Source organism: Brevibacillus gelatini (assembly GCF_050920745.1).
GTDB lineage: Bacteria > Bacillota > Bacilli > Brevibacillales > Brevibacillaceae > Brevibacillus > Brevibacillus gelatini.
Genome location: NZ_CP154342.1, coordinates 1233529 through 1464214, shown reverse-complemented (window position 1 = coordinate 1464214; position 230686 = coordinate 1233529). Strand labels below are relative to the sequence as shown.

The window sequence follows — 230686 nt, the reverse complement described above, 5'->3', positions numbered from 1 at the left end:
ATCGCGCATGGCGTACAGCGTCTGAATCGCTCCAATCGGGCTGGTAGCCAGGCCGATTTCCTTGGCAGCCTGTACTTCTGCTGGCATCGACGCTACATGCTGCGGGGCGAACAGTTTGGGGACGAGCGCCTTGATAAACGGCTCCATGCCGTTTTCGCGAATGCTGTCGGCTCCTTTGTTGCGGTTGGCCTTGGCCGCCTCGTCATCGGGATATGGCGTGGAATGGACCAATCCGAAGCCGAGCAGCTTGTCCGGGTAGTTTTCGGCAAAAGCGAGCGTAATGTAGCCGCCGAGCGAGTGCCCGAACAGGTGGAACTTGTCCAGGCCGACTGCCGCCGCAAAAAGCGCAATGTCTTCGGCGAACCGCTCCATCGAATACGCTTCATCCGGCGCAGAGCTGTGTCCGTGGCCACGCAAATCGACGGCGATCACGCGGTGCGAGCGCTTCAACAACGGCACGAGCTTGTCCCAGTAGTTCAGGCTGCCGCAAAAGCCGTGCAGCAAGACGATCGGCTCGCCTGTTCCTTCCTCCACATACGCCAGTTTGACGCCGTTTGTCAGTTGTGCTTTTTTTCTCATCTGCATCTGCTCCTTTCTGCTATCTGCGCGTAAACCGCTTCATTCCTTTGGAGATGAACTGCTCTTTCTTGTCGCTTGCATCCAGGAAAAACTTGCAGGCCCTTTTGGCAGGAAAACTTTTTCCTGGCCCGCCGGAGCTTTCCATTTAGTAGGATTACCAAACGCGAAAATCCCATGATCGATTCCGTACCACTTGTACATCTCGTCCCTGTTTTTTACAAGATACTTAGACCCGTTGCTTAACGGAGTGGGATGACTTTTTCGTACGCGTTCTCTGCTCTCTGCCGCATGATCCCTCTTTGCTCCCCTCCTATTCTCAGACAGGATGGCAAATTCCTGCTGTGCATCATGTTTCTTAACAGAAAAAACACCTCCCGCAAATCAGTCAGGAGGTGCTTGCTTATGTTTTGGGCGCCCGCTTTAGGCTTTCAGCGTTTTTTGCATCGCGCGGTAGCTTGCTTCAATCGTGTGCTCAATATCTTCCTCGGTATGCGCCAGCGAGACGAACATCCCTTCGAACTGGGACGGCGGAAGCATGACGCCTTCGTCCAGCATGTTGCTGAAGTAAGCGGAAAAACGTTCCAGATCAGCCGTTTTCGCTGTTTCGTAGTTGATGACAGGCGTATCGGTAAAGAACAGGCAAACCATGGAGCCGATCCGGTTCATCGTGTGCGGAATCCCCAGCTTGCGGGCGTTTTCCGCAAGACCTTCCCCGAGACGTGCCGACATTTTTTCCAGATATTCATATACCCCCGGCTTGCTCAGCTCTTGCAGCGTGGTCAGGCCTGCCGCCATCGCCAGCGGGTTGCCGGAGAGCGTTCCCGCCTGGTAGATCGGCCCTGCCGGAGCAATCTGCTGCATGATCTCCCGTTTGCCGCCGTAGGCTCCTACCGGAAGACCGCCGCCGATGACTTTGCCCATCGTGGTCAGGTCTGGCGTGATGCCGTACAGCTGTTGGGCACCGCCAAGCGCTACGCGGAAGCCCGTCATGACTTCATCGAAAATGAGCAGCGTGCCGTATTTCGCCGTAATCTCGCGCAACCCTTCCAAAAAGCCGGGCAGTGGCGGTACGACACCCATATTGCCGCCAATCGGCTCCACGATGACAGCCGCCAGGTCGTCGCCGAACGTTTCGAAGGCGAGCTTCACACTGTCCAAATCGTTGTAAGGAACCGTGATCGTATTCAAAGCTGTCCCTTCCGGCACGCCAGGGCTATCCGGCAGACCGAGCGTGGCGACACCGGAGCCTGCCTTAATCAGCAAGCTGTCCGCATGGCCGTGGTAGCAGCCTTCGAACTTCATGATTTTGTTGCGCTTCGTATAGCCGCGTGCGAGGCGCAGGGCGCTCATTGTCGCCTCTGTCCCGGAGTTGACCATGCGCACGACTTCTACGGACGGCACCAGCTCGCATACGAGCTTGGCCATTTCGGTTTCGCGCTCTGTCGGCGCACCGAAGCTCGTGCCCAGCGCCGCCACTTCCGTAATCGCGGCCAGTACGCGCGGATGCGCATGTCCGAGAATGAGCGGTCCCCAGGAGCCGATGTAGTCAATGTAGCTGTTGCCGTCCACATCAAAAATCCGGGAGCCTTCCCCTTTGGCAATGTAGACCGGATTGCCGCCCACGCTCTTGAACGCCCGCACCGGGCTGTTCACTCCGCCTGGTATGTATTTCTGTGCTTCTGCAAACAACTGCGTCGATTTTTCTCTTGTCATCGCTTCCTCACCTCGCCAGCCATTTTGCAACATCTTTGGCATGGTACGTAATAATCAGGTCCGCACCAGCCCGTTTGAAGCCAACCAACGTTTCCATCACGATCCGTTCTTCGTCGATCCAGCCGTTTTGCGCAGCGGCTTTGACCATGGAATACTCGGCGCTCACATTGTAGGCGACGATCGGCAGGTTGAAGTTTTCACGCAGACGCAGCACCATGTCCATGAAGGCCAGTCCTGGCTTCACGATCAAGAAGTCTGCCCCTTCCTTCACATCGGAAGCCGCTTCGCGCAAGCCTTCGCGTGCGTTTGCCGGGTCCATCTGATAGCTCTTGCGGTCGCCAAACTGCGGTGTCGATCCAGCCGCATCGCGGAATGGTCCGTAGAAGGAGGATGCGTATTTCACTGCGTAGGACATGATCGGAATGTGCTGGAAGCCCGCTTCGTCCAACGCTTCGCGGATGGCGATCACGAAGCCGTCCATCATGTTGGAAGGCGCAATGATGTCCGCCCCGGCTTTTGCCTGGGACACAGCAGTCTTGCCCAACAGCTCGAGCGTCTCGTCATTGACGACTTCGCCCTCGTGAATGACGCCGCAATGTCCGTGATCGGTGTATTCACACAGGCACGTATCGGCAATCACAATCATTTCCGGATGGTCTTTTTTGATCTGCCGAATGGCTTGCTGTGTAATCGCCTCGTCATTGTAGGCTTCTGTTCCGCAAGCGTCCTTGTGCGATGGCACGCCAAACATCAGTACCGACTGAATGCCCAGCTCCGCGATTTCCTTCATTTCTTCCGCCAACATATCCAGGGAGAGCTGATACACGCCTGGCATGGAAGCAATCTCGTTTTTAATCCCGGTCCCTTCCACCACAAACAGAGGATAAATCAGATCCTCCACGCGAACGTGATTTTCCCGTACCAGATTGCGCATTGCCGCGCTTTTGCGCAGGCGGCGATGACGATCAAATGTAAGTGCCATGTCAATTCCCTCCCAGATTCTCTCGTAAAGCTTCCAGCAGTCCATCCACGGTGTACTCGCTTGCGACCACATCGACGGCTAGTCCGTTTTTTCTGGCTGTCTCGGCCGTGATCGGACCGATGCAGGCAATCCGCACCTGATCCAACCAGCCTGGCGAGGCAAACGGCGCCAGCGCCTGGATGAAATGAGTCACGGTAGATGAACTGGTAAACAAAATGACATCAATCCGGCCTTCTTGCAGCTGTTGCGCCGCTTCCGGCGCCAATGTCCCGTCGATCACCGTGTGATAGACGTCTACCTCTGTCACGACAAGCCCCAGCTCCTTCAGCTCTGCCGGCAAAGCCTTGCGCGCAATATCGGCTCGCGGCAGCAGTACACGCTGCCCTGGTTGCAGCTGGTCATGCAAGCTGGCAAGCAACCCTTCCGCGACATAATCGGAGGGAATGACTGCAACCGCAAGCCCGTGCTTTGTCAGAGCCTGTGCGGTTTTTGGCCCGACTGCGGCGAGCTTCCCGGAAAACGACGCGAAGCTGGCTCCCACCTGCTCCATTCGCTCCAGAAAAAACCGCACGCCATTGACACTGGTAAACATCACCCAGTCGTAGCTCGCAAGCTCCCGGATGGCTTCGTCGAGCTTGGTCTTGTCTGCGGGCGGAATCATTTTCAAGAGCGGAAAGGCATACGCCTCTCCGCCCAGCCGCTCGATTTTATCCACCAGCTCCTGCACCTGGCTTTTCGCCCGCGTCACCATGATGCGCTTGCCCGCAAGCGGCCCGCGCGATCCATCGGTTGTCATTGCTCGTTCTCCCGCAGCAACTGTGCGAGCACCTCGCCAGCTCCTTGCGCCAGAAGCGCTTCCGCTACCTGCACGCCGAGCGCCAGTGGATCGCGGCCAGTCGCCGTGTTTTTGAACATTTGTTTTCCGTCTGGCGAGCCGACCATTCCGGTCAAGGTGATCTGCTTGTCTTCGCCAACCGTTGCGTATGCCCCGATTGGAACCTGGCAGCCGCCTTGCAGCTTGTGCAGGAAGCTGCGCTCGGCTGTCACCGCCAGTCGCGTCGGTTCGTCGTCGAGCTGCTTCAACAAGGCCAGCGTCTCTTCGTCGTCAGCGCGGCATTCGATGGCGAGCGCTCCCTGACCTACTGCGGGCAGGCTGATTTCCACAGGCAAATACTGCGAGATGTTTCCTTCGTAGTTGACGCGCTCAAGACCCGCTGCCGCCAGGATGATCGCATCAAAGTTGCCTTCTTCCAGCTTGCGGATGCGCGTATCAATGTTGCCGCGCAGCGATTCGATCTGAATATCCGGGCGATAGGCGAGAAGTTGTGCGCTGCGGCGCAGGCTGCTCGTGCCAACCAAAGCTCCCTCTTTCAGTTCATCCAACGTCTTGCCATCCAGGGACAAGAGAACGTCTCGTGGGTCAACCCGCTTCGGAATCGCACCGATCACAAGGCCCTCCGGCAATTCAGCCGGCATGTCCTTCAAGCTGTGCACCGCAAAATCCGTTTCCTTATCGTACAGGGACTGTTCGATTTCTTTGACAAAAAGCCCTTTTCCGCCAACCTTGGACAGCGTCACATCGAGAATGCGGTCGCCCTTCGTCACGATTTCGTGCAGCTCAAATTCAGCTTGCGGCGCGATCTCCTTCAGTTTTTGCACAACCCAATTCGTCTGGGTGAGCGCCAGCTTGCTGCGACGCGTCCCTACTTTCCATTTTCCCATGACAGCCTCCTTGATGAACAGCCACTACCACCAGCTGTGAAATGTAGAAGTCGTAATGCCTAAAAAGTTGATGAGCAAAAGCAAAAACGCGAGGACGTTCCACTGGGCCAGTCTGCGCATTTGCAGCGTATCCCGATAGCGTTTGTACAGCCAGAACGAATAGCTGGCCAAAACAAGCATGGAAGTAACCACCTTGGAGTCCAGCCAAAACTTTTCCGGCAGTACCATTTTTCCCCAAATAATCCCCAGTACAATCGAAAGAAGCAGCATCGGCACGCCGAGCATATTCATCCGATAGGCGTAGCCCTCCAACTGGTCGAGGCTGGGCAGCCTGCGCAGAAGCGGATTCCAGCGACGCCCCTTGAGCATCTTATGCTGCAACAGGTACATGGCGGAAAAGATCATCGACAGCGAAAATGCACCGTAGCTGAACATCGCCAGCGTCACGTGCGTCAAGAGCAGCTCCGAGGTCAAGACGTCAGATACGGCGACGATGGGCGTCTCTGGCAAGAACATCGACATGACCAGGACGACAAACCCGATGATATTTGTAAAAAAAACCAGTAAATCGATGCGAAAAAAATAGTGTAAGACAAGTGACAAACTTACCAGCACCCACGAGTAAAAAAAGAGCGTCTCGAACAGCGTAATGACAGGAAAGTAAGCTTTCATCACGGTCTGCGACACAAAAAAAGCTGTTTGCAAGGCCCAAACGACAATAAGCAACCCGAAAGCCAGACGATTGACTTTCCGGTTGCTTTGCAAGAAGTCGTTAAAATAGAAGAGAACACTTGCAGCGTAGAGAAAGATCGTCAGGTCGTAGATCCATCTCACCTCGGCCATGCACTCTCTCCCCTCTTTCCCCTATCGGTTTCTATCGATGGCAATCTATCTTTCTTTTCAAAGAAGAGAAGCTCTTATTTCGGCACGCGGGAAGCCAGAACCTGCTCGCGAGCTGCCGGCTGCTTGCTTTTGTCGTCTGCCCAGAGCGCTTCTTGCTCTTTGCGCTCCAAAATTTCTTCCAGGGCAAACATCTTGGTGAAAATATCCAGCACTTCCTCGCCGGATTTGGTTGCTGCCATTTCCTTCAGGCGCACGACCGGATCATGCATGAGCTGGTTGACGATGCCTTTCGTCGTCTTGCGGATGATGTGCATTTCCCGCTCGGTCAAATTCGGCAGCTTGTTTTCAATCTTGCGCATCGCTTCGCCATGAATACTGAGCGTCTTTTCACGCAGCGCGGCAATCAGGGGCGCTACACCCAGCGTCTGATACCAGGTCGTAAAGGCCACAATCTCTTCTTCAATCATCGCATCGAGCCGTTCTGCTTCCCGCGAACGTTCTGCGATATTGCTTGCGACAATTCCTTCCAGATCATCGATGTCGTACAAAAAGACGTTATCCAGCTCGTGCAGGTCAGGATTCAGGTCACGGGGAACCGCAATGTCCACCATGAACAGCGGACGGTGTTTTCTTTGCTTCATGATCGGTGCCAGATCCTTTTTGCCCAGGATGTATCCGGTCGCTCCCGTAGAGCTGATGACGATGTCGGCAGTGAGCAGCGCCTCCGGCAACTGCTCCATCGTACAGGAATCTCCCTTGAATTTTTCCGCCAAAAGCTGTGCCCGCTCCAATGTGCGGTTTGCCACCATGACGCGCTCGGAACCATTGGCGTGCAAATGTTTGGCCGTCAGCTCGCTCATCTTGCCCGCTCCGACAATCAGGACAGACTTCCCGGCAAAAGAGCCGAAAATCTTTTTCCCCAGTTCGACGGCAGCATAGCTGACCGATACGGCATTTTGTCCGATTGCGGTCTCCGTATGCGCGCGCTTGGCAAATGTAATCGCTTGCTTGAACAGCGTGTTGAACACCGTCCCCGTCGTTTTCAGCTCCTGTGCCATCAGGAACGCATCGCGGACTTGTCCGAGAATTTGCGTCTCGCCCATCACCATGGAATCGAGACCGGCAGACACTCTGAACAAATGTTCAATTGCCTGTTCATTTTCTTTTATATAAAGGTGAGCTTTGAATTTCTCTTTTTCGACACCGAACCATTCTGCCAAAAAGCGAAGGGTATAGTCACGGCCGATATTGGCCTGATCGCAGACGACATACAGTTCGGTACGGTTACATGTCCCGAGGATGACACATTCTGCAATACTCTTCGTCTGGGAGAGAAGATGAAGAGCGCGTGCAGTCCCATCATCGCTGAATGTAAACTTTTCGCGAACTTCGACAGGCGCTGTTTTGTAGTTTAAGCCCAGCAAAAGAATATCCATAGTGTCCTCCCAGAATGACAATCGTGCATACGCCATGTGTAAAATGCACTATTATTATATCATTATGTCCCGAGTCAGCCACGAGTAATTGTGAAAAGTTTTTTAACTGAACGCACTTTTGGGCGCTTCCCTTGTCGAAAAAACAGCTTTCAACCGGCTGCAAAAAGCGACAAAATCGCGAATGAATCGGCTTGAAATCCGGCTTTGAATCACGTATGATGCTGGCTATACGTCTCAAATATGAAATTTTATAAACAGTCCGACGGAGAGGAGAGAAAACAGACATTGAGAAAACCATGGATGGCGGATATAACGCTGCTTTTCATCGCTTTTATCTGGGGCACGACGTTTTTGGTTGTGCAGCAGGCAATCGCCTCCCTGCCTCCCAATACGTTCAACGCGGTGCGCTTCACGGTGGCCGCCCTGTTTTTGCTCGTCATCTTGCTGATACGCTCGCGCCACCAGCTTGCAACCTTTCGCGGCCCGCTCATTCGCTCCGGCATCATTCTCGGCTTTTGGCTCTGTCTCGGCTACGCGCTGCAAACGGTCGGCCTCTTGTACACGACGCCATCCAAAGCCGGATTCATTACGGGCCTGTCTGTCGTACTTGTTCCGCTGTTCTCCTTTTTGCTATTGCGAGACAAGATCAAGCCTGTGGCGGTGATCGGCGTCATCCTCGCAGCAGCAGGCTTGTATCTGCTGACACAGAACCATAGCTTCTCCTTCAACTTGGGGGATGTTCTCGTTTTCGGCTGCGCGATTTGCTTCGCCTTGCAGATCGTTTTTACCGGAAAATACGCGCCGCACTTTGCGGCATTGCCGCTGGCAATCGTTCAGCTCGGGACTGTTGCCGTCATGAGCTGGGTCTACGCCTTTTTCTTCGAGGACTGGGGCCGTGCGTTTGATCCGGCGATCCTGCTCGCCCCGGAAGTGGCCATGGGGCTGATCGTTACTTCGATTTTTGCAACCGCCCTCGCCTTTTTGGCCCAGACGGCTTTGCAAAAGCAAACGAGTTCAACGCGGGTGGCGCTCATTTTCGCCCTTGAACCTGTGTTCGCTGCACTGACTTCGTACGTCTTTATCCACGAGGTATTAAGCGGCAGACAGTTGACCGGCTGTCTGATGATTTTTACCGGCATGATTTTGGCAGAGCTACCGATTGGACAATGGCTCGCACAGTCACGCGCGCGCAAAGGCAAGGCAAAAGAAGGCCGAGAGTCTGCCTGAAATGACAAAGAAGGTTCCTTCTCCCTAACCGGAAAGGAACCTTTTTTGTGCAAGCGAAAAAAGCCCTGATCCAGCAGTCAGTCACTGGTCAGTTGCTTTTTCGTAGTTCCTGCAAAATCGCGTCAACAAACAGTTGCATGACCTGGCCGCATACTTTTTGCGGCAAGCGCTCCGTGCGCCTGATCCACTGTTTGAGCCGCAGCAGGTGATAGGCGGCTTGCGGGATTTTGCCGCTAGTACCGTGGTCGATCAGGGCGACGGCGGCCTGGCCGACTTTTGCCCAGTGGCGGTATTTTTCGATCCAGGGCCGCGCTTCCTGCGCGAGCTTGCGGTTGCGCATCCCGCCGAGCAGTTGCTGGGCGGTTTGCTCCATTTCACGGAACAGCAAAGTCAGCTCGGACACCGCCTTGTTCCGATCTCCCTGCAAAAACTGGAAGCGAAAGGAAAGGAACGCTTCGAGCAGGCGCGGCGACTCGACTTCGCACAAAAACGAGCCTTGCACATTATCTGCAAACGCAAAAAAGGCTGCGGCATCGTCCTTGCCTGCCACCTCCTCCACCGCCTGCTTCCAGGCCACGGTCGGATCATAGCCTTGCGGATCGCGCAAATAGGCCGCCGTTGTCGCCAACGGAATTTTCGAGCATTCCGCAAGCGACATCGCATTGGCCACGTAGCCTGCGGCGTGCTGCCACAAGTCCGGATCGCGATGGCGCAAGGGACCGATGTGCAGCTCATTTGCCATCGCGAGGTCGTTGACCGGGTAGTTATCCCAGTAAAACGGCTTGTGCCCCGTGTACTCCGCGAAGCGAACGGCATCCCCGTCCGTGAGATACGGCGAGCAGACAAACCGCCCCGTCCAGAACACGTCAATCGCTTCGGGCAAATGCTGGCCAAGGTACCGGATGTACGGCTCTTTGCCAATGCCGTTGTACTGCGTCGGGCAGACGACCAGCTTGACGGGTTCTCCCCACTCCTGCATCAGCTCATACACGCGCCGGGCTGTCTGCACGTGAGCATCTGCGAGATGGGCAAACTGCGCGACATCCCGTTCATGCAGCAGCTGCATCGGGATGTCGTCGAACAACAAGGAAAAATACCGGACGCCTTTGTCGTACATCGTCCGATATTTTTTGACAAGCAACTCTGTGTGAGCCGGATTTGCATATTCCATGCTGAGGCCAGGACTTACACCATACACAAACTGCATACCCCGCCCCGCCGTGCTGGCAATCAATTCGTCCAGTTGGCGCATCGCCGCTTCCGGATGCGGCTCCATCCATCGCTCCCGCAGAAACACATCGTCCTTGGGCGCGTAGAAATACGCATTGTAGTCGTGGCGATGCAAAAAGTCAATCATGTCCAGCCGCTCTGCATGCGTCCAGGGCGTTCCGTAGAAGCCTTCGATCACACCGCGTACGGCAAAGCAAGCCAGTTTGCTCACAAAGCTGCCTCCCCTTCCCACTTGCGGATTGGGTCTTTGACTGTATCTGTTTTACTGTTCCGTCTCGCTTGCCGCAGCAGGAACAGAAGCGTCCGCCGCCTCTCTTCCTTCCTCTGCCGCAGGCTGGTCTTTTTCGCGCAGACGGCGAAGGATTTCTCCCCACAGCTCATCCTTGCCTTGTCCTGTTTCCGAAGAAAACACGATGAGCGTATCGTCGCCGCGCATGTTCAAGGTCTGGCGGATGATCTTGGTGTGCTGCAGCCAGCGGCCGCGCGCAATTTTGTCGCCCTTGGTCGCAACCACTACGGTCGGGATGCCGATTTGCTTGCACCAATCGTACATCGCCACGTCGTCCTTGGATGGAGCATGACGGATGTCGACCAGTTGGATGACGAACCGCAACTGTTCCCGGTTTTTCAAATAGCCCTCGATCATCTTTCCCCACTGTTCCTTGATCGTCTTCGCGACCTTGGCGTATCCGTAGCCGGGAAAGTCGACGAAATAGAGCATCTGGTTGACGCGGAAGTAGTTCAGCGTCTGGGTCTTCCCTGGCCGCGAGCTGGTGCGCGCGAGCCCTTTGCGGTTCATCATTTTGTTGAGCAGGGAAGATTTGCCCACATTGGAGCGGCCGACGAGAGCGATCTCGTGCAGGCCGTCCTGCGGGTATTGCTTAGGTCCGACAGCGCTGATAACGAACTCCGCAGAAGTTATTTTCATGCTTTTTCACCTGCTGTCGGCTGTCTGGTCAGGGCGTGGCGCAACACTTCATCCAGGTGCTCGACCGGATAGAAGGTCAGTTCATTACGCACGCTCTCCGGAATATCTTCGATGTCTTTCTCGTTGTCTTTTGGCAAAATAATCGTCGTCAAGCCAGCACGATGGGCGGACATGCACTTTTCCTTCAGGCCGCCAATCGGCAAAACTCTTCCGCGCAGTGTGATTTCGCCCGTCATCCCCACTTCTTTTTTCACAGGGATATGGGTGAGCGCCGATACAAGCGCGGTAGCCATCGTAATCCCCGCAGACGGACCGTCTTTTGGTATCGCGCCCTCCGGAACGTGGATGTGGATGTCGTTTTTCTCGTGGAAAGCCGGGTCAATTCCCCACTGGTCGGCACGGGAGCGAATGTAGCTGAAGGCCGCCTGCGCAGATTCCTTCATGACGTCGCCCAGCTTTCCAGTCAAGGTGAGCTTGCCTTTTCCCGGCAGGATGCTGACCTCTACGTTCAGCGTATCGCCGCCTGCCTGTGTCCAGGCAAGACCCGTCACGGAGCCGATCTGGTCTTTTTTCTCTGCCAGGCCATAGCGGTAGCGCGGTTTGCCAAGCAGCCCCTCCAGTGTCTTCGCGGTGACGACGACGCGCTTTTTCTCCCCGCTGACAATCAGCTTGGCGGCTTTGCGGCAAATGTTGGCCGCTTCCCGGTTCAGGTTGCGCACCCCGGCTTCGCGCGTGTACAGACGGATGAGCTTCAGCATGGCGTCTTCGTGCACTTGCAGCTTATCCTTGCCGAGTCCGTGCTCTTCCATCTGCTTCGGCAGCAAGTATCCGCGCATGATGTTGAGCTTCTCCAGCTCGGTGTAGCCCGAGATCGAAATGACCTCCATCCGGTCGAGCAGCGGACGTGGAATCGTGTCGAGGCTGTTCGCTGTAGTGATGAACATGACATTGGTCAAGTCGTACGTCTCTTCGATATAGTGGTCGCTGAACTTGTCGTTTTGATTCGGGTCCAGCACTTCCAGGAGCGCCGATGCAGGATCGCCCCGGAAATCGGATGCCAGCTTGTCGATCTCATCCAGCAAAAAGACCGGATTGATCGTGCCCGCCTGCTTCATCCCCTGGATGATACGGCCCGGCAGAGCACCCACATAAGTGCGGCGATGTCCGCGAATCTCTGCTTCGTCACGCACACCCCCGAGCGAAATGCGCACGAACTTGCGCTCCAGCGCGCGTGCGATCGAGCGGGCGAGCGAGGTTTTCCCGACGCCGGGAGGTCCAACCAGACAAAGAATCGGCCCGCGCATGGAGTTAACGAGCTTTTGCACCGCCAAATATTCCAGGACGCGTTCTTTCGGCTTTTCCAGTCCGTAGTGATCCTCGTCGAGCACTTCTTGCGCGTGGTGAATGTCCAGATTGTCCTCTGTCTTCTTCGTCCACGGCAGGGCGAGCAGCGTGTCGATATACGTGCGGATGACAGACCCTTCCGCAGAAGTGGTCGGCATCTTCTCCAGACGATCCAGCTCTTTTTCGATCTTGGTCTTGATTCTTTCCGGAGCGTCCGATTTTTCCAGCTGAGCGCGCAGTTCATCCACTTCGCCCTGACGGCCGTCCTTGTCGCCGAGCTCTTTTTGAATGGCCTTCATCTGCTCGCGCAGGTAGTATTCTTTTTGCGTGCGCTCCATCTGCTTTTTCACGCGATTGCTGATCTTGCGCTCCAGCTCCAGCACCTCGCGCTCGTTGTTCAGGATTTCCAACAGAATTTCGAGCCGCTCCTTGATGTTGACCGTCTCCAAAATCTCCTGTTTGTCCTTCATTTTCAGCGGCAGGTGGGAGGCAATCACGTCAGCCAGTCGCCCTGGCTCTTCGATGTCTGTCACGGATGTAAGCGTCTCGGGGGAAACCTTTTTCGACAGCTTGATGTATTGCTCGAAATGGCTCAGCAGCGAGCGCATCAGCGCTTCTACTTCGTTTTCCTCCGCTTTTTCCTCTTCCAAGTATGTAATGGACACGACGAAATAATCTTCCTGTTGAAGATATTCCTCAATTTTTGCGCGTTGCAGTCCCTCCACCAGCACACGGATTGTGCCGTTTGGCAGCTTCAACATTTGTTTCACACGCGCAACGGTACCGATGCTGTAGATTTGCTCTGCATCTGGCTCCTCTATGTGTACCTCTTCCTGTGTCGCAAGCAAAATCTTGTTGTCGTCCACCATGGCTTGCTCCAGTGCGCGGATGGACTTTTCCCGTCCAACGTCCAGGTGGAGTACCATAGTCGGATACACAAGCAATCCTCGCAACGGGAGAAGCGGTAATTCTCGTTTACCGGAACGTTCGCCCAAGCGGATGCACCTCTCCTTGTTGATCTATCCCTTCTTAACAAAGAGCCTGATAACAGACAAAAACGGCTCCCAAAGCCGTTTTTTGCCCACCCGGCATATCCGAATCACCCCAAACGACACACAGAAAAGACAGTCGTTCTGACGGTCCATCCCCTCATTTGGGGAGCCCGTTACAGGCCGGGTAGGGCCCCGGGCTCTTTGCAAGCAGAAGCTTTTTACCATTGTAGCGCAAACACAATCCGATGTCTAATCCACGGGCGCTTGCGACTGTCAGAGTGTCATCGGCGAGGATGCCAGATCCTTTGCCGGAATTTGCAGGGTAAATCCGGACGCCTCCTCATCCTGCACAGCGACCTTCGGCATGGCCAGTTCCATGACCTGCGAGACGGTTGAAACCGGAATGACCTCGATGCCCTTCATGTCGGCGAAAATGCTCTGCCAGTTTTCCTGCGGAATCAGCACGCGCGTCGCTCCCGCCTGACGGGCCGCCTCGACCTTGGCTACCACGCCGCCTACCGGCTTCACTTTTCCGTGAATGCTTACTTCGCCTGTCATGGCAATCAGGTTGTCGACTGGCACTTCCATGATCGCCGAGTAGATGGCGGTCGCAATGGCAATGCCCGCCGAAGGGCCATCGACCGGGACCCCGCCGGGAAAATTGATATGAAGATCGTAATCGTACGGACGAACGCCCATTCTGTGCAACACCGTCAAGACGTTTTCAATCGATCCTTTGGCCATGGACTTGCGACGAATCGTCCGGCTGCGGCTTCCCATTTCCTCTTCCTCCGCCATGCCTGTCATCGTCAATCTGCCCTGACCAGGCACTGCGGCAGGCGTTGCCGTCACTTCCAGTTCCATGACACTGCCCATGTTCGGTCCGTAAACGGCAAGTCCGTTTACCAGCCCTACCTGCGGCGTATCGTGCACCTGCTTTTCGGGACGAGGCGACTTCTGGCTGCTGTGTACGACCCACTCCACGTCCTTGGCCATGATCGTTTTGCGTTCCTCGGTAAGTGCGATTCCCGCGGCGATTTGCAGCGTGTTGATCGCTTCCCGGCCATTGGTGGCGTAGCGTTCGATAACTGCTACCGCATCGTCCTCCATGCTCATCTGCATCTTGGCAACGGCAGTGCGCACAATGCTGCCAATTTCCGGCCCCTTCAACGGACGGAAGAAAATTTCCAGACAACGGGAGCGCAAGGCAGCGGGAAGCTCTTCGGGAAGCCGCGTCGTCGCACCGACAAGTCGAAAGTCGGCTGGCAGCCCGTATTTGAACACATCGTGAATGTGCGACGGAATCTGGCTGTTTTCCTCGCTGTAGTAGGCGCTCTCCAGCATGACTTTGCGGTCTTCGAGAACTTTTAGCAGCTTGTTCATTTGGACAGGGTGAAGCTCTCCGATTTCATCGAGGAAAAGGACCCCTCCGTGCGCTTTTGTCACAGCACCCGGCTTCGGCTGGGGAATGCCCGCCTGACCGAGCGAGCCCGCCCCTTGGTAAATCGGATCGTGAACAGAACCGATCAGCGGGTCGGCAATCCCCCGCTCGTCAAACCGGGCAATCGTCGCGTCAATCTCAATAAATTTGGCGTCCGCATTAAAAGGGGACAGCTGGTTTTTCTTCGCTTCTTCCAGCACGACACGGGCAGCAGCCGTCTTGCCTACGCCCGGCGGTCCGTAGATGATGACGTGCTGCGGATTCGGTCCGCACAGCGCAGCCCGCAGTGCCCGCAGCCCGTCTTCTTGCCCGACGATTTCTTCCAGGGTAGCTGGCCGTGTTTTTTCCGACAAAGGCTCGGTCAGAGCAATCATTCTCATTTTGCGAATCGTGTCCAGGTCTTTTCGCGATTCTTTTTCCGTGGAAGTCTTTGAGTTTCTCTGCGCTCGCAGCAAATTCCAGAAGTAGGTGCCAATGACAATGCCGACAACCACTTCAATGACAGCAATGACCAACGTCGTATAGTCCATATGCAGTCCCTCCCATGCGTCCTTGCAGCTTTTGTACACATATGTAAAAGTGTCTCTTCAGCGATTATCAAGTAGTATTGCCTCGCATCCTTATGCGTAAACCATAAACCCGCAAAGCAATCTGGATGATTTTAGAAAATAGGCCCCCTTTTTTCGACAAAACAAAAACCACCCCGCAAAAACGGGATGGTTAGCGTAACACAAGCTTATGCAGTTTCACCGTGCACTTCGACGCCTTCTTTGGTCATGAGGCGCGGCTTCACCTTGTCGCGCACGGTCTCTTCCGTAATGACGCATTTGGTCACGTCGTCGCGGGAAGGCAGCTCATACATCATGTCGAGCATGATTTGCTCGATGATCGCACGCAGTCCGCGTGCACCGGTATTGCGCTTGATCGCTTCCTTGGCAATTTGCAGGAGGGCGCCAGCGTCAAACTCCAGCTCAACACCGTCCAGGCTAAGCAGCTTTTGATACTGCTTCACCAAAGAGTTTTTTGGTTCGGTCAGGATGCGCACGAGCGTCTCCTCGTCCAACGGCTCCAATGTAGCCAGAACAGGCAAACGACCGACGAACTCCGGAATCAAACCGAATTTCAGCAGGTCTTCCGGCAGGACGTACTTGAGGTATTCGCCCGCTTTCAGATCGCCTTTGACCCCATCAGAAAAATCAGCACCGAAGCCGATTACTTTTTTACCCAGACGACGCTTGATGATTTGTTCGATCCCGTCGAATGCACCGCCGCAAATGAACAAAATGTTCGAGGTGTCGATCTGGATGAACTCCTGATGAGGATGCTTGCGCCCGCCTTGTGGCGGAACGCTGGCAACCGTTCCCTCCAAAATTTTCAGGAGAGCCTGCTGCACGCCTTCCCCGGAAACATCGCGTGTAATCGAAGGATTTTCCGACTTGCGCGCGACTTTATCAATTTCATCAATGTAGATGATGCCTTTTTCGGCTTTTTCTACATCGTAGTCAGCAGCCTGGATCAGCTTGAGCAAAATGTTTTCCACGTCTTCGCCCACGTAGCCTGCCTCTGTCAAGGAGGTGGCGTCCGCAATCGCAAACGGCACGTTCAGGATGCGCGCCAGCGTTTGCGCGAGCAGCGTCTTCCCGCTACCTGTCGGCCCGATCAGCAGGATATTGGATTTTTGCAGCTCCACATCCTCGATCTTCGCCCCGGAGTTGATCCGTTTGTAGTGGTTGTACACCGCTACAGACAGCGATTTTTTCGCCAGATCCTGACCGATGACATAGTCGTCCAGGATTTTGCGGATCTCCACAGGCTTCGGAATTTCCTTCATGTCGATTTCTTCTTCCGTCCCCAGCTCTTCCTGTACAATCTCGTTGCACAGTTCGATACACTCGTCACAAATGTAAACGCCAGGACCGGCTACCAGCTTGCGCACCTGTTCCTGGGACTTGCCGCAGAAGGAGCACTTCAGTTGGCCCTTGTCGTCGTTAAACTTAAACATGCGCTTCACCTCACAACGGGTCAGTTTTTGCGTTCAATAATCGAGTCAATCAATCCATAGGCCTTGGCTTCTTCTGCACTCATGAAGTTGTCGCGATCTGTATCCAGTTCGACCTTTTCATATGGTTGACCTGTACGCTCGGACAAAATCTGGTTCAGTTGGCGCTTCGTTTTCAGAATCCAATCCGCATGAATCCGGATGTCTTCCGCCTGCCCACGTACGCCTCCGAGTGGCTGGTGAATCATCACTTCGCTGTTTGGCAAGGCAAAGCGCTTGCCTTTGGCACCAGCAGCGAGGAGGAATGCCCCCATGCTGGCAGCCATGCCCACGCAAATGGTGGACACGTCCGGCTTGATGTACTGCATCGTGTCATAGATAGCCATCCCTGCTGTTACAGAACCGCCTGGAGAGTTTATGTATAGCGAAATGTCTTTGTCCGGGTCTTCTGCCTGCAAAAAGAGCAGCTGGGCCACTACCAGATTGGCTACCTGATCGTCAATCTCGGTGCCGAGCAGAATGATCCGGTCTTTCAGGAGACGCGAGTAAATATCGTAGGAGCGCTCGCCTCTGCTGGTTTGCTCGATGACCATAGGGATCAGCATTATGTATCTTTCCTCCTTTAAGGTAAAAGGTGTCACCCTTTAGTTGGGAAGGATTTTACCAAAAAGTCGATGGTGGAAAAACAAGGCACGAGTGCATCGTGCCTTGTAGTTGGTACAGCCAGCGGTCCAGAATGCCTGACCACCGGCCAATCATCATGCGTTCTTCCTAAGCTTATGCGCTTGCTTTGCTTTGTGCAACCAGGAAATCAACCGTTTTGCGAATTTGCACATCACGGTAAAGTGCCATCATGTTGTCTTGTGCAGTGAAGATTTTGCGCAGCTCGTCAGCAGGACGGCCGTAAACGCCAGCCAGCTTGTTCAGCTCTTCGGTTACATCTTCCTCTGTCGCTTCAATTTTTTCCGCTTTGCTGATTGCTTCCAATGTCAAGGAAGTGCGCACGCGGGAGGTCGCATCTGCACGCAGTTGGTCACGCAGCTGGCTTTCATCCATGCCGGAGAACTGGTAGTACAGATCCAGTGTCATGCCTTGGAACTGGAGGCGTTGGCCAAACTCGTTCACCATTTGGTCCAGCTCGTGCTCAACCATAACGGCTGGCAGATCGATTTCCGCGTTTTCTGCTGCTTTCAGAACCAGTTGTTCACGAACATACTGTTCTTTTTCTTGCGCAGCTTTTTCTTCGAGTTTTTTCTTGGTGTCAGCTTTCAGCTCTTCCAGCGTATCGAACTCGCTCACATCTTTTGCGAACTCGTCGTCCAATGCTGGCAGGTTTTTGCGCTTCAGGCTGTTCAGTTTCACTTTGAATACGGCTTCCTTGCCAGCGAGGTTAGGAGAATGGTACTCTTCCGGGAAGGTAACATTGATTTCTTTCTCTTCGCCGATGGCAAGACCTACGAGTTGCTCTTCGAAGCCGGCGATGAAAGTGCCGGAACCGAGTTCCAGAGAGTAGTCTTCTGCTTTTCCGCCTTCGAATGCAACGCCATCCTGGAAGCCTTCGAAATCGATGACAACGATGTCGCCATTTTGCGCAGTACCTTCTTCTACTGTTACCAGTTCAGCGTGACGCTCTTGCATGCGCTTCAGTTCAGCATCCACGCTCTCGTCAGTCACGGTGAAGTCTTTTTCTTCGACTTCCAGACCTTTGTACTCGCCGAGCTTCACTTCAGGCTTCACCGTTACAGTAGCTTTGAAGATCAGGTTTTTCCCTTTTTCCATTTGCTCTACGTCCACCTCTGGACGATCTACCGGCTCGATGCCAGTTTCACGAACAGCTTGTCCGTAAGCAGTTGGCAGCAGAATATCGAGCGCGTCTTGGTACAGAGACTCTACACCAAAACGGGATTCGAACATTTTGCGAGGTACTTTTCCTTTGCGGAATCCTGGAACTTGCACCTTTTTCACAACTTTTTTAAACGCTTGATCCAATGCTTCGTCTACTTGCGCAGCATCTACTTCAACCGTCAGGACTCCCTGGTTATTCTCTACCTTTTCCCATTTTGCTGTCACGTAAACTTCCCCTCCTAAATCGAATAACAGAACATCGCCAGCCGCGCCGTGGTATCTTCGCAGGCTCGGACGATAATATTCTAGCCATTATAACCATTCTAGTATAGCACAAATCTTTTATTTGACAAGAAGCTACCCGATTCAGCGTCGAATCGAATAGCTTCCGCCCAACTCCCGCACCAGGTTGCCTTGGTAGTCGTAAAAGGTGACGGCCACCTGGACCGTTTTTGGCTTGACGCCCGCCTCCTCGATCATCGCGTAAGTCGGCACGTCAAAGCCTCTCGGCAGTTGCAGGCTCCCCGGGTTCACAAACAGGATATCCCGCTCGACGCCACAGGCGGGGACGTGCGAATGGCCGAAGACGACTACGTTCGCTCCGACCTCCTCCGCCCGGTAATGCAGGCGAAGCAGCGAGCTTTTGACCCCGAACAGATGCCCGTGCGTTTGCAGGATGTGAAGGTCCCGCCATTTTGTCTGCTGCTCGGTCGGAACCTCAGAAGGGACATCGCAGTTTCCTCTCACCAGCGTCATCCGGGAAAACGGATCGCGCTTGTGATCGACGCAAAAATCGCCACAATGCAAAATTTTGTCAACGGAATGTCTGTTTGCCACCTGAGTTACTTCCCGAACCAGACCATGGCTGTCACTCATGACGAGAATTGCCATCGAGCCTCACTCTCCCGTGTTCTCTTCAGTCAGGCTATTTGCCCGTTATTTCAGCATTTCCAAGAGCTTCTGCATCGCTTTGGCGCGATGGCTGATCCGGTTCTTTTCCTCCGGCAAAAGCTCCGCCATCCTTTTTCCCAGCTCGGGAATGTAGAAGACGGGATCGTAGCCGAAGCCGTTGGTCCCTTTTGGCTCCCGGGCGATCAGCCCTTCACAGGCGCCGTTTGCGATAATCGGTTCCTCGCCTGGAATGACCAGCGCCAACGTGCAGCGGAAGCGCGCGGTACGCTGCTCCATCGGCACGGCTTCCAGCTCTTGCAGCAGCTTGCGCCAGTTTTGTTCGTCTGTCGCTTCCTCTCCGGCGTATCTGGCGGAGTAGACGCCCGGGCGTCCGTCCAGTGCGTCTACCTCCAGTCCGGAATCGTCGCCAAGAGCCGGCAGTTGCAAGTATGTAGAAATTTCGATTGCTTTTTTCAGCGCATTGGCTTCAAACGTGTCACCGTCCTCCACCACTTCCGGCACGCCCTCGAACTGCGCAAGGCTGATGCCTTCCCAGCCGTAATCGGCAAACAGTCGGTTGAACTCTTTCACTTTTCCCTGGTTGCGTGTCGCCAGAACGACTTTTTTTCGATCAGACATGACTTTCCTCCACTACGTTTTCAGCAAACGTCAGGGGAACATCAGAGAGCGCCTGCTTCTGACTCTGAATCAGATTGCCGATCCCGATTTTCGCAAGGGCGATCATTTCCTGCAGCTGTTCCGGGGAAAACGGAGCGTCTTCGCCGGTGCCCTGCAGCTCGACGAACTTGCCTTTGCCCGTCATGACGACATTCATGTCCACCGTCGCTGTCGAATCTTCCTTGTAGTTTAAGTCCAGCACGGTCTCATCGCCAATCACGCCTACGGATGTCGCCGCCAGAAAATCGTTCAGCGGCAGTTGCTTCCATACGCCGCTCTCCACCAGCTTTTGCATCGCGTCGACCATCGCCACGTACGCTCCTGTAATGGAAGCTGTGCGCGTACCGCCATCCGCCTGGATCACGTCGCAATCCAGCCAGATCGTGCGCTCTCCCATCGCCTCCAGATTCACCACCGAACGCAGCGCGCGTCCGATCAATCGCTGGATTTCCATCGTCCGTCCTCCGACCTTGCCTTTGGAAGACTCACGCGCGTTGCGGGTCGCAGTCGCGCGGGGAAGCATGGAGTACTCGGCTGTGATCCAGCCCTTCCCGCCGCCACGCATGAAAGGCGGTACCCGATCCTCCAGAGTTGCCGTACAAATTACCTTGGTATCTCCAACTTCGATCAGGCACGATCCTTCCGCGTGTTTAATGTAATTGCGCGTAATGGTTACTGGGCGCAACTGGTCATGGGCACGGCCATCCACTCTCATTCCAAGTTCCTCCTAAATTGCTTTGATACACTCCGCTCATTATACCAGAGGCAGGAAACGCTCTGCCACTGCCCAAACCGCTCTCCCTTATTTACACCAATTGCAAATTTTCGTATGACTTTGCTTCTTTTTGCAAAGAAAAAGCCACGCTCGCAGCATTCGGGCGTGGGTGGGCAGGCTTTCGGTTGATTAGAACGCGATCGGGTTGAGCTGCAGCGGACGGCTCACAGGCTTTGTGAATGCGCCGTTGGCAAGCGGCTTGCCTTCAACGAGAAGCTGCACCTGTTTGGCTCCCGTCGATTCGGTCAAGGAGAGCACGAGGGATTGCAAAGCTTCCGGGCTTGCCTCCTTGCCTTCGTCGTACTTGAGAATGTCGCTGCTCAGATCGACCGTAATCAGGTCTTTCTCCTGTTTTACGTCCAGCACGCGGGTCGTCCGCAATAGGGAGCTGAACAGCTGCGAACCTTGCTTCGGCCCTTTGATAAGCTCCTCCACGGTCGCCTTGGCGATGTCAGCCGTTTCCGGGACGAGACGGGTAACTGGAACGTAGTACGTGCGCTGGTCATCCAGTTGCCCCTGGAAATATACCGTCACCGCTGACGTTTTTCCCGGCATGGCCCCTTCCGCCAGCTCCAGATTGACCCCGTGGTTGCGGTCCAACTGCGTAATCGGCGTGCTGGCAACCGGCATTTCGGTTAGCGGAGTTCCGTTCACCCAGATTTGCACGGTCTTGACGTTGGAAAACTCGGTCAGCGCCCTGGTCACGGCGTCGAGAATTTTCTTCTCGTCTTTTTCCTCATACGTTTTGAATTCTTTGGAAAAATCAACCGTGGCCACACCGTCTTTGATAACCAGTCCTTTCACTTCCGTCCCTTGCGGCAGCACGGCTGAAAAACCGCCCCGCAGCATGCTTTCTACCGGCCCGCCCTTGACCATGTAGCTCAAAACTTGCTTGGCAGGGCCTTCTGTTTTCGGAAGCGTCAGCGACACCGGTACGACGTAGCCGTTTGCGTCGAGCAAATAGACGGTTCTTTCGCTTGTCTGTTGAACCGCTTGCTCGCTGCCCTGGACGGCGACATCCGGTGACACTGCTCCGTTCGGCTGATCGACCGACACCTGTGGCGGTGCGTCAATGCTGCTCGTTTCCGTTTCCGGGCCATAGAGACCGCAGCCCGACAAAAGCACGGCGCTTACCCCCAAAACGGCCGTCATTTTGCCTATGTGTCCCATCTTCATTTCCCCAGCCTCCTCCAGACACTTTGTACTACCATGTATACGAGCAGGGCTTGGGTTTATGCGTTGAAAGTTGTCTGGCAAAAAGGACAGCCAGCCGCGCTTTTACGGCTGCACAGATTTTTCCAGAGAATGATGCAGGACGTTCACCTTGTCCGCAAGCCACTCTTCGGCAATCGTCCGGAAGCGCTCCGCGTCTCCGCTCGTGACAAACAGATGCTGCGGCGGTTCCTCTTGTCTGCGTGCCGCCAAGGGCGCAATCTGTACGGCCAGCTCGCGCGCAGTTTCCTCGGCGGAGCTGATTAATCTGACCCCCTCCCCCATGACCTCCTGAATAACCGGGGCCAAGAGCGGATAGTGGGTACAGCCGAGAATCAAGGTGTCCAGGTCTTTCGCACGCAAAGGCGCCAATGCTTCTTCGACGACCATTCGCGCCTGGTCCGAGTTTGCCAGATGATTCTCCACAAGCGGCACGAACGCCGGACAAGCTTTTCCCACCACATATAAATTCGGCTCGGCACGCAGCAGGGCACGCTCGTACGCTTTCGTGCGGATTGTCATCTCTGTCCCGATCACCCCGACGCGTCCATTTTTCGTCACTGAAACGGCCGCACGCGCTCCCGGCTCAATCACCCCGATCACCGGTAGCGGCAAATGAGCCATCGCTTCCTCCAGAACAACTGCTGTTGCCGTATTGCAGGCAATCACCAGCGCCTTGAGCGGCGTATTCATGACGTAATCAATCATTTGAAAACTGTATGTCCGAATCTCTTCCGGGGACTTGGAGCCGTACGGGCACCGCGCGTTGTCTCCTACGTAGATGATTTTTTCTTCGGGTAGCTGACGCATGACTTCTTTTGCTACGGTCAATCCTCCCACTCCTGAATCAATGACGGCAATCGCTTCATCTCTACTCATGCAATGTGTCTCCCCTGTTGTAATGAATATAGTACAGCATACCACTCAAACATTTGTGCTACTACCATATGCGGCATTTAATTTTCTTGTACTCCGCGAATGTCGCACCTTCTCTGGGCTGCGTTCATAATCTGAGGGTGAGATGCGCCCAAGTGAGGAGGAATTTTTTTGGAAGAGAAAACCAGAAAATTGCTGGATTGGAGTCAGTGGGGCCGCCAATGGATCGACCATTTGCGGCGAAAAAAAACACTGAACCGGGAGTTGGAGCGGCATCTGCACAAATTTGAAGAATCTTTTATCAAAATAGGAAGACAGGCTACGCAGATACACAAGCAAGAAGCAGCAGAGGCACTCCCGATACTCATCGCACGGGCTGAGGAGGTTCAGAAGCAATTCCACCATTTTTTGCGGCTGACCCAACTGGCGGAGGATGAGCGGTTTGTGGAGCAGACAGTGGCTAAGGATGAGTCGCACGAGGAGCTTTTGGAAGCAGAAGCGGTGCAGGGAGCGACAGAAGCCTGCGAAGCAACACCTGCCCAGATGATGGAGATGGCCATTTCCGCTCCGTACCAGGCTGTACGTGAAACCGCACGCGAGCCCATACGCGTCGCGCGCCCCGTCGCCCCTGGCCGTCATACCCTCCCGCCGTTGCCGTATGCGTACAACGCGCTTGAACCGTATATCGACGAGCAGACGATGCGCATTCATCACGAGAAGCTGCATCAAAAATATGTAGACGACTTGAATACAGCAGAGCGAAAGCTGGTCGAAGCCCGTCAAAGCGGCAACTACGACCTGATTCGCCACTGGGAGCGCGAGCTGGCTTTTCACGGGGCTGGCCATTATTTGCATTCCATTTTCTGGCCGTCCATGAGCCCGCACGGAGGTGGCACGCCAACAGGCGAGCTGGCGGAGGCGATCCAGCGGTACTTCGGGTCTTTTGACGCATTCCGTCAGCAGTTTTCCCAGGCAGCCGGAAAAGTGGAGGGCCCCGGCTGGGCGATCCTCGTCTGGTCGCCGCGCGCCCAGCACCTGGAAATCCTGACGGCGGAAAAGCATCAAAACCTGGCGCAATGGGATGCGGTCCCGCTCCTCGTGCTGGACGTCTGGGAGCACGCTTATTTTCTCCAGTATCAAAACCAGCGGGACAAATACGTGGAAAACTGGTGGAATATCGTGAATTGGCCCTATGTGCAGGAGCGTTTCCAGCAAGCGCGGAAGCTGCGCTGGGAGCCGTTTTGAGAGTTTTTTTCGTGAAAAGCCCCCTGTTCTCCCGGAGGTATTTTGGGGTGAAAAGGGGGTAAATGGTTTCTGTTTTTTGTTTCTGTTTTCTGGTTGGTTACGGGGTGGAGATGGTGGAATGGAGATTCTGTATTTTTTGCCGGAATGGGTAGTGGCCACCTTTTGGCGTTTTATCTGTTTTTTTTGCAGGGCAATTTTTCGACTGTGGATTGTCAACAGTAAATCAGACAACTTTTTTAAGGGCTGTATGGCGATACTGAACAGGCGTCATATAGCCTAATGTTCCATGAATGCGATGCTTGTTAAACCAGTTGACGTGATTGTATAATTCCAATTCCAGATGACGAAGATTCTGAAATTTCACCCGGTTCACGAACTCTGTTTTCATGATTTTCTAGGTGGCTTCGGCCACAGCGTTGTCGTAAGGACAGCCTTTCATACTCAGAGATCGGCCGATCTCAAATGTCTCCAAAAGCTCGTCCATCTTTTGATTTTTAAATTCGCTGCCACGGTCAGTATGAAACCACTGAATTTGGCGTAAGTCGCCCTGTACCGTCGCAAAAGCACGGGAAATTAGAGCAGCGTCCTTATTTGGACCTGCACTATGACCGATAATCTCTCGATTGAACAAATCGACCAGCACACAAATGTAATGCCAACGATTTTGAACCTTTACATACGTCAGATCGCTGACAACGAAGCGTTTGGCTTCCGCCTGCTCAAACTCTCGATTCAGGACATTCGCCGTAGCTGCTTCATTACAAGTGGCTTTATGAGGCTTATATTGTGCTACGGTGTACGTGGATACGAGCCCCTGCTCCTTCATGATTCGACCGATTCGGCGCCTGAAGACAACCATTCCGCGTTCCTGAAGCTTGACTTTGATTTTTCGAGTGCCATAGGCTTTTCGATTCTTGTGGAAGATGTCCACAATCGCTTCGGTAATGTCATCTTCTTTGGCTGGTTCATTCGCTTCGTAATAAAACGTACTTCTTGCGATTTGCAGGACGTCGCACATGGCTGATACCGAGTATTTATCACGATTGTTCTTTATGATAGCTACTTTCGTCCCATGATCAGCGCGGCTTGCTTTAAAATATCGACCTCCATTTTCAGACGCTGGTTCTCTTTTCGTAAAGCAATTAGTTCATTTTCTTCTGATGAGCGATTGTCCTTCTCCTTAAAGGAGCCCGTCGTCTGAGCCTGCTTGATCCAGCGGTCTAAAGCGGAAGCTGTGAGGTCATATTCCTCGACAATCGCTGCTCTGGATTTACCGTTTTCATAGAGTTCCACCATTTGTTTTTTGAATTCTAAGGGAAAGGTACGTCGTTGCTGTTTTGGCATTGTAGAGATCCGCTCCTTAACATAATGGGTTTATTCTACAAGCCCTTATTTTTTCTGTCCAACTTAGTGTAACCGATCCAAAGAAAGACCTTGGAGGGACTTATCCCCAAGGTCTTATCAAGAAAATATTTTGTCTATTCGACTTCGATCATAATCTAATATCCAGTTATTATATTTCTCATAAACTGCTCTTAACGTCTTTATATCATCTGCTACAACATCCATACCTCTGTCATCGTAGACATAAAATATGGATTTTTTCGTTTCATTGACCAAAAAGATATCTCCAACAATGCGCGTCTCAAATCCCATTTCTCGGCTTGCAATTGCACCCAGTAATTCTTCCACCTTCAAATCTTTCACTTTAACCTTTGTGCAATATCGCAACGTAATAGTATCGTCGTCGCCATTTTCATCCGGGTCTTTATAGCGAAACTCTTGCTCTAGCTTGTCAATATCTTCATTTCTGACTCCAGACGAATACGAGAGAAATAGTTCATAAACATCATTCTCAAAAGAAGCGACCGGATTTTCATCCCAACTATCAACAAAAACTGTTAGATATACGTCATCAGTTGGCTGATTAAATTCATTAAATATTGACAATGCCCTGTGAACTACTCTTTCGACCCTACTTCGCTCATTAAGATTGCCCCCTAGTTCAAATCTAATTGCAATTTCAGAACTGTAAAAAAGGGGGCTTTTTAATTGAAGTCCTGGAAATGTACTGGATAAAAACTCATCTAACTGTTTATTATAGCCCATTTATACACCGCCCATGATATGTGTATGACAGAGGGGGGGGACATTCCCCTCCCTCCACCAAATACTCCCTCCACCAAATACATTAATTCAGTTTAATTACAGTACCAGTCTGACTCTTGTGCTTATCTGTAATCCTGTTTCCGTACTCATCTGCGTCCGCCACCCAATGGAGTTCTTTACCTTTCTTTTCAAATACTTTGTAAGCTGAGCCGCCATGACCAGTAGTGTCTTTCGCCCACCAGTAGCCATTACTGTCTTGATAGGCTTTTACTTTTTGCCCATGGAAATTGTAGGTTAGTTCTGCTTTCGCATTTGATTTTATATCCCATTTCGTAGTTGTATTAGGTGTACTGCAAGCATTATGCGTCCAAATACCAAGATTAGTGTGAATGCTAATCAAAAAGTTGACCATTTTTGGAGCAAACGATCATCTTCGAGTTGACCACCTGCGATGCTTTTTTTCACACAAAGCAGCATTTTATTTCCTGCACCAAGGATCGTCAAGGATAAAGGGTAAACCCCTTGCTACGCAAGCCCTTGACGATCCTTGGCTCAGAAAAACATTTGCAATTAGGTGTGAAAATGATGACGTGTGCTCAAACTGTCAGGTGGGTAACTTTATGATAGTGGTCAACATTTTGGTGAGCGTTCACACATCTGCTAGACCTTAAAAAAATTGTCCAATTCAGTGTAGCCGATCCATTTTGATTTGTCTCATCTTATGGGGTCAGTCCCCCAAAAGGATTCTCTTTTTCCCCTCCAATGCGTCAAGAGTTCGTTTCGCCTTGTGCCCTTGACTAGATTGGATTAGAAAAAGACGTCTCAATTAGGGGATGAAACCTTTTCATGTGTTGGTTGATTGAGTTTACACAAAAACCTTGACTGGCCCTTAAATCCCTTTCTCAGTACCGTAATTATAATGAGAATGGTTTAGGCTTTAACTCTGGATCATCTTTTCTTGCCCACCAACGTGAATTAGAGCCGAAGTATATTTCGTACCCCCAAAATTCTGGTAATTCATGATAAACCATGCAATATTCACCCACTATTTCTGTATTACTCCAATGCTCATTAATTCTGCCAACAGCTTCTTCTTTTGTAATTTGAAAGTTGTCTACCATCACATTTACAATATCATTACAAAACCCCCTGCCTTTTTCATCAATTTTAAACTTAAAGTTATACACTTAATTACTCTCCTTTTTATTTATTATTTTTCACTTCAAATGTACCCGTGAAACCACTCCACAGCCGGTTTAACCCCTTAAATTTAGAGTCTTTCTCCCTTATTCTCGCAATTTCATAGGATTTTCTTCTTTTTCAACCACCTGGGAGTGTAGGAAGGAAAAAATCTAGCGTCAAGGGGGACGCTTGACCCCAGATTTTTTCCTTCCTGCTTGGCCGTTAGGTTGAAGAAAGACGAGTTGTGCGACCGATTGCCTCGCTATACTTTTACGACAAATGGCTTTACACGCTGCAGGGCAAGCGACTTGCCAAATTCTTCAGGTGATAAGTCGTACAAACTACCATGAATCCGGCGTTGGTTGTAAAACAGGAGGTAGTTTGTCACCGTTTCATAGGCTTCTTGGTAGTTCTGAAATTCATTTCGTTGCAAACATTCTTTCTCCAAAACACTGTGAAAGGTTTCAATGTGAGCGTTTTTATTGGGTGTCTTTGGAGGAATTCGCTCATGCACCGTTTGGAAATGCTGACAGGCTTCTTCAAAGGCATGGCTCATAAACTGTGGACCGTTATCCGTACGGATAACAGGGCGATCATCACGATGGAATTGCTGCCGTTTCCACAAAGCACGTTGGAGAATCTGAGCCGCATGTTTTCCTTCGCAGGTCAGTCCGAAATGGTAGTCCACGATCGCTCGATCATAGACGTCAATGAGACTCATCAGGAAAAAGAAACGCTGTTCTCCTTCGATAAATCCGTATTTTACGTCCATCTCCCACAATTGATTCGGAGCGGTAATCTCTCGGTTGTTTGCCAACTTTCGAGGATGGTTCCTTTTCTTTTGGCGTTGGGGTTGCAGGAGTTCTTCTTCTTTCAGCAAGCGGTAAACCTTTTTCTTGTTGATGACCAGTTGGTGGTCTCGCCGTAGGCAGACGGTAAGCTTTCGATAGCCATAAGCAGATTCTTCATCGGCAATCAGCTCGGATAGCCATTCTTTGATTTGTTCGTCACTGACAGGTTGTCCGTCCTTTGCCAACGAATAACCGGGTATAGGTCTTCCTCCGTGATAAACGCGAGGTTTTTGGGAGGCTTTGTTTTTTCGGTAATAGTAGGTTGCTTCCAGGATGCCGACAATACGTAGCACCAGTTTGGCTGTGTACCCCAGCTGTATCCACTTGTCGGCTATTTCCATTTTGTCCGATAAGCTGGGTTCACCTTTTTTACAAGATCACGAAGGATCGCGATTTCCAAGTCCTTTTCTCCCAGTAGTTTCTTTAGTTTATCGTTCTCCGTTTCCAGTTCCCGAAACTCTCCTGGACTTGGTGTATAGCTTGTTACGGCTTTTGCTTCGGAAGACGTATTCTGCCAATCTGCGTGTTTGGAGTCACGTATCCATCGATACAGCATTTTAGGGTCGATCCCATGCCGTCTGGCTACTTGGCTAGCGTTTCCTACATCGCGGGCTTCCTGGATCAGTTGTTGTTTGAACTCGATGGAATAGCGTCTCCGTTGCATAAAAAAATCCCCCTCTGTTCTTCTGATATCAGCTTAACAAGATAAGGGGGGATGACTCAAATCCAATTTTGGGGCTTAAAAGGGACAGTTGCGATTCAATTTTGAAAAAACCGTGAGAAAGTGAAGATAACAAAACACAGGTCAATCATGGTGGTATCTGACCATAATCGACCTGTCCAACGTAACGGAACACTGTTATTTAGGGTATAAATTCAAGCATTGCATGTACGTACAGGCATATTAGAGGATTATTATACGGGGGTGATGAGGGTTAAGTTCTTTTTAACATAGCCGCCCGATTCATTCGGCACTGGGTGGGGGTAAAAAGATGACCTTGAGGATTGCCGCCCCCAAGGTCTTAATACTGACAACGCTTATTCAGTACCAAATATCTCTTCCTTAGATTTTCTGATGTCTTGTATCATTTCTTCCATTTGCTTTTCGTCGAATACGCCTGTACTTTCACCTGCAAGGAAGTATAGTTTCAGCCAATAAGCATTGTCTTGAATATAAGTTTGAAGTGCCTTCTCCACTATTTCCTTTTCCAAACTTCTTACAATAATATCAGGTGGTGAAGCCGGAATAAAATCAAGACCTTCCTTGTCCATATACCAATAATAATTACTAGGAGTAGTAACGACCATGGTATATGTCATTCCATCATCAAGTTTAACGAAAACATCCATATTCCCATTCTCTTTATCTAAGCTGTCGTAATACGAAGGATACTCAATACTTATAATTTTCATAGCAGACCTCCAATCATATTAGTTACCATATAAATCACGCAATACTCGTATCACTTCATCCTGATTCGCTTTTGACGACTTAGCAACAATCTCTACACCATCACTGGTATTTCTAAAGTATATTCGTGCTCCGTTATCACCTCGAAGTTCATGTATACCGCCGAAGCCTAATGAATTATTCCCTTTACCAGGATTGGTGTTTCCTTGTTGCAATCGTGCAACCAAATCATCTGCTTCTTTTTGAACCCTCTGAGTCGATGGTAGCTTTCGATCATATTCGTTGTATAGATGAGCTTGCGCAACTCAGGGGAGTACTTGAAAAAGGTCGCCAGTTCATCCCAGTTACTCCGCCACGACCGGACAATCAGGGGGTAGTTCTGAAATTCATTTCGTTGCAAACATTCTTTCTCCAAAACACTGTGAAAGGATTCAATGTGAGCGTTTTTATTGGGTGTCTTTGGAGGAATTGGCTCATGCACCGTTTGGAAATGCTGACAGGCTTCTTCAAAGGCATGGCTCATAAACTGTGGACCATTATCCGTACGGATAACAGGGCGACCATCATGATGGAATTGCTGCCGTTTCCACAAAGCACGTTGGAGAATCTGAGCCGCATGTTTTCCTTCGCAGGTCAGTCCGAAATGGTAGTCCACGATCGCTCGATCATAGACATCAATGAGACTCATCAGGAAAAAGAAACGCTGTTCTCCTACGATCAATCCTTATTTTACGTCCATTTCCCACAATTGATTCGGAGCGGTAATCTCTTGGTTGTTTGCCAACTTTCGAGGATGGTTCCTTTTCTTTTGGCGTTGGGGTTGCAGGAGTTCTTCTTCTTTCAGCAAGCGGTAAACCTTTTTCTTGTTGATGACCAGTTGGTGGTCTCGCCGTAGGCAGACGGTAAGCTTTCGATAGCCATAAGCAGATTCTTCATCGGCAATCAGCTCGGATAGCCATTCTTTGATTTGTTCGTCACTGACAGGTTGTCCGTCCTTTGCCAACGAATAACCGGGTATAGGTCTTCCTCCGTGATAAACGCGAGGTTTTTGGGAGGCTTTGTTTTTTCGGTAATAGTAGGTTGCTTCCAGGATGCCGACAATACGTAGCACCAGTTTGGCTGTGTACCCCAGCTGTATCCACTTGTCGGCTATTTCCATTTTGTCCGATAAGCTGGGTTCACCTTTTTTACAAGATCACGAAGGATCGCGATTTCCAAGTCCTTTTCTCCCAGTAGTTTCTTTAGTTTATCGTTCTCCGTTTCCAGTTCCCGAAACTCTCCTGGACTTGGTGTATAGCTTGTTACGGCTTTTGCTTCGGAAGATGTATGCTGCCAATCGGCGTGTTTGGAGTCACGTATCCATCGATACAGCATCTTCGGGTCGATCCCATGCCGTCTGGCTACTTGGCTAGCGTTTCCTACTTCGTGGGCTTCCTGGATCAGTTGTTGTTTGAACTCGATGGAATAGCGTCTCCGTTGCATAAAAATATCCCCCTCTGTTCTTCTGATATCAGCTTAACAAGATAAGGGGGGATGACTCAAATCCAATTTTGGGGCTTAAAAGCAAGGGCTGAAAAGCTTAGTACAACGATATTCTGTCATTCGTCAAGCTTAATGAACCGCCGTATACCGGACGGTACGTACGGTGGTGTGAGAGGACGGGAGTTAGCCGCCCCCTCCTATTCGATCTTTTTTAGTTATCGGGCAGAAATACCACTTTTCGGACGGCCCCACTACATTAGGATCTAACTATTCTTACTTGTTTTTCTGTAAAGATCTGATTTATTTGTGTTAGAAAAACGCTATTTGTTTCAAAATAATCACTATCATTTTGCAAAGTAAGGGTAAATGGGGGGGCTACACCATATCCACCACAAAGACAATCCTCAAGACTTAATAAATCAAAACCAAAATATCCACCTGGACCATTAATTGCCTCTCCTAAAGCACAAAAGAAAGAAGTTGAATCCTTTACGTAAGTTGCATCCAAAACATATACTCCATGTCTTTCATCTTGTTGATTTGGACTTCTCTTAAAATATAAACGTGCAACTTCTAACCATCCTACTCTTTGTTGCTCTGTGAGACTAGACCATAAGTTAGTGGATGTAGGAGGAGAATGTCTCCATTTTTCCCAAATCGCTAAAGCTTCTTTTGAGGTCTTTGTTAATAGTGTTCCAATTAGTTCAAGATATCTTTGTTTAATTTCAGGCACATTTTTATGAAAGTATAATGGAACTTTTAGCGAGAAATAAAACGAACCAATGGTATTCCCATTTACATCTAGGATACTTAGATGAATATTTGAAACACTGGCTTTTGTTTCCGTGCAGTATCCCATAAATTCTCTGGTTATTGTAAAGTCTTCTAGGATGATCTTTTGGAAAGATTCGTTTTCAACGATTGTAGTGCATTCTCCTGAAAGTCCCAAAATGTCTTTGCAAGTTCCTACAATTAATTGGCTGTCATCATCAAATATTTTATACTTAACCATTGTACCTCCAAGTCTATTTTCCACCTTCAGGATACCATGGTCCCGGAAATAATCTAGGTTGTGAATAGTCATGATTTAGTACATACCCAAGTTTTCCGTCTGGTCTTTTTAATATTCTATGGTTAGTTCCAGGAACGTCATATTCTAACGACCCGGCCCATACATTTGCTCCACCACCTGATTTATTCTTCAACTCGTTCGCATTAAATACCTTTTGTTGACCTGTGGCCGGGTTAATCCTTGGCGTTCCCCTGCCTAAAATAATTTCTTCGTATTGTTCCCGAATTTTTTTGGGCAGAGGATTAGAACTAGAAAGTTTTTTAATGCTGCTAGTGCATTTTGTATTATGCACCCAGATTCCCAAATCTGTTACATAATACGTGTGATAGTCCTCAACCGTAAAGTTGTAAACCGTAACTGGCTTATCCAGTTTAACGAACTCTACCTTGTCAATCGTTAAGTTACTTCCATTAGCCTTTAGAAGTTTATCTCCCACCTGAAGTTCATTGGCGAAGACCCAACCTTTGCCTTCAGCCCAGAACGGATGGTTGTCTGTCGTCTCAATGATTTGCTCCCCAACATACAATTTAATAATATCATCACGTTGGTTACGATATAAAGCGGTGACTTCCTTGTAGCCTAGTTCTCCATCTGGGTTAAACTCATCCTTAGCGAGAACCATGTCTCCGACTTGAATATCCTCAATATTCTTCTCCCCTTCATCTGTCAGCACTTTAGTACCCGCTGTAAAACAATTGCAACCAGCTGCCTTTATTGTGTTTGCCTTAGCAACAAGCTTAACAGATTTAACAGGTTGAACGGTCCTTGCAGAACTAAAATTGGGAACATCTCCATGATTCATGCCAACCGTAGTATTGAATGTGACAATAGCGGTTGAAAGAACTTCCTTTTGTAGCGGCGTTGGTACATACTTGCTTACTGCATCTTCGGGTTCTATCCCCTCTTGGTATGCCTTCTGTGCTGCGACCTTGGCCCAATGTATATACTCTGCTTCCGGCGAGGAATAGCCACCTACTCCTGCCGTCATCTCCTGTAAGTGTCCACTCGGATCCACAAACTTTAACGGATTATTACTCACATACACATACCGATTCAAGCTAAGCGGATTATCCACCTGCCCCTTATACGTATCCTCCGACACAAACCGCCCCATCTTCGGATCATAATACCGGGCACGCAGGTAGTAAAAACCGCTCTCCTTGTCGTACATCTCCCCCGCATACGCAAACGGGTTCGGCATCGTTTCCTTGACTTTATCGGCAAGCAAGTTGCCCCAGATGTCGTACTCATACGTGTTCAACACATTGCCGTTCGGAGCTTTAATCTTCACGACATCCCCGTGGGTGTTGTAGTAATACGTGCCTTCCTGGTTCGTCGTGTAGTCCTTGCGCCAGATCAGCTGGTTGCCAAAGACGTTGCGGGCTTTGACCCTACCGTCCTGGGTCAGTTCCTCGATCACTTGCCCGTTGAGGTACACATAATGAGTCGTGTCCGTGACGCTTCCCGTTTGCTGTTTCGTCGCGCGCAGGCCGCCTGGGTAGTAGGTGTACTTTGTTGTGCCTTTGGCGTCTTTGTATTCGATCAGGCGATTCAGCAAGTCGTGCTTCAACTCGTAGCTGCGCGTCGAATCAGTCGGTGCGTTGGCATAGATTTGTCGGTTGCCGCGAAGGTCGTAGGCGTATTGGCGGGTGTTGCCCTGGATGGTTTCTGCTTTGATCCGGGACAGTTTGTCGTAGGCAAACGTTCCATAAGTCGTTCCCCCGCGTTTTTGGCTTATGATGTTGCCGAACAGATCGTAGCTGTTGGTCTCGTTCCAGCCATCCGCATGGTTGATCCCCGTGATCTCGGAAAAGGAACTGAACGTTTTTTGCATCGCCGACGACTGGCCGGGGTAGGAGACGGTGTTGGTCTCGCCGTTGTTGTTTATCGTATAGCTGTAGCTCGTCGTTCCTACGCCGGGGATCGTCACGGTGCTGAGGCGGTCGGCATTGTCGTAGGTATAATCAACGCGCATAGAAGGGGCCGAACCGGAAACAGCGTTGCGGGATGGGTAGATGAGGGCGTCGACGCTCTCATCGTAGTCGGAGTAGACGAGTTGGTAGTCTTTTCCCATCATCGTTTGCCGGTTCAGGCGGCGGTATTCGTCGTAGCCATAGCGGACAGTTTGGCCGTAGTTGTTTGTTTCCATCAAAAGCAAGCCGGAAAGTGGATCGTAGCTGCGTTCTTCATAGAAGCTGCTGCCCGCAGACAGTTTCGTCATTTCGTTGAACGGCGAATACTGGTAGCTGAACAGGACGCCGTTTTTGTCTTTGAAAGTTTTGACGGCGCCGTTTTTCTCGTACGTGTACTGCTCGGCCTTGGTTTCCGGGTTCTTTTCGGACAACTTCCAGGACAGCGCGTTATACGTGTACACGGCAGTAGGGGTGCCGTTTTCGATCACGGTGGTCAGGTTGCCGAGTCCGTCGTAGCTGTATTCGTTCACATTGTTTTCCGGGTCGCGCAAATAGACCAACTGGTCGTTATGATCGTAGCGCATCGTCCAGCGTTGGGTGATGTTGCCGTCCGCGACTTCCTTGTCTGTAACTTTTCCGAAGCGGTCTGTCTGGTAGTTGGTCACGCGGTGGTGGCTGCCTCGTTGGGTCGTTTCTTCCACGCTCTCTACCCGGCCGTACAGGTCGCGGTAGGTGGTGACGATGTAGCCGTTTGGTGACAATGTTTGTTCGGTCAGGCGCGGCAAATAGCTGGTGCCGTCTGAATACGCATTAGCCCGATGGGAGCGGGTCGTACCCAAGGCGTTCGTAGTCTGGTAGACGAAGCCGTCCCAGTCGTAGGTGTATGTCGTACTCTTCGCCTGGTTGCCGTATGGGATGGTGCGGCTGATTTGCATGCCGTCGGCGGTAAACTCGTTTTCTACCAGCGGGCGTTTGCCTCCGCTCGTCCCGCGCTGCTCCTGGTAGGCGATGTCCCCGTATGGCGTGTAGTAGGTGATGATCCGGGATGCATCAGGCAAGACTCTCTCGACGATTCCCGGCCCCTCTGCGCCTGTGCCGGATGCTTCGCCGTCCCGATATACATACGCATAGATACGGCTCGCGCCCTGGTGGCGGTAGGTTTCCGTGAGAACTCTTCCCAACGTGTCATATTCGTAGGTGACTTTGCTGCCGTCTGGGTATGTCTGGCTTTTTAGCTGGCTTTGGTTGTCGAACTCCAGTGCGAAGTGGAGGACGTCTGTTTTGCCGCTTTCCAGTTCAATACCTGCCAACGAGATTTGCGTCGGCTGCACGCCGTATGCATCATAGGCGGTAAACGTCTGCGTTCTTGTCTTGCCGCCAAAGTTTTCCGTGACCGAATAAAGCTGCGCATTCGTGTATTCATAGGTTCGCTCCGTAGTCTGGCTTTTGTAGCCGGACATGTTCACCGGGAACGAATGAATTTCCGTTTCTTTTCGCAGCAAATACTGGTCGTTGTACTCGTAGGAAATGTTCGAATAGTACGGCTCGCCGGACGCGGAAGTCGCTTGCGTGCGCACAGTTTTCAACTGGGAATACGCACGGAAGCCTTTTTTGCTCTCCAGATCGTACGTCCAGGTCGTCAAGATGCCGTCTGGCGTCAATTGCTTGACGAGGTGGCCGTAGTCGTCGTATTCGAAGTACGTTTCTTGCGCGTAGTTGTTGATTTTCGCGGCATACGTGGCGCGTCTGGACAAGACTGGCTCTTTCAAGTATTGGTTAAAAATATCCTTGTCTGTCACGCCAGAAGATGGCTCCAGAAACACGTACTTGTAAGTCGGTTTGGTATGGTTGCCCGAATAGGCGTACGTCGTGTACGTCGTCGGGTTATACGATACCTGATACTTGGCTCCGGAAACCGAGGTTCCGCCTTTGCTGATTCCCGTTGTTTTCTCGCTTCTCAAGAGCATGTTTCCTTCTGCGTTGCTGCGGAACAGGAGCGTACGGGTGTAGCGGGAAGGCACCGTTTCGGTGACCTGAATCGTATCGCCGTGTCTGTCCGCCATGTTTTTCAACCGAGTCAACCGATCCTTGGGCACTTTCCATATCTCGTAAAACTGGTCGTTGTCTGCATAGCTTTTTTCCAGCTTGTACGTATTCGTGCCTTTCGGTGTTTTCAAGCTGTAGCTGTACGTCACTTTGTTGACAGGATGGTAGGCAATGTAGCTCAGCGCGTATTTGTCCTGGAACATTCGCACCAGCCCGTCCTTGAAAGACGTTTGCTCCAGTTGATACGGGCGATACTCGTACTGGATGGACAGCCCTTGCAACGGATAGGTAGCTTCTTGCATGAGCAGGTAGTCCATTTGCTTCCGATTCTTTTTGTCCGATTCCCAGAAAGCAGGAGACTCCTGGAGCGTCTGGTCAGTTACCAGCTTATCCAGTGTGTATTTTTTGTTCAGATTGAAGTACGCGATTCCTTTGGTTTTCGGATTATGATACGTATACCGTGCAACCGTGTATGCTTGTGTTCCGCTTCCCGGTACCGGGAGCACTTCTACACGGTTCAACTGCGTGTAAACACTCAGAGCTGATTTATGTTCGAGATGGTAGCGGATATGCTTGAGCACGGTCGTCTGGGACTTATCCTTGTAGACGTACAGGTCTTGTGTCAGAGCATTGCGATCTCTGTCTTTAAGGACGATGTAGCGCCCGACGCTGTCCTCAATGCTTATCAGCTCGCCGTCACTGCTCAGTTGGTATTTGATTGTATCGCCGTAAATATTGGATTTTACAACAGTTCCACGGGTAATATCGAATTCGTATTTCACGTCGCGATAGTACAAGGTGTAATTGTGGCCCACGTATTCAATGGACAGCTTGACATCGTTGTAAGGATAATTGACGACATTCGTGTGCTGAAATTCAAAAGAAGTCCCGTCTTCCAGCGTAATATAATACAAATAGCTTGCCGGGTACTTCTCAATGTGGGGCGAATAGGTTTCTTGTCCTGGATTGCGATTAGCGTCGCTGACGGATACCCTGTGCCCCCTGGTGACGATCTCCATCCGCGGCACATTGAAATCCCATCCGATCGCGAACTTCTCGTCAGACGTATATGGCTCGTTTTTCGACTCTGCTTCGTTCCAGGTAGGCACGCTGATTTTGCTGCTTAAGGAGTGGTACCTGCGCTGCAGCACGACGTCAAGGCCGTGCTTGCCTTCCAGGTAAACATCCTGCTCGACGATGTTGGCTGCCCGGTACATTTCGTCTACAGAACTTTCTGTTTTGGAACGGGCGAAGCGAAACTCCTGTTCTTTTTCAGTAAATTGCACCTCTGGGAGTGTCGGAGTCGACTGGGCTTCCATTCTTTCTTCCAGTTGATTAAGCTCCTGCATTTTCGCCTGGACGAGTGGAGTCAGTCTGGTTAAAAGCTGCAACTCATCCGGTCCGAAAGCACGGAAACGGGCAAAAAGCTCGTCTTCGGAGAGTGCTTTTACTTCCTCTTGTTCTTGCAGAGAAAGGAGTTGCAGAAGATCGGAGTAGAAGTAGGCTGCGAATTTCAGTAGTTCTCTGTCATAAGTCCGATGAATTTCAATTGCCGTCTGGACGTCGAGCTGTGTCCAGGTGAGCGCGGCGATATCCGCTTCGGTAAACTTGGTTGGATCGCTTGTTGCGGCTTGTTCCTCTAGCGGGGCTAGCTGCTGGTCTTCGATGGACTGCTTGAGTTCCTCTGCGGCTGCTTCCGGAGTCGAGGTGGCAACAGGTGTGTCCTGCTGCTGCGGCAACTCGAAAGGTTCGTTTGCCAGCACAGCTCCTGGGGGCAGGAGTGTGACGCATAAGGAAAGGCATAGCAGGTAGATGAGTGATTTTATGGAAAGGTGTTTCATAATGCCTCCATAATGGTTAGTTGTCCCCCCTTGGTGAGAAGGGGGGATTTTGGGTGGTTAGGGAAACAAGATCATTTTTACTGGCTTGTTGCCAGACGTGGTCGTCCCGTTGCCTAGTTGTCCGTTCTCGTTGGCTCCCCAACCGTAGAGCGTTCCGTCTTTTGCCTGAGCAAAAATGTGTGACGCAAAAGGGCCCGCGTAGATGTGCTCGATATTGGTTAACTCCGGGATCAGAGTAGGGGTATTTCGCTCCAAAGTAGTGCCATCTCCCAATTCACCGTTCAAATTATCTCCCCATGCGTAAACTTGTCCATCCATAGTAAGCGCAAAGCTCCTGCTAGCACCCGCTTCAATGGAGCGTATATTGGTGAGCGACTCTACTTTTTTTGGAGCAGCACTCGGATTCAGATGGTTCAAACCAAGCTGTCCAAAATAATTGCTTCCCCACGTATAAACCGTACCGTCTTGTTTAAGCGCCATGCTATGTGCCGCACCAGCCTTGATACTTTTGATTTCGGATAATCCTTCTACCTTGACTGGTTTCCTGCTTACCGAGAAAGCGGCATGATTGATTCCCCAAGCCATGACCGTGCCATCTCGCGACAATACCAGCGCGTGCCCATCTCCGGCAGCAATCTCCACAATGTCCGCAAGACCTGCTATTTGAACGGGCACGGTTTTATCTTTTCGGGTATCGTCGCCCGCTTCGCCGTTCCGATTGAATCCCCACCCCCAAACAGTTCCATCTGCTTTCAAGGCCAAGCTAAAACTTTTTCCGGCGGCAATGCTTATAATTTCTGTGAGCCCTTTTACCTGAACAGGCGTGTTTTTGGAACTGGTTGTCCCGTCGCCCAATTGTCCATTACTGTTCTCACCCCAAGCCCAGACGGTTCCATCCTCTTTTAAGATGAGACTGTGAGTCTGTCCTGCAGCGCTCATGAGGACTTTACTTTCTGCATAAGCAATCTCTTGCAGCAGGAAAAAGAATGTGACTACCATGATGAAAGAACCCATTAATCTTTTGACGTATGACCGACGTCCTGTCATTTTGCTGCCCTCCCCTGTTCCTGTACAATTGGCTGCACCGGAATGGCACCCTTTATTTGCACCGGAACTGTCAGTTGCTGATCGTAATACCGGATCGTGATCGTAACGGTCCCTTCTTCTGCTCCTGCAGTGATTTCCCCTGTCACGAACATATGGACTAGCTCCGGCTGACTGATCTCATAGCTGACTTGCTTGGTTACATCTTGCGTGCTGCCGTTTGCATATGTTGCCATCACCTGTAACGTCTTGGTTTGCAGAGGGGCTATTTCCACAGCATTCGGGATGGCTTCCAGTTGCTTGATGGCAACATCCAGCATGCTTTTCACCAGAGATGTCCGGTTTTGCGTAGTTCCGTCCCCAAGTTGTCCGCTCTCGTTTCTCCCCGTCGCCCACACGCTTCCTCCATCCTCTGTCACTAGAAGCGTGTAGCCCATGCCCGCTGCAATTTGCCCGGCTCTTTTGCCAGCTCCTCTGATGTATACCGGAACTGTCAGTTGCTGATCGTAATACCGGATTGTGATAATGACAGTCCCTTCTTTTGCTCCTGCAGTAATTTCCCCTGGCACGAACATATGGACTAGCTCCGGCTGACTGATCTCATAGCTGACTTGCTTGGTTACATCTTGCGTGCTGCCATTTGCATATGTTGCGATCACCTGTAACGTCTTCGTTTGCATAGGCCGGAGATCTACATCGTTCGGGATGGCTTCCAGTTGCTTGACAGTCATATCCAACATGCTCGGAACCGGGGTCGCCCGATTCTGTGTGGTTCCATCCCCGAGTTGTCCGCTTTCGTTTCGCCCGGTCGCCCAGACGCTTCCATCCTCTTTTATCACCAGTGTGTAGCCCATGCCCGCCGACAGTGAACGCACTCGGCTGCCTGGCTCTACTTTCTTCGTCACGTTCACCACCACACTACGCTGCTTCCCTGAATACTCCACCACAAGCGTAGCGCTACCCGCTTTGCCTGCCGTGAGCTGTCCGCTCGCGCTAACAGTGGCAACCGCTGTGTCGTCTACCGTATATTGCGCTTTGTCGGTGATGTCCGTCTCGGTTCCATCTGCATACACTGCCTTGACGACGAGCTGTTTTGTCTCTTTTTCCAGCAGCGCAATGTCTTCTGGTGCGAGCTTGATGTCCACAAGCGCGTTTTCGACTGTGACAGCTACCGGAACGCTGGTGCTCACTCCTCCAAACGAAATCTGGATGCTTGTGCTGCCTGCCTTGATGGCTGTGACGAGCCCGTCTGCCTGAACAGTTGCGACGGTCGGATCTTGCGCTACATAGACCGCTTGTTTGGTCACATCGGCGATCTTTCCGTTTTGGTAGGTGGCTGTCACTTGCAAACCCTCTGTTTTTCCTGCCAAAAGATTCAGGCTGGCAGGAGTTGCGGTCAGGCTCTGCACCGGCTCCTGGGCCTCGGTGATTTGCACTGGCACCGCGACTGTCTTGCCTTCAAATGTGATCGTGACCGTCGTTGACCCGACTGCGACGCCCGTAATAACCCCGTTGGCCGCAACTGTCGCAATCGCAGGATGTGCGCTTTGATACACCGCTTTGTTGGTAACATTGGTCACGCTGTTGTCGCTGTAGGTCGCTTTTACCTCCAACTGCTGGGTGGCCCCTTTTTTGATGCTGACCGCTTCCGGCTGGACTCCCACAGACACGAGGGTGACCAAGCTGCCCGAGACCGTGACCGAAACCGTAGTGCTCTTTCCGCCATACCTGATCGTTACTTGCGTCGTACCTGCTGCTCGCGCTGTAACGATTCCGCCGCTCTCGACAGAGGCAACCGCAGGGTTATTACTTGTGTACTCTGCTTGCTGCGTCACATTTTCCTCGACACCATTGGAATAAGTGGCGACGATGTTGAGTTGCCCCTTGTTTCCTGCCGTAAGCGACAGTTGCGCGGGAGTTGCTCTCAACGCCTGAAGGTACGCGCCTTGTACAATGACTTGAGCCGTGGCGCTTTTTCCGTTGTAGGAAGCGGTTATGGTCGCTGTGCCGGGTGCGATTCCAGTGATGACACCCTGACTGCTCACTTGTGCGACAGACGGATTCGAGGTCTGGAAGCTGGCAACGCTGTTCACGTCTTTGCTGCTTCCGTCCGTGTAATAAGCTGTCGCGTAAACGCGCTGGATTTGCCCTGCCGTCAATGTCGTTTGCTTGGGGCTCAGGCTGATGGACGACAACTGGACAACAGGCGCTTGCACAGTGACCGTCATTGTTTTCGTTTGGCCGCCGTAGTACAACTGTACCTTTGTCGTACCGCCATTGACTGCGTAAACAAGGCCATTGCTGACGTACGCCACAGAAGGATTCTCCACGACGTAAACGGCTTGGGCTGTTACATCCACCTGGCTGCCGTTTGCCAATGTTGCCATCACCTTGATCGACTTGGAACCGCCGGATGGCAAATCCACTTTGTCAAAATCAATCTTCAAGGCAGTCGCCGCCGGTGGCGGAGAAACGGTTTGTTTTACACTTTTTAAAAGGTTTCCATTCTCGTCGTGCGTAAAGCTTACACTGATCGCGCCATTTTCCTTGATCGCGGTAATGCGGTTGTTTTGATCGTAGACGTATTCGTACAACGTCCCTCCAGCGAGCGGAGCATAGACGGTAAATACGATGCTTGCGGGAGTATTTTCTGTGTTGGTGAGTCTGATCGTATACGTGCCCGTCGCCAGTTCGTACACCACTTCTGCTGCGTTTGGCTTTTCCTTGGGAGTCACGATGGTTCCGTTGGCGAGCAAGGTAACTGTCGGGTACTTGCCATTCGAATTTTTCAATTGAGTCACCATGCGATATTTGCCGGGAACGACCGCATTCATGGAAAACTCGACAGATTGACCCGCCGGAATCGTGATCTCCTTGGCCTGGTTCAACGTGATGGTTTCCGCATTTGCCTTGGCCAGAAGCGTGGCATACAGGGAGGTTCTGGAAACCACTTGCAGATAATACGTTTTCCCCGCGACAAAAGCCGCACTGACAATTCCGTTCTCTCCCGCAGCAATTTGGTCCGAGGCCAGCAAGGCCGCGCTTCGGTAAATGGAAATTTTGGCATTGGCCGGGGCACCGGAGTCGTTATTGAGCGTAAATTGGTAAGTCCCGCTCGTCTTCGCCACGATCTTGAAGTACTTCGCCTGATTGGCAGGGAAGTACATGCGAATCGGGCTGTTCTCCTGCACCAGCACGAAATTGCCTTCCGCAGGCTTCGTCTCCACAGTGATCGAGCTTTTGTAGCTGCTGATACCGGACTGGCTAATCGCCCAAAGCGTAATGGTGTAAACTCTGCCTGGTTGAAGACCGGAGAACGTGTAGCTGGTTCCACTCACCATCCTGCTCGCATTGTTATCCAGTCTGATCTCATAGTTTGTCGCCCCTGCGACCGGGTTCCAATACACTTTAATGGAAGTTGCGTCTGCTTCCACGTTCACGATAGTTGGAGCACCCGGCTTCTTTTCCACTGTGAGGACGCCGTTATATAACGCGACACTTCCGCCGCTGCTTCTCACTTCAATCGCTTTATACGTGTCTTCCCCCAGTTCGGCTCCTGTCCAGCTGAACAGCCAATGTCCGGCTGTGCTCGTTGCCGTCATTTTTTTGGCTCCTTGGATCCAATTGACTTTACCAGAGATAATCTCTCCCGGGTTCAGCCGCGCATAGGTCCCTTCCAGCGTAAATGTCTCGCTCACGTCGATTGTTTTCTTGACGGCAGGCGTAAAAATGGCCAGCTTGGGGAGCACATCTACCATGCGGGCAGATTTGACCTCCGGCTCCGTCCACGCCCCGCGGTTATCCTGAGCCTGCGCTGTCCAATAAATCGTCTTGAACAACATGTCTTGCGTGATCGGAAAACGATAACGCTCTACGATGCGACGTTGCTGGTCCTTCTCCGGAATGACTTCCATTTTTTCGCCCAGCTCATTTCCGCCCGGTGTAAATCCGACGCGTATTTTTTTCGCGACAATCAAGTCGGTCGCATCGTTTTCCTTGATGCTGTATTTGACGATTCCAGTCAGCCCACCATCGATCGTAACGAGCTCCGTCTCCTCCAACATCGGCGGCTGATTCGTGGCCAATACAGTGAAATTCACTTTGGACGTGGAGCCTGCCACGAACGACGGCACATCACCCAAGATCGTCCGAAGCCGCGCTTCCACCTTGGCATTTTTCACGAGCGAAGAAGTGTCAAATTCATACGACCGAGCTTGCGCGGACAATTTTTTCTTGATCGAAGGAGTAACCATGCCACTCTGCGTGATGTAAATCGTCAGTTCCTGTCCGGTAATCTTTTCGTAGTATTGGCTATAGCGGGGCACACTTGGATACTCCCAGGTGAGCATCACTTTTTGTCCCTTGCTAAATTCCTCGTTAGCTCGGGGAGTCTTCCAGGTGGCATCTATAAAAATCGGGTCTTTTTCCTTCGCTTGCGCCCGCATATCCAGACGGAAGTCGAGCTTCTCTACCTGCGATTTTTGTGCTTTCTGGTCGACGGCCCAAACTTTTAAGGAGTACAAATCGTCCGGGTTCAAATTTTGCACGGGCACATGATACAAGAAGGAGTGCGCCTGCTCGGAAGCCGTGAACAGCGCAATCTGGCGAGCTTCCTGGTCGTCAATTTGATACCAGACGCTGACCTGATCCCTTATGTTCGGGTCCAGCACCTGCCCGGACAAAATAATGACATCCTCCCCGTTTACCTCACTGATGACTTTTCCGGCTACCGGGGTGGTCAAATACACTTGGGGAGCAGCGTTATCCTGAATCTCGGTGGACAAGTAGCGAATTTCCGGCGTCCACTTGAGCAGGTCGCCCGTGTCGGTTTCCTTGGCGTTCACTTGAAACGAAAGCTTGTCTCCTGCCTCAACCTGCAACTCCTCCGAGAACTCCACGCCGACCTCATCGTCGTGCTCGATGGACTGCCAACCAGACGCAGGCCAGATTTGCTCGTCGTTTTTCAGAATGCGAACGTTGACGCCATCTCCTTCGGTCAGGTCAACCATCGAAACCCAGCCGCTGACGTGAATTTTCCCGGAGCGCGGCGCCTCCCAGCGAATGATCGGCTCCGAACCGCCTATTTTCAGCCATGTATTTCCGATTGCCGTATCCCCTTGCTCGCTTTTCCATTCCTCCGCCTGGGCATCCCAGACAAGCTCGGTGTAGCTCTCTCCGTTTGCTTCCAGATAAGACCAGTTGTTTTTCCCCTGCTGATTGGAAAATTGCAACCAATACGTGTACACCTCGGGAATGGACTCGACAATGGTGATCGCCTTCTCCATACTCGTTTGCTTCCCGTCTTTTTCCGTGACTTGCACGGTCAGCTTGTGCTCGCCTGTTGGCTGCTGGTCCGCTTGCAGCAAATAGGCAAAGCCTGGCTTTTGCACCTTGCTCTCCGGATGCGTGCGCAGCACGTCAGGTCTGTCCAGCCCGTAGGTGGCTTCGCCAAGGAGCTGCCCATCCAGCAGCACTTCCACTTTTTCCATTTCGCCCGCCGGCACGAACCAGCCGGTGACGTTATACTGTCCGCTCACCACTTCTTGGTCCGCCGGGGTGTCGATGGCTCCGCCCGTGCTTGCGCCCTCGCCCTGCACCTGGACGGGGATGGTCAGTACGATACCCGCATAAGTAACCGTCATCGTCGTATGGCCCGAAGCAAGGGCAGTCACAACGCCTGACGCATCGACTTTGGCAACCAGCGCATCCTGGATGACGTACGCCGCTTCCGCAGTTACGTCCTTCGTGCTACCGTCGCGGTGCGTTGCCGTTAGTTGCAAGGCGACTGACTTGTCCTTTTCCAGTTCGATCCCGGTCAGGTTGGCTGTCAGCGTGGCAACGGGACCAATCGTCACTTCCCTTCCCAGAACAACGCTCTCGATGCCCTCTTTGTTGGTCGCTCGCACGGTAATTTTGTGCGCCCCTTCGGAAAATTTCAGCGTGTCCAACGGATAGCGAAATCCTGCGTTAGCCTGACGGTAGTGCGGATATAGCGCGTTAATGTCAGGACGCGGCTCTCCGTATTCGGCCGTGCCCTGGAGTTGTCCATCTACAAAAACTTCCACTTTGTCGATTCCCGCCTGGTCCAGGATCCAGCCTTGCAGCGTGGTCGTGCCGCCAATGACAGCGTGCTCGAACGGATGCTCCAACTGGCCTTTTGCCTGCTGAGACTCGACTTCTGTCTCGGTTACCACGACAGGAATCGTTACCGTTTGCCCACCGTAGCTGGCAACGACGTTGGCCATGCCGACTTTCAGTCCTGTCACGACTCCCAATGGACTGACGTGAATGACGTCAGCATGCTCATGCGCATACTTCGCTTCACCTGTGACGTCCCTTGCGCTTTGATCCTCCAGGATGGCCGTGATCGTCAAGCTCTTGCTCGAAGCCTTCGGCAAGACGACAGGCTGATCCCCGTACTGCAAGCGCTGTACTGCTGGTGTCTGCCCGATCACGAAGCGTTTTTCCGGCAAAGGATGCTGCACACCTTCCTGATCGATGGCGATTACGGCAACCGTATGCTCGCCCGTTGGCAACCCGGACAGGTCAAGCGCATAGCTGAACCCGGCATGGCTGTTTTTATAATCGGGATGCAGCAATGCGATGTCTGGCCGAGAGATCCCTTGGGTTGCTGTTCCGATGACGGCTCCATCGAGCAAAACGTCCAAGCGGGAGATGGAAGCAGATGATAAAAACCAGCCGGCTACCGTCGTGGAGCCTTGCACAGTCGCACCGTTAACGGGCGTCTCGATTTCTCCTGTCGCTTGCAACGGCTCTGATTCCGTGACCGTAACAGGAATCTGGACGCTCAGCTCTCCGTATCGGATCGTTACGCTTGTCGTTCCCTGGGCGACTGCCGTTACCAGACCCTCTGGACTGACCTTCGCCACTGCTGCGTTGTCCACTGTGTACAAAGCCAGCTTCGTGACATCGTGCTTGCTCTGATCTTCAAGGACTGCCATGACCGCAAGCTGATGTTTTTTTCCCTGCGGAAGCCGCAACTCCGTATTGTTCACACTGAGCGCTGTCGCAGGCAGCAACTGGACGACTTGAACACTTCTCGTGCCAATGATCGTCTGCTTGCCGTCCTTGCCTGTTCCTCTGACCGCAAGCGTATGTGTTCCTTCCAGCAATCGCCCGGTATCAAGGCTGTAATGGAAGCCGATGTCTCTTGCCGACGTGGAGACATCCGTAATCTCGACTTCTGGACGAGCAATGCCGTACGTGGCTTCTCCTGCCACTGCTCCATCCACCAGCACCTCAACACTCGCCACTCCGCCAGAGGCAAAAAACCAGCCAGTCACCGGGTAAACGCCGCTGATCGTGGCGTTGTCTTGCGGGCTGTCGATCCCGCCATGCGCCAACTCTGCTGCAGCTTTCACCTGGACGGGGATCGCCAGTGTATGTGTTTGATAATGAACAGTAATCGTTGTTTGCCCTGGTTCCAGCCCCGTTACAAGTCCGGCAGGCGATACGCTCGCCAAGGCTGGATTTTCTACGTTATAGCTAGCTTCTTTCGTGATGTCCTTTACTCGCTGGTCTGGAAGCAGCGCGGAAATGCCCAACTGCTGCGTCTTTCCCTGGATGACCTCGATTTTGCTCATGCTCGACACAATGCCTGTCGCCGCTTCTTCCCGTTCGACCAGCACCGTTCGCTCAGCCAGCACGCGCTCCGTGCCGTCGTTGCTGACCGCCGCTACTTTCAGCACATGTGCCCCTTCCAGGAGTGTTGTCGTATCCAAAGCATATCGAAACCCAGCATACAGATCTCTATACTCGGGATGTGCAGCTACGACGTCAGGTCGAGCCAGTCCGGTTTGGGCCTCTCCCCATCGCTCGCCGTCCAGATCAATCGCGATTCTCGCCACCCCCGTCGGATCGAGATACCAGCCCTCGATAAAAGCCATGCCTCGTACTGTCGCCTGATCTGCTGGTTTTTCCACTTCCCAGCGCGGTGTGAGTGTAGCTTCCGTTACTACGTGGACGGGGATGGACAGCGTTTTGTCCTCGTAGGAGACTGTTACAGTCGCCGTTCCCTCCCCGATGGCTTGCACCAGGCCGGTATCGCTGACCGTAGCAACCCCTTCATCCGACGAAACATAAGTCGAAAGTTCCGTCACGTCTGTTACCGTATCATCAGGCAAAATGTTGGAAATCAGCAGCTGATGCGTTTTTCGGGGAGCAAGCTCCAACCGCTTGACATCTGCCTGCAAGCCCTCCGCCATGGGGCTGTCGCCAATGTAAAACGTCGTCCCTTCGATAAGCGTTTGCTCTCCCCGCGTATTTTCGATGGCGACTGCAAGCGTATGCGCTCCAGGTGTCATGTCACGAGTATCCAGTGAAAAATGAAAGCCAGCATGCGCATTGCGGTAGGCCGGATATTTTGCCTCCAGGTCTGGCCGCGGGTCGCCGTACTGCGCTTCACCGACCGGGACTCCATCCACCAAGATGCGGATTTGCGCTACGCCGGAAGGGTCAAGATACCAGCCTTTTCCCTCGTACAGTCCGCTGACCAGTTCGCCGTTTTCCGGTCGATCCAGCCCGCCAATCGGCGTTAAGGGAGCAGCCTCACGCACCTTGACAGCAATCTCGATTGCCTTGCCTGCAAACTGTGCGATCACTTTTGTTTCGCCGATTCCGATACCGCTGACCAGACCAGAGCGATTGACCTTGGCGATTTGTTCATTCTCGCTCGTATAGCTGGCTTGCCCGGTCACGTCCTGAACCGTGCCGTCTGTTCGCTCCGCTGTCACTTTCAACTGGCGGTTTTCCCCTTGTTCCAACTGAAGCTCGCTGACAGAAGAGTGCAACGATTCGATCTCAGTATTCCCCTCTTCCTCTTCTCCCAAAGCCGCTTCCAGGTTGAGCAGCCCTTTTCCGTAAAAACGGGACTCTCCGAGCGGGGTAGCGCTCTCAGTCAATAGTTTGCGCACTTCATGATTCGTCGTCTTTTCCTTCTCAGACCAGATCACTGCCGCCGCCCCGGCTACGTGCGGTGCAGCCAAAGATGTGCCCGAGCTCGTCTGATAGCCCCCGGCAAGCCCCGTGCTCATGATGTCCACGCCAGGTGCCATCAGGTCGAGTCCTTTTCCGACGCTGGAAAAATCGGCGCGCTGGTTTTCCTGGTCGATTGCGCCAACCGACAACACCTCTGCATATTGGGCAGGGAACAGCTCCGTTTCTTCGCCAATTCCCCGGTTCCCGGCCGCAGCAATGACCAAAAGCCCGTGGTCATTGGCCCTTTTGATCTGGTCGTGCAACGCCCGACTGTCGATAGAGCCGCCTGCGCTGATCGAGATAATGTTCATCTTGTTTTGAATCGCCCATTCAATCCCTTGAATCATGCTGGAGTAGGTGCCATGTCCTTTTTGGTCCAACACCTTGATCGCATAAATTTCCGCCTCTGGCGCGACCCCGACAATGCCGAAATCGTTGTCCTTGGCAGCGATCACGCCAGCTACTGCCGTTCCGTGTCCATGGTTATCGCTGTACCCAGGCTCTTCCTCGATATAGGAAACGCCGCCTTTGACTTCCAGGTCAGGATGGCTGGAAATTCCGGTATCCAAAATCCCGATCCTGATGTTTTCCCCCATGTACTGCTTGTTGCGAGCTGCATTCGCACCGATATGCGCGATGCCCCACGGTACTTGCTGGTGTTGTGACAGGTCTGTTGCCGCAAGCTCAGTGGCGCTGTCCTCCTCGATGTAGACGACGTTGCGGTCTTGCTCCATCGCCTGCTTCTCGCCTTCCGTCAGTTTGGCTACCATCACCTTTGGACTGAGCTGTTGCACGGACGAGCGCTGGATCGCCCTCACCGTAGCCTTCTCGCTGTTTTTAAAGCCAATCAAGTACGTCTTGCTGTTTGCGCTCGCCCCTGCATGCTCGGGAACCAGTTGCAGAAGCAAGAGCGAAACGAACAAGAATGCTTGCCAAACACTGACAAGACGGATGAATTTCTGGTTCATTCCGGTAACTCCTCATCTTTCCTAGTTTTCATTTGCCTGCTTGTATGCCCGCTATTCAGCCAGCTTGTCTCGTTCAAAAGACCCCCTTTCTTTCTGGCATAACTTCAACAACAGAACAAAAATAGTAAAATATTCCTAAAAACGCACAGATTGAATTATAATGAATTACTAAAATTGGTTCAACAACATTTTATTTGTCATTTTCCCTTTTTTTAAAATCCGCTCAGCTGCAACAAAAAAAACGCCCCTGTCTCCAGGAACGTCTTTCTCTACTCTCTTTTACCACACCTTGATAACGCCAGTTTGAAACGGAAGTGTTGCTTGCGATCATGAACACGGGCAACACCAACCGCTCCGTTTTTGCACAAAAAAACAACCATGCAGGTGATAGCGACCGTCCCTCTCCCCTCCGGCTCCTCTACCCCTTCGCCACTCGCCGCAAATCAGCCTCGACCATCATGTGAATCAACTCAACCAGATTTGTCTTTGGCGCCCAGCCCAGCTCCCGCTTTGCTTTTTCCGGGTTGCCCAAAAGGACATCGACTTCTGCCGGGCGGTACAGGTCCGGGTCGATCACCAAATAATCCTTGTAGTTCAGCCCGACGTAATCAAAGGCGATTTTGCACATGTCCTCGACCGTTGATGTTTTTCCGGTGGCAATGACATAGTCGTCCGGCTTCTCCTGTTGCAGCATGAGCCACATTGCCTCTACAAAATCGCCCGCAAAGCCCCAGTCGCGCTTCGCGTGGATATTGCCCAGCCGCAGCTCGTTTTGCTTTTTGGCGACGATGCGGGCGACGGCGTGTGTCACTTTTCGGGTCACAAATTCGAGCCCGCGCAAAGGGGATTCATGATTGAACAAAATGCCGTTGCAGCAGTACATTTGGAAGCTCTCGCGATAGTTTTTCGTCATCCAGTACCCGAACAGCTTGGATACAGCGTACGGACTGCGCGGGTAAAAAGGCGTTTTCTCGGATTGCTGCGGCTCCTGGATGAGCCCGTACAGTTCGCTGGAGGAAGCTTGATACATCTTGATAGCCGGATTCGTCTCGCGGATCGCTTCCAGTACGTGCAAGACCCCCATCCCGGTAGACTGTGCGGTCAAAATCGGCTGCTCCCACGAGGAGCCGACAAAGCTTTGCGCCGCCAAATGATACACTTCATCCGGCTGCGTTGCCTTCAGCGCCCTCATCAGGGACGCCAGGTCCAAAATGTCTCCGTCCCTGTACTCCACCTCATCGGCGATGCCCAAATACTCCAGCCGCCAGCGGTCCACGGTGCTGCGACGCGGCACCAGTCCTACCACACGATAGCCCTTTTCCAGCAAAAATTTTGCCAAATACGCGCCGTCCTGTCCGGTGATTCCTGTAAGGAAAGCTGTTTTCATCGGCCACCTCTCCCCCTCGTTGCCATTGCAGCAAGCCAACTGCCCTCCGCCATCCAAAATGTGTGCGGCTTGCCTTGCTGGCTCCTGCACACTGTCCGGCACGGCTCATTTCGCACTGTTTTATTTATATGCAAGCCGACTGGCAAATGTTTTGCGTACCTTCCTGCTGCCCGGTTCGAATCCGCCCCGGTGGACGGCCACAGCCGGCAGCAATTTTGCCCGGAGCCTTCACTCCCCTCCGCGCCCGGTAATATCCTAAAGCAACGATCTGCATTTATCGGTGGGAGTGAAGACAACCATGACAACAGATTGGCAGGTACATTATACACGCTGGAAGGAATACCCGGACTTGGAACCGGAGCTTCGCCGCCAGCTCGAACAGTTGGAAGGCGACGAAAAAAAACGGGAGGACTGCTTTTACAAGCCGATTGCCTTCGGGACGGGAGGAATGCGCGGGGTGATGGGGCCGGGAATCAACCGGATCAACCTGTACACGATCCGCAAAGCCACGGCTGGCCTGGCCCTGCACTTGCTTGAACAGGAGACGGACCTGGCCGCGCTGAAGGTGGCGATCGCCTACGACTCGCGCGCCCATTCGCACACGTTCGCGCTGGAAACGGCCAAAGTGCTTGGCCACTACGGCATCACAGCCTGTCTGTTCGAGCAGCTCTGCCCGACGCCGCTGCTCTCTTTTGCCGTCCGCCATTTGGGTGCGAGTGCAGGAGTTGTCATCACGGCGAGCCACAATCCGCCCGAATACAACGGCTACAAAATTTACGGCGCAGACGGAGGACAAATTCCGCCGGAAGCAGCCGCGCGAATTTTTGCCAAAATCGAGCAGGCAGGCGATGAACTGCGAATCGGCACGAGCGAAGTGACTGAGCTAATGGACCGCGGACTATTACACATGATCGGCGACGAAGTGTTTGCCGCCTACATGACCTGTCAAAAACAACTGCGCCTTCCCGCCGCCGAGCTCGCCCTTTGCACGCATCAGCCGCGAATCATTTTCTCCCCCTTGCACGGTACGACCCTTGCACCGATCACGCAAGGGCTGCAAGCGCTTGGCTTTACACAGGTACATGTCGTCTCCCGGCAGGCTGAACCTGATCCGCTGTTTCCAACAGTCGCGACACCCAATCCGGAGGAGCCGGAAAGCTTCCGGATGGCGCTGAAGCAGGCGCGTAAAAAAGGCGCAGACCTCATTATCTGCACCGATCCGGACGGAGACAGGCTCGGAGTGGCCGTCCGGACAGGGCCGAACCAGCACGTCATCCTGAACGGAAATCAGACAGGCGTCTTGCTGCTCGACTATATTTTGACACAGGAAAAAAAGGCGGGGACACTTCCAGCCCGGGCAGCCGTCGTGAAAACCGTCGTCACCTCGGAAATGGTGCGGGCAATCGCCTCCGACTACGGCGTTGCCACAATTGATACGTTGACCGGCTTCAAATACATCGGGGAAAAAATTCACGAGTTCGCGCAAAGCGGCACGCATGCGTTTTTGTTTGGTCTGGAGGAAAGCTGCGGCTATTTGCGCGGCGATTTTGTCCGGGACAAAGACGCGGTGCAGGCGGCCTTTCTGCTTGCTGACGCCTGTGCCTGCCTGCTCGCGAAAGGATCCAGCCTGTACCAACGCTTGCAGGAGCTGTACGAAAAGTACGGGCACTACCGGGAGGATCTCGTCTCCATCACGTATCCGGGCAAAGACGGAATGGAAACCATGACCGCCATCCTCGCCGCTTTGCGCAGCAAGCCGTTGGCATCTGTCGCAGGCCGCCATGTGACCTCGATTGACGACTACTTGCACGGCAAGCGCTGGCATAAAGAAACGAACGGGACGGAGCCTTTATCGCTGCCTGCAAGCGACGGCTTGAAGTACACGCTGGGCGAGCAGGGCTGGTTTTGCATCCGCCCATCCGGCACGGAACCGAAAATGAAGCTGTATTTTGGCGTCAAGAACACCTCAGAGGCGGCTGCCCTGCAAGCACTCTCGGACATAAAAAAAGCCGTACTTGCCTATTTGCAGCAACTGCTGCCCGTCTAGTCTTCTCTTCATCGTATTTGCGATGCAGCCAAAAGACTTGGTCACTTGCTCCCCTTGTTCCATAAAAAGGCGAAAAAGGCGGACAGCAACTGCCCGTTCTACTTGCATGCGCCCTGCAAACGGTCGTGTGCGCAAAAGACATTCGCCGTGCCAGTCTGTGCATGTTTTTACTATATATAAAGCATCTGCTTTCTCGCTTTTCAGGCGGTTCGCCTGCTTTCGCCAAACCATCACGAACAAGGGGGGACGCCTCTTGAAAGCTTTGATTACCGGCATTACCGGTTTTGCCGGCAGCCATTTGGCAGAGTACCTGCTCGCGCGCGGCGACGTCGAAATCTACGGAACCTACCGGGCACGCAGCCGGATGGACCATATCGCACATATTGCAGACCGCATCCGGCTTGTAGAATGCGAACTGCAGGACCGCGAAGCTGTCGAGAAGATGATTGCCCAGATCAAGCCGGAACACATTTACCACCTCGCTGCCCAAAGCTTCGTCCCCGCCTCCTGGAGTTTTCCCGCCGAAACATTGATGAACAATATCGTCAGCCAGCTGCATATTTTTGAAGCCGTCCGAATGGCAGGTATTCCGTGCAAAATCCAGGTGGCTTGCTCCAGTGAGGAATACGGCCTTGTTTATCCGGATGAATTGCCTGTGCAAGAAACGAACCCGCTGCGTCCGCAAAGTCCATACGCCGTCAGCAAGATCGCGCAGGACTTTCTCGGCTACCAATATTATCAAAGCTACGGATTGTCGATTGTCCGCACCCGCACCTTCAACCATACGGGGCCGCGGCGGGGCGAGCGGTTTGTCACCTCGAACTTCGCCAAGCAAATTGCCCAGATCGAGCTTGGCTTGCAGCCCCCGCATGTGTACGTCGGAAACTTGCAAGCAAGGCGCGACTTTACCGATGTGCGCGATGTCGTCAAAGCGTACTGGCTCGCACTGGAACGGGGCGTGCCCGGGAGTGTCTACAACATTTCTTCGGGAAGCACGCGCACCATCCAGGAAGTGTTGGATACGCTGCTTTCTTTTACCTCTGCACCCGTCCAGATTTTGGTCGATCCAAAACGACTGCGCCCTTCTGACGTAGAGGTTTTGCTCGGCGACGCCACCGCTTTTTGCGAGCAAACGGGCTGGAAGCCGGAAATTCCCTTCCACCAGACCATGCGCGACCTGCTGCAATACTGGCGGGACACGTTGCAAGCCCAAGCGCGAACAAAGGGGGGAGGCTAATGGGACATCATGACTTGCCGCTGGTCAGTATCATCACGCCTTCGTTCAATCAGTCCGCTTATATCCGCCAAACAATCGAGAGTGTTTTGAGCCAGGACTATCCGAACATCGAGCACATCGTCGTCGACGGCGGCTCTACCGATGGTACGGTGGATATTTTGCGGGAGTACACGCATCTGGGGGACCGTTTCCGCTATATTTCCGAGCCGGATCGCGGCCAGTCGCATGCGATCAACAAAGGCCTGGCGTTTGTGAACGGACAAATCATCGGCTGGTTGAACTCCGACGACAAATACATGCCTGGAGCCGTCACAAAAGCAGTGAACGCCCTGACAGCCAATCCGCACTGGGCCATGGTGTACGGCAACGCCCTGCACATCAACGCCGAGGACAAGATCACCAGTGTCTACCCGACGAAGCCGTTTTCCCGCCAGGCGCTGTTTCTGTTTTGCATTATCTGCCAGCCGGCTGCCTTTATCCGCAAAGAGGTGTTCCAGGCGGTCGGAGGCGTCGATGAAAACTTGCACTATTGCATGGACTACGATTTATGGATGCGCATCTCCAAATCGTATGCAGTCGGTCACATCCAAGACTTTCTCGCCGCCTCCCGCCTGCATCCTGCCTGTAAATCCATTGCGCTGGAGGTCGATCTCGGTCTGCCTGAGATTTTGCTGGCCAGCGTCCGCCACTTTGGCACTGTTGCCAATCATTGGCTGTACCATTTTTTGACGCACTACCCAGGCAAAGGGGTGTTCTGGTACCTCGACCTGTTCAAAAGCTACCGGGTTTTTGGCAACACGCCGATTCTCGTGGACAGCAACCGCTACCCGTCTTCCTGGGTTCCGCCGCGCTACCGGCTGCACCTGCATGTCGATCCGGCCCAGCCGCTGCACGCCCTGCTCATCAAAGGCGTGAATCCGCTGTTCGATCAGCCCGTTCACGTGCATGTCATGGTCAACCATGCTCCTGTTGCCCATCATGTCATTCCGGCCGGGCCGTTTGAAACGAGCATTCCGGTTCCTGTCAGTGAAGCCAACTCGTTTGTCGAGCTTGTTTGCAGCCGCCAGCAAGCACTCCCGGACAGCGAAGCGGCAGAAAACAACGGCACTGTCAGCTTTCAGGTTCAGAACGTGTTTCCACTCTCCGCGCAAGAGTACCAGTTTTATGTGCACTACAAAACAAATCCCCAAAAGGTAGCTGACTGGCTGTTGAAAAACAGGAATCCAGTCCCTTCGCTGTGACCACATCCGCGAAAGGAAGGTGTTGCTTTCATGAATCTGTCGGACCAACGAATCGTCGTAACCGGCGGAGCAGGCTTTCTCGGAAAGCATGTGCTAAAAAAGCTTGAAGCCCTGCACTGCAAGCACCTGTTCGTGCCGCGAAGCCGCGACTTTGATTTGCGCAAAGAAGCCGACATCGTCCACATGCTGCAGACGTTTGCCCCGGACATCATCATCCATCTCGCTGCTGTCGTAGGAGGGATCGGCGCCAATCAAAAAAACCCCGGCAAATTTTTTTACGACAACCTGATGATGGGCACACAGCTCATGGAGCAGGCGAGATTGTTTGGCGTGGAAAAGTTTGTTGCCATCGGGACGATTTGCTCCTATCCGAAGTTTGCCCCTGTTCCTTTTCAGGAGGAAGACCTGTGGAACGGCTATCCGGAGGAGACAAATGCCCCGTACGGCCTGGCGAAAAAAATGATGCTGGTGCAATCCCAGGCGTATCGCGAGCAGTACGGCTTCAACTCCATTTTCTTGCTGCCCGTGAATTTGTACGGTCCCCACGACAATTTTGATCTGGAGACATCCCACGTCATTCCCGCCATCATCCGCAAATGTCTGGAAGCCAAGGAACAGCACAAGGACGAGATCGTTCTCTGGGGCACAGGCAACGTCACCCGCGAGTTCATCTACGTAGAGGATGCTGCGCGTGCGATCGTGCTTGCCACCCAGCACTACAACTCCTCTGATCCGGTCAACATCGGCTCTGGCGAGGAAATGACGATTCGCGAGCTGGCTGAGACGATTCAAAAGCTGTGCGGGTACGAGGGGCGGATCGTCTGGGATGCCAGCAAGCCCGACGGACAGCCGCGGCGAAAGCTCGCAACAGATAAGGCCAGAGCCGCGTTCGGTTTTACCGCTACGACACCGCTGATCGCGGGCCTGCAGCAAACAATCGACTGGTACCGCCAGCACAGGCGCGATGAAGGGGTGAAAACACCGTGAAAATCGGAGTGAACCTGCTTGCCTGCATTCCCGGAAAAATCGGCGGGATGGAGCAGTACGTGCGCAATCTGCTGGCGTACTCCATACAAAGCGGCGATCAAAACCAATGGTTCCTGTTTTTGAGCAAAACCAACTACCACACCTTTCCCAATCACCCGAAAATAATGAAGGTGATGATGCACGACCACATCGATGCGCACAAGCAGTTCCACAGCTGGATTCGCAGCCTCCGCCTCGATCTGTGGTTTTGCCCGCTTTTGGTGCTGAACCCGTACGATGTCACCATACCGAGCGTCATCAACATTCCCGATATCCAGCACGAATTTTACCCGCAGTTTTTCGACGAGAAGTCCTTGCAGTGGCGCAAGGCGACCTACCAGTCCTCCGCACTCAAGGCCAATGCCGTCCTGACCTTGTCGGAATACTCGCGGGAGAGCATGATCGCCAAGTTCGGGGTGCCGCCGCATCGCATACACGCCATCCATCTCGACTCAGCGCATGAGTTCACCTTGCCGTTTGACGAGACGCAAAATCAGCTTGTCCGGCAAAAATACAACCTGCCTGCGCATTACGGCTTTTATCCGGCCAACACGTGGTGGCACAAAAACCACGTCTCGCTGTTGCAGGCACTCGCCTATTTGCGCGACGAGCACAAGCTGAAAATTCACATGGTGTTCACCGGAGCGCCGCAGGAAGCGCACAGGCAGGTCATGGCGACGATCAAACAGCACCAGTTGTCCGACCAGATTACGTGGCTGAATTACATTCCGCAGGAGGAAATGCCGTATTTGTTCCGCAACGCGAACTTCCTCTGCTTCCCCTCCCTGTTTGAAGGCTTCGGAATCCCGCTGGTTGAGGCGATGCGAAGCGAGCTGCCGATCATCTGCTCCAGCAGCGGCAGCATTCCCGAAATCGTCGGAGACGCAGCCTTGACATTCGACCCGAATTCTCCTGAAGACATCGCGCAAAAAATGGTCGAAGTGCAAAACGAGCATGTACGCGCTGCGCTCATCGCCAAAGGCTTGCAGCAGGCGAGCAAGTTTTCCTGGTCCAAATGCGCGCAGCAAACCCTCGCTATCTTGCACCAGATCGCAGGAAAATAACGGATTCACGAAAGGAGCATGCTCATGTCACGTATGGAAGAAATCCGCCGGGTGTGGCAACAGGAGTTGCGCATCCCTTTTCCCCTCACCGCTCAGGAGACGTGGGATTTCTGGCTGCTGGAATGCCCGCCGTACGAGGTCAAAACCGCAGCCGTCACCGAGTATGGAAAACGCCATCAGATTCGCACCTTCATTGAGACAGGCACGTATCGCGGTTACATGGTGGCCGCGCAAAAGGACGTGTTCTCGCGCATTTATTCCATTGAACTGGACCCTGACCTGTACCTCGCCGCCAGAACCCATTTTGCCGCCGACCAGCACATCTCCATCCTGCACGGAGACAGCGCCAAGGTGCTCCCCGAGTTGCTCGCTTCCATTACGGAGCCTTGCCTGTTCTGGCTGGACGGACATTACATCCCGCTGTCGACCGATTCCGCCAAAGGCGATCTGGATACACCGATTTTGGAAGAACTGGCGGCCATCCTGTCCCATCCTGTGCGCAATCACGTCATTCTGATCGACGACGCGCGCTGCTTCATCGGCTCAAACCCACTGCTAAACGACTATCCGACCATCGCCGAGTTGAAGCAGTACGTTTTGGACCTGCGCCCCGATCTGCACTTCGAGGTCAAGGACGACATTATCCGCATCTACGCGCCCATCCCGCAAGATGCGCAAAAAACCGTCACCTTCCGCCTGCCTTTTGACGAAAAATCGTTTCTCGTGCATGGCAGCTCGTCCGACCAGAGCGTCTTGCATTACATCGAAATAGCGGACGGTCTCTACGAAGATTACGTTCTCAACGTCCTGAAGCGCGTCGTCCAGCCGGATTACACGTGCCTGGACATCGGGGCCAATCTCGGCACGATCTCGCTTGCGCTCAGCTATCTGGCGCCGCGCGGCAAGGTGTACGCGTTCGAGCCTTCTGCCGTCAACCTCGCCTTTTTGAAGCAAACGCTCAACGACAATGGCGCAAGCAACGTAGAGCCTGTTCCGCTCGGCGTATTTGACCGGAACGGCATCATCGAGTTTTGCGAGGTGGATCGCGGGGGAGGCTGGTCGTTTATCGCCAGCGAAGCGACCTCTGCTGCCACCAACACGATCACTTGCACGCGCCTGGATGACTGGGTTTCTGACCGCGGCCTGTCGCGCATTGATCTGATTAAGCTCGATGTGGAAGGCGCCGAAATTCAGGTATTGCAGGGGGGAATAGAGACTTTCCAAAAGTTTGACCCCGATCTGGTCATCGAGTTCAATCCTGACAATTTGCGCGGGTATTTCGGCAAGGACCCGAACGAGCTGTTCCTCCGCTTGTTTGCTCTCTACTCGCATCTGTACCTGATAAAGCGGGACGGCGAACTGATGAATATCACCTCGTACCCCCAACTGATCGATGCCATCAAGCCGCTTCATGGCGACCTGTTTTGCACAAACAAAACGTTCCTGCTTTGATGATTTTGGGACAAAAAATACCCGGCTGCGTACCCACGACGTGGGGGCAACCGGGTTATTTTCCATTTTTCGCTGTCTCTTTTTGCAGAAGCATCGTCAGTCCTTGCTCCAGTGATACCCGTTCCTTCCAGCCAAGCTCACGGAGCTTGCGCGTGTCGGCCTGTGAGCACATAAGCTCCCCCGGCCGCTGCGGCAGCGCTCCGAATTGCAACTGTGCCGTCGAGCAGGTCAGCGAATGGATTTTTTCCACCAGCTCGCGGACAGCAGTCGCTCTGCCCGTTCCCACCTGATATTCCAGATACGCTCCTTTGGGGAGCGAGTCTTTTTGCCGCAGCAGAAGCAAATACGCCTCCACCACGTCCGTCACATACACAAAATCGCGCTTCTGCTCGCCGGAAGTAAGGGCAAGTCTGGCTCCGTCCTGCAAGCATTGGCGGATGACGTACGGGATGAATTTGTCAGGCTGGTCGTCCGGCCCGTACACGTGCTCCAGGCGCATATTGGCAAACGTCAGCCCGTACTGGACGGCTGCATGCGCTCCCCATTCCGCAAACTGCTTTTTCGTCAGATGATAGCCCGCCAGATGCGTCGCGCCAAAGGCCAGGGATGCACGGGAAAACGTATCCGTGTTCACAAACAGCCCGGTTCCATACTCGCAGCAAGCACGAAGCAGGCGCAGCGGAAACAGCACATTGGCTTCCACCAGCGCCGCTTCCGACTCGCCCCTGCGTCCGTAAGCGGTTGCAGCATGCATGACGGCGTCAAAAGGACCGTGCCGGGAAAAAGCCGAAAGCAGGTCCGCCGCGTCCACATCGCAAGCGGCAAGCTCACTAGCAATATCTGCCAACCTGGAGCAATCCGAGGTGCTCCGCTTCAAGATCGTCACCTGATGCCCTTCCGCAAGCAGCGCGCGCGCCAGATGGCTGCCCAAAAAGCCTGTCGCTCCGGTGAGCAATACTTTCATGCTCGGCCCCCTTTGCTTTGTCCTCGTCTGCTACTTCCACTCCGCTTTTCCACTTCTCCATAGAGACTCCAGGTAATTTTTGTCGCGCATCGTGTCCATCGGATGCCAAAAGCCCGTATGCCGATACGCGGCCAGATTTCCTTCCTGCGCCAACTGCTCCAGCGGTCCCTGCTCAAATACCGTCGTGTCGTCAGCAAGATAGTCAAAAACCTCTGGCTGCAAAACGAAAAATCCGGCATTGATCCAGCCTCCGTCGCCATTCGGCTTTTCCCGGAAACCATTGACCTGTCCGTCGGCAGAAAGATCGAGCGCCCCAAATCTTCCAGGAGGTTGCACAGCGGTAATCGTCGCCAGCTTGCCATGGGACTGATGAAAGGCAACGAGTGCGGAGATGTCAATGTTGCCTACTCCATCGCCGTACGTGAGCATAAACGGCTCGTCGCCAATGAACGGCTGAATGCGCTTGATCCGGCCACCCGTCATCGTATCCTTGCCTGTATCGATCAAAGTCACCCGCCACGGGTCGCGACAGCGATTGTGCAAGATGACTTCATTTCCCTGGCGAAAATCAAACGTCACATCCGACTGGTGCAAAAAATAATGGGCGAAATACTCTTTCATCATATAGCCTTTGTAGCCAAGGCAAATCACGAAGTCGTTGTACCCGTACCTGGAGTAGATGGACATGATATGGCAAATGATCGGCTTTTCCCCGATTTCAATCAGGGGTTTCGGCCGAAGCTGTGATTCTTCGCCGATTCGCGTGCCATACCCGCCGGCCAGTATGACGACCTTCACGGCCCCCCCTCCTTCCTGTATTGCTCAATGTGCGCCAGGCACACTTGCCGCGTGTCTTCGTTTCGCTGGTAGGCTCTTGTCCATTCCACGATGCGATCCAGCGCCTGCTCGACCGTCCAGTGCGGCCGCCAGCGCAGCAGCTCTCTCGCCTTGGTGCTGTCCAGCTTCAGGAATGTCGCCTCATGGTAGGCGACGCGCTCTGCGATGTGATAGGTTGCCTGTGCTCCCCATTTTGCACACAGCCGCGCAGCCAGCCATTCGACGGTTTTGGCATCGTCTGCATTCGGCCCGAAATTCCAGCTCGACGAGTAGCGCGGGGCATCTTCGTACAGCTTTTGTGCGAGCAGCAAATAGCCGTGCAGCGATTCCAGTACATGCTGCCAGGGTCGGATCGCCTGTGGCTGACGAAGCTGGATCGGCTTGCCGCCTAGCAGACTGTCCAGCAAATCGGGAACCAGTCGGCCAGGCGTAAAGTCGCCACCGCCGATGACATTTCCTGCCCGTGCCGTTGCAATCCCGATGGGCGGCACCTTTTCCTGCGCTTCTCCCCCCTGAAAAAAGGAAGCCCGGTAGCAGGCGGTCACCAGTTCCGCGCACGCCTTGCTGTTCGAGTACGGATCGTGCCCGCCCAGCGTGTCCACCTCCCGATACCCCCACGTCCACTCCTTGTTTTCGTAGCATTTGTCGGTAGTGACGTTGACGAGCGCCCTGATCGGAATACCTGTCTCTCGCGCAGCACGAACCGCTTCCAGCAAATAGACCGTGCCCATCACATTCGTCTCGTATGTGGCGACAGGCTCGACGTACGACACCCCGACCAGCGGCTGGGCAGCCATGTGGATGACGATGTCGGGACGGGCTGACAGCAGCGTATCCGTCAGCTTTTTGCGTTCGCGGATGTCGCCTGTCACGGAATGAATCAACGAGTCGATGCGGCATAGCTCATATAAACTGGGCTTTGTCGGCGCCGGCAGCGCGTATCCAGTCACCTGTGCGCCGAGCGTATGCAGCAAAAGGCACATCCACGCGCCTTTGAAGCCGGTATGCCCTGTCAGAAACACTTTTTTTCCTTGCCAAAAGGTCGCGTCTGGCCGCATCATGCTTCACTGACCATTTCCATAATGTCGTGCCAGCTCATGCCCAGCCGCACAATGTCGTCCTCGACCAGCTTGCTGCCCATTTGCACCTCGATAATATCCAGGTCGCTGACCGCCTTGATCGCATGCTTGGCACCTACCGGGATTTCGACCACATCGCCCGGCTTGACGCGACGCAGACGGTCATTCAGGACAAAATCGCCCTCGCCCTCCACGATCATCCAGACTTCGCTGCGAAAGTGATGGTATTGGTAGCTCAAATTTTTTCCCGCGTGCAGGTGAAGCTGCTTGGTCAACACCTCGACCTTGTCGTTCATTTTCTGAAACTGCAAGACGTGGTACCAGCCCCATCTGCGCTCTTCGAACATCGGCCGCCGCGACCAGTCGTTGGCGATGTCTTTGACGACATGGCTTTTGTCTTTTGCCGCGACCAGAATCCCGTCCGGGCTGGCAGCTACCACGACATCAGAGACGCCAATCGTGACAATCGGCAAGTCCAACTCATTGATGACGTGCGTGTTGGTACTCTCTACCAGGTGCACTTGCCCAACCGAGCTGTCGCTCATCTCTTCTGTCAATGTGTTCCACGTCCCAAGGTCCTTCCAGTGGCCTTCGTATGGCACGACCACGACATGCCTGGCTTTCTCGACAATCTCGTAATCAAAGCTGATTTTCGGCAGTTCCAGATAGCGCGCAGCCAGCTCGTCGTAGTCGACGGGCAGCTTTCTCTTCTGCAATTCGCCCAGCAAATAGCCCAGGCGAAACGCAAAGACGCCGCAATTCCACAGCGCGCCCTGCGCAAGCAGCCTGTTTGCCGCCTCCACAGAAGGCTTCTCGGTAAAACGCTCGACCTGCAGAGAGCTTTGCGGGCCGCTTTTTTTCTGGACCGGAACGATATAGCCGTACTTGGTGGAAGGATACGTCGGCGCGACTCCCATCAACGCAAGCTCTGCTTTCGATTCCATGATGACGCGCTCCAGACTTTTGAGCTTTTGAAAAAAATGCTCCTCCACAAACGAATCGACGGGCATGACGGTGACAACCTCGTCTGGCCCCAGGTGCTCGACACTGTGCAAATAGCTTGCAATCAAGGCAATCGCGGGAAACGTATCCCTTTTTTGTGGCTCCAAAATCAAGGGCACATTCGGCCCCAGCTGGTTGTAGATGAGATCCACCTGCGATTGACTCGTCGAAATATAGGCCATATCCATGCATTGATTGGCAGCAAGCTGCCTCCACACCCGCTGAACCATGGACTCCGGCTCGCTTTCCCCATTGCGAATCAGCTTCAAAAACTGCTTGGAACGAACATCGTTGGAGAGCGGCCACAGTCTTTTGCCCGAACCGCCCGACAGCAACACCAGTTTCATCCAGGCCACCTCTGTCCGTTATACTTCATGCATGCATCATCATATGAAACGATGATAGAGGATGACCGTTTTGCGAGTGAAAATGGTCTGTTCTCCCGCTTTTTCACGCAAACCGCGCCTGCAAGACAAACGCCCCGACGCGATCGGTCGGGGCATGGCCTCTAGCGGATGGCAACGCCTCACGTCTGCTCGGTCCACCTGCGTGCGGCGTAGTCGTAAAAGTAGATTCCCGGCTCATGCGGAATGTGCGGGAACCAGAAGTCTTTCATGTAGCTTTTGGCCGTCAGCCCTTGAAAATGCAGCGAATACAGCCGCTTGAATGCACCGCTGGCCAAATCCTTGCAGAAAAGCTTCCCGTCGATCGCATACACTTTTTTCTTGCCTGCCAGACTCTCGGCCCAGAGCGGGCGATTCACATTTTCGTCAAAAAAGGCATCGCCAAACGACCCGTGCGTATGCTGCCTGCCGGAGTAAGAGCGGAAGTAAAGCAGGAAAAGCACCATATCCGACACAAGCGGCACCCCTTCGATCACCTGGTCGAATTCGAGCGTCTTTTGCACGAGCACCGGAAACATTTGCGGGTTCACAAAATATTGCATCGTCATGTTGCAGAAGCGATCCAGCGTATTCAAGTCTATGAAACTTGTCCACGCGAACTCCATGGAAAACGATTGAAACTCAGGCTGATTGACGTTGGCGTAGAGCATCACGTCCGAGTCGAGGTAAAAACAGCTTTGCAGCCCGTTTTTGCGCATGAAGTCGCGGAGAATAAACCAGCGCTGAAAACAGAACAGATTATATCCGTAGCTCATGACATGCATGTGTCGATACACCTTCGCAAACATTTGCGCCGCCTGCATGTACGAATCCAGCGGAACATGGATGATGCCTGGAGCAGCGTGTTTGCGGTTCGCCTCTTTGCCGAGCAGGTAGACGGGAGATTGGGGGTTGCTGAGCTTTGCTTGCCGCAAGCTGTAAGCTAAATAGTCGTCATCGCCCCTGTGCATGAAAATGATAGGCAAGGACATCGGTGCACCCCTCCTGTTCAGTCATTTTCCTTCACTTTATGCGCCTTCTGCTGCGGCGGAAACGGCCACTGCTTGTGCCTGCTGCCTAAATCCCCCTTCCTGTACGAGAGATTGGGGGATTACACCTGTTTCCCGCTATCTGCCGCGTTCATATCGTAATGTAGCATGATCGCATTTTTGCATGGACTGCCGATTTTCTCGAAGGAGGGACATGAGTGGGAGGAAGATGGACAGACGATGAGATTTTGGCCGAGATCAGCAAGCGCACATGATATCACAAGATTCAACTGCGACCCGGCATCGCCACTCCCGGCCTGAAAATTTTGGAGCCGCTCTGGGAGAGCACGCGCAAGTCCAGGGCGCATATCAACTACGCCGGTAAACGCGTGCTGGACATTGCCAGCTTTGACGGGATGTGGGCCTTCGAGGCGGAGCAGCTCGGCGCGTCGCTTGTCGTCGCTACTGATTGCATGCAGCCCTTGTACTCCAACTTTGAGTTGTGCAAAGACATTCTCGGCAGCAAGGTCATTCCGATGTACAACGTTTCGCCGTACAACCTGTGGGATGGCCTGAAAGTGCTGCTCATGGACGATTTCACCGTTCCGCTGCCGTTCCCGCAGCAAATCCGCCACAACCTGTTCGATATTGTCCAGCATACGGGTCTTCTCTATCATGTGCGCGATCCGCTGTGGACACTGTCGCAAGCGCGCAGCGTCATCAAGACAGGCGGACATCTGCTTTTGGAGACCGCCTGCATCCTGGACGACAACGAATCAAAAATGATCTACAACGGCCCTCCCGGCAACATGACCCGAATCTACCACGACATCACCACCTACTGGGTGCCTTCCATCCGCTGCTTGCGGGAAATGCTCGCCAGCACGCTTTTTGAAGTCTTGCCGCAAAGCATTTCGACGATCAGCTCCGGAATCAAAAACAACTATCCGATCGGCCGCGTCAGCATGGTCGCAAGAGCGATCAGCGGGCGAGAAACCGCCGCCGATTCGTACGCGGAGCTTTTGCGCATTTACCGCAATCCGGGCCTGGTGCCTGACTACCTGTAATGGCTGCATTGTTGTTGGACAGACAACCGGGTGTGCGCTCCCACTTCCTCGCAGGGGGCGGCACACCTTGTTGCTTTTTGCTGCCCCCCAAAAATTAAGAAATGTATCCCGACGCAAAAGACGATTCTTGTACATATTCTATTGCAGGCGTGCTGTTTTTTGCTGCGCTGACTTCTTGGAAAGGAGTGACAGAAGTGTCTAGTGGGCAGTTGCCTCTCGTCAGTATCGTAACCCCTTCCTTCAACCAGGCAAAATTTATTCGCGAAACAATCAACAGCGTGCTTCTCCAAGACTACCCGAATCTGGAGATGATCGTAATCGACGGCGGGTCGACAGACGGTACACTCGCCATCCTGCAGGAATACGCCAGTGCGGACAGCCGCTTCCGATATATTTCCGAGCCGGACAACGGGCAATCTCATGCGCTCAACAAAGGCTTTACCATGTCACAAGGAACGATCATCGGCTGGCTCAACTCGGACGACACCTATCTTCCCGGAGCGATTCGCAAGGCTGTCACCGCCCTTTTGCAGCACCCGGCTTGGGGAATGGTTCATGGGAAATGCCGGGTCATCAACGAACAAGGCCAGGCCGTCCATACATTTCCGTCCTCGCACGCCGATGCCAAGCAACTGTACTACTCCTGCTGCATCTGCCAGCCTGCTGCTTTTATCCGCCGCAATGTCATCGCGCAGATGGGGGGCGTGGACGAAAAGCTGCATTTTTGCATGGACTACGAACTGTGGATGCGGATCGCCAAGTTTCATCAGATCGGCTTCGTTCCGGAGTTTTTTGCCAACGCACGTATCCACTCCACTTGCAAGTCGACGACCCAATGGCACTCGGTCGGAATTCCGGAAGTGTTCAAGTCGCTTGCCAAGCATTATTCGAGCATTCCCAGCGGTTGGGTGTCACACGTCTCGCAATATCGCGGGATGGGCGTCATTGACCTGTTGAAAATATACAAGTCGTTCCCTTCCAACTCGGCACATGTCACAAGCATCAACCGTTTTCCCGGCTCATGGGCTCCCCCTGTCCTGCGCATTATCGTCCAGTCGGATCGTGCCAATCCCGCTCACATCCTGCTCATCAAAGGCAAGGTTCCCACAGCCCGTACCAAGCTGGAAAAACCTTTTCACCTGACTGCGCTCGTCAACGGGGCACGCGCCAAGACGTTTACCGTGGAAAAATCGCAGTTCGCCCTGGAAATTCCGCTTGATCCACGCACGAACGTTCATAGCGTAGACATCGCTTCTTCGCTCATCACGCCGGCATCTGTCCCGTCCTTGCAAAACAAGCTGGTCGGCGGCTATCTGGCCGAAGAAGTGATTCCGCTCACCCACGATGAATTCATCGTGTACCATACGTTTTCCAGAGCGTGACAGACTTCACATGTACAGTCTCGTTTCAATCACGGCCGCCGCTCCTGCAATTGCCAGCAGGAGCAGAATGGGATAGGCGGCTGGTACATACGCGTACACCGCAACGGTCAAGACTGCCGTCCAGATTCCTACGCACCAGTGGCAACTGAGCAGCTCGCCAATCCAGCGGCGCACTTTTCCCCCTTTGAACCGATACTGGCGGTTCATTTGCCCGGTGTCGTCGGTTTCATACACGATGGTGAAAAATGGCTTGCGCAAAAAAGAAGTGATTTCGTCATACACGATCAAATGGGTGAGACGAAAGCTGGCCAGCACGAGAATGACCAGGTCAATCCACGAGATGCCAAACATCGACTTTTCCCTCTTTCCAATATTTTGTGGTTTTCTTCGCCGTTGAATCTCGAGTACCATGAGAAGGCGACAACCCAGAGAAAGGCGTGATGACATGAATCGCAACATTTCGAAGATTGCAGCTATCCTTTCCCTGTCCGTCACCTTCACCATGATCGGACAACCCGCTTTTGCAAAAACGACTTTTACCCCTCTGAAAAAAGGGATGAATAATGCGCGGGTGCTCGAAGTGGAAAAAATGCTCGATGCCCTGAACTTCGACCGCAAGCTGAAAGTAGACAAGCTTTATACCGCTGATACCGTGTACAACGTCAAGCAATTTCAAAAGAAATACAAGCTCAAGCAAACAGGAATCGTCAACAAGGCGACCTACGACAAGCTGAAAAAGACGTACAATGCCCTCAAGAAAAAGCCGGCACCAAAGCCGCAAGCACCTGCCAAGCCTGCCCAACCAGCCGATCAGGCGGTGACGCTCAAGCTTGGTTCCACTGGCGAACGGGTCAAGGATTTGCAAAAGATGCTCGCTGATCTGGGCTACAAGGTAACTGCGACAGGCAAATACGACGAATCGACCCGTTTTGCCGTCATGTTGTTCCAGTCCCGCAACAAGCAAACCCTGACGGGTGAAGCCGATGCGAAGACGTACAAAGCAATCGAAACTCAGCACAAGAACAACAAGAACCAACCGAAGCCAACTCCAGAACCAACACCAGCACCAACGCCGAAGCCGCCAGTCACTCCGGCTCCGACCCCAAGCCAGCCGGAAACACCGCAAAAGCCGGACACAGGCACACAAGTACCGTTGCCTGCCGAGCTTACGGCAGATGAGAAACAAATGGTGCAGTTGGTGAACCAGGAACGTACAAGCCGTGGACTCGCTCCGTATCAGGTAGACATGCAGCTGGTCAAGGTAGCGCGCGTCAAGGCGCAGGAAATGGTAGCCAAGGGCTACTTCAGCCACACCTCTCCGACGTACGGCTCGCCTTTCCAGATGATGGACACCTTTGGTATTCATTATATTGCCGCCGCTGAAAACATTGCCCAAAATCCGTCTGTCAGCGGTGCCCATCAAATGTTCATGAACTCTTCGGGTCACAAGGCGAACATCGTCAGCCCTACCTACGACTACGTCGGGATTGCTGTCGTGGACGGCGGTCCGCACGGAAAAACGTTTGTGCAAATGTTTTTGAAAAAGTAATGCTCATCGAATGCAAAAGCCATCATTTCGCTTGCGAAATGGTGGCTTTTTTTGCTCAGAACGACACAGCGATCCGGTTGTTGGCGGAAAAATGCACCGATTGATCGTTGCAGAGGACGATTCCTTCTACAACGATTGCTTTTCCTGACTCCTGCTTCAGGAAGGAAACCTGAAAGTTTTGAAACGCTTCTGCCGACTGCGGCGGGATTACCACCGGCTGAATCGGCGCAATCCAGTATTCGCCCCGCTCCATCGCCTGCGTGAACCAGTCGTCGTCAAGGTATCTCCAGCCCTTCAAGCCGTTGCTTCCTTGCACCGCCAACGTCTCCACGAGTTTTGGCGGCAAAATCTGTCCGCCCATCTTGATCGAATCGGCAGGAGTCACCCGCAGGCACACAATCGGATTGTACAGCACCTCTGTCCCTGTGTTTTTGACCTGCAGCGTGCCGATGAGCAGGTACGGCTTCTCGGCTGAGTCCGAATGGATCAGCGTGTAGTCGAAAAATACTTCAGCCGCGATCCGTCCCTGTGTCTGGACAGTCGGCTTTGCTACGATTGGAACGGGGGCATTTGCTTGCGCTGTTGCGTTTGGTGGCTCCACGGCTTCTGCTTGCATCACTGCCTCCACCTGCTCCACTGCTCCCGTTTGCATCGCCGCTTCTGCCTGCTCCACTGCTCCTGCTTGCACCGCTGGCTCTGCCTGCTCCACAGTTTCCTCTTGCAAAGCTGCCTTTGCCTGCTCCACAGTTCCCTCTTGCAAAGCTGCCTTTGCCTGCTCCACAGTTCCCTCTTGCAAAGCTGCCTTTGCCTGCTCTACAGTTCCCTCTTGCAAAGTTGCCTCTGCCTGTTCCACTGCTTCCGCTTGCGCCGCCGCCTCTGCCGACTCCACTACGTCCGCCTGCCCTGCGCTTTCTTCTTTTGCCCCACGCTCATCGGCATGCACTGCTCCCCGATCAAGCAGCATCTCCACTTCATGGAGCAGTTCCACTTTGTCATCTGTGCCCGGCCATGCCTCAACACGGCTTGGTTGGGATGGCCATACACTGGAATAAAACAGCTTCAAAATGTTCGGCGGCAGATAGGCCAGCGGCTGAATGCGCAAGCCGCTTTGCATATACTCCAAAATGCCCGAGGCGAGGTAAAACGCAATCTTTTCGCTATACGCCCTGCGACGGAATACTTCGGTATGCAGCGGAATTTGCAACTGAACATGCACGATTCCGCTATTTTGCTTCGCGCCTTTGCTCACCTTTTGCTGGCAAGGGATTCCCGTCTGCTTCAACTCTGCCTGCAGGCATCTGATGAGCTCTCTTTGCCGCTCGCTTTCAGGCGGGTACAGAACCAGCCGCGTTTTTTCCAGCTGCCGCAGTTCCTTCATGCTGAATCGGATCGCGATGTCGGTATTTTTGGCGAGGGCGAGGTTGTTTTTGGCCAGCACGACCTCCATGCCATAATCGGAAACAAACCGCTGTACCTTGCCCAGCACCTCCCATTCATAAGCTGTTTCTGTGGCAGAGCTTCCCGTGAAGAGAGCGCAAACCTTGCCCTTCAATCCCGAGTCCAGATCGATGCGCTTCTGCTTCGGATCCCACTTCAATTGAAATCCGTTTTGCTTGCAAAATAATCGAAAAGCAGGCAGTGCCGCATACGGCATAGTCCCGCCACGCTGCCCGCTGTAATATACCTCGACGTCCATTTCCGTTCACTCCCTTACGACACTTCCTAAACTCGCTCCGCCATATTGTATGAACGCCCAGTGCCAAAAGTGAGCAATTTTGGCACTGGGCGTTCCTTCTCGGGCTGTACGGCATACCATGGCAACTAGAAAGGAGTGGTCATATGTCCGTCGAGCACCCGCCGCTGATCTCTATTATCATCCCTGTCAAAAATGAAGGAGACAATGTGCGCTCCACGATTACTTCCCTCGTCAATACAAGAACGAATATGAGCTATGAAGTCATCGTGGTCGATGATGCTTCTACAGATAACGGCTGTCATTTTTTACGCCAACAGGAAAACCCGAACATCAAGCTGATTACGACAGAAGGCATCGGGGCCGCAGCCGCGAGAAATCTGGGCGTGGAGCAGTCACGTGGAAAATATTTGATCTTTTGCGATGCTCACCTCACTTTTGAAAACTTTTGGATCGACCGCCTGCTGGAGCTGGTCCTCACGAAAAAGGCGGACGGTGTCGCCCCCGCCATCGCCTCCATGACAGAGCCGCACAAAATCGGCTACGGGCAAAAGCTCGATCAGAAGCTCGGCGTCGTCTGGAATCCGAATCCGCATCGCCCTTCTCCGGTCGCAATCCTGCCAGGGGGCTGCTTCCTCGTCACACGGGAAGCTTTTTTGAAGGTGGGCGGCTTTGATCGCGGCTTTCGCGTCTGGGGCTTTGAAGACATCGAGTTTTCCATCAAAATGTGGCTGTTCGGGTTCACCTGCCTGGTACATCCTTCCGTGAAAATTCTTCATTTGTTCCGGCAAACCCATCCGTACACGGTGGCTCATGAGCACATCTACTACAATATGCTGCGGATGGCGTACAGTCATTTTAACGAACAGCGGATCGAGGCGACGAAAAAGCTCATTGTGTACGCAGATGCAAACGAGATCGAAGACGATGTCCTGACCAGTGGCGCGGCAGCCCAGCGCATCCGTTACCTCGCCCAGAGAAAACGGGATGACAACTGGTTTTTCCAACAGTTCCAGATCCCGTTCTAACCTGTCCTTTCACCTAAAAAATAGGCATTCGTTGACAAGCAAATTTCCCCTTGCCCACATAGTATGTAACTGCAAAGCAAATCCCTCAGGAAAGGAAGGATTCATACGGTGAAACATCCTGTGAAGCCCATTATGGGTCGCCAGCTCCCTACACCGACGCCGACCGCCACTCCTCCTACTCCGAACAACCTTCAGGAAGAGTGCATTCGCGTCCAAAAGGTGTATGACTGGGTCGTTCTTGCTAACAGCTACCGAAACAAGATTGCCCTTCCCGACGATTGTCGAGCTCTTGTGGACGCAGCTATTCGTGCAGGGCAAGATATTACCATTTCGTGCGTGGAGCCTGTATCTCCCGGACCTACCTGCAATGTCGTCAGCATTCGCCGTGAAAACATCACCGTCAACGGAACCACCGTTCGCGTAGGTGTCGTCCGATTCGTGTTCAGTGCGACTGTTATCGTACGTGTTTTCGCAGACGGAACGCCACTCTGCGAATTTACGACAACCGTCCAGTTCGATCAGGAAGTCGTGCTCTGCCTGCCTGAACCGCTTAACGAGGACAACATCGTTTGCCGCATCAGCGCCCTGGAGTGCAGCCCAACCGGAAACGTTCTCCTTGGCGGCATGGTTCAACTCGATGTCATTGTCTGCGTGGAAATCCAGGTCGAAGCGGAAGTCAAACTGGAAGTGCTGGCCAAATTCTGCTCGCCACGTCCTAACAACATTCCTGTACCATCGCCAACACCTTCCTTCCGTTGCCCGCCGATCTCGTTCCCGCCGCAATGCCCGCCAATCTTCCCAGTTCGCAACTGCGATTGCCAGGCATCCGTGAACGCACTGATTCCGAACATTTCGATCAGTATCGGTATCCCGCTCGAAGTCGCCGTCGGTACAATTCAACTGATCGCCGACATCTGCCCAAGCTGCGATCCATCCAGCAGCTCGTTCACCTTTAACTTCTTTGACACTGTCATTACTGAACTGTTGGGCGACCAAAGCTTCAGCTTCTCGCCAACTTCGATCAGTTCGCCGACATGCATTACCGTCCTGCCAGGCATCGAGCTGTTGAGTGGTCTCGTCGTAACTGGTACCGGGGTAAGAACATTTACCGCAACCGGCGTCCAGGAGGTCATGACCTACTCGCTGACTCTCGCCGAAACCGGCCTCGGCCTGCCAGACGTCATCATCTTTACACTGACCGATTCCAACGGTGTCCTGGTCTTCACTGCCAACATCACTGTCGTTCCAGACGAGCAACTGCTGGTACGCGACTGCATCACCTTCCAGGATATCGTTATCACCTCACCATAAAGACGCTTCGCTCAAAAACTGTGTTTTACCGGGAGAAGACCATGGCTTCTCCCTTTTTTGCGTTTTTGCCTGCTCTACCAGGATACATGCACCATTTGGCATGCCTTACATATGTCTATAGAGGATCATCTTACGCAAAAAAGGAGGACAACACGGTGCTTAAAAAGAGAACCTCCAGCACAAAAAAGCCAAAAGCCGGAAACGAGAAGCTCCTTTTGCTGAAAAAACAGGCCTACTACTACGAAGACAAAGCAATCCAGCTAGGCCAGCGCGTCGCGGAGCTTGAAGAACAGATAGAAGCGCTCAGCCAGGAAAACCAGGAATACCGAATCCAACTGGAGGAATTGCAGCAGACACTTTCCACGCTGGACGAGAAAGCGATGGAATGGCAACAGTACACCGAACAGTCGCAAAAGCTGCTCACCGAGTTGGAGACGAAGCTCGACCATTACCAGAACCTGCTGCAGCAACGCGAAAAGGCCATTGCTGTCTATAAAGACCGGGAAGGCAAACTGAAACAAACGATCGAAGAGTTGCAACAAGAAATACACAACCTGGAACAGTCCCCGAGTCTGGCAGAGGCGCTCGCCAAGCATGAGGCCCAGGAAGCCCACTTGCGGGAGCATATCGAACTGCTGCAGCGCAAGGTCGAGAGCTTCGAGAAAAAAGAAGCGCAATGGGAGCAGCGGCTGTCTGAGTTGAAAGCAATCGAGTCTGCGAACGAGCAGGCGCTAAAGCAACTGGAAAGCGCACGGCAAAAAGAAGCAGAACTGATGCAACAGATCGCCTCCCAGGAGCAAATCCATGCAAAACTGCAAGAAGAGCAGCAACAGCAGCGCATGAATATGGAAGAACTACTTGCGGAACGCCAGCAATTGCTTGCGACGATTACCCGGCTGGAGCAGCAGGAACAATCCTGGAAAAAAGCGTTTGACCACATGCACACCGAATACGAGAGCGCGCAGCAAATCGAGCAGGAGCACCTTAGCCAACTGGAGTACTTGCAAGAGCAACTGCAACAAAAGGATGCCGAGTTGCAAGCCACTCGCCAAAGCTTTCAGGAACTGAGCGACCAGCACGACCAGACGCTCCAGCAACTGAACACTGCTTCGCAGCAGCTCGATGAAATGAGCAAACAACTGGAAGACGTAACCACGCAATGGCAAAACACCTCTTCCCATCTCGATGCTACAAACCACCAACTGGAGGCAGTAACCGGGCAGCTTGAAGATACTTCCCAACAGCTCGAAGCCACTTCCCGACAACTCACAGATACTTCTCAACAACTCGAAGCCACTTCCCAACAACTCGCAGATACTTCTCACCAACTCGAAGCGGCCCGCGACCACGAAGCACAGCTTTTGGCGCAGCAGCAACAGCTCGAAGCGAGCATCTCCCACTGGGAACAGCAGGAGCATTCATGGAAACATACCCTTGCGCAAAAAGACGCCGAGTTGCAAGCCACTCACCAGGCCTATCTGGAACTGAGCGACAAGCACGACCAGACACTTCAACAACTGAACACCGCTTCGCAGCAACTCGATGAAATGAGCAAACAACTGGAAGAAGTAACTACTCAATGGCAAAACACCTCTTCCCAGCTCGATGCTACGACCCGCCAACTGGAGGCAGTAACCGGGCAATTGGAAGATACCTCCCAACAACTCCAAGCGGCACGCGATCACGAGGCACAGCTTTTGGCGCAGCAGCAACAACTCCAAGCGAGTATCGCGCACTGGGAACAACAGGCGCACTCTTGGAATCTGACCCTGGAACAAAAAGACGCCGAGCTGCAAACTGCTCAACAGGCTTATCAAGAACTGAGCGACCAGCACGACCAGACGTTGCAGCAATTGAACACCGCTTCCCAGCAACTCGATGAAATGGGCAAACAACTGGAAGACGCCACCTTGCAATGGCAAAGCACCTCTTCCCAGCTCGATGCTACAACCCGCCAACTGGAGGCAGTAACCGAGCAACTCGAAGCTGTTTCCCAACAACTTGAAGCCGCCCGCGACCACGAAGCACAGCTTTTGGCACAGCAGCAACAACTCCAAGCGAATATCGCGCACTGGGAACAACAGGCGCACTCTTGGAATCTGACCCTGGAACAAAAAGACGCCGAGCTGCAAACTGCTCAACAGGCTTATCAAGAACTGAGCGACCAGCACGACCAGACGTTGCAGCAATTGAACACCGCTTCCCAGCAACTCGATGAAATGGGCAAACAACTGGAAGACGCCACCTTGCAATGGCAAAGCACCTCTTCCCAGCTCGATGCTACAACCCGCCAACTGGAGGCAGTAACCGAGCAACTCGAAGCTGTTTCCCAACAACTTGAAGCCGCCCGCGACCACGAAGCACAGCTTTTGGCACAGCAGCAACAACTCCAAGCGAATATCGCGCACTGGGAACAACAGGCGCACTCTTGGAATCTGACCCTGGAACAAAAAAACGCCGAGCTGCAAACTGCTCAACAGGCTTATCAAGAACTGAGCGACCAGCACGACCAGACGTTGCAGCAATTGAACACCGCTTCGCAGCAACTCGATGAAATGGGCAAACAACTGGAAGACGCCTCCTTGCAATGGCAAAGCACCTCTTCCCAGCTCGATGCTACAACCCGCCAACTGGAGGCAACAACCGAGCAACTCAAAGCCACTTCCCAACAACTGGAAGCCGCACGCGAACACGAAGCACAGCTTTTGACACAGCAGCAACAGCTCGAAGCAAGTATCGCGCACTGGGAACAACAGGAGCAAGACTGGAAATTGACCCTGGAACAAAAAGACACCGAGCTGCAAACTGCTCAACAAGCCTATCTGGAACTGCGCGACCAGCACGACCAGACGCTGCAGCAACTGAACACAGCTTCGCAGCAACTCGATGAATTGAGCAAACAACTGGAAGAAGCCCACGAACACGAAGCACAGCTTTTGGCACAGCAACAACAACTCGAAGCGAGTATCGCGCACTGGGAACAGCAAGAGCAAACTTGGAAAATGATCTTGGAACAAAAAGACGCCGAACTCCAAACTGCTCAGCAGGCCTATCAGGAACTGAACGACAAGCACGACCAAACACTGCAACAGTTGAACACCGCTTCGCAGCAGCTCGACGAAATGAGCAAAAAATTGGAAGAAACAACCACACAATGGCAAAGCACCTCTTCGCAACTCGATGCTACGACCCGCCAACTGGAGACGACAACAAAGCAGCTCGAAGATACTTTCCAGCAACTCGAAAACACTACCCAACAACTCGAAGCCACTTCAACCCAACTCGAATCCACTACCCAACAACTCGAAGCCGCCCGCAACCACGAAGCACAGCTTTTGGCACAGCAGCAACAATTCAAGGCTAGCCTCTCCCACTGGGAACAGCAGGAGCATTCATGGAAACAGACCCTTGCGCAAAAAGACGCCGAACTGCAAGCCACTCACCAGACCTATCAGGAACTGCGCGACAAGCATGACCAGACGCTGCAGCAGTTGCGCGACGCCGAAAGAAAGCTGGCCCAGCAGCAGACGGATGAGAGCAGTTGGAACAAACGCCTCGAAGACACCATCCAGTCGTTTAAACAACAACTGCTGGAAAAAGAAAAGCAGCTTGAGCAAATCACCACCCAGGAGCTTGTCTTGAAAAAGACAGTCGCCGGACTGAAACAGCTTGTCAAGGAATATCAAGAAAAAGAGGAGAAATACAGACAAGCCATAAAAGACTTCAGCCAAAAGGAAGCGCGGGCGAACAAGGCGTTGAGCCAGTTGCCAAGCAGCAGTCAATCGACGGGGATCGTCTCTTCATCCACCCCCATGCCGTTCCAGATGCCGCCGTACACCCAGCAGGGGAACACATTCAACCCGTTCAAGTGACCTGCTCCAATGTGCGATAGCCGTTACCACTCGCAGCCTTGCTGAATAAAACATAGTACAGTACAGAAAGGGAGGGATATCCATGACACCAGATCAACTCCGCGCACTTTACAATCAACGCCAGCAACGCCCTGTTCGCCAAGGCATGCGGCCGTTGGGAATGCCGCCATCGCCACTGCCAAAATCCGGGCCTGTGCACAACGTCAAACCCCATGTCCAAACCAAAACAACCGGGGGATGCTGCGGCAGGCGTTGGCGGGGCTAATGCAATAAAAGTCCCCTTTTCCATGACCCGTTCTGTGTGGGATGAAATGATCCGGCATTGCCAGGAAGAAAAACCGTATGAGGCATGCGGCCTGCTTTCGGGAAGGAACGGCAGCGCGCAAACGATCTGGCGGATGGAAAACATTTTGAAGCGCCCCGACGCTTTTGCCATGAACACGCGGCAAATCCAGAAGGTGCTGCAAAAAATCGCTTTCCGGGGGGAAAAGCTGGTCGGAATTTACCATTCCCATCCAACTGCACCGCCTGTTCCATCCATCGAAGACATCGCCTACGCCAACTATCCCGAAGCCGCCTATCTCATCGTCTCCCTTGCTTCGCCAAAACCTGCACTCGGATGTTACCGCATTTGGGGGGCAACCGCCTTTTCGTGCCCTCTCCAGCTTGAATAGAGTCCATCTATCCGATTCAGTCAAAAAAAAAACAGACAGAACGGCGGGTCATCGCTCCCGCTGTTCTGTCTGTTCCATTTTGGTGACGATCAGCCATTCACGCTGTTCCCAACTGACGAAATCATCCTCCCACAGCACCTGACACCGTTCCTCGTCGATGCTGATGACGACACCTCTGGCACCATCCTTCGCGAATACGACCAAATCCCCTACTTGTATCACCCGTATCGCCGCCCATTATCCCAGTCTGAAAATGATCCCGTGGCCGCCCTTCGGGTATTCCCACTTGATGTTCTCGTGTGGACAGCCGATACGGCAGCTTCCGCATTCGTGACAGCCTTCGTACCCTACGTGCATGCGCACTTCTTCCCACTTGTACACCTCAGCGGGACAAAAGATCGTACAGAGCTTATCCGGGCACTGCGTCGCGCACACATCCGCGTTCAACACGTGCAGATGCGACTGCGTGTCTGCCTTGAAGCGAACCAGGTACTGCTTTTCCTCGATCGATTGCCCTTTGGGTATTTGCGTCATCACTTCATCACCCTCCATGCATTCATCAGATCGCGCGCCATTTTCCACTTGTCCCTGGCGCTGCCCAGGTCGCTCCATATTTTTTTCTGCTTGCTCCACTTCGAGCTTCCATCCACCGTGAACATTTGACTGGCCACCCGATTCATCATCGGGATGTACTGCTCGAAGTAGTGCGGCGACTTTTCAAAATGATGCGTGGCGTCCTTGTACTTTTTCAAATCCTGGCCGACGAAGCTGTTCAACAGATTGGTGCGGTACGATTCCAGCATTTTTTCCGAGTAATCCCCCGCTTTTCTGGCGGCCAAAATCGCTTCGGCCGCCATGACCCCCGAAGCCATCGCCATGTTCGAGCCTTCGCGATGAATGGCATTGACGAGCTGCGCAGCGTCGCCAACGACGAGCACACCGTTGCCGACGATTTTGGGCATGGAGCGGTAGCCGCCTTCCGGGATGAGGTGAGCCAGGTACTCCTGCTGCTCGCAGCCTTGCAGGTACGGGCGAATCATCGGGTGGTTCTTGACGTAATCCAATAGCTCATACGGCTTGATCTTGTGCTTAATCAGTCCGGACAGCATCGTGCCCACGCCGATGTTCAAACTGTCCTTGTTCGTGTACAGCCAGGCTGTGCCGAGAATCCCTTTGGTCGAGTCGCCGAAAATCTCGATTGTGCAGCCGTTGTCACCTTCCAGATTGAAGCGCTCCTCGATGATTTTGCGGTCCAGCTTGAGCACTTCCATGACGGCCAGCGCGACTTCGTCCGGGCGAAACTCCTTGTGAAAGCCAAGTGATTTGGCCAAAAGCGAATTGACCCCGTCTGCGAGGACGACCACATCGGCGTAGACGTCTCCATCCGGGCGGTCTGTCTTGATCCCGACCACTTTGCCATCCTCGACGATACAAGACAACGCGACCGTCTCGTTAAGCAAAAGCGCCCCTTGCTGCACCGCTTTTTCCGCAAACCACTGGTCGAATTTGGCCCGCAGCACCGTAAAGTTGTTGTAAGGCTCCTGTGCCCACTCCAGACCTTTGTAGCTGAAGCTTACGGCGGATTCCTTATCCAGCATCATGAAGCGCTGCTCGACGATGGGACGCTCAACCGGCGCCTCCTTGTAAAATCCGGGGATGATGTCTTCCATTGTCTTGCAGTAGAGCACTCCCCCCATCACGTTTTTCGACCCTGGGTATTCGCCGCGCTCCAGCAAAAGCACATTGACACCCGCCTTCGCCAATGTGTAGGCGCATGCAGTTCCGGCCGGACCTGCACCAACGACAATCACATCAAACTTCTCAGCCATACGTAACCTCCCTGTCCGGCTCCTTCTGGAACGCCTCCATTAGTAACGGCACAATCTCAAAGGCATCTCCCACAATCCCGTAGTGGCACGCCTGAAAAATCGGCGCGTTCGGGTCTTTGTTGATCGCAACAATCAGTCCGGCGTTGCGCATGCCGACCAGATGCTGGATTGCGCCGGATATTCCGATGGCAAAATAAATTTTCGGCGTCACCGTCACACCTGTCTGCCCGACCTGATGGGCATGATCGATCCATCCCGCCTCGACGGCATCCCTGCTCGCTCCAACTGTCGCTCCGATGGCTTCCGCGAAACGGTGGATGAGCGCAAAGCCTTCCTTGCTCCCCAGCCCTTTTCCTCCCGCCACGATGACGTCCGCTTCGTCCAGCCTGACCTTTTCCCTCGTTTCCCGCACGACTTTCAATACTTTTGTGCGAATGTCCTCTTCTGCAAGCTGGATGCTCTCGCGGATCACCTCGCCCGTGCGCGTGAAGTCAGGCTCCATCGCCTTCATGACCTTCGGGCGGACCGTCGCCATTTGCGGACGATGCTTCTTGCACAAAATCGTCGCCATAATGTTTCCGCCAAACGCCGGACGGCTGGCTTCGAGCAGCCCTGTCTCCGCATTGACGTCAAGCATCGTCGTATCGGCCGTCAGCCCTGTCTCCAGGTCGGTCGCAACAGCACTCGCCAAGTCCTTGCCTGTGGAGGTCGCTCCGTACAACAAAATTTCCGGTTTGTGCTTCTGTACACACTCGATCACGGCGCGCATGTACGACTCCGTGCGGTAATCGGCAAAAATACGGTCGTCGTAGACGTACACCTGGTCCGCCCCGTACGGAAACACGGTTTGTGCCAGCTCCGTCACGCCATCTCCGATCAAAAGACCTGCGAGCGGCACGCCGCGTTTGTCGGCCATTTGCCGGCCAGCCCCAAGCAATTCGAGCGACACGGGTGCAATACGTCCTTCCCGTACCTCCAGATAGACCCAGATGCCCCGATAATCGTCCAGATTCATGCTTGCCCCTCCTTCACGCGAAACAACGCCTGTTTTTCTTTCAGGATTTCCATCAAGCGCTCGACCTGCTCCTTGGGGGTGCCCTCCAGCATTTCCCCTCCCTTTGGCTTTTCCGGCGGCCATACCTTCGCCACAATCGTCGGCGAACCTTTCAGACCGAGCAGATTCCGGTCGATGTCTCCAAGGTCGTTTACCGACCAGACAACCGGATTGTACCGGGCCGCGCGCAGCATGTTCGGCAACGGCGAGTACGGCACCTCATTGATCTCCTTTTCGACAGAAAAAAGGCAGGGCAAGGTAGACTGGACGACCTCATAGCCGTCTTCCAGCTTGCGGTGCACGATGGCATAGCCTTTCTCCTTGTTTACCTCTACCACTTTTTTGACGTTGGTGAGCGGAGGTATATCAAGTCTTCTCGCCACTCCCGGACCGACCTGGCCCGTATCGCCGTCAATCGTCATCTTCCCGCAGATAACCAGATCAACAGGCTGTGTTTCGGCGATTTTCTCGATTGCCTTGGTAATGGCATAGCTCGTCGCCAGCGTATCCGCCCCGGCAAACGCGCGATCCGTCACCAGATAGCCTGCGTCTGCGCCGATCTCCACACATTTGCGAATCGCTTTTACGGCTGGCGGCGGCCCCATCGTCACCACGGAAACTACGCCTCCATAACGCTTTTTCAACCGGACTGCTTCCTCTACCGCGTGTGCGTCATACGGGTTGAGAATCGCGGGTGCGCTGGCACGATCCATCGTGTTTGTTTTCGGATTCATCTTGATGACCTTCGTGTCCGGCACCTGCTTGATGCAAGCTACGATGTGCAGCATGAACAATCCCCCCTTGCTGCCGGGCGCGCGGGTTCGCTTTTTCCAGCTCAAAGGTTGTCTTTCTTTCGCGCAAATCATTTCGGGCAGCTTGTCGTTCGTTGTTACTAACCTATTGCAAGGAGGGCGGGCTTAGACCTGAAACGAACGGACTGTCAGGGAACATTTGCAGGCCATTTCCTTTTTTCACAAAAAAAGACGCCTGGCATCGGCCAAGCGCTGACAGGCGTCTTTCGTTTTGCTTATTTTTTCAAGGACAGCTCAACCGACGCGTCGGTGAACTTCTTCGTTACTCGCTTCAACTTGATTTGCAGCCCGATTTGCGGAAGGATTTTTCCGACCTCCGGCACTTCCGGCATCGAGTAGTCGTTGCTGTCGTCAAAGGTGGTCACTCCCTTGAGCGACGGGTATTTCATGGTGCCGAAAATATAATTGAGATTCATACCAGACGTTTTGTTCGGGCTAAACGCCGCGTCGTTCACCTGGTAGCGGGAATCGGCAATCGCGTCTTTGTTTCCTTCGTCGTTGTTCCAGTAGCGCACTTCCTGATGCGCATCGACTACGCCGAGCATGCCGTAGCCTGGATGCTGGCTTGTGTTGTTGTCTTCTGTTTTGCCGTAGCGGCCGTCATAGTACCAGATCACCATGCCTGGGTCGTAAGAGAAGAACGAGTCGCCGCGGCGGAAGTATTTCAGACCTTCGTCCACGCCTTCATGAGAGCGCAGCTCGATCAGGTAGTACGCGTCGTACAATTTTCCTTTGCCATCGAAGTGAACGAAGCCATCCAGTTCGAACTTCAGGTCGCCCTCAGCGTCGTCGGCAAAAATGACTTCGCCGTCCGCTTCCACTTCAAAGTTGTCGAGGTAGAAGCCAGGCAGTGCCAAGCCGCCATCTGTCACGTAGTTGAACTCCACGCGAATTTTCTTGCCAGTAAAATCATTCAGGCTGATTGTTTCCTTTTCCCAGCCTTTGGTGACATCGTCGTATTGCTCTACCGTTTTGCTTTCGCCTGTATCCTCATCAATCACGTTGACATACAGGTAGTCGTAGTCGGTTTCAATCGCTCTCCACGAGTCGAAGCTCATGGACGCCGTGCTTGCCCCGGTCAGATCGATTACGTCCGAAATCATTTTCGTATTCAGGTTGTCGCCTTCATCGGAGAAGTAGGCGTAATCCCCGTCTTTCGGCTGAGTCGGCGGTTCTTTTTCGACCTGCGGCATGTTGAGCTTGATAACTTTTCCACCCATTTCGGTGCTGGAAGCGTCAATCAGGCCAAACGTCTTCTTTTTCTTTTCCAGATCCTTATAATCGAGGACGCGCGGAGCAATCCATTTGCCGCCGTACATTTCCTGCAGCATCATCTTGGACCACGGATCCAGTCCGGTTGGTTGTGTTTGGAAAATTTTACCTGTATGGCTACCAGAAGACATCAGGGACCATGCCCCTACTGGCGAATCGTGTCCTTGTCTCGTCGTATCATACAAATCCGGCAGTCCAAGGTTGTGTCCGTATTCGTGGGCGAAAACGCCAGGTGCGCCGTCTTCCGGCTGAATCATATAGTCGAAAGCTTTCAGGCTTGTGCCTGGGATTTCTACCGGCTTTTTCAGTGTCCAACGGTGCGACCAGATTGCATCTGCATCCTTTCCTGTCTCTTCACCGATACCCGCATGTACGAGCATCAGGTTGTCCAGCATGCCGTCCGGCTCCATCAGATCGCCGTCGCCATCCAGGTCGTACGGGTCGCGCTGGTCGAATTCTTCCTCCCTGCCTGCAATTGCCTTGCCTACAGCTTCCAGCGTTTCTTCGACCAGATCGCGCGGTGCTGCGTCGTTGCCGCTCGAATTGTTTCCGCCGTAATACTTGTAGCTCTTTTCAGCCATCTGCCAGGGAGTGACTACTCCATCTACCGTCCAGCTTCTGCCGGACTGTAAATAGTAGTACTCTGCCATTGTCGTCATGCTGGTGCCTTCTGGCGTCGTATAGCCCTTTTGGTTGAAAAGCATTTCGCGGTAGTGCTTTTCATTGAAGTCCTTCGTCCAGAGCGTGTCGTTTGCTTTCGGCAACTGGTTGTGCTCCCGATCCGGGAATTCAATGAGCGCAACCACAATGTTATCGGTATGTACTCGTTTGGAGGCGCGCAGTTCGCTTTCATCCTGGTCCTCGACCTCTGCCACCCGCTTTGCTGCCTCCGACAAGGCTGCCATTTGGGACTTCTCCGCTTTTTTCCCGAAGGAGGTGGAGTTGTCGATACCATGCGGCACTTTTTTGTCCTTGAGATATTCGAGCAAAGCTTCATTGATTTCTTCCTGATCGGCGTCCTCATCAATAACGCCTTGCTCCATCAACCCTTTTACCAGTCGGTCGATATTGACTGTGGACAAGTCCACCTCCAGGGTATGCTTGTCCTCCTTCGACTTGGCCAATCCCGCTGCAGGTGCAGCCGCAAATGCACTCAGCACGAGTGATGACGAAAATAAAATAGATAAGAACTTCTTGCCTTTCTTCACTGCCGTTCACCCTCTCTTTCTGTCTGTTTGGTTTGGCCGGACTATCATTTCGCCCCCTGTAGTTCCGACTATTCACAATTATTACATACATCTTGATAACAGCCTAAAAATTTCTTTCGACAGAAAATTATCCCTTCGCAAAACGATTTTTCTCTTGAGACATCTGACCTAAAAGGACAAACTGTTTGATTTTCCATTTTTTGTGCTATTTTTCTCAGATTGCAGGAGAAGAAAGACTTCGCTAAGCCTGCCAAAAGTCCTATCGATCCATTGTAGAAATTTGTCGATCAAACACGAAAAATACTTTTTCATCAAACGGTTCGATCCGGTTCTTTTCCATTTTCATTTGCGCATCATAAAAAAGCCGTCGTGCAAGGCCGATCCGCACGACGACAAACTGTCCACCGCCCCCGTCACGCCGGGCATACTTCGGTTCAGCATAGATTGCAGAATATTTCGCAATATTTTTATAATGAGGTTGCTACGCATTATCAATCTCTTTCCACAGGAAAAAGGAGTGGGTCCAATGCAAGACAAAATGTTTGCCCGTTTACAGGAAATTTACCCTGAACTTGTTTCATTCCGGCGTGATCTGCATATGTACCCAGAGCTTTCCTTCAAAGAGGAGAATACAGCCAAAAAGGTAGCGGACAGGCTCGCTTCCTTTGGCATGGAAGTCAAAACAGGGGTCGGCGGCATGGGCGTCGTCGGCTATCTCAAGGGCGGCAAGCCCGGAAAAACCGTCGCCCTGCGCGCCGACTTTGACGCCCTGCCGATTCAGGATGAAAAAGACGTCGAGTATAAATCGCGCATTCCGGGCGTCATGCACGCCTGCGGCCACGACATTCACACAGCAGGGCTGTTGGGTGTGGCGCAAGTGTTGAGCGAGTACCGTGACGAGATTCCCGGAACGGTCGTGTTCCTGCATCAATTTGCCGAAGAGCTGCCACCGGGCGGCGCCAAAGCCATGATCGAAGCAGGCTGCCTGGAAGGCGTCGATGTGGTGTTCGGTGCGCACGTCGCTTCTGACCTGCCAGTCGGCAAGGTCGGGATTACGCCGGGCTATGTAACGGCAGCTGCGGACAGCTTCGAAATCATTTTGTACGGAAAAGGCGGCCATGGCGCTTCCCCGCACCACTCGATCGACCCGATCGTGCTCGGCAGCCAGATCGTGATGAACTTGCAGCAAATCGCAAGCCGTCAGATCGATCCGCTCAAGCAGGTCGTTCTGTCCGTCTGCTCATTCCTTGGAGGCGGCGAAGCCTACAACGTCATTCCCGACCAAGTGCGCCTCAAAGGAACCGTGCGCACGTACGACGAGGAAGTACGCGTCGCAGTGGAGCAATCCATGCGCCGCATCGTAGAGGCGAGCTGCCAGGCTGTCGGCGCGACGTGCGAAATCACGTACGAACGCGGCTACCCTGCCACCTGGAACGACGAAGTGGAAACTGCGCATGTCGAAGCCGTAGCCAAGCGTCTTTTTGGCGACGAAAACGTCTTGAAGATACCGCCGATCATGGGCGGAGAAGACTTTGCCTACTTCGCGCAGGAGCGGCCCGCCACTTTTTTCATGACAGGGGGCCGCAATCCAAAGATCCAGGCGACCTATCCGCACCACCACCCGAAATTCGATGTCGATGAGCGCTCCATGCTCCAGACGGGGCAGTTGTTCATCGGAGCCTTGCTCGCTTACCAGGCGCGTCATCAAGGCTAAGTCCAGAGGCAAGTAACGGCGCTGGCCCGAAATGGCCGACCGCAAGCGGACCAGCGCACATGAAAAAGCCGCTTTCTCCCTTGGGAAAAAGGCGGCTTTTTTCGTCAAAAAAGATTCATGCTCAAGTACCGCTCGCCCGTATCCGGCGCGATGCAGACGACCCGCTTGCCTGCGCCAAGCCGTTTGGCAATCGTAATGGCGGCGTACACCGATGCTCCTGACGACGGGCCGACCAAAATCCCTTCCAGCGCCGCGAGCTTGCGCATGCTGTCCAGCGCGTCCTCGTCTGCAATCTGAATGATCTCGTCGTAAATGCCCGTATTCAAAATACGCGGAATGAAGCCCGGACTGGTGCCGACCAGCTTGTGCGGTCCAGGCTTGCCGCCGGACAGGACGGGGGAGCCTTTTGGCTCGACAACGGCGATGTACAGCTCCGGGAGCTGCTCGCGCAACGCTTCGCCTGTCCCCGTAATCGTTCCACCAGTACCCGCAGTTGCGACAAAAGCGTCGAGCTGTCCGTTCGTCTGCGCCAAAATTTCGCGGGCAGTCGTGACCCGGTGGATATTGGGGTTCGCCTTGTTTTCAAACTGTTGCGGGATGAAGCTGCGCGGAATCTCCTGCGCAAGCTCCTTCGCCTTGGCAATCGCTCCCGGCATCCGCAATTCGCTTGGCGTCAGCACGACCTCAGCCCCGTACGCTTTCAAGATATTGATCCGCTCTTTGGACATGTTGTCCGGCATGACCAGGATCGCCCGGTATCCTTTGGCCGCGGCGTTCATTGCAAGACCAATCCCGGTGTTTCCGCTCGTCGGCTCGATGATCGTATCACCCGGCTGAATCAGCCCCTCCCGCTCGGCTTCCGCGATCAGGTTGTAAGCAGCCCGGTCCTTGACGCTTCCCGACGGATTGAATTTTTCCAGCTTCACCCAAACCTCTGCTGCTCCTTCGGGGACGATCCGGTTCAGGCGAACGAGAGGCGTATTTCCGATCAGCTCTGTAATACTTTCATAGACGCTCATAAAAAAACCTCCCGATCCAAGCCACAAAGGCTGATGTATACGTTTAAGGATAATACAAGAATACCGATCTGAAAATAACAAAATCCGATTCGCTCCGGATACTTCGCTGCTGCATCGAGTCATTTGCGGAGAGCTTGCTCTGTAAAACGGCCCCGGCCAGCTTTCCCGCTTCATCTGACGTCGTGCCACGTAGGCTTTTTACCGGATACACGTCTGGTTCATTCTTTTTGGCAAAAAAAGCCCAGCCTTCCGCCGCATCGAGCCGTCCGAAAGCTGAGCCTGATTTTTTTCACGAGTCTTCTATTTGTGCTAGTAGCCGTACTTGGCCCTCGTCTGTTCGAGCACGGCTGCTGCCTGCTGGTAGAGCTTGTTTGCGGAAGCTTTGACGCTCGCCTGCTCTTTTTCCAGCATGCCGAGCCGCTCATTTGCCTGCGCGATTGCATCAGAGCCTGTCTTGACCGCTTCCGTCAACGCCTTTTCCCGCTTCTCTGCATCTGTCACGCTCGCCTTGATTTCCTCCCACACCGTCTGCGCGTCTTTCATATCCGTCTCCAGCACAGCGATAATGTCCTGCATCCGCTTTTTCTTTTGCGCAATTGTGCTGTCCATGGCGTTCATCCCGTCGACCAGCACCTTCATGCTACCAAACGTCTCGGCCATCACGTCGTATTCCATTTTGCTCAGACCAGGCTGTTTCGCGTATGTAGTCAGCTCGTCCAAAAGACCTTGCAGTTCGACAACCTGGTCTTTGGAAAACTGCAGCTCCTCTGTGAACTGGATTTCCTGCAAATATTGGGCGCTCTCCAGCATATCGGCCGTAAGCCTTCCTGTCTGCTCGACCTTTTTGGCGAACGCGACGCGCGCTGCTTCCTTGGCCTGCTGCTCCTCCAGTTCTTTTTTCTTCTGTGCGGCTTCCTGCTCGACGCTCTTCGTCCACGCCGCCAGGTTGTCGTCATACGTCTGCTTGTCGCTGGCTGTGAGCATGGTTTCTGCCGGCTCGCCTTGCGCAAGCGGCCCCTGGAACAGCAGTCCGTCTGCACTCAGCTTGGCCTGGAGCTTTTGGCCCGTCTTCTTTTCTTGAAGAGTGAGCGTATTGTTTTCCATCGTCCCCGTCCAGACGCTTGTCTCGGTTTGCAAGCGCGGAATCGTATCCTCGACGAGCAGCTTGGACAACGTCACTTCAACATTGACCTGGCCATTTTCCGCTGTTGCCTTCGCGTACACCATTCGGCTGTTGTCTTCGTACAGGTATCCTTCGGCCAGCGCAACAGGCCCCAGCAAACGATAGCCCCAAAAGCCCAACACAATGACAAGCAGTAGTGCGATCCCCTGTAATAGACGTTTGTTTTTCCCCTGCATCTTGCGACCCCTCATCCGCTGTTTTCTGTTTCCTTTGGCCTGTTTTTTGCCAAAACACGCCATAGTTTCATCATACATGAACCGCCTGCCGAAACTATATGAGTCGAAAGGCCAATTCCTGAAACATATGGCTCGGAGGCATTTGAATGTTTTCAGCACCAGCAGGCACGAATGATTGGCAACTAAACAAAAGGTGTTGCCGTCTATGGGGTTTCATCATCTGCTCCATCGGGAAATCAGAAGCTGCTTGCTGCCCTATCTGTTTTTTTGTTTCCTTTCAAGGCTGACGTTGCAAGGCTTTTGCTGGATTGAAGGAAAAAAAGAATACGAGACAAAATGGCGCGAGAGCCGCTACTTGTAGAAAAAGTGCCTGGACATGCAGAATCAACCAAATTTTGGTATGATTAAAAGATACAGGACTTATCCGACAAAGCAGGTGATTCGATTGATGAATTTTTTGCTCGATTCCCCAACGCTCGTGATGCTACTGCCTTTGCTGTTGTTTTTGCTCTTTAACGTGATAAACATCCTCATCAGCATCTGGGCCTACCGCGATTCACGGCGCAGAGGCAACAGCAAGGAATTTTCCGTTATTGTGCTGATTGCGCTGCTTTTTTTCCCGGTGATCGGGTTGATTGTGTATTTGATTATACGGAAGGATTAGGCAAAAAAATCTCTCGCTTCTGCCAAGGCGGAAATCTGCCGAACATTCACACCCCACTTCCCCAAATAAAAAAACCCTCCCTTCCGACCATAGGAAGAAAAGGGAGGCTGGGTGGACTGGGTTCAAATCTCTAGTTCACCAAGTCGAACGAGTTCGACTACTCCCTGAGATCGACCTTTGACACCTGATTTTTGCATGACATTCGTGATGTGTTTTGAAACACACACAGATTTCAAAAATGGCTCGAATTAACAAAGGTCAAACAACGTCTGCTGAATATTCACTTCTCTTTTATCCCGACTGCTAATTTGAGTAATCTCAACAGAAATGCCAGGTACATACTCATCTAACAGTTTAAAGTTATCTATTTTCGGTGGTTTTAATGTATATAAACCTTCTTCCCAATAACTAATCATCTCTGAACGAAGTTCCATTAAAAGTCTGCCAAGTGCATTAGTACCTACCAACAGTTCATTACTATGAGGAATCGCTCCCCAAAATGCATCTCGTTTAGATTCCTCAACAATCGGTAGGTTCTTCGTTGATAAAAGCAATATAGAAAAGCTTTGCCAATTTTGTAGTAATTTCACTCTTATGCACCATCTCATCACTTGTATCCGAATGTCGTCCCAATCTTTTCTTGAATACTCCCTAAATGCCTTACTTTTCATCTTTGCTGTCATTGGACTCTTTTCAGAAATTATTTTTCTTTGTATTTCAGGGTTATCTGGGTATCTACATGCCTGATACAATGCTTCAGAGGAGTAAATACTGATTTTCCCAATTTTAATTGGAAATCCTGAAGCCATATTAGATAATCCACCAAATTCCTCTTTTGTTTTTCTAAATACTATTGCTTCACTACGTTTATAGACTCTTTTTTCCATCTCGGTTTTCAATCTTAGAAAACCTCCGTTCGTCACCAATTAGTCCTACGTGGAAATAGTGGTAACCATTGGTTGAGTGGATATTCTTTATCCAGATCACCCCACCATAAGACTAACGGACAATTATTAGGGATATTTCTGTATGTAATAAAAAGCGAACCAAATCCCAAGGTACAATTAAAATTATAACCCATTGGCATCATTGAATGGTTTGGATTCTCAGAGAGATTAAATATTTCTATCCCCTTCTCCAAAAATGCCTTTTCAACCAGATACCTTGCTTCAAGTGAGCTAAAAAGAGTTTCATTCGTTGGTTTATCTGGGTCCCTAAAAAAATTAAAAGGCTTCCAGTTTTTCTTACGTCTTTCCTCTTCCAAGAAGCTAATAAAATCATCGATTAACGAATTGTTTTCGATCTTTGTCGGCCAACAGCATTCAAATTTCCCTTTTGCCCACCTATCTAAATGAAACTCATGAAAACGCCAAAAAGTAAACTTAATATTTTTAGGACCTAGAATGGGACTGTAAAATATTTTGTGTAAACTCTCATTCCACATTCCATTACAATGAAACAAAGTGAGGTTGAGAGAACACTTGGGACTCATTCCAAAAGACCAGCTGCGCCAACTTATCAAAGAACACAACTTGCAAACCATGGAGGATGTTCAAAAAGCCCTGAAGGACATTTTTGCAGAAACACTGCAAGAAATGTTGGAGGCCGAATTGGATACCGAATTGGGCTATGCCAAGCATGACAGCAAGCAGAAGCAGACGAAAAACAGTCGGAACGGCTATAGCAAAAAAACGGTTACGTCTGAGTATGGGGAGTTGGATCTCACGATTCCCCGTGATCGTCTTGGAGAATTTGAACCTGCGATTGTCAAGAAACACCAGAGACATGTAACGGGTATTGAAGATCAAATCGTCTCTATGTACGCCAAAGGCATGAGCACACGGGATATTCAGGATCATTTGCACAATCTGTATGGACTTGAGGTATCCCCGACCCTTATCTCCAACGTAACAGCTAAACTGTTACCTCTTATCAAGGAATGGCAAAATCGCCCGCTGCAAAGTGTGTATTCCGTTGTTTTCATGGATGCCATTCATTTTAAGGTAAAACAGGACGGGCAAATTATCAGCAAAGCCGCCTATATGGTCATTGGCATTGATTTGGAAGGCTATAAGGACGTTCTTGGCATCTGGATCGGAGAAAACGAGTCAGCCAAGTTCTGGCTACATGTGTTGACGGATCTGAGAAATCGTGGCGTTCAGGACATTTTGATTATCTGTGTAGACAATTTAAAAGGCTTCAGCGAAGCCATTGCAGCCAGCTATCCGCAAACGGAGGTTCAAAAATGTATCATCCACCAGATCCGCAATTCCATCAAATATGTGTCGTACAAGGATTTGAAGAAGATTACTACGGCCTTGCGTCCGATCTATACGGCCCCAACGGAAGAGGCGGCTCTCCTGGAATTGGATCAATTTGAGGAGACCTGGGGAAAACAGTATCCCCTGATTGTCCGGTCGTGGCGGAGTAACTGGGATGAACTGGCGACCTTTTTCAAGTACTCCCCTGAGTTGCGCAAGCTCATCTATACAACGAATATGATCGAAAGCTACCATCGACAACTTAGGAAGGTGACAAAGGGAAAAAGTATCTTTCCGACGGATGAATCGCTACTCAAAATGCTATATTTGGCGACGATGGATGTCATTCGGAAGTGGACAGGGCGGGTCCAAAATTGGGGGCAAATCCTTCTCCAGTTGACTGTACATTTCCCAGAACGGGTACAGATTCGATGAAGGGCTTTACATGGAGGGGGCGGGCATGATAGGCTACTTTGCCTTGCGATGGTGTGATCTTCTCCATCGCCCAATCGCAAGAACTCATGCCCGCCAGTGGCTCCATGTCAAGCCCGACATATGAAGCATCGTTTTCACGTTTACACAAAAATCTTGAAAGACTCCCTAGAATCTTTTGAAGTTGTTTGTAAACGTAGTCGAAATTCCCGTTATATAAACCAAAAAAAATCAGATGAAGTGTTGAATTTTCTTTTGCTTCGTTAGCCCAAGCCTCAATATCTCTGTGAACCCTGTTTCCAGTAAAAAAACAGTCATCTAAATATATGTATACATCAGAGTCTGGGCTATTGCCACATTCTTCTGTATAGATACCAAACTTCTCTACTAGAAGCTCGTCAAAAAGCTCCAAAAGTTCCTTTTGACTATTTCCCTTAAGTTGAATATTTAAGAATCTTACTTTATCATAATTATTCTCAAAGTCATGGCCGAATATTTCTTCTTTTTCCAATAGACTTTCCAAGTAAGTTTTAGCTGCATCCCTCGAAACATAATATTTCTTCAGTATTAAATCTAATTCGGATAGGATTGTTTCACGATATATATCATCGAATTGGTTAATCCAATTATGGACACGTTCCGGTGTGATAATCCCTCCACCTTGATAATCTTTAACGGTATCTACGATTGAATTAATCAGTTTTTCGTTTACTTTGACACTCAAGCTAACCCCACCTTTATAACTAAATAACTAACAAAAAGGCATATATACAGTGCTTTTGAATCAAAAATATCAAATGAAACTTAAAAAATTTGTAACATTTTGTCGAATAAACAAAAAAAACCTCCTTACGTAATTAGAGTCTGCTGAACGGTTTTCAAACCACAAAAACGTTTCCGAAACCAGGAATTTTATACGAAAGAAGGCGGTTTAACCAGAAGGCAAAAAGATCCCGCAGCCTGCGCTCGAGATTCATCACCAGGAGTTGTAGCGCGATGACGGTTTCGCTTGTCTTCGCAAGGCATGTTCGAATACGGCAAAGCCCATACGTGCGCTTACCCTCACCAAATTTGCCTTCAATGGCGTTGCGTTTACGTGCATCTTGTCTTGCGTCTCGCCGTTGTTCCGTCGCTTCTTCGCCTTGTACCGGACGGCCAAGCGCAGGACCGCTCAAACGAATTCCGTGCGTTTTGCAAAATGCCCTGTTTTCCCGGGTGCGATAAATTTGATCAGCGAGTACCCGCCTTCGGGTAACAACCAAAGCGTCTCTTGTACGCTTCTACAGATTCGATCAGCGTCACCCCTTCGTTGAAGTTGTCCCATGACAGACGCTCCAGAAAAGCATAGCCGTTCACCATGCTGACCGATACTTTGGCGCCAAACTCTACTCGCGCTTTCGCTTTGCCGCGTACGACCGGGCGGACATGCGGTTGATGGATGCTCACGATTCGATCTTCGATCTGATGCGTTTTGCGTTCAAACATCATGCGTTGCTGTCGATACAGTTCCTGAATCACAAGCAAGTCGCGATATGGTTTCCGGCTCAAAAGTGTCAACGGCTGCCGTGAGGCCATGTTGCGGATAATTTGAAGGTTACGTGCTACATACCGAAGTTGCTTGCTGATCGCTCGACGAATCACCTTGCCGTTTGCACGACGCTGTTTGGCCACGGCCAGGTACTCCTTTCGTGCTTTCCCCCGATAAGTCCGTGGTTTGCGGGCACGACCAATCTGCGGAGCATGTAACGTGTCGATGATCTCCTCCAGTTTCTCACGCGCCTCATTCAGCAAGTTCAAATCGGTTGGGTACGCCACATCCGCCGGGGCACATGTGGCATCCAGCAACAAGACACCCTGGTTCGGATCTTCCTGGGATGTTGCGTGACGCTTGGTCGTACGTTTCCCTTTGGAGTTTCTACCGGATTTCGGTTCATCGTCACGGTCGGAATCTGATGTCGATTTGGCGGCCTCGACGGCGATGATCTCGTTGATTTCGCGGAGAACTTGCTCACCCAGACGTTTGCGAAAATGCGTCATGAGCGACGGGTTGTGAACGTTCGTCAAAATGTTGACACTTTGCTCAACATAAAGTTACCCACATGACAGATTAAACAAACTCATCAAGTTCTCACCTATTTGCAAAGATTTTTGAGGAGCCGAAGCTCGTCAAGGGCTTGTGTAGCAAGGGGTTTACCCTTTATCCTTGATGAGCCTTGGGCTGGATCGGCTACACTAAGTTGGACAGAAAAAATAAGGGCTTGTAGAATAAACCTATCATGTTAAGGAGCGGATCTCTACAATGCCTAAAAAACAACGTCGCACGTTCACAACCGAGTTTAAAACTCAAATGGTGAAGCTGTATGAAAACGGAAAAACAAGAGCGGCAATTGTGGAGGAATATGACCTCACAGCTTCTGCCCTGGACCGCTGGATCAAGCAAGCACAGACAACCGGTTCTTTCAAGGAAAAGGACAATCGTTCATCAGAAGAAGAGGAATGGATTGCTTTGCGAAAAGAGAACCAACGTCTGAAAATGGAGGTAGATATTTTAAAGCAAGCCGCGCTGATCATGGGACGAAAGTAGCTATCATAAAGAATAATCGTGATAAATACTCGGTATCAGCAATGTGCGACGTCCTGCAAATCGCAAGAAGTACGTTCTACTATGAAGCGAAAGAACGAGCAAAGGAAGAGGAAGTAACCGAAGCGATTGTGGAGATTTTCCAAAAGAATCGTAAGGCCTACGGGACACGAAAGATCAAAGTTAAGCTCCAGGAACGCGGACTCGTCGTCTCCAGACGACGGATTGGTCGGATCATGAAAGAGCAAGGACTCGTTTCCACCTATACCGTGGCTCAATATAAGCCCCATAAAACCGCTTGTAATGAAGCAACGACGGGAAATGTTCTGGATCGAGAATTCGATCAGGAGGAGGCAAAACGCTTCGTCGTCAGCGATCTAACGTATGTGAAGGTCCAGAACCGATGGCATTACATTTGTGTGTTGGTCGATTTATTCAATCGAGAAATTATTGGGCATAGTGCAGGTCCGAACAAGGACGCTGCACTGATTTCCCGCGCTTTTGCGACGGTACAAGGTGATTTACGCCAAATTCAGTGGTTTCATACTGACCGTGGTAGCGAGTTCAACAATCAAAAGATGGATGAGCTTTTGGAGACGTTTGGAATCGGCCGATCACTAAGTATGAAGGGCTGTCCGTACGACAACGCTGTGGCAGAAGCCACCTACAAGATCATGAAAACAGAGTTTGTGAATCAGATGAAGGGAATGTAAATTTTTTTGTGTAAATGGGTTTTTAACAGGTGAATGGCTACTTCAACGGCTTTACATGGAGGGGCGGGCATGATAGGCTCGCTAGCCATGCGATGCAGTGATTTACAGGCATCGCCCAATCGCAAAGAATCATGCCCGCAGAGGCTCCATGTCAAGCCGCCCCAACAGCCCCTTTATGCAGATAGTTCCCCTTGCAAGCGGTCTCCGAAATGGATGGCCAGTTGCGATATACATTCTTTCCAGCTTCGAAGGGGCATGGTCCATTTCTTTGAAGCCTCCATGGTTGCCAGATAGATGATTTTCCGTAAGGCATCGTCGGTTGGATACGCCGTTTTTGTTTTGGTGACCTTACGAAGTTGCCGATGATACCCCTCAATAATATTCGTTGTATAAATCATCTTACGGATTTCGGGGGGATAGCTGAAATAGGCGGTCAATTCAAGCCAGTTGCTTTCCCAGGAGCGAATAATGATGGGATACTTCTTCCCCCACTTGTCTTTGAACATGGCAAATGCTGATTCGGCCTCTTCCAACGTAAGAGCTTGATAGACTTTTTTTTAATCTGCCAAAACGGCCTTTTCTTCCTTGAACGGTACATATTTCATCGAGTTGCGAATCTGGTGAATGACGCACAATTGAATCTGTGTTCTTGGGAACGCTGCGTTGATTGCTTCGGAGAAGCCCGCCAGTCCATCCTTGCAGGCGATCAAGATGTCTTCTACACCACGACTTTTCAGATCTGTGCACACATTGAGCCAGAAGCTCGCACTTTCGTGCTCGCCGATCCAGATGCCCAAAATGTCCTTATGACCAGACATCGAAATGCCGAGAACGCTGTAAGCTGCTTTGTTGACGATTCGATTTTCTTGACGGACTTTAAAATGGATGGCATCCAGAAACACGATGGGGTAAACCCGATCCAGCGGTCTGCATTGCCATTCTGCCACCATTGGCATAATCTTGTCGGTCACCTTGCTAACCATCGCAGGAGATACATCGATTCCGTACAGATCCTTCATGTGTTCCTCAATGTCTCGTGTAGACATTCCTTTAGCATAGAGTGCGATAATTTGCTCCTCCAAGCCATTTGTGGTAGTTTCATGCTTCTTCACAATGTGAGGTTCAAATTCGCCGTTACGGTCACGAGGCACACGAATTTCTGTGTTCCCGAACTTTGTCTTTAGCGTCTTTTTACTATACCCATTCCGACTATTTCCTGAATGATCCCCATCGGTACTATGTTTGGTATAGCCCAAATGGGCATCCATTTCAGCTTCAAACAACTGCTGGATGGTGTCACGGAACAAATCTTTCAGCATGGTGTGCACGTCTTCGATGGTACGGCAATCCTTCGCTAACTCCTTGATCGTCATGTCTCTTTTGTCTTGCATAAATGATCATCTCCTTAATGGGAAGTTTAACCATTTACACAAAACTTTTTACGCTCTCCAGATGAACTTCCAGAGTCTTCGTCATCTGGAGCTGGAATTATCCGATTACGTGAACTGGTTTAACAAGCATCGTATTCATGGCACCTTAGGCTATATGACGCCTGTTCAGTATCGCCAAGAAGCCCTTATAAAAATTGTCTGATTTAGTGTTGACAATCCAGGCTAGGAAATAAAATGCTACATTGTGTGAAATAAAGCATCGTAGGTGGTTAACTCGATGATGAGCGTTTGCCCCCAAAAAAGGGCAACTTTTTGATTTGCATTCACAAAAATAGTTTCACTTTTCCTTTTTCCCCCACCTTTCTACTCAGATTCTGTGCACCGTGCACCAAAATAAAAAAACCCTCCCTTCCGACCATGGGAAGAAAAGGGAGGCTGGGTGGACTGGGTTCAAATCTCTAGTTCACCAAGTCGAACGAGTTCGACTACTGCCTGAGATCGACCTTTGACACCTAATTTTTGCATGACATTGCTGATGTGATTGCGCACAGTCTTTTCGCTGATGAAGAGTTGTCCGGCAATCTCTTTTGTTGTCTTATCTTGGACCAAGAGTTCAAACACTTCTCTTTCGCGATTCGTTAACAACGGCTTGGTTTGGTCGCTACCCTTCAATCGTGCCACCCCTCCTTGTGGGCTCTACAGGAACAAGGTTGAGGGATTACAGAGTCACCTTATCCTATGATGGGGGGTGGGTGATGGTGCCGGAATTTCAAGGTTTTAGGCTTTTGCCTTACATCCTATTCAGAAAATGGGCAATGGGTTCCGAAACACCACCAAAGAAACGTGTTTGCTATCTCGCCATCCGGAAATTTGTTTCGTATCGACGGGAGGCGAGTCGACTCTTTTTCAAACAGACTCCGTCCCGACGGCTTGGGAAGGCTGGCGTCGGAACCCTAGGCCAACACCGCCCCCAACACTTCAGCCTATTCAAGTAGCGTGCTTGCTGCTCCCTTCCTACCCGCTCCTTTTTCGGCTGCTTTGCGGGCATGCTTGCCTTGGGACAAATCACAGCCAAAAGCCCCGATCCATTCCTGATCGGGGCTTTCATGCGTTACCGTCCAGTTTTAAATAAACGGCGTCCGGTGATACGTCTGCTCATACTTTTCACGCAATCCCTTTGCCAGCAGGGTAAACGAGCCGACCGCAAAGACGAAGGCAGCGAGCGGTGTGAGGAAAATCCAGGTGTAATTGCTGTACACAAATCCTCGGTACGATCCGAGCAACCCTGCCCACTCGTGCGTAATCGAGTGAAACAGGACAGGGTCCGTCGTCATTTTCGTCCCGCCCACGAACAGGTCGAACATCCCCAGAAGCCCCATCAAGGTCATGATCGCAACCATTTCCGTCACCAAAATAATGATGATCTGCTCCTTCAAATGCGGGAGAATATGCCGGAAAATGATTTGCTCGCGGCCCGCTCCGAGTGAGACGGCGGCAAGAACGTACTGCGATTCCTTGATCTGCTCCGTCTTTTGCCGGATGGAAGAAACGACAGATGGCGCCCCCAGTATGCCGACGACCAGGACGAAAAACAAAACAAGGGTTGACGTCGGCAGCTGTGAATTGATGCTGATTCCCATCAGCAAAAAGTAGACCGGAATGAAAATGGGCATGTAGCTCCAGGCATTTTCAATCGCCAGCCACCACCGCTGCGGCTTGTCCTGCACGCCAATGTACAGACCGAGAATGGTTCCGATCGACAGGCGCACGGCGGCCACCGCCAGCGTGACGAACACGGTGTAGGGCGCACCGTGAAGCAGCATGGTCAGCAGGTCATACCCCCATTTATCCGTCCCCAGCCAATGCTCTGCAGATGGAGGCAGCGGCGGTGCGATAATGACCGTTTTGCCATCTACGACCTCGTTGCGAAGCTTTTCTTGAAAGTCCAGATCATACGGCGCGATATAAGGCCCGATCAGACCGATGATGACGAGCAGGGTCACCAGGATGCTGCCTGTCCACAAAGACCAGTTGAATCGTTTTTGCATAGAAGACAAACCTCACTCGTTCCGAATAAAAATTGCGTTATTTGTAAACAACCACCCGTTCAAACAAGTACAAAGCCGCGCGGATGAGCACGTAGACCAGAAGCGAGAGCAAAATAATCCCGAGCAGCCCCATCACCGCCGCGTTAAACTGGTAGCCGCCGCCTTTGCTGAAAATAAAGCGGGTCAACCCGACCACGTTGAGCAAATACTCCACGATGAACAGATTCGCTACGGTAATGGCGATTGTCTTTTTCAAATCCGCGATGAGAAACGGCTTGATATTTTTGTAGACGTGATGGATGAGCACGTGCCAGATGCCCATCCCTTTGGCGAGCACTGTCTTGATGTAGTCCTCGCCGCCGATTTGCGCGTACTTGAGACTGACTACCTTCATCAAAAAAATGGTGGGCCCGATGGCGAGAAGCGTCATCGGAAACCAGTCGTTGGTAGAATCGCTGGTAGGCGACAACGTGATAACCCGAATGTTCGTCCACTTGTAAAACGCAACAGCTGCCAAAATAGACATAAAAATCAGAATAAAATCAGGAATCGTGGATACGAGATTCAATATCTTTTGCAGTTGACGAACCGCACGGAAGCGCTGCAAAAACAAGCCGAATACGAGACTGGCCACAACCGCGATGCTGACACTGGAAAACAGCAGCTTGAACGTATTCAAGGCAAACGGAACAATATCTTCTGCAATGCTTCTCTCATTCTCGCCCAAATAGTACGTCCCGAGAGAACCACTCGCCAACTGCTGGATCAAATAGACGGTGTGAACGACGATCGCCCCCGGCTCGAAGACAATTTCTTCTTTCACCGTATATAGCATAAACGGCCCGCCACAGACGACGATCACCAGGAAGAACATCCCAAGCAGTTGTTTCACATACGACAAGCACTCCTACCCCCTTACTAATTCCAACAATACACCATCTATAAAAAATCATCTACACAACCAAAAATATTTTATGTTTTTTTATATTTCAGATAATAGATCATGCAAGCGCATGCAAAATGAAGGGGATAGGCATGAACCAGCCTGGTTGCACACAACAATCGTCAACGACTCTCTCCTTCTTAAAAGGCACAAGTCTTGCTTTTTTGCTTTGTCCGAAGTCTCGATGCCTCGCTATGCTGCCCTTCTGCTGGATCCGAAAACAAAAACTCCTTCCTATACAAAAAAAGACGGCCTTTAGCCGCCTCTACCGAATAACGATCATTTGAATTTCCATTCGCCCCATGTCGTGCAGTTCGAGCGGAGCTGTCAGCGCTGTCCCTGACACGTCCTGCAAATCATGATGCTGCAAAAACGATGGCGGCGTAATGTCAACGAACACTCCGCGATTGGACAAAAGCGTGCTTGCGTTGCCTGAGATCATGTTCCCCAACTCGGAAATCGCACTTTTTCCGAGCTCATCCATCTCCTGCACAGGATAACCACCCATCATGGCAGAGACAATACGCAAAGCCAACTCCTCTTGCAGACCAAACAACACGTCACCTTGCAATTGACCTGTCATCCCGATACGAAGCCAGGTGTGACCTTCCGAATTGCTCCATTCTTTTTCAGCTGGTTCCCCCCGAGAAATCCCCACGTTGCACACTTGTTGAATCACAGAGGAGGCTGATTCAAGAAACGGATCTAGGTATTGGACTATCATTTGCGATCTCTTCCTTTCCCGGGCAATTATCTCTGCTATAGGACTATCATAATGTCGACATTTGGCAGATGCAAGACTCTCACAAAAAGTTAATAGGCAAAAGGTCACTATCTCCACAAACTCCAGGAAACAAATCCTCTACTTTCGCATCATGCCTTTTGGTATAAATAGCTGAGCAGGTGCGCAAATCAAGCACTTCTACCCCGACCTCATGCCTGCTTAGCTGCCACATGGGCAAGCCGAGCCGCTCAAACGCAAATACCGTATCGCCAAACGCCAGGCACTCCCTGATGCATCGCTCGTCCGGGTAGCTCTCATCAGCTTCGAGCAGGTGGACAGGCTCCAGGCCAAACTGCTGCAGCAGGTGCAGCCGATCCATCCTCTGTTCCTTGCCGCGTTTCCCGGTACGTCTTCTCGGCGACAGCAGCGGAAACTCTCTCATTACATATTCCCACTTAATTCCGTGATAAAACATCGAAATGTGTTTCCCTCCAAAAGAGCAGGCCCGGCACAAGCGTTCATCCGCTGTACCGGGCCATCCCTACTGCCTCTTTTTCCCGATTACGTTCACCTCGGCACGCGCTTCCCGTCCCAGCGAATCCGTCGCAACTACGGTCAATTTTTGCTTGCCTTCCTCAATCCGGTCCAGTACCAGTCGGAACCCACCCCGGTCGTTGACGTCGGCAGGCACCATTTTCTCTCCGTACGTGATTCGCAAGCTGATTGGACCGGCTCCCGTCACCTTGCCCTCAATCGGCAGGGCCTCGCCTTCCCGGCCTTCCACCTGTTTGTTCACCAGCTTGATTGTGGGAGCAGCGATTGGCCTCGCCCGGTAGTTCAGCCGCTGCTCACCCTGGCTGAGTACGACCGTACCTGCGCTCGCATCCACGTACGCGTACAACAGCAGTGTGCTCTGGTTGCCTGCTCCATCTTTTCCTTCGATCAGGACGCGGTTTTCTCCTTGCTTCATTGGCAAAATATGTGTCAAATTTTTAAGAACCGGGATTTCCAGTTGGTCTTCCTCAAAATTGGTGACAATCTGGCCGTTGACGCTCGCCTGTCCTTTGTACGTCTGATCGCGGTACTGGAAGCGAATCGGAACGAGCATCGTTTTCGTTGCCGGGTCATACTGAATGTCCTCTGTCCCGTCGTTTTGCAGCTGGAGCATCGGGGGAGTCGTGTCGACGATGATTCGTTGCGTGAACTGCCGCGTATTGCCGTACATGTCAGAAGCGCTGTACACCACGTAGTTCAGCCCTTCCTGCAGCCGGAGAATCGTTTCAAACGAGCCGTCTGTCTCCAGCTTCACAGGTGTCTTGTTGATTGACAGCCGCACCCGATCAAGCAGTTCCTCGCCCGTTACCTTCCCGCGCAAAGCGACATCCGGCTGTCTGGATATTTTCAGGTAGCTGAACAGATCGTCGGGGAATTCCACGAACGGCGGGATGGTATCGCTTTTCCCGTTGATGTTCGCCACGCTGATGTTCCCGGCGTAATCGAAGGCGACTACGCTCATTTTTTTCTCCGGCTGATTGATGATGGTGCTGGTAATTTTCGGCGAGTACGGGCCACCTGCTTTTTTTCCATTTACGTAAAGCAGATAGCCTTGCACGTCTTTATCGCGGCTGCTCCACTGCACCTTGTTGCCGGACAGCGAAACGGTGATGACAGGCGGTTTCGTGTCGACCCGGATCGGCAGCGTCATCGTTTGCCAATTGGCATCGCGCCCGTCGATTTTCGCCTTGATGACAAACTGATAGGCTCCATCCGGCGCCTGCACATAGCTGCCTTTTTGCGGCGAAAAAATTTTGCCATCCCAGCTCCACGCCTCCCGCTCGGTGTAGTAGTAAGGCGTGCCCAGCTTGGACTGATCGTACTTGCTGACCTTCTCGTCCCGCACCAATGTCCGTACAGGCTTGCCGGACTGATCCGTTACCTCCACGACTACTTGCCGGGCGTTGCGCAAAAACGTAATCGACGGAGCTGCGACATCGTAGTGTCCGTCTCCGTTCGGGGAAAAGGCAATCTGGCCTGGATCGATCTGCACGGTTCCGTCTTCTTTTACCCCGGTCACGCCCAAATAATCGCGGTAGCGCCATTTGTCGTTGCGCTTGTCGTGATACCAGGTCGTTTTGACGCCGGTTCGTTTTTCCTGGCTGCCCGCCTCCCACAAAGGCTGATCCATGATCCGCGGCTCGTCCCAGTCGCCGAAAAAGCCGAAGTAAGGCACGCGCAAAACCGGCAACGATTTATCTTCTGGTGCAAACGAGATAAACCCTTCGGCAAACTGATTGCGGGTTGCTCCCTGCGGGATGGTGAGCGTTACCTTTACCTCGGCACGCTTGCCAGGCGCCACCGTTACCTTCGGTGCGGAAAAGCGCAGCTGCGCTCCTGTGAGCGCGGTTGCTGTGAGCATGTTCAAGCCGTCCTTGCGCAAGTCGGTCATGACGCCAAATTCGTCCTGGAGCTGGTACGTGATCGGCTTTTTCCCGAACTTGTTATCGACAAACAGGGAAAACGTCGTCGTGTTCCCGATCTCGCCCAGCGAGACACCTGCCTTGCCTTTGCCATCGACTACGACCGCCGGTGTCTGGATCGCTTTGGCGATTTGCAGCAAGCCTGCCCCTTGAACGCGCGGGCTGTACGGGTATTTTTTCCCTTTGGCCTTGTCGGAAGCAGCCTCGCTCACACGTGGGTCCAGGATCGGTTCGGCTGTGTTCATCGCCGCTGCCTTCAGCGTCTCGACGAGCGCTCTGCCTTGCAGGTTGCGCCCCTGCTTTTGGTAAGCCTGCTTAAGCAGCGCCATCCCGCCTGCTACGTGCGGTGTCGCCATGGAGGTACCGCTTTTCACGGCGTACTCCGAATCGCGGACGAGCGACAAAATCCCTCCGCCCGGTGCCGCAATCTCCGGCTTGAACTGCAGGTCCGGAGTCGGCCCCCAGGAGGAAAAGCCGGAAATCGTTCCTCCGTCCGGGTAGGGCATCGGGTTTTGCGCGTATTCGCCATCGAAGGTGACTGTCACTTTTTTCCCCTTTTTCACCGCTTGGGCCAACTGCTCGCCCATCTGCTTCAGCACCGCCACCGCCGGAATTTGCTTCAAATGCTCCGCGCTAATGATGAGCGGCCCTGGCTCGTTGTTGTAAATAATCGCGCCGACGGCTCCCGCTTCTTTGGCAAGGCGGAGCTTTTCATCAAAGGTAGTATCTCCGCGCTCCAGCAGCACGATTTTTTCCTTGACCGATACGTTGTAGTCTTCTTTTTTTCCTTTTCCCATGTAAACAAGCGGATACGGCTTCACCAAAGACGCAATCGGATTGAGCGCAGACCCGCCTTCCACGTGGCCAGGCAAGTAGACGACGCGTTCCAGCCCTGGCACTCCCTGAACGCTGAAGCTGTGGCCGGCAAGTGTCGTCGCGTTGACGGAAGCGACAGAAAACGCATCCGGGCTAAGGCCAGGAGAACCGATCATCGCGACATCCGGATTTTGCGCCCTTACTTTGTCGCTGCCGAAGTACGAGTCGTTCCCCGCTGCCGCCACGACAATGACACCGTTGTCCACCGCCTTTTTCACGGCCATTTGCTCGATGTTCGACTCGTCTACATATCCGGCGGCGGAACCAAGGCTGAGGTTGATGACATCGGCTTTTTTGGCGATCGAATCGTTAATGGCAAACAAGATCGACTCACTCAAGCCCGGTACTTCCCCTTGGTAGTTGGAAAACACTTTTTGGCTCAAGATTTGCGATTCCGGCGCGACGCCCTTGACTTTGCCGTTGGCGGCGATGATGCCCGCGACATGGATGCCGTGCTGTGATTCAGCTACGTCCTCGGTGGTCTGATTGCGGTCTGCCCAGTTGAAGCCCGGAATCACTTTTTGCGCTGAGCCTGACTTTTGCACAGCCAGTCGTTTGTCGCGCGGCGGCGGCAAATCAGGGTGCTGCGGATTCACCCCGGTATCTATGACCGAGATGAGCATTCCTTCCCCTTTGACCCCTGCTTCCTGCCAGGCGCGCTTTGCTTCGATCATCTCCAATGTTGACGATGGGGCAGTTGCCGCCTTTTCGCCCATGACGACATGCTCGGAACGCTGCCACTCGTTGGCCCATTCGGCCCGAACACGATTTTCAGCCTCGCCCGTCGCATGACTTGTATGTGATTGCTCCTTCATTTCCGCCAAATCGCGCATGACCACATTGTGCAAGCTGATGGCGTCGCCGTATGCGGAAACATCCGCCCTTGTATGGCCCACTGTCGTTACGGGAAGCAAAACCAACACTAACCCTAAGCTCATCACCTGTTTTTTCATCGTTTGCCCCCTTGTTGGAAGTACACCCATTATGTATCAGTTTTCACTGGGAGCCGCCTGGGTATTCCCGTCTTTTGCCGAAGGTTGACAAAACAGGTGAATCCGCCTATATTTAAATGCGTTAAATATTTTTCATCCGAAATTTTATGCAACTACGCTGCAAGGAGCTGAAATCAGCATGTCTTCTCCTTCCACCGAATCCATTGACCGCCTGCAAGAAGCTTTTCGCACTATTATGCGCACCCTGGGACCGCAAATGGCAGAGCCGGTTCCCGGATTGACAGGCGCGCAATTTTACATTCTCTATCAGTTGGAACAACGGCAAAGATGTACCGTCGGAGAATTGGCCGATTCCATGATGGTCAAGCCGAGTGCGATTACCGCGATGATCGATCGGCTGGACAAGCACGGCTACGTCAGCCGGGATCGCAATGAGGAAGACCGCCGCGTCGTCCACATTAGCCTGTTGGAACCCGGGAAAAAAATTTTGGCCCAGGCGAAGCAGGCACGGCTGGAAACACTTCGGCAATTGTTTTCCCATCTCAGCGAAGAAGAGTGTGAGCAGTTCGTGCACCTGTTTGAAAAACTGGCAGCCGCCGCTGTCGCTGACGCAAGAAAAAAAGACGTGCATTCCGGATAACCGGTGCACGCCTTTTTCTTTTTCCAACCGATTAGGAGAAGAAGAACTTCTTCACGGCATGTTTGGTTGTTTCTTTGTTCATATGCGCAATCGAGGTAGTGAGCGGGATGCCTTTTGGACAAGCTTGCACGCAGTTTTGCGAGTTACCGCAATCACCGATACCGCCGTCTCCCATCAAGGCTTCCAGACGCTCATGTTTGTTCATTTGACCAGTTGGATGCTGGTTGAACAGGCGAACCTGCGAGATGGCAAACGGTCCAATGAACTCGGACTTCGCGTTCACGTTCGGGCAAGCCTCCAGGCAAACCCCGCACGTCATGCATTTGGACAGTTCGTACGCCCATTGGCGTTCCACTTCCGGCATGCGCGGACCTGGTCCCAGATCATGCGTACCGTCGATTGGAATCCATGCTTTTACCCGTTTCAGCGCATCGAACATGCGGCTGCGGTCAATCGACAGGTCGCGCTGTACAGGGAACGTGCTCATTGGCTCCAGGCGAATTGGCTGCTCCAGTTTGTCAATCAGTGCGGAGCAAGCCTGGCGTGGTTTTCCGTTGATGACCATCGAGCAAGCGCCACATACTTCTTCCAAGCAGTTCGATTCCCAGTTGACCGGAGAGGTTTTTTGGCCTTGCGCGTTGATTGGATTTCGTTGGATCTCCATCAGCGCACCAATCACGTTCATGCCAGGACGGTACGGGATTTTGAACTCTTCCTTGTATGGAGTGCTGTCAGGGCTGTCTTGGCGAGTAATAATCAGGTGAATCAATTTTTCTGCCATGTCCGTTTCCTCCTCTCTTACTTCTTCTTGTCAGATGTATAGTCGCGTTTCCGTGGCGGGATCAACGAAACATCGATGTCTTCGTAGTAGATTTCTGGCGCCGTTGTTTCCGGATTGAACTTCGCCATCGTTGTCTTCATGAAGTTCTCGTCATCACGCTCTGGGAATTCCGGCTTGTAGTGAGCGCCGCGGCTCTCGTTCCGCATGAGCGCACCGATTGTAATCGCACGGGAGAGAACGAGCATGTTCCACAGATGACGGGTGAAGGAAGCTCCGGAGTTGCTCCATTTGCTCGTATCGTTGATGTTGATTTTTTTGTAGCGCTCCATCAACTCTTGAATTTTCTCATCTGTTTTTTGCAGACGGTCGTTGTAACGAACTACCGTTACGTTATCGGTCATCCACTCACCCAGCTCCTTGTGGATCAGGTAAGCATTTTCCGTTCCGTCCATTTTCAGGATGTTGTCGTATTTCGCCTGCTCTTTGCTGGTGTAGCTGTCAAAGAGAGTGGAAGACAGGTCATCCGAAGATTGGTTCAAACCGTTGATGTACTCGATCGCTTTTGGACCGGCAACCATACCGCCGTAGATCGCGGACAACAGGGAGTTTGCACCCAAACGGTTTGCGCCGTGCTGGGAGTAATCGCACTCACCCGCTGCGAACAGACCAGGGATGTTGGTCATTTGGTTGTAGTCTACCCACATTCCGCCCATGGAGTAGTGAACGGCAGGGAAAATCTTCATCGGTACTTTGCGCGGGTCGTCCCCTACGAATTTTTCGTAAATCTCGATAATACCGCCCAGTTTTACATCCAGCTCTTTTGGATCTTTGTGGGACAGGTCGAGGTATACCATGTTTTCGCCGTTGATACCCAGTTTCATGTCTACGCAGACAGAGAAGATTTCGCGAGTCGCAATGTCACGCGGTACCAGGTTTCCGTAGGCAGGATATTTTTCCTCCAGGAAATACCAAGGCTTACCGTCTTTGTACGTCCATACACGACCGCCCTCACCGCGCGCGGATTCAGACATCAGGCGCAGCTTGTCGTCGCCAGGAATCGCAGTCGGGTGAATCTGGATCATCTCACCGTTGGCGTAGATTACGCCTTGCTGGTAAGCGGCAGACGCTGCTGTACCTGTGTTGATGATCGAGTTGGTCGATTTACCGAAGATGATACCAGGGCCGCCTGTTGCCAAAATAACGGCATCTGCGCGGAACGATTGAATTTCACCGGAACGCAGGTTTTGCGCGGTAATCCCGCGACAGGTTCCTTTTTCGTCCAGAACGGCTCCGAGGAAATCCCAGTATTCGTACTTGGTTACAAGACCCTCTGCTTCATAGCGGCGTACTTGCTCGTCCAGCGCGTACAGCAGCTGTTGTCCGGTTGTTGCGCCTGCAAACGCAGTACGGTGGTGTTTGGTACCACCAAAACGGCGGAAGTCAAGCAGACCTTCTGGTGTACGGTTGAACATGACGCCCATCCGGTCCAGCATATAGATGATTCCAGGTGCTGCATCGCACATTGCTTTTACAGGTGGCTGGTTAGCCAAGAAGTCTCCACCGTAAACTGTATCGTCGAAGTGCTCCCATGTGGAGTCGCCTTCCCCTTTGGTATTTACCGCACCGTTGATACCGCCCTGTGCACATACAGAGTGGGAACGTTTTACCGGAACCAGGGAGAACAACTGAACGGGAACGCCTTTTTCTGCAGCTTTGATAGTAGCCATCAAGCCGGCCAATCCACCACCGACAATGATAAGTTTACCTTTTGCCATGATTTAGTCCCCCTATCCCTACAGAATGAAAGCCGACATCGCACGCAATCCGATGAAGGTTACAACCACGAAGACGACCATAGTTAAATATGTTGCAACTCGTTGGGAACGCGGTCCAACCGTAATTCCCCAGTGAACCAAAAAAGACCATAGTCCGTTGGAGAAGTGGAAAACCGTGCTGATAATCCCGATTGTGTAGAATACGATCATTGCTGGACTGCTGAAAATGTTTGCCATCATGTCGAAGTCAACAGATGCACCCAATGCCTTCTGAATGCGAGTTTCCCATACGTGCCAGACAATGAAAATAAGGGTAATGATACCTGTTACCCGTTGCCACAGAAACATGTGGTTTCTGAAGTAACCGAAGTTCCCTACGTTGTGCTTCGCTTGGAACGCGATGTACAGACCGTAAACAGCGTGAAACAGGATCGGGATGTAGATGAAAACGAATTCAACTACCAGCAGAAGCGGAACGTTTTCAATCAGACCAACTGTCTGGTTGAATGCTTCGGCTCCACGGGTCGCCTGGTAGTTGGCTGTCAAGTGGAACAGCAGGAAGAGCCCGATCGGAAACAAACCAAGAAGTGAGTGCAGCTTGTGACTGAGAAAGCTATGGCCTTTCGCCATACAATGGTCCCCCTTTCAGTGTATATAGCGCTCATGATAGATCTTTCCCCCATATCCTAACCCATTGCCTGACTCGTTAGACATGCAAAAAAGCCTCTGGACCTCTCACGCCTAACCTAGTCAGAATGTGTCAAAATACGGAAAAAAGATGGGCAAAACTTTGACCAAATCAATTGTACTCTTGTCTACAGAGAGCGTCAAGACAATCAGTAGACTAAATACATTGATAGAATAACTGTGTTTAGTTACACTATTTTTTCTCGCAATCTTCTCTCAATCGGTCATGAAGAAAGCCTCCCTCTCATAATCTGGTACAGACAGGAGGGAAGCATGATGAAAGATACCGATCAGCTGGCAGCCCTGTTGCCGCCCCAAACGATTCCGGTAACCGAACGTATGCACATGCCCTATCTCGGCTACCATCTGCTCCGCGAAACATTGACGAATACGCTGCTCGGAGAGAGCGAAAGCCCGATTTTGTACTGGCTGGGAAAAGACATCGGCCGGAAAATTCCGATCCAGTCTTCCACCGGCCCGATTCTGCCGTTTATCCGCCTTGGGCTGGGACAGCTCGATCTTCTGGAAGAGTCGGAAGAAGAAATCGTGTACAAGCTCTCACACACCATCCATGCCTATCAGACGCCCGAGCGGCTCAGCCGCACCTTGTCCCTGGAAGCCGGAATCATTGCCGGCAGCATTGAGCGATGGAAGGGCAAGGACACGTCCTCACAGCTGGAGATCGAAAGCTTGTCCCGCATTCTCATCAAGGTGTGGACGCAAAAGTAAACGCGATGCCCCCTCGGGTTCGGGATGCCCCTCTGCTTCTGACGCCCCTTGAAATACTTGCGTTAAAAAGATGCCCCCTCTGCCAGTGGGCGAGGGAGCATTCGCTTCTTACAGGCCGTGCACGACTGCTGTCTGTTCCACGTCAAGCCCGTATGCCGTATGCAGGCTGCGGACGGCAAGCTCGGTTTGCCCGGCAGGAATGACGCAGGACACTTTGATGTCGGACGTTGAAACCATTTTAATGGAAATTTCTTGTTCAGCCAAAACGCGGAACATTTCTGCGGCGACACCCGGATTGTTCACCATGCCGGAGCCGACGATAGACACTTTGGTCAGGTTTTGCTCGAAGTCGACTTTGTCGAAGCCCAGCTCTGCTTTGTTGTTTTCCAGCGTATCCAGTGCCTTTTTCAAGTCATCTCCCGCGACTGTAAACGAAATATTCGTGACAGCGGCTTCGTAGGAGCTTTGAATGATGATGTCGACGTTCACCTGGTTGTCTGCGAGTGTGTTGAACAGGCGGGAAAGAGTCCCCACCTTTGCCGGCATCCCGACAACCGTAACTTTGGCGACATCCTCGTCATGCGCGACTCCACTTACTACTCTTCCTGTTTCCATGTTGGCAACCTCCTCAACGTACGTACCCTCTTCAGCAGTAAAGCTGGAGCGGACCACCAGCCGTACCTTGTATTTTTTCGCAGCCTCTACCGAACGCGGATGCAGGACGCCTGCGCCGAGATTGGCAAGCTCCAGCATTTCGTCATACGAGATCGTATCCAGCTTGCTTGCTTTCGGCACCACCCGCGGGTCTGCCGTATAAACGCCGGAAACGTCTGTAAAAATCTCGCATTTGTCGGCATTCAGGCTGGCTGCCAGCGTAACCGCCGATGTATCCGATCCACCGCGGCCGAGCGTCGTAATTTCTCCTTCGTCGCTAAGACCCTGAAAACCTGCCACGATCACGACGCGGCCTCGCGCAAGCTCTGCCTGAATGCGCTTTGGATCGATTTGTTTGATCCGCGCCCGGCCGTGAATGGCTTCCGTCGTCACTCCGGCTTGCCAGCCAGTCAAAGAGATGGCATCGTAGCCTTTGGAATGCAAGGCCATCGCGAGCAGAGCGATCGATACCTGCTCCCCCGTGGTCAGCAGCATATCCAGCTCACGCTCGGAAGGGTAGGCGCTGATCTGTTTGGCCATATCTACCAGAACGTCCGTAGATTTGCCCATCGCAGACACGACGACTACCATGTCATGCCCTTCCTCTTTGTAGCTGATAATTCGGTCCGCAACTCGTAAAATTCGCTCAATGGTCCCTACAGAGGTGCCTCCGTATTTTTGCACGATCAACCCCATGCGGCTTCTCTCCCTTTTCCATTTCCAATGTTTGTAGAATGTATCGTTTTTTCTCGTTTTATTAGCTTGTTTTCGCCGTTTGTTTCCGAAAAATTTTACCTGTCACTTTGCACTTTATAAGAGACTACCATCGACGCCTAGCGATCTCCCTTTAAGCGGATGGTTGTTCTTGCTGAATCGGGCTTGTTTGCTCTTGCCGTTTGATACGTTCCGATTCAGTAAAAAAAGGCACCGACAAGGAATAAGTACCTGCCGCTGCCTACTGTATCGACATACCGGTTCCTCCTTCCCAATACACGCGAACAATGCAGCACATGACAGGACAACACCTATCAACGCTCACATTGACACCGTGAGATAGCACTCCATCTGACGCCGGTTTAAGAGCCAGATGACAGTCCTGCACTTGTTCAATGCAGACCCAGCATGGAGAAGCACGGGTTTTCCTCCACACTTCGGCGAATTCCCCTTTCCCGCTCCCTTCACAGATACCCGATCTCAGGGTGGTACTCTTGGTTTTCGCGCCTCTACCTCACTTCATCAGGGAAGTGAGGCTAACTATTCTGTTTGAAAGGCATTATATCATGGGAATCCGAGCGGTTCAATTGCTTTTTTGCAAAAAAGTCATGTCTCCAGCTTGCGCAAATGGGCGATAATCTGCTTTGCCAGCTTGTCGCCGATCCCGATCTGCCGGAAATCTTCGACCGTCGCCTCGCGCATTTTTTTCAGCGAGCCAAAATGGGTAAACAACAGCTTGCGCCGCTTCTCGCCGATGCCGGGAATTTCGTCCAACTGGGAAGAGAGCATCGTCTTCGACCGGGATTGCCTGTGAAACGTAATCGCAAAACGGTGCACCTCGTCCTGAATGCGCTGCAGCAAATAAAACTCGTAGCTGTCCCGCTTCAGATTGATCGGCTCCGGCGGATCGCCGTACATCAGTTGCGCGGTTTTGTGCTTTTCGTCCTTGGCCAGGCCGCAGACCGGGATGTACAGGCCCAGCTCGTTTTCCAGCACGTCCATGGCGGCTCCGATCTGTCCTCTGCCCCCGTCGATGACGATCAGGTCGGGCATCGGCTGGTTTTCCCGCAACAGCCGCGAGTAGCGTCTGCGGATCACTTCGCGCATGGACCCGTAGTCGTCCGGCCCTTCCACTGTCTTGATTTTGAATTTGCGGTATTCCTTTTTGTCCGGTCGTCCGTCTGTAAACACCACCATCGCCGACACCGGCTCTGTCCCCTGAATGTTCGAGTTGTCAAACGCCTCGATCCGGTGAGGGACACCGATCCCCAGGATGTGCCCCAGGTTGTGCACCGCCTGAATCGTCCGCGCGTCGTCCTTGGACATCAGGGCGAACTTTTCCTGCAGGGCAATCCGCGCATTTTCACAAGCCATCTGCACCAGCTCGCGCTTTTTGCTGCGCTTGGGCGTCAACACCTTGACTCCCAGCCATTCACTGAGCAGTTCCGGCTCGCTTTCCTCCGGCAGCAAAATTTCTTTGGGCAGCGCGTTTTGCTTGTCGTAGTAAAACTGGGTGACGTACGACATGAAGTCCTCGCTCTCGCTTCCGTAGTACGGAAAGGAGGTCGTCTGGCGCTCGATCATCTTGCCCTGGCGCATGTAAAAAATTTGAATGCACATCCAGCCTTTTTCCACAGCAAAGCCGATAATGTCGCGGTCGACCGTGTCGGTGAACGTAATTTTCTGCTTTTCCATCACCGCTTCGATGCTCCTGATCTGATCGCGGTATTCCTTGGCCCGCTCAAACTCCATCGCCTCTGCGGCCTGGAGCATTTTTTCCGTCAACTGCTGCTTCATCTGCTCATGTCCGCCGTCGAGGAAGCGGCTGATCTCATCCACCAAACGCTGGTTTTCCTCAGCCGGAACCTCGTACACACAGGGGGCGAGACATTGGCCCAAATGGTAGTACAAGCATACCTGCTTGGGCATGTTGCGGCATTTTCGCAAAGGATAGAGCCGATCGAGCAGCTTTTTCACCTCGGACGCGTCGCCGGCATTCGGGTACGGACCGAAATACTTCGCCTTGTCTTTTAGCACTTTTCGGGTAATTTCCAGCCGCGGCTGCGCTTCGTTTGTAATTTTGATGTACGGATATGTTTTGTCGTCGCGAAGCATGACGTTATAGCGCGGATCGTACTTTTTAATGAGGTTGCATTCCAGAAGCAGCGCCTCGATGGCAGACGACACCACGATATACTCAAAGTCCGCGATCTCGCTGACCAAAAGCTGTGTCTTCCCGTTGTGGCTTCCCGTAAAGTACGAGCGCACGCGGTTTTTCAGCACCTTGGCCTTTCCGACGTAAATAATTTCCCCGCTTGCATTTTTCATCAGGTAGCAGCCGGGCTTTTCCGGCAGCACAGCCAGTTTGTCTTTCAACGTACGGTTCATGGCTGCTCCCTCCATTTTCTTCTCACGGCCTTCTCACCTTATCGTTTTTTCATGACAGGCTGCTCAAGGACGTACAGTTCATCCTCCAGCGCGTTCATCCGCTCCACCACAAGCTTGCGGCTGTCCTCTACGCCCTGGTTATAGAAAAACGGCCCCAGCTCTCTGGAAAAAAAGGCAATCAGCTCTTCCGTCTCCAGATTGCCCAGTTCCTCGCCGCGTTCTGACTGAAAATAACGTTGCACCTGCAACACGAGATAGTTCGTTTGCTCTCTCGTCAGTTTGCCTGGCATCCGCATCTGACTTCCTTCCTTGTTCTTCCTGTCATAGGAATGTACGTTCTACCCTTCATAGTATCACGGATCGGGCAGCAAAAAAACTGCCGCTTCGATCGGAAAGCGACAGTTTTCGTACGGTAGATCGCTATTTATGCTTGCGCCCGGTCAAACCGTCGGCATTTTAGGTATGAAAAAAAAGCGGCATCGTTCTCGCCGCTTTTTCATGCTGTCGGTTTGGCTGCTTACAGATTACAGGTGTTTGCCTACCGTTGCCATCAGAGCTTCTTTTGGCTGGAAGCCGATTACTTTATCGACTGGCTGACCATCCTTGAACACGATCAAGGTCGGGATGGACATTACGCCAAAACGACCAGCAGAATCCGGGTTGTCGTCAACGTTGACTTTGACAATTTTCAGCTTGGAACCCACTTCGCTGTCGATTTGCTCCAGAACAGGAGCGATCATTTTGCAAGGGCCGCACCAAGGAGCCCAGAAGTCAACCAGGACCGTACCGCCTTGCTCTACTTCCTGGGAAAAGTTTTGGTCAGTTGCATTTACAATCGCCATGGAAAGTTACCTCCTCGAAAAGTCAATTGCTAAAATAAGGCTCAAATGCTCCTTCAGTATATCATCCCAAAACAAAAATGACTATGGCGCCCCGCACTTTGTGCGCACTTCACGCTATAGTCTATCCAGTCGCTTCTTCCCTTATCGGTTGCTTTTTTGTTCTACTGTCCGACTTGCTTGATGCGATTGATCTCCCGCTCGTGATCGCTCACCTTTTTGTGCAGCAGGTCCAGATCGGCCTCGATCAGCTTGTCTTGCCTCTCCAAACGCTCCAGCCGGGAAATCGCGTCGTCGCGGAACTCGTACATCTCGTCCCGGAATCTGTACATTTCCGCCCTGAACTCGTACATCTCTGCCTTGAACTCGTACATCTCTGCCTTGAACTCGTACATCTCTGCCTTGAATTCCCGCAGTTCCTGCTGGACCTCTTTGACAATCCGGTTGTTTTCCCCCACCATGTGAATCAGCTGTTGCAGCAGCTCCTCACTCATGCCGCTCACCTCTCCTTGGACTTATTATAACAAGCAGAAACAGAATAACGTAAGGGCTTGAGACAAAAAAAGCGCCCCGGCGTGTGGGACGCTTTTTACTGGCGTTTGCTGCTGTTTTTTCAGCCTTACACCAAAACTTTTTTGAACTCGGCAGTAAGCAGCGGCACCACTTCGAACAGGTCGCCAACGATGCCGAAATCTGCCACCTGGAAGATCGGCGCTTCCGGGTCTTTGTTGATTGCAACGATCACCTTGGAGCTGGACATACCCGCCAAGTGCTGGATCGCTCCGGAAATGCCGCACGCAATGTACAGGTCAGGCGTGACGACTTTTCCGGTTTGCCCGATTTGCATCGAGTAGTCGCAGTAGTCGGCGTCGCACGCGCCACGAGATGCGCCAACAGCCGCACCGAGCACGTCTGCCAGCTCATACAGCGGTTTGAAGCCGTCCGCGCTCTTCACGCCGCGACCGCCGGAGATGACGACTTTCGCTTCGGACAAGTCCACTTTTCCGCTCGTCTTGCGCACGACTTCCTTGACAATGGTGCGCAAATCTTTGATGTCCAGATCAACCGGAACGACGGTCGCTGTTTTCGAAGCGTCCGGCGTACCGATGGCGATGTTGTTTGGACGGATGGTGATAAAAATTTTCCCGTCAACAAATTTGCGTTTCTGGAACGCTTTGCCCGCATAAATCGGACGAACAAACACCGGTCCCGCTTCGATACCCGTTACATCGGAAACCAAGCCAAAGCCGAGCTTCGCCGCTACGCGCGGTGCGACGTCGCGACCGATTGCCGTATGCCCCAATACGACGGCATCAGGAGAGGCAAGCTCGATCAACTGCACAAGTGCTTGTGTATAGGCGTCAGGCGTGTACTGGGCGAGTGCCTGGTGATCCGCCGTGTAAACTGTGCTTGCTCCATGCTGTGCCAATACTGGCGCATGCGCTGCCGCGTCTGCCCCGAATACTCCCGCGACGATTTCGCCACCCTCGGCCAATGCTTGTGCTGCGGCCAACGCTTCCAGCGACACGTTGCGAAGTTGTCCGTCACGTACTTCCGTGAGTACAAGTACTTTTTTCATGGATATCCTCTCCCTCTCGCTTAGATCACTTTCGCTTCATTGCGCAACAGTTGCACCAATTCCGACGCCTGGGCTGCCAAATCGCCAGTGAGAATGCGGCCCGCCTGCTTTTTCGCTGGCAAGGTCTGGTCGACAATCTCCGTTTTTGCCTTCACTGCGTCTGCAGTCAGACCCAAATCGTCTGCGCTCAGTCGCTCCAGCGGCTTTTTCTTCGCTTTCATGATGCCGGGAAGAGAAGGATAGCGCGGCTCGTTCAGCCCTTGCTGGGCAGTAATCAGCACCGGCAGGCTTGTTTCCACGACTTCGAGGTCGCCTTCCACATCGCGCTCTACGCGAACCGTGTTGCCGTCTACTTCCAGCTTCACAGCGGTAGAAACGTGGTTGATGCCCAGCTCTTCCGCGAGACGTGGACCGCCCTGGCCTGCACCGGAGTCTACCGCCATCTGTCCGCCGATGATGATGTCAAACCCGACTTTTTTCGCTACTGCAGCAAGCACTTTTGCCGTTGTGTATTCATCGCCAAACAAAGACTCGTCATCCACGAGCACAGCTTTGTCTGCACCCATTGCGAGCGCCGTGCGCAAAGCGCTTTCCGCGCGGTCCGGCCCCACGCTGACCACTGTCACTTCGCCGCCATGCTCCTCCTTGAGCTTGATTGCTTCTTCTACCGCGTACTCATCGTATGGATTGATGATGAACTCCACGCCGTCCTCGGAAATTTGCCCGTTTTGGATGACGATTTTTTCTTCTGTGTCAAACGTCTGCTTCAACACAACCAAGATATTCATCAGGATGCCTCCTCCTTAATGGTTCCTCGTACTGGTGATGCTGCAAAAAAGCGGGTTACTTGTCCGCAAACTGCGGCGCGCGCTTCTCCAAAAAGGCTGCGACGCCTTCCTTCATATCTTCTGTCGCAAACGCCTCGCCGAATTTTTTTGCTTCCTGCTCCTGTCCTTCCGCCAAGCCAAGCTGAACGGAGTTGTGGACAGATTCCAGGGCGAGTCTGAGCGTGACCGCGCTTTTTTGGGTGATGGCGTAGGCCAGCTTCTTCGCTTCCGCAAGCAACTGTTCGGCTGGATATACCGCTTCCACGAGTCCGATACGCAAAGCTTCCTCCCCGCCGATCATCTCGGAGGTGAGAATCAACTGGGTCGCTTTTCCTCTGCCAACCAGCCGCGGCAATCGCTGTGTTCCGCCGTAGCCAGGGATGAGTCCCAGATTCAGCTCCGGCAATCCCAGCTTCGCTTCCACTGCGGCAAAGCGTATATGGCAAGCCATCGCAAGCTCCAGTCCCCCACCCAGGCAAGCGCCGTTAATGGCTGCAATAATCGGCTTCGGGAATGACTCCAGGCGGTCGAACAACGCTTGACCACTTCTTGACATCGCTTCTGCTTCGGCAGGAGCCAGTTGGGTAAATTCCTTGATGTCGGCTCCCGCAATGAAAAACCGGCCTTCTCCCGTCAAGACAATCGCTTTGACTTCCGCGTTGTTTTCCAACTGGTTCAAAAGTTCACTCAATTCATCGAGCACCGCTCTACTCAGTGCGTTAGCGGGCGGGTTGCTGATCGTCACAACAGCGACGCGATCAGCGATCTCCACATTCCAGTGCGAATCCATGCCTCTCCCCCCAAACGAATCCCTATGAACAAACAGGCTATTTACACAACTGAGCGAACGCTCAGTCTTTCTGTTTCCATTGTAGCAGACGTTTTCCTACAAAAAAAGCTTTTCTTTTCATTCTTTTCCCTTCATACCGAACAGGAAGAGGTTATGAATGGAATCAACGTGAGAGACAAGGTCGTACTTGCACTGCTTCATGACCCAAGATGTCGTCACTTCATCCAGCGTGCCAAAAATCATTTTCCTCGTCATCCTGACGTCCAGGTCCGGCCGGAACACTTTTTGCTCCATTCCTTCCCGGATGACTTCTTCGATCAGGTTGAAATATTGCTTCATCACGTTGCCGATGCCTTCGCTGATGACCGGATTGGCCTGGCGCAGCTCAATCTGCGTGACTTTTGCCAAATCGTGGTCTTTGGCCAGTTGGCTCAAGTGAGCGTGCACGAGGACGTACAATTTTTGCTCGATGGATGTCGCTTCCGAAATCCGCTTGCGGTTTTCGTCCACGAACTGACCCATCTTCTCGTTGAACAACGAAATCAGGATATCATCCTTGTTTTCAAAATAGAGGTATATGGTGCCGTCTGCTACCTTCGCCTCTTTTGCAATTTTGGATACCTGGGCGCTGTAATAACCTTGTCTGGCGATGACGCGTACAGCAGCATCAATAATGGCTTGATATTTTTCCCCCGTCTTTTTTGCCATAACAACCTCCATCTTTACTCGCAATGATGATAAGACAATTTTTTAAATGAATGATTATTCATTCATAAAATGAGTGTAATACAGGAACCCGGCGCTGTCAATTGCCTGGCGTGCACCTGAATGACGGCGACAGCCTGTCCCGTGCAAGCGCAAAAAGTGGCCGCTTCCCCAACGGATGCGAGCCTAACGGCAGCGTCTGTGCGTCAGCTTGTTTTGATCTCGTCCTGTGCTTCCCGCTGCGCCTTGTCTTCTTCTTGCAACTGTCTGCGCAGCACTTTTCCCACCATTGTCTTCGGCAGTTCCGTGCGCACCTCGTACTTGCGCGGAATCTTGTAGGCAGCAAGCTTCTTGCGGCAATGCGCTTCGAGCTCTTCCTCGCTCGCCTGTTTGCCGTCCTTGAAGACGATGAACGCCTTTACCGTCTCGCCGCGGTACGGGTCCGGGACGCCGATGACAGCCGCTTCCTTGATGGCCGGATGCTCGAACAGCACTTCCTCCACCTCGCGCGGATAAATGTTGAAGCCGCCTGCGATTATCATGTCCTTTTTGCGGTCGACGATGTAAAAATAGCCGTTTTCGTCCATGTACCCTATGTCACCCGTCAAAAGCCAGCCGTCCTTCAAGACCGCAGCTGTTTCCTCCGGGCGGTTCCAGTAGCCGAGCATGACCTGCGGCCCTTTGACCGCGAGCTCGCCGACCTCGCCCTGCGGCAGCTCCTCTCCCGTGACGGTGTCGAGGATGCGGCAGTCCGTGTCCGGCCAAGGCATGCCGATGCTGCCGGTGATGCTTTTTCCCCATATCGGGTTCGAATGGGTAACGGGCGATGCTTCCGTCAGGCCGTAGCCTTCGACGAGCTTGCCCCCCGTCAGTTCCTCAAACTTGGTCTTGACCTCGACAGGAAGCGGCGCAGAACCGCTGACACACGCCTCAATCGAAGACAGATCGTGCTTTTTCAGGTCGGGGTGATTAATCAGGGCAATGTACATCGTCGGCGCGCCGGGGAACAAGGTCGGCTTGCGCTTTTCGATCAACTCGAAAATTTGTTTGACCTCGAACTTCGGCACGAGAATGATTTCTGCGGCAATGCAAATGCCTTTGTTCATCACTGTCGTCAGGCCGTAGACGTGAAAGAGCGGAAGCGCGCCCAGTATTCGCTCGCCGCCTCTGCGCAGCTTGTAGAGAATAGCCTGACACTGCATCGCATTGGCGATCAGATTGGCATGCGTCAGCATGACGCCTTTGGCTAACCCCGTCGTGCCGCCCGTGTACTGGAGCAGGGCGATGTCCTTTTCCGGGTCGATTGGCACATGGACAGGATTGGCAGCGCTTTCTTTCATGACGGAAAGAAACGGTTCAACATCTGCGCTGTAGGCAACCTGCCGAGTTTGCCCCTGTTTTTTCTGGACGAACGGGTACAGCCATTTTTTCCACAAGGGAAGAAAATCGCCAACACTTGTTACAAAAATACGTTTGAGTGGTGTGGATGAGCGGATTTTCGCTACGCGTCTGTACAGGAAATCCAGCGTAATGATCGTCTCAGCGCCGGAGTCCTCCAACTGATGAATCAGCTCGCGCTCCGTGTAGAGAGGGTTCGTCATCACGACGATGGCACCTGCAAACAGCGCGCCGTAATAACAGATGACAGCTTGCGGGGTATTCGGCAGCATGATCGCCACACGGTCGCCTTTTTGCACGCCCCGTTTGACCAGTGCGTTGGCAAAGCGGTAAGACAGCTCCAAAAGCTCCCGGTACGAAATCGTCTTGCCCATGAAGTAAATCGCGTTGTTGTCCGGGTACGATGCAGCCGACTGCACGAGAAATTGCGTCAGCGGAATGCGGGGGTAATCCAGTGACGGTGCAGTTTCGGACGGGTAATTGGCAATCCAAGGCTTGGCATTTGACATGGTCATTCCCTCCATCCCTTAAATGGCCTTGCCCCACCCCTATGATCGACATTCATAATCTCTTCCTTATCGCTATTGTATTCGAAAGAACGTTAATTTTCCAATTAAAAACGTTTCTGGATAAGAAAACGTTTACTGACTCCCTCTCAAAAATGAGTCGCCGACCTACAGCATATGGTTTTTTTATGAAATGGAGAGTTTGCACTTGTTTTTGTAAAAATAAAGTGGCTTCGCCTTTTTGAGACGAAGCCTGCCCATTTGTTCGACACAACTCTTTTTCAATGTCTTCCAGCTTGCGTCACTGTTGCAGCTCTTTCAGAATCTGCTGGCGAACCCGCTCCCGTTCTGCTGTCGGCACCAGATGATACCAGCCTACGATGCCGTTGTGCCATATCCGCTCGTCCTGCCCGACCAGCGTATCTGTCTTGATTTTGTTCCGCGTCCCGTCGCCGTAGCTCAACAGCAGCGAGGCGATTTCCAGATCGGTCAAATCGGTTTTGACGTGCTGGCCCAAAATCTCCATCAGCTTGAATGCTCTCGTGTACATGTGCGCCGAGGTGCCCTTTTGCGCCAGGGCGGTCAATATCTCCTGCTGGCGGTTGATCCGCTGGTAGTCGCTGTCTTCTTTGCCCAGGTCGCTTTTGCGGTAGCGCGCGTAATCCAGCGCCTGTTCACCGGACAGCACCTGCAAGCCTGGCATCAGGTCAATGTACGTGTCGTCGCTCGGGTCGCTGTACTTCATCCGCTTTTTGACGTCGATCAGGACGCCGCCCAGTTCGTCGACGATTTGGCGGAAGCCTTCGAAGTCCACAGAGACGTAGCGGTCAATCTTGACATTGAGAAATGTTTCCAGCGTCTCCTTGACCAGCTTCGGTCCGCCAAAAGCCATGGCGTGATTCACCTTGTCATAGCCTTTGCCGGGCAGCTCCATGTAGCTGTCCCGCGGAATCGAGAGGAGGTAGGCGGACTGCTTCGCGGGATGGACGGCGGCGAGCATCAGCGTGTCGGAGCGCGCTTTTTCCCCGTCCCGGCTGTCTACGCCGAGCAGCATGACAACGAACGGCTTCAGTGGCTCGCTTCCCGTCAACAGGTCACGCGGCGGCGGCAAAGCGGCAGCCGCCTGCTGCGCACCGCCCTTTGCCTGGCCGTCGAGAGGCGCGTACCATTTTTCCGTCATCTGCTTGTATTGAAAAACGCTGTAGCCGATCACAGCGAGCGCTCCGGCGAGCAGACAGGAAAACAGGTGAAACGCGATCTGTTTTTTGTATTGCTTCAAAAATGAAAAAAATGCCATGAAAAAAGCCTCCCCCTTTGCAAGCACTGCCGCTGCCTTTTTCTACTGCTTCAAGAGGCAGGGCTTGCTTCCATTTTTAACAGGGGAGACTTGATTTAAACGTGCTTCGTGCATGCAGAAAACGCTATTGCGGCTACGCCCGCTCGACGACCATCGCCATGCCCATGCCGCCGCCCACACACAGTGTTGCCAATCCGCGCTTGAGCTGGCGACGCTTCAGCTCGTGTAGCAAGGTCACGACGATCCGGCAGCCGGTGGAGCCGACGGGGTGGCCGAGTGAGATTCCGCTGCCGTTTACGTTGGTGATCTCGCGCGGCAACTGCAGTAGCTTTTCGACAGCGAGGTATTGGGCGGCGAACGCCTCGTTCACCTCGATCAGCTCCATGTCGGCCAGTGTCATGCCTGCCTTCGCCAACGCCTTTTTCACAGCGGGCACCGGGCCGTAGCCCATCAGGTCCGGTTCTACTCCGGCTGTCGCCCACGAGACGATTCTGCCGAGCGGCTCGATGCCAAGCTCTCTCGCCTTTGCTTCCCGCATGAGCACGACAGCGGAAGCTCCATCGTTCAGTCCGGAAGCGTTGCCCGCCGTCACGGTGCCATTCTCGCGAAAGCCGGGCTTGAGTTTGGCGAGACTCTCCATCGTCACGCCGCGCCTTGGAAACTCGTCTTCCGTGACGACGACCTCTCCGCTGCGTTTTTGGATCGGCACGCCGATGATTTCCTCCGCAAACAGTCCGTTGTCGATTGCCCGGATCGCGTTGTGCTGGCTGCGCATGGCAATTTCGTCCTGTTCCTCGCGGCTGATGTTGTACAGGTCGGCCAGACGCTCAGCTGTTTCGCCCATCAAAATCTGGTGATGCGGGTCCGTCAAAAGCTCCCACATCGCATCGGTCATTTCCCCGTGCATGAGCCTGCGTCCCCATCTGGCGTTTTTCAGCACGTAAGGAGCATTGCTCATGCTTTCTGTGCCGCCTGCGATCACCACTTCGTTTTCGCCGAGCAAAATTTGCGACGCGCCGTTGGCAATCGCCTGCATACCGGACGCGCACTGGCGCTGGACCGTAAAGCCTGTCACTTCTTTGCCCAGCCCTGCGTCAATGGCCGCGACTCTGGCGATGTTCGGTTCATCTGTGCGCTGGATGCAGTTGCCCAAAATCACCTCGTCGATCTGGGAAGCTTCCAGGCCCGCTCTCGCCATGACGCCGCGAATGACTACCTCCGCCAGCTTGCGAGCGCTTACATCTTTCAGAACACCACCAAACGTGCCAATTGGCGTACGTCCGGCAGCAGCAATGACGACATGCTCCATTTGTGTTCCCCTCCACTGTCAAGATTGGTTTTTATGTTCTCACACAGTAGTTGCAAAATGGTTCACAGCCGTATTCTTCATCAGCACCGTCACCCACTCGTCCGATTGACGCTCGGTTTCCTTCTGAAAGCCTGCCTCCTCGAATGCGGCGAGCACGGCCTCCCGATTCCATTCTACGATTCCGGAGAGAATAATTTGCCCGCCCGGTGCAATCCTTTCGCGAATCAGCGGAAGCATGGAGACGTTCTCGTCCCCGCCAATGTTGACCAAAATCAGATCAGCCTGCGGGGGAAGCTGCGCCGCTACCTTTGCGTCGGAAGCGTCGCCGATCACGATGCGCACCGCGTCCTCCGGCAGATCGTTGTTCGCCGCGTTGACCTGCACCTGATACTCGCTCTGCGGGTTGATGTCAACGGCCCAGACCGGATGCTTAGCACCGTTGCGCGCACTGAACAGGGAGAGGATGCCCGAGCCTGCCCCGATGTCGAAAACGACTTTGCCCGCAAGATCCATCTCTTGCAATAGCAAAAGAATGTCTTGTGTCGTTCCGTGATAGCCGGTGCCAAACGCCGCCCCCGGATCAATCCACAGCACATGCTCGGCGTCGCCCAGCAACTGCGGGTCCGTCCAGCTGGGTGCCACCCACCAGTTGCCGACCCGCACCTCGCGAAACTCGTCCTTCCACGAATCGTTTTCTTCGGCTACCTGCTCGACTTCCTTGACACGAACCTGGCCCTCCCAGCGGGAAATGTACGCCTGTAGCCGGGCGACGTGTTCCTCTTCGCTATCCTGCTTTGGCTCAAACAAGTACGCCACGACAGGCCCCTCCGTGTTTTCCGCGTAATCATAGCCGTTTTCCGTCGTCAAAATCTCGATTTGCGGCTCGACCCAGCCGAGCGTGTACGGGCTGCCCAACACTTCCGCCACAAATAAATCTTCTGTCATTTGCTCTACCAACAAGGTGTATTTCAACCACATGCTTTCCATGATGAATCTTGCTCCTTCCAGGTTGCTTCCGCCACATGGCCGTTGACTTGCTCGTTCCCGGCAGCGCCGTGCCGCTCTTGCATCTGCTGTTGGCAAGTTTGCCAGGGAACATGGTATGATAGTAGAATGGACTATTTTACTGCAGGGAGGCTTGCCATGTTTGACGAATTTTTTTACCGTCGCCGGAAAAACAAAGGGATGCTCGTCGTAATGATCGGCTTGATCCTGCTTGGCATCGGCATGTTTGCCATGGGGTTCTTGTATTTGTTCGCGTAATTTTTGCGAGACCGCTTTTTCGAGTGCTTACATTATACCCTATGAAAACCGGCTAGCCCAAGGTCTATCGCGAAAAGCCGGGACGCCAAGTTTTGTGCCGGGTTCGCTTTACTTCCTCTTGTTTACTCGATTATACTTGAGAATGTATTTTTCCTGTACGTTTGATATAGAAAGAAGGTTCACTCCATGTCGCGAATTCTCATCTCCGGGTACTACGGCTTTAACAATGCCGGAGACGATGTGGTCCTGTACGGTATCATCAGCTCTCTTAAGCGGGAACAACCAAATATCTCTCTCGCCGTTCTGTCCAATCAGCCTGAGCGGACTGCGGAATTGTTCGGGATTGAAGCTTATGACCGCTGGAGCTTTGGAACCATCGTCCGTGAGCTTTCGCGCAGCGACATGCTAGTGATGGGCGGCGGAACGCTGATGCAGGACGTGACCAGTCCGCGCAGTGTTCTCTACTATTTGGGCATCGTCACCATCGCCAAGCTTCTCCGCAAGCCTGTGGTCTTTTACGCGCAAGGGTTTGGCCCGATTCTCAAATCACTCAGCCGCCAGGTCATCAAACGCGTAGTGAACCGGGTCGATGTCATTACCGTGCGAGACTATGAATCGGGAGAAGACTTCAAGGCGTGCGGCGTCAAAAAAGCGCCGATCCATGTCACAGCAGACCCTGCCCTGACGATCTCCCCTGACGATATAGCGGATGCGCGCGGAAAAGAACTGCTTCACGGCATGTTCGCCGATCCTGCCAAGCCTTTGGTAGCGATCTCCGTGCGGGACTGGAAGCAGGAGCAGGCGTTCAAGCAATCAATCGCCAAAGCAGCGGACTGGTTTGTCTTGCGCGGCTGGAATGTCCTGTTTCTCCCGATGCACGTTCCCAGTGACTTGGCGCCATCCAAAGAAATCATGGCCCAGATGACCCAGACAGGAGCACGTCTGCTCGATGCGCCCGTCACTTTTCACGACATCATGTCCGTTTTGAAACAGTGCGATTACGTCGTCGGCATGCGTCTGCACTCGCTCATTCTCGCTTGCATGCTGCGCATTCCGTTTATCGGCATTTCGTACGATCCGAAAATCGACCGCTTTGTCGAGCGTGCCGGGATGCCAAACGCAGGCCACATCACAAAGCTGGACGAGACTCGGCTTCTCGCGCTTTTGGCCGAGAAAATCGACAAGCTCGATGTCGAGATTGAGATCGTAACCGAGCATTCCCGCACGCTGGCGGAAGAAGCGGCCAAAAGCAGCGAGCTGGTGCTTCAGGCGCTGCGAAAATAAGGCTTTTCAGGAAAGGAGGACGTACTTGTGTCCTTTTCTTCACAAGTATTGCTTGGACTAAACCGCCTTTTCCCTCTTCCCGTTCATCCGTTCAACCTGGCGAACAACGGGGAGATGAGCTATACCGAATGGCAGTTTCAAAAAGGGGACCAGACGATTCAGTTTTTCCTCCCCTTCCACTCCCAGGAGCAAATGTTCAGCGGCAAAACGGTGCTGGACATCGGCTGTGGCGGGGGCGGCAAAACCTGTTACTACGCCACCTTCGGCCCGAAAAAGATGATCGGGATTGACATCGTTCCGCACTACGCGGAGGAAGGCAATGCCTTTGCCCGGGAAAAGGGGCTCGATGACGTCGTTTCCTTTATGACAGGCGACGCTGCCCGCACGGATTTTCCCGACAACACGTTTGACACGATCATCATGAACGACGCGATGGAGCACGTGGGCGAGCCGGAAAAGACGCTGGAAGAGTGCTTCCGCATCCTAAAGCCCGGCGGACATCTGTACATCAACTTCCCGCCGTACTATCACCCGTATGGTGCGCATTTGTCGGACGCGATCGGCATTCCTTGGGTGCATGCCCTCTTTTCCGAGCAAGCGTTGATCGACGCCTACAAAAAGCTGGTGCGCGATTTGCCGGACGGCTCTGACCGCATCGCGTTCCGCTTCGACAAGCGGCCGGATGGCAGCGAGACGATCTCCTACATCAACCGGATGACGATCAAGCGCTTCCGCAACATTCAAAAAGGCGTGAAGCATCCTGCCGTCTACGAGCGCGAGATTCCGCTGCGCAACCAGCTCAAGTTTTTGGCAACGATGCCTGGCTTCCGCGAGTTTTTCGTCAAAATGGTCGTCTGCGTCTATCAAAAATCCCCTTCCTCCTGATGTGGAGAAAGGGGATTTTCTTATTGCGCCTTCGACGACGCCTGTTTCTTGCGGATCAGGTTGATAACGACGCGAAGCTTGGCCCCGCCAGGCAGCCAGTCCAACTCCTTGTCCTCGATCAGCGGGATCAACAGCAGCAGGCCCAAATAAACGACCAGTCCCACGCCGACACCCGAAACCGTTTCGATGGCGCCAAGCAGGCGAACTTTTTCCTTGCCCGCGAGCAGCAGGCCGACCGTCTCCGTCGCGCCCCAGGCGAGCAGCAGCATCAGATTGGCGACGAGCAGCGGATAAATCGTATCAAAACGCCAGTGGATCGGCACCTGTACGAGCTTGCTGATGACCCGCATGTTGAGCATGCAAACAAACGCAGTCGCGCACAGCCACGACAGGGACAGCCCGTCCATGCCAAACATGGAGGTGAACACGAATGTGGCCGCGATCTTGACAATGACGCCGTACAGCAGATGAAGCGCCGGAATTTTTTCTTTGCCGATCCCTTGCAAAATGCCGTTGGTCGCAAGGAGCAGCGAGAGCGGAATCGCGCTGATGCCCAGAATCGCCATGGCGCGCGTCCCTTCCATGTCGCCGTAGAGCGCGAGGTTCGCTCCTTCTGCTACGGCTGTGAGTCCAAGCCCTGCCGGCAGGCCGATCAACCAGGCGAAACGCAGCGACAGCTTGGTCAAAGTTGTGACGCGTTCCTCGTCTTTTTGCCGTTTCGCTTCTGCAATCGCCGGAACGATCGAGAGCGCAATGGACGAACCGAACAGACTCGCCATTTGCAAAAGCGGGCCACCCCGGCTGTAAATGCCAAACCACGTATCCGCCGTAAGGCCGTCTACATTCCAGATGTAGCGGAAAATATTGATCGCCAGAAACGAATCGGTCAGGCTAAAAATCGGAATCACGAGCGCGCTGACGCAGATCGGCCAGGCGATTTTCCACATGGACCGGAAAAACGCGCGATCATACCACCACTCCAGCCGTCCCCACTCCGCGTTCGTAAACACCGAGTTTTTCCGGTTGTGCAGCCACATGAGCAGCGCGAGGAAGCCGAGGCTGAGCAGCGTACTAATCATCGTCCCGAAGTTGACGCCTGTAATGACCGTGTCGGTGTCCTCTCCCAACCTGACCAGGTAGAGCGACGCAACCAGAATGAACAGCACGCGCAACGTCTGCTCCACGATCTGCGACAGACCGACGTACAGCATTTTTTGATGGCCGTAAAAGAAGCCGCGAAGGACCGCGATCAGCGGCACGAACAGCAAGGACAAAGAAATCGCCCGAATCGGCTCGATCAGATGCGGGTTGCCCATCAGCCTGGCAATCAGCGGCGAGCTTGCGTACAAAATTGCGAACAGCACAATCCCGATCCCGCCCATCATCACCATGCTCCGCGCCAAAATCTGCCCGACAGAGCCTTGCTTGCCCTCAGCGAGTGCCTCGGCAATGACCCGCGACAGCGCGACCGGCACACCTGCCGTCGCCAAAATAAGGAAGGTCAGGTAGAGCGGGTACACCTCCTGATACAGTCCAAGACCGTTGTCCCCGACAATTTCCTGAAGAGGGATGCGGTAAAACATCCCGATTACTTTTGACAAAATTCCCGCGATGGCCAAAATCAGCGCCCCTGCGAGAAAGTGACTTTTTTTCAACATGGGGTAACTCCTTTATGCGTCGCTTAGACTTGGGGACTGGCATGTGCCATAAACCCACCCTCTATCCTACTATCAATTCCTGCTTCCGGCAAACAGGTATATGGATGGAATTCGACTGGAATACTGGTGAAAAACAGATTCCATTGACTTCTTCGAATCGTCTGATGGGAAATGTAGGAGGAATAAGGATGGCCCTAACGGGTTTTTGGATTCGCCAGGTACAGTGGCCCTTGATGGAGGTACTGAAGGAAAACCGCACGCGCCCGTACATGCGGGAGCTGCAAGCCGCCCAGCATTTGTCCAGGGAGGAGTTGGCAAGCCGCCAGCGCGAAAAGCTGCGCAGTCTGCTCGATCACGCTGTCTCGCACGTGCCAGCCTACATGGACTATGCTGACGTCTGGCTCGAGTATCGGGACGCGCCCGAACGCTTTTTGCAAAAGCTGCCGCCCCTCGACAAGACGCGTTTTCGCCGCAATCCCGACGCGTACTTGAGCCGCGGGATTCGCACCGACAAGCTGATCCCAAACCGCACGGGCGGCTCCACCGGAGAGCCGACCCGCTTCTACCTCGACCGCCCGGCTGTCGAACATTATGAGGCAGCCCGCTGGCTGGGCCTCTCCTGGCATGGCATCCGGATCGGCGACCCGTGTGTCATGCTCTGGGGCTCGCCGCTGGAGCTGAACCAGCAACAGGCCAGGAAATACCGCTGGAAGGAGCGCTGGCTGAAAAACCGCTTGCTGCTCTCCGCCTACGAACTGGACGAACGCCGTCTGGACACGCAGTTGCAGCGCATCAGACGGTTCCGCCCCGCCTATTTGTACGGCTACGCCTCGGCTCTGTACACACTCGCGCAAATGATACTGCGCAGAAGGATCACGCTCGGCATCCCGCTCAAAGCGGTCGTCTCCACGGCGGAAAGCTTGCACGAGTATCAGCGCCAGGCGATTGCAGCCGCCTTTGAAGCGCCCGTCGTCAACGAGTACGGCGCACGCGACGGCGGGATTATCGCCTACCAATGCCCGGCCGGAAACATGCATGCCTTTTCCGAGAACAGCTATTTGGAAGTAGTCGATCCGCTCACGCACATTCCCGTGTTTCCCGGTGTTCCCGGCGCCTTGCTCGTCACGGATTTGCACAACAAAGCGATGCCGCGTCTGCGCTATCAGTTGGGTGACATCGTCGCGCTGTCTGCAAAAACGTGCCCATGCGGCATTTCGTTTCCACTGCTAGAAACAATCGACGGCAGGGAGGACGACATGTTCCTCTCCCAGCACGGCCATTTCGTACACGGCCACTACTTCAACCACATCGTCCGCAATCTGGAGAGCTTTCGCACCTTCCAGATCGTCCAGCACGAGCCGCAGCGGCTCAGCCTTAGACTCGTGAAGGAGCCGGATCGCTTTTTGCCAGCCGATGAAGCGACGCTTTTGGCAGGAATCCGCTCCGCGCTTGGCGAGGTGAGCGTGCAGGTGTCATACGTCGACCACATCCCGCCTACCAGCTCGGGAAAAACTCGCTACGCGATCCGCGAATGTCCGCTTACGAGCGTCCAGCCGCCGGAGTAGAGCGCTTCCTGACTTTTTGCAACAGCTCGGAGACGAGCGGCTCGCGCAAAAGCGCCATCACCGCTACATAGATCAGGGCTCCGCCCGCAATACAAATTGGCAAATACAGCCAGAGGGACAGAAGCGACAGCCACGGGTCGACGAGCACAATCACCGCGCCCATGATTGCGCAGGCCAAAAGCGTCTTCCCTGCCGTTTTGAGAAAGCTCGCCCGGACAGGGCTGCCAACCGCCCTCCAAAGCAGAATGAACAGCAAGAGCGCCTGGAAAATGGCGGATACTGCATTCGCGAGTGCGATGCCGCCGTGCCCCAAGAGCGGGATCAACAGCCAGTTGGCCAGCACGTACACGCCAATGCCGACTGCCCCGATGATAACGGGCGTCTTGGTGTTTTCCAGCGCGTAAAAAGCGCGGGTAAGCAAATCGCGCGCTGCCAAAAAGTACAGCCCCAGGCCGTAAAACGGCAACGCCCAGGCCGTCAAGGCAACCGAGTGTTCATCGAAGGCGCCTCGTTCAAAGGCGAGCCGCACGACTGGCTCCGCATACAGGGCAAGTCCAACCGTGACGGGGACGAGCAGAATGAACAAATAAGCAAGTCCCTTTTGCAAAATTTGCTTCATCTCAGCCATCTCTCCCCGTTTCACGTGGCTGGCCAACAGCGGAAACAGCGGCAGCGTAAACGCTCCGACGAAAATCGCCATGGGCATTTGCACGATCTGGTTCGCGTTGGCAAGCGCCGAGACGACTCCGGTTCCAACCCCTTCTGCAAAGCCTCTTTCCATAAAGGTCGTCGCTTGTGCCACGACAGCACCGATCAAGATCGGAATGACGCGCTCGCCCATTCCTTTTAAGGAAGCGTCGTCACGCCAGGCAAACGACAGGCGGTGCCGATAGCCGAAGCCGCGCAAGGTCGGCAGCATTACAAGCATCGCCGCCAGATAGCCGATGCTCGTCGCAATCGCCAGACCCACTGCTCCGTACAGCGGCACGAGCACGTACATGCCGACAATCACGAGCGCTCCGTTTGCGACCGTCCCCAATGTCGGGGTAAAAAAATGCTGGTGCGCATTGCACAGACTCGACCACAAGCCAGTCAGCCCGATGAACACGGCAGAAGGCCACATCCATTGCAGCATCTCGGCGGTCAGTGCCAGCTTTTCCCCGGACAGGCCGAACATCGCGGCAAGCTGGTGGGAAAAGACAATGCCCAGCACAGACAGCAGTGCGAATATTCCCAGAATGATCGCCAGCATTTTGTGATAAAGCTCAACAGTCGGTTCCCTTTTTTCGATCAACCCGCGCATGGTCGGGATCAGCACCGCGTTGATCGCGCCGGGCACGACCAGAAACAGCGTCAGCGGAATCGTCGCAGCGATGTTGAACGCATCCGCCTCCATCCCTGTGCCGTACAGGCTGGACACGTACACACTGCGAAAAAAGCCCAGCAATCTTCCCACGAGAGTCAGCACGACAATCATGGAAGCAACCCTCAACAAACTCATGACCCAATTCTCCTATTCTCTCGTTCAAAACTATGGTGTCCGTCGCATCGACAGCAATCGGGCACAGCCTGTTCCGTCTCAAACACACCTGTTATCATATCTTATTTCCCGCGTTCCTACCAACCTCTTTCCGCCCCAACTTGCTTGCAGGTTGCCGGATTCATTATAATGGGTAGGTTAATCCCTGCCTGTAGGAGGACTACAAACAAAATGAGAGAAACCGTGTTGAAGTGGGGAAGCCAATCAACCACGTGGTTGTATCTGCTGTTGGCCTATCCGGTAATCGACTATGTGTTGCGAAAGATTCTACCGATTCCCGTCGTTTCGTCTTTTTGGGATGAAGCGTTGCTCATCATCCTGATGGCGTTTACGTTCGGTGCCTTTTTGCAAACGAACCGGACCATGCCTGGAATCAAGCATTTGCTCAGTGCGTTTTTCGTCCTCGGACTTGCCCTGATGGTTACGGACATGGCCAACTGGGAGGCGAGCGTGGAAGGCTTCCGTTCCGTCTACCAGTACATCATCGCTTTTTTGATGGGCTTTTATTTGCTGAAGTCCGTTGATGATCTGGACAAGTTTCTGAAAGGACTCACCCTGATCGGCTTTTTTGCGGCGGTCGTCGGGGTGCTGCAAGTCGTAATCGGAGTCAAAACCCCCGAATCGTGGGTGCAGGAAGGCGAAGCGATCACGACACGCGCCTTTTCGTTCGTCACCAGCCCGAACGTGCTCGGAAGCTACATGGCCTTGATCGCGCCAGTGGCCGCCGGACTGTTCATGAAAGCGACCAGCCGCAAGGAAAAATGGGTGTGGGTACTCGTCACCCTGACGACTTTGCTCGCCCTGCTTTTGACCGGATCTCGCGGAGCCTGGTTTGCGCTCGCTTTCGCACTGTTTATCTGCTTCTACATATGGAACAAGCGGATCGCGGGGTATTTGGTGCTCGCGGGCATCATTGGGCTTGTAGCCCTGTTCTTCGTACCGGAATCAGTTCCGATGGTAGGTACGGTGAAAAACCGCATTTTCACCCTGTTTACCCCTGAATACTTCGAGTCGAGCAGCCAGGGCGGACGTGTAGGCCGCTGGGGCGAGGCGTATGACAAAATGCGCATCGAGCCGCTGTTTGGCGTCGGGCTCGGTCATCACGGGGGAGCCGTAGCGTCGAGACATTTCGGCACGATCTACTCGGACAGCTACTTCTTCAAAAGTCTCGCCGAGTACGGCCTGATCGGGATTATCCTGCTGATTTCCCTGGTCGTCTCCATGCTCAAATACGGAGCGGGGCTTGTTTCCAAACTGCAAGGCTCGCCGCACTTTTTCTCGGTGCTCGGACTGTTTGGCGGGTTGATTGCCGTTGCGACGCACAACCTCGTGGAAAATATTTTCGAGGTGCCGTTCATGGCCCTCTATTTCTGGCTGTTTGGCGGCTTCCTCTGCGCTTTGTACGTCGACCAAACACAAGATAAAAGGTGGTGAACCCATGCGCCGCAATCCTGTTTTCTCTACGATAAGCTGGGCGCTGTACGCCATTGCCCTGTTTTTGATCTACCATTTGCTCGTCAAGCCCGCGTTTCTTGACCTGACGTGGATAGCTTTGCTGATTTTCCTGCCGTTGCTCGCGTTTTGCTACTACGTGATTCATCCGTCCGAGCGGCGTCAGGTGGCCGTGTTTACCATCGGATTTTTGCTGCTGGATCGCGCCCTGACCCGCGTGGACGTGAAAACGACAGCGGCTCTTCTGATCGGTGGCGCTGTTGCCATCATTGTCGTTGCCCTGCTCGCCAAATGGTATGGCCGCCTGAACTGGCGTGCTGTCGGCTCGCTCGTGCTGATTGCCGTGCTGGCCAATGTCACATTCAACCGCTATACATTGACGGCTTTGAGCCATTTCACCGTGCAGTATGAGTCCGGCCGTCTGTACAACGGCGACTGGGTAAACTACTTCCCGATGACGCTGTACGACGTCGATGGCGACGGCAAGATGGAAATCGTCACCTACGGCAATGCCGAGGAACTGCCGTTGCCCGAAAAGACAGAAAAACCGGAAACAGAGGAAGAGAAAAAAGCGCTGGCAGAAAAGCTGCGTCATTTGCAGGCTGAGCCTCTTTCCCTCTATGTATTGACCTGGAAGGACGGCCAAATGGTCCGGATGCCAAACGAGCAAATTCCGGCCGAAGCCATGACACGGATCAAGGAAAAGCTGCCGACCGACTATCCGGGCTTCCCGTATTACACCATGAAGGACGGACAGCTCGTGCCAAACGTGCAGCGACAAGCGTATTCAGAAGCGATGATGCAGGCAGGTACGACGGCTCACCGCGCCTTTGTGCTCGATCTGAACAACATCGCCAACATGCTGGAACAAAATCAGGGCAGCATGGATGTGCGCCAGGAGCTAGGCAGCAAATACAAAAACTTGCACATCACAAACGGCATGCTGACGGGTACGTATGACGGCAAACCGTTCGGCGGCGCGACGAAAGCAACCAAGCTGCTTTCGACGATGATGCTGCCGGATGGCCGCGAAGGTCTGATTGTCATCGGCGAGCATTTGAGTGTGCTGGCTGTCGAACCAGACGGCACGCTGACAGAAGCGTACCAATTGACTCGCAAGCAGGCTGAGCTTGCCACAGGCGAGTTCATCCCTGCCGACATCGATCATGACAAAACAGACGAACTGCTCGTAGCAGGCCGCCCTTCGTACATCTTGAAGCCAAAGCCAGACGGCACCTGGGACATTCTCTGGGCGAGCAATGCTTCCGACAAAAGCTTCCGCTTCACCAGCTTCGCAGCAGTTGGCAGCGACCAGACACCGGAGATCGTCGCCAAGGCGAGAAGCTGGGTCAGCACAACAGACGCGCCTTACCTGTCCGGCTTCGACTACACGCCGGAAGGTTTGAAGCAAAACTGGCGCATTTACTTGCCGCTCATTAACGTCCAGATTGGAGACATCGACGGCGACAAGGAAAACGAAATCGTCGCCTCCATGGAAAATTCGCACCGCATTCTCGTGTTCAAACAGCACAGCATCCCTGTTTTCTGGCTGACCATCGTTCTGTTTGCGGGACTGCTCGTTTACGGAGTCGTAAGGAGGGTTCGCCATGCGTAAACTGACAAAGGCATGGGCACTGCTCGCTGCCGTCTGCACAGCCTCCCTGCTCGGCGGCTGCACGTATGAGTCCGGCACGAAGGCATTTGCCACCACCAACTTTGATACGCAGCCCGCGCCGCCGACTACGGCCCAAACCGAATCGGCTGCCGATTGGCTGAAAACCGCTCTGGAAAAAGGAAAAACGGCAGAAGAAGCACAGGCATTCTGGTACAGAGGCCACGTGCTTAACCGCATCCTCGCCCGGACGACGACCAGCATGTTCGACGGAGCCGTCCTCACTGACAAAGGGTACAACGTCGGCACACGCATCGCCGCACAGCCTTATACGTACTACCGCATCGGCGACAAGCGCTACATCCGTTCGAATGATTACTGGGTGACAGCCCCGGACGAGCCGCTCGAATTTGACGTGCTGAAAGGCTTCGAGGACTGGCTGCCGTTCATGGACCGGGCCGTGCAATTGCCGGATGAAAAAGTGATCGGCGTCGTCTGCGTGCCTTTCCAGGTGAAGATGACCGGCGCAGAATGGCTGAAAGACAGCCAAAGTCCACTGTTTGAACCTTTGAAAAAGCTGGTCGGCGACCGCCCCGACCTCGAATATATTTTGAAAGAATCGACGATCAAGGCGACGTTTTGGTACGGCAAGGAAGATCGCCTGATCCACCAGTACGAAACATGGATCATCTTGCCGCTGCCGGAAGCCGGGACGATGGACCAGCAGGTGAAGTTCAACCTGTACAAGTACGGCGACACAGGCGGCATCAACATCAAAGAGCCGGAAGAAGTGGAAAAATATTTGCTGTACTAGAGGCTGGTTTCGCTACAGCCGCTGGCCATAAAAATGAGCCTGCTGCGAGTAATATCGCGGTAGGCTCTGTTATTTTCTGCGCTTCGTCAAAGTATCGCTCTCTTATTTCTTACAGCCCAAGACCGCCTGCTGCTTTGCCGGGTCTTGCCAGGATCAGGCAGTAGACGAAAGCGGCTGCGGAGCATATCCCCATCGCCCAGTAGAGCGCCGCCCCTCCGCCTTGCTGGAACAGCCAGCCGCCGACGAGCGAACCAATAATGCCGGAAATGCCGAAAAACAACACAGCCAGCACTGTTTGCCCTGTCGCCTGCCACTCTTCCGGGATGATTTTGTACAAATACTGAATGGTTGCTGTGTAAAACAGGACGAACGTGATGCCTTGCGTCAATTGCAGATAGACAACCCACTCCGCCGAAGGAGCGATTGCACAAAGCACATAGCGGATTGCATACAGCGCCGAAGCGAGCATAATCAGCCTGAGTTCGCTCCAGCGGGCGAGCAGCTTGGCACTGACTGCGAAAAACGCAACCTCGCTCACCGCTGCCAAAAACCACGCTTGCCCGACATCTCCCGTCGTGCCGCCCAGACTCTGCACATAGACGCCGAGAAAGCTGTCGTTCGTCCGGTGCGGAGTCGCCGCAATCAGTACGAGCAAAAAGAAACGCTGCGTTTTCGGATAGAGGATAAACTGCTTCAGTTCCCGCCAGGACAACGACTTGCTACTGGCAGGCGCGTCCTTCATCACGAGCGCGCACGCGTAGGCAAACACGCCGTAACCGACAAACAGCCAGACGAGCTGCCCCATCCCCAGCCGATCAAGCGTCCAGCCGATGAACAGCGACGCCGTCGCGTAGCCGACTGCGCCAAACGTGCGGATCGAGCCGAAGCTTGTGCTGTGCAGCTCGGCAATCCGGTAGTTGAGACTCTCGGTCAACGGGTCAGTCGGCAACAGGAAAAAATACATGGCGCCGACCAGAAGAAACAGCACGAGCAACGACGTCGAGGTAAACAGCAGGATGCCTGCTGCGATGGACAAGCCCAAGGTCAACAGGATGATTCGCTTGAGCGTCTTGTAGCGGTCGCTCACCATCCCCCAAAACGGCTGGGACAAAATGCCGATAAACGAGCCTGCGCCGATCAGCACACCGATTTGCGCAGGCGTGACACCGCGATAGGTCAAATAGACGGGCAAAAACGAAATAAAAATGGACAGCAAGGAAAAATAAAAGAAATTGTACGCCCGCAAGCTCAGTATGGCCGTATTCACGTTCCACCCCATCTTTTTGCTAAGAATAAAAGATAGCCTCGCAGCTTTTTTCGCTTCGAGGCTTTGGTACACTTTTTTTAGCGGCTTACCAGCTCGTTCATCAGTTCGGCAAGCTGTCTCGCCTGCTCGCGGCGCTCGTATGGCTTCACGCGCTCCGCAAAATCGGCCCCGCGCGTCTCGCCGCTGCCCGCCTTCCCGCTGCTCTCTTTCCATTCGCGATACAGCTGCAAGTACGCCTGCTTGATCGCATCCTTATTTTCCGGATCAGCCACCTGGCCCAGCCGGAAGTTTTCGATAATCTCTGTCGCTTCCCCGGCTTTGTTCAGGGCGAGAATCGGGTTGCCGATCCCCATGTATTCGTACAGCTTGCCTGGAATGTACGCCCCCGCGTCAGCGGACACGTCCCCGATGAGCAACAGGGCATCGGCTGCTTTCATCAAGCCGAGCGCTTCCTTGTGCGGCAGGTTGCCCAATACGCGAACGATGTCCGCAAGCCCCAGCGCTTCCACGCAGTCCCGGTTTTCCGAATAGCCGGGATAGTCAAACACACCTGCGAAACTGAGCAGCACGTCTTGCCTGTCCACCTGCCCCTCGTCGATCAGCTCGCGGATTGCTCGCAGCAACAGCCGCGGATTGCGCTTTTGATACAAAATGCCCGCGTAGACTGCATGGAATTTTCCCGGCGCCGCATGACTCGGCACAAGCTGCTGAAAGTCAGCCTGGTCGAAGCCGTTGTAAATCAGCTCCAGCCGCTTGATCCGCTCCTGATGCTTTTCGCGGAAGTTTTTCGCAAACGTGGCGGTGACGGTCGTAATCGCATCGGCTTTGGCCATCACCCGCGCTTCCATCCGCTCTTCCAGCCGTTCGCGCCAGGCAATGCCTGAGGTGTGCATGTTTTGCGTCCACGGATCGCGGAAATCCGCCACCCATTTGCAGCCGAACTCGTCTGCGAGCTTTTCGGCAATCAAATGGTTGGTAACAGGTCCCGAGGTGGAAAAAATCACGTCGATCTTTTCCTGGCGCATGATTTCCCGCCCGAGCTTGAGCGCATTGGGCAACCACAGGATTTGGTCGTCCGGAATCAACAAGTACGGCTTGACCTTTTTCAAGACGTTCACGACCTGCTTTTTCACCCGCTGCTTCCACGAGACACGCGGGGCTGCGCTCGCTTGAGCTGTCGAGCCTGTGCCAGAAGCTGCGGCTTGTCCTCTCCCCGGCAGCAGTTGCCACTCTTTTGCCCGATGAATCTTCACCTCGCCTGGAAGCTGCGCCAGAAGCGAAGGATCGAGCGTGGCGTGGTAGGTCGGATCGACAGTCAGCACGTGGACGTTCCAACCGAACTCCCCCAAATATTTGGCCATTTTCAACGGTCGGGGAACACCGCCGCCGCCGATGGGCGGAAATATGTAGCATATGATTAACACGTTGTGCGCTTTCATCTTGTTACCGTCCTTCTCGTTTTAACGTTTTCCATTCTACACGATACCACAAGTGCTGTCTTATTGCGAATCTATCGGCCATCTGCTATAGTGAGAATGGCTTTGTTTACGCATGGAAGGCTTGCAGCACTCACCATGCTGCGGCATCCTTTTTTTCTTTTTGAAATACAATCGCTCCTCCATGAACAAGCCTCAACAGAGGTTTTCTTGAATAAGATCCGGGTGAATTTACATGAGCAAACTACGCGTCCTCCACGTGATTGGCGGGGGGGAATTTGGCGGTGCGGAACAACATATTCTCAATCTGGTTACGACTTTTCCCGAGGAAGAAGTGGATGTCGCGGTCGTCTGCTTCTACGATTCGCTCTTTGCCGAGAAGCTCCGGGCTGCCGGCATCAAGGTGATGGCGTTGAACCAGTTCGGCCGATTCGACATTCGGCTGCTGCAAGCTTTGCGGCGCACGTTCCTCGCTTTTGGGCCAACGATCATCCATACGCACGGGATCAAGGCCAACTTTTTTTCCCGGCTGGCCGCGCTCGGCATGAAGGTGCCTCTTGTAACGACCGTACACAGCTCGCTGCGCTACGATTACGCAGGCGCACTGGCCTACGCAATCGTCAGCTTGATGGAGCGGAGCACCCGCCACTGGAATCGGCACTACGTCGCCATCAGCGGCGCCATTGCCGACGTCTTGCGCGAGCAGGGCGTGAAACCTTCTGCGATCAGCGTGATATACAACGGAATGGATTTGTCCTGCTACCAGCAGGAGCAGCTTCGCGAGAGCGACCGCAGCCGTTTTCGTGCAGAGTGGAACGTGCCGCAGGACGCCTTTTTGTTCGGAACCGTAGCACGATTCGTTCCGGTCAAAGGCTTGCCGATCCTGCTCGATGCCTTTCACGCGCTGGTGCAGGGCAAAAAAGACGCACCTTATCTCGTCCTGGTCGGCGACGGTTCGGAACGTCAGGCGCTGGAGGCAAAAGTACAGGAGCTGGGACTGGCAGATCGCGTCCGTTTTGCCGGGTTTCGCCAGGACATCCCCGCCTGCCTGCATGCCATTGACGGCTTTGTTCACTCTTCCCTGTACGAAGGGCTGGGCTACACGCTGATCGAAGCCATGTCTTCCAAGGTGCCTGTCATCGCTAGCAACGTGGGCGGTGTGAAGGAATTCGTCTACCATGGACGCACCGGGCTGCTTGTCGAACCGAACGATCCGGCGGCACTGGCTCAGGCCATGGAACAGCTCTGGGCTTCCCCGCAGCTGCGGGAGACGTTGGTGCAAAACGCCCTGGAAAAAGTGGAAGCCACTTTCACGATCCGGCAAATGACCGCTCAAATTTTGAGTCTGTATCGCAAGCTGTTGCAGTGAGCGAAGCACGATTGGCTGTCCGGAAAGACGCTGCTCGTGCTTTTTTCGCTACCCTTGTCACGCGATAAACTGTTTGAAGAATCTGTTAATTCGCGGTTGCCACGAAAGAGACAATCTGGTTACATAGAACTGGAACGATTATGAATCGCACGTGAAAGGATGACACGACACATGAAACTTTTTCTCTCGGTAGACATGGAGGGAATCTCCGGCATCGTCGACACCAGCTACATCAATCCTGATTCGGGTGTGAACTACCAGCGCGGCCGACAGTTCATGACCGACGACGCCAACGCTGTGATCGAAGCAGCGCTTGCCAGCGGTGCGACAGAGATCGTCGTCGCGGACAGTCACAATACGATGAACAATATTTTGTGGGAAAAGCTGCATCCGAAAGCGCGGCTGCTCGCTGGCTCGCCTCGCGATTGCTCGATGATGCAGGGGCTGGATGAGAGCTTCGATGCCGCCATGTTTATCGGCTACCATACCCGCCAAGGAGTTCCTGGCGTGCTCAGCCACACCATGTCCGGTGTCGTCCGCAACATGTACATCAACGGCCGGGTCGTGGGAGAATTCGGCTTTAACGCGGCAATCGCCGGCTTGTACAACGTTCCGGTCATCATGGTTTCCGGCGACAACCTTATTGCCCAGGAAGCCCGCGAGCTGATTCCTGGCATCCACACAGCGATTGTCAAGGAAGCCGTGTCGCGCACAGCCGCCATCTGCCTGTCGCGCGAGGAAGCGACCGCGACCTTGCAGGAACAGACGAAGCTCGCTCTTGGCAACGTATCTGCCATCGCTCCGTTTCAAAATGGTAGCCCGCTTGAAGTGGCGATGGAATTTTCCCACGCCGGGCAGGCCGAAATGGCGGCAATCGTCCCTGGCACCCGCTATGAAACGGCGACAAACACCGTTTCTTACAACACCGCCGATCCCAAGGACATGTACAAAACGATGCGGGCGATGCTGAACCTCGCTTCCGGGGCGGAGTTTTTCTAGGACGCGCACAAGGTTCTCCAAATAGAAAAAGGCATGGCCAAGCGCCGTGCCTTTTTCGCTCTTTTAGGAGCTTTTTCTCTTTTTTCCTTTTCGCGTCCGCAACCGCCGTTTTCGTTTCGCCGCAACCCGCAGCTTTTCTTTTGCTTTCGCCCGCTTCTTTTGCCTGTTGCTCATGCCGCTGTTTGACGCCCGGGAGCCCGGCCCGCCGCCAACTGCGTGCTGCTGCTTCGTATTGGTGCTCTCAATCGCGGCATTGGTGCCACCTGTGCTGTAGGTTCCGCCGCCGCCCGCTACCTGTGTCGCCGATGCATCCGCATGGCGCCTGCCCAGCTTGACAATCTGGTCATTGATAACCACTACGGCTTCTCGTCCATTTTTTGCCTCTCTGAGTTTCCCTCGCCACTCCCGTTGCCCTCCAGTTATTCCGCTGTTTTTTGCTTTTCCCCCTGCCCCTACGCTTTGCTGCTGCTTCGTGTCGGCAGAAGCGATGGCAGCGTTATTTCCTGCTGCACTGCTTCGTCCTGCCCCACTTGCAATTTGCGTTGTATTGGGCGCATTCGTAAACTGGGCATTGAGCACAACGACAACTCTTCTGCTGTCGTGAAGAGTGGTTCTTACAACCATTCGTTTTTTGCCTTTCTGATAAATCACGGTCAATTTGTCTTTTGAACGACGCATGAGCTGTTCATTCCTTTTTGCATCATAAAGTCTACTATAATAGGAATGCAGCGAACGGACAAAGCGTGTTGGACAAATGGTGCCACCTCGCGCAAAAAGGCGAATGCGCAAAATGAAAAAACAGACCCATCAAATGGGCCTGTCCGTCGTTTTTGGCTTTTACAGTTTGCGAACGTTCGTCGCCTGTGGGCCGCGTTGGCCGTTTTCCACTTCAAACTCGACCTCTTGGCCTTCCTCCAGGGATTTGTACCCTTCTTCCTGAATCGCGGAAAAGTGGACGAACACATCATCCGCACCATCCCGCTCGATAAAACCGAAACCTTTTTCGCTGTTGAACCATTTTACTCTACCACGTTCCATTTTTGCCTCCTAGCATGTATCCCTTACATGACATTGAAATGTGATGATCCTTACCCGGTTACTATTGCCAGAAACGAAACGGGTTATACATCCAAAAACAGGTTGCGGTAAAAATGGCGCTGTCAGACGAACAAAAGGCCGGACTTCATCAAATGCGCACGACAGTAGCGTTGCTGACCGAGTCGCGCGGGATGCGGTTTTTCGTATCAAACAAAATCGCGGAGTCCGCCATTTGCGCGGCTACTTCATCCCAGTTTACGTCTGCGAACTGTTTTTGCACTGCCGTCAAAATCAGGGCGTCGGCACCGCGAACGGCTGCCTCCAGGCTGTCTTTTTTGTGTTCGTAAGCAGTCGGTACTGCCGGGTCATACGAACGTACCTCGACGCCCTTGGCGAGCAGCAGCCTGATGATGTCGTGCACAGGGCTGACGCGGTCGTCGTTGGAGAAGTCCTTCATCGCAAGACCCAATACGGCTACACGGCTGTCTGCGAGCGTCTTGCCTTTTTCCTGCAACGCTTTTTCCAGCATGCCGATCAGCACTTCCGGCACAGCGTCGTTGGTCATGCGCGCCTGCTGCAAGATCGGCAACGACACGCCCAACTCGCGTGCTTTTGGCTGCAGGTAATACAGGGCGTTCGGCAGGCAGAAGCCGCCAACGCCAGGACCAGGCGTCAACAGGTTCACGCGCTTGTGCGTGTTGGCAACTTTAATCAGCTCGAACGTGTCGATTCCGAACGCCTCGGAGAAGCGGGCAAACTCTTGCACCATTGCGATATTGACGTCGCGCTGAATGTTTTCGATAACTTTGGCGGTTTCGACAACGCGGATGTCCGAGATGGTAATGTCTGTTTCGCTGATGAAGGAAAGCAGCTCTTTTCCTTTCGCAGCGCTTTGCTCATTGATGCCGCCAAGCACGAGTGGCATGTGGATGAACTCTTCAAAAGCTCGTCCTTCGGCAATCCGTTCGGAGCAGTACGTCAAATAAAAATCAACGCCTGCGACAAGGCCGCTCACTTCTTCGAGAATCGGCTTCAGCACTTCTTCTGTAGTTCCTGGAATCACGGTACTGCGAATCATGACCGTATCACCCTTTTTCAGCACGCTGCCGAGCGATTGGGCACAGCTTTTCAATGGTCCGAGATCCGGGTCGCCGTTATGCACCGGCAAACCGACCGTCACAATATAATGATCGACTTCCGCAGCTGCTTCCTCGTAGGAGGTTGTCGCACGAAAACGCTTTGCTTCAATTTGTTCCTTGAGAATCTCCGGCAAGGTTTTCCCCTGATAGGACTCCAAATGGTGGGAATGGGCCGCATTAATTTCATCCACGACGTGAGGCAAGGCGTCAACGCCGACGACGTTTGCTCCCTTCATGGCATAGGTAAGAGCAAGCGGCAAGCCAACAAACCCTAATCCCACTACAGCTACGCGCACAGGCTGAGTCATTGCGTATCTCCTCTTTCACGTTCTCTAAGGTAAGGTCCGGGCAACCATTCGGTCACGCGGCCAACTAGCATATTGCTTATGACAGATAGTAAATGCCCGCAGCGATAAAAACTACGCACAATCCTATGAGGACCTTGTACAACGTTTCCAAGGCTGCTCCTCCCCATGATTCATATTGTCGGCTTCGGCCCTGTCCAAAAGGGCATAGGACCGCACCCGTCTGGGCTCTCTGCCAAATCCTAATTATACTCTCGATTGAAATATCGTTCAACAAGGGTTTGTTTTCATGCCGAGCCGGAAGTATCCAAAAAAACAGTCAGCGGCCCGGTCACGTAAACCTGACAGGCAAGCCGATACCCTTGCTGCATGTCCTCACCGAGACGGTATTGCTCGGTATCAGACGGCGGAGGAGCCGAGCCTGCTGGTATATTCATCCTGACCATGCAAGTTCGGCACTTTCCCGTCGTGCAGAAAAAATCAATGGGCAGCTGCGAGCGCACCAAGGCCATCAGCAAGTTTTCCCCCTGCGTCAGCAAGATACTGTGCTCCTTGCCGTTTGCCCATACCGTTACTGCGAATTGCTCCGGACGATTGCTTCCCACACGATTCCCTCCCCGCTCCTGCTCGAAAATGACAGCCCCTTACTTGAACAGACTCGCCCCGATAATATAAGAAAAGCCGATGGACAGGACCATCGCAATGAAGCCGATCGCCCTGTTGTCATTGGCTATTTCCTCATCGACCTTGAACGAGGGGGTCATGAATTCAAAAATAAAGTAAGCGATCAGAAGCAAGCAAAAACCGAATGAACCCCAGATCAAAGCCTGCCCTAAAGAAAGATTCGCCTGAATCGAATAGCGGAAAACATTGGCGATGCCAAAAATTTTCCCGCCTGTTGCCATCGCGACGGCCATGTTTCCGCGTTTCAGCTCTGCCCAGACCCGATAGCGCGTCACCAGTTCGAAAATCGCCAAAAACAAAATCATCGCAAGTCCGGTGACGGTAACGTAAGCGGCCGTTGCAAAATATGGATTATGCAGAAGGCTCTCCATGGAATCTCCTCCCGACATCTCTATTTCAGTTCGGCAATGGTCGCGCCAACGCCGCCTTCACCCTGTCCGCCCAGGCGGAAGGATTTGACGTTGCGGTGGCTTCTCAAATATTCATGCACACCTTTGCGCAAAACGCCTGTTCCGTGTCCGTGAATAATGGAAACCGTGTGCAGTCCTGCCAGAAGCGCATCGTCGAGAAACTGGTCCATTTCCCGAATGGCATCCTCCACGTTGTATCCGCGCAAGTCGAGGTCCATTTTGATGCTGGCCGTCCTGCGTTTGACAGAGGTGTATGGTGCGGCTTGCGGCTTTTGTGTAATCGAGTTTTGCACGTTCATGTCTTCGCGTCTGACCTTCATTTTCATAATCCCGATCTGAACGAGGAACTCGTCGTTGTTCACCTTTTCCAGCACCGTGCCTTTTTGGCCGAAGGTGGTGACCATGACTTCATCGCCTACCTTGATCTGGGTGGCACGAACGGCCTTGGCCGGCTTTTTCACTTTTTCCTTTTCCAGCTCCAGCACGGCATTGCCCAGCCGTTTTTTCGCATCGATCAGCCGATGCTCCTTGATCTCTACGCCTTCGTCTCTCATCTCGCGCAGCTCGCGAATGATCGCTTCCGCCTCTTCTTTTGCCAACTGAACGGCGATCCGCGCTTCGTCTTCCGCCCGTTCCATCAGCTTGTTTTTCTCTTCGGCAAACCGGGCGCGTTCTTCCTCCAGCTGACGGCGCAATTCCTCTGCTTCTTTTCTCGCCGCCGCGGCTGCCTGTCTGTCCGCCTCGGCGGATTTGCGGTTGCGCTCCAGGGAAGCGATCATGCTCTCCACCTGGTTGTCTTCCTCACTGATGGAGCCGCGCGCCACCTCGATGATTGCCTCCGGCAGTCCAAGCCGTCTGGCGATGGCAAAGGCGTTGGAGCGTCCCGGCACGCCGACGAGCAGACGGTATGTCGGGCGCAAGGTCTGCACGTCAAATTCCACGCTGGCATTGATGACCTCCGGCCTGTCGTACGCATACGCCTTCAGCTCGCTGTAGTGCGTAGTCGCAACCAGTCTCGCTCCGGAGTCTATCACGTGGTCGATGATCGACATGGCGAGTGCCGCTCCTTCTGTCGGGTCTGTACCCGCTCCCAGCTCGTCGAACAGCACGAGGCTTTTTTCGTCCATTTTTTCCAGGATCGAAATGATGTTTTTCATATGGCTGGAAAAGGTGGACAGGCTTTGCTCGATGGACTGTTCATCGCCAATGTCGGCAAATACAGAAGAGAACACGGTCATCTCGCTTTCCTCTTCTGCCGGGATGTGCAGTCCTGCCATTGCCATCAGTGACAACAGCCCGATCGTTTTCAGCGAGACCGTCTTCCCGCCTGTGTTCGGCCCTGTCACGACGATGGCCTGGTAATCGCCGCCCAGTTCGACGTCGACAGGAACGACGACCTCTCGCGGGATCAGCGGGTGGCGTGCTTTTTTCAAATTCAAATAGCCGCGGTCGTTCAGCTTGGGACAGACGGCTTTCATGCTCCAGGCAAGCTGGGCCTTGGCGAACATGAAGTCAAGCTCGGTCAGCGCATCGACATTTTCGACGAGCGCTTCCACGGCAAAAGCGACTTGCTCAGTGAGCAGGTACAAAATCCGCTCTACCTCGCGTTCTTCCCGCAGCCGCAGTTCACGCAGCTTGTTGTTCATCGACACGATCACTTCCGGCTCGATGAACAGCGTAGCACCGGAAGCGGACTGGTCGTGGACGATTCCGCCGAACACATGGCGGTATTCCTGCTTCACGGGAATGACAAAGCGATCGCCGCGAATGGTGACGATGCTTTCCATCAGCATTTTTTGGTAAGAGGAGGAGCGCGTCATCTGTTCCAGCTTTTCCCGGATGCGCGACTCCACCTGCCTGATTTCCTGGCGTACCTGGCGCAGCTCCATGCTGGCGCTGTCCATGACCTCTCCGCTTTCGTCAATACAGCGGCGAATTTCCATTTCCAGCTCGCGCAAGCCTTCGATGCGCTCGGCTTGCTGCTTTAAGAGCGGCATTTCGTGGTCCTCGCACATGTCCAGCAAAAACGTTTTCAAACGGCGTCCCGCCATGACGGTGCTGGCGATGTCCAACAGCTCCATCGGCGATAGCATCGCATTCAGCCTGGCTCGCTGCACAGAACTGCGGATGTCGCGAATGCCGCCGAGCGGAGCGCTGCCTTTCAGACGAAGGACAGTGGCCGCCTCTTCGGTGCCCTGCTGGGCGATTTTCACTTCGTCCAGCCGTACGAAGGGGGTCAGTTCCGCTGCTTTTTCTTTTCCATATGTGCAAGATGCCTTGTCGACTAACAGGGCGATAATTTTATCGTATTCCAAAGTTTTTAATACCCGTTGTTCCACTGTATCCTCCTTATTTGCTCATCGGCGACCGTCGGACTTAAGCGGATAAGTACAACGGTCATAACTTCAATCACTGCGATTTTCTCATTATATCATGTCAGCCGTTTCAAGGATAATTTTACACGCACCTGCTTTGGCATAGTTCAGCGCAGAAATAGCCAGAATGAAAATGAACCAATTCAAAAGGAGGAGTTTCCATGACGATCATGCGTCATCTCGTCCGTTTCGTCGTCGCTGCCGTCGTCCTGATGTTCGTCGGCTTTCTGGTACCCGGTTTTTCGGTAAACAGCTTCTGGACTGCCTTTCTTGCCGCTGTCGTAATCGCCCTTTTGGGCTGGGTCGTGGAAGCCATGTTCGGAGATCGTATTTCCCCATACAATCGTGGAATCATCGGTTTCCTCGTCAGCGCTGTCGTGATCTACCTGACACAGTTTATCGTCTCCGGCTTCGAAGTCACGGTCATCGGAGCGCTTCTCGCGTCTTTGGTCATCGGGATTATCGACCTGTTCATTCCGATCAAGACCCATATGGACATGCGCAATGGAGATGCCGGAAACAAGCAGGAAACCTAAGCTTGGTTCAAGCGAAAAGAGCCAACCCGTCACACGCGGGCTGGCTCTTTTCTTCTTTAATCTATCGGCTTTTCATTTGCGTCTTCCTGAAGGATCTTCAGCAGTTCTTCGTACTCCTGCCGCAAGCGGAAGTATTCATCCGCGATGTTTACTGCGGAGAGTACAGCAATTTTAGCGGTGTCCAGTCGATGGTTGCCGTTCGCGATTTCGTTCATCTTGTCATCAACGAAACCGGCCACCATGCGTATGTGATTGACACTTGCCTTCCCACTGAGCCGGTATTGTTGGCCGAAGATCTCCACCGTCAAACGATTTTTCCCATCACCTTGCACGAGGGGTTCCTCCCTACTGCGACCTTTGCTCTACTGTATCCTTTTTAGGTTACTGAAAATGTCAGAGTTCGTCAAGCCGTCTTACATTCGCAGTTCGGCACCCGTCTTGTTTTTCAGCGCTTCGACAACAGCCGTTGTCACCTGCTGAATTTCTTCATCCTGCAAGGTACGCTCCGCATGGCGGAACACGAGAGCAAACGCCATGCTCTTCTTGTCCTGTGCGATCCGATCGCCTGTGTACACATCGAACAGGGTCAACGATTCCAAAAGCTCGCCTGCCGCTTCGCGAATCGTCGCTTCCAGCGCACCCGCAGGCACGCTGCGATCAACGACCAGCGCCAGATCGCGCGTTACCGCCGGGAACTTCGGCAACGGGTTGTAGTATCCAACCTCGGCAGCCGCTTCGATCAGCAACGCCACATCGAACTGGAACACGTACGTTTCAGACAGATCGTACGCTTTTTCGGTAACGGGGTGTACTTGCCCCAGATAACCCAACCGTTTGTCGCCTACCCATACTTCCGCTGTACGGCCAGGGTGCATGCCGGCAATGTCCGCTTTCGCTTTGTACTGGGCTGTATGGATGCCAAGACGGTCCAGGAGCGAATCGGCAATCCCTTTTACCTGATAAAAGTCTACAGGCTGTTTTGCGCCCATCCAGTTTTGCGGCAAAAGCTGTCCTGTCAGCGCACCTGCCACGTACAGACGCTCTTCCGGAAGCTGTGTCAGCGACTCCTCGCGAGTCAAAAACACGCGGCCCAGCTCAAAAATGGCGACGTCGTGGTTTTGCCGGTTTTTGTTGTACGCGACCGTTTCCAACAGACTTGGGATGAGGCTGGTGCGCAGTGTCCTGTGCTCCTCGCTCATCGGCATCATGAGGGACACCGGGTTTACTTTTTCCTGGTGCAAACCTGCTACTGCCTCTACGCGATCCGGATGCACCAGCGCGTAGGAAATCGCTTCGTGCAAGCCTGTGCCGATCAGGTGGTGGCGAATCGTACGGCGCAGCTTTTGCTCGCGCGTCAGCTGACCTTGCGTAGTCGTGCCTGACGGCAGGCTGGTCGGGATGTTATCGTAGCCGTACAGACGCGCTACTTCCTCCACCAAATCCTCCGGCAGCGTAATGTCGCCGCGTCTGGTCGGCACGGTAACGGTCCAGCTGTCGCCTTCCTGTGTGAACGGGAATTGCAAACGGGTAAAAATCGGGGAAACGTCTGCCGCAGTCAGGTTTGTTCCCAGATGCTGGTTGATTTTGGCCAATGTCACTGTTACGACGGCCGGCTTCGCTTCGCTTACGACTGCAGAGCGGATGCCTTTGGACACGGTCGCCCCGGACAGTTGCTGAATCAAGGCCGCAGCGCGCTCTCCCGCTTCCTGCACGCGCGCCTGATCGACACCTTTTTCCCAGCGGACACAGCCTTCTGTGCGCATGCCGAGTGTGCGTGCCGTGCGGCGTACGGTTTTTGGCGTGAACCAGGCTGCTTCCAGAATAATTTCTTTCGTCTCGTTCGTAATCTCGGAGTTGGCTCCACCCATCACGCCGGCAATTGCCAAGCCTTTTGCCGGGTCGGCGATCAGAAGCGTCTGCTCATCCAGTTCGCGCTCCTGGTCGTCCAAGGTCACGAGCTTTTCCCCTGCGTTTGCCAGGCGGACGACAATTTTGCGCTCCTGAACCTGTTCGGCATCAAAAGCGTGCAGCGGCTGCCCGTACTCCAGCAAAACGTAGTTGGTTACGTCCACCACGTTGTTGATCGGACGAATGCCCGCTGCCATCAGGCGATTTTTCATCCATTGCGGGGAAGACGCGATTTTCGCATTGGTAAAATGGCGTCCGTGGTACTGGTAGCATTCGTTTTCGGCTGCAATCGTGACTTGCAGCGGGTTTTCCTCGCCGTTTTCGGTCAGCTCGATCTCTGGCAGCACCACTTCTTTGCCCAAAATGGCGGCCACCTCGTAGGCAACGCCGAGCATGCTCAGGCAGTCAGAGCGGTTTGGCGTCAGGCCAAGCTCCAGCACGTAGTCGTCCAGACCAAGGTAGGAGACCGCATCCATCCCGATTTCCGCGTCCTCCGGCAATACCATGATGCCTTCCTGCTGGTCTTTTGCCAGCAGCTTGTCGTTTAGACCCAGCTCTTTTGCCGAGCAGATCATGCCCTGGGATTCCACCCCGCGCAGCTTCGAGCGCTTGATGGTAAGACCTCCAGGCAGTTTGGCACCGATCAGCGCAACTGGCACCTTTTGCCCTTTGTCTACGTTTGGCGCACCGCAGACGATTTGCAGGTCTTCGCCTTGTCCTGCATCGACCACGCACACGCTCAGACGGTCAGCGTCCGGGTGCTTGCTGCGCTCTTTTACATAGCCGATCACCACGCCGGAAACACCTGCGTTGCGCGATTCTACTGCGTCTACCTCGATCCCGCTGCGAGTCAGCTTTTCAGCCAGCTCCTGCGGTGTCGTTCCACTCAGATCGACGTATTCGGATAACCATTGATACGATACCTTCATCTTTGCCTCTCCTCTCTAGCCTTGGTTGAACTGACGCAGGAAACGAACGTCGTTGGTATAAAAATGGCGGATGTCCTCCACCCCGTATTTGAGCATGGCGATTCGCTCTACCCCCATCCCGAAAGCGAAGCCGCTGACTTCCTGCGGATTGTAGCCGGCCATTTCCAGCACGCGCGGATGCACCATGCCGGAGCCCAAAATCTCGATCCAGCCCGTTTGCTTGCACACACGGCAGCCGTGACCACCGCAGTTGAAGCATTGCAGATCGACCTCTGCGCTAGGCTCCGTGAACGGGAAGAAGCTCGGACGCAGGCGAATTTGCTGGTTCGCGCCGAACATTTGGCGGGCAAAAGTCAGCAAGATGCCTTTCAGGTCGCTCATGCCGATGCCTTTGTCGATCACGAGACCCTCGATCTGCGTGAACTGGTGCGAGTGGGTCGCGTCGTCGTCATCCCGGCGATACACTTTTCCCGGACAGATGATCTTCACAGGCGTCTTGCCTTCTTTTTTCAGCATCGTCCGCGCCTGCACCGGAGACGTATGGGTACGCAGCAAAATTTCGTCTGTCACGTAAAACGTATCCTGCATGTCGCGCGCGGGATGGTCTTTTGGCAGGTTGAGCATTTCGAAGTTGAAGTGGTCCATCTCCACCTCTGGCCCTTCTGCCACCTCGAAGCCCAGGCCGACGAAAATGTCTTCGATCTCCTCGATGATGCGGGAGAGCGGATGCATCGTTCCGACAGGCACAGGACGTCCCGGCAAGGTTACGTCTACCGTCTGGGACGACAGCTTCGCGTTCAGCGCCGCTTCTTCAATCGCCTGCTGCTTGCTGGCAAAAGCCGTCTCCAGCGCTCCCCGCACTTCGTTGACCAGTTGGCCTACGACGGGACGCTCTTCGGGAGACAAGCTGCCCATTCCCCGCAGCAGTTCTGTCAGTTCGCCCTTTTTCCCCAGATATTTGACACGCAAATCCTGAAGTTGTGCAGCTTCCGTCACCTGGCTGATTTGCCCCAGTGCGGACTCCTTCATTTCTTGCAACCGCGTTTGCACTTTGTATCGCTCCTTTTTGTGTTGATAAAAAGAAAAACCCGCCCCCAAAAGGGACGAGTTACTTTTTTCTCGCGGTACCACCCTTGTTAGTCAGACGGCTCGTTTTCGCTACAGAGATGTGAAAATATCACTACAAACGAGCAAGGCTTCTGACTCACTTCAGCTCATTGGTAACGGGAATGACCCGGCTGCTCCTACTGCGCAAAAGCGGTTCAGAGTGCGGCTTCGGAGTGAATTCGGCAGCTATCATGCTAAAGATGCTTGCAGTCTGTGGCACCTTCTCCCTGAAAAACAGATAGGACCTGCGTACTAGTCTCCGTCATCGCTTTGCGTTATAATAGAGATGTAGGAAAATTATAGCGCAACAAGAGAGAACTTTCAATTCTACAAATGTTCCATATCACTCGTTCGCCCTAGTTCGATTTTCGCGAATCTGAAAGGGGACTTTAGCATGATTGACAAAATTACAGCTCTTTATGACAAGTCATGCGTCTGTCGGCACTGCCAAGCAACCTTTTCCACCAAACGGATCAGATCCGGCGCTCTTACCATGATTCACCGCGACAGCGACTTCTATACCACGTTCAAAGAACAGTCGCTGAATCCGATTTTATATACGGTTAACGTATGCCCGGTTTGTGGCTTTGCTTTCACCGATCAGTTCACAAGCAAGCTCGCTCCGTGGCAAAAACAGATCGTCGAGGAGCATATTTCCTCGAAGTGGAAGCCAAAAAACTTCGACTCCATCCGCAGGGTTCCCGAAGCAATTGTCAGCTACAAGCTGGCGATCTACGCCGCCGAACTGACCAATCAGCCGCACTCGGTCAAAGCAGGTCTGTACTTGCGGCTCGCCTGGCTGTACCGCAGCCAGGCCGACCTCGCACAAGAACTGCGCTTCATCGCGCTGGCCGTCGAGGAGTACGAAGAATCGTACATTCACTCCGATTACAGGCGCGGCGATAAAGAAATGTCCGAGGTCAAGCTGCTGTACCTGATCGGCGAGCTGTACCGCCGCCTGCAAAAATTCGATCTGGCCATCAAATATTTCGGCAAGGCACTCTCTTTCCGCAACCATACAATTGAGAGCGGTATCATCCGCATGGCGCATGACCAGTGGCAATTGACTCGCGAGGAATTCAAGGAGAAGAAAAGCGAGCAAAAGATCGGTTGATGATGCGTAGCATAGCGGCATTTCCCGTTTGCGGGAATGCCTTTTTTATTTGCCGTCAGTTGTCTGCAAACGCGCGGGTCCGGGTTTTACGGGTATGAACAGCAAGGGATACTGGCTGATTCCCCCGGTATCCCTGTTTTGTTGTCACCGTCTTCTGTTGCGCTGTGCTTCATACACGAAAATGCCCGCCGCGACTGCGGCATTCAGTGACTCCGCTTTGCCGTACAGCGGAATGTGCACGAACTGGTCTGCGCACGAAAGCATCCCTTTGGACACACCTCGGCCCTCGTTGCCGATGACGAGCGCAATCTTGCCGCTGTAGTCCGCCTGATCGTAGGACACGCTGTCTTGTGACAGGGAAGAGACGAGGACACGCCCGCCTTGCTGCTTCCACTCGCCTGCCGTGGCAGCCAGCTCCCGCGCAAAGACAGGCAGGCGGAACATGGCGCCCATCGTAGCCCGCACGACTTTTCCGTTGTAGATGTCGACGCTGCCCTTGCCCAGCACCACTCCATCCACACCTGCGGCCTCCGCCGTGCGCAAAATGGTGCCCAGATTGCCCGGGTCCTGAATCTCATCGAGGAACAGGAGCAGGGCATTTTCTTTTTCGGCCAGCTTGTCTACCCATTCGTCCCAATCGCTTGTCGTCTTTTTCACTTCCGCGACAATCCCTTGCGGCGATTTGGTTTCCGAGAGCTTCGCCAAAACAGCAGCGGACGCCGCGATCACTTGGGCAGCCTGGGAATGGTTGGCCAATGCCCGCTGGCAGGCGGGATCGAGGCTTCGCTCCTGGTCGTAGAGGATCGTCGTCACTTCCGCCCCGCTTTTGAGTGCCTCCTCCACCAGATGTGCGCCTTCAACGAGGTAGCGTCCCTGCTCCTCCCGGCCTTTTTTATCGAGTAGCTGGTGCAGTCTTTTCACCAGCGGATTTTGAACAGAGGTAATGATTTCATGTGCCATTGTTATGCCCGCTCCTCAAATGCTTTTAAGTCTTTGTTGTTTCCGATCACGACAAGAACGTCTCCGTACTGGATCACTTCATCAGGGTTCGGAGCGATGTTGAATTTGTCTCCGCTTTTGATCGCGATGACGTTGACCCCGTATTTTCTGCGGATGTCGAGCTGTCTCAAGTTTTGCCCGACCATCCTGGACGATACGACAACCTCTGCCACGCTGTAGTCCTCCGCCAGCTCGATAAAGTCGAGGACGTTTGCCGAAATGAGATTGTGCGCCACCCGCACGCCCATGTCCCGCTCCGGGAAAACGACGCGGTCTGCCCCTACTTTGTACAAAACCTGTCCGTGCCGCTCATTTTGCGCCTTGGCGACAATTTTTTTCACGCCGAGCTCCTTCAGCGTCAAGACCGTGAGAATGCTCGCCTGTATGTCTACCCCGATCGCCACGACAACCACGTCGAAGTTGCGAATGCCGATTTCCTTCAAAGCCCGTTCATCTGTTGAATCAGCCACGACTGCGTGAGTGACATGCTGAATGTTTTCATTGATGCGCTCTTCGCTTTCGTCGATGCCCATCACTTCGTAATCCATCTCGTACAACGTCCGGGCCACACTGGAACCAAAGCGGCCCATCCCGATGATGGCAAACTGTTTTGACATGGTGATCTTCTCCTTCGATCCTGTATCCAATAACTTGCATTATAGCATTAGACAGCGCAGCTTTGCACAGGTGAAACCAAAAGATGCCCGTGTCCACTTGCGACAAAGAGGTATGAGCAATCCTGCGAAGACAAATACTAACCCATGAATTCATTCTCACAAGAGAGGTGCTGGCTTACGTATGAACATTGCCTCGCTCAATTTGCGGCAAGCGATCATGTACAAAATGCAAGGCTCGGATTCCGGAGCAGTAGAAGAGACGATCAGTGATGCAATCGCAAGCGGCCAGGAAAAAACCTTGCCTGGTCTCGGTGTCCTGTTTGAAGTGCTGTGGCAGAACAGCGATGCTTCCTCCCGCCAGGAGATGGTCAAGACGATTGCGTCCCATCTGCCCGCACAAGCAGAAAAACCGATTTAATGGAAGTCCCAACCGAACACGAGCAAAAGGGAGCGACGTCGCTACGTCCCTCCCTTTTTGTTTTCTGTCGCCTGCTGCGAGAAGCGCGAACGAATTCCCTGGATCACAGCCAGTAAAATCGGAAAAAATACGGTGGGCAAGTAGCAGAAATACGTCAGCTTTTCGTTGAAAGCAAAAAATTCGACGATGTTTTGCGGCCACAGCGAGACGTAAAACATCGGGATGAAGAAGATTAGGGCGAGGATGCGCTGAAACCGGATGCCTTTTTTCAGCCACAGTCGTATGGCGTAAATCATGGAGTAGTACATGTTCCCAAACGTCGTAAAAATCGAGGCCATCCAGATGGTAAGAAAGGCGGCCTCCAGCCGTTCCAGAATCCAGCCGGTTCGACGTGCTGTCTTGACCATCTCCAACGTCGGCCAGATCAGATGCTGCAGCTCCTCGTAGCCAAACACCACAATGCCCGCAATCGTGGTCAGCACATACGACACGGCGGCGAAAGAAAGCCCGCTCCAGGCCACAAGCGAAATCCGCGCTCCCGGCATCGCCAGGCCGAAGTAGATCATCATCAGCTCAAATCCCGTATACAGCATAAATGTTCCGAACGCGGTGCTGGCCAGGCTCTGCCATGAATCAATGTGCAAAGGCAGCAGATTTTCCCAGTTCGCACTGTTGATCGTTACATACGGAATAATGATGATGGGCACGAACATGATCGGAAACAACAGCTCGTTGACCCTGACCAGCACCTCTAACTCGTGCATGCACAAATACAAAACCATCAAGAACAAAGTCAATAAAATCGCTTCAAGGGGCGTATCCAGCAGGATGGAAGTCACAATGATCTCACCAAACCCGCGGGCAACCATCGCCGTATTCAAAAATTGAAACAGGAGGAACATGAGCATCCAGGGGATGTTGAGAATATTCCCCAATCGCGGATAACGACGCCCGCCAAAGACGAGCGGACCGTATTCCACAAAGGTTAGCCCTGGATACTGCTTGCTCAGGTAGACCATCGCCATAAGAGGAAAAAACGCAATCACTCCGCTTGCGATTGGCCCAAGCCAGCCTACTTCCTGCAGCTCAGCGCTGGCCGTACGCGGCAAGGTCAGGATCGCCCCTCCGATTATCGAGCTAATGAGAATCGCGATTAGTTGCCATGTACTGATGCTGCCCCTTTGATCTCCCATCTCCATCAGCTCCTATTGCATTTCCATTCCTAAACGGCGAATTTTGATCGTATAGTCAACGTCGATTGGAAAGTTTTTAAAATCCTTCTCCCAGTCATGCTTTTTCCAGTAATCCCGGTAGTGGTGCGCCCGGAGTGCGAGTCCAAGCTTCAATATGTCGCTGTTGTACTCTTTTTGCAGCTGGTGAATCAGCTTTTTTGCACGTCTATCCATTTCTTTTTTAATCAGGCGCTGCATTTGCCGAATGAACTCTTTCGGGGGCATTTTCATCACGGCAGTCACTTCTACAATATCCCCCTCCAGCTGACAGGAAAACATCGCAGCATGTACCCCTTTGTTTTTGCTTCTTTTCAGATCCAGTCTCGTTTTGACAAAATGGGGCCTGAATGTCACATATCCATTGTTCGTCCCTGGCAGCGGAATGATGACATCTCCTCCGCGCTCCTCATTTCTCAGTTGCAAGAACGACCAGGACTGCACATCGTTGAGCGCCCCTACCATTTTGTGATTGGAAAAGACAGCCACGCCTCTCCAGCGCACCTCGGTCGCGCTCGCCTCCACGTAGTTGAGAAAAGGCTGCATCGCTTTGTTGGAAGTTTGGCTGAAATAATCTCCCAGCGTCTGATCGGGGATGGTTCCCATTTTGGCCCCGTTTTCGATCAGGTCCATCAGAAACACAACGGGGATTTGTCCAAGTTGCGGCTTGAATTTGAGCAAGGTGGCCGCTTCTCCCTTGACGACGATCGGCCACAGCAGGCGGCGGATTTGCGGCTCCCGGCGAAAGGTGTCCATAATATCGTGGATGCCTTTTCTCGCTACTTCTTCACTGACGGCAAGCACGCGGGTATGGCCCAAAAACAGCTTTTGGTTCAGCCGAATTTGCAGATTCTTGTTGGCATCGAGTATCGTCCGGCCTGTCACGCTCATGATTTTGACGGCATCAGCATTTCCCCCGCCGCCTTGTCCGCTGCTTCCGGCGATCTTGAGGGGGATCGGAATTTGCACAGTCAATCGGTACAACCCTTCGTGCCCCTCCACCATATCGACCGCAATGGCCAGTACGGAGGTCCGCTCCTCCAGTTCTCTTCTGTCCCAACAACCTGTCAAAAGAAAGACGCATACGCACAGAACTGCCAGCCTGACCCATCCTTTAGCCATCGGCATTCCTCTCCTTTTGTTTACGTCCCAAGTCCCGGATAAAGAGCAACGTCAGATAGAGAAAAGGAATCCCCAAATTGATGACGAGGCTAAATACGCCAAAATAGGAGGTGAACCGAAATATGTCTACGACGTTTTGCGGCCACAGCGTGATAAAGTAGAGGGGAACGAACATGATGGCCGAAATGATTCGCTGAAAGCCTATCCCTCTGTTGAACAACTGGCGCAAGCCGTAAATAAAAGCGTAGTAGGCATTGGCCACCGTTGTAAAAACAGCGGTCACCCACACAGCCAGGAACGCGGATTCCAGCCGTTCCAGAATCAATCCCGGCACCTTTGTGGTCTTTACCAGCTCCAGAGTCGGCCAGGCAACACGCTGCAGCTCCTCGTAGCCGAATCCGGCGATGCCGGCCACGACAATCAAGGTGTAGATGACCATCGTGATCGTGATGCCGTAAACGCCGGCCTTGATTTTGCTCTCGTTTTCGTGCGCGTAGGCGAAAAAAATGAGCATGATCTCATAGCCGGAAAAAGCGTAAATCGCTTCAAAAGCTCCCTTGAAAAGTGAAGGGAGGCTCGCTCGATAAAGCGGCAACAGATTGCTCCACTCCGCTTTTTGAAAGGAGGCAAGCGCAATTATGAGCACAGGGAGCAAAATGAGCGGCAGCAGCAGCTCATTAATCCGGGCCACGACATCCAGATCGTGCAGAGAGAGGATAAACACCAGCACAAACATGGTGATAATGATGACTTCCAGCGGTGTGTCGAGCAAAACAGAAGTCACTACGACTTCTCCAAAGACGCGGGAGACGATGCCGGTTGCAAGGTACATGCAGCTGAGATAGGCGAGAATCCAGGGAAGACTGAGCCATTTGCCCATGCGCAAATATTTTGCGCTCCCCCAGACAATCGCACTGTACTCGACAAAGGTCATTCCCGGGAAACGTTGGCTGAGCCTGGCAATCATCCAGATGGATAGTAAAGCAACAACGGAACCGATTACGGGTGACATCCAGCCCGCTTCATACAAGACAGCCGAGGTGGTGCGCGGCAATGTCAGGATACCTACACCGATCAGCGTACTGGTAATCAAGGACGTCTGCTGCCACATGGAAAACGTCTGTTGTCGGCTGCTAACGCCCTGCCTGTTCACGGTTTTCTTCCTCTCTCATGCGGATTTCATCCTGGATGTGAAACATGGTCGGGCGAGTTCTTAGCAAATGATGCGGCGCACGAATGAACACATCCTTCATCCCCTTCAAATTCAACGGGCTAAACGGCGACATGTAAGGCACTCCGAACGACTTGAGCGACGACAAATTAATCAGGAGGACAATCAGGAACAGCATGATTCCGTACAGCCCAAACATTCCCGCGAGAAGCATGACCAGGAAACGGAGCATGCGAATGGAAATAGCCGCACTGTAGCTCGGGGAAACAAAAGAGCCGATCGTCGTCAATGCTACGATGATAACCATGACAGGGCTGACAAGACCGGCGGTTACAGCGGCCTCCCCGACCACCAATGCCCCGACAATCCCGATGGTCGGCCCGATTGGCCCAGGCAGCCGGACGCTCGCTTCCCGCAAAATTTCGATGGCCACCTCCATGATGAGCGCCTCCACCAGTGAAGGAAAAGGCACCGTCGATCTCCCCGCCGCCATCGCGATGACGAGCCGGGATGGAATCATCTCCGGATGAAACGAGCTGAAGGCGATATAAAGCGACGGTAACAGCAGCGCAATCGTAATACTGATCGCGCGGATAAACCGCAGCAACGTCGCGATGTAAAACCGCTCGTAATAGTCCTCCGGGCTTTGGTAAAACTGGGTAAAAACTGCCGGGGCAATCAAGGCAGCAGGCGTCCCGTCCACCAGGATAGCCACCTTGCCCTCCAACAGGTTTGCCACGACCTTGTCCGGCCTCTCCGTATTTTGAAGCTGCGGAAAGGGCGACCATCTGCGATCTTGAATCAGTTGTTCGATATAGCCGCTCTCCAGAATCGAATCGACGTTGATTTTCTCCAATCTCGCCAACACTTCCCGCACCATCGGCGGGTAGGCCAGGCCCTCAATGTACATGACGTAAACATCAGTCTGCGTACGCCGACCGATCACCATATGGCGTACTCTGAGGTTCGGGTCCTTCAGGCGAAACCGTACCAGGGCGGAATTGACACAAAGCGTCTCGCAAAAGCCGTCCCGCGGCCCGCGCACGACAGACTCAGTCTGCGGCTCGTCTACGCCTCTGCGGTCCCAGCCCCGCGTGTTGTTCAAATACGCTTTGTTGTCGCCATCGCGCATGAGCACTGCGCTGCCTGACAGGATATTGCGAATGACCTGTCTCAGCCCGTCCGTCGATTCCAGTTCATTGGAGGCAGGAAGAATATCGGGGATTTGCGGGTTGCTCAAGTACGAGATGATGTATTCGCTGATGACGTTGCGATCAACCATCCCGTCGAGAAACACAATCGCGCAATCTGTCCCCCGCTTGTCCCGGAAGCGGCGGACGACCAGATCGTCGCACCTGCCCAGCTCTTGTTCGATCATGATAATGTTTTCGTCCACTTCCAGCGAAAGCTCTTTATCCGCAACCCTTTCCATGCTTCTGTCGGCATGATGGTGTAACGCCTTCTCTTGAAGGGTTTTCTTCCGCTTTTGCCACGCTTTCCAAAACTGGCTCAACGCTTATCCCCTCCTAGACCGTGGACATGTGAGATCGAGCAAGGTTAGTGTGCCCAAGAAAGGAAATGAAAACCCATCCTGGCCGGAAGAAACCAAAAAGGCCCGACAGATGTCGGACCGTTGCCATTTTTTGAATGGTTCTGTTTTCTGTTTGCCGCTGCCCCCGTGTTGCAGTACGCGTACACCACGGTCGGGCTAGGCGACAACCCCTCGCTTGTTTTCGAATTTCTCGTAGCGTTTTTCCTGCATGATCGCTTTGAGCACCTGCACGCATTCCCATACGTCGGTGTACGTATTGTAAAAAGCGACCGGAGCCAGGCGGATGATATTCGGCGCCCGGAAGTCAGGGATGATTCCGCTCTCCTTCAACGCCTTGCAAATCCGGACGGCTTCGGCGTGCTCCAGGCTGACATGGCCGCCGCGGCGCTCGTCTTCTTGCGGATTGGCGATGGAAAAGCCCATGCCTGCCAGCTCCACCTCGATCAGATCCATCATGTAACGGGTCAGCTTCAACGACTTTTCCCGCAGCTTTTCGATCGGCACTTCCTGGAACATGGTTAGCGAGCCGATCAATGGGGCAACGCTCAGCATGTGCGGTGTGCCCAATTGATAGGCGCCTGCCGTCTCACATACATCCAGCGTGTGCTCCATGGCGAACTGTTTGTCTTTTTTGGAGCTGAACCAGCCAGTCAGGCCAGGCACTCTGCCAAAATGCTTGCGGTTGACATAGAGGCTTCCTACGCAGCCTGGCCCGCCGTTTACGTATTTGTAGTTGCACCAGTAGGCGAAATCCACTCCCCATTTGCTGAACTCGTGCGGAATCGCTCCTACAGAGTGGCAGCCGTCAAAGCCGATGACAATGCCTTTTTCATGCGCCGCTTTGGTCAACCGTTCCATATCAAGCAACTGTCCGCTGCGATAAAACACGGTCGGCAAGATGACGAGCGCGACTTCCTCTGTCATGGCGGCGATGATGTCCTCCTCCTCGATCAGACGGCCATCCCGCGACGCAATGCGAATGAGCTGTTCCTCCGCGTCCAGACCGTGCAGCTTGATCTGGCTTTGCAAGGCGTAAATGTCTGTAGGAAAGTCCAGCTCTGTCGCGATGATTTTCGTTCGCTTTCCTTTCGGCTGGTAAAAAGTAGCCGCCAGTTGGTGCAAGTTAACCGTAGTCGAACCTGTTACGATCACTTCCTCCGGCTCAGCGCCGACGAGAGCCGCGCTCATTTCGCCCAGTTTTTCGGACAGGAAAAACCACGGATGCTCGCCGGCTGTCCAACCGTCAATACCAAGCTCTTTCCACGATTGCAAAATGTCCAGCAAGCTTTTTTCCGCCCGTCTGGACAACAGCCCTAACGAATTGCCGTCCATGTAGATCGACGGCAGCAAGTAAAACTCTTCGCGGTATTTCGCCAACTCGTCTGTGGCATCAAGCTGTTGCGCGTAGTTTTGGGTGAGTGGGATGGATGATTGGGCCATCGTTACCTCCTTGAACTTTCCGTTGATTGATTTGCGAAAATCGAACGGCATTCAGTAATGGTGATTCCTTTTCTTCATTCATTATAGGCCTGATTCCATCACGATCCAACACACATTTTAGACTTTTCTGATAATAATTACGATTTGCCTGCAAGCCAAACAAAAAAAGAATCTCGCGCCGTCGCTGCTCACGAGATTCTTCCTTTATTGTCGGCCGAGCCAAATGACTAGCGCCATTTGCAATAGACAAAACAGTGGGACCAAAAACAAAAAGGAGGCATGCCGAGTCTTGTGGCGATGGATCAGCATCCCTGCCAATGCCCCCGCTCCGCCGCCGAGAAAAGCGGTCAAAAGAAGACTGGCCTCGGGAATCCGCCAGCTTTTCCTCTTCGCCAGACGCTTGTCCGCCTGCATCAAAAACCAGGCATAGCCGTTCAAAACGAGGGCGCCCGCAGCCATGACGAACATCTCGGAGCTGAAATACCCTGCAAGGACGAAGAGCCATCCTGCCGAAAGCACCAGATTGCGATTGCGCCTGTGGATTGCCACGTGCTCATTTCTCACAAGCTTACTCTCCTTTTGTCCGAAACGCCCGGTTATTGGTGATGAACCTGCGCACGATCAGCCAGACAGCCAGCGCGGCCACGACGACCAACAGGGCGTATAATCCGTAATGGCGAATCAGCTTGATAATCGCCTCTACGTTGTTTCCGAAAACATAGCCCAGACAGTAAAAAACGATGGTCCAGACAAGCCCGATCGGATACGAAAGCAGCGCATAGCGGCGGTACGTCATCCCCCCAAGCGCCACCAAATACGGAACGATGTGGCGGACAACGGGGAAAAGATAGCTGATGCACAAAGCAGTCGTCCCGTATTTTTCCAAAAGTCCCGTGGACCGCTCGACGGCATGCCGCATCTTTTCGCTTTTGGACAGCCATTGCAGAATCGGCCTTCCGAAATATTTTCCCAACAAAAAACCGATGGTCAATCCAGACGCAACGCCCATGTACCCCGCCAAAAACGAGCAGAACGGATCCATAAGGCCAATCGAGGCGAGAAAGCCTCCGGTCGCCACGACCAGCTCATCGGGAATGGGCAAGCCGACGATCCCCAGCCAGAGCAGGAAAAAAATCGCGGCGTAGCCGTATTGCTCTATGATTGACATCAGCAGGTTGATTTCCATGAGGCAAAATCCCCTATCTTCGCCACTGGCGGCAACACCTTGCACAGGCTGGCAGCGGCTCTCGTACAATATATATCCCTTGGTTAATACGTACTCCCCTGTAAAAAGCTACTTGTCTATTTTGCAATAGATGAACCGTTTTTATCAAGCGAAGAAATCACGGACAAAAACAGTACGCCATCAACCAAGATGTTTAAGCGCTTCCCGCCTGCTCAGGTTCGCGAGCGCAGTCTCCACAAAGTCACGCACTGCTTCCGGTTCTGTCTTGGCATACTCCCGCAAAGCCCAGCCGATTGCTTTTGCGATAAAAAACTCCCTGGAAGCCGCACAAGACTCAATCAAGGCGAAAAGCAGCTCCCGATCTGTCCTGGACTTGTAGGAAAGCTGAAACAGGAGCGCTGTCCGCGCGAGCCAGATGTTGTCGCCTTTGACCCAGGCTGTCGTGTTCGGGCGGATCAACTCGGGGGAGCGGGAAAAAAGTGCACCGATTGTATGCGCGGCGAGATAGTCGACCGTATCCCACCACGAAAACAACTGCCTGGACAGCTCGCGGCGCAGCGGAGCCTTGATCCCCAAAAAAGGGAACTGATTTTTCATGTACCGTTCCATCGGCCCGGCGTTCTTCGCATCCGCATGGCTCGCAAGCAAGCGGACAGCCGCTGTCGTAAAGGCACACGTCATCAGGCTCCCTCCTTCCCTGTGAAAACTCATGCTGCTTCGCTTCCCCCGCGATCAGCCGACAGCATGGGCCTTTTGATTCACGACGGCAAAATCGTTCCTGTCTTCCTTCTTGTACGGATAGTACACGACCAGCGTAAAATCGCCCTCGACGACTTCCCCAGTTTTCAGCCACGTCTCAATGTCAAACGTCACCTTGGCCGTTACCGTGTGCTTGAAGTAGTCTTTTTCCAGCGCGGCATGCGCGGCAAAGTCTTCGCGCAACCGGTCGCGCTGTTCGTAGATGGCGGCGTACGTCTTCTGCATCGTCTCCTTGTCCAGGACGTCCTCCCACCACAGCTTGCGCGGGCGATGCTTCTGGTTGCGCAAGTAATCGAACTTCATCAGGCTCTGCACATGCCCAAGCCCTGCCACGTTTTCGTGCTGCAAAAAGGCTTGCAGGCGCAAAAACAAATCTTCCAGCTGATGGCCGATGCGGCTCCAGCCCTGCTCTTCCCAATAGTCGCCAAACGCCTGGAAAAAATCAAACGGCGTCGCAAACTGGTTCGCCAAGAGCCACTCCAGCGTATAGTCCATCCGGTGCGCGTTCCAATATTTTTCCAGAACGTCTTCCACCCGCTTGATTTTTTGCATGTCCGCAAACGAGAGGACGTTGTTGCCCAAAATCTCGTACGGCGCTTCATCCATGAACACGTAGCCGTGGTTGGCCGCACGCGCACGCACGCCGGTTCCGCGCAGCATTTTCAAAAAGCCGAGCTGCAATTCCTCCGGGCGCAGGGCGAATACGTCGTTGAATGTCTTGCGGAACGACTGGTAGTCTTCCTCCGGCAAGCCTGCAATCAAGTCCAGATGCTGGTCGATTTTGCCCGACTCCTTGATCTGCGTCACGGTCCGGGCCAGGCGGTCGAAGCGTTGAATCCGCTGCACGAGGCGGTTCGTCTCATCGTTGGTCGACTGGACGCCGATTTCGAAGCGGAAAATACCTGGCGGTGCGTTTTCGGTCAAAAAGTCCAGTACGTCCGCCCGCAAAATATCAGCCGTAATCTCGAATTGAAACACCGTTCCGTTGTGGTTGTCGATGAGGAACTGGAATATTTCCATCGCATACTTTTTATTGATATTGAACGTGCGGTCCACAAATTTAATCGTTTTGATCCCGTGCCGGATCAGCCGCAGCAAGTCTTCCTTGACCCGCTCCAGGCTGAAATAGCGCACCCCGTCTTCAATCGAAGACAGACAGTATTGACATTTGAACGGACATCCCCGGGATGCCTCGAAATAGACGACGCGGTTGTTCAGCTCGTCGAGATGATCCGCATAGGGCGACGGAATCGTATCCAGGTCTTCAATCTGGGCTCGCGGCGCCGAAAAGCGGACGTGCCCGTCGTCGCGATAGGCGATTCCCGCAACATCCCGCAGGCGAGGAGGCGTGCCCGCCGCTTTCGCCTCCTGATAGGCTTGCAGCAATTCCAGAAAAGTCTGCTCCCCTTCTCCGATGGCGATCACGTCAATCTCCGGATGCTTTTTCATCCACTCGTCCGCGTCGTAGGTCACTTCCGGCCCGCCGAGAATGACCGCGACGTCCGGGCATACTTTTTTCAGATTGCGGATCACATCGAGCGTCTCGCGAATGTTCCAGATATAACAGGAAAAAGCGACGATGTCGGGCTGTCGCTTGTAGATGTCTGCCACGATGTTCAGCGTCACATCGTTAATCGTATACTCCACCAGCTCGATGCCCGGAAAAGCTTCCTGGGCGTAGCTGCGCAAATAACGCAAGGCCAGCGAGGAGTGGATGAACTTGGCATTTAAAGTCGATAGTACAATCTTCATGGATGGGTCTACTCTCCTTGCACAATTCCGGCGGCGAAAAAACATCAGGCAGGCGATGGTTGGACGCCCAGCCGGGCGATTTCCTTTCGTAACAGTACCATACGAAGCCGGAGCACGGCAAATCCGTCCTCGCCCAGGCTCAGCGATTCAGTTCGCGCACGACATGACCCAGCTCCGGTACGATCAGCCGATTCATCGCCAGCTTGACCGCCCCTGTCGAGCCAGGCGTGGAAAAAATCATTTTTCCCCCTCTTGTGCCCGCGACAGCACGGCTGAGCATGGCAGCCGAGCCGATATCCTCTGTATAGCTCAGCATCCGAAACAGCTCGCCGAAGCCGGGCAGTTCCTTTTCCAATAAACCGGAGACTGCTTCGAAGGTGTTGTCACGCGGCGAAATGCCCGTTCCGCCGTTGAGCAGGATGACTTGCACCTCTGGGTGTGCGATTCCCGCTTCAATCGCGGCCGTCACTTCGGCAGGCTCGTCCTTGACGATCTGGTAGAGGGCGACGCAATGCCCTGCCTCGGTTAACAGTTGCTTCATTAATTGTCCGCTCTTGTCCGTCTCTTCGGTTCGCGTATCGGAAACGGTAATGACCATGCACGTCACCTGCTTTGGCGACAGCGCCTTGTGCTCCTGTGTGCTCATAGCGTGATCTCCCTCTTTTTCTGCTCGCTTGTTTCTCTCATTCTACCATTTTCTCTCGGCACAGGTCTTGCCAACCGCCCTTTTGCAACGATTTCTTCACTTCTTCTACCCCATGCGACGCTGTTTTCGATATAATGCTGGTGACAGTTATTTTTGACAGACAAGGAGGCGTACCCGGATGGCAGAACGCCCATTTTTTTCGTTTCATTTTCACAAGCAATCCCACACGCCGATTTATGTGCAGCTAGCCGACCAACTGAAAACGGCTATTCTACGCGGGGCCTTTCTTGTAGACGGACAACAATTGATCTCGCTGCGGGACATGAAAACCGTCAGCGGCTGTTCGCTGGAAACCGTAAAAAAAGCGTACGATCATCTCGCGCTGGAAGGCTGGCTGGAAGCCGTACACGGCAAAGGCTACTACCTGACGACGCTGGCAAAGGAAGCGCGTCTGGAAAGCCGCCTGCCTTTGACCGACATCCCGATTGCCTCGCTGGCTGACTCCTCGCCCCGTCCTGGCGAAGAGCTGGTCAAGCGGCTGCGCGGCGCTTTTTACGAGAGCCTGACTGTTCTGGATGAACCTTCCGCGCAAAAAAAAGTCAGACGGACACAGGCCGCCAAAGTATTCGCCGATCACCTGCATCGACGCGGCTTGCCGCATTCGCCTGAGCGCGTGCTGCTGTTCAACCGCAGCACCAGCGGCTTCGCCTTTCTCGCTCAGCGCGTCATGAATCCTCGCGATGTTGTTTACGTGGAAGAATACAGCTACCCCGTCTTTTTGCGCCTGCTCAGCCAGTGTGGAATCACTGTCCGCCCGATCCGCCTGGACGAAGAAGGGGTCAGCATCGAAGCGCTCGATACCGAACAGGAGCACTACCCGGCCAACTGGCTGCTAATCAATCCGCACTACCACTTCCCGACAGGCATCAGCTACTCGCTGAAGCGCAAGGAAGAGCTGCTCGCCTGGGCCGAACGCCACAGCGTGCGCATCGTGGAAAACGACCATTACGGCGACCTCTGGTTCGAGGAGCCGAGCAAGCCGCTCTACGAGATGGCTTTGCAGCAAAAAAGCCGTGTCGAAGTGTACTACCTGCACTCGCTGTCGAAAACGTTGGCCCGCGATCTGCAGCTAGGCGTGCTGATGCTGCCTTCCGATTTTACCGAAGAGGAGCTGGAGCGCTACCGCCAGATTGTCTCGATGACAGGCGCAGAGCCATCCTTGCTGGTCGTCGAAGCTGCGGTGCGGCTGCTCGACGATCCGTGGTTTTCCGAGGTGTATTTGGCAGACCGCCGCACCTTGTTCCAATCCCGTTTTTTGCGGCTGTGGAAGGAAAAGCAACAGGCTCTTCCCGCCCACGCCCGCATGTATCCGATCACGGGCGGGCTCAATACGTGGATCGAGTGGGGCACACCGACAGCCAACGCGACCGAACTGGAAGAACGGGTCGTCACCATCCTGCGCGAAGAAGGGCTGGAGCTGACCTGCGGCCATGCGTTCCGCGTCGCCGACGAGCCTGCCGACACGAAGCGGCGTCCCGCTGTGCGCTTCCCACTCGCCCCGATGGAGGAACGGGAGTTGAAGCATTGGCTGCATCGCTTGGGAGCTGCGCTCTTGCGGTAATATTTTCGGGAAACAGACAATACGCCCGTATGCCACGTGAAAGTAGCGGGCGTATTTTCGCTCGGTAAAATGGGACCGCCACCAGCCACCATCGGCTGAACGCGCAAAGACCCTGCCACTGTCCATCTGGACGCTGCGGCAGGGTCTTTTTTGCGTTTTTTACTTAGGCTGCCATTGTTTGGACAGCTCGTCGCGCACAAGTTGGCCCATTTCTACTGTGCCAATCGCTTTACTCGGATCTGCTGCAATATCACCTGTGCGGTGTCCCGCTTCGAGGACGGACCAGACGGCGTTTTCTACTGCTGCGGCAGCTTCATCCATGTCGAGCGAGAGGCGGAGCATCATCGCAACCGAGAGGATGGTTGCGAGCGGATTGGCAATGCCTTTTCCAGCGATGTCAGGAGCGGAGCCGTGTACCGGTTCGTACAGTCCGAAGCTTCCCGCTGCCAGACTTGCCGAGGCAAGCATGCCGATGGAGCCTGTCAGCATGGCGGCCTGGTCGCTCAAAATGTCGCCGAACATGTTTTCCGTCACGATGACGTCAAACTGCTTCGGAGCGCGCACCAGTTGCATCGCGCACGAGTCGACCAGTTGGTGGGACAACTCGACATCCGGATAGTCGGCGGCTACCCGCTCTGCTACCTTGCGCCAGAGGCGAGAGCTTTCCAGCACGTTCGCCTTGTCGACCGATACGAGACGCTTCTTGCGTTTGCGAGCGATCTCAAAGCCTACGCGAATAATCCGCTCGATTTCTGCTTCATTGTAAATGCACAGGTCTTCGGCTACTTCGCCGTTTGGACCGTCGTAGCGCTTTTTCTCCCCGAAGTAAATGCCTCCGGTCAGCTCGCGCACTACGATCAAATCTACGCCGGAAACCACTTCCGGCTTGAGCGTGGAAGCTTCGACGAGCGAGCTGTGCATCGTCGCCGGGCGGATGTTGGCAAACAGCCCAAGCTCCTTGCGAATCCCCAAAAGACCTGTCTCCGGGCGAAGATGCCCCGGATTTTGATCCCACTTCGGCCCGCCGACTGCACCAAGCAGCACCGCGTCGGCTTGCTTTGCCAGTTTGACGGTTGCCTCCGGCAGCGGAGTTCCGTCTGTGTCGATGGCGATTCCGCCGATCCGGCCTTCCTCGCACGTAAAGGTGACGCCTTCGCGTTCTCCGACAAGCTGAAGAACTTTGACTGCTTCCTGCATGATCTCCGGTCCGATACCGTCACCAGGAAGAACAGCGATGCGATAGTTTTTCTTCATTGTTTATCCCGCTTTTCTTTACTGTAATGGTTTTCGTTCCTTATCGGTTCCTTTTTTCCTATCCAATATGACTTGACGCTAGTTTACGGCGACTGGCACGGATTCCCCGCGACGCTCCAAAATTTTGTTGACGGCGCGCACATAGGCAATCGCGCTCGCTTCCAGCACGTCTGTGCTGACACCGCGACCCGTAACGTTCAGCTCACCTTGCTGCAGGCGGACGAACACTTCGCCAAGCGCGTCCTGTCCGTGCGTGACCGAGAGAATTTTGTAGTCGATCAAGGTTACTTCTTCCCCTGTCGCGCGGTCAATCGCCTTGTAGATCGCATCGACAGAACCGTTACCAATCGCTGCTTCCTCGACGACTGAGCCGTCAGCGCGCTTCAACCGGACGCTTGCTGTCGGCACGGAAATGTTGCCGTAGGCGAGCTGCACCGATTCGAGCTGGAACGCTTCTGCGCCGCGAACCATTTTGGTATCGATCAGGGCAAGAATGTCGTCGTCCGTAATTTCTTTTTTCTTGTCGCACAGTGCCTTGAATGCGGCAAAGGCTGTGTTGACTTCGTCCTGGTCGAGGTGGTAGCCCAGTTCCACCAGCTTTTCCTTGAACGCGTGGCGGCCAGAGTGCTTGCCGAGAACCAGTTTGTTCGACTTGAAGCCGACCGATTCCGGACGAATGATTTCGTAGGTGGTGACTTCCTTCAAGACGCCATCCTGGTGAATACCGGATTCGTGGGCAAAAGCGTTTGCGCCTACAATCGCTTTGTTGCCCGGCACGATCATCCCTGTCAAGCGGCTCACGAGCTGGCTGGTCCGCGCGATTTCTTTCAGATTCAGCCTCGTTGTCGCCTGGTAGTAGTCTTTGCGTGTCTCCAGGGCGAGCGCCACTTCTTCCAGCGCGGCGTTGCCTGCGCGTTCGCCGATCCCGTTGATGGTGCCCTCTACCTGTGTAGCTCCGGCTTCCACCGCAGCCAGGCTGTTCGCCACGGCCATGCCCAGGTCATCGTGGCAATGACAGCTCAGGCGGATGCCTTCTGTCTCTGGCACGCGCTTTTTCAGTTCGCGGAAAATGTTGCCGTACTGGTACGGCGTCATGTAGCCGACCGTGTCCGGAATGTTCACGGTTGTCGCCCCTGCCTTGATGACCGCTGCCACTACCTCTGCCAAAAAGTCGATCTCTGTCCGTGCCGCATCCTCTGCGGAAAACTGTACTTCCGTGAAGTATTTTTTCGCATAGGTAACTGCCTCCACCGCCCGAGCAAGGACTTGCTCCTTGCTCATGTTCAGTTTGTACTGGCGATGGATGGGAGACGTAGCAAGAAAGACGTGGAGGGATGCGTTTTGCGCGTTGCGCAGCGCTTCGTACGCCTTATCCATGTCGTCTTTGACGGCACGCGCGAGACTTACGATGGTGGAGTTTTTCACCCGCTTCGCCACTTCGGCCACAGACTTTTGGTCGCCTGGGGAAGCTGCTGCAAAGCCAGCCTCGATTCTGTTTACACCCAACTTTTCCAGTTGAAGGGCGATCTCCACCTTTTCGTTCGTGCTGATGTTGACGCCCGGAGACTGCTCCCCATCGCGTAATGTCGTATCAAAAATCTCAATGGTCCGCATGAACTTGTCACCTCCACTATTTTCCCTACATTATATATGTCACGATCCGTCGGTCTTTATTGACCGATTTTCGCTTCTTCTTTTTTCGTTTCCTTGTTCAGCCAGGACATCATGCCGCGCAGTTGTTTTCCGACTACCTCGATGCCGTGTTCAGCTTCCAGTCGGCGGCGGGAAGTAAAGGCTGGGCGGTTTGCCTGGTTTTCCAGGATCCAGTTGCGAGCGAATGTACCGTCCTGGATTTCAGCCAGCACTTTTTTCATTTCTTTGCGCGTTTCCTCGGTGATGATGCGGCGGCCTGTGCTGTAGTCACCGTACTCAGCCGTGTCGCTGATGGAGTAGCGCATGCGAGCCAGACCGCCTTCGTACATGAGGTCAACGATCAGCTTCAGTTCGTGCAAGCACTCGAAGTAGGCGATCTCTGGCGCGTATCCTGCTTCCACGAGCGTATCGAAGCCTGCTTTTACCAGTTCGCTTGCTCCGCCGCACAATACCGCTTGCTCCCCGAACAGGTCTGTTTCTGTCTCTTCGCGGAAGGTCGTTTCGATTACACCTGCTTTTGTGCAGCCGATTCCGCTGGAGTAAGCGAGGGCGAGGTCTTTCGCTTTGCCGGTCGCATCCTGGTAGACTGCGATCAGACCAGGTACGCCAAAGCCTTCCTGATAGACGCGGCGAACGAGGTGGCCAGGGCTTTTTGGAGCGGACATGATAACGTCTACGTCAGCCGGCGGCACGATTTGTCCGTAATGGATGTTGAAACCGTGGGAGAAGCAGAGCGCTGCGCCGGATTTCAGGTTTGGTGCGATCTCGTCACGGTAAACTTGCGCCTGGCGCTCGTCTGGCATGAGGATTTGCACGACATCCGCACGTTTGGTTGCTTCTGCTACCGTCAGCACTTCAAAGCCGTCTTTTGCCGCTGCGTCCCAAGACTTCCCTGGACGCAGACCGACTACTACTTTATAGCCGCTGTCGCGCAGGTTTTGTGCTTGCGCATGGCCTTGGCTACCGTAGCCGATGATCGCGATTGTTTTCCCGCGCAGTACCTCTTTGTTTACGTCTGCTTCATAGTACATTTTTACCATTTGTATAGCCTCCTTAAAATTATGTTCAGTTTGAATTTCTATTCTGAATTTTGCAATTTAAACCGTTGCTGCGGCTGTTGCTGGAACAATACTGCGCGCCATCGCTACTGATCCCGTTCTCGTCAGTTCGAGAACTCCATAGCTTTGCAAAAGAACAAGCAGCGCGTCGATTTTTTCGGTATCACCCGTCACTTGCACGATCAGCGAGGTAGGACCCACATCGACGATCGCGGCGCGGAACGGCTCGACAATCCCGTTCAGCTCGGCCAGTTGGCTCGGTGTGGCGCTCACCTTGATTAGCGCCAGCTCCCGGGAAACGTACGGGTTTTCGCTGAGATTCGTCACCGAGATGACATCGATCAGCTTTTGCAGTTGCTTCATGAGCTGTTGAATCTGGCGGTCGTCCGCTCCGGTGGTAATAATCATTCGGGACAGCCCTTGCTCCTCTGTTCCTCCCACCGTGATGCTGTCGATGTTGAAGCCGCGTTGCCCGAACAAGGTCGCAACTCGGGTCAGTACGCCGGGGTGATCGTTGACGAGTACGGCAAGTGTATGTGTTTGCATCCTAATCGTCCCCCAATTGCATCTGATCTAATGTGTCGCCTGATGCTACCATCGGATACACGTTTTCTTCCTGCGCTACACGGAAGTCTACCACGACTGGTCCATCATGGCGCAGCGCTTCGGCCCAAACGGCTGCTGCCTCTTGCGGAGTGGTGGCCCGCAAGCCTTTGACGCCGTAAGCTTCCGCCAGCTTGACGAAATCCGGGCTGCACGTCAGGTCGATCTGGCTGTAGCGATTGTCGTAGAACAGCTCCTGCCACTGGCGAACCATGCCCAGGCACTGGTTGTTCAGAATCGCGACCTTCACCGGAATGTTGTACTGGGAGACGATCGCCAGCTCCTGGTTCGTCATCTGGAAGCCGCCGTCGCCTACAACTGCGATGACCGTGCGATCCGGGTGTCCGATCTGTGCGCCAATTGCTGCCGGGAAGCCGAAGCCCATCGTGCCGAGACCGCCGGAAGAGATGAAAGAGCGCGGGTGCTTGAACTTGTAGTATTGCGCTGTCCACATCTGATGCTGCCCGACGTCTGTTACGACGATCGCCTCCCCGTTCGTGGAGCTGTACAAAAGCTCAATCACCGCTTGCGGCTTCAGTACGTTACCGTCTTTTTTGTACTTGTACGGATACTGTACCTGCCATTCCTTGAGCTGTTTGATCCACGCCTCGGAGTCGCATTTGCGGACAATCGAAAGCGCTTTGGCCAGCGTGCTTTTCACATCGCCCGCTACGGTTACGGCTGTCTCGACGTTTTTCCCCAGCTCGGCAGGGTCGATGTCGACGTGGACGATGCGTGCTTTCGGAGCAAACTCTTTGGTGCGTCCCATCGTGATCCGGTCATCGAAACGCGCGCCGAGGCCGATGACACAGTCCGCATTGAGCAGCGCCTGGTTGGCTGTGTAGCTGCCGTGCATGCCCGACATGGCGAGCGCCAATTCGTGCGTGCCGGGGAACCCGCCCAGCCCCATAAAGGTGTTGATAACCGGGATGCGCGCCTTCTCTGCAAAAGCGAGCAGCTCTTTTTCGGCATGGGAGGCGATGATGCCGCCGCCTGCCAGGATAACCGGACGCTTCGCTTCGCCAATCGCGTCAACAAATGCCTGCACCTCTTCGTCTGTCGGAACGAGCGTGGCGCGATAGCCGCGAATTTCGACCTTGTCCGGGTAGGTGAACGGCGCCTTCGCATTGGCCACATCTTTTGGAATGTCGATGAGGACCGGACCCGGACGGCCTGTGGTCGCGATGTAGAACGCTTCCTTCACGATGCGCGGCAATTCGCGGACATCGCGAACGAAGTAGCTGTGCTTCGTGATCGGGATGGTGATTCCCGTAATGTTCGCTTCCTGGAACGCGTCGGTTCCGATCAGCGACTGGGCTACGTTTCCGGTGATACAAACCAGTGGAACGGAGTCCATCTGGGCTGTTGCAATCCCGGTAACGAGGTTGGTCGCTCCCGGACCGGAAGTGGCGATACATACGCCCGGTTTGCCAGTGGCGCGAGCGTATCCGTCTGCTGCGTGGATCGCACCCTGTTCATGGCGCGTCAGAATGTGCTTGAAGTAGCTCCCGTACAAGGAATCGTAGATCGGGAGAACAGCTCCGCCGGGGTAGCCGAAAATGTATTCGACTTCCTCCAGGATCAGACAGCGCAGAAGCGCTTCTGCTCCAGTCACTTCCTCTCCGAACTGAATCGGTGGAATGCCGCTTTTTTTCTGCAATTCGGCCATTTCTACACTCATTTTCCTCTCCTCCTCCCACTTCTTGAGCAGCTATAAACAAAACCTATGGACACATAGAAAAACCCTTTCGCCCCGACACGGTTCGGTTTCCATGTCTTTTGGGGCGAAAGGGTTCGCGGTACCACCCAACTTCATCAGCGCCTCACGGTCGCCGATCTCAGTCAGTCACAATAAATGGGACTGTAACACGCTAACGGGTGTCAATCGGTTTTCCCTACTTTTTGCACGAGGCAAATTTCAGCAAAACAGCTCAGAGGTGAGCAGTGCTTGCGTACCCTATACCCGCTTCTCAGCAACCAGGGGCTCTCTGTAAAAGGGGAGACGCGCACCATCCTCGTCATAGCCTATTATAACAATATTTTTAATATTGTTGTTGTCAGAAAACTAAAGTGTTACGTCTGATTATAGCTAGGCACTATGGGGGTGTCAACGAAAACAAAAAGATTTCCCCGTACTTTCGTCCGAACGAATGCTCAGTGAAAAATCGCGAAACGGCGCGGTTTTTGAGTGAAAGCGGATACATTTTTTCTTCGGCTTGTCCCCTTTTGCAGACAGGGAAACGGACGGCAAAACCCGCCCTTCCCTTCTTCTGGTGAACCGTTTTACGGATGGTCGCGAAGTCCCTCGATTAAAATTTTTGCCACTTCGGGCCGGGTAAATTCCGGCGGCGGGGTCTGGCCGCTGCGCAAAAGCGCGCGCACTTTTGTCCCGGACAGCGTCAGATGCTCACTGGCAGCGTGCGGGCACGTCTTGGCAGTCGCCATTCCCTGGCAGGCCGTGCAGTAAAAGCTGTGCTCGAAAAACAGCAGTTGAATCCCCAACTCATCCGGCGCGAAGGCGGAAAAGATGCGCTGCGCATCGTACGTCCCGTAATAGTCGCCCACGCCCGCATGATCGCGGCCGACGATGAAATGCGTGCAGCCGTAGTTTTTGCGGACGAGCGCGTGAAACACTGCTTCTCTCGGCCCCGCGTAGCGCATGGCCGCCGGGAATGCCGCAAGCAGCACGCGCTCTTTCGGGTAGTAGTTTTCCAGGAGGGCGAGGTAGCTTTTCATCCGCACCTGCGCCGGAATGTCATCGGCCTTCGTCTCTCCCATCAGCGGGTTGAGGAAAAGCCCGTCGACGATTTCCAGTGCCGCTTTCTGGATGTATTCGTGCGCCCGGTGAACGGGATTGCGCGTCTGGAAGCCGACGACGGTTTTCCAGCCTTTTTGCGCAAAAAGTTCTCTCGTCTCGCGCGGCGTCAAATAATATTCGGCAAAACGTTCGGGCCGCGGCCGCTTGCGTACATGCACGGGCCCGCCTACGTACAGTTCCGGTTTTTCCAGCAGCTTTTTCACGCCCGGATGCGCCCGGTCTTCGGTGCGAAACACTTGTCTGGCTTCCCGCACCTTGTCTGGCCGGTAGAGGCTTTGCACATGGAGGATGGCGTAGTCTTCGCCGTCTTCTCCGCGCAGCCATACCGCATCCCCCGGCTTGAGGTCCGCGTGCTCCGCCGGATCGACTGCGAGCGTCACTGGCAGCGGCCAAACCGTCCCGTCTGCGAGCCGCATCCGCTCCACGACAGAATGGTAGTCGTCCTCCCCGAGAAAGCCTGTCAGCGGAGAGAAAGCGCCAATGGCGAGACAATCGAGGTCAGACAATGTCCACTTATCTACCGTGATCGCTTTTTTGATACCGGCTCGGGATACTGCTTGCGGCTGATTCTCCAGCCGATCAATCAGCGTCCCACCGTGTGGCGAGATCGTTTGCATAACGTGTCCTCCCTTATGTTCCCTTACTTGTGCAGACCGCATTCGGTCTTGTCAAAGCCAGCCCAGCGGCCTGCGCGCGGGTCCTGTCCCGGCTGGACAGGCCTGGTGCAAACACTGCAGCCAATGCTTGGGTAGTTGCGGTCGTGCAAAGGATTGTAGGGGACATCGTTGGCATGTATATATGCCCACACCTGGTCCATCGTCCAGTCTGCGAGCGGATTGAACTTCACCAGCTGGAATTTTTCATCCCACTCCACCTTTTTCGCGTTGGCGCGAGTTGGCGCCTGGTCGCGGCGAATGCCTGTAATCCAGGCGTCGTAGCCGGACAGCACCCGCTTCAAAGGCTCTACCTTGCGAATTTGGCAGCACAGATTCGGGTCTTTTTCCCACAATTTTTCTCCGTGAAGCTTTTCCTGCTCAGCCAGAGTCATCTCGGGCAGCACCTGGATAAATTTCGTTTGGTACCGCTCCTCCAGCTTGTCGCGCGTCTCGTACGTCTCCGGAAAATGTTTGCTCGTATCGAGATAAAAAACAGGGATCGTCGGTGCCAGTTTGTGCAGCATGTCGATCAGCACGACATCCTCGGCACCGAAGCTTGAGGCGAGGACGAGACTGCCCGCGAAGTGTTCGACCGCCAGAACAAGCACATCCTGCGGGGATTTTGCTTCCATCCGGTACGCCCATACTTGCAGTTCTTCGTCCGCCATCCTCTGGCGATTGCTCATCAGCGAAACTCCTTTCCTGCTAGGATTCCCCCACCATCATATGTCTGGAAGCAGCAAGTGGAGATTCGTCCTGCCGACAAAACTGCCGGGACAGCCCCGCAAGAAATGAAAAAAGCGACCAGGTCTGTTGGCCCGATCGCTCTTTTTGGGATGGCTCGCCTCTTATTTTTTGTCAGAGTCACTGTTATCAGCCGGGAAAATAAACGCGCTGCCTGTCGGAATCGTGTTGGGTTTCACCTGGTCTACTTGTTGGGCAGTCGGTGCCCCTGTGATGAAGACAACAGGTGCCACGTAGGCATCATCCTTTTCTTTGGCAAACGCTCCCGGAACGAACAGCGCCGAACAGATCACCGCAGCAGCACCCATCATCATCCACTTTTGTTTTTTCATCTCTACCCTCTCCTATCCATTGTTTTCCATCGACGATTTTTATTGTATGGCAGGAGGCGGTCTTCTCGACACGGGCGGAAGATTGTTTTTGTCTGCGACCTGAGACGGAGCTTTCTCTCGGCCTAACCAAAAAAAGCCGACCTTCCCCAATGGAAAAGATCGGCTTTTGCTTTTTCGCGCAAGAAAGTGATTACGCGTTCAGTTTGCCTTTTGCTACTGCTGCCAGTTCGTTGAACGCAGCTTTGTCGTTCACAGCCAGGTCAGCCAGCATTTTGCGGTTTACTTCGATGCCAGCCACTTTCAGGCCGTGCATCAGACGGCTGTAGGACAGACCGTTCAGGCGAGCTTGCGCGTTGATACGAGTGATCCACAGTTTGCGGAAGTCGCGTTTCTTTTGACGACGGTCACGGTATGCATAGAGCAGGGATTTCATAACCTGCGCATTTGCAGATTTAAACAGGCGATGTTTGGAACCGAAGTATCCTTTCGCCAGCTTCAGGATTTTTTTATGACGACGGCGTGTAACAATGCCACCTTTTACTCTTGGCATACTAAACTCCTCCTGGTCTTTCCAGCATGGCGGCCTGCTTCCAGGCACTTAGGGAGCTCATGCTGCGTAATGTGTTTGATGATGCGGAACCTTACAGGTAAGTGAGCATTTGCTCAATGCGTTTTTGGTCACCTTTGGAAACAAGTGCAGCTTTGCGCAGGTGGCGCTTTTGCTTGGTTGTTTTGTTGGCGAACAAGTGGCTACCAAATGCGCGGTCGCGCTTCAATTGGCCGCTTCCAGTCTTTTTGAAACGTTTTGCAGCAGCCTTGTTGGTTTTCATTTTAGGCATCTGAAAAATCCTCCTGTCTAAACGACTATCTTACTTTTCCGCTTTCGGAGCCAGAATCATGATCATGCTGCGGCCCTCGATCTTCGGTTTACGCTCAGGCGTAGCGAGATCTTCACACTGAGCAGCTACACGTTCCATAACGCCAAGCCCGATTTCGGAGTGGGTGATTTCACGTCCACGGAAACGGATCGTACACTTCACCTTGTGGTGATCCTCCAAGAACTTGCGGACGTTGCGAAGCTTGGTTTGAAAATCGTGTTCTTCGATGTTAGAAGAAAAACGCACTTCTTTCAGCTCGATGATCTTCTGGTTTTTCCGTGCTTCTTTCTCCTTTTTCGCCTGCTCGTACTTGAACTTTCCGTAGTCCATGATACGGCATACAGGCGGTTTGGCTGTCGGAGCAACGTTTACCAGATCCAAATCGGCTTCCTGGGCAATGCGCAACGCTTCCCTGAAGGGTACGACTCCCAATTGGCTCCCGTCAGCGCCGATCAAACGGACTTCACGGGCACGGATCGCTTCGTTAACTAACATTTGATCCTTGCTAATACTTGCCACCTCCGTCAATTTCGAGAAGGAACAAAAATGTGCGAACGCAACTGCGCCCGCACATATCTCACCTAAGCAATTTCAATAGATCCAAGGATCTCCTTGCATAAGAGTTACCTGTCAACAGTCGTGAAGACGTCGACCCAGGTGAGAAGCTGGGCGCCTCTGCTTGTTCTCGAATTATGAAGTGTTTATACACGCAACTTATCATACAAGGTAGAGTTGTCTTTGTCAAGGCTTTATGCTCTTTATCCTCCAATGTGGGACATTTCCACCTTCGGACGCTTTTGCAGTCCCGGCGTTTCGTCCAGCCGTTCCTCCGAATAGCGCTCGTCGCGCTTTTCCCAGATCGCGCGAATCAGCTCCCGGATTTCGTCGTCGCTTCGCCCGCTGCGCAGCGGCTCGCGCAAGTCATGTCCGGCGGAGGCGAACAGGCAGTTGTACATTTTCCCCTCAGCAGACAGCCGCGCGCGCGTGCAGGTAGAACAAAAGGCTTGTGTCACCGACGAGATCAGCCCTATCTCCTGATCGCTTCCCTCGTAGCGGTAGCGCGAAGCGACCTCGCCGAAGTAGTTCGGCTCGACTGGCGCGAGCGGCATTTCTGCGTGGATCAGCCGGACGATTTCGCTGGAAGGCAAGACCTGATCGAGTCTCCAGCCGTTGCTGTTGCCAACATCCATGAACTCGATAAAGCGCAAGGTATGCCCCTGCTCGCGGAAGTAACGGGCCATCGGCAAAATGTCCTGGTCATTGACGCCGCGCTGAACGACCATGTTGATTTTCACTCCGAGTCCCGCCTCTGCCGCCGCGCGAATCCCGTCGAGCACGGCATCCACGGGATAGCCTCTGCCGTTCAACATGCCAAATCGCTCGTTGTCCAGGCTGTCGAGACTGACGGTGACGCGATCCAGTCCGGCTTCCTTCAATGCCTGGGCATGGCGGACGAGCAGCGAGCCATTCGTGGTCATGGCAATATCCTGGACGCTGTCTATTTTCCGGATCATTTGAATGAGTGTTGGCAAATCCCTGCGCATCAGCGGTTCTCCGCCGGTAATCCGGATTTTCCGCACGCCAAGCGACGTAAATATACTGGTCAACCGGGCAATTTCTTCAAACGACAGCAGTTTGTGCTGCGGTAAAAATTCAAAGTCCGATCCAAAAATTTCAGCCGGCATACAGTACCGGCACCGAAAATTGCATCTGTCTGTCACGGAAATGCGCAGATCACGGAGAGGGCGGTTTCGTGTGTCACGTACTTGCAACTGCTCTGGCACTGCTGGTCACTCCCCTTTTCCTGGCTGAGCATGGCATGCTACAAGCGGTGCAGGCTTTTTTACTAGCGTACCACATTCATTAGGGAAATGGCTCGCTTTCCCTGCACTTTTCACCGCTTCGCAACATCGCGAGCAGGTGGAGGGGGAAAAAGGGGAAAGCACCATAATGTAAAAGGGCAGTTTCCCGCCGTTCGAGGGAGAACTGCCCTTTTTTGCGTTACTTCATTTCGTTGATTTCTGCGCGAATTTTTTCCACGAACGCATCAACGGTCATGGAACCTTCATCGCCTACTCCGCGTTTGCGTACAGACAGAGTGCCGTCTGTCACTTCTTTTTCCCCGATGACCAGCATGTACGGGATTTTTTGCACTTGCGCTTCACGGATTTTGTAGCCGATTTTTTCGTTGCGCGCATCCAGCTCTACGCGGATGCCAGCTTGCTGCAGCTTTTCCTTGACTTGCTCGGCGTACGGAATGTGCACCTCGCTGATGTTCATCAGACGTGCCTGGATTGGCGTCAGCCATACAGGGAATGCGCCTGCGTAGTGCTCGATCAGGATGCCGATGAAACGCTCCATGGAGCCGTACATCGCACGGTGCAATACAACCGGACGATGCTTCTCGTTGTCTTGGCCCACGTAAGTCAGATCGAACTTCTCCGGCATCTGGAAGTCGAGCTGGATGGTACCGCATTGGTGACGGCGTTTCAACGCGTCGGTAATCTGGAAGTCGATCTTTGGTCCGTAGAACGCGCCATCGCCTTCCTTGATTTCGTACGGCATCTCCAGCTGCTCCAGCACTTTTTTCAGAGCGCTTTCCGCTGTTTCCCACAGTTCGTCGGAGCCCATGGAATCTTCCGGACGAGTGGAGAGCGCTACGCTGTATTCAAAGCCGAACACTTTGTAGATTTTGTCGATCAGCTTAATCATGTTTTTGATCTCGCTCTCGATCTGGTCAGGACGGACGAATACGTGCGCGTCGTCCTGGCAGAAGGTGCGAACCCGCAGCATGCCGTTCAGCGCACCGGAGTATTCGTGGCGGTGAACCTGGCCGAACTCGGAATAGCGAATCGGCAAGTCGCGGTAGGAATGCATGGTGTTTTTGTAAATGAGCATGTGGCCTGGGCAGTTCATCGGCTTCAAGGCGTAAGTCGCGTTGTCTACCTCAGAGAAGTACATGTTTTCCTTGTAGTGGTCCCAGTGACCGGATTCTTTCCAGAGGCGCTCGTTCATGAGGAACGGAGTGCGCACCTCTGTGTATTGAGCCAGCTGTTGCAGACGGCGGGAGAATTGCTCCAGCTCGTTGCGGACCGTAAATCCGTTTGGCAGGTAGAACGGCATGCCAGGCGCTTCCTCGGAGAACATGAACAGCTCCAGCTCTTTGCCCAGTTTGCGGTGATCGCGCTTTTTCGCCTCTTCGATGAAGTGCAGGTATTCGTCCATATCCGCTTTTTTCGGCCAGGCGGTACCGTAGACGCGCTGCAGCACCTGGTTTTCCGCTTTTCCGCGCCAGTATGCACCTGCCACGCTCATCAGCTTGAACGCTTTGATGTAGCCAGTGGACGGCAGGTGCGGCCCGCGACAGAGGTCGAAAAACTCGCCCTGCTCGTACAGCGTGATCGTCGCATCTGCCGGCAGGTCGCGGATCAACTCCAGCTTCAGATGGTCGTTGAGGTTTTGAAAAATTCTTGTCGCCTCGTCGCGGCTGACAACTCTGCGGCGGATTGGCAGGTCTTCCTTCACGATTTTTTCCATTTCCGCCTCAATCTTGCCAAGGTCCTCCGGAGAGAGAGAAACCGGAATGTCCATATCGTAGTAGAAGCCATCCTCGATCACAGGACCGATGCCGAGTTTGACATCGCTGCCGTACAGGCGTTTTACCGCCTGGGCAAGCAAGTGAGCGGTACTGTGGCGATATACTTCCAGCCCTTCCGGCGAATCGAGCGTCACGATTTCAATGGCTGCGTCATTCTCAAGCGCTGTGTACAGATCCACCACTTTGCCGTCAATTTTGCCAGCTACTGCTTTTTTCTTCAGGCTTGAACTGATGGAGCCTGCGATCTCTTCGATGGTAATCCCAGCTTCGTACTGACGGACAGCTCCATCCGGGAACGTTACGTTAATTTGTGCCACCTTGGATTCTTCCTTTCCATTTGTTGATGATGAGAAAATAAAAAACACCCATCCCAAAAGGGACGAGTGTATTCTCGCGGTACCACCCTAATTCAAGTCTGTTTTGGCAAAAAGGGCCGTGCAAAACTGCCCGAACAGACTCCTCGTTGACATGGTAACGGTATAGAACCGGCAAGCCGTTAGTAAAAGCGTACGCTTCGTTCCCGGCTGCTACTCGAAGGGGGTAGACCATATCATCTCGCAGCAAGCTTCCAGCCAAGGCCCGCCTCTCTATCGCGATCCCGATATTGTCCATGTCCTTCTCATCGTATTTGCAAGCGATATACAACTGTTGGTGCTAATTATAGTTTAGTCGGATTGTTCCCGTCAAGTACGCGTCTTTGCCCAAGGCAGAGCGAACAGGAATGGCAGGTGACGAGCCTGCTGTCAAAAATGCTGCGGATGGTTTGCACCAGCCCCGGCTTTTCCCCGGCCATGTGCAAAACAATGTTCTCAGGAGCCAGTGTAACCAGCGCGCTGACGAGGTAATCCTCGTCCCGGCATTTTTGTTCGTCCATGCTCAGCACCGAATCCAGCTGCTCCAGCCAAAGACGATTTCCGTTTTTGTCATAAAGGTGGAAAGGTTTGTCCACACTAGGAACAACATGAACCACTTCCTGCTTCACTTCCTGCACGGCGATAAAATACCGCAAAAGCTCGACAAATTCCTGATATTGCTTGTCTTCCAAATATTCGTCGATCCCGGATTCCACCAGCTCGAACAGCTCATTCCAATGTTCCTGCAGCCGAAACCGGACAAACCCGAGCACGTTGATGGTTCGCTCATGCTCCAGATAGGAAAATGCCTTGCGGTACACGTTAGCCTTTCGGGTCGTGGCGGTCAGGAGTTCGCGTCCGTCCTGCTCGATCTCCCGGCACATGCGCTCGATGTATGGATAAATGTCTGTCCACTCTTCTTCCAGCTGCTCTGCTGCCAACAGATCGGCAGCCATTTCCTGCATGATCTCAGGCTCCTTGACCTGTGTCACCCACTCGGCCAATGTCAATGCCACAAAAGCTCTTGCCCAATCGATTGTCTGCGCATCGTATTCCTCTTCACACCAGCTTTGAAAAAGGAAGGTGCAGTAGTCTTCCTGTTCCTGCTCCTTGTATGTAATGCGCACCGGGGCAGTATTGACCCGCTCCATCATCTCATTGACGATAACACGATACGTGCCGCTATGCTCAGGGACATTCTCCAGCAAGACGCGAAACGTTTGCATTTTCATCCCCCCAACCGCAATTGTAGTTACAGTATATGTCCCGAGATAGGCGATATACTTTTAAACGATTGGAAACCGGGGATTGGCATCTGCCCTTTTGGGATAGAAAAACACGCTGCCTGCGCGTCTATTCCGCTTTTGCGAAAAGACGATCCGGCAGCGTGCTGCTGAATGTTTTTCAATTAGTTTTGCATCACAAAATCCCGCTCCGCCATCTCGCCGTCCTTGAACACGCGCAGGATCTCGTACTGGGTGTTGCGCTGCGCCGGAATTTTGCCCGCGCCGCGGATCAGTTCGAGAATCTGGTTGGTGTTCACCTTGTAGGTACATGCGGCAGCCGAGACGACGTTTTCTTCCATCATCGTCTGACCGAAATCGTTTGCTCCGTAGGAGAGGGAAAGCTGGCCGTACTTCGGACCCATCGTCACCCAGGAAGCCTGGAGATTTTCGAAGTTGTCCAGCATCAGTCGGCTGATCGCCAGCGTCTTGAGGTATTCCTCCGGCGTGTTGTTCACCGCTTTCATGTTCGTGTTGTCCGGCTGGAACGTCCAGACGATAAACGCCTTGAAGCCGTGCGTCTCGTCTTGTGCTTCCCGAATGCGCATCAAGGACAGCACGCGCTCTTCCATTTCCTCGCCGAAGCCGATCACCATCGTCGCCGTCCCTGGCAAGCCAATGCGGTGGGCAGCTTTTTGTGTTTCGATCCACTCTTTCCACGAGCCTTTCAGGCGGGAAATTTTGCGGCGGGTACGGTCGTCGAGAATTTCGGCACCCGCTCCCGGCAAGGAATCCAGCCCAGCGGCCTTCAGCTCCTTGAGCACGTCTTCGACCGTCATGTTGGAAACTTCCGCGATTTTCAACACTTCCGCTACCGACAAGGAGTGCATCGTAATTTGCGGGAAACGCTGCTTGATCGCACGCAGCAGGTCGGTGAAATAGTCGATCCCCAGATCCGGATTGGTTCCGCCCTGCATCAAGATTTCCGTGCCGCCGACATCAACTGTCTCCTGAATCTTTTGGAAAATAGTCTCTCTGGGCAATACATAGCCTTCGCTTGAACCGGGACGTCGGTAAAAGGCGCAAAAGCGGCAATACGTATCGCAAACGTTCGTATAGTTCACATTTCGGCTGATAACAAACGTGGCAATCGGGTCTGGATGGTGCTTTTGCATCACCAGATTGGCGTAGTGTCCGATCTTTTCAATTTCATTGCTGGCAAACAGAGCGAGGCCGTCTTCCAGTCCCAGTCGTTCTCCGGCAAGGGCACGTTCCAATATAGCATCGATCAAAAGGATCACTCCTCGTACCATACGTAAATTCCATCCCACATGATAACACACTCGGGACATAACGGCTATAGTTCGGGGTGCTGGCACAAACCGGGCACTGACGAAAAACAGCCCTGCCAAAAGCAGAGCTGTCCGTTTCTGTCGCCATGGGTCTTATTCATATCCGATCTGCTCATACACTTCCGGTTCCCAATAAATGACGGTTTGCGAAAGCGGCAGATTGGTTTCACGCGCGCCATTCGGCCGGCCGTTAAAATAAATGATTTCCGTCACGGCTACCCGATCTCCACGCACGTCAATTTCTCCTGTCAACTCCAGTTTGGTTCCATCTGGCGCATAAAAAACGACTTTCCCCGATCCCAATGTCTTCATCCGTTCCTCCAATATTGTATGTCCTTTTTTTTATACTAATGGACATTCTTTCCTATCGTCAACGAAAAATAAGAGGACTTCTTTCCTAGTGATTCCTGCTTCTTCCGGGTCGAATCGCGCAGGTCGAATTTCTCCATAACGGGCCTGGCACCTGAAAAGCGTAACCCCCGGTGTTGTAAAACGTATTTCCTACTGTTGGCTCAGCCAATTGGCGGTCTGTGGTTGGACAAAGCGGCATATGCTAACTACTGTAGACCGCATTTTTCCTGTATAATGGAAACCCGAGAGGAAACGTCCTAAGGAGATGCTCAATGCTCGATCAAATCACACAACTGTTCATGCAATATGGAATATGGGGACTCTTTGGCATGGCCTTTTTGGATTCGTTCATCAGTCCGGTTCCTCCTTTTTTTATGCAAATTGCGATGAGTCTGCTCGACCCCGGTTCAGCGCTCCGCTATGCGACCGTAGCCTTTACCGCCTCGATTCTCGGTGCGCCAATCGGCTTTTTGCTGGGTAAATGGCTGGGCAAGCCGCTTTTGCAAAAGCTGCTTCCGGAAAAATGGGTTGTGGCCGCCACCGAGAAATTCGCCAAAAACGGGGATGCTGCCGTGCTGATCGGCGCTTTTACTCCCATTCCCTTCAAGGTGTTTACGTTGCTGAGCGGCGTGTTCAACTACTCGCTGACAAAGCTCATGTTCTTTGCCATCGTCGGCCGAGGCTTGAAATTTTTTCTGATCGGAACCTTGTTTCACCTGTACGGCAAGCATGCCAAAGTGCTGCTGGATGAATACCTGGAGATCAGTCTCCTGGGCGTCGCCGCGCTCGTGGCGATCGGCTGGTTCATCTGGAGCAAGCGTCGAAAACGTTATGCCTGAGTGTCCCTGGAAATGCAAAACGCCCGAGCGTGCCATGTGCGGCTGCCCGGGCGTTTTTTTGCTGGCTTGCTGCGAAAAAATTCGTTGGAGCATTCACCGATCTGGTATACGCCCATATATTGTCATTGTGAGTTTAGGAGGAGGTGAAGCAATGGCCGTCATCAAAGCGAACAGTAACGACGTCGATATGCTTGCCCGCTTGATCCGCGCTGAAGCCGAAGGAGAAGGCGAACTGGGCATGCTCATGGTCGCCAACGTCGGCGTGAACCGCATTCTCGCCAACTGCCTCGACTTTAGGAATATACGGAGCATGCGGGATATGGTTTATCAATCTCCGGGCGGGTATGAAGCCGTCCAAAAACCGTACTTTTACCAGCGCGCCCGCGACCGGGAAAGACGTCTGGCCAAGCGCGCCGTTAACGGCGAGCGTACACGTCCCGCAACCAATGCGCTTTGGTTTTACCGCCCCGCCGGAAACTGCCCCCCAACATGGTGGAATCAGACGAACTCGGGACGTTACAAGGCGCACTGCTTCTTCATTCCATCCCCGGAAGATTGTCCACGCGTTTATTAGATCAACAGATAGATAAAGGAGCGAGTTCATCATGAGTCAACAAATGCCATACCAACCATATCCGTACGGGTATGAAATGTATCCTTCCGCCCAGTTTCCTTTCGGGATGCAGCAACAGCAGCCGCAAATGGTTCCTATGCAGCCAAGCGGTGCGCTGATCCCTGGAACGCCTCTCACACCTGGGCAAGTCATGGAAGAATCGTACATCGAAAACATTTTGCGCATGAATCGCGGCAAAGTGATTACCGTTTACCAGACGTTTGAAAACAACAGCCAGTGGAACGCCAAAATTTTCCGCGGCGTGCTGGAGACAGCCGGACGCGACCACATCATTCTCAGCGACCCGCAAACTGGAAAACGCTACCTGCTGCTCATGGTCAATACCGACTACATCACGGCGGATGAAGAACTGAACTACATTCCTCCTTCTCTTCCGCAAGGGATTCGCTAAGCTTTGTCTCAAGCCCAAAAGGACAGCTTTGTGTCTACACGCCGGACGGAAGCTGTCTTTTTGTTATTTTTGTTATAATTGGGGGAACGACCAAGCTCGCAAGCGTGCGAGCCAGCTTGAAAAAGGAAGAGGATGAGACTTCGTGGCATTTGGCATTTCGCGAGCAGAGCTGAACCAGTGGAAGCAAGCCGTACAGCGCGGGGAAATCGCTTTTTTGACTCATTACTGGCTGGACCCGCGCTTTCCGGGGATCAAGACGGTGACGAAGGTAGGCTGTGCCGACACGCAAAAGCTGACGGACTGGTGCGTCGCCAACGGGCTGAACCCCGCCTATATCCATCATCGCCAGCCGTTTCCCCACTTTGACCTGATCGGGCCAAGACAAATCGAGATTTTGCAGCAGGAAGGGCTCCGCGACCATCTGGAGCGTTTTCATCTGCTCGAATAAAAAATGAGACAGGCCACCCCAAAGGCAGCCTGTTGCTGATTGACTGGACTTATACACGTTTTGCCTGATGATAGCCGCGCTCGTTGTACGGAGCCAGCTTCTCCACCCACTTTTCCTCCAGCTTTTCCAACGCATCCGTGGCATCGAAATAAGGTTCGTCTTTTGGCTTCAACACTTCCAGCACCTCGAATTCAAACGCGTCCGCCCCAAGCTCATTCCAGTCCTTTTGCAGCTCCCGGTTCGGATGAGAGCCGTGCTGCAGCATGAATTTTTTCCCGTTGATCGTTTTTAAGTTCATGCTGCTCGCCACCAAAACTTTTCCATTCACCTTGTTGCGAATCTGGTAGACGCCAGCTTCCGTCTTGACTTCTTTGTACAACTGTTTCAGCTCTTGCTTGCGATTCACGGCCATCTCCTCCTGTTCCTTTTCCCCGCTGTCCTGGCCCGTGCGCCAATAGGCACTGCCGTCAGCCTCTCTGTCCAAAAAACCGTAATCAATCAAATACCGCCGCAGGGTGACGTAATCGCTGTAGACCGCCTCCAAAATACTGTTGATCTCCCGCTCGGTGTAAATCCTGTCCAGCGCAAAGCGTTTGGCGACTTCGCGGCAAACGACGAGCCTGTGCTTGTGCTTGCGCGGAATCCGGTCCAGCGCATGACTTTTCCCCTGTGGAAAATATTTTTGCAAAATCGCTTCATACTCGGGAGAGTCTGACTCCACCTGGATTTCCTCTTGCTTGCGCGGCCTTGCCTTGCCCGCTGAAGCGAATGCGCCTTCCTTGTCTTTCTGACGCAGCAGCTCCATCAGCGTCAAAAACACTTTTGCCTGCCGCTCCTTTTCCTTTAGCGCGAAACGGTGGTTGCGGATCGTAGACGCACTGCCAATGCCCAGCTCCGCCTGCACCTCGGCGTCTGTCTTGCCGGCAAAAAACAGGCGCAGCAAGCTTGCCTGATGGTCGGAAAGCCCGGTCAGCCGTTTGTCCAGCCCGCTCAGATGGGCAAACACCGAGCCATGCTCCTGTTCGATATGGTGGCGCATGTAGCGAGATGCTTCAAACAAGACGCCGTCAACCGGATAGATGATTCCTTTTTCAACTTCCGCTCCACACAGCAGGCACAAGTAATCATGCGGCCGCTCCACATACCCTTGCTTGGCTTCCTCCAATGAAGCGTTCCAGAACTGTTCAATTACACCCAACACAAACACACCCTTAATTCGTTTATTTTATTATAGACAATTTATCATTTTGTTTATTTAATGTCAAAAAAAAAAAGCTCCGTGCTTGCACTTTTGCGCAAACAACAGAGCTTTTTGTCTATCGTTTCAGCTATGTTTTTGACATCTTCAACGTCTTATCGGCTTGAGCCAGGTCTTGCAGGAAGGCTTGCCGATCGCCTCTCCAGTAGGGGCCCGATGTTATCCCTCGATTGCTCCGAAAGCGAATGGCCAGTTGGTTGACCAAGCGATTGATCTCCTGATGCTGGGCTTCCTCCATGGTGAAACGAACGGCATATTCATAAAACCTCTCTCCCCATGCCTGGGAGCGCACCACATGTCCGTGCATTTTTAGCGGCACCTCACACAGCTCCGTCTCAAACTGCAGGACGAGTTGGTCGCTGGCCGGCATTTTGAGATGAGACAGAAAACGCAGTCCACCTCCGCTTATGTCCTCAACCAACACTTTCGTACTGCCAATTTCCAGCTGTTTCCCTTTTACCAAAACAATGGTCATGTCTGCACAGAGGGGATGATCCATTTTCAGCCGGAAATATTCGCGTTTGTGACCCCCTGATCCCCCTGCCACTGCTCTCACCTTCCTTTGTTTTGTTCCTACTTGTTGTGGCGAAAAGTCAGACGAAGTTTTTTCTCCAGCCGACACCTGCTTCCACTTTTTGTTTCGGCAAGCGTCGTCGATTGTCCATAGCGCTTGTATCGACAAAGAAACAGCGCCGTTTCCGTTGGCGCTCTTCTTACATCATTTCTGCTTCCTGAACCGTTTGTCCTGCAAGCTCTTGTGAAAATGTCCCCAAAGCTCTCTTTTGTCATACTCGATGGTGTCATGCTTTTCCAATCGGAAAAGGAGCTTTACTAAAAGCCAGACGACCAGCAAAAAAGCAAAAAAGATGACCATTGTGAGAAAAATCATACGCTTTGCCCCCTTCCCTTTTGTTAACAAGATATGGGGAAGGGCAAAACAAGATAACCATGTATGACAAAATCGTGACCATTTTCACTCAAAAAGCTGTCATGCTCTGTGGCTTCTGCGCGGCGGAAAAGAGTCGATCCAGCTGCGGCAGGAAAGCCGTATCGTCCAGTTCGGCCAACCCGTATTCGTACAGCTTGCTGAAACGGACAACCCCCATTACGAGCGAGGAGAAATCGGAAATATCCAGCTCGATTGCCACGTCGGCTTGCCCGTTCTCGACGATCTGGGCCTGTCCGTTTTGGAACTGCACCAGCCACGTCCCTTCGTTTTCTTGCAGGAACGAATCGCGCACCGTAAGCTGCAGGCAAATGGTCTCTGCGCCAAAGCGATGTTCGGCCAGCTGGCGGAAAAAGCCTGGCACGTCAATCACCCGGTACATCAGCCCAACTCCCGAGACGTGACTCTCGTGGTAGACACTGGGCAAAAGCCTGTTGGTGCCATTTCCCGGGTCAGACAAGAGCAGATGGAAATCTTCGTCAGGCGTCGTCAAGACGATGCGCTGGATTTGATCTGCCTGACTGTGCAAAAACGAAAGAAGCTGGGCCAGCGATTCACGCGACTCGTACAGAAGCTCCTTGACCACGAGGTTGTTGAACATTTTGTTTTCCTCGTGAGCGCTTTCAAATTGGAAGGCGAGATAGCCTGTCAGCTTGCCTTCTTGCCGCACGCCGACCACGATTTTTTCCGGCACATTGAAGAGGCTGTCAATATCCCGCTCCGTCCGCAGGATCATCCCGTGCGTCTTCTGGGCAACGCGCTGGTAGCAGGCAAGCACCTGCTCCTTGTCTTCTTTTTCCAGGTACACGATCTGCTCCTTGCCTGTAAAGGGCAGGCTCGCCGGCTTGAAATTATACTGATGAATTTTGCTGCCTGCGCCAAAGCCCATCTGCTTGTAAAAATCGACGCGAAACGGATAGAGCGAAACGAGCGGAATCCCCCGCTCCCGATAAGCGGTAAGGAATCCATGCAGCATCGCTTTTGCTACCTTTTCTTTTTTGTGCAACAGGTCTACGGCAACCGTGCCGATTCCTCCCGTCAACATCGGGATACCGTACACATACATGGAAAAATCGTACCATTTCATGATCCCAACGAGACGACCATCCCGATAGCAGCCGTGATAGCTGGCAATCGGGTCATTTTCCAGCGTGCTTTTGACGCGTTCTGCGAACTTCTGCCTTTCTTCCGTCCCCAGGAGGTTGCTTCCCGGATAGGCCATGGCAGCTATTCTGACTACCTCATCAATATCGCTTAAAGAAACGGGGCGAATTTCGTCCATCGTCACACACTCCTGTCTGTACACGCGCGAATAACATTCATCTAAAAAAATTTTATAGAATTGCAGTGGAGCATGGCAATATATTTTTTGACATTTTGGAAAACTTCATCTTCAGAAATACCTAAGCGAATTTTGCTCTTTCACTTGAAAAAACACACATCGTGGTATACAAGTAAGTAACTGGAAAAATACAGAAAAGGGGTTAGTGATAATGAACAAAACTCTCCAAAAATTATTACTGTATGTTGGATTTTCAGGACTGATTATTTTAAGCTTTATCGTATTGATCGGTTTTTTCAATTATTTTCTTACTTCTTAGCATCATTTATCCAACATGTAATTGTTTGACCCTCTACTCACTTTGCCCGGAAAAGTCCTGCTCCATTAAAATCACTCCTGCCGTTAGGCATAAAGCCGGTTACACCATACGTTTTGGTGAAAACCGGCTTTATCCGTTATATGACTATTGACTCTGTGCCTGCTGCTTTTGGCTTTTCGCAATCAACAGCGACAGCAGGAAGCAGCAGGCGGCAATCACAAGGGCGCCTGTGAAGACGACGTGAACACCGGAGGCAAGCACGTCGCGGATTGCTGCCAGCTCTCCGGCAGGGATGGAGCCTGTCTCAAAGGAAGCTCCCAGGTTTGCATGCCCCTCTGCTACCGTCACCAGGTTGAACAGCATGCCGAAAACGGCCGCGCCAAACGTTTGGCTGAAAGTACCCGTGAACGTGTTGAGCGCAACGGCTGTGCCGCGTTTGTCCACGGCGACCGACGACTGGATTTTGACCATGACGATCGGGCTAATCAGTCCCATACCAAGACCAATCAAGCCCACCGCCACATAAATCAAATAGCCCGCCGAGTGCGAGGACAGGATCGTCAACAGTGTGGCGGCAATCGTCAAAACGGCGGTCCCGCCCGTAATCAACTGCTCGGCGCGCAGCTTGCCCAGCAAATTGCCGGAGAGCACCGAGCCAATCGTCCAGCAGACTGGCATCGGCGTCAGGACGAAGCCGGCCATTGTCGCGCTTTCGCCCAGCACGCCCTGGCTCCAGATCGGCAAGTAGACGACCATGCAGATGACGATGCCGTTGGTGAGGAAGGTGAGCATGTTAATCATCGTGACGTTGCGGTTCGTCAACAGCGAGAGCGGAATCAGCGGTTCCGGCGATTTTCTTTCCACCGAAACGAACACCAGGTAGGTCGCTGCCGCGAAGACAATCAGGGAAATCGTCACCGGACTCGTCCAGGACTGATGCTGGCTGCCCGTCAACAGCGCGTACAAAAGCGCAATCGTGCCCACGGTGAAGATCAGCGCCCCAGGGTAGTCGATATGGCGCTTTGCTTTAGCCAGCAACTTCTCGCAGTAAAACCAGACCAGCATGAAAAAGGACACGAGTCCAAACGGCAAATTCAGAAAAAAGATATAACGCCAGGAAAGCGTATCGACCAAAAAGCCACCGATCAGCGGCCCTGCGACGCCCGACAGCCCCCAGACCGCGCTGATCCAGCCCTGAGCCTTCGCTCTCGCCGTCTGTTCCGTGTACAAGTCGCCGATAATCGTCATCGTAATCGGCATGACGGCGCCAGCACCCAAGCCCTGGATCGCCCGGAAGACAATCAGTTGGCTCATCGTCATCGCCACACCGCATAGTGTGGAGCCGAGCAAAAAGAGGCCGATCCCGATCAACAGCACATTTTTGCGTCCAAACAAGTCAGCGAGTTTTCCGTAAATAGGTGCAGACACGGCTGTCGCCAGCATGTAGATGGCGTATACCCAGCTCACCAGCTCGAATCCCGACAAATCACTGGTAATGCGCGGCACGGCTGTACTCACAATCGTCCCTTCCATGGCGGCCAGGAAGGTCGAGAGCATCAGCGCGGCCATAATCTTTCCTCTCATTTCGATCTCCTCTCTCTATGTATACACGCGCTCGATTCGCCCAAAAGCGTTGTCATAGTATACCACAAAACGTTGCTTACCTACGAAACAAAAAATGCGCGAATACACTTTGCGCAGGACAGCGTGCAAATGTACATGTGTACCGACAGGCAACAGGAAAAGGAGGCGATGCCTCGCTGGCTACCAGGGTACAGACGCATCTCTTTTTTTTCACATTTTCCCTATCGTGTAGTAGAATTGGAAAATGGATACAAAAACAAGGAGTGAAGCTCGTGCAGGAACTCCCTACCTCGATGAAAGTCCTGGAGTGGGCATTTGCTATCTTTCTAATCTTGTCGCTGATTGGCTTTACGGCATTTTTTCCCATTCTGGCGCTGATATGCATGCTCGTTTACATCGCAGCCAAAACCTTTTTAACCTGGAACCAAAATCGGAAAAAAGCCTACGCGCTGCTCGGATTCACCGTCATCGTCGCGATCTTGTTTGTCCATTCGATTTGGCAACTTGTCACTTCCTGACCAAACTTTCTTCTGTGTCTTAAGAAAAGTACGAGAAAAGCAAAAAGGAAGTTGGATCAAACATGCGAAAGATATGGGAACTATGTTTCGTAATCGGCTTGGGCTTTTTCACAGGATTATTTTTTGGGGGAGGCAGCAATATTCTGCTAGCCGGCATATTTTGGGCTTTGATGTTTATCTTGCTAAAACTGCCTGACAAAGAATGAAGCACGCCTCATCATCGCCGCCGCGAGTGAGTCGTGCCTCTTTTCGGTTCTGTTTGTTCTGGTTGGGCGACTTTCCCACAAGGCCGCGACTATTATTTCGCATCGCGTCTGTGCTCTGCCCTTACCCCAACAGCGTCATCTCTCTATGCTGAATGTCCAGCACTTCCACCTTCACCGCGCCGCCCAGATTGCGCGACACGGAATCAGCCAGTTCGTTCAGCGCCCGATGAAACACGTCGGTTCTTGTTTCATCCACCAATTCGATACAGAGAAAGGCATTTTTCGTCTTTTCCGTGAGCATCGTCCGCTGGGCTTCGCGCCAGTTCCAGCATCTGCAGACGGCTCCGGCCTCATCTTTGTACACGACCTCCCCTGCATACGGCGGGGCATTTTCGTCGCTGCCCAACGGGACGAACGGCTCGCTGCCATTTGCCAGCGTCAGCCGAAGATCGCCTGCAAACGTGTCAATATCTTCTCCCCCGCATGGAAGCCCATAGCGCAGCGAAATGGAATTGTAAATGTCAACAAGCGGGTTGATCGTTCCGATGGAATGGCCGTTTTTCACTCTTTTCAATAAAGCTTCAATGGAACAGCGAGCCCCTTTTTTCGTCTTGAATTTCTGAAAAGCTTCACGCCAGACGCGGATGACCGGATGGCTGCTGAACTCCTCCTGGTCGAGAAATGTACGGGCTTCTTTCTCTGCCTCCCGCAGCAGCTGCTCGTAAAAGGCAACGTCTCTTACGGCATTGTCGATTCCCTCGCAAATCACGGTGCCGATTTTGGCATGCGGGAATAACGTCCAAAAATCATCTTCCACAATAAATTTCGGCATAATCGCTCTCTCCGTTTCCATGTACTGATCGTTTCCAGCAAAAATCACGCTTTTTCTTTTCGTGTCCAAAAAATACTACGTTTTCTCGGGGCTGGCAAAGGCGGAAAATACGCCGAGTGCAATATAGACATAGCCCGTCACCCGGTTCTGCAGCTTCGCACTCCCTTTCATCCGCTTGCTGATGCCCGCCGCAAGCATGGCGTACAGGCTGTCGCTAACAAAGGCAAGCGCAAGAAAAATCGCGCCCAACAGCAAAAACTGTCCGCTGACCGATCCGGCAGAAGGCGAGATGAACTGCGGAAAAAATGCCAAAAAGAACAGGGCTGTCTTCGGATTCATGACTTCGATGAGCGCAGATTCGCATAAAATCTTGAACCATTTTTTCTGCGGGGCTTGCGCGATTTCCGAAGTCTTGCTGTCTGATGCGGAAAACAAAGTCTTGCACCCAAGGTAGATCAGATAAGCTGCACCCAAATATTTCACGATTGTAAAGGCTGTCGCGGATGTCAGCAAAATCGCAGAAATGCCAACCGCGCCTGCCAGGACGTGAACAGCGCCGCCAAGCGATACGCCAAGCACGGATACCAGCCCCGCCTTCTTCCCTTGATTGATGCTTCTGCCCATAATGTAAAGCACGGCTGGCCCGGGTATTATCAGCAGGGCGGCGACCGTCATGACAAACAGCCAGATTGTCGAAAATTCCATCTACGGCAACTCCTTTTTGCATACATCGGTTTAGCGCGGGCCGCAAGCGGTCATCATGCAGCAGATGCTTAAAACAGCTCTTTTCGCTTTTCGCGCAACCAATTGGCGACCTGGATGTCTCCTTGTTCCTCGGATTTTTCAAGCTCGGTCACAATGGATTGGTAGTCGGCATTGTCGCGATTTTGGCTCATTTTCGCCGCCGCTTCAAGCGAGGTGATTTCCACCTCAAACCCGACGATTCCTTTCATTTCCCGCGCCAACATCTCTGGGTCAAACGTCTCCCATAGCCGGCCGTTCTCCCGGTGCGCTTCATAACGTTCGAGCATGGAAGCCAAAGCCGTTTTCAGCTCATCCCCCGTGAGAATACGCGCCGTACCGTACGCGTGTACAGCGAGATAGTCCCAGGTGGGAACCGATTCGCTCTTGTACCAGCTCGATGAAATGTAAGCGTGTGACCCTTGAAAAACAAGCAGCACGTCGCGATTGCCCGCCAGCGTTTTCTTTTGCATGTTTCCATAGGCGATATGCCCGGTCGCAAAAATTTTCCCGTCCTCCTCGCGAATTTCCAGCGGAATGTGCGTTGCCAACGGGCGTTGTCCATCGACAGTAACCAACAAGGCAAACGGGTTTGCCTTCATCATTTGCACGGCCTCCGCACGCTCCATGCGGTATAGCTTCGGAATGTACATCGTTATCATCCTTTCTCCGGGGTGTCCGTCACTGAAAACAATAGGATACAAACTGACATGAGAAAAGATACAATAATAAGCAAATACACATGTCAGAGGGGTCGCACATGAAAAACACGATTTTCACTTTCAAAGACAACTCTCCGAAATACAAACAAATCTACGAGAAATTCAAATCGTTCATCGAGCAGGGCGACCTAAAAGCCGATGAGCAGTTGCCTTCCATCCGCCAGCTTGCCGACTCCTTGCACGTAAGCCGCAATACGACATTGATGGCCTACGAACAGCTTGTGGCGGAAGGTTATATTCGCGGCGAGGGGCGGAAAGGTTATTTTGTCAATGAAGTAGAGCCTGTCTTGTTTCAAGCGGCTCCCCCTTCCACGTATCGCGGGCAATCCGTGCAAGTCCCGCCTGTTCGCATTGATTTTCGCTCAGACGTTGTCGATCAGGCTCACTTTCCTTTAAAACCGTGGCGGAGGATCGCCAATCAAGTATTGACGGCGAAGGAAAGCTTTCGCTACGGAGAGCCGTTTGGCGAACACTGCCTGCGCGAGCAAATCGCCGCCTACATCATCCAGTCTCGCGGGGTGAGAACAGACCCGGATGCGATTATTGTCGGGAGCAGCACCCAGCAAATGCTGGTGTATCTCGGCCACGTCCTGAAACGCGACTTTTCCGGCATAATCGTGGAGGACCCTGGCTACGACGGCGCCAGGAAAGCGTTTCAACTAAACGGCTTTACGCTTGAAACGTTGCCCGTTTACGAGACAGGCGCTGACTTTTCGCACCTGGAACAGTTGCAATCCCGCCTGATTTACGTCGCGCCGTCCCATCACAGTCCGTACGGGGTAAGCATGCCCATTCAACAGCGGCATGCCCTGATCCATTGGGCAAACACCGTACAAGGCTATATTATCGAAGACGATTACGACAGCGAGTTTCGCTATACGCAGCAGCCTTTTCCCGCGCTCGCCTCGATTGATTCCGCGCGGGTGATTTACCTTGGGAATTTCTCCAAGTGCTTTCTCCCCGGCATCCGGATCAGCTACATGGTGCTGCCGCAGCCGCTTCTTGACAGCTATAAAAGCCGCTTTGCCCATTTCGAGAGCACCACATCGCTCCTGAGCCAACTGGCCATGGCAAAATTCATGGAAGAAGGGGAATGGAATCGGCATATTAAACGGATGCGGCTTGTTTACAAACGAAAAATGCAACATCTTGTGTCGGAATTAAGGCAGCATTTTAAGCAGCAGATCACAATTATTGGCGAGCAGTCTGGGCTGTACGTGCTAGTCAAGGTACACGTGGAGCGTTCAGAAGAGTGGCTGATTCAGCAAGCGCTCCAGCAGGGGGTAAAAGTTTATCCGACTTCGCTCTTTTTCGTGAAAAACAAGCCCGACAAACCGATTGTGAAACTTGGTTTCAACAATTTGACCTGGGAGGAAGTGCGCCAGGGTGTGGGGCTGTTGCAAAAGGCTTGGTTGTAACCGACCTCTGCCTTTGCCAAGCAATTGTTTTTGCGTTCAATTTGCTTACGCTCAGTGATAAGACCGTTTTTATCTAGGGCAATTAATTCGCTATCAGGATATGTGGAATCAGTAAAAATAACATATAAAAATGGTGGGTTGACTTTCTCTTGTTGATTGCAAGCAGAAACTAGAAGTAAAAGGCAAGGTATTAAAATTTTATAGATGAGTTTGTTCATAAATTTCGACCTCCACTAAAAAACTCAGGAACTCCCGACAATATGTGAAGGGAGTTCCCACAGCTTTATCCTTTTGAGTAGAATTCTACAGTGTCTGAGTCATTAATCAAATCATTGGGGGTAACCGGGAAATTTAACTCGTCAGTGCCATTTCCTATTTTAAATCCTTGGTTATACCATGCGCGCCATACAAGCTGAGAGCAATAAAATTGGTTTTCTTTTCTCTTGTCGAAAAAGGCCCAGTTATACTCATCGCCAATTTGGTAATTGGCATAGCTTCTGGCTGCTTTATAGTGAGTTCCTTCAGCGCCGCTTACGTATAGGCCCTTCAATTTACTATACCGATTCGCCCAGTTATTTGGCATTTTTTTCACTCCACCATCTGGCCAGGCTTCTATGGTATAGCTTTCATCATAAACGATGGCAGCGTGGCCTACATATAAGTGGTCAACCTTATTTACTGCAGGACTTACTAAGATGTCGCCATAGGTTCCCACCGATCCGGAAGTCGATAGCATAGCTTTTTTTTGGTCACTATTCTTGTTGATACCTTTCAACTTTTCAATTTTCTCGACTTTTCTTGCGTCAAACTTCTTAATCTTGTTCCAATTTGCTAGTGTGAATGCATCGTTTTTCTTGATTTTTTCAATATAATCCAGTTGTTCTTTGGTGTATGAGATCTTGGGATGTTTATCCTCTTTTGCAAAGGAAAGAGCTGGTGCTAACAAAATAGCTGCAGCAATTGGGAGTATTATTAGTTTTTGAAGTTTCGCAATAATCCCTCAAATGTATAATATAAATACTAACCATTCGAATGAAGTTGATCTCCAAATGGTTGAAAATAGTGTTTTCTCTTTGTTAAGGCTACCTCTAAAGGAGGAATAACTAAATGCAAAGGTTCCCGGATTTTATAAAATTCATCTTGCTGCTACTCTTTTTTATTATCTTCTCAACCCTCTTCCCCTATTTGAAAGGACCTGCTCCCACACCAGTTGAGAGCGGGGCCAGTGAATCTAGTTATTCATTCACAATTTTTTAATCGCTGAATTGAGAAGTACTTTCAACACAAAGCAAAAGAGGCATCGCCCCTCTTCGCCCAAGCGAGAGAGCCGTGCCTCTTCGTGTGTTGCCTGTCGTTATTCCGTTACTTCTACAGACCAGCCAAACTTGTCTTCCCGCTCTCCGTACTGGATTCCGGTCATCGTGTCGTACACTCTGCTTGTCAACGGGCCTGTTTTCCCGCCGTTGATAATCATTTGATGGCCGTTCCAGTTCAGATCGCCAATGGGAGAGATGACGGCCGCCGTTCCGGTGCCGAACGCTTCTTCCAGTTGCCCGTTCTTGTGCGCCTCATACAAGTCTTCCACGGAAATGCGCTTTTCGACAACCGGGATGCCCCAGTCCTGGAGCAACTGGATGGTCGAAGCGCGGGTGATTCCCTCCAAAATGCTGCCGTTCAAAGCCGGAGTCCACACTTCCTCCCCTACTTTGAAAAATACGTTCATGCTGCCGACTTCTTCAATGTATTTGTTTTCAACGCCATCCAGCCAAAGCACTTGCTCGTAGCCTTTTTCCTTGGCTTCTTCCTGTGCTTTCAAGGCGCCTGCGTAGTTCCCCGCTACTTTGGCATTGCCTGTTCCGCCTCGGACCGCGCGGACGTATTTGTTTTCCACGTAAATTTTGACTGGCTCCATGCCATTTGCATAGTAAGCGCCAACGGGAGACAGGGCGATAATCAGCTTGTACGTTTTCGAGGGACGCACGCCGAAACATGGCTCTGTCGCGATTACAAAAGGACGAATATAGAGCGACATGCCGTTTTCTGCCGGAATCCACTCTTTTTCAAGCGCCACCAGCTGCTTCAACGCAGCGACCATGAACTCCTCATCAACCTGCGGCATGCTCATCCGCTCCAGAGAGCGGTTCATCCGTTTGAAGTTTTGATCCGGACGGAACAAAAGCACCTTGCCTTGCTTGTTGCGGTACGCCTTCAATCCTTCAAAAATCGCTTGTCCATAGTGGAATACCATCGCGGCCGGATCGAGCGACAAGGGAGCATACGGAACGATTTGCGGATCATGCCATCCTTTGCCTTCCGTGTAATCCATGATGAACATGTGATCGGTAAAATGTACGCCGAACCCCAGCTTATCGAGTGCTGGCTTTTCTTTTTGGTGTGTTGTTCGGGTTATCGTTAACTGACACTCCATCCTCTACATCTCCCTTGGTTTATGAAATTCTACTTTTTTGAAACGGAACTTATATATTAAAAATAACAACTATTTCGAACAATTGCCAGCGTAACTTTCCTTTTCCGGGAAGCGGCTGCGGGATGGGGGCCAAAACGATTGCTCCATCTTGACGACGACCTACCGGGCAGCGCGTGCCTTTCTCTTTCTTGTACATTCTCTTTCTTCTCTGCTTCCGCTTCATACTGCAAAGATGATATGATAGATAATATCCTTAATTTTACAAAAAGGATCGTTTCCTCCAGCGACCTGTTCGGCTTCTGCAATATCTGAGGAGGACAGCCGGGAATAGGTCAGCAGGTATGCTCCTGACAGTTTGCAAGTGAGCAGTTGGTGAAAGTGATCTACGCTTGAAAAATACAATTTTTGGTAAAAACAGCTTCCAAGCCCGGGACACACTTGTCGTTTCAGCCGTGATCCGCGCCGGAAGCGCACATGATGAAACCGAGCGGAGTGAATTTGTCATGAGTGAGTTCATGATTGTTGCGATTCCACTATTGTTGGGGATTGTTGGTTTTGTTTGCCTGCTCCTTGGTTTGTTCGGGTTCCATCCCAAACAGGTTCGCCGCAACCTCACCATTTCCGGCATCTGTTTTTTCCTGTTGTTTGCGTATCTTATCGTCGGCTATATTTACATGGCTCCGGCTGTTGCCCTGCTTTTGTTCTGAAGTGGCAAGACGCTTTTCCAGCACGTCATAAGGAGTTGTTACGCGAATGAGCACTCTGCAAGAAAAAACGCCGCACAAAAAAATCGCCATTGTAACAGGAGCCAGCCGCCGAAGAGGCATCGGCGCTGCGATTTGCAGAAAATTGGCTTCGCAAGGGATTGATCTGTTTTTCACCTACTGGACAGCTTACGACAAAACGATGGAATGGGGAGTGGAAGACAATGAGCCGCTTCAATTGCGCGAGGAGCTATCGCGCCTTGGGGTGAGGTGTGCCAGCATGGAGATTGACCTGTCCCAGCCTGATTCCTGGCTGCACGTCCTGGACGAAGCAACCGCACAGCTTGGTGCGCCCTGTATTCTCGTCAACAACGCCTGTCACTCGACTACGGATGGCTACCAGTCGCTGGATGCGGCCAGTCTGGATGCTCACTACGCCCTCAATGTCCGGGCACCGATCATGCTCAGCACCGAATTTGCCCGCAGATTCCCGCCAGGAGCCCACGGCCGGATTATTCACATGACTTCTGGACAGTCCATAGGCCCCATGCCAGGCGAAATCGCGTATGCTGCAACAAAAGGGGCCCTGGATGCGTTTACGGTCACTTTTGCTGCGGAAGTCGCCCCTCTCGGAATTACCGTCAATGCTGTCAATCCGGGGCCGACTGATTCCGGGTGGATGTCGGCAGAGCTTGCGTCCCACATCCTGGCCCGCAGTCCGATGGGCCGACTCGGTCAACCGGAGGATGCCGCCCGCCTGGTTGCGTTTTTGGCGAGTGAGGAAGCGGGATGGATCACAGGGCAAATCATTCATTCGGAAGGCGGATTTTTGCGTTGAAACTGCTTCCCCGCTCCTCATCGCAGCGAAAGCGGCATGGCATAAACCGTCCGCCCTTTTCGGCCAGTCGTCGTCACTGCCTGGGAGAGAGAGTTGTAGATCGCTTCTTCGGTCGCCTCTGCGGCGGCCGCAAACAGTTCGTTCATCACCGGATGATCCTCGCGAAGCTGAATGCGCGTCTCCGTAACCGACTCCGTCCGGTGCGGAATCTTCTGCGCGGTGGAAAAGGCGATCACGATGTCGCCGCTGCCGTGCCCGAAGTGGCTTCCGGTGCGGCCGAGACCGATCCCGGCTCGCTTGGCGACGCGCAGCAGCTGGCGGTCGGACAGCGGCGCGTCTGTGGCGAGCACGATCATAATCGAGCCGTCCTCCTCCTTCTCGACTGCCTCTGCGGCCACAGGCTCACGCGTGGCACAGGCAAACAGCCTGTCGCCCAAAAAGTCGTCCTTGCTGCCGAAGTTGGACAGCACCAGTGCGCCAAGCGTGTACGTTTGCCCGGCTGCGGACACGACGCGAGAGGATGAACCGATTCCGCCCTTGTAGCCGAATGCGACCATGCCTGTTCCCGCTCCGACCGCGCCTTCTTCCACGGCATGCTCCGTTGCGTTTTCAATCGCCGCCACCGCATCTTCCGGCCGCACGACACAGCGGCGAATCGAATTGAGGTGGCCGTCGTTGCACTCCCCGACCACGATGTTGACCGTCCCGGTCGTATCGCCAATCTCCTCGTTCGTCGCCAGCATGTATTGCAACGTGCCCTGTGTGACGGCCGGAACGGAGAACGTATTCGTCAGCATGATCGGCGACTCCAGCACGCCCAGCTCGTTTACCTGGACAAGTCCTGTCGACTTGCCAAAGCCGTTGATGACGTAGCTGGCTGCCGTCACCTTTTCGCGGAACAGGCTGCCGCCGTGCGGCAAAATCGCAGTCACCCCTGTACACGCATACTCCCCGTCTTCCAGCTCATGCTGAATCGTCACATGGCCCACACGTACTCCAGGCACATCGGTCAGATCGTTTTTCGCGCCTGTGGGCAGCTTGCCGACCACTACCCCCAACTCGCGGATTTTCCCTTTTCCGGTACGCTTCATGACAGCTTCCTCCTTTCCCTTTCGGCTCGCCTACACCGGACGGTTGCGCAAAAAGTTTTCGTAGGCAAAACCGCGCACCTCTTCTTCCTTGTAGCGTTTGAGCAGTTCGTTTATCAGATTTTGGCTCATCCCGGCATGCTCAAGCCCGACGACTTTTGTCGTGATGCCGTCAAAATCGGAGCCAAGCCCGATGTGGCGCACGCCGCCGAGCGAGCAAAAATGATCGATATGCCGGAGCAGATCGTCAATCGTCGTCGGCGTCGTATCGTTAATGAACATCGTGCAATAAACAACGTGGACATTCGCCCCTTTGGCGAACATCGCCTTCGCCTGCTCGTCCGTCAGGTTGCGGGGATTGTCGCAAACAGCGCGTGCGTTGGAATGGCTGGCAATCGGGTACTTCGCCAGCTCCAGCGTCTCCCAGAAGCTGCGCTCGCCCAGATGGGAGACATCCGTCAACATTTTCCGTTCATTGAGGAACTGGATAATCTCTTTGCCAAACGCGGTCAGCCCGCCGTTTCTTTCCTCCAGCGCCCCGTCTGCTGCCAGGTTTGCAAAATTCCAGGTCAGGCCGACGGAGCGTACGCCGAGCTGGTAGAGGATGTGCAGCTTTTTCAAATCGTTGCCGATTGGCTCTACCCCTTCGAGCGTCAAAAGCGCCCCGATCTCGCCGTCCTGCAGCCTGTCCAGGTCGCTCCAGTCGCGAATCTGCTTCATTTCCGGATGTTTGCCGAGCACTTCTGCATAAAAGTAATGAATTTGCTCCAAGGCGCATTGAAACCGGCTGTCCGACGGCAGATCGGTCGGTGTGTAAATGGCGTAGCTTTGCACCTTCACTCCGCCCTCGTGCAGCCGCTTCCGGTTCACGTCCAGCTTTTCCGAATCGGTAAAGGAGAGATTCCCCTTTTGCTCCCATATTTTCCAAAGCGCATCACAATGCAAATCAATAATCGGCATTCCCGCCATTTGCTTCCTCCATCCTCGCTATCGTTTTCTGTTGGCGAACTCCACCTGATTCCTTCATTTTACGGGAATGGATTTTGAAAAGCGATCCCCTGGAAAAATCCTCGCTTTGGCAACTAAAAGTATCCGCTGGAGGGAAATCCTAATCCGTATGGCTGTCATCCTGTCAAGGCAAGGAGGTTTTTTATGGCGCAGCACAAACTGATGCATTTCACCGACCAGGACCTGGACGGCGAATCGTGTGCGATCTTGAGCCGGATCGCCTATGGCGACCGGGAAGTCTTTCCCCGCGGCGTATCGCCCTATACCGTCAACCGGGAAATCCAGACGTTTCTTGCCGAAGAGTTTTCGCCGGAAATGTCCGTGGTGATTACAGATGTGGGCGTCAATGAAGAAGTGGCGTCCCTGATTCAGAAAAAAGTCGAGCAAGGGCATTCGTTTGTCCTGATCGACCATCACCCGACATCGCTGCCCCTGTCCGAGCAGTACGACTGGGCAAAGGTCATCGTCGAAGCAGCGGGACAGAAAACTTCGGCTACCAGCCTTTATTACGATTACTTGCAAAAGAAAGGGCTTTTGACGCCAACAGACGTCATCACCGACTACGTGGAGCTGGTGCGGGCGTTTGATACGTGGGACTGGGAAGCGACCGGAAATGTGCAAGCGAACCAGTTGAACCTGTTGTTTTATTTGGCGGAGCGCGGCACGTTTGCCGACCAGGTGATCGGACGGCTGCGCAGCGAGGACCTGGAGCAGTTCGCGTTCGAGGATTGGGAGGCGCTTTTGATTTACACAGAGGAGCGAAGAATCGCGGAGTTTGAGCAGAAAAAGGCAAAGCAGATGAAGCGGTTGAGCGTCGAAATTGATCTGGATGAGCCGAAAACGTACAACGTCGGTGTCGTCTTTTTGGAGCAGTACCAATCGACGACGGGAAACTTTTTGTGCAAAAGCGATGAGACGCTCGATTTTGTGGCGATGCTCGATCCCGGAAAAGGCAGAATCAGCTTTCGCACGATCCGCGACGACGTGGATCTGTCCGTAATCGCGGCCCACTACGGAGGTGGCGGACATCCCAAGGCGGCGGGCTGCTCGTTTACAGGGGTGACGGTGAAAACGTTTGTGTACCCTGCCCTGCGTGTGCATTGAAAAAGCACAGAGCAGCAAGCTGTCAGATGATTTTTTTTCCTGCAAAAATCAAACCGTTGACATGCAACCTTTTGGTTTCGTATACTGCAAAAAGTGAAACGATTTGGTTTCGTTTCCGAGCGTCAAAAGAACTTATCTTCTCTGATAACGGAGGCGCATTCATGTCCAACACGATTCCTGATATTGTTCAGACACAAATTTTTCACGCTCCGCTGCAAAAGGTTTGGGAAGCAGTCGCGACAGCAGACGGGATTGCAGCCTGGTTCATGCCCAACGATTTTCAGCCTGTAGCGGGACATGCCTTTACCATTCATTCCCCATACGGCGATTCGCCGTGCGTCGTGCAGGAGATTGACCCGCCCAACCGCCTTGTGTTCAAGTGGGGAAAAGACTGGGTTATCACCTTCGCTTTAAAGGATTTGGGCGACAAGACTGAATTTACGCTGATTCATTCCGGCTGGTCGCCAGATACTGTAACCGAGTTCGGCGAAAGCCATGCTGTCGTGCGCGACAGAATGAACCAGGGCTGGGATTCGTCTGTCTTGCCTAAACTGAAAGCGTATGTGGAAGCGTAAATGAGCAGCTCTACGGCCAAGCACGACGTTTTTCAAGCCATCGCCGATCCGACGCGCCGCAAACTGCTGCAATTGCTGAGCGAGCAGGAAATGCCCGTGACGGCGATCAGTCGGCACTTTCCGATCAGCCGCACAGCCGTTTCCAAGCATTTGCGCATTTTGTCCGAGGCCGGACTGGTCAAGGAACAGCGGGTAGGACGCGAGACGAGGTATCGGATGCAGCCCGAGCCGCTGGAGGAGCTGAGAAGCTGGCTGGCCTACTACGAGCGCTTCTGGGACAACAAGCTGAACGCCTTGAAGCGGTTGGTGGAGAGCGAGCATCAGGCGGAGAGTCAACCTGCCGGGCCGAGTCTGGTTGAACGAGAAGCAGGACAAAGCAGTAAAAAAGGATAGGGAGCGCAGCATTCGTGCCGCGCTTTCCTATCCTTTTTGCTGAAACAATCGCAACCGGTTCAGAAGTCGTCATGATAAAATTGTTGCTGCTGTTCCTCTGCGATGCTTTGCAAGTCGTAGGCGTTGATGCGAAAAAACAGGTAGTCCCCTTGAGCCACTTTTGTCGCGGCAAGCTTGTTCAAATACTTCGGGGAGCCTTCGTTTTCTTCATCGTAAACCAGCAAAAGACCGTCTGAATGAGCCAGCAAAAATTTGTCTTTCTCCTGAAGCTGCCAAACACCCTGGTAAGGTGTTTGATAGACGCTGTTCACATAGTCTGCCTGCATGACAATTTGTCGGTAGTAATCCTGTGTTTCTTCTTTCCACTTTTCCTCTTGGTTCAAAAACGGAGTAATCACCGCAAGCTTTAGCCGGGGATGCTCCTTTTTTAATTCGAGAACCGTTTCGGCTGCCCACATTTCTACTCCGAGCTGCCCCGATATGATGACCCATTCCAGACCTTCCGCAAGAAATCTTGTGAGCTGCCGCTTCAGTGCTGTCTTGATAATGGCTAGTCCCGGATGTTTGTCGTGGAATATGCCCAGCTCGTGAGCCTTGTATCCGGAAACCAATAAACGCTTTACCATCCTTTTTACGCCGCAACCCGCTTCAGGCTACGTCGGCTCTCCATGCGCGACAGGAACAGGCTGAGCAGGAGAACGATTGCCCCGAACAAATACGGTGCGTTTACATGCACGCCGTACAGCGTCCCCGCTACCGCCGGGCCGAAAATATTGCCCAGGCTCATGTAGGCGTTGTTCATCCCGGCCACAAACCCTTGCTCATCCCCGGCCCGCTTGGAGATCAGCGTGTTGATCGCCGGGCGCATGATCGATGTCAGCGTGAAAAACAGCACGGTCAAGACGAGCATATACCAGAAGTTCCCCGACAACAGCATCAGCACCATCGTCACGGCCGAGCTGAAAAACGTCCAGTTGATAAGCTTCTTTTCCCCGAAGCGGGTAATCAGCTTGCCGATCAGCAGCGCCTGCACAATCGTTCCGGCCAGGGCACCCACGGTGATGATGATGGAAATGTCGCGCGGCGTGTAGCCGAACTTCGCGTCGACAAACAGCGGGAAGATCACTTCAAAGTTCGCCAGTCCAAAGGTCATCGTGAAAATCAGCACCAGCATGATGAAATACGACGAGTGAAACGATTTGCCGAGTTGCAGGAAAATGTTTTCTTTCTTTTCCTCCGCCTCGCGGGCTGCCAGCTGCTTTTCTTTTGGCAACGACTCAGACAGAAACAGCAAGGAGCCGATTGCCGCCACAGCACCGACCGCCGCCGAAATATAAAACGGCATCCGCAGCCCAAGCTCGGCGAGAAAACCGCCGATACCCGGCCCGATCACAAATCCGAGCGACATCGCGGCACCAAGCAGTCCCAGCCCTTTTCCCCGCTTGTCCTCGGTCGTAATGTCCGCCACATAGGCGAGCATGGAAGGAATCATCGAAGCTGCCCCGATTCCCCCGATCAAGCGGGAGAGGTAGAGCACCCATGTCTGCTCTGCCAGCGCAAAAACCAGATTGGAGATCGTAAACAGCGCCAGCCCGGATACGATCATGATTTTGCGGCCGTATTTATCCGACCATTCTCCCGCGATGGGCGAGAACAAAAACTGCGTCAAACCAAAGGCCGCCACCAAATAACCTGCTGTTTTTCCACCCGCGCCGAATTCCTTCAAAAACTCGGGCAAGATCGGAATAATCAAGCCAATTCCCAGCATGGCAATAAACATGTTTATCATGAGAAAAAGAATCGGTCGCCCGTTCCTCTCTGTGTTACTCGTATTCATTTATCCATTCCTATCCTTGTTGTATTTTTTTAGGCTGTAAGCTTCGCCTTCACGCTTTCGATCACCGTGCGCCAGATCGCAGGATCAGTCGTAATCTTCTCCTTGAAGGTGCGGTACAACTGCTTTTGCTTTTCTTCAAAATCAGGCGCATCCGCTGCAGGGAGCGTTGCGCGAGCCGCCGTAATCATCTCCTGCACCTCCGGCGAACGCGGTCCCCAGACACAGGCTTCGTTTCCGTCCTGGTCGAGGAAAATGAAAATCGGGATCGCCCGCGCCGTACCGTTGGTGAGATATTGGTCCATCAACTCCAGATTTTCGTCGCGGATGAGAAAGCGCAGCTCGATGTTGCTTTCCTCGGCGATACGCTGGATGACCGGAACGCACAAGGCCGCATCCCCGCACCAGTCGGCAGTCAGCACGACGCCTTTCCAGTTGCGCCCGGACAGCTCCTTCCAAAACGCCAGATCGTCTTCGGTAAACGTGAGCTGCTCGTAGACACGGCCCAGTTCCTCCTGATTGACGCTCATGCTCGCGCGATACTTGGCAAAGCTCATTCCTTTTTCGAACCACGTGCTTTGATTCACGGTAGACATTATTGATACTCCTCCTCTATTTGAAAAAAAATTACTGCTCCCAGATGGCCGAAGTTCCCAGACGGTTTTGCGCGGAAAAACTTCTCGGCTTGCGGCTTTGGCTTTCTGACGCTATTTGTTGTTTTTCCTGCAGCTTGGCAGTAAGCTCCTTGAACCACGCTTCGTCTTTTGTCACCAGCGCCAGGTCAATCAGGTCATGCAGTTGCTCCACGTCGTCAAAGGTGCCTGTCGACATGCGTTCCAGCCATGGCAGCGGAATGGCCACAAGCTTGCCAATCGTCTCTTCATTGTCGGATTTGACGACAAAAACACGAGCAATGCCCCGCCACGTATCGACGGTTTCCACGAAGCCTTGCACCAACTCGTCGTGCCTGGTCTTGCCCATTACCCAATCGCTGATTTCCAGCTTGGCATTCCGATTCATACGAACGCACCACCTTCAATTGTAGTTAAAAAAGTTACAGTTTCCAGTTAAAAATGTTGCCTGTCTACTGGCTGTCCTGTTCGCGGCACTTCCCTTGGCGAATTTTATCCAGAACCGTCTGAATCGTATGCTGCTCCAAATACTTCGTATAGTACAACTCCGCTTCCGTAAAAATCTGATCCATGACGTCGTGCATATTGGCGGACACGAGGCATGCTTCCTTCGGGTCACCGGGGCACCAGTGCGGCTTCAGCGTTCCTGTCGACATCGAACGGTAAATCGCGGCCAAAGTCACCTCGCCGGGGTTGCACGCCAGCATATAGCCGCCCCCTACGCCTTCTTTTGTCCTCACGAATCCGTTTTTACGCAGAATCCCCATGATTTTGCGAATTCTCGCGGGATGGGTGCATACATTTTGTGCAATAAGCTCACTGCTTGCCATATGTCCCGGTAAATGAGCCAACAAAGCCAAGCTGTGAACAGCTATCGTAAACTCACTATTCACGTCTGAGAAGGCTCCTTTCGCAAGAGTACTGTAATCTTAATTCTAACAGTTCGGAATGTCAATAACGGTTGGAAGTGTAACTGTTTTTGAAAGTGTATCGCTGTCGTCGTAACTGCACACTTGGCTGTTCGCTGCTGTTTTCACTGGCGCTGCCTTTGCCGGGATGCCGAGTGCCAACAAGCACAAGAAAAAGAGGCGGAAAAATCGCCTCCTGTCCTCCCGAGCACCCGAACCCGGCTTGCTTGTTTTTCGTGCCAGCTTTGCGGGGTTTTCTTTTGTTTAAAGCGGCTTTACCAGCAAAATCTCGTCGCGAATCGGAATCCCGTTGTCCGCGACGAGCGGGATTTCCGGCTTGATCGCCCGCGCTTTTTCCACGGCATTCACATACAGCTCGGACAACTGATAGCCCCGGCGCTGGTAAAAGCCCAACGCGTGCAGGTTGTCGTTGGTCGTCACCAACTTCATGCGCAGGCAGCCGAGTTCCCGCGCTGTCTGCTCCGCTTTTGCCAGCAGCCTGGAGCCAATCCCTTTGTTCTCCACCAGGCTGTCCAAAGAAATAATTTCGCACTCCTTTTCTTCCAGCACATAGCTGACGTACCCGCAAATCGCGCCGTCTTCGCCAAGGACAGCATACCCGTCCAGCTCGTCACAGCGAAAGACGCCGCTTGATATAACCATTTGCGGGCTGCCCCAGTTTTCGGTAAAAAAATCGGTAATCACACTTTTCGGCAGCTCGCTTGCTGCTACGATTTTCATCGTTGTCACCTCGTACACAGTCATGAGTGGGAAAAAAACCTGCTGTCGGCGCAGTCAGTCGTTTTGCTCCGCTTTGAAAGCTTACGGGCGCACCTTCAGCAATACTTTTCCCGTGCTCTGTCTGCTCTCCACCAAGGCGTGGGCGTTCGCAGCCTCTTTTAGCGAAAACACTTTGCCGATCTTGATGTCGAGCTTGCCTTCTGCCAAATAGCCAATGACCTGCCGGGCGGTATCTTGCAAAAGATGGGGGCGCAGCTTGCGCGTCGTGCCGAAGCTAAAGCCGAGCACCGAGCGGCAACTCGCGTGCAGATCGAGCGTGCGAATCTGTCCGATCTCCCCGCTCGCATTGCCGAAATGCACGAGTCGGCCGTACCAGGCGAGACACTCCAGGCTGCGTTCGCTCACTTGTCCGGAGATCGAGTCCAAAATGACGTCGGCGCCCGCTCCATCCGTCAGCTCTCGCACTTTTTCCACGAAATCTTCCTTGTCGTGGCAAATGACGTAATCCGCCCCCGCCTGCAAAGCCGCCTCTGCCTTGGCCGAGCTGCCGACCGTCCCGATCACGCGCCCTGCTCCCAACAGCTTCGCCAGTTGAATTGCGGTCGTCCCGATTCCGCCTGCCGCCGCGTGAATCAGCACCGTTTCCCCTTTGGCGAGCCGGCCGACTTTTGCCAGCAGTTGATAAGACGTAAACGACACCACCGGACAGGCTGCCGCTGTCTCCGTGCTGATCTCATCGGGAATCGCGAAGGTCAGCGCCTCTTCGGCAGCCACGTACTCAGCGTACGAGCCGTTTGCCGGAAAAGCGATGACGCGCTGCCCTGCTCGCAAGCCTTTTACCTCGGAACCGACCGCTTCAATGACTCCTGTCGCATCCAGTCCGGGAACAAACGGCAGCTTGGCCGCTCCTTTTTTGCCGTAGCGCGATTTGATGTCGGCGAAATTGACGCTCGTCATGTCTACGCGAATGAGCACCTGTGTAGGCGAAATTTCAGGCAGCTCGACATCCGTATAGATCATCTTTTCCGGCCCGCCCCATTCTGTTACCAAAACAGCTTTCATGAAAAATCCCTCCCGGTTGTGTCTTCTCCGCGCGAAAAACCGTTCATCCCGTGAACGGTTTTCTTGCCAAGGTTATGCTTGCAAGATCGCCATGACGGCAGCTTTTTTCTGCGCGTATTCCTCATCGGTCAACACTGGCGCAAACGCGCTTCTCGGCACTTCCACGAGCAGGTCGTGCCACGATTTGCAGCCTTGGTATGCGGCCTCAATCGGAATGATCGCGGGCTGCGCCAGCCGATACGTGCGCACGAACAAAATGTGCAGCGGCTGCTTTTTCTTCCAGTGCAGCCGCACGTCAGCAAAGTTGTCCGTCCAGATGTGATGCGGCGACAGCGCGCGCAGCCTGGCTTCGTCCATCAGCTCCACATCGTCTGTCACTTCCGCAAAATACTCGATGGCGACCGTCTTTTGCTCGCTCGACCAGCCGGCAAGCGTCGCGTCCAGCAGGTGATGATATTCCGGCTTTACCATATCGCGTTTTTGGTGCTCGTAAGTCGGATACAGGTAAAATAAATTGTTTTCCAATCGGAATTCTCTTGTTTCTTCGTATAGCCCGCCCTTGCGGATCGTAATCATCTGCTCGCCTTCCCCGAGCGCTTTGACGGCGACCGCCCATTCCTTCAGGCTCAAGGGGGACAGCGGCTGTGCGATCGTCTGCATACAGTACAGCTCCCTTCTTTTGTCAGAATCGGTTGGTGACTTTAGTCTAGCTGAATTCCGACCTGTTGGAAAGACATTTACAACAGTTGGTTCACATGCTGCATGGCGGTCGTCAGCCGCTGCGAACGGGGCTGTGCGAGAGGACGACGTACAGCTCGTCGCAGCGGCAGGCTGCCTGTGTGATCGCGTACACGTGTCCCTGGTGCAGCGGCAAAAACTTGCCGCCAAGAAAGCCTACGGTCCCCATACATGCCCCTCCTTCTGTGCGCGGTACTGCCGGATCCAGTTCACCAGGCCGTAGATGGCGTTGACCAAATACGCCGACCACATGACGAGAACCGAAATGTCGTTGCCTCCCGCCAAAAAGGCGACCACCCACATGTAGATCGTGAACAAGTCGATAATGATCCAGACGATCCATTGTTCGATCAACCGCTTCACCATGAAAATCATGGCGACAATCGAGAGTACGGCGGTGAGCGAATCAATGAACGGCAAGGCTCCGCCCATCTGCTGCAAAATGAACCCGCAGCTGAGCGTGGCGATCACGCACAGAACGCCCCACCCGATGCGCGCGGTCTGGCTCAGCACGGCAATCTTGACGTCGTTTTGCTGCTTTTCCGACAGCCTGTTTTTGCGCCACATGAAGTGAGCCAAATCCGCTCAAACCAGTTCCAGTCAGCAAAAAAGCCCCGCAGCAGTGCCATCATGCAAATCGCTCCTTGAACGCCCGCAGATTTTCCTGTCGCGTCGTCTTGTCGTAAATGGCAAATACAATTTCGTCAAACAGCTTCGCGTACCCTTCGTCGAGCAGCACTTGCGCAAAGTAGTCGGCCACGTCTGTTGCCTGGTTGCGAAAAACGCCGCAGCCGTACGCGCCCAGGATGAGCGTCCTGTTCCCGTGAATCGCGGAGACGCGCAGCACCTTGCGAATGCGCTCCTTCATGACAGGTTCGATCTGCCAAACGTTTTCCGGCTCGCGCTCGCGGACGACTCCCGCATTCACGGCCGGAGCAGTGACGAACGACAGCAGGTACGGCTGCTCCAATAGCCCGTCTGTCTGGTCGCGGATCACAGGAACAAGCGGCGAGTAAATCATGTAGTCGGAGTAAAAGCACGTTCTCTGCTGGCGGTTGTGCAGGTACATTTCCTCCATCTGGGCGATGCACGGATACAGCCCAGAAGCGCGCGCCAGGCTCTCTTCCTGTGCCTGGCTTCCGCCCAGAAACCCGCCGCCGGGATTTTTGGCCGAAGCGAAGTTCAGGCATACTGTGTTTTTGCGCTGTTCACGCACGATAAGCCGTTCGGCTGCGCCCAGGCTCGATTCGGCTGTCACCTGGATGGCGGCCCGCCCGGCATGCGCTGGAATCGCCAGCGACTCGGCGCCGAGATCGTCCGGCCGATACAGACGCGATTGGCGGATGGCGGCAGACAGCTCCGCCCCGAAGCTGACTTTTTCCCCTCTGCGATTCACGTAAAAGCCTTGCTCCAATATGGCCAGCGTCTCATGCGCGATTTTGGAGCGACGGTCGCGATTGTTTTGTGGATTCATGATTTTTTCCTCCTTGCAGGCACTATCTCCGATCCATCCACTCCGGGTTGAAACGGTAGTATTTGGATGGCCGATGTCCTGCGTGCTTTCTGTACTGATTCGTTTCCAGCACCTTGTCTGCCACTTTGCGGCGGAATGCCGCGGCGAGCAGCTCCTTGCCCAAAATGACTTCGTACACCTGCTGCAGCTCGCCGAGTGTAAACAGTTCCGGCATGAGGGCAAACGCAATATCCGTGTATTCGATCTTGCCGCGCAGCCGCTCCAGCGCGTACTGAATCATCTTGGCGTGATCGAATGCGATCCTGTTCGTCTCCACGATCTCCCGCGTCTCTCGCACGATCTTGCCCGAAACGGTTTTCGTCAGCTTGATCGTCGCCGACAATTCCTCCCGCTCGTTAGTGAGGCGCAGCTCGACCCATTTTTCGGTTACAGTACCGTCCGGTGTCTTTGTTTTCGTCTCCTTGAGCCATTTGTCTTCGAGGCGAAACCACTCGGCCTCGTCCGCATCGTCCCCCGCCTGCAAACGCAGCGCCGAGCTGTCCACCAACGCCATGTACGAGGTGCTAATAACGCGCGTCCGCGGGTCCCGGCCGACCTCTCCCCATGTGTACAATTGCTCAAGGTAAATATTGTCGAGGTTCGTTTCTGTAAACAGCTCGCGCGTGGCCGCTTCTTCCAGACTCTCGTGCGGCGAGACAAACCCGCCCGGCAGCGCCCATTGGCCCAAATACGGATGCTCGCCGCGCTTTACGAGCAATATTTTCAAAGACTTGGGCGAAAGCTTGCGGTAATTTTCCTCCACTTCATCCATCACGGTAAAAACGAGCATGTCGACAGTCACAGAAGGCCGCTCAAACTGGCTCGCGTCATACGTCCGCAAATACTCCTCTTCGCTTTGCCCCTGCTTATTGACAACCGGTTTTTTGGTCATGGAACCACCTCGTTTGCTTATTCGGCTATGTTATGGATTTTTTGTTATTAACAAATTGTTATTATCACTTTATTTACATCATATTACTGCTTCCTGTTTTTGGTGTCAAGCAACAAAATACGCTAGCTCGTCTTTTCACGCGGACAAAAGGAGCCGATCGCTTTTGGTCACGCCAACGCAAAAAAGCCTCTTGCCAGATGAATACCCTGACAAGAGGCTTTGGAAAAGTTACGCAGCGCGCGTTTGCGCTTTCACTTCCTGAATGTACTGTTCAGCTTTCTTTTGGTCAAACTGTCCTTCCCAACGGGAGATGACGACAGCAGCCAACGCGTTGCCCACTACGTTTACTACCGTGCGGGCCATATCGAGCAGACGGTCTACCCCGGCGATGAAAGCGAGTCCTTCCAGCGGGATCCCTACGGAACCAAGTGTCGCGAGCAGTACGACAAACGATACGCCCGGCACGCCAGCGATCCCTTTGGATGTTACCATGAGCACGAGCATCAAGGTAATCTGGGCGCTGATCGGCATGTCAATCCCGTACATTTGTGCAATGAACAGGGCAGCCAGAGCCTGGTACAGAGTAGAACCATCCAGGTTGAACGAATACCCTGTCGGGATGACAAAGGAAGTAATCGCCTTTGGACAGCCCATTTTCTCCATTTTTTCCATGATCTTCGGCAGTACCGTCTCAGAGCTGGAAGTGGAGTAGGCCAAGAGCAGCTCGTCCTTCAGAATGCGCAGAATGGCTGTAATTTTCACGCCGCTGATGCGTGCAACAGTTCCCAGCACGACGAGAATGAAGAACAGCATTGCCACGTGCACCAGAATAACCAGCTTGCCCAACGGAATGAGCGAAGACAGACCAAACTTGGAGACAGTCACCCCGATCAGGGCGAAAACGCCGAATGGCGCAAAACGCATGATCGTGTTTACGACCCAGAACATCGCGTCTGCCACACCCTGGAAGAAGGCAAGCACCGGCTTTCCTTTTTCTCCGGCGGCTGCAACCCCCAGTCCGAACAGGACGGAGAAGAAAATGATCGCCAGCATGTCCCCGCGGACGATGGCATCAAACACGTTTTTCGGAACGATATTCACGAACGTGTCAATCATGCTGTGACTTTGCGTTGATTCCGCAGTCTCTACATACGTATGGATATCCGTTTTCGCCAGACTGGACATGTCGACGCCCACACCTGGCTTGAACAGGTTCGCGGCCAACAGCCCGACGACAATCGCAATCGTGGTAACGATTTCAAAATAGAGGATGGTTTTTCCGCCGATTTTGCCAAGCTTTTTCATATCGCCCACACCCGCTACCCCGACAATCAGGGTGGCAACGACGATCGGAACGACAATCATCTTAATCAAGCGGAGGAATACATCGCCAATAGGCTGTAAATAGGTAGCCACTGCTGGATTGCCATAAAAAATCGCACCCACCAGGATACCCAGAATGAGTCCGATGACAATTTGAATTGCTAACCCAAATCGCTTCATTCTGACACCTCGCTAGTAAAAGTATGGAATATGGTTTTGACACGCTATAGACACACTCGCTTGAGTGAAGTGCTATATAGATGAGAATCATATCATGATTTTTTGGCTAATCCCCTTTTTTCTATTCTTTTTAGTCTTTTTATTTCTCTTTATTTTTTGACAAACGGCGCTTTTTGCCGGAAACGGGCGGACGCATTGTGTTGGATTCTCGAAAAATGATAAAATGAACCTATCATCACTTGCGGTCTCATTTTTCAGTTAGAATGGGGTACTCTCATGACAATCCGGAAAATGTTGCTCCTGGGCTTGTTGATTGCCATTGCCCTCTTTCTCTTGCCATACTCGGTTCCGTTTTTGCTTGCGCTTTTGACCGCCATTTTGCTGGAGCCGCTTGTCCTGTTCCTCATCGGCAAGGTCAAAATGAACCGTATGAGCGCGGTCAGCGTTTCGTTTCTGCTCTTCCTCGTTACGTTCGGCGTCCTATTGTACTGGATCACGACCCAGATCGTCATTCAGGGCATCGACCTGGCACAGCGGCTGCCCGCCTTTTCCCAACATTTGTTTGAACTGGTGGAATCGTATTTGCTGAGTTGGGAAAGCTACTACGCCACTTTGCCCGCCGAAACGGTCGTCCAGATTCAGGGCGTTTTTGCCGGGCTGAAAAACTGGGCGATCACCAGTGCATCCAGCATTGCCAAAGCCATTCTGGGCGTTGCGGCCATCATTCCGGGATTTCTCATCAGCACGATCATTTACCTGGTCGCGCTTTTTCTCATCAGCCTCGACTTGCCGCGACTGCGGGCTGGCTTCATGCGGATGTTCACCGTATCTGCCAGGGAAAAGGTCAACGTGGTGCTCTCCCAGTTGAACCGGGCGACCGTCGGATTTTTGCGGGCCCAGATCATCCTCAGTCTGATGACATTTCTGCTCTCCTTTGCGGGGCTATTGATTTTGCAGGTCAAGTACGCGGCGGTCGTCGCGCTGCTGATCGTGCTCGTAGATATTTTGCCGATTTTGGGCACAGGCTCGTTTCTCGTGCCGTGGGCGATCTACAACTTTTTGACGGGAAATACCCATCTGGCGATCGGGCTTGTCATCCTGTTTCTCATCATTACGGTCGTGCGGCGAATCGTGGAGCCGAAAGTGCTTGCTTCGAATCTGGGCATCAGCGCCCTGGCCGCGCTGGTCAGCCTGTTCCTTGGCTTTCAGGTGATGGGATTTTTCGGACTGATTCTCGGCCCTGCGCTCGTCATCATCTACGAAGCGCTGCGCAAGGCAGGCTTCCTGAACTTCAAAATTGACTTTTAGATAAAAGCGATAACCAATTGAAAATGTTGTCCGGACACACAAAAAAAGACGCCTGATTGCGTCTTTTTTTTCTCTTGCTTTCTGCTAAAAGCGCATCAACCTCGCGCCTAGCTTGCGTTCTTGTTCGTGTCAAGCTCGGCTTCAATGCGAGACTGTTTGGACGACTCGCCCATGCGCCAGTACGTTAACAGGCTGAGCGCAATACAGCCGGCGACATAGTAGTAGAACAGCGATTCGGAGCCGATGTTCTTCAAGCCGAGCGCGACGAACTCTGCGGTCCCGCCGAACACGGCAACGGTGATCGCATACGGGAAGCCTACGCCGAGCGCGCGAATTTCCGTCGGGAACAGTTCCGCTTTGACAATCGCGTTGATCGAGGTGTAGCCGGTGACGATGACAAGACCTGTCAGCATCAGCAGGAAGGCGACCATCGGGCTTGTCGTCTGCTCCATCATCAAAAACATCGGTACGGTAAACAGCGTCCCCAAAATCCCGAAGGCCATCAACAGCGGACGGCGGCCGATCCGGTCAGACAGCATGCCCGCAATCGGCTGCAGTACGACAAAAACCAGCAAGGCCACAAAGTTGATCCAGCTCACGGTTTCTTTCGGGAGACCCACTGTGTTGACCATGAATTTTTGCAAATACGTCGTGTACGTGTTAAAGGCAATGGTTCCACCGAGCGTAAGACCGACAACGGTCAGCACGGCTTTTGGATATTTCATCAGGGCACGCAACGTTCCTGCCTTCTCGCGGCTCTTTTTCTCCATTTTCGAAAACTGCTCGGACTCGTCCATCGAACGGCGCAGCCACAGAACAGCCAAGGCACCCAATGCGCCGATCACGAACGGAATGCGCCAGCCCCATGTGTGCATGTCGGCTTCGCTGAGCATTTGCTGGAGAACGATCTGTACCCCAAGCGCGAGCAACTGTCCGGCAATCAAAGTGACGTACTGGAAGCTGGAGTAAAAGCCGCGGCGGCCGCTGCTCGCCATCTCGGACAAATACGTCGCGGAGGTTCCGTATTCTCCCCCCAGGGACAAACCTTGCAGCAGTCGAGCGAGAACGAGAATAATCGGTGCATAAATGCCAATTGTACTATAGCCTGGCGTAAAGGCGATAATCAGGGAGCCACCCGCCATGACCGTAACCGAAAGCGTCAACGCTGCCCGTCTGCCGTGCCGGTCGGCATAGCGCCCCATCAGCAAGCTTCCGATCGGGCGCATCAAAAAGCCAATGGCGAAGACTGCCGCTGTGTTGAGCAATTGACTGGTCGGATCTCCTTTTGGAAAAAACTCGGATGAAAAGTATACCGCAAACGCAGAGTAGACGTACCAGTCATACCATTCAATCAGGTTGCCGATCGAACCTTTGAAGATGTTTCCCGTGATGCGTCGCGAACTGGCGCGATCGTTTGCATGATTCACTGTTCTTCCTCCTTGTTTTACATGCTGGCAAGAAACCGTCCCGTTTCTCCCAAAAGAAATGTAATCGGTTTCAAATGTAATCGCCATCATAGTATAGCAAGTTCTGTGCCAAGCTTATTCCGAACTGCCCATCCGCATCGGCTGGTCGGCGGACGAACCCCCAGTCTCTGTAGAATTTTTCGACGTGCCAGAATGTTTGTGCGAAGACAGTCTTCCAAACAAGCGTACACCCGCCCAGCCTTTCCCACGCAAAAACCCGGCAAAAAACTCCGGTCGAAGCGGAATTTATTGCCGGGTCGATCGTCTGTCCCGTACTTTTTTTCCTTTATGGCGTTTGTCCCTGCGGCCGCGCAAGCTCGGCGTAGTATCTCGCAGCGCCCGGATGGAGCGGCACGACCAGCTCTTTGCCCGCCGTTTGCCTGTCGATTTGCTTCGCGGCTTCGTGTGCGGCTTGCAGGGCATCGAGGTTTGCAAAAAAAGTTTTCGTCAGTTGGTACACCTGCTCTTCGTCCATGTCAGAGCGGACGAGCAAAATGTTGCGAATCGCGACCGTCGGGACGGCCTTGTCGTTTTGGTAGATGCCCGGAGGAATCTGGGCTTTTTCAAAAAAGGCAAAGCGCTTCGTCAGCTTCTCGATGTCAGCGGGCAAAATCGGCACGATCACCACGTCGTGGGAGGCTTGCAGGTCGAGAACAGCCGAATTGGGCAGCCCGGAGGTGACAAAGGCGGCGTCAATCGCGTTGTTTTTCAATTGCTCAATCGCCTCTGCGTACGAAAGGTACTCGGGCTGAATATCGTTGTAGGTGATGCCGTGCTCGTTCAAGATCATCCGCGCGTTGACCTCTACCCCGCTGTCGGGTGCGCCAACGCCGACCCGCTTGCCTTTCAGGTCGTAGACCGAATGAATGTCCCGGTCTTTGCGCGTGACGATTTGCACATAGTTCAGGTACAGCCCGGCAATCGCCTTCACGTGCACAGCAGGTCCGCTCGTTTGAAAGTTTTCCATGCCGCCCATGGCAAACGAAGCAGCGTCCGACATCGCAAAAGCGACATCCGCCTTGTCGTTCTCCAGCAGGTGAACGTTTTCCACGGAGCCGTCCGAGGAACGCACCGCCGTCTTGTAGCCGAGCTGGTTATGATACACCTTGGCCAACGCACCTCCGATGAGGTCGTAGGGGCCGGAAGCTCCCCCTGTCGCGATGGTCAAAAACGGCTGCACCTCGTCCGAATCAGGCTGTCTGGACTCCGGCTCCCGCGTGCAGCCGCCTGCCAAAAGCGCGAGACCGATGGCGATGACAGCCACGGTGAGCCATGCTTGGACCGTCCTCATTCTGCCCCTCGCAAATATTGCTTCAGCTTGTCGCGCAATCCCCGCTCGCTGATCGCCAGTTGCCTTGCTGTATTTTGCCGATGCCCCCCGTTTTTCTCCAGCGTATAGAGGATGTACCTGCGCTCCGCTTCCGCAAGCGTCAAGCCTTCCGGGAGCAACAGGCCGCACTCTGCCGCCTCTTTTGCTGTACCGCCGCCATGATTTTCGCGCACCGCTTCCGGCAGGTCGCGCGGTTCAATGACCTCATTTTCCGAGAGGGCTACTGCATATTCGAGCATGTTGGACAGCTCCCGCACATTGCCGGGATAGCTATAGTGATACAACATCCGCTTGGCTTCCGGGCTGAACGTTTTCTTGCGCACGCCCATGTTGGCCGAATACAGCGCGAGAAAATGCTCCGCGAGCAGCGGCACATCCTCCTTGCGCTCGCGCAAAGGCGGCAGATGGATCGGGATGACGTTCAGGCGGTAGTACAAATCCTCGCGGAAATTCCCTTTGGCGACTTCCTCCTGCAAATTGCGGTTCGTGGCGGAAATGATGCGCACATCCACTTCCTTCGGCTGCTGCGAGCCGATTGGCGTCACGACCTTCTCCTGGATGACGCGCAATATTTTCGCTTGCAAGGCGAGCGGCATCTCGCCGATTTCATCGAGAAAAATCGTGCCGCCGTCCGACCGTTCAAACAGCCCTTGCTGTCTGGCATAGGCCCCGGTAAACGCCCCTTTTTCATGTCCGAACAACTCACTCTCCAAAAGCGGCTCCGGGATCGCTGCACAGTTGATGACAGAAAACGCGCCCTTTTTCCGCTCGCCCTGGTAGTGGATCGCGCGGGCGACCAGTTCTTTTCCTGTGCCGCTCTCGCCTGTGATGAGCACATTCGTGCTGATGTCCTTGACCTTTTGGATCAATTGGAAAACTTTTTGCATGGCACTGCTCTTGCCGATGATGCCCGCATACGTTTCCTGCTGGCGCACGGCCTGACTCAGCACCTGAACCTGCTGGTGAAGCTGCTGGAAGGCGAGCGCCTTGCCGAGCAAAAGCTTGACTTCTTCCACATTGAGCGGCTTGGTCAAGTAATGGTAAGCGCCTGCCTTCATGGCCTCGACGGACGATTCGATAGAGCCGTAGGCCGTCATCATGATAACGACCACGTCCGGCCTTTTTTCCTTGATCTGACGCAACAGCTCCATGCCGCTTCCGCCGCGCAAATTCAGATCGAGCAAAATGCCGTCGATTGGCTCCTGCTCCAGCACTTGCAAGCTTTCCTCCGGCCCGGAAGCGGTAAACACGCGGTATTCGTCTTCCAGGGCGAAGGAAAGCGACGAACAGATGGCTCGCTCGTCATCAATGATTAAAATGTTCATCGCCTGTCCCTCCTTTGGCAAATATCAGGAAAAACGTGGTACCCGTCCCAGGCTCGCTTTGCACGGCGATCTCTCCCCCGTGCTCATGCATGATTTTTTGGCTGAGGTACAAGCCCAGTCCGATCCCCTGGCTTTTCGTCGTGTAAAAAGGCTGGAACAGATGAAGCAGCTCCTGCTCACCGATCCCCGCCCCGGAATCGGCAATCGCCAGACAAACCGTCTGTCCTTCTCTCGGCAGCACGGAAAAGGTCAGGCACCTGTCCTTTGCGTGGGCCATCGCTTCAATGGCGTTGAGCAGCAGGTTTATCAGCACCTGCTTGATGCGGTCGCGATCAACGAACACATCCACATCAAGTCCAGGCTCCAGCACAACCTGTATCCGTTCGCTGTCGAGCCGCTTCGCAAACAGTCCCAGCACGGACCGCACCAGCCCCCGCAAGTTTTCCCGCTTTTTCTGCATCGGCTTTTCCCGCGAGTAGTCGAGCAAATCTTCAATGATCCGGTTCATCCTCGCCACTTCTTCCGGCACGTGCTCGACCAGCTCTCTGCGGAAGCGCTCGTCGTTCAGTTTTTTCGGCAAAAGTTCGGCAAACGTCTTGATCGCCGTGAGCGGATTGCGGATTTCGTGGGCGATACCCGCGACCAGTTCGCCCAGCGCGCGCATTTTTTCCTGCGCGATCAGCCGCGCCTGCAAATGCTTTTGCTCCGTCCGATCCTGCAGACAAAGAATGCCGCCGACCTGCTGGCCCGCTCCGTTGCTTAAGGCGGCGAGGTAGTAATGCACAATCCGGCCTGTTCCATCCCCGAGATGCAGTTCACCTTCGAGCATATGCCCGTCCCCCATTTGCAGCGCCTGCCGGATCGGGAGTTGCGGCAGACAATCCCATACGGACATCTGGGCGTCCTTTTCCATTTTCCCAAGCAATTTTTGTGCCGCGTGATTGATGAGCGTAATTTTGCCTTCCCGATCAAAGGACAAAATTCCGTTGTCCACGCTGTTCAAGACTGTCGTCTGAAAAGCGAAGCTGTCCGCCAGTGCGGCTGTTTGCCTTCGGACCGCTTGTTGCAGACGGCTGTTCCAGAAAAAGCTCCCCGCCAGTACGACTACGACGATTCCCATCACGATAAGCAGCCCGTACACGAGCTTTCGCCACCAGTCGATTGCAAACGCACTGTACGGCTCCAGATACTGCGAATACAGCTGCTCGTATTTCCCGTTCTGGTGCAGCCGGGCCAAGCCTTCGTTGAGCTTGTTGACCAGCTCGTAGTTGCCTTCGCGGACGGCAAACGCATAGTCGGATGGCGGAATCAGTCCGGTGCGAATCCGGTAGTCTTGCTGCCTGCCGGTTCCCTCCAGCACGTACTCCGCCGTCCAGCGGTTGCCCAAAAACACGTCTGCGCGGCCTAAAAAGAGCATGTCCAGCGCATCCGGCTGACTGAAGGCGACCAGTCTTTTGCCGCCGCGAATGTTTTCCAGCTGGACGATGCCTGCGTCGTCTCGCTGAATCGCCACGACTTTTCCGCGCAAATCGTTGATCGCAGAAATCTCCCGGGCGGCTGCCGGAACGACCAGCGCGTCGGCCGCCGTCAGGTAGGAGTCGCTGAAGTCGAACAGCGTGTCGCGCGTGCTCGTATATTTCATGCCGACGACCACGTCCAGCTTGCCTTCCGTAAGCCAGGCGACCGTATCCTCCCAGTCCAGAGGCACATACTCGATCTGATAGCCGCGCAGGGAGTCCATGCTGCGGATCAGTTCGATGTCAAAGCCGGCCGCCTCCCCGTTTTTATCCACATAAGACAAAGGCGGCAGCCTTTTGTCGAAGCCGACGCGAAGGACGCGCTCCTCCTCCGCTTGCGCTTTTGCAGGCATAGCTGGCGGCCAAAAAAGACTAAAGGTAGATAATGCCAAAAGTACAGCTATCTTTTGCAAAAAAAAGCCCGCCTCCTTCCTCGCACAGCTGTTGCCTGCCCTGTTTTGCCGATCTGTTACCAAGCTTATTATGGACGAAGCCACCAGGCTTGAAAAGAATCCTGCCCGCGAAAACGAAAACAAGCCGATCCTCTCGTCCGAAGAGAGTCGGCTTGCATTTGTTTTTTCTTATGCTGTGCTTTTAGGCAAACAGGCTAATCAGGTTTCCGTCCGGGTCCTTGACAATCGCATAGCGCTGCCCCCAGACGGCATCCCACGGCTCACGGTGGCCCTCATAGCCATGCTCGATGATTTTGGCATACAATGCATCCAGGGCAGCGGCATCGTCGCACAAAAAGGCCAGCTCGATTCTGTGCCCGCTCGCCGGCTCCCATCCGCCGTACACGCTTTTTGCGATCTCCACCGTGTCAAAAGCCAGACGCACGCCATCCTGTGCGACTTCTACGTGATGCTCGTCGTTCGCCTGCTCCGGAATGTCAAGCCCGAGCACACGGTAAAAGTCCAGCGCCTTTTTCATGTCCTGCACGACGATTCCTACCATATCCAGCTTGATTCCCATTTGCTTTCCTCCTGCGTTTTCGACGTATTTCCCGCCAGACCGCTTCACGCGCGGGCGAGGTTCTTTTCCAACAATAGCAGACAAGCCTAGTCGTTTGCTTGTAAAAAACGGACAACTTGTCCCTTCTGCGCCCGCGCTCCACGCACGGCGAAAATTCCGCCCGGCGTCTCGCCGTAGTAGGCGCGAAAGCTTTTGCTGACATGCGACTGGTCATAGTAGCCGCATTGTACGGCTGCGTCTGCAAGGGAAGCAGCCTGCCCTCTGGCGAGCAGTTGCAGCAAGCTTTGGAACTGGATGATGCGGGCCAACTCCTTCGGCCCGATGCCGAGCGCCTGCTGAAACATCCGCACTGGTCGGTATCGTCTCATCTCGTTCTCCGTTTTCGTTCGCATTTTGCTTTTCCTAGATCATATTTTCCCCGCCATTGCCCGATTCCCTGCTCACTTTTTTCCATTTTGTTGTATATGTTAGCAAGAATGGAACTTTGATCTTTGCAAAAAGGCGAGGTGTCTGACTTGATCCCCTCCTCCAAATGGAGCCTTCATCAGTTTTTTTCCAAAAGCCCGCACATTCGTCCGTATTTGCCCCCTACCGACTTGTACCAGCCCGCTCTGTTGGAACCATATCTTTCCAAGTACACGACCGTCTACATCAAGCCGACGCGCACCCATATGGGCAAAGGCATCATGCGCGTCTCCAAAGCAGCGGATGGCTACCAGTTTGTAAAAGAGCGCGGAGAGCCTGTACGGGCAGGCTCGCTTGCGGAGCTGAAGCAGCAGCTTGCCCGCCAGTGCACCGAAAAAAACTACATCATCCAAAAAGGGCTGGATCTGGCTGAGCTGAATGGCCGTCCGTTCGACATTCGCGTCATGATGATGCGCAACGGTCTCGGGAAATGGCAGTATGCCGGGATGCTGGCAAAAGTAGCCGGGTCTGACAGCGTCATTACGAACGTCGCCCGTGGCGGCGGCTATGCCGTGACCGTTCCTTACGCTCTGGCCAAATCAGGAGCAGTTGCACCGGAAAAAATCAAGGAAGTCGTCTCCCGGCTGATCCGGGTCAGTCACCGCGTCTGCGCCCACTTCAACAAGTACCGCCACAGCGCACAGATCGGGGTTGATTTCGCCATCGACAAAGCGGGCCAGCTCTCGATCATCGAGGTCAACTACGACTTTCCTTCTCACGCCCTGTTTGCGAAGCTCAAGGACAAAACATACTTTCGCACCATCAAGCGGCTGCATTATCAGTACAAAAACCGGGTGAAGCGCAAAAAGAAAAACGTTTGAGGAAAGAAAAAAAGCAAGCCGCACCAGATGGCCGGTTTGCTTTTTCATTTGCGTCTGTTGATCGGTCAAGCTTGTTGTTATTCGTGCGCCAGTGCCGCTCCGTTTGAATCCAGCATGGAGGTGCAATGCGGGCAACGGGTCGCCTTGATCGGAATGGTCGTGATGCAATGCGGGCATTCCTTCGTCGTTTCCGGCGCTTTGACCACTTCCTGCTTGCGCTTGAAGCGGTTCAACTGTTTGATAACGATGAAGATGGAAAACGCGATAATCAGAAAATCAATGACAGAATTCAGGAAAAGACCGTAGTTGAGAGTCGCGGCCCCGGCTTTTTTTGCTTCCTCAAGCGTGTTGTAATCGGCACCGTTCAACGTGATAAACAGATTCGTAAAATCAACCTTGCCCAACAAGAGACCGATTAGCGGTGTAATAATGTCGTTTACCAGCGAGGTGACGATCTTTCCGAAGGCACCGCCGATGACAACCCCGACAGCCAGATCCAGCACATTTCCTTTTAAGGCAAACTCTTTAAACTCTTTCCACATCAAAAATCCTCCTTTTTTCCGTGACAGACAGGCTGCAAATAATGCCGGATAAAATGTTTTTTTGCAAAATGCGTTGTCCCTATGCTATCTGAATCGGCTGCAACCGTCAAATGCCCGTACACATGCGTCCTCTCTCCTATTGAAACAAGTTTGGGACTATTTTAAACTATTTTCTAGTTTCGACATGATTCGTCAACATCCACACTTTTATCAGACTGGATTGTACATTTTTCGACAGTCTTATGAAAAAGGAGCAGATGACATGCCCCCAGTGGAAAACCACGTAGCCGAAACGCTTTTACTCGCCAAAAAGCAACTCATCCGCGCGATCATCCAATCCAAGACAAAGCCATATTTGCCTGTGTGGGGAGAGCTTTTTACTTCCTTGCGCGATATTGCCAGAATCGGACAAGAGACGAAGGAAAATATCAAGCTCTACTCGCTGCAACCGACTGGCTCCATGTGGTATTTGTACAAGGAAAACCGCTTTCACGCCGACCTGCCTGATCCCGGCATCTCGATCTCGCTCTCGCAGGAGCAACTGATTGAAGCCTTGCTGAAAGGCAGCTTCTCCCCGAAAATTACGTCTGCTTAAACCAAACAAAAAATCCCAGGATCGCTTCCTGGGAAAAGGGTAGTACGAAAGTATTCACGTGAATACCCTCATTCTATATCGTTGGACCCATGTGGTCCAGCTGTACATTTAGGTAATAGTACCTATTGTATCCACTTTCAAAACATGGGGTTCGTTGCAAGTCCGGGCCGTCTGCGCCGGGCCTGTCGCGCAAAATTTGCCGCGCTTTAAAAAAAGAGGCGGCCCTCCTGCACAGTTTTGGTACCGCCATCCCGAACTTCCCCAAGTTCGTTCATAATGGAATTGTACTATGAATCTCTCTTATCGAAAAGTGTCAGCTTTTGTTTTATAGCGAAATATTGGGAAACGACTTCATTTATTCGTAGCGAAGCGCATCAATCGGTTTCATCTGGGCAGCCTTGCGTGCAGGGTAGACGCCAAAGATCACGCCAACCAAAGACGAAGTCAAAAATGCGTACAAAATCGGGGTCACGCTGATCGAGGTGGCCAGCGAGCCGAGCTTGCTGACGAGGAGCGCCGCCCCAACCCCGATGACGATTCCCAAAATGCCGCCGATCAGACTGAGCGTGACTGCCTCGATCAAAAACTGGCGCATGATGTCCCGGCGCTTGGCTCCAATCGCCTTGCGAATCCCGATTTCACGCGTACGCTCCGTCACGGACACGAGCATGATGTTCATCACCCCGATCCCTCCGACAATCAGCGAGATCGCCGCAATGCCGGACAAGAGCGTCGTCATCGAGCTGGATACTTCCTGCGCCGTGCTCAAAATATCGGATTGGGACGTGATGCGAAAATCGTCTGCCGCTTGCGGCCGCAGGTTGTGCTGGGCGCGCAGCGTCTGGCGAATGTCCTGCTGCGCCGTGTCCATCAAGTCGGAGGACGCAGCCGAGACGTAGATCGTGCCGACGTTTTTGCCGCCTGTCAGCCGGCTCATCGCGGTCGTAATCGGAATGATAATCCTGTCGTCATTGTTCGTCATGCCCGAGCTGCCCTGGCTTTTCAGCACACCGATGATCGTAAACGGCACGCGATTGATCTGCACCGTTTGCCCCACCGGGTTTGTCGTCGTGTCTTTGAACAGGTTGCTGACGACCTCAGTCCCGACGACTGCGACATTAAACTGCCGCGTCACCTCGAAGTTCGTGAAAAACCGCCCTTGTGCCACCTCAGCATTGCGCACGCTTAAAAAATCGGCGGTCGTTCCTTCCAGCATGCTGGAATAGTTGCTGCTGCCCCAGACGATCTGGGCGCGCCCATTGACGCTCGGCGCGACTCCCGCTACCGATTCGTTTTCCGCGATCGCTTCTGCGTCCGCCATCGTCAGCGTATTCAGCGACCCGGCTCCCAGGCTGACCCGCCCTTGCGTCGCCTGTCCTGGCGAGACAATCAGCAGATTGCTGCCCAGGCCGTTGATCTGCGAGGCGACAGAAGAGGAAGTCCCCTCCCCGATCGCGACCATCGCAATAACAGCGGCTACGCCGATAATAATGCCCAGCATCGTGAGCACAGAGCGCAAGCCGTTTGTCCGGATGCTGCGAAACGATATGCGTACACACTCGATCAAGCTCATGTTCTCACTTCCTCTGCCCACGCTCTTCTGCGCTCTTTTACCACTTCGTCGGCGATGATCTGTCCGTCGCGAAAACGGACAATCCGCTTGGCATACTCGGCAATATCCGGTTCGTGCGTGACGAGAATAACCGTCTTGCCTTCGTCATTGAGCCGCTGGAAAATGCCCATGATCTCTTCGCTCGTCTTCGTATCCAATGCGCCAGTCGGCTCGTCCGCGAGCAAAATGACCGGATCATTGACCAGCGCCCGGGCGATGGACACCCGCTGCTGCTGGCCGCCTGACAGCTCGTTTGGCTTGTTGTACAACCGCTCCGCCAGCCCTACGCTGACCAGCGCCCTGATCGCTCTCTCCCTGCGCTCTTTGGCAGGCGTGCCGCCGTACAGCATCGGCAGCTCGACATTTTCCACCGCTGTCGTGCGCGGGAGCAGATGGAAGTTTTGAAAAACGAAGCCGATTTTCTGATTGCGGATCTCGGCCAGCTCGTCATCGTGCGCCTCGGACACAGGGTAGCCGTCCAGGAAAAACTCCCCCGACGTCGGCTTGTCAAGGCAGCCGATCACGTTCATCATCGACGACTTGCCCGAGCCGGACGGCCCCATGATCGCCACAAAGTCGCCTTCCTCAATAGTCAGACTGACACCGCGCAGTGCGTAAATTTCCTGGTCGCCGATCTGATACTGCTTTTTCAGGTCTTCGATTTGTATGACTGGTCTCATCTTCTCATCGTCCCCTCATCTGGCCGCCTCCGCCGCCGGGGAAGACGCCAAAGCCGGGCATTCCGCCAGTCATTCCGCCTCCCATGCGGACACCGTTTTGATTGGCTGTCGACGAGCTTGTACTTGTGCTGATCGGGATGACGACTCTGTCCCCTTCCTTCAGGCCTTCCACCACTTCCACCCGATCCGCCGCAAAGAACCCGATCTTGATCGGCACGAACTGGTACGGCATGGAAGCCATTCTGCCTTCTCTTGCGGTCGTGCGTTCGCCTGCCTGATTCCCTTGCGGCTTTGCTTGCGCCTCTGACCTGGCCTCGGACTGTCCACTGGCATTGCCCGCTGCTTTGGCACTGTTCTCGCCTGCGGACATCAGGTAGACGCCGTCCTTGCCGTTTTGCGTCTGCAAGGCAGCGGCTGGCAAGTACAGCACATCTTTGTGCGTTCCCAGTTCAATCGTAACGTTCATCGTCATCCCGATCTTCAGCTTGCTGTCCTTGTTTGTGACCGATAGCAGCACATCATAGCTGGTGACACCGGAATCCGTCTTCGCCTCCGGGTATATCAGCTTGACTTTTCCGGAAAACGTATCATCCGGATACGAGCTGGTCGTAAACGACACGGGCAAACCTTCTTTTACTTTTCCGATGTCGCTCTCGCTGATCTGGGCCAGCACCTCCAGCTCACCGGAATCGGAATTGTCCATAATAATAAAATCATTGCCTGGAATCTCGCCGACGTTGCCGTTCACCTGGACGATCACCCCGTCCATCGGCGCTCGCAGCGTTACGGCGTTCAGCGCCTTTTGCGCTTTTTGCAGCTCGGCCTTCGCCTGTTCTACGGCAGCCTTCGCTGTGAGAACCGTCGCCGCATCCGGCCCTTCCAGTGCTTCATTCAACGCCTCCTGTGCCGTCTGGTAGGAAGCGAGTGCCTGCTCGACCTTTACGTCAGACTGCGAGTTCGTCTGCCCGGCTGTCAGCACCGCCGAATTGTAATCCCGCTTCGCCTGCTCCAAAGCGTTGCGCGCGTTATCGTACTCGGTCTGCGAGATCGCCCCTGCCTCAAACAGCACCTTTTGCGAGTCAAACGTTTTCTGGGCGTTGTCGAGATTGTCCTTCGCCTTGGCGAGATCGTTTGTCGCCTTTTGCCCGTCGATATTTTTCTTCGCCAGCTCCAACTCGTTTTTTGCCTGCGTGACAGCCGCCTGCAGCGAACTGATCTCAGCCGCGCTCTTGCGCTTTTGCGCCTCTTCCAGCTTGGCTTGTGCAGACAGCAAATTCGCCTGGGCGTTGTTCACCTGGATTTTGGCGACGGAATCATCCATCGTAGCCAGCACTTGCCCCGCCTTCACGCGATCGCCGATTTTGACCTGGATCGTCGAGATGGCATCCTTGGCGTCTTCTGCGTCTGAAAACGAGAGCGAGGAGCGCTTGGAAGCCTGGACGGTCCCGGACGCCAGCACGCTTTCCGAAACATCACCCCTTTTCACCGTGACGATCTGATACGCTGCCTGCGCCCGTTCCGGTGTCAAAAGCGTCTGGTATCCGAACACGCCTCCTCCCGCAATCACCGCGACAGCCAGTCCGATGATGACCCATTTCTTCTTGCTATTTCGCGTCCCCGAAAACAACGTCCGCTTTTTCTCCGATTGCGTCACACCAAATCCTCCTGCCATTGCAAAATGACCGGGAAGCAGCTTGGCTTCCCTGTAGCGATCAATATACGGAACGAATACGTCAGGGAAAAGTCAGATGGAAGGGAATGGTGTGAAAAGCAAAAATCGACCAGCTCATTTGTCTGGTCGACTGTACATTTGTGGCTATTCTCGCAAAATCAACGTAAACGTACTTCCTGACCGGCTGCTTTCCGAGAGCAGCAGCGTGCCCCCCAGCGCGTGCGCGATCATTTTGCTGAACGACAGGCCAAGGCCGAGCCCGCGGACGAGATGCTTCTTTTCCTCGCCCCGGTAAAAACGCTCGAAAATAAGCTTCTGCTCCGCTTCCGGGATGCCCGAGCCTGTATCTTTGACATCAATGCGAATTTCATCGCCCGTACGAGACAGGGAAACGACGATTTTTCCGGCCGAGTTCATGGCTTGCGCGGCGTTGTTTAACAGGTTGTACAAAATTTGCTGCACACGAAGCGGATCGGTGTGTGCCATGATCGGCTCCTCCGGCTTGACGATGGACAGCTCAATCTGCTCGGCCTCCTGTACGATCTGCCACTGATGGGTAATTTCCTGTACCAGCTCGTACATGTTTTGCTGCTCGCGGCGAATGCGAATATCTCCGACGACAAAAGAGTTGAAGTCGAGCAAATCCTCGACCATTTTTTGCAGCCGGGCCGTTTCCTTCGAGCAAATTTCCAGAAACTCCTTCGCTTCCTCGCCGCCGACGATGTCGTCCTTGACCGCCTGCACCAGCCCACTGATCGACGTGACAGGCGTTTTCAGCTCATGCGTCACTCCGGCCAACAGCTCGGTGCGCATCAGCTCCAGCTGCCGCAGGCGATCCGCCATTTCCTTGAACGAGTGGATGAGCTCGTAAATCTCTTCCTCGCGCCTGTCTTTTTGCAGATGAATGTCGTAATTGCCCATGACGATCTGCTTGGCCGCGTCTGCCACGTCCTTGATCGGCGTCGACAGCTTTTTCGTCAATCGATAGATGACGAGCCAGCCGAGCAGTCCAAGGCTGATGAGCATGATGAACAAAAGCTGAAACTCGGTCGTGCTGCGCGTCAAATCCTGCATCGGCGTAAACAGCATGACCCAGCCGACCGTTTGCTGGTTGACCCGGATGCTTTTTTTCACAAAAAGCAGCTTTTCTCCCCGTCCCAGCTCCAGCTGCGACATGCTCTCGTCGGCTTCTACCAAATCGCGGGCCATCCGCCTGAGCTCGGAGCTGAACGGCCCCGGCCCGCTGAACACCGCGCGACGATCCGCATCCAAAATGACCATGAACGGCTTGTAGTTGACGCGCAGCGACTCCTGGCGGCTGTCGAGCAGGCGGAACAAAAATGGCTCCATGATGACCCGCCCATTGGCATCCACTACGCGATCAGACACCTCGGCTGCCATCAGCCGCATGAAGTCCAGCCGCTTTTGCTTTTCACTGTAGTTGATCCAGAGGCTGGAAGCGATGCCGATGAACAAAAGACCGATACAAAGGGTGATTAAATACCGGGTCGTCCAATAGCGAAACAGGGAAATGCGCTTTTTCTCACTCATAGACGCAAAGCTTGTAACCCAAGCCACGGTACGTGCGGATTTCTCCTTCGGACGCAGGCCAGTTTTCCAATGCTCGGCGGATGCGCTTGATGGCGAGGTCCACGGCGCGGTCGCTGCCCTCGTAATCCATTCCCCACACTTGCTCAATCAGCTGCTCCCGCGTAAACGTCTGATTTTTGTACTGGGCGAGGAACAGAAACAGCGACAAATCTTTTGGCGTAAACGACAGTTCAACGCCGTGCAACGTAACCGTATACGCCTTGAAGTCAATTTTCAGGCTGCCGAACTGCTTGACCTGATCTCCTTCGATAATTTGCTTGGAGCGGCGCAGCACAGCCTTGACACGGGCCACGACTTCATCGGCAATAAACGGCTTGGTGATGTAGTCGTCCGCTCCCTGATTCAGCCCGGCAAGCTTGTTGTCGATATGCCCGAGCGCCGTCAGCATGATGACGGGACAAGAGCTTTTCGACCTTATGTATTCCAAAATGCTCCACCCGCTCCGGCCCGGCAGCATGACGTCGAGCAGCACCAGGGCAGGATTGAACGTGTCGAACTTGTGCTGGGCCTCGTCCCCGTTAAACGCCTGTTCGACTGAAAACTGATGCTTTTCCAAATACGCCTTCAACACCCGAGAGATGGGCAACTCGTCTTCCACGATCAGGATATTGGTCATTCCAGTTTCGCTCCCCTCAAAACGGACAGGTCTACTCTCTTTAGCGTAGGACATGAATATGTCAAGCAAATGTCTAGTACATGAGCTTGCACACCGATAAAATGAAGGAAGCCGTAGCTAACAGGGAGGTTTGATTCATGAAACGTTTGACTCCGGAAGAAAAAAACGGTCTGTACAAGGCTATCAGCAATCGTCGCGATATACGCACGTTTCGCCCTGATCCGATTCCGCCTGAAAAAATTTCCATGATTTTGGCCGCTGCCCATCACGCTCCTTCCGTCGGATTCATGCAGCCGTGGAATTTTATTCTCGTAGAGGACGAGCCGACCAAGCAGGCGCTGGCTGACTGTGCGGACAAGGAGCGGCGCGCCCTCGCCATCCACTACGAAGGAACAGGGCGCGAAGCCGCTTTTCTCGCACTGAAAGTTCAAGGCATCATGGAAGCGCCGCTCACCATCTGCGTCACCTGCGACCCGACACGCGGCGGCGATCACGTGCTCGGGCGCAATTCGATTCCCGAGACAGACATCATGTCCGTCAGTTGTGCCATCCAAAACATGTGGCTCGCAGCGTACGCGGAAGATTTGGCGATGGGCTGGGTCAGCTTTTACAAAAAGGCGGACGTCCGCCGCATCCTGAACATCCCGCCGCACATCGATCCGGTAGCGCTGTTGTCCATCGGCTATACCGATCATTACCCGGATCGGCCGCTTTTGGAAATACACCAATGGGCAAAGCGGGAGGACCTGCAGCAGTTGATCTATCGCGGTCGCTGGGGAAACAGCGCTTCCGACAAACAAAAAGGACTGCCCGATGAAGAGGCAGCCCCAAGAAAATAGAGAGGGTAGTACGTGAATCGCGTCATGTTCTTGACGGACGCAAAGCGCGTGAAAGTTTCAGTTTGCAGCCGACTTGCGCACATGGAACTAGGAAGTTGGGAAATATCGCCCTGAGCCTGGTTGCGCCCGTCGGCTTTTTCTGGTCCGATCTCTACAAAAGCGGCAGGCCCGTAAAGCCCTAATGGACTATTTCTGCGGGCGCACCCGGTTCGTCGGGATCGCGGCCAGCGGATCGTCCGGCCAGTAATGCTTCGGATAGCGCCCTTTCAAGTCTTTTTTCACCTCGAAGTACGTCTGCTGCCAAAAACTGGCCAAATCTCGTGTCACCTGCACCGGACGCTGTGCCGGGGAGAGCAGGTGCAGCGTCAGCGGCACCTTGCCCCGGCCGATGCGCGGTGTATCGTGCCAGCCGAACAGCTCCTGCAGCTTAACAGACAGGCACGGCGCGGCAGGGTCGCTGTAGTCGACAGCGATTTTCGAGCCGCTTGGAACGGTGATATGCGTAGGTGCGTACTCATCCAGCTGCTGTCGCTCTTCCCAACTCAGCATTCCTTCCAGCACCGCAGTCATGGACAGCTCTTGCAGATCGTCTTTTTTGCGCATGCCGTACACATGCGGCGCAAGCCATTCCTCCAGCGTGTCGAGCAAGGCTTCGTCATCTGCCCTGGGCCAGTCCGGCAAAATGCTGTGCATGAACTGCAGCCGTTCTCTGAACTGGCGGGCGTGACGGCTCCACGGCAAAAGCTCCAGCCCTTCCGTCCGAATGCCCGTAAGCAGAGCCTGCAGCACCGCATCGGCTTCCGCTTCTGCCGCCACCTCCTGCAAGACGAATGCCCCGAGCTTTTTTCGCGTACGCGCCCGCACCGCCTGAGCGGAACGGTCCCACCAGACAGACGTTTCCTCCGTGATTTGCCCGGACCAGTCGCGGTACAGGTCGCTTTCCTCCACCGCTGCGGCGAGCATGATCCGGCTGTCCGCTCCCTGATCGTCCAACAGCGGCGCGACTACATACGGGGCAAAAGCCAAAGGCTGTTCAACCGCAAACGCCGCGCCGCGGCCATTTCGCAGCAAGTATCGCCCGTCTCCCCGGCGCTGGGCGATCCGGTCCGGGTAGGCAAAGGCCAACAGCCTGCCCGTCTGGCTTATGTCCGCCACGTTTTCAACCGTACTCGCGCCTCCCCACTGCCGCTTGAGTTGCGCCGCTTCGCTCCACAGCCGCCGACAGAGCGCCTCATCCACCTGTCCTTCCGCAACAGCGCGTGTCCCGCCTTTTTTTCCGGCGACGAGCCGCAAAAGCTCTACCCGCGCGCTGATGTCCGCGTCGGCAAAAGCCGCTCGGCCCCGGACGATTTCCCGCTCTTCCAGCAGCACGGCCAGTTCGCAGGCCAGCTCTCCAAGCCCGAGCTTGCCCGCTTGTTGAATCATGTGCCCAAGCCTTGGATGCAGCCCCATCCCGGCCAGCATTCTGCCGTGTGCGGTAATCTGGCTGTGCCCGTCCAGCGCCCCCAGTTGCTGAAGCAACTCCCGCGCCTGGGCCAAAGCGGCTTTTGGCGGAACATCCAGCCATTGCAGTTCCTCTACATCGTTCACGCCCCAGGCTGCCAGCTCCAGGGCGAGCGAGGCGAGGTCTGCTTCTGTGATTTCCGGCGGCTCGTGCGCTGCAAGCATCCGGTCCTCCTGCTCTGTCCACAGTCGGTAACAGACACCTGCTTCAAGCCTGCCTGCCCTCCCTCTACGCTGGTCGGCAGCCGCCCGCGACACCCGAACCGTCTCCAGCCTCGTCATCCCGGTGCGCGAAGAAAAGCGCGGCAGCCTTTTCCAACCGCTGTCAATCACGATTCGCACCCCCTCAACGGTCAGGCTCGTCTCCGCAATCGAGGTGGCGAGCACAACTTTTCGCTCGCCCGCTCGGCCCGGTTGAATCGCCACATCCTGCTCGTGCTGTGCCAGCGCCCCATACAGCGGGTAGACGCGCACGTTTGCAGCGAGCCCGCTTTTGGCCAGCAAAGTTTGTGTCGTACGAATTTCTTTGGCTCCCGGCAAAAATACGAGCACATCCCCTGCCTCCTCCGCCAATGCAGACAAAACGGTACGGGTGACTGCTTCCTCGACCGCGCCCGTCCACGGCTTCGGCAAAAAGCGCGTCTCGACGGGAAACGCTCTGCCTTCACTCACGATGACAGGAGCATCCCCCAGCAGGCGGGCGACAGGCTCCGCCGCCAGTGTCGCCGACATGACCAGAATGCGCAAGTCTTCGCGAAACAGGCTTTGCGCCTGCAAGCTGAGCGCCAGTCCCAGATCGGCATGCAGGCTCCGTTCGTGAAACTCGTCGAAAATGAGCAGGCCGACACCTGCAAGTTCGGGATCGTCCTGGAGCATCCGCGTCAATATTCCTTCGGTTATCACTTCCATTCGCGTGCGCGGGCCGACTCGCGTATCGTGCTTGACCCGATACCCTACCGTCTCGCCCACTTGCTCGCCAAGCTGCCGCGCCATGTAGTCCGCAGCCGCCCGCGCTGCCAGCCGCCGCGGCTCCAGCATGAGAATGCGTTTTTCAGATAGCCATGCCTGCTCCAGTAAAGCGAGCGGCACCCTGGTTGTTTTCCCTGCTCCGGGAGCGGCGACCAGGACGGCGCTGCTGCTTTTGGCGAGCGCTGCGGTCAGCTCCGGCAATACTGCATCGATCGGCAATGCCTTCATCTTTTTCCACCTCTTGTCCGGACCATTCTGTAACCATCATACACGATCGGCAGGCCAGGAAACGAAATTGCGAAATGACTGAATAATCCCCCCATGCCATGGAAGCCATCGGCACAAGTCATACCTCCGAACTGCAAGCAGCATGAGATAGGCAGACTTTTCGCAAAAAATCTTCTAAAATAAAGAAAACGAGCTTGTCAGAGAAAGGACGATATTGCGCATGGCAATCAAAAAAATCGAGCACGTCGGGCTGATGGTCAAAGATTTGGAAGCGTCCATCGCCTTTTACACGAAAGTGATCGGCATGGAGCTGAAAGGGACACTCGTGCATTCCAA

201 protein-coding genes, 7 pseudogenes, 1 riboswitch and 1 other annotated feature (2 of these 210 running past the window's edge) are annotated in these 230686 nt (G+C 53.3%); of the genes and pseudogenes, 51 read left to right on the top strand and 157 right to left on the bottom strand.

The genetic code is table 11. From position 1 onward, the window contains the following. The 7 genes from AAFJ72_RS07250 to hemA all read right to left on the bottom strand — a co-directional run. Nucleotides 1–579, bottom strand: the 5' portion of a protein-coding gene (locus AAFJ72_RS07250) for an alpha/beta fold hydrolase (protein WP_432776600.1). 234 nt of this gene lie to the left of the window's left edge; only the first 579 of its 813 coding nucleotides appear in the window; it begins with the start codon at nucleotides 577–579; the stop codon falls past the left edge of the window. Nucleotides 580–999: 420 nt separating this feature from the next. Next, nucleotides 1000–2292, bottom strand: coding sequence for a glutamate-1-semialdehyde 2,1-aminomutase (hemL, locus tag AAFJ72_RS07245; RefSeq protein ID WP_432776599.1), 1293 nt, complete (start codon nucleotides 2290–2292; stop codon nucleotides 1000–1002). Nucleotides 2293–2299: 7 nt separating this feature from the next. After that, complete coding sequence (hemB, locus tag AAFJ72_RS07240) at nucleotides 2300–3274, bottom strand: porphobilinogen synthase (RefSeq protein WP_432776598.1); 975 nt, start codon at nucleotides 3272–3274, stop codon at nucleotides 2300–2302. Between the two features lies 1 nt (nucleotide 3275). Then, nucleotides 3276–4070 (bottom strand): uroporphyrinogen-III synthase, encoded by a 795-nt coding sequence (locus tag AAFJ72_RS07235; RefSeq protein ID WP_432776597.1) that lies wholly within the window; start codon nucleotides 4068–4070, stop codon nucleotides 3276–3278. After that, complete coding sequence (hemC, locus tag AAFJ72_RS07230; RefSeq protein WP_432776596.1) at nucleotides 4067–4996, bottom strand: hydroxymethylbilane synthase; 930 nt, start codon at nucleotides 4994–4996, stop codon at nucleotides 4067–4069. Before hemC ends, AAFJ72_RS07235 begins: the two co-directional genes overlap by 4 nt. A 24-nt stretch (nucleotides 4997–5020) precedes the next feature. Continuing rightward, nucleotides 5021–5839 (bottom strand): cytochrome C assembly family protein, encoded by an 819-nt coding sequence (locus tag AAFJ72_RS07225; RefSeq protein ID WP_122905882.1) that lies wholly within the window; start codon nucleotides 5837–5839, stop codon nucleotides 5021–5023. 74 nt (nucleotides 5840–5913) lie between these two features. Next, nucleotides 5914–7275, bottom strand: a complete 1362-nt coding sequence (gene hemA, locus AAFJ72_RS07220; protein WP_432776595.1) for a glutamyl-tRNA reductase — start codon at nucleotides 7273–7275, stop codon at nucleotides 5914–5916. Between the two features lie 285 nt (nucleotides 7276–7560). Between hemA and AAFJ72_RS07215 the strand changes: the two genes are divergently transcribed. After that, nucleotides 7561–8502, top strand: a complete 942-nt coding sequence (locus AAFJ72_RS07215) for a DMT family transporter (RefSeq protein WP_432776594.1) — start codon at nucleotides 7561–7563, stop codon at nucleotides 8500–8502. An 88-nt stretch (nucleotides 8503–8590) separates the two neighbouring features. Here AAFJ72_RS07215 and AAFJ72_RS07210 read toward each other — a convergent pair whose 3' ends face one another. The 12 genes from AAFJ72_RS07210 to racE all read right to left on the bottom strand — a co-directional run bounded on the left by AAFJ72_RS07210 (nucleotide 8591) and on the right by racE (nucleotide 22716). Beyond that, complete coding sequence (locus AAFJ72_RS07210; RefSeq protein ID WP_122905879.1) at nucleotides 8591–9943, bottom strand: protein O-GlcNAcase; 1353 nt, start codon at nucleotides 9941–9943, stop codon at nucleotides 8591–8593. A gap of 51 nt (nucleotides 9944–9994) precedes the next feature. Next, the gene (gene yihA / locus AAFJ72_RS07205; RefSeq protein WP_122905878.1) at nucleotides 9995–10660 is read right to left on the bottom strand and encodes a ribosome biogenesis GTP-binding protein YihA/YsxC; all 666 of its coding nucleotides are present in this window, start codon (nucleotides 10658–10660) and stop codon (nucleotides 9995–9997) included. After that, a complete protein-coding gene (gene lon / locus AAFJ72_RS07200; protein ID WP_122905877.1) occupies nucleotides 10657–12999 on the bottom strand; it encodes an endopeptidase La in 2343 nt (780 codons plus the stop codon). Before lon ends, yihA begins: the two co-directional genes overlap by 4 nt. A 270-nt stretch (nucleotides 13000–13269) precedes the next feature. Then, nucleotides 13270–14967 carry an ATP-dependent protease LonB gene (gene lonB / locus AAFJ72_RS07195; RefSeq protein ID WP_432776593.1) on the bottom strand — a complete coding sequence of 566 codons (1698 nt, stop codon included), beginning with the start codon at nucleotides 14965–14967 and terminating at the stop codon, nucleotides 13270–13272. A gap of 206 nt (nucleotides 14968–15173) precedes the next feature. After that, on the bottom strand, nucleotides 15174–16439 hold the full coding sequence (clpX, locus tag AAFJ72_RS07190; protein WP_122905875.1) for an ATP-dependent protease ATP-binding subunit ClpX: 1266 nt from the start codon (nucleotides 16437–16439) through the stop codon (nucleotides 15174–15176). A gap of 20 nt (nucleotides 16440–16459) precedes the next feature. Further along, nucleotides 16460–17041, bottom strand: a complete 582-nt coding sequence (gene clpP / locus AAFJ72_RS07185) for an ATP-dependent Clp endopeptidase proteolytic subunit ClpP (RefSeq protein WP_122905874.1) — start codon at nucleotides 17039–17041, stop codon at nucleotides 16460–16462. A gap of 172 nt (nucleotides 17042–17213) precedes the next feature. Then, complete coding sequence (tig, locus tag AAFJ72_RS07180; protein WP_432776592.1) at nucleotides 17214–18506, bottom strand: trigger factor; 1293 nt, start codon at nucleotides 18504–18506, stop codon at nucleotides 17214–17216. A 141-nt stretch (nucleotides 18507–18647) separates the two neighbouring features. Continuing rightward, nucleotides 18648–19172 (bottom strand): metallophosphoesterase family protein, encoded by a 525-nt coding sequence (locus AAFJ72_RS07175; protein WP_432776591.1) that lies wholly within the window; start codon nucleotides 19170–19172, stop codon nucleotides 18648–18650. Between the two features lie 45 nt (nucleotides 19173–19217). Further along, complete coding sequence (locus AAFJ72_RS07170; RefSeq protein WP_432776590.1) at nucleotides 19218–19811, bottom strand: XTP/dITP diphosphatase; 594 nt, start codon at nucleotides 19809–19811, stop codon at nucleotides 19218–19220. Further along, on the bottom strand, nucleotides 19804–20565 hold the full coding sequence (gene rph, locus AAFJ72_RS07165; protein WP_122905870.1) for a ribonuclease PH: 762 nt from the start codon (nucleotides 20563–20565) through the stop codon (nucleotides 19804–19806). Before rph ends, AAFJ72_RS07170 begins: the two co-directional genes overlap by 8 nt. Before the next feature lie 189 nt (nucleotides 20566–20754). Then, entirely contained in the window at nucleotides 20755–21801 is a 1047-nt protein-coding gene (locus AAFJ72_RS07160; RefSeq protein ID WP_432776589.1) for a GerMN domain-containing protein, read from the bottom strand. Nucleotides 21802–21903: 102 nt separating this feature from the next. Next, a complete protein-coding gene (racE, locus tag AAFJ72_RS07155) occupies nucleotides 21904–22716 on the bottom strand; it encodes a glutamate racemase (protein ID WP_432776588.1) in 813 nt (270 codons plus the stop codon). 168 nt (nucleotides 22717–22884) lie between these two features. On the opposite strand from racE, the gene AAFJ72_RS07150 reads away from it, so the two are divergent. After that, nucleotides 22885–23958, top strand: a complete 1074-nt coding sequence (locus AAFJ72_RS07150) for a superoxide dismutase (protein WP_432776587.1) — start codon at nucleotides 22885–22887, stop codon at nucleotides 23956–23958. Between the two features lie 223 nt (nucleotides 23959–24181). On the opposite strand, the pseudogene AAFJ72_RS07145 reads toward AAFJ72_RS07150, so the two are convergent. The 16 genes and pseudogenes from AAFJ72_RS07145 to AAFJ72_RS07070 form a co-directional block, all read right to left on the bottom strand. Continuing rightward, nucleotides 24182–25302, bottom strand: a pseudogene (locus AAFJ72_RS07145) (IS3 family transposase). 117 nt (nucleotides 25303–25419) lie between these two features. Next, nucleotides 25420–26067, bottom strand: coding sequence for a DUF3885 domain-containing protein (locus tag AAFJ72_RS07140; RefSeq protein ID WP_432776586.1), 648 nt, complete (start codon nucleotides 26065–26067; stop codon nucleotides 25420–25422). Nucleotides 26068–26149: 82 nt separating this feature from the next. Next, the gene (locus tag AAFJ72_RS07135) at nucleotides 26150–26467 is read right to left on the bottom strand and encodes a hypothetical protein (protein WP_432776585.1); all 318 of its coding nucleotides are present in this window, start codon (nucleotides 26465–26467) and stop codon (nucleotides 26150–26152) included. Nucleotides 26468–26981: 514 nt separating this feature from the next. Continuing rightward, nucleotides 26982–27254: a hypothetical protein gene (locus AAFJ72_RS07130; RefSeq protein WP_432776584.1), complete on the bottom strand. Its 273-nt coding sequence runs from the start codon at nucleotides 27252–27254 to the stop codon at nucleotides 26982–26984. 257 nt (nucleotides 27255–27511) lie between these two features. After that, entirely contained in the window at nucleotides 27512–28441 is a 930-nt protein-coding gene (locus AAFJ72_RS07125) for an IS3 family transposase (RefSeq protein WP_432775628.1), read from the bottom strand. Further along, nucleotides 28432–28764, bottom strand: a complete 333-nt coding sequence (locus tag AAFJ72_RS07120) for a transposase (protein WP_432776583.1) — start codon at nucleotides 28762–28764, stop codon at nucleotides 28432–28434. Before AAFJ72_RS07120 ends, AAFJ72_RS07125 begins: the two co-directional genes overlap by 10 nt. Before the next feature lie 374 nt (nucleotides 28765–29138). After that, nucleotides 29139–29513, bottom strand: a complete 375-nt coding sequence (locus tag AAFJ72_RS07115; protein ID WP_432776582.1) for a hypothetical protein — start codon at nucleotides 29511–29513, stop codon at nucleotides 29139–29141. Between the two features lie 212 nt (nucleotides 29514–29725). After that, nucleotides 29726–29932, bottom strand: a pseudogene (locus AAFJ72_RS07110) (transposase); the annotation flags it as partial. Nucleotides 29933–30022: 90 nt separating this feature from the next. Then, a pseudogene (locus AAFJ72_RS07105) lies at nucleotides 30023–30199 on the bottom strand (IS3-like element ISHahy4 family transposase); the annotation flags it as partial. A 36-nt stretch (nucleotides 30200–30235) separates the two neighbouring features. Beyond that, complete coding sequence (locus AAFJ72_RS07100) at nucleotides 30236–30670, bottom strand: IS3 family transposase (protein WP_432776581.1); 435 nt, start codon at nucleotides 30668–30670, stop codon at nucleotides 30236–30238. Then, nucleotides 30661–30993 carry a transposase gene (locus AAFJ72_RS07095; protein WP_432775627.1) on the bottom strand — a complete coding sequence of 111 codons (333 nt, stop codon included), beginning with the start codon at nucleotides 30991–30993 and terminating at the stop codon, nucleotides 30661–30663. Before AAFJ72_RS07095 ends, AAFJ72_RS07100 begins: the two co-directional genes overlap by 10 nt. A 256-nt stretch (nucleotides 30994–31249) precedes the next feature. After that, nucleotides 31250–32005 (bottom strand): barstar family protein, encoded by a 756-nt coding sequence (locus tag AAFJ72_RS07090; protein ID WP_432776580.1) that lies wholly within the window; start codon nucleotides 32003–32005, stop codon nucleotides 31250–31252. A gap of 13 nt (nucleotides 32006–32018) precedes the next feature. Then, on the bottom strand, nucleotides 32019–37865 hold the full coding sequence (locus tag AAFJ72_RS07085; protein ID WP_432776579.1) for a polymorphic toxin-type HINT domain-containing protein: 5847 nt from the start codon (nucleotides 37863–37865) through the stop codon (nucleotides 32019–32021). 57 nt (nucleotides 37866–37922) lie between these two features. Beyond that, entirely contained in the window at nucleotides 37923–38912 is a 990-nt protein-coding gene (locus tag AAFJ72_RS07080; protein ID WP_432776578.1) for an RCC1 domain-containing protein, read from the bottom strand. Further along, on the bottom strand, nucleotides 38909–48874 hold the full coding sequence (locus tag AAFJ72_RS07075) for an Ig-like domain-containing protein (RefSeq protein ID WP_432776577.1): 9966 nt from the start codon (nucleotides 48872–48874) through the stop codon (nucleotides 38909–38911). The genes AAFJ72_RS07080 and AAFJ72_RS07075 overlap by 4 nt, the downstream gene beginning before the upstream one ends. A gap of 418 nt (nucleotides 48875–49292) precedes the next feature. Further along, nucleotides 49293–50261, bottom strand: coding sequence for a GDP-mannose 4,6-dehydratase (locus AAFJ72_RS07070; RefSeq protein ID WP_432776576.1), 969 nt, complete (start codon nucleotides 50259–50261; stop codon nucleotides 49293–49295). A gap of 298 nt (nucleotides 50262–50559) precedes the next feature. On the opposite strand from AAFJ72_RS07070, the gene AAFJ72_RS07065 reads away from it, so the two are divergent. From AAFJ72_RS07065 to AAFJ72_RS07040, 6 genes are all read left to right on the top strand, one after another. Next, nucleotides 50560–52308, top strand: a complete 1749-nt coding sequence (locus AAFJ72_RS07065; RefSeq protein WP_432776575.1) for a phospho-sugar mutase — start codon at nucleotides 50560–50562, stop codon at nucleotides 52306–52308. 253 nt (nucleotides 52309–52561) lie between these two features. Next, entirely contained in the window at nucleotides 52562–53545 is a 984-nt protein-coding gene (locus AAFJ72_RS07060; RefSeq protein ID WP_432776574.1) for a GDP-mannose 4,6-dehydratase, read from the top strand. After that, nucleotides 53545–54786 carry a glycosyltransferase family 2 protein gene (locus AAFJ72_RS07055; RefSeq protein ID WP_432776573.1) on the top strand — a complete coding sequence of 414 codons (1242 nt, stop codon included), beginning with the start codon at nucleotides 53545–53547 and terminating at the stop codon, nucleotides 54784–54786. The genes AAFJ72_RS07060 and AAFJ72_RS07055 overlap by 1 nt, the downstream gene beginning before the upstream one ends. 30 nt (nucleotides 54787–54816) lie before the next feature. Then, nucleotides 54817–55773: a GDP-L-fucose synthase family protein gene (locus tag AAFJ72_RS07050; RefSeq protein ID WP_432776572.1), complete on the top strand. Its 957-nt coding sequence runs from the start codon at nucleotides 54817–54819 to the stop codon at nucleotides 55771–55773. Next, nucleotides 55770–56876: a glycosyltransferase family 4 protein gene (locus AAFJ72_RS07045; protein WP_432776571.1), complete on the top strand. Its 1107-nt coding sequence runs from the start codon at nucleotides 55770–55772 to the stop codon at nucleotides 56874–56876. The genes AAFJ72_RS07050 and AAFJ72_RS07045 overlap by 4 nt, the downstream gene beginning before the upstream one ends. Before the next feature lie 24 nt (nucleotides 56877–56900). Further along, nucleotides 56901–58328, top strand: coding sequence for an FkbM family methyltransferase (locus AAFJ72_RS07040; protein ID WP_432776569.1), 1428 nt, complete (start codon nucleotides 56901–56903; stop codon nucleotides 58326–58328). A gap of 55 nt (nucleotides 58329–58383) precedes the next feature. On the opposite strand, the gene AAFJ72_RS07035 is transcribed toward AAFJ72_RS07040, so the two are convergent. The 5 genes from AAFJ72_RS07035 to AAFJ72_RS07015 all read right to left on the bottom strand — a co-directional run bounded on the left by AAFJ72_RS07035 (nucleotide 58384) and on the right by AAFJ72_RS07015 (nucleotide 63585). Then, nucleotides 58384–59292 carry an NAD-dependent epimerase/dehydratase family protein gene (locus AAFJ72_RS07035; protein ID WP_432776567.1) on the bottom strand — a complete coding sequence of 303 codons (909 nt, stop codon included), beginning with the start codon at nucleotides 59290–59292 and terminating at the stop codon, nucleotides 58384–58386. A gap of 30 nt (nucleotides 59293–59322) precedes the next feature. Continuing rightward, entirely contained in the window at nucleotides 59323–60090 is a 768-nt protein-coding gene (gene rfbF, locus AAFJ72_RS07030; RefSeq protein WP_432776566.1) for a glucose-1-phosphate cytidylyltransferase, read from the bottom strand. Further along, a complete protein-coding gene (gene rfbG / locus AAFJ72_RS07025) occupies nucleotides 60087–61190 on the bottom strand; it encodes a CDP-glucose 4,6-dehydratase (RefSeq protein WP_432776565.1) in 1104 nt (367 codons plus the stop codon). Before rfbG ends, rfbF begins: the two co-directional genes overlap by 4 nt. Further along, nucleotides 61187–62557: a sugar phosphate nucleotidyltransferase gene (locus AAFJ72_RS07020; protein WP_432776564.1), complete on the bottom strand. Its 1371-nt coding sequence runs from the start codon at nucleotides 62555–62557 to the stop codon at nucleotides 61187–61189. Before AAFJ72_RS07020 ends, rfbG begins: the two co-directional genes overlap by 4 nt. 179 nt (nucleotides 62558–62736) lie before the next feature. Continuing rightward, a complete protein-coding gene (locus tag AAFJ72_RS07015; RefSeq protein WP_432776563.1) occupies nucleotides 62737–63585 on the bottom strand; it encodes a hypothetical protein in 849 nt (282 codons plus the stop codon). A gap of 323 nt (nucleotides 63586–63908) precedes the next feature. On the opposite strand from AAFJ72_RS07015, the gene AAFJ72_RS07010 reads away from it, so the two are divergent. Next, nucleotides 63909–64649 (top strand): DUF1698 domain-containing protein, encoded by a 741-nt coding sequence (locus AAFJ72_RS07010; protein ID WP_432776562.1) that lies wholly within the window; start codon nucleotides 63909–63911, stop codon nucleotides 64647–64649. 194 nt (nucleotides 64650–64843) lie between these two features. Beyond that, complete coding sequence (locus tag AAFJ72_RS07005) at nucleotides 64844–66031, top strand: glycosyltransferase family 2 protein (protein WP_432776561.1); 1188 nt, start codon at nucleotides 64844–64846, stop codon at nucleotides 66029–66031. A gap of 6 nt (nucleotides 66032–66037) precedes the next feature. Here AAFJ72_RS07005 and AAFJ72_RS07000 read toward each other — a convergent pair whose 3' ends face one another. Next, on the bottom strand, nucleotides 66038–66382 hold the full coding sequence (locus tag AAFJ72_RS07000; RefSeq protein ID WP_432776560.1) for a DUF1360 domain-containing protein: 345 nt from the start codon (nucleotides 66380–66382) through the stop codon (nucleotides 66038–66040). A 94-nt stretch (nucleotides 66383–66476) separates the two neighbouring features. Between AAFJ72_RS07000 and AAFJ72_RS06995 the strand changes: the two genes are divergently transcribed. Beyond that, entirely contained in the window at nucleotides 66477–67580 is a 1104-nt protein-coding gene (locus AAFJ72_RS06995) for a peptidoglycan-binding protein (RefSeq protein WP_122906842.1), read from the top strand. Nucleotides 67581–67635: 55 nt separating this feature from the next. Here the strand turns inward: AAFJ72_RS06995 and AAFJ72_RS06990 are convergent, their stop codons facing one another. Continuing rightward, nucleotides 67636–69276 carry a hypothetical protein gene (locus AAFJ72_RS06990; protein ID WP_432776559.1) on the bottom strand — a complete coding sequence of 547 codons (1641 nt, stop codon included), beginning with the start codon at nucleotides 69274–69276 and terminating at the stop codon, nucleotides 67636–67638. A gap of 143 nt (nucleotides 69277–69419) precedes the next feature. Between AAFJ72_RS06990 and AAFJ72_RS06985 the strand changes: the two genes are divergently transcribed. From AAFJ72_RS06985 to AAFJ72_RS06965, 5 genes are all read left to right on the top strand, one after another. Next, entirely contained in the window at nucleotides 69420–70301 is an 882-nt protein-coding gene (locus AAFJ72_RS06985; RefSeq protein ID WP_122906840.1) for a glycosyltransferase family 2 protein, read from the top strand. Nucleotides 70302–70409: 108 nt separating this feature from the next. Beyond that, complete coding sequence (locus AAFJ72_RS06980) at nucleotides 70410–71612, top strand: hypothetical protein (protein ID WP_122906839.1); 1203 nt, start codon at nucleotides 70410–70412, stop codon at nucleotides 71610–71612. Nucleotides 71613–71767: 155 nt separating this feature from the next. Continuing rightward, nucleotides 71768–75484 (top strand): hypothetical protein, encoded by a 3717-nt coding sequence (locus AAFJ72_RS06975; protein ID WP_432776558.1) that lies wholly within the window; start codon nucleotides 71768–71770, stop codon nucleotides 75482–75484. An 82-nt stretch (nucleotides 75485–75566) separates the two neighbouring features. Then, nucleotides 75567–75749 (top strand): hypothetical protein, encoded by a 183-nt coding sequence (locus AAFJ72_RS06970; RefSeq protein ID WP_432776557.1) that lies wholly within the window; start codon nucleotides 75567–75569, stop codon nucleotides 75747–75749. Nucleotides 75750–75771: 22 nt separating this feature from the next. After that, on the top strand, nucleotides 75772–76158 hold the full coding sequence (locus AAFJ72_RS06965) for a Mov34/MPN/PAD-1 family protein (protein WP_122906837.1): 387 nt from the start codon (nucleotides 75772–75774) through the stop codon (nucleotides 76156–76158). A gap of 48 nt (nucleotides 76159–76206) precedes the next feature. Here the strand turns inward: AAFJ72_RS06965 and AAFJ72_RS06960 are convergent, their stop codons facing one another. From AAFJ72_RS06960 to AAFJ72_RS06935, 6 genes are all read right to left on the bottom strand, one after another. Further along, on the bottom strand, nucleotides 76207–76380 hold the full coding sequence (locus AAFJ72_RS06960) for a hypothetical protein (protein WP_170163494.1): 174 nt from the start codon (nucleotides 76378–76380) through the stop codon (nucleotides 76207–76209). A gap of 15 nt (nucleotides 76381–76395) precedes the next feature. Beyond that, nucleotides 76396–76692 carry a ferredoxin family protein gene (locus AAFJ72_RS06955; protein ID WP_122906836.1) on the bottom strand — a complete coding sequence of 99 codons (297 nt, stop codon included), beginning with the start codon at nucleotides 76690–76692 and terminating at the stop codon, nucleotides 76396–76398. Continuing rightward, nucleotides 76692–77987: an FAD-dependent oxidoreductase gene (locus AAFJ72_RS06950; protein WP_432776556.1), complete on the bottom strand. Its 1296-nt coding sequence runs from the start codon at nucleotides 77985–77987 to the stop codon at nucleotides 76692–76694. The genes AAFJ72_RS06955 and AAFJ72_RS06950 overlap by 1 nt, the downstream gene beginning before the upstream one ends. Continuing rightward, nucleotides 77980–79002: an electron transfer flavoprotein subunit alpha/FixB family protein gene (locus tag AAFJ72_RS06945; protein ID WP_432776555.1), complete on the bottom strand. Its 1023-nt coding sequence runs from the start codon at nucleotides 79000–79002 to the stop codon at nucleotides 77980–77982. The genes AAFJ72_RS06950 and AAFJ72_RS06945 overlap by 8 nt, the downstream gene beginning before the upstream one ends. After that, the gene (locus AAFJ72_RS06940) at nucleotides 78999–79829 is read right to left on the bottom strand and encodes an electron transfer flavoprotein subunit beta/FixA family protein (protein ID WP_432776554.1); all 831 of its coding nucleotides are present in this window, start codon (nucleotides 79827–79829) and stop codon (nucleotides 78999–79001) included. The genes AAFJ72_RS06945 and AAFJ72_RS06940 overlap by 4 nt, the downstream gene beginning before the upstream one ends. 239 nt (nucleotides 79830–80068) lie before the next feature. Next, complete coding sequence (locus AAFJ72_RS06935) at nucleotides 80069–82333, bottom strand: immune inhibitor A domain-containing protein (RefSeq protein WP_432776553.1); 2265 nt, start codon at nucleotides 82331–82333, stop codon at nucleotides 80069–80071. Between the two features lie 526 nt (nucleotides 82334–82859). Here AAFJ72_RS06935 and AAFJ72_RS06930 point away from each other — a divergent pair. After that, nucleotides 82860–84047 (top strand): M20 family metallopeptidase, encoded by a 1188-nt coding sequence (locus AAFJ72_RS06930; protein ID WP_432776552.1) that lies wholly within the window; start codon nucleotides 82860–82862, stop codon nucleotides 84045–84047. Nucleotides 84048–84151: 104 nt separating this feature from the next. On the opposite strand, the gene cysK is transcribed toward AAFJ72_RS06930, so the two are convergent. After that, nucleotides 84152–85066 (bottom strand): cysteine synthase A, encoded by a 915-nt coding sequence (gene cysK / locus AAFJ72_RS06925; protein ID WP_432776550.1) that lies wholly within the window; start codon nucleotides 85064–85066, stop codon nucleotides 84152–84154. 309 nt (nucleotides 85067–85375) lie between these two features. Then, nucleotides 85376–86425: a hypothetical protein gene (locus AAFJ72_RS06920; protein WP_432776549.1), complete on the bottom strand. Its 1050-nt coding sequence runs from the start codon at nucleotides 86423–86425 to the stop codon at nucleotides 85376–85378. A gap of 448 nt (nucleotides 86426–86873) precedes the next feature. Between AAFJ72_RS06920 and AAFJ72_RS06915 the strand changes: the two genes are divergently transcribed. Then, nucleotides 86874–87089, top strand: coding sequence for a PLDc N-terminal domain-containing protein (locus tag AAFJ72_RS06915; RefSeq protein ID WP_432776548.1), 216 nt, complete (start codon nucleotides 86874–86876; stop codon nucleotides 87087–87089). Between the two features lie 122 nt (nucleotides 87090–87211). On the opposite strand, the pseudogene AAFJ72_RS06910 reads toward AAFJ72_RS06915, so the two are convergent. From AAFJ72_RS06910 to AAFJ72_RS06900, 3 genes and pseudogenes are all read right to left on the bottom strand, one after another. Further along, a pseudogene (locus tag AAFJ72_RS06910) lies at nucleotides 87212–87310 on the bottom strand (helix-turn-helix transcriptional regulator); the annotation flags it as partial. Between the two features lie 27 nt (nucleotides 87311–87337). Then, nucleotides 87338–87988, bottom strand: a complete 651-nt coding sequence (locus AAFJ72_RS06905) for an NADAR family protein (RefSeq protein ID WP_432776547.1) — start codon at nucleotides 87986–87988, stop codon at nucleotides 87338–87340. Between the two features lie 20 nt (nucleotides 87989–88008). Further along, a complete protein-coding gene (locus tag AAFJ72_RS06900; RefSeq protein ID WP_432776546.1) occupies nucleotides 88009–88581 on the bottom strand; it encodes a phosphoribosyltransferase-like protein in 573 nt (190 codons plus the stop codon). A 49-nt stretch (nucleotides 88582–88630) separates the two neighbouring features. Between AAFJ72_RS06900 and AAFJ72_RS06895 the strand changes: the two genes are divergently transcribed. Next, nucleotides 88631–89785, top strand: coding sequence for an IS256 family transposase (locus tag AAFJ72_RS06895; protein ID WP_432777157.1), 1155 nt, complete (start codon nucleotides 88631–88633; stop codon nucleotides 89783–89785). Here AAFJ72_RS06895 and AAFJ72_RS06890 read toward each other — a convergent pair. After that, the gene (locus tag AAFJ72_RS06890; protein ID WP_432776545.1) at nucleotides 89694–90506 is read right to left on the bottom strand and encodes a phosphoribosyltransferase-like protein; all 813 of its coding nucleotides are present in this window, start codon (nucleotides 90504–90506) and stop codon (nucleotides 89694–89696) included. The genes AAFJ72_RS06895 and AAFJ72_RS06890 overlap by 92 nt on opposite strands. 154 nt (nucleotides 90507–90660) lie before the next feature. Continuing rightward, a pseudogene (locus tag AAFJ72_RS06885) lies at nucleotides 90661–91825 on the bottom strand (IS5 family transposase); the annotation flags it as partial. Nucleotides 91826–92081: 256 nt separating this feature from the next. On the opposite strand from AAFJ72_RS06885, the pseudogene AAFJ72_RS06880 reads away from it, so the two are divergent. Continuing rightward, nucleotides 92082–93055, top strand: a pseudogene (locus AAFJ72_RS06880) (IS3 family transposase); the annotation flags it as partial. A gap of 194 nt (nucleotides 93056–93249) precedes the next feature. On the opposite strand, the pseudogene AAFJ72_RS06875 reads toward AAFJ72_RS06880, so the two are convergent. Further along, nucleotides 93250–94467: pseudogene (locus AAFJ72_RS06875) on the bottom strand (IS256 family transposase). Between AAFJ72_RS06875 and AAFJ72_RS06870 the strand changes: the two are divergent. Beyond that, complete coding sequence (locus AAFJ72_RS06870; protein WP_432776544.1) at nucleotides 94367–94669, top strand: IS3 family transposase; 303 nt, start codon at nucleotides 94367–94369, stop codon at nucleotides 94667–94669. The pseudogene AAFJ72_RS06875 and the gene AAFJ72_RS06870 overlap by 101 nt on opposite strands. 248 nt (nucleotides 94670–94917) lie before the next feature. On the opposite strand, the gene AAFJ72_RS06865 is transcribed toward AAFJ72_RS06870, so the two are convergent. The 6 genes from AAFJ72_RS06865 to AAFJ72_RS06840 all read right to left on the bottom strand — a co-directional run bounded on the left by AAFJ72_RS06865 (nucleotide 94918) and on the right by AAFJ72_RS06840 (nucleotide 102488). Beyond that, nucleotides 94918–95139 (bottom strand): helix-turn-helix domain-containing protein, encoded by a 222-nt coding sequence (locus AAFJ72_RS06865; protein WP_003387736.1) that lies wholly within the window; start codon nucleotides 95137–95139, stop codon nucleotides 94918–94920. A 452-nt stretch (nucleotides 95140–95591) separates the two neighbouring features. Then, the gene (locus AAFJ72_RS06860; protein ID WP_432776543.1) at nucleotides 95592–96515 is read right to left on the bottom strand and encodes an ABC transporter permease; all 924 of its coding nucleotides are present in this window, start codon (nucleotides 96513–96515) and stop codon (nucleotides 95592–95594) included. A 37-nt stretch (nucleotides 96516–96552) separates the two neighbouring features. Next, nucleotides 96553–97416 (bottom strand): ABC transporter permease subunit, encoded by an 864-nt coding sequence (locus AAFJ72_RS06855; RefSeq protein ID WP_432776542.1) that lies wholly within the window; start codon nucleotides 97414–97416, stop codon nucleotides 96553–96555. A 307-nt stretch (nucleotides 97417–97723) separates the two neighbouring features. Continuing rightward, a complete protein-coding gene (locus AAFJ72_RS06850) occupies nucleotides 97724–98182 on the bottom strand; it encodes a chemotaxis protein CheX (protein ID WP_122904982.1) in 459 nt (152 codons plus the stop codon). A gap of 79 nt (nucleotides 98183–98261) precedes the next feature. Beyond that, complete coding sequence (locus tag AAFJ72_RS06845; RefSeq protein ID WP_246005796.1) at nucleotides 98262–98624, bottom strand: hypothetical protein; 363 nt, start codon at nucleotides 98622–98624, stop codon at nucleotides 98262–98264. Nucleotides 98625–98723: 99 nt separating this feature from the next. Next, a complete protein-coding gene (locus AAFJ72_RS06840; protein WP_432776541.1) occupies nucleotides 98724–102488 on the bottom strand; it encodes a S8 family serine peptidase in 3765 nt (1254 codons plus the stop codon). Nucleotides 102489–102666: 178 nt separating this feature from the next. On the opposite strand from AAFJ72_RS06840, the gene AAFJ72_RS06835 reads away from it, so the two are divergent. Continuing rightward, on the top strand, nucleotides 102667–103128 hold the full coding sequence (locus AAFJ72_RS06835) for a MarR family winged helix-turn-helix transcriptional regulator (RefSeq protein WP_432776540.1): 462 nt from the start codon (nucleotides 102667–102669) through the stop codon (nucleotides 103126–103128). Nucleotides 103129–103159: 31 nt separating this feature from the next. Here AAFJ72_RS06835 and sdhB read toward each other — a convergent pair whose 3' ends face one another. The 3 genes from sdhB to AAFJ72_RS06820 are packed head-to-tail and all read right to left on the bottom strand — an operon-like array spanning nucleotide 103160 to nucleotide 106314. After that, entirely contained in the window at nucleotides 103160–103909 is a 750-nt protein-coding gene (gene sdhB, locus AAFJ72_RS06830) for a succinate dehydrogenase iron-sulfur subunit (RefSeq protein ID WP_122904978.1), read from the bottom strand. Between the two features lie 17 nt (nucleotides 103910–103926). Further along, nucleotides 103927–105684 carry a succinate dehydrogenase flavoprotein subunit gene (sdhA, locus tag AAFJ72_RS06825; RefSeq protein ID WP_122904977.1) on the bottom strand — a complete coding sequence of 586 codons (1758 nt, stop codon included), beginning with the start codon at nucleotides 105682–105684 and terminating at the stop codon, nucleotides 103927–103929. Nucleotides 105685–105702: 18 nt separating this feature from the next. Further along, nucleotides 105703–106314, bottom strand: coding sequence for a succinate dehydrogenase cytochrome b558 subunit (locus AAFJ72_RS06820; protein ID WP_122904976.1), 612 nt, complete (start codon nucleotides 106312–106314; stop codon nucleotides 105703–105705). 330 nt (nucleotides 106315–106644) lie between these two features. Here AAFJ72_RS06820 and AAFJ72_RS06815 point away from each other — a divergent pair, with 330 nt between their 5' ends. After that, nucleotides 106645–107100, top strand: coding sequence for a DUF2507 domain-containing protein (locus AAFJ72_RS06815; RefSeq protein ID WP_432776538.1), 456 nt, complete (start codon nucleotides 106645–106647; stop codon nucleotides 107098–107100). Nucleotides 107101–107208: 108 nt separating this feature from the next. On the opposite strand, the gene AAFJ72_RS06810 is transcribed toward AAFJ72_RS06815, so the two are convergent. The 13 genes from AAFJ72_RS06810 to AAFJ72_RS06750 all read right to left on the bottom strand — a co-directional run bounded on the left by AAFJ72_RS06810 (nucleotide 107209) and on the right by AAFJ72_RS06750 (nucleotide 121093). Continuing rightward, nucleotides 107209–108450 carry an aspartate kinase gene (locus AAFJ72_RS06810; protein WP_122904974.1) on the bottom strand — a complete coding sequence of 414 codons (1242 nt, stop codon included), beginning with the start codon at nucleotides 108448–108450 and terminating at the stop codon, nucleotides 107209–107211. A gap of 350 nt (nucleotides 108451–108800) precedes the next feature. Further along, nucleotides 108801–108988, bottom strand: a riboswitch (Lysine riboswitch). Between the two features lie 86 nt (nucleotides 108989–109074). Further along, nucleotides 109075–110856, bottom strand: coding sequence for an excinuclease ABC subunit UvrC (uvrC, locus tag AAFJ72_RS06805; protein WP_122904973.1), 1782 nt, complete (start codon nucleotides 110854–110856; stop codon nucleotides 109075–109077). A gap of 38 nt (nucleotides 110857–110894) precedes the next feature. Then, on the bottom strand, nucleotides 110895–111146 hold the full coding sequence (locus tag AAFJ72_RS06800) for a DUF2164 domain-containing protein (RefSeq protein WP_122904991.1): 252 nt from the start codon (nucleotides 111144–111146) through the stop codon (nucleotides 110895–110897). 234 nt (nucleotides 111147–111380) lie between these two features. Further along, complete coding sequence (trxA, locus tag AAFJ72_RS06795; protein ID WP_122904972.1) at nucleotides 111381–111698, bottom strand: thioredoxin; 318 nt, start codon at nucleotides 111696–111698, stop codon at nucleotides 111381–111383. Between the two features lie 161 nt (nucleotides 111699–111859). Then, nucleotides 111860–112189 carry a hypothetical protein gene (locus tag AAFJ72_RS06790; RefSeq protein ID WP_432776537.1) on the bottom strand — a complete coding sequence of 110 codons (330 nt, stop codon included), beginning with the start codon at nucleotides 112187–112189 and terminating at the stop codon, nucleotides 111860–111862. A 125-nt stretch (nucleotides 112190–112314) separates the two neighbouring features. After that, nucleotides 112315–113274, bottom strand: coding sequence for an electron transfer flavoprotein subunit alpha/FixB family protein (locus AAFJ72_RS06785; protein WP_432776536.1), 960 nt, complete (start codon nucleotides 113272–113274; stop codon nucleotides 112315–112317). Between the two features lie 20 nt (nucleotides 113275–113294). Then, complete coding sequence (locus tag AAFJ72_RS06780) at nucleotides 113295–114062, bottom strand: electron transfer flavoprotein subunit beta/FixA family protein (protein ID WP_122904969.1); 768 nt, start codon at nucleotides 114060–114062, stop codon at nucleotides 113295–113297. Nucleotides 114063–114117: 55 nt separating this feature from the next. Next, nucleotides 114118–114891: an enoyl-CoA hydratase gene (locus AAFJ72_RS06775; RefSeq protein ID WP_432776535.1), complete on the bottom strand. Its 774-nt coding sequence runs from the start codon at nucleotides 114889–114891 to the stop codon at nucleotides 114118–114120. A 117-nt stretch (nucleotides 114892–115008) separates the two neighbouring features. Beyond that, on the bottom strand, nucleotides 115009–115599 hold the full coding sequence (locus tag AAFJ72_RS06770) for a TetR/AcrR family transcriptional regulator (RefSeq protein WP_122904967.1): 591 nt from the start codon (nucleotides 115597–115599) through the stop codon (nucleotides 115009–115011). Nucleotides 115600–115802: 203 nt separating this feature from the next. Next, complete coding sequence (locus AAFJ72_RS06765) at nucleotides 115803–117503, bottom strand: long-chain-fatty-acid--CoA ligase (protein ID WP_122904966.1); 1701 nt, start codon at nucleotides 117501–117503, stop codon at nucleotides 115803–115805. Nucleotides 117504–117801: 298 nt separating this feature from the next. Continuing rightward, a complete protein-coding gene (locus tag AAFJ72_RS06760; RefSeq protein ID WP_432776534.1) occupies nucleotides 117802–118797 on the bottom strand; it encodes an LCP family protein in 996 nt (331 codons plus the stop codon). Between the two features lie 133 nt (nucleotides 118798–118930). After that, nucleotides 118931–120106: a thiolase family protein gene (locus AAFJ72_RS06755; protein WP_432776533.1), complete on the bottom strand. Its 1176-nt coding sequence runs from the start codon at nucleotides 120104–120106 to the stop codon at nucleotides 118931–118933. Between the two features lie 39 nt (nucleotides 120107–120145). Then, nucleotides 120146–121093, bottom strand: coding sequence for a 50S ribosomal protein L11 methyltransferase (locus tag AAFJ72_RS06750; RefSeq protein ID WP_432776532.1), 948 nt, complete (start codon nucleotides 121091–121093; stop codon nucleotides 120146–120148). A 462-nt stretch (nucleotides 121094–121555) separates the two neighbouring features. On the opposite strand from AAFJ72_RS06750, the gene csaB reads away from it, so the two are divergent. After that, nucleotides 121556–122653 (top strand): polysaccharide pyruvyl transferase CsaB, encoded by a 1098-nt coding sequence (csaB, locus tag AAFJ72_RS06745; RefSeq protein ID WP_432776531.1) that lies wholly within the window; start codon nucleotides 121556–121558, stop codon nucleotides 122651–122653. A 27-nt stretch (nucleotides 122654–122680) separates the two neighbouring features. After that, on the top strand, nucleotides 122681–123538 hold the full coding sequence (locus AAFJ72_RS06740) for a class I SAM-dependent methyltransferase (protein WP_432776530.1): 858 nt from the start codon (nucleotides 122681–122683) through the stop codon (nucleotides 123536–123538). A 20-nt stretch (nucleotides 123539–123558) separates the two neighbouring features. Here AAFJ72_RS06740 and AAFJ72_RS06735 read toward each other — a convergent pair whose 3' ends face one another. Beyond that, nucleotides 123559–125196, bottom strand: coding sequence for a polysaccharide biosynthesis protein (locus tag AAFJ72_RS06735; RefSeq protein ID WP_122904960.1), 1638 nt, complete (start codon nucleotides 125194–125196; stop codon nucleotides 123559–123561). A 188-nt stretch (nucleotides 125197–125384) separates the two neighbouring features. Between AAFJ72_RS06735 and AAFJ72_RS06730 the strand changes: the two genes are divergently transcribed. After that, nucleotides 125385–126761, top strand: coding sequence for a phenylacetate--CoA ligase family protein (locus AAFJ72_RS06730; RefSeq protein ID WP_432776529.1), 1377 nt, complete (start codon nucleotides 125385–125387; stop codon nucleotides 126759–126761). Here the strand turns inward: AAFJ72_RS06730 and murJ are convergent. Continuing rightward, nucleotides 126736–128262 carry a murein biosynthesis integral membrane protein MurJ gene (murJ, locus tag AAFJ72_RS06725; RefSeq protein ID WP_432776528.1) on the bottom strand — a complete coding sequence of 509 codons (1527 nt, stop codon included), beginning with the start codon at nucleotides 128260–128262 and terminating at the stop codon, nucleotides 126736–126738. The two genes, AAFJ72_RS06730 and murJ, sit on opposite strands and share 26 nt — an antisense overlap. Nucleotides 128263–128472: 210 nt before the next feature. Between murJ and AAFJ72_RS06720 the strand changes: the two genes are divergently transcribed. From AAFJ72_RS06720 to AAFJ72_RS06710, 3 genes are read left to right on the top strand one after another with little or no spacing between them, the layout of a single operon-like run. Then, nucleotides 128473–129735 (top strand): O-antigen ligase family protein, encoded by a 1263-nt coding sequence (locus AAFJ72_RS06720; protein ID WP_432776527.1) that lies wholly within the window; start codon nucleotides 128473–128475, stop codon nucleotides 129733–129735. Nucleotides 129736–129739: 4 nt separating this feature from the next. Beyond that, nucleotides 129740–131368 carry a hypothetical protein gene (locus AAFJ72_RS06715; RefSeq protein WP_432776526.1) on the top strand — a complete coding sequence of 543 codons (1629 nt, stop codon included), beginning with the start codon at nucleotides 129740–129742 and terminating at the stop codon, nucleotides 131366–131368. Further along, complete coding sequence (locus tag AAFJ72_RS06710) at nucleotides 131361–132179, top strand: hypothetical protein (protein WP_432776525.1); 819 nt, start codon at nucleotides 131361–131363, stop codon at nucleotides 132177–132179. Before AAFJ72_RS06715 ends, AAFJ72_RS06710 begins: the two co-directional genes overlap by 8 nt. Before the next feature lie 109 nt (nucleotides 132180–132288). Here the strand turns inward: AAFJ72_RS06710 and AAFJ72_RS06705 are convergent, their stop codons facing one another. Both AAFJ72_RS06705 and AAFJ72_RS06700 read right to left on the bottom strand, forming a co-directional pair. Beyond that, complete coding sequence (locus AAFJ72_RS06705; protein ID WP_432777156.1) at nucleotides 132289–133518, bottom strand: MFS transporter; 1230 nt, start codon at nucleotides 133516–133518, stop codon at nucleotides 132289–132291. Nucleotides 133519–133523: 5 nt separating this feature from the next. Further along, nucleotides 133524–134885, bottom strand: coding sequence for a glycosyltransferase family 4 protein (locus AAFJ72_RS06700; protein ID WP_432776524.1), 1362 nt, complete (start codon nucleotides 134883–134885; stop codon nucleotides 133524–133526). 232 nt (nucleotides 134886–135117) lie between these two features. On the opposite strand from AAFJ72_RS06700, the gene AAFJ72_RS06695 reads away from it, so the two are divergent. After that, a complete protein-coding gene (locus AAFJ72_RS06695) occupies nucleotides 135118–136251 on the top strand; it encodes a glycosyltransferase (protein ID WP_432776523.1) in 1134 nt (377 codons plus the stop codon). 171 nt (nucleotides 136252–136422) lie between these two features. Further along, complete coding sequence (locus tag AAFJ72_RS06690; protein WP_432776522.1) at nucleotides 136423–137250, top strand: M55 family metallopeptidase; 828 nt, start codon at nucleotides 136423–136425, stop codon at nucleotides 137248–137250. 63 nt (nucleotides 137251–137313) lie between these two features. Here the strand turns inward: AAFJ72_RS06690 and AAFJ72_RS06685 are convergent, their stop codons facing one another. The 6 genes from AAFJ72_RS06685 to AAFJ72_RS06660 all read right to left on the bottom strand — a co-directional run bounded on the left by AAFJ72_RS06685 (nucleotide 137314) and on the right by AAFJ72_RS06660 (nucleotide 143165). Further along, nucleotides 137314–137928, bottom strand: coding sequence for a hypothetical protein (locus AAFJ72_RS06685; protein WP_432776521.1), 615 nt, complete (start codon nucleotides 137926–137928; stop codon nucleotides 137314–137316). Between the two features lie 159 nt (nucleotides 137929–138087). Next, entirely contained in the window at nucleotides 138088–138288 is a 201-nt protein-coding gene (locus tag AAFJ72_RS06680; protein WP_122904949.1) for a cold-shock protein, read from the bottom strand. 148 nt (nucleotides 138289–138436) lie between these two features. After that, nucleotides 138437–139735 carry a nucleotide sugar dehydrogenase gene (locus AAFJ72_RS06675; protein ID WP_432776520.1) on the bottom strand — a complete coding sequence of 433 codons (1299 nt, stop codon included), beginning with the start codon at nucleotides 139733–139735 and terminating at the stop codon, nucleotides 138437–138439. 284 nt (nucleotides 139736–140019) lie between these two features. Next, nucleotides 140020–140337 (bottom strand): 2Fe-2S iron-sulfur cluster binding domain-containing protein, encoded by a 318-nt coding sequence (locus tag AAFJ72_RS06670; protein WP_432776519.1) that lies wholly within the window; start codon nucleotides 140335–140337, stop codon nucleotides 140020–140022. A gap of 39 nt (nucleotides 140338–140376) precedes the next feature. After that, nucleotides 140377–140787 carry a DUF350 domain-containing protein gene (locus tag AAFJ72_RS06665; RefSeq protein ID WP_432776518.1) on the bottom strand — a complete coding sequence of 137 codons (411 nt, stop codon included), beginning with the start codon at nucleotides 140785–140787 and terminating at the stop codon, nucleotides 140377–140379. Between the two features lie 20 nt (nucleotides 140788–140807). Further along, on the bottom strand, nucleotides 140808–143165 hold the full coding sequence (locus tag AAFJ72_RS06660) for an endonuclease MutS2 (RefSeq protein ID WP_432776517.1): 2358 nt from the start codon (nucleotides 143163–143165) through the stop codon (nucleotides 140808–140810). 197 nt (nucleotides 143166–143362) lie between these two features. Between AAFJ72_RS06660 and AAFJ72_RS06655 the strand changes: the two genes are divergently transcribed. Further along, nucleotides 143363–143737 carry a phage holin family protein gene (locus AAFJ72_RS06655; RefSeq protein WP_122904943.1) on the top strand — a complete coding sequence of 125 codons (375 nt, stop codon included), beginning with the start codon at nucleotides 143363–143365 and terminating at the stop codon, nucleotides 143735–143737. 56 nt (nucleotides 143738–143793) lie between these two features. On the opposite strand, the gene zapA is transcribed toward AAFJ72_RS06655, so the two are convergent. From zapA to pheS, 3 genes are all read right to left on the bottom strand, one after another. Continuing rightward, the gene (zapA, locus tag AAFJ72_RS06650; protein ID WP_122904942.1) at nucleotides 143794–144069 is read right to left on the bottom strand and encodes a cell division protein ZapA; all 276 of its coding nucleotides are present in this window, start codon (nucleotides 144067–144069) and stop codon (nucleotides 143794–143796) included. A gap of 81 nt (nucleotides 144070–144150) precedes the next feature. Further along, nucleotides 144151–146574, bottom strand: a complete 2424-nt coding sequence (gene pheT, locus AAFJ72_RS06645) for a phenylalanine--tRNA ligase subunit beta (RefSeq protein ID WP_432776516.1) — start codon at nucleotides 146572–146574, stop codon at nucleotides 144151–144153. 15 nt (nucleotides 146575–146589) lie between these two features. After that, complete coding sequence (gene pheS, locus AAFJ72_RS06640; RefSeq protein ID WP_122904940.1) at nucleotides 146590–147624, bottom strand: phenylalanine--tRNA ligase subunit alpha; 1035 nt, start codon at nucleotides 147622–147624, stop codon at nucleotides 146590–146592. Between the two features lie 451 nt (nucleotides 147625–148075). Here pheS and AAFJ72_RS06635 point away from each other — a divergent pair, with 451 nt between their 5' ends. Then, a complete protein-coding gene (locus AAFJ72_RS06635) occupies nucleotides 148076–148795 on the top strand; it encodes a DUF2225 domain-containing protein (protein ID WP_432776515.1) in 720 nt (239 codons plus the stop codon). Between the two features lie 144 nt (nucleotides 148796–148939). Here AAFJ72_RS06635 and rlmB read toward each other — a convergent pair whose 3' ends face one another. Further along, nucleotides 148940–149755, bottom strand: a complete 816-nt coding sequence (rlmB, locus tag AAFJ72_RS06630) for a 23S rRNA (guanosine(2251)-2'-O)-methyltransferase RlmB (protein ID WP_432776514.1) — start codon at nucleotides 149753–149755, stop codon at nucleotides 148940–148942. 2 nt (nucleotides 149756–149757) lie between these two features. Then, nucleotides 149758–150411 (bottom strand): potassium channel family protein, encoded by a 654-nt coding sequence (locus AAFJ72_RS06625; protein WP_122904937.1) that lies wholly within the window; start codon nucleotides 150409–150411, stop codon nucleotides 149758–149760. Nucleotides 150412–150592: 181 nt separating this feature from the next. On the opposite strand from AAFJ72_RS06625, the gene sspI reads away from it, so the two are divergent. Continuing rightward, on the top strand, nucleotides 150593–150829 hold the full coding sequence (sspI, locus tag AAFJ72_RS06620; RefSeq protein ID WP_122904936.1) for a small acid-soluble spore protein SspI: 237 nt from the start codon (nucleotides 150593–150595) through the stop codon (nucleotides 150827–150829). A 41-nt stretch (nucleotides 150830–150870) separates the two neighbouring features. Here sspI and AAFJ72_RS06615 read toward each other — a convergent pair whose 3' ends face one another. The 10 genes from AAFJ72_RS06615 to AAFJ72_RS06570 all read right to left on the bottom strand — a co-directional run bounded on the left by AAFJ72_RS06615 (nucleotide 150871) and on the right by AAFJ72_RS06570 (nucleotide 161686). Next, nucleotides 150871–152022, bottom strand: coding sequence for a GerAB/ArcD/ProY family transporter (locus AAFJ72_RS06615; RefSeq protein WP_432776513.1), 1152 nt, complete (start codon nucleotides 152020–152022; stop codon nucleotides 150871–150873). 12 nt (nucleotides 152023–152034) lie between these two features. Beyond that, the gene (locus tag AAFJ72_RS06610) at nucleotides 152035–153180 is read right to left on the bottom strand and encodes a Ger(x)C family spore germination protein (RefSeq protein WP_432776512.1); all 1146 of its coding nucleotides are present in this window, start codon (nucleotides 153178–153180) and stop codon (nucleotides 152035–152037) included. Next, on the bottom strand, nucleotides 153173–154333 hold the full coding sequence (locus AAFJ72_RS06605) for a GerAB/ArcD/ProY family transporter (protein WP_432776511.1): 1161 nt from the start codon (nucleotides 154331–154333) through the stop codon (nucleotides 153173–153175). The genes AAFJ72_RS06610 and AAFJ72_RS06605 overlap by 8 nt, the downstream gene beginning before the upstream one ends. After that, entirely contained in the window at nucleotides 154314–155864 is a 1551-nt protein-coding gene (locus AAFJ72_RS06600; protein ID WP_432776510.1) for a spore germination protein, read from the bottom strand. The genes AAFJ72_RS06605 and AAFJ72_RS06600 overlap by 20 nt, the downstream gene beginning before the upstream one ends. A 195-nt stretch (nucleotides 155865–156059) precedes the next feature. Then, complete coding sequence (kynU, locus tag AAFJ72_RS06595; protein ID WP_432776509.1) at nucleotides 156060–157343, bottom strand: kynureninase; 1284 nt, start codon at nucleotides 157341–157343, stop codon at nucleotides 156060–156062. Nucleotides 157344–157547: 204 nt separating this feature from the next. Next, nucleotides 157548–157907 (bottom strand): DUF1294 domain-containing protein, encoded by a 360-nt coding sequence (locus tag AAFJ72_RS06590; protein WP_432776508.1) that lies wholly within the window; start codon nucleotides 157905–157907, stop codon nucleotides 157548–157550. A gap of 4 nt (nucleotides 157908–157911) precedes the next feature. Further along, on the bottom strand, nucleotides 157912–158529 hold the full coding sequence (locus tag AAFJ72_RS06585; RefSeq protein WP_432776507.1) for a DedA family protein: 618 nt from the start codon (nucleotides 158527–158529) through the stop codon (nucleotides 157912–157914). Nucleotides 158530–158709: 180 nt separating this feature from the next. Next, a complete protein-coding gene (locus tag AAFJ72_RS06580; RefSeq protein WP_432776506.1) occupies nucleotides 158710–159210 on the bottom strand; it encodes a DNA alkylation repair protein in 501 nt (166 codons plus the stop codon). Between the two features lie 51 nt (nucleotides 159211–159261). After that, on the bottom strand, nucleotides 159262–161040 hold the full coding sequence (locus tag AAFJ72_RS06575; RefSeq protein WP_122904929.1) for a B12-binding domain-containing radical SAM protein: 1779 nt from the start codon (nucleotides 161038–161040) through the stop codon (nucleotides 159262–159264). Nucleotides 161041–161179: 139 nt separating this feature from the next. Then, nucleotides 161180–161686, bottom strand: coding sequence for a MogA/MoaB family molybdenum cofactor biosynthesis protein (locus AAFJ72_RS06570; RefSeq protein ID WP_432776505.1), 507 nt, complete (start codon nucleotides 161684–161686; stop codon nucleotides 161180–161182). A gap of 178 nt (nucleotides 161687–161864) precedes the next feature. Between AAFJ72_RS06570 and AAFJ72_RS06565 the strand changes: the two genes are divergently transcribed. Further along, nucleotides 161865–163307 (top strand): PLP-dependent aminotransferase family protein, encoded by a 1443-nt coding sequence (locus AAFJ72_RS06565; RefSeq protein ID WP_432776504.1) that lies wholly within the window; start codon nucleotides 161865–161867, stop codon nucleotides 163305–163307. A gap of 159 nt (nucleotides 163308–163466) precedes the next feature. Here AAFJ72_RS06565 and leuB read toward each other — a convergent pair whose 3' ends face one another. The 16 genes from leuB to AAFJ72_RS06485 form a co-directional block, all read right to left on the bottom strand. Beyond that, entirely contained in the window at nucleotides 163467–164561 is a 1095-nt protein-coding gene (gene leuB / locus AAFJ72_RS06560) for a 3-isopropylmalate dehydrogenase (RefSeq protein WP_432776503.1), read from the bottom strand. Nucleotides 164562–164639: 78 nt separating this feature from the next. Next, the gene (locus AAFJ72_RS06555) at nucleotides 164640–166175 is read right to left on the bottom strand and encodes a 2-isopropylmalate synthase (RefSeq protein ID WP_432776502.1); all 1536 of its coding nucleotides are present in this window, start codon (nucleotides 166173–166175) and stop codon (nucleotides 164640–164642) included. 56 nt (nucleotides 166176–166231) lie between these two features. After that, nucleotides 166232–167254 carry a ketol-acid reductoisomerase gene (ilvC, locus tag AAFJ72_RS06550; RefSeq protein WP_122904924.1) on the bottom strand — a complete coding sequence of 341 codons (1023 nt, stop codon included), beginning with the start codon at nucleotides 167252–167254 and terminating at the stop codon, nucleotides 166232–166234. Nucleotides 167255–167311: 57 nt separating this feature from the next. Further along, entirely contained in the window at nucleotides 167312–167818 is a 507-nt protein-coding gene (gene ilvN / locus AAFJ72_RS06545) for an acetolactate synthase small subunit (protein ID WP_122904923.1), read from the bottom strand. Between the two features lies 1 nt (nucleotide 167819). Beyond that, nucleotides 167820–169556, bottom strand: a complete 1737-nt coding sequence (gene ilvB / locus AAFJ72_RS06540) for a biosynthetic-type acetolactate synthase large subunit (protein ID WP_432776501.1) — start codon at nucleotides 169554–169556, stop codon at nucleotides 167820–167822. Nucleotides 169557–170158: 602 nt separating this feature from the next. Then, nucleotides 170159–171310 carry a sulfate adenylyltransferase gene (gene sat, locus AAFJ72_RS06535; RefSeq protein ID WP_432776500.1) on the bottom strand — a complete coding sequence of 384 codons (1152 nt, stop codon included), beginning with the start codon at nucleotides 171308–171310 and terminating at the stop codon, nucleotides 170159–170161. A gap of 23 nt (nucleotides 171311–171333) precedes the next feature. After that, complete coding sequence (locus AAFJ72_RS06530) at nucleotides 171334–172035, bottom strand: phosphoadenylyl-sulfate reductase (RefSeq protein ID WP_432776499.1); 702 nt, start codon at nucleotides 172033–172035, stop codon at nucleotides 171334–171336. 162 nt (nucleotides 172036–172197) lie between these two features. Beyond that, entirely contained in the window at nucleotides 172198–172425 is a 228-nt protein-coding gene (locus AAFJ72_RS06525; protein WP_432776497.1) for a hypothetical protein, read from the bottom strand. 190 nt (nucleotides 172426–172615) lie between these two features. Next, nucleotides 172616–172975, bottom strand: a complete 360-nt coding sequence (rplT, locus tag AAFJ72_RS06520) for a 50S ribosomal protein L20 (RefSeq protein WP_005829335.1) — start codon at nucleotides 172973–172975, stop codon at nucleotides 172616–172618. Between the two features lie 91 nt (nucleotides 172976–173066). Further along, nucleotides 173067–173264 (bottom strand): 50S ribosomal protein L35, encoded by a 198-nt coding sequence (gene rpmI, locus AAFJ72_RS06515; RefSeq protein WP_432776496.1) that lies wholly within the window; start codon nucleotides 173262–173264, stop codon nucleotides 173067–173069. A 30-nt stretch (nucleotides 173265–173294) separates the two neighbouring features. Then, a complete protein-coding gene (gene infC / locus AAFJ72_RS06510) occupies nucleotides 173295–173798 on the bottom strand; it encodes a translation initiation factor IF-3 (protein ID WP_122904917.1) in 504 nt (167 codons plus the stop codon). Between the two features lie 263 nt (nucleotides 173799–174061). After that, nucleotides 174062–175087, bottom strand: a complete 1026-nt coding sequence (gene moaA, locus AAFJ72_RS06505; protein WP_432776495.1) for a GTP 3',8-cyclase MoaA — start codon at nucleotides 175085–175087, stop codon at nucleotides 174062–174064. A gap of 217 nt (nucleotides 175088–175304) precedes the next feature. Then, a complete protein-coding gene (gene thrS, locus AAFJ72_RS06500) occupies nucleotides 175305–177218 on the bottom strand; it encodes a threonine--tRNA ligase (protein ID WP_122904915.1) in 1914 nt (637 codons plus the stop codon). A 55-nt stretch (nucleotides 177219–177273) separates the two neighbouring features. After that, nucleotides 177274–177533, bottom strand: a binding site (T-box leader). Between the two features lie 26 nt (nucleotides 177534–177559). Beyond that, nucleotides 177560–178480, bottom strand: coding sequence for a putative sporulation protein YtxC (gene ytxC, locus AAFJ72_RS06495; protein ID WP_122904913.1), 921 nt, complete (start codon nucleotides 178478–178480; stop codon nucleotides 177560–177562). Between the two features lie 182 nt (nucleotides 178481–178662). Next, nucleotides 178663–179769 (bottom strand): cyclic dehypoxanthinyl futalosine synthase, encoded by a 1107-nt coding sequence (mqnC, locus tag AAFJ72_RS06490; protein WP_122904912.1) that lies wholly within the window; start codon nucleotides 179767–179769, stop codon nucleotides 178663–178665. A 153-nt stretch (nucleotides 179770–179922) separates the two neighbouring features. Further along, on the bottom strand, nucleotides 179923–180141 hold the full coding sequence (locus AAFJ72_RS06485; protein ID WP_432776494.1) for a hypothetical protein: 219 nt from the start codon (nucleotides 180139–180141) through the stop codon (nucleotides 179923–179925). Nucleotides 180142–180452: 311 nt separating this feature from the next. Here AAFJ72_RS06485 and AAFJ72_RS06480 point away from each other — a divergent pair, with 311 nt between their 5' ends. From AAFJ72_RS06480 to AAFJ72_RS06465, 4 genes are all read left to right on the top strand, one after another. Further along, a complete protein-coding gene (locus AAFJ72_RS06480) occupies nucleotides 180453–181019 on the top strand; it encodes a YqaA family protein (protein WP_432776493.1) in 567 nt (188 codons plus the stop codon). A 151-nt stretch (nucleotides 181020–181170) separates the two neighbouring features. Further along, complete coding sequence (locus tag AAFJ72_RS06475; RefSeq protein ID WP_432776492.1) at nucleotides 181171–181593, top strand: cell wall hydrolase; 423 nt, start codon at nucleotides 181171–181173, stop codon at nucleotides 181591–181593. 31 nt (nucleotides 181594–181624) lie between these two features. Next, nucleotides 181625–182044: a spore coat protein GerQ gene (gene gerQ, locus AAFJ72_RS06470; RefSeq protein WP_432776491.1), complete on the top strand. Its 420-nt coding sequence runs from the start codon at nucleotides 181625–181627 to the stop codon at nucleotides 182042–182044. A 142-nt stretch (nucleotides 182045–182186) separates the two neighbouring features. Further along, a complete protein-coding gene (locus AAFJ72_RS06465; protein WP_432776490.1) occupies nucleotides 182187–182492 on the top strand; it encodes a hypothetical protein in 306 nt (101 codons plus the stop codon). Between the two features lie 49 nt (nucleotides 182493–182541). On the opposite strand, the gene AAFJ72_RS06460 is transcribed toward AAFJ72_RS06465, so the two are convergent. From AAFJ72_RS06460 to AAFJ72_RS06440, 5 genes are all read right to left on the bottom strand, one after another. Continuing rightward, the gene (locus tag AAFJ72_RS06460) at nucleotides 182542–183690 is read right to left on the bottom strand and encodes a DUF2087 domain-containing protein (protein ID WP_432776489.1); all 1149 of its coding nucleotides are present in this window, start codon (nucleotides 183688–183690) and stop codon (nucleotides 182542–182544) included. A 130-nt stretch (nucleotides 183691–183820) separates the two neighbouring features. After that, nucleotides 183821–184297, bottom strand: a complete 477-nt coding sequence (locus AAFJ72_RS06455; RefSeq protein ID WP_432776488.1) for a PilZ domain-containing protein — start codon at nucleotides 184295–184297, stop codon at nucleotides 183821–183823. A gap of 171 nt (nucleotides 184298–184468) precedes the next feature. Continuing rightward, nucleotides 184469–184639, bottom strand: coding sequence for a hypothetical protein (locus AAFJ72_RS06450; protein ID WP_432776487.1), 171 nt, complete (start codon nucleotides 184637–184639; stop codon nucleotides 184469–184471). An 88-nt stretch (nucleotides 184640–184727) separates the two neighbouring features. Then, a complete protein-coding gene (locus AAFJ72_RS06445; protein ID WP_432776486.1) occupies nucleotides 184728–185978 on the bottom strand; it encodes a GNAT family N-acetyltransferase in 1251 nt (416 codons plus the stop codon). 463 nt (nucleotides 185979–186441) lie between these two features. Continuing rightward, a complete protein-coding gene (locus tag AAFJ72_RS06440; protein ID WP_432776485.1) occupies nucleotides 186442–187881 on the bottom strand; it encodes an MDR family MFS transporter in 1440 nt (479 codons plus the stop codon). A 272-nt stretch (nucleotides 187882–188153) separates the two neighbouring features. Here AAFJ72_RS06440 and AAFJ72_RS06435 point away from each other — a divergent pair, with 272 nt between their 5' ends. Continuing rightward, nucleotides 188154–188399 (top strand): hypothetical protein, encoded by a 246-nt coding sequence (locus AAFJ72_RS06435; RefSeq protein WP_122904902.1) that lies wholly within the window; start codon nucleotides 188154–188156, stop codon nucleotides 188397–188399. Between the two features lie 327 nt (nucleotides 188400–188726). On the opposite strand, the gene AAFJ72_RS06430 is transcribed toward AAFJ72_RS06435, so the two are convergent. The 3 genes from AAFJ72_RS06430 to AAFJ72_RS06420 form a co-directional block, all read right to left on the bottom strand. Then, nucleotides 188727–189437, bottom strand: coding sequence for a B3/B4 domain-containing protein (locus AAFJ72_RS06430; RefSeq protein ID WP_122904988.1), 711 nt, complete (start codon nucleotides 189435–189437; stop codon nucleotides 188727–188729). Nucleotides 189438–189512: 75 nt separating this feature from the next. After that, nucleotides 189513–190142 (bottom strand): LysE family translocator, encoded by a 630-nt coding sequence (locus AAFJ72_RS06425; RefSeq protein ID WP_432776484.1) that lies wholly within the window; start codon nucleotides 190140–190142, stop codon nucleotides 189513–189515. Between the two features lie 68 nt (nucleotides 190143–190210). After that, nucleotides 190211–190831, bottom strand: a complete 621-nt coding sequence (locus AAFJ72_RS06420; RefSeq protein WP_432776483.1) for an FMN-binding negative transcriptional regulator — start codon at nucleotides 190829–190831, stop codon at nucleotides 190211–190213. Nucleotides 190832–190938: 107 nt separating this feature from the next. Between AAFJ72_RS06420 and AAFJ72_RS06415 the strand changes: the two genes are divergently transcribed. Beyond that, the gene (locus AAFJ72_RS06415; RefSeq protein WP_432776482.1) at nucleotides 190939–192318 is read left to right on the top strand and encodes a PLP-dependent aminotransferase family protein; all 1380 of its coding nucleotides are present in this window, start codon (nucleotides 190939–190941) and stop codon (nucleotides 192316–192318) included. A gap of 283 nt (nucleotides 192319–192601) precedes the next feature. Here the strand turns inward: AAFJ72_RS06415 and AAFJ72_RS06410 are convergent, their stop codons facing one another. Together AAFJ72_RS06410 and AAFJ72_RS06405 are read right to left on the bottom strand one after the other, a co-directional pair. Further along, nucleotides 192602–193264: a YiiX/YebB-like N1pC/P60 family cysteine hydrolase gene (locus AAFJ72_RS06410; protein WP_432776481.1), complete on the bottom strand. Its 663-nt coding sequence runs from the start codon at nucleotides 193262–193264 to the stop codon at nucleotides 192602–192604. Nucleotides 193265–193672: 408 nt separating this feature from the next. Continuing rightward, entirely contained in the window at nucleotides 193673–194746 is a 1074-nt protein-coding gene (locus tag AAFJ72_RS06405; RefSeq protein ID WP_122904897.1) for a branched-chain amino acid aminotransferase, read from the bottom strand. Between the two features lie 389 nt (nucleotides 194747–195135). On the opposite strand from AAFJ72_RS06405, the gene AAFJ72_RS06400 reads away from it, so the two are divergent. Both AAFJ72_RS06400 and AAFJ72_RS06395 read left to right on the top strand, forming a co-directional pair. Then, on the top strand, nucleotides 195136–195453 hold the full coding sequence (locus tag AAFJ72_RS06400) for a hypothetical protein (RefSeq protein ID WP_432776480.1): 318 nt from the start codon (nucleotides 195136–195138) through the stop codon (nucleotides 195451–195453). A gap of 46 nt (nucleotides 195454–195499) precedes the next feature. Continuing rightward, entirely contained in the window at nucleotides 195500–196288 is a 789-nt protein-coding gene (locus AAFJ72_RS06395; RefSeq protein WP_432776479.1) for an SDR family oxidoreductase, read from the top strand. A gap of 17 nt (nucleotides 196289–196305) precedes the next feature. Here AAFJ72_RS06395 and AAFJ72_RS06390 read toward each other — a convergent pair whose 3' ends face one another. Beyond that, nucleotides 196306–197379, bottom strand: coding sequence for a P1 family peptidase (locus tag AAFJ72_RS06390; RefSeq protein WP_432776478.1), 1074 nt, complete (start codon nucleotides 197377–197379; stop codon nucleotides 196306–196308). Between the two features lie 30 nt (nucleotides 197380–197409). After that, the gene (locus AAFJ72_RS06385; RefSeq protein ID WP_432776477.1) at nucleotides 197410–198345 is read right to left on the bottom strand and encodes a dipeptidase; all 936 of its coding nucleotides are present in this window, start codon (nucleotides 198343–198345) and stop codon (nucleotides 197410–197412) included. Nucleotides 198346–198528: 183 nt separating this feature from the next. Here AAFJ72_RS06385 and AAFJ72_RS06380 point away from each other — a divergent pair, with 183 nt between their 5' ends. From AAFJ72_RS06380 to AAFJ72_RS06370, 3 genes are all read left to right on the top strand, one after another. After that, nucleotides 198529–199488, top strand: a complete 960-nt coding sequence (locus AAFJ72_RS06380) for a DHH family phosphoesterase (protein WP_432776476.1) — start codon at nucleotides 198529–198531, stop codon at nucleotides 199486–199488. Nucleotides 199489–199649: 161 nt separating this feature from the next. Further along, entirely contained in the window at nucleotides 199650–200063 is a 414-nt protein-coding gene (locus AAFJ72_RS06375) for an SRPBCC family protein (protein WP_122904891.1), read from the top strand. Next, the gene (locus AAFJ72_RS06370) at nucleotides 200064–200456 is read left to right on the top strand and encodes an ArsR/SmtB family transcription factor (protein WP_432776475.1); all 393 of its coding nucleotides are present in this window, start codon (nucleotides 200064–200066) and stop codon (nucleotides 200454–200456) included. It begins immediately after the preceding gene. A 59-nt stretch (nucleotides 200457–200515) separates the two neighbouring features. Here AAFJ72_RS06370 and AAFJ72_RS06365 read toward each other — a convergent pair whose 3' ends face one another. The 13 genes from AAFJ72_RS06365 to AAFJ72_RS06305 all read right to left on the bottom strand — a co-directional run bounded on the left by AAFJ72_RS06365 (nucleotide 200516) and on the right by AAFJ72_RS06305 (nucleotide 210279). Continuing rightward, the gene (locus AAFJ72_RS06365; RefSeq protein ID WP_432776474.1) at nucleotides 200516–201082 is read right to left on the bottom strand and encodes a DUF1273 domain-containing protein; all 567 of its coding nucleotides are present in this window, start codon (nucleotides 201080–201082) and stop codon (nucleotides 200516–200518) included. Nucleotides 201083–201087: 5 nt separating this feature from the next. Then, a complete protein-coding gene (locus AAFJ72_RS06360; RefSeq protein ID WP_432776473.1) occupies nucleotides 201088–202293 on the bottom strand; it encodes an MFS transporter in 1206 nt (401 codons plus the stop codon). Nucleotides 202294–202322: 29 nt separating this feature from the next. After that, nucleotides 202323–202886, bottom strand: coding sequence for a thioredoxin family protein (locus AAFJ72_RS06355; protein WP_432776472.1), 564 nt, complete (start codon nucleotides 202884–202886; stop codon nucleotides 202323–202325). A 31-nt stretch (nucleotides 202887–202917) separates the two neighbouring features. Then, on the bottom strand, nucleotides 202918–203310 hold the full coding sequence (locus AAFJ72_RS06350; protein WP_432776471.1) for an IDEAL domain-containing protein: 393 nt from the start codon (nucleotides 203308–203310) through the stop codon (nucleotides 202918–202920). A 64-nt stretch (nucleotides 203311–203374) separates the two neighbouring features. Beyond that, entirely contained in the window at nucleotides 203375–203815 is a 441-nt protein-coding gene (locus AAFJ72_RS06345; RefSeq protein WP_432776470.1) for an RrF2 family transcriptional regulator, read from the bottom strand. A gap of 279 nt (nucleotides 203816–204094) precedes the next feature. Continuing rightward, nucleotides 204095–204571 carry a GNAT family N-acetyltransferase gene (locus AAFJ72_RS06340; protein WP_432776469.1) on the bottom strand — a complete coding sequence of 159 codons (477 nt, stop codon included), beginning with the start codon at nucleotides 204569–204571 and terminating at the stop codon, nucleotides 204095–204097. An 81-nt stretch (nucleotides 204572–204652) separates the two neighbouring features. Then, entirely contained in the window at nucleotides 204653–205633 is a 981-nt protein-coding gene (locus AAFJ72_RS06335; RefSeq protein ID WP_432776468.1) for a quinone oxidoreductase family protein, read from the bottom strand. A gap of 72 nt (nucleotides 205634–205705) precedes the next feature. Beyond that, the gene (locus tag AAFJ72_RS06330; protein ID WP_432776467.1) at nucleotides 205706–206293 is read right to left on the bottom strand and encodes a DUF1802 family protein; all 588 of its coding nucleotides are present in this window, start codon (nucleotides 206291–206293) and stop codon (nucleotides 205706–205708) included. 112 nt (nucleotides 206294–206405) lie between these two features. Further along, the gene (locus AAFJ72_RS06325; protein ID WP_432776466.1) at nucleotides 206406–206540 is read right to left on the bottom strand and encodes an adenylyltransferase/cytidyltransferase family protein; all 135 of its coding nucleotides are present in this window, start codon (nucleotides 206538–206540) and stop codon (nucleotides 206406–206408) included. After that, nucleotides 206528–206938 (bottom strand): nicotinamide riboside transporter PnuC, encoded by a 411-nt coding sequence (gene pnuC / locus AAFJ72_RS06320; RefSeq protein WP_432776465.1) that lies wholly within the window; start codon nucleotides 206936–206938, stop codon nucleotides 206528–206530. Before pnuC ends, AAFJ72_RS06325 begins: the two co-directional genes overlap by 13 nt. Nucleotides 206939–206999: 61 nt before the next feature. Continuing rightward, nucleotides 207000–207845 carry a TIGR02452 family protein gene (locus AAFJ72_RS06315; protein ID WP_432776464.1) on the bottom strand — a complete coding sequence of 282 codons (846 nt, stop codon included), beginning with the start codon at nucleotides 207843–207845 and terminating at the stop codon, nucleotides 207000–207002. Between the two features lie 22 nt (nucleotides 207846–207867). Further along, nucleotides 207868–208776 carry an NUDIX hydrolase gene (locus AAFJ72_RS06310; RefSeq protein ID WP_432776463.1) on the bottom strand — a complete coding sequence of 303 codons (909 nt, stop codon included), beginning with the start codon at nucleotides 208774–208776 and terminating at the stop codon, nucleotides 207868–207870. 228 nt (nucleotides 208777–209004) lie between these two features. Continuing rightward, on the bottom strand, nucleotides 209005–210279 hold the full coding sequence (locus AAFJ72_RS06305) for a cation:dicarboxylate symporter family transporter (RefSeq protein ID WP_432776462.1): 1275 nt from the start codon (nucleotides 210277–210279) through the stop codon (nucleotides 209005–209007). A 276-nt stretch (nucleotides 210280–210555) separates the two neighbouring features. Between AAFJ72_RS06305 and ytvI the strand changes: the two genes are divergently transcribed. Further along, entirely contained in the window at nucleotides 210556–211587 is a 1032-nt protein-coding gene (ytvI, locus tag AAFJ72_RS06300; RefSeq protein WP_122904879.1) for a sporulation integral membrane protein YtvI, read from the top strand. A gap of 107 nt (nucleotides 211588–211694) precedes the next feature. Here the strand turns inward: ytvI and AAFJ72_RS06295 are convergent, their stop codons facing one another. From AAFJ72_RS06295 to AAFJ72_RS06270, 6 genes are all read right to left on the bottom strand, one after another. Next, a complete protein-coding gene (locus tag AAFJ72_RS06295; RefSeq protein ID WP_432776461.1) occupies nucleotides 211695–213014 on the bottom strand; it encodes an MFS transporter in 1320 nt (439 codons plus the stop codon). 325 nt (nucleotides 213015–213339) lie between these two features. Further along, nucleotides 213340–214344 carry a TAXI family TRAP transporter solute-binding subunit gene (locus AAFJ72_RS06290; RefSeq protein WP_432776460.1) on the bottom strand — a complete coding sequence of 335 codons (1005 nt, stop codon included), beginning with the start codon at nucleotides 214342–214344 and terminating at the stop codon, nucleotides 213340–213342. Next, a complete protein-coding gene (locus AAFJ72_RS06285; RefSeq protein ID WP_432776459.1) occupies nucleotides 214341–215708 on the bottom strand; it encodes a sigma-54-dependent transcriptional regulator in 1368 nt (455 codons plus the stop codon). Before AAFJ72_RS06285 ends, AAFJ72_RS06290 begins: the two co-directional genes overlap by 4 nt. Beyond that, nucleotides 215689–217638: a transporter substrate-binding domain-containing protein gene (locus AAFJ72_RS06280; protein ID WP_432776458.1), complete on the bottom strand. Its 1950-nt coding sequence runs from the start codon at nucleotides 217636–217638 to the stop codon at nucleotides 215689–215691. The genes AAFJ72_RS06285 and AAFJ72_RS06280 overlap by 20 nt, the downstream gene beginning before the upstream one ends. Nucleotides 217639–217819: 181 nt before the next feature. Continuing rightward, on the bottom strand, nucleotides 217820–218197 hold the full coding sequence (locus AAFJ72_RS06275; protein WP_122904874.1) for a VOC family protein: 378 nt from the start codon (nucleotides 218195–218197) through the stop codon (nucleotides 217820–217822). 86 nt (nucleotides 218198–218283) lie between these two features. Further along, on the bottom strand, nucleotides 218284–218589 hold the full coding sequence (locus AAFJ72_RS06270) for a helix-turn-helix domain-containing protein (RefSeq protein WP_432776457.1): 306 nt from the start codon (nucleotides 218587–218589) through the stop codon (nucleotides 218284–218286). 123 nt (nucleotides 218590–218712) lie between these two features. Between AAFJ72_RS06270 and AAFJ72_RS06265 the strand changes: the two genes are divergently transcribed. After that, nucleotides 218713–219483 carry a YheC/YheD family protein gene (locus tag AAFJ72_RS06265; protein WP_432777155.1) on the top strand — a complete coding sequence of 257 codons (771 nt, stop codon included), beginning with the start codon at nucleotides 218713–218715 and terminating at the stop codon, nucleotides 219481–219483. Nucleotides 219484–219560: 77 nt separating this feature from the next. Here the strand turns inward: AAFJ72_RS06265 and mscL are convergent, their stop codons facing one another. After that, nucleotides 219561–220025, bottom strand: a complete 465-nt coding sequence (gene mscL, locus AAFJ72_RS06260; protein WP_122904873.1) for a large conductance mechanosensitive channel protein MscL — start codon at nucleotides 220023–220025, stop codon at nucleotides 219561–219563. A 262-nt stretch (nucleotides 220026–220287) separates the two neighbouring features. On the opposite strand from mscL, the gene AAFJ72_RS06255 reads away from it, so the two are divergent. Beyond that, the gene (locus AAFJ72_RS06255; protein ID WP_432776456.1) at nucleotides 220288–220620 is read left to right on the top strand and encodes a hypothetical protein; all 333 of its coding nucleotides are present in this window, start codon (nucleotides 220288–220290) and stop codon (nucleotides 220618–220620) included. A 355-nt stretch (nucleotides 220621–220975) separates the two neighbouring features. Here AAFJ72_RS06255 and AAFJ72_RS06250 read toward each other — a convergent pair whose 3' ends face one another. The 5 genes from AAFJ72_RS06250 to AAFJ72_RS06230 form a co-directional block, all read right to left on the bottom strand. Next, nucleotides 220976–222193, bottom strand: a complete 1218-nt coding sequence (locus AAFJ72_RS06250) for an ABC transporter permease (protein WP_432776455.1) — start codon at nucleotides 222191–222193, stop codon at nucleotides 220976–220978. Beyond that, nucleotides 222190–222912 carry an ABC transporter ATP-binding protein gene (locus AAFJ72_RS06245; protein WP_432776454.1) on the bottom strand — a complete coding sequence of 241 codons (723 nt, stop codon included), beginning with the start codon at nucleotides 222910–222912 and terminating at the stop codon, nucleotides 222190–222192. The genes AAFJ72_RS06250 and AAFJ72_RS06245 overlap by 4 nt, the downstream gene beginning before the upstream one ends. A gap of 4 nt (nucleotides 222913–222916) precedes the next feature. Then, nucleotides 222917–224566 carry an efflux RND transporter periplasmic adaptor subunit gene (locus tag AAFJ72_RS06240; RefSeq protein ID WP_432776453.1) on the bottom strand — a complete coding sequence of 550 codons (1650 nt, stop codon included), beginning with the start codon at nucleotides 224564–224566 and terminating at the stop codon, nucleotides 222917–222919. Nucleotides 224567–224728: 162 nt separating this feature from the next. After that, nucleotides 224729–226135: a HAMP domain-containing sensor histidine kinase gene (locus tag AAFJ72_RS06235; protein ID WP_432776452.1), complete on the bottom strand. Its 1407-nt coding sequence runs from the start codon at nucleotides 226133–226135 to the stop codon at nucleotides 224729–224731. Next, the gene (locus tag AAFJ72_RS06230) at nucleotides 226128–226811 is read right to left on the bottom strand and encodes a response regulator transcription factor (RefSeq protein WP_432776451.1); all 684 of its coding nucleotides are present in this window, start codon (nucleotides 226809–226811) and stop codon (nucleotides 226128–226130) included. The genes AAFJ72_RS06235 and AAFJ72_RS06230 overlap by 8 nt, the downstream gene beginning before the upstream one ends. A 137-nt stretch (nucleotides 226812–226948) precedes the next feature. Here AAFJ72_RS06230 and bluB point away from each other — a divergent pair, with 137 nt between their 5' ends. Beyond that, nucleotides 226949–227650 carry a 5,6-dimethylbenzimidazole synthase gene (bluB, locus tag AAFJ72_RS06225; protein ID WP_432776450.1) on the top strand — a complete coding sequence of 234 codons (702 nt, stop codon included), beginning with the start codon at nucleotides 226949–226951 and terminating at the stop codon, nucleotides 227648–227650. A gap of 186 nt (nucleotides 227651–227836) precedes the next feature. On the opposite strand, the gene hrpB is transcribed toward bluB, so the two are convergent. After that, entirely contained in the window at nucleotides 227837–230350 is a 2514-nt protein-coding gene (hrpB, locus tag AAFJ72_RS06220; protein ID WP_432776449.1) for an ATP-dependent helicase HrpB, read from the bottom strand. A 220-nt stretch (nucleotides 230351–230570) separates the two neighbouring features. Between hrpB and AAFJ72_RS06215 the strand changes: the two genes are divergently transcribed. Then, nucleotides 230571–230686 carry the beginning of a VOC family protein gene (locus AAFJ72_RS06215; RefSeq protein ID WP_122904865.1) on the top strand. 274 nt of this gene lie beyond the right edge of the window, so 116 of the gene's 390 nt are visible here — the first part of the coding sequence; it begins with the start codon at nucleotides 230571–230573; the stop codon falls past the right edge of the window.

Bases quoted from the DNA above. Each gene is read 5' to 3' on its own strand.
- hemL (WP_432776599.1), bottom strand. From the start codon at position 2,292: ATGACAAGAGAAAAATCGACGCAGTTGTTTGCAGAAGCACAGAAATAC.
- hemB (WP_432776598.1), bottom strand. From the start codon at position 3,274: ATGGCACTTACATTTGATCGTCATCGCCGCCTGCGCAAAAGCGCGGCA.
- AAFJ72_RS07235 (WP_432776597.1), bottom strand. From the start codon at position 4,070: ATGACAACCGATGGATCGCGCGGGCCGCTTGCGGGCAAGCGCATCATG.
- hemC (WP_432776596.1), bottom strand. From the start codon at position 4,996: ATGGGAAAATGGAAAGTAGGGACGCGTCGCAGCAAGCTGGCGCTCACC.
- AAFJ72_RS07225 (WP_122905882.1), bottom strand. From the start codon at position 5,839: ATGGCCGAGGTGAGATGGATCTACGACCTGACGATCTTTCTCTACGCT.
- hemA (WP_432776595.1), bottom strand. From the start codon at position 7,275: ATGGATATTCTTTTGCTGGGCTTAAACTACAAAACAGCGCCTGTCGAA.
- yihA (WP_122905878.1), bottom strand. From the start codon at position 10,660: ATGAAAATAACTTCTGCGGAGTTCGTTATCAGCGCTGTCGGACCTAAG.
- lonB (WP_432776593.1), bottom strand. From the start codon at position 14,967: ATGGACTATACGACGTTGGTCATTGCTGTCATTGAAGTGGTTGTCGGC.
- clpX (WP_122905875.1), bottom strand. From the start codon at position 16,439: ATGTTTAAGTTTAACGACGACAAGGGCCAACTGAAGTGCTCCTTCTGC.
- clpP (WP_122905874.1), bottom strand. From the start codon at position 17,041: ATGCTGATCCCTATGGTCATCGAGCAAACCAGCAGAGGCGAGCGCTCC.
- AAFJ72_RS07175 (WP_432776591.1), bottom strand. From the start codon at position 19,172: ATGGCAATTCTCGTCATGAGTGACAGCCATGGTCTGGTTCGGGAAGTA.
- AAFJ72_RS07170 (WP_432776590.1), bottom strand. From the start codon at position 19,811: ATGTCTGATCGAAAAAAAGTCGTTCTGGCGACACGCAACCAGGGAAAA.
- rph (WP_122905870.1), bottom strand. From the start codon at position 20,565: ATGAGAGTGGATGGCCGTGCCCATGACCAGTTGCGCCCAGTAACCATT.
- AAFJ72_RS07160 (WP_432776589.1), bottom strand. From the start codon at position 21,801: ATGAAGATGGGACACATAGGCAAAATGACGGCCGTTTTGGGGGTAAGC.
- racE (WP_432776588.1), bottom strand. From the start codon at position 22,716: ATGAGTAGAGATGAAGCGATTGCCGTCATTGATTCAGGAGTGGGAGGA.
- AAFJ72_RS07140 (WP_432776586.1), bottom strand. From the start codon at position 26,067: ATGGGCTATAATAAACAGTTAGATGAGTTTTTATCCAGTACATTTCCA.
- AAFJ72_RS07125 (WP_432775628.1), bottom strand. From the start codon at position 28,441: ATGGAAATAGCCGACAAGTGGATACAGCTGGGGTACACAGCCAAACTG.
- AAFJ72_RS07120 (WP_432776583.1), bottom strand. From the start codon at position 28,764: ATGCAACGGAGACGCTATTCCATCGAGTTCAAACAACAACTGATCCAG.
- AAFJ72_RS07115 (WP_432776582.1), bottom strand. From the start codon at position 29,513: ATGAAAATTATAAGTATTGAGTATCCTTCGTATTACGACAGCTTAGAT.
- AAFJ72_RS07100 (WP_432776581.1), bottom strand. From the start codon at position 30,670: ATGGAAATAGCCGACAAGTGGATACAGCTGGGGTACACAGCCAAACTG.
- AAFJ72_RS07095 (WP_432775627.1), bottom strand. From the start codon at position 30,993: ATGCAACGGAGACGCTATTCCATCGAGTTCAAACAACAACTGATCCAG.
- AAFJ72_RS07090 (WP_432776580.1), bottom strand. From the start codon at position 32,005: ATGGTTAAGTATAAAATATTTGATGATGACAGCCAATTAATTGTAGGA.
- AAFJ72_RS07085 (WP_432776579.1), bottom strand. From the start codon at position 37,865: ATGAAACACCTTTCCATAAAATCACTCATCTACCTGCTATGCCTTTCC.
- AAFJ72_RS07080 (WP_432776578.1), bottom strand. From the start codon at position 38,912: ATGACAGGACGTCGGTCATACGTCAAAAGATTAATGGGTTCTTTCATC.
- AAFJ72_RS07075 (WP_432776577.1), bottom strand. From the start codon at position 48,874: ATGAACCAGAAATTCATCCGTCTTGTCAGTGTTTGGCAAGCATTCTTG.
- AAFJ72_RS07070 (WP_432776576.1), bottom strand. From the start codon at position 50,261: ATGAAAACAGCTTTCCTTACAGGAATCACCGGACAGGACGGCGCGTAT.
- AAFJ72_RS07065 (WP_432776575.1), top strand. From the start codon at position 50,560: ATGACAACAGATTGGCAGGTACATTATACACGCTGGAAGGAATACCCG.
- AAFJ72_RS07055 (WP_432776573.1), top strand. From the start codon at position 53,545: ATGGGACATCATGACTTGCCGCTGGTCAGTATCATCACGCCTTCGTTC.
- AAFJ72_RS07050 (WP_432776572.1), top strand. From the start codon at position 54,817: ATGAATCTGTCGGACCAACGAATCGTCGTAACCGGCGGAGCAGGCTTT.
- AAFJ72_RS07040 (WP_432776569.1), top strand. From the start codon at position 56,901: ATGTCACGTATGGAAGAAATCCGCCGGGTGTGGCAACAGGAGTTGCGC.
- AAFJ72_RS07035 (WP_432776567.1), bottom strand. From the start codon at position 59,292: ATGAAAGTATTGCTCACCGGAGCGACAGGCTTTTTGGGCAGCCATCTG.
- rfbG (WP_432776565.1), bottom strand. From the start codon at position 61,190: ATGATGCGGCCAGACGCGACCTTTTGGCAAGGAAAAAAAGTGTTTCTG.
- AAFJ72_RS07020 (WP_432776564.1), bottom strand. From the start codon at position 62,557: ATGAAACTGGTGTTGCTGTCGGGCGGTTCGGGCAAAAGACTGTGGCCG.
- AAFJ72_RS07015 (WP_432776563.1), bottom strand. From the start codon at position 63,585: ATGTCCTTGCCTATCATTTTCATGCACAGGGGCGATGACGACTATTTA.
- AAFJ72_RS07000 (WP_432776560.1), bottom strand. From the start codon at position 66,382: ATGTTTGGCATCTCGTGGATTGACCTGGTCATTCTCGTGCTGGCCAGC.
- AAFJ72_RS06995 (WP_122906842.1), top strand. From the start codon at position 66,477: ATGAATCGCAACATTTCGAAGATTGCAGCTATCCTTTCCCTGTCCGTC.
- AAFJ72_RS06990 (WP_432776559.1), bottom strand. From the start codon at position 69,276: ATGGACGTCGAGGTATATTACAGCGGGCAGCGTGGCGGGACTATGCCG.
- AAFJ72_RS06985 (WP_122906840.1), top strand. From the start codon at position 69,420: ATGTCCGTCGAGCACCCGCCGCTGATCTCTATTATCATCCCTGTCAAA.
- AAFJ72_RS06970 (WP_432776557.1), top strand. From the start codon at position 75,567: ATGACACCAGATCAACTCCGCGCACTTTACAATCAACGCCAGCAACGC.
- AAFJ72_RS06965 (WP_122906837.1), top strand. From the start codon at position 75,772: ATGACCCGTTCTGTGTGGGATGAAATGATCCGGCATTGCCAGGAAGAA.
- AAFJ72_RS06955 (WP_122906836.1), bottom strand. From the start codon at position 76,692: ATGACGCAAATACCCAAAGGGCAATCGATCGAGGAAAAGCAGTACCTG.
- AAFJ72_RS06950 (WP_432776556.1), bottom strand. From the start codon at position 77,987: ATGGCTGAGAAGTTTGATGTGATTGTCGTTGGTGCAGGTCCGGCCGGA.
- AAFJ72_RS06945 (WP_432776555.1), bottom strand. From the start codon at position 79,002: ATGAATCTGGACGATTATCGGGGCATCTGGGTCTATCTGGAGGTACGG.
- AAFJ72_RS06940 (WP_432776554.1), bottom strand. From the start codon at position 79,829: ATGCTGCACATCGTAGCTTGCATCAAGCAGGTGCCGGACACGAAGGTC.
- AAFJ72_RS06930 (WP_432776552.1), top strand. From the start codon at position 82,860: ATGCAAGACAAAATGTTTGCCCGTTTACAGGAAATTTACCCTGAACTT.
- cysK (WP_432776550.1), bottom strand. From the start codon at position 85,066: ATGAGCGTCTATGAAAGTATTACAGAGCTGATCGGAAATACGCCTCTC.
- AAFJ72_RS06920 (WP_432776549.1), bottom strand. From the start codon at position 86,425: ATGCAGGGGAAAAACAAACGTCTATTACAGGGGATCGCACTACTGCTT.
- AAFJ72_RS06915 (WP_432776548.1), top strand. From the start codon at position 86,874: ATGAATTTTTTGCTCGATTCCCCAACGCTCGTGATGCTACTGCCTTTG.
- AAFJ72_RS06900 (WP_432776546.1), bottom strand. From the start codon at position 88,581: ATGAGTCCCAAGTGTTCTCTCAACCTCACTTTGTTTCATTGTAATGGA.
- AAFJ72_RS06895 (WP_432777157.1), top strand. From the start codon at position 88,631: ATGGAGGATGTTCAAAAAGCCCTGAAGGACATTTTTGCAGAAACACTG.
- AAFJ72_RS06870 (WP_432776544.1), top strand. From the start codon at position 94,367: ATGGTGTCACGGAACAAATCTTTCAGCATGGTGTGCACGTCTTCGATG.
- AAFJ72_RS06860 (WP_432776543.1), bottom strand. From the start codon at position 96,515: ATGCAAAAACGATTCAACTGGTCTTTGTGGACAGGCAGCATCCTGGTG.
- AAFJ72_RS06850 (WP_122904982.1), bottom strand. From the start codon at position 98,182: ATGATAGTCCAATACCTAGATCCGTTTCTTGAATCAGCCTCCTCTGTG.
- AAFJ72_RS06845 (WP_246005796.1), bottom strand. From the start codon at position 98,624: ATGAGAGAGTTTCCGCTGCTGTCGCCGAGAAGACGTACCGGGAAACGC.
- AAFJ72_RS06840 (WP_432776541.1), bottom strand. From the start codon at position 102,488: ATGAAAAAACAGGTGATGAGCTTAGGGTTAGTGTTGGTTTTGCTTCCC.
- AAFJ72_RS06835 (WP_432776540.1), top strand. From the start codon at position 102,667: ATGTCTTCTCCTTCCACCGAATCCATTGACCGCCTGCAAGAAGCTTTT.
- sdhB (WP_122904978.1), bottom strand. From the start codon at position 103,909: ATGGCAGAAAAATTGATTCACCTGATTATTACTCGCCAAGACAGCCCT.
- sdhA (WP_122904977.1), bottom strand. From the start codon at position 105,684: ATGGCAAAAGGTAAACTTATCATTGTCGGTGGTGGATTGGCCGGCTTG.
- AAFJ72_RS06820 (WP_122904976.1), bottom strand. From the start codon at position 106,314: ATGGCGAAAGGCCATAGCTTTCTCAGTCACAAGCTGCACTCACTTCTT.
- AAFJ72_RS06815 (WP_432776538.1), top strand. From the start codon at position 106,645: ATGATGAAAGATACCGATCAGCTGGCAGCCCTGTTGCCGCCCCAAACG.
- AAFJ72_RS06810 (WP_122904974.1), bottom strand. From the start codon at position 108,450: ATGGGGTTGATCGTGCAAAAATACGGAGGCACCTCTGTAGGGACCATT.
- uvrC (WP_122904973.1), bottom strand. From the start codon at position 110,856: ATGAACCGTACGTTGAAAGACAAACTGGCTGTGCTGCCGGAAAAGCCC.
- AAFJ72_RS06800 (WP_122904991.1), bottom strand. From the start codon at position 111,146: ATGCCAGGCAAACTGACGAGAGAGCAAACGAACTATCTCGTGTTGCAG.
- trxA (WP_122904972.1), bottom strand. From the start codon at position 111,698: ATGGCGATTGTAAATGCAACTGACCAAAACTTTTCCCAGGAAGTAGAG.
- AAFJ72_RS06790 (WP_432776537.1), bottom strand. From the start codon at position 112,189: ATGAGTGAGGAGCTGCTGCAACAGCTGATTCACATGGTGGGGGAAAAC.
- AAFJ72_RS06785 (WP_432776536.1), bottom strand. From the start codon at position 113,274: ATGAAAAAAGTACTTGTACTCACGGAAGTACGTGACGGACAACTTCGC.
- AAFJ72_RS06780 (WP_122904969.1), bottom strand. From the start codon at position 114,062: ATGAATATCTTGGTTGTGTTGAAGCAGACGTTTGACACAGAAGAAAAA.
- AAFJ72_RS06775 (WP_432776535.1), bottom strand. From the start codon at position 114,891: ATGGATTCGCACTGGAATGTGGAGATCGCTGATCGCGTCGCTGTTGTG.
- AAFJ72_RS06770 (WP_122904967.1), bottom strand. From the start codon at position 115,599: ATGGCAAAAAAGACGGGGGAAAAATATCAAGCCATTATTGATGCTGCT.
- AAFJ72_RS06765 (WP_122904966.1), bottom strand. From the start codon at position 117,503: ATGTCAAATGCCAAGCCTTGGATTGCCAATTACCCGTCCGAAACTGCA.
- AAFJ72_RS06760 (WP_432776534.1), bottom strand. From the start codon at position 118,797: ATGGCATTTTTTTCATTTTTGAAGCAATACAAAAAACAGATCGCGTTT.
- AAFJ72_RS06755 (WP_432776533.1), bottom strand. From the start codon at position 120,106: ATGGAGCATGTCGTCATTGCTGCTGCCGGACGTACGCCAATTGGCACG.
- AAFJ72_RS06750 (WP_432776532.1), bottom strand. From the start codon at position 121,093: ATGGAAAGCATGTGGTTGAAATACACCTTGTTGGTAGAGCAAATGACA.
- csaB (WP_432776531.1), top strand. From the start codon at position 121,556: ATGTCGCGAATTCTCATCTCCGGGTACTACGGCTTTAACAATGCCGGA.
- AAFJ72_RS06735 (WP_122904960.1), bottom strand. From the start codon at position 125,196: ATGTTGAAAAAAAGTCACTTTCTCGCAGGGGCGCTGATTTTGGCCATC.
- AAFJ72_RS06730 (WP_432776529.1), top strand. From the start codon at position 125,385: ATGGCCCTAACGGGTTTTTGGATTCGCCAGGTACAGTGGCCCTTGATG.
- murJ (WP_432776528.1), bottom strand. From the start codon at position 128,262: ATGAGTTTGTTGAGGGTTGCTTCCATGATTGTCGTGCTGACTCTCGTG.
- AAFJ72_RS06720 (WP_432776527.1), top strand. From the start codon at position 128,473: ATGAGAGAAACCGTGTTGAAGTGGGGAAGCCAATCAACCACGTGGTTG.
- AAFJ72_RS06715 (WP_432776526.1), top strand. From the start codon at position 129,740: ATGCGCCGCAATCCTGTTTTCTCTACGATAAGCTGGGCGCTGTACGCC.
- AAFJ72_RS06710 (WP_432776525.1), top strand. From the start codon at position 131,361: ATGCGTAAACTGACAAAGGCATGGGCACTGCTCGCTGCCGTCTGCACA.
- AAFJ72_RS06700 (WP_432776524.1), bottom strand. From the start codon at position 134,885: ATGAAAGCGCACAACGTGTTAATCATATGCTACATATTTCCGCCCATC.
- AAFJ72_RS06695 (WP_432776523.1), top strand. From the start codon at position 135,118: ATGAGCAAACTACGCGTCCTCCACGTGATTGGCGGGGGGGAATTTGGC.
- AAFJ72_RS06690 (WP_432776522.1), top strand. From the start codon at position 136,423: ATGAAACTTTTTCTCTCGGTAGACATGGAGGGAATCTCCGGCATCGTC.
- AAFJ72_RS06685 (WP_432776521.1), bottom strand. From the start codon at position 137,928: ATGCGTCGTTCAAAAGACAAATTGACCGTGATTTATCAGAAAGGCAAA.
- AAFJ72_RS06680 (WP_122904949.1), bottom strand. From the start codon at position 138,288: ATGGAACGTGGTAGAGTAAAATGGTTCAACAGCGAAAAAGGTTTCGGT.
- AAFJ72_RS06675 (WP_432776520.1), bottom strand. From the start codon at position 139,735: ATGACTCAGCCTGTGCGCGTAGCTGTAGTGGGATTAGGGTTTGTTGGC.
- AAFJ72_RS06665 (WP_432776518.1), bottom strand. From the start codon at position 140,787: ATGGAGAGCCTTCTGCATAATCCATATTTTGCAACGGCCGCTTACGTT.
- AAFJ72_RS06655 (WP_122904943.1), top strand. From the start codon at position 143,363: ATGACGATCATGCGTCATCTCGTCCGTTTCGTCGTCGCTGCCGTCGTC.
- pheT (WP_432776516.1), bottom strand. From the start codon at position 146,574: ATGAAGGTATCGTATCAATGGTTATCCGAATACGTCGATCTGAGTGGA.
- AAFJ72_RS06635 (WP_432776515.1), top strand. From the start codon at position 148,076: ATGATTGACAAAATTACAGCTCTTTATGACAAGTCATGCGTCTGTCGG.
- rlmB (WP_432776514.1), bottom strand. From the start codon at position 149,755: ATGGCACATGAAATCATTACCTCTGTTCAAAATCCGCTGGTGAAAAGA.
- AAFJ72_RS06625 (WP_122904937.1), bottom strand. From the start codon at position 150,411: ATGTCAAAACAGTTTGCCATCATCGGGATGGGCCGCTTTGGTTCCAGT.
- sspI (WP_122904936.1), top strand. From the start codon at position 150,593: ATGAACATTGCCTCGCTCAATTTGCGGCAAGCGATCATGTACAAAATG.
- AAFJ72_RS06615 (WP_432776513.1), bottom strand. From the start codon at position 152,022: ATGGGAGATCAAAGGGGCAGCATCAGTACATGGCAACTAATCGCGATT.
- AAFJ72_RS06610 (WP_432776512.1), bottom strand. From the start codon at position 153,180: ATGGCTAAAGGATGGGTCAGGCTGGCAGTTCTGTGCGTATGCGTCTTT.
- kynU (WP_432776509.1), bottom strand. From the start codon at position 157,343: ATGGCCCAATCATCCATCCCACTCACCCAAAACTACGCGCAACAGCTT.
- AAFJ72_RS06585 (WP_432776507.1), bottom strand. From the start codon at position 158,529: ATGGAAATCAACCTGCTGATGTCAATCATAGAGCAATACGGCTACGCC.
- AAFJ72_RS06580 (WP_432776506.1), bottom strand. From the start codon at position 159,210: ATGACGTGTGCCTTTACGACAGCGGCTGTCCGCTTGCTTGCGAGCCAT.
- AAFJ72_RS06575 (WP_122904929.1), bottom strand. From the start codon at position 161,040: ATGAAGATTGTACTATCGACTTTAAATGCCAAGTTCATCCACTCCTCG.
- AAFJ72_RS06570 (WP_432776505.1), bottom strand. From the start codon at position 161,686: ATGAGCACACAGGAGCACAAGGCGCTGTCGCCAAAGCAGGTGACGTGC.
- AAFJ72_RS06565 (WP_432776504.1), top strand. From the start codon at position 161,865: ATGGCAGAACGCCCATTTTTTTCGTTTCATTTTCACAAGCAATCCCAC.
- leuB (WP_432776503.1), bottom strand. From the start codon at position 164,561: ATGAAGAAAAACTATCGCATCGCTGTTCTTCCTGGTGACGGTATCGGA.
- AAFJ72_RS06555 (WP_432776502.1), bottom strand. From the start codon at position 166,175: ATGCGGACCATTGAGATTTTTGATACGACATTACGCGATGGGGAGCAG.
- ilvC (WP_122904924.1), bottom strand. From the start codon at position 167,254: ATGGTAAAAATGTACTATGAAGCAGACGTAAACAAAGAGGTACTGCGC.
- ilvN (WP_122904923.1), bottom strand. From the start codon at position 167,818: ATGCAAACACATACACTTGCCGTACTCGTCAACGATCACCCCGGCGTA.
- ilvB (WP_432776501.1), bottom strand. From the start codon at position 169,556: ATGAGTGTAGAAATGGCCGAATTGCAGAAAAAAAGCGGCATTCCACCG.
- sat (WP_432776500.1), bottom strand. From the start codon at position 171,310: ATGCAAACGATCTCGCCACACGGTGGGACGCTGATTGATCGGCTGGAG.
- AAFJ72_RS06530 (WP_432776499.1), bottom strand. From the start codon at position 172,035: ATGAGCAATCGCCAGAGGATGGCGGACGAAGAACTGCAAGTATGGGCG.
- AAFJ72_RS06525 (WP_432776497.1), bottom strand. From the start codon at position 172,425: ATGAAAAAACAAAAGTGGATGATGATGGGTGCTGCTGCGGTGATCTGT.
- rplT (WP_005829335.1), bottom strand. From the start codon at position 172,975: ATGCCAAGAGTAAAAGGTGGCATTGTTACACGCCGTCGTCATAAAAAA.
- rpmI (WP_432776496.1), bottom strand. From the start codon at position 173,264: ATGCCTAAAATGAAAACCAACAAGGCTGCTGCAAAACGTTTCAAAAAG.
- infC (WP_122904917.1), bottom strand. From the start codon at position 173,798: ATGTTAGTTAACGAAGCGATCCGTGCCCGTGAAGTCCGTTTGATCGGC.
- ytxC (WP_122904913.1), bottom strand. From the start codon at position 178,480: ATGCAAACGTTTCGCGTCTTGCTGGAGAATGTCCCTGAGCATAGCGGC.
- AAFJ72_RS06485 (WP_432776494.1), bottom strand. From the start codon at position 180,141: ATGAAGACATTGGGATCGGGGAAAGTCGTTTTTTATGCGCCAGATGGA.
- AAFJ72_RS06480 (WP_432776493.1), top strand. From the start codon at position 180,453: ATGCTCGATCAAATCACACAACTGTTCATGCAATATGGAATATGGGGA.
- AAFJ72_RS06475 (WP_432776492.1), top strand. From the start codon at position 181,171: ATGGCCGTCATCAAAGCGAACAGTAACGACGTCGATATGCTTGCCCGC.
- gerQ (WP_432776491.1), top strand. From the start codon at position 181,625: ATGAGTCAACAAATGCCATACCAACCATATCCGTACGGGTATGAAATG.
- AAFJ72_RS06450 (WP_432776487.1), bottom strand. From the start codon at position 184,639: ATGATTTTTCTCACAATGGTCATCTTTTTTGCTTTTTTGCTGGTCGTC.
- AAFJ72_RS06445 (WP_432776486.1), bottom strand. From the start codon at position 185,978: ATGGACGAAATTCGCCCCGTTTCTTTAAGCGATATTGATGAGGTAGTC.
- AAFJ72_RS06440 (WP_432776485.1), bottom strand. From the start codon at position 187,881: ATGAGAGGAAAGATTATGGCCGCGCTGATGCTCTCGACCTTCCTGGCC.
- AAFJ72_RS06430 (WP_122904988.1), bottom strand. From the start codon at position 189,437: ATGCCGAAATTTATTGTGGAAGATGATTTTTGGACGTTATTCCCGCAT.
- AAFJ72_RS06425 (WP_432776484.1), bottom strand. From the start codon at position 190,142: ATGGAATTTTCGACAATCTGGCTGTTTGTCATGACGGTCGCCGCCCTG.
- AAFJ72_RS06420 (WP_432776483.1), bottom strand. From the start codon at position 190,831: ATGTACATTCCGAAGCTATACCGCATGGAGCGTGCGGAGGCCGTGCAA.
- AAFJ72_RS06415 (WP_432776482.1), top strand. From the start codon at position 190,939: ATGAAAAACACGATTTTCACTTTCAAAGACAACTCTCCGAAATACAAA.
- AAFJ72_RS06405 (WP_122904897.1), bottom strand. From the start codon at position 194,746: ATGGAGTGTCAGTTAACGATAACCCGAACAACACACCAAAAAGAAAAG.
- AAFJ72_RS06395 (WP_432776479.1), top strand. From the start codon at position 195,500: ATGAGCACTCTGCAAGAAAAAACGCCGCACAAAAAAATCGCCATTGTA.
- AAFJ72_RS06390 (WP_432776478.1), bottom strand. From the start codon at position 197,379: ATGAAGCGTACCGGAAAAGGGAAAATCCGCGAGTTGGGGGTAGTGGTC.
- AAFJ72_RS06385 (WP_432776477.1), bottom strand. From the start codon at position 198,345: ATGGCGGGAATGCCGATTATTGATTTGCATTGTGATGCGCTTTGGAAA.
- AAFJ72_RS06380 (WP_432776476.1), top strand. From the start codon at position 198,529: ATGGCGCAGCACAAACTGATGCATTTCACCGACCAGGACCTGGACGGC.
- AAFJ72_RS06375 (WP_122904891.1), top strand. From the start codon at position 199,650: ATGTCCAACACGATTCCTGATATTGTTCAGACACAAATTTTTCACGCT.
- AAFJ72_RS06370 (WP_432776475.1), top strand. From the start codon at position 200,064: ATGAGCAGCTCTACGGCCAAGCACGACGTTTTTCAAGCCATCGCCGAT.
- AAFJ72_RS06365 (WP_432776474.1), bottom strand. From the start codon at position 201,082: ATGGTAAAGCGTTTATTGGTTTCCGGATACAAGGCTCACGAGCTGGGC.
- AAFJ72_RS06360 (WP_432776473.1), bottom strand. From the start codon at position 202,293: ATGAATACGAGTAACACAGAGAGGAACGGGCGACCGATTCTTTTTCTC.
- AAFJ72_RS06355 (WP_432776472.1), bottom strand. From the start codon at position 202,886: ATGTCTACCGTGAATCAAAGCACGTGGTTCGAAAAAGGAATGAGCTTT.
- AAFJ72_RS06350 (WP_432776471.1), bottom strand. From the start codon at position 203,310: ATGAATCGGAATGCCAAGCTGGAAATCAGCGATTGGGTAATGGGCAAG.
- AAFJ72_RS06340 (WP_432776469.1), bottom strand. From the start codon at position 204,571: ATGAAAATCGTAGCAGCAAGCGAGCTGCCGAAAAGTGTGATTACCGAT.
- AAFJ72_RS06335 (WP_432776468.1), bottom strand. From the start codon at position 205,633: ATGAAAGCTGTTTTGGTAACAGAATGGGGCGGGCCGGAAAAGATGATC.
- AAFJ72_RS06330 (WP_432776467.1), bottom strand. From the start codon at position 206,293: ATGCAGACGATCGCACAGCCGCTGTCCCCCTTGAGCCTGAAGGAATGG.
- AAFJ72_RS06325 (WP_432776466.1), bottom strand. From the start codon at position 206,540: ATGGGGACCGTAGGCTTTCTTGGCGGCAAGTTTTTGCCGCTGCACCAG.
- pnuC (WP_432776465.1), bottom strand. From the start codon at position 206,938: ATGTGGCGCAAAAACAGGCTGTCGGAAAAGCAGCAAAACGACGTCAAG.
- AAFJ72_RS06315 (WP_432776464.1), bottom strand. From the start codon at position 207,845: ATGAATCCACAAAACAATCGCGACCGTCGCTCCAAAATCGCGCATGAG.
- AAFJ72_RS06310 (WP_432776463.1), bottom strand. From the start codon at position 208,776: ATGACCAAAAAACCGGTTGTCAATAAGCAGGGGCAAAGCGAAGAGGAG.
- AAFJ72_RS06305 (WP_432776462.1), bottom strand. From the start codon at position 210,279: ATGAAGCGATTTGGGTTAGCAATTCAAATTGTCATCGGACTCATTCTG.
- ytvI (WP_122904879.1), top strand. From the start codon at position 210,556: ATGACAATCCGGAAAATGTTGCTCCTGGGCTTGTTGATTGCCATTGCC.
- AAFJ72_RS06290 (WP_432776460.1), bottom strand. From the start codon at position 214,344: ATGAGGACGGTCCAAGCATGGCTCACCGTGGCTGTCATCGCCATCGGT.
- AAFJ72_RS06285 (WP_432776459.1), bottom strand. From the start codon at position 215,708: ATGAACATTTTAATCATTGATGACGAGCGAGCCATCTGTTCGTCGCTT.
- AAFJ72_RS06275 (WP_122904874.1), bottom strand. From the start codon at position 218,197: ATGGGAATCAAGCTGGATATGGTAGGAATCGTCGTGCAGGACATGAAA.
- AAFJ72_RS06270 (WP_432776457.1), bottom strand. From the start codon at position 218,589: ATGCGAACGAAAACGGAGAACGAGATGAGACGATACCGACCAGTGCGG.
- mscL (WP_122904873.1), bottom strand. From the start codon at position 220,025: ATGTGGAAAGAGTTTAAAGAGTTTGCCTTAAAAGGAAATGTGCTGGAT.
- AAFJ72_RS06255 (WP_432776456.1), top strand. From the start codon at position 220,288: ATGCCCCCAGTGGAAAACCACGTAGCCGAAACGCTTTTACTCGCCAAA.
- AAFJ72_RS06250 (WP_432776455.1), bottom strand. From the start codon at position 222,193: ATGAGCTTGATCGAGTGTGTACGCATATCGTTTCGCAGCATCCGGACA.
- AAFJ72_RS06245 (WP_432776454.1), bottom strand. From the start codon at position 222,912: ATGAGACCAGTCATACAAATCGAAGACCTGAAAAAGCAGTATCAGATC.
- AAFJ72_RS06235 (WP_432776452.1), bottom strand. From the start codon at position 226,135: ATGAGTGAGAAAAAGCGCATTTCCCTGTTTCGCTATTGGACGACCCGG.
- AAFJ72_RS06230 (WP_432776451.1), bottom strand. From the start codon at position 226,811: ATGACCAATATCCTGATCGTGGAAGACGAGTTGCCCATCTCTCGGGTG.
- bluB (WP_432776450.1), top strand. From the start codon at position 226,949: ATGAAACGTTTGACTCCGGAAGAAAAAAACGGTCTGTACAAGGCTATC.
- hrpB (WP_432776449.1), bottom strand. From the start codon at position 230,350: ATGAAGGCATTGCCGATCGATGCAGTATTGCCGGAGCTGACCGCAGCG.